This is a genomic window from Paraconexibacter antarcticus, from assembly GCF_024220175.1.
Lineage (GTDB): Bacteria > Actinomycetota > Thermoleophilia > Solirubrobacterales > Solirubrobacteraceae > Paraconexibacter > Paraconexibacter antarcticus.
The window spans coordinates 2,002,978-2,227,911 of record NZ_CP098502.1 but is presented as its reverse complement, the minus strand read 5'-3'; the positions used below and the strand labels follow the sequence as shown (position 1 = coordinate 2,227,911).

Here is a 224,934-nt window from a genome sequence, read left to right as displayed (position 1 = left end):
GGCTGCGCGTGTAGTCGAACTCCTTCATGACGAGCCCGAAGCCGCGTCCCTCGACGCCGAGCAGCCGCTCCTCGGGGACGAAGGTGTCCTCGAAGGTGACGGCGCCGCGGCCGACCGGCCGCAGGCCCGGGTCGCGGAAGCGCTGGCGGGACACCGTCGGGTCCTCGAGGTCGACGAGGAAGCCCGTCGGCCCGCGATCGGTGCGGGCGAAGACGATCGCCATGTGCGCGGACGGCAGGCCGGTGACGGACGTCTTCTCGCCGTTCAGGCGCCAGCCGCCGTCGACGCGCGTGGCGGTCGTGCTCATCGCCGCCGCGTCCGAGCCGCTGCCGGGTTCGGTGAGCCCGAGGCAGAGCTTCAGCTCGCCCTTGACGATCCGCGGCAGCAGCTCGTCGGCCAGCGGGCTGTGCGCCGCCAGGATGCAGCCCTCGACGGTCGAGGAGAAGACCATGTAGGCGGCGTTGAAGTCCGCGCGGGCGACCTCCTCGCAGGCGATGCCCGCGGCGAGGTGGTCGGCGCCCTGGCCGCCGTACTCCGGGCTGACCTCCACGCCGATGAGGCCCTGCGCGGCGAGCATGCTGCGGACCTCGCGCGGCGTCTCGTCCGACAACGCCCGGTCGAGGTAGCCGGGGGCCAGCTTGGCCTGCGCGAACGAGCGGACGCTCGCGCGGAAGTCCTCGAGCTCGTCGCTGAGGATGCACGGGACCTGCGGCTGGACGACGGTGCTCATGCGGCTCCTCGGGTCTGGTTGAAGTCGGGGCGGCGCCCCTCGGCGAAGGCCGCGAGGCCCTCGGCGACGTCGGCGCTGCGCAGGTGCTCGCGGGCGGCGTCGAGCTCGGCCGCGAGCGCGTCCTCCGTGGTCAGGTTCCACGACTCGTCCACGACGCGCTTCATCCGCGCGATGCCCTCGCCGCTCGTCTGCGCCAGGCGGCCGCAGAGCTGGCGGACCGTCGCCTCCAGGGCGTCGGGCGCGACGACCTGGTTGACGAGCCCGGCCTCGCGCATCGCCTCGGCGGTCGCGGGCAGACCGGTGAACATGAGGTACTTCGCGCGGGCATCGCCGATGCGGCGGGGCAGCCGGACCGTCGCGCCGGCGCCGGGGAAGAGGCCGTAGTTCGCGTGGCCGTCGGCGAGGCGCGCCTCGGTGGTGGCGATGACGATGTCGCACGCGAGGAGGAGCTCGAGGCCTCCGGCCATCGCGATGCCGTCGACCGCGGCGATCACGGGGAGCGGATGCTGCTCGATGCGGCGCATGAGCTGCCCGGCGTCCTCCAGGAGCGCCTCGATGCCCGAGAGGTCGTCGAGGCCGCCGAGCACGTGGGCGAGGTCGGCCCCCGCGCAGAACACGCCGCCCGAGCCCGTGATGACGACCGAGCGGGCGCCGTCCTCGAGCGAGCGATCCAGTCCGTCGGCGATGCCCGCCAGCACGTCGGGGCCGATCGCGTTCTTCTTCTCCGGACGGGTGAGCCGGATCCACGCGGCGCGGTCGCGGAGCTCGTACTGCGTGGAGGTCGTCGGGACCACGGGGGTGGTGGCGCTGGGTTCGGGCACGTGTCGGTTCCTTGGAGGGGGCGGCGTCCCGGACACCGTCCCAAGCGCCGCACGGCAGCGGAACCTGACGAAAGGGGGGGATGCGCTGGCCCATCGGACGAACGGCTCCGGCGCCCGGTCCGGCGCGGTCCGGGCGGCCGGCCGGCCGCCGCCTGCGGGGTCCGGCGTAAGGTTGCCGCCATGGCGCACGGGGTCACCGAGGAGGTCATGCCGGTCGGGTCCGCCCTCGTCCGGCCCGCGGGCCCGCTCGCCGAGCGGGCGGCCGAGGTCCTGCGCGCGGCCGCGGCCATCTCGGCCGCCGCAGACGCCGCGCCCGCGCCGGACGCCACCGACCTGGCGGAGCAGCTCGCCGCCGCGTGGGCGGGCCTACGCGAGGCGCTGCCCGGCCTGGGGCCCGCCGCCGCCGCCCGCGCGACCGCCGTGGCCCTGGACCTCGCCGAGGTGCGCCAGCTCCTCGCCGACGAGACGCTCGCCCGTCGCGGCGTCGGCGTGCTGCAGGTCCAGCGGGCCCTCGCCCAGCTGCGCACCGTCGGCTCCGTGGACCAGATGATCGCCAAGGCGCCGGAGGTGCTGTGCACCCGGTGCGGGTTCCGCGTCGCGATCCTCTGGCGGGTCGAGGACGGGGTCGTGACGCCGGCGGCCGCGCACTCGGTCACCGACCCGGGCTGGAACGCCAAGGTGCAGGCGTTCATCGCCGACCGCCCGCCGCTGCAGCTCGACGCACTCACCCTGGAGACGCAGATGCTGCGCCGCCGCGTCCCCATGATCGTCGAGGACGCCATGAACAACCCCCGCGCGATGCGCGACCTCACCCGCGTCTCCCGCATCCGCTCCTACGTCGCCGCGCCGGTGATGCCCGAGGGACAGGTCATCGGCTTCATCCACGCGACGCGCATGAGCACCGACGACGCCTACGACCGCGACCTGCTGTCGGCCTTCGCCGAGGGCTACGGGTACGCGCTCGAGCGGTCGATCCTCCAGCAGCGGCTGCACCAGCAGGGCGAGAAGGTCCGCGACCTCGTCCGGTCGACCGAGGCCCTGCTGACCGACGCACGCGAGGCCGGGCTGCAGATCGCGAGCTCCGCCGACCCGGCCGGCGAGGTCCGCCGGTCCACGTCGCAGGCCGCCCCGCAGGCGCGGATCCACAGCCTCCTCACCCGGCGCGAGCTCGAGATCATCGAGCTCATGGCCACCGGGGAGACCAACCGCCAGATCGCCGAGCGGATGGTCGTGACCGAGGGCACCGTGAAGGGCCACGTGAGCCAGATCCTGAAGAAGCTCCACGCCTCCAATCGCGCCGAGGCCGTCTCGCGCTACATGCGCATCATCGCCGGCGGCTGAGCGGGCTCGGCCCCCGGCTTCGCGGGGACCGCGGCCATCGCACGCTCGGCCATCGCGGTGATCGTGAGGCTCGGGTTGACGCCCGGGTTGGCGGGGATCGCGGCCCCGTCGCAGACGAGCAGGTTCTCGTAGCCGAACACCCGGTGGTCGAGGTCGATGACGCCACGGGAGGCGTCCGCGGCCGGGACCACGCCGCCGAGCAGGTGCGCGGTGACGGGGATGCCGAGCAGCGCCTCGGTGACCCAGCTCTGCGCGATGCCGCCGCTGGCGTCGGCCAGCCGCTGGGTGACCTCGTTGGCCATCGGGAGGAACCGCGGATTGGGGTGCTCGGGGTCCTGCCGGGTCGTGATCTTCAGCCGGGCGCCGGGGAGCCGCCGCTTCGGGACGAAGCGCATCGAGTTGTCGAGCGTCTGCATGATCCCGGTGATGACCGAGCGCTCCGACCAGCCGCGCGGGTCGGTCGCCTGGACGAAGCGCCGCGGGTGGCGCAGGATCTGGCCGACGAGCTTCAGTGGCCGCGTCAGGCGCGTGCCGTCCGGCGTCATGAGCGTGAACAGCAGGCCCATGAGGTCCCCGCCGGTGCCGTAGGTGCAGGCCTCGCTGTGGCTCACCTCGTCGGGATGGATGCTGCCGGTGATCGTGACGTTCGTCCCCCAGCCGCGGTCCTCCGGGACGGTGACGGCGGTGAGCGACTCGCTGTTGGTGCGGACGAGGTGGCCGAGGCGGTCGGAGAGGCGCGGCAGCATCCCGCCGTGCTTGCACCGCGCGAGCAGGAGGTTCGTCCCGAGCGCGCCGGCGGCGACGACGACGCCGCGGGCCGTGTGGGTCTGCCGGTCCTTCCGGAGCCACGCCCCGGTGCGCTCGCTCGTGACGCGGTAGCCGGTCGCGCCGTCGGTCCCGTTCAGCGGCTCGATGCCGACGACGGTCCGCTCGGCGAGCACGTCGGCGCCGCGCTTCTCGGCGAACCACAGGTAGTTCTTCGGGAGCGTGTTCTTCGCGTTCTCGCGGCAGCCGATGAGGCACTGGCCGCACTCGATGCAGCCGGCGCGGGCCGGGCCCTCGCCGCCGAAGTACGGATCGTCGACGGTCACGCCGGGCGTGCCGTAGTAGACCCCGACCCGGGTCGGGTGGAAGCTGTCCGGCGCGCCCATGTCCGCCGCCACGCCCTGAAGCAGGCCGTCCATCTCGGTGCGGCGGGGGTGGGTCACGACGCCGAGCATCCGCTCGGCCGTGTCGTAGTACTCGTCGAGGGACGGCGCCGACCCGCTGACCTCGCGCCAGCGCTCGAAGAACCCCTCCCCCGCGCGGTACAGCGTCTGCGCGTAGACGAGACTGCCGCCGCCGACGCCGCTCCCGCTGAGGATCATCACGTCCTTGAACGCCGTGAGCCGGAGGATGCCCTTCATCCCGAGGCGCGGCATCCAGACCGAGCGCCGGAGCTGCGTCAGGCGCTCGGCGAACTCGTCGTCGGCGAACCGCCGCCCGCACTCGACGATGCCGACGCGGTAGCCCTTCTCGGTCAGGCGCAGCGCCGAGACGCTGCCGCCGAAGCCGGAGCCGATGACGAGCCAGTCGTAGTCGAGGGCGTCCGTCATCGCGCGAGGATCGTCACGGTGGCCACGGCCGCGTCGTTCTCCAGGTAGCCGCCGCCGTTCTCGGCGAGGGCGATCTTCGCACCCTCGACCTGGCGGCCGCCGCAGCGCCCACGGAGCTGGTCGACGAGCTCGACGATCTGCGCGCAGCCGGTCGCGCCCACCGGGTGCCCCTTGGACAGCAGGCCACCGCTCGGGTTGATCGGCACGCGGCCGCCGATCGTCGTGGCGCCGGAGCGCAGCAGCTCGGGCCCGCCGCCCGGCTCGCACAGCCCGAGCTCCTCGGACACGATGAGCTCGGCCGGTGCGGCGGCGTCGTGCAGCTCGATGACGTCGATGTCGGCCGCCGCGACGCCGGCCACCTCGTACGCGTCGCGCGCGGCGCGTTCGACCGCGGTCCGGTCGCCGTTGGTCCGGTCGCGGCCGGACACGAGGGTCGCCGCGAGCACGCGGACGGGGTCGGCGTTCAGGCGCTTGAGCCCGCGCTCGTTGGCGAGCACGAGCGCGGCGGCGCCGTCGCTCAGCGGTGAGCACATCATGAGCGTGAGCGGGTCGACGATCGTGCGGCTGCCGAGCACGCCGTCGACGGTGAGCGGGTCGCCGTACTGCGCCTTCGGGTTCAGCGCGCCGTGGCGATGCGCCTTGACGGCGACCTGCGCGAAGTCCTCGGCGACCGCCCCGGAGCGCGCCATGTACTGGTGGGCCATCTGGGCGTAGACGTCCATGAAGACCGAGCGGGTCGGGGCGCCTTCCACGGCCGGCGGCGCCGCGCTCGGCGGCTCCTCCTGGTCGTACCCCGCGGAGAAGGCGGCGAAGCTCCGGGCCTTGTCCGCGTGGGAGAGCTTCTCGGCCCCGACGACCATGACGACGTCCGCGGTGCCCGCCATCAGCTGGGTGCACGCGAGGCCGAACGCCGTCGAGCCCGAGGCGCACGCGTTCTCGACGTTGACGATCGGGATGCCCAGCAGCCCGGTGTGCCGGAGGGCGACCTGGCCGGGGACGCACGCCTGCCCGGTGATGAGGCCGGCCACGGCGTTGGCGAAGAACACGTGGTCGACGACCTCGGGGCCCGCCCCGGCGTCGGCGAGGGCGTCCCGGACGGCCTCCTCGGCCAGCGAGCGCAGGCCGCGCTCGAGCTGCTTGCCGAAGGTCGTCATGCCGGCGCCGGCGACGTAGATGTCGTGCTGCAAGGTGCTCTCCTGATCTGAGGTGGGCTGCAAGCGTCCCGCCTGCCGGGCGGCCGGACCACCTGCCATTGGTCGGTGGTCCTCCCCCCATTCGGCAGCGGACGCCGGTCAGGCGCCGCGGCCGAGTGACCCCGCGAAGTCCTCGACGTGCGCCCACAGCTCCTGCGGCGCCTCGAGCTGCGGGGTGTGGCCGCACTCCTCGATGACGACGCCGCGCGAGGAGGGGGCACCGGCGGCCAGGCCCTCCAGCCGCGCCCGGTTGCGGGCGAAGACGGCGGCCGCATCGCGCCCGCCCCAGACGAACAGGACCGGGCAGGCGATCCGCGCGACCTCGAGGGGGATCGTCGTCTGGGCCCGCAGCCGGCGCAGCAGCTCGACCTGCTCGGCGACACGGCGACCCCGCAGGTGGCCGGCCTGCCGCGGGAGGTGCTCGGCGACATCCGGGCTGACCTCGTGCACGGCCAGGCGGCGCACGCCGGCGCGGGCGCCGGCGTGCACGAGGCCTGCCGGCAGCGTCCGCGCGAGCCAGGCGCCGGGGCGCGACCCGACGGCCGCGATCCAGCCCGGATGGTGCAGGCCCGCGGTGGCGACCGGGACGATCCCGGCGAGCCGCCCGTCGTCCTCGATCGCCGTCTGCATCGCGACCATGCCGCCCATCGAATGGCCGACGAGCACGGCGCCCCCGCCGGGACCGGCCGCGCGCTCGGCGGCCGCCCGCGCGACCGCGGTGAAGGAGCCGAGCACCGGGCCGTTCGGTGCGCCCGCCGCGCCGAAGCCCGGCAGGTCGACCGCCACCGCCCGGCGGCCGGCGCGCGCGGCGCGGGCCAGGAGCGGCCGCCAGCTGTCGGCGCTGTCGGAGAAGCCGTGGATCAGCACCAGGGCCGGCCCCGTGCCCGAGACCTCCAGGACGCGGGTGTCGTGCCCGGCGAGCCAGACGCGCCGCACGCCGATCTCCGGGGCCGCGTGGAGCTGGTGGGGTTTTGCGCTCATGTGGCGCCGAGCCTCGCCGCTGACTCCCGCGAGGGCCACCCGCCGTTGGTCGGTGCTAGTCCCCCCATTCGGCATGTGGCACGTCAGCAGGCTGCCCACGAGCATCGGCGCATCAGCTCTCACCTCACAGCCCCGGCCCCTGGGCCCGCCGCTCGCGGCGCCACCCTCGAGGTCGACGACCCCTCGACCGGCACCCCGATCGCCACCGTCGCCACCCACACGGCAGGCGACGTCGGGGCGACCGCGGCCCGGCTGCGGGCGGCGCAGAAGGGGTGGGAGGCCGGCGGTGTCGCGGCCCGCGTCAGCTGGGTCCGGCGGCTGCGCGACTGGCTGCTCGACCACGAGGACCAGCTCACGACGACGCTCCAGCAGGAGACCGGCAAGCCGCGCCGCGAGGCCGCGTTCGAGCTCGCGGTCTGCGTCGACCTCATCAACTACTACGCAGACCACGCGGAGGAGTTCCTCGCCGACGAGCACCCCCGGCCGCACGGCCTGCTCACCGCCGCCTCGCAGCTCACCGTGAGCTACCGGCCGCGCCCGCTCGTCGGCGTCATCTGCCCCTGGAACTTCCCCCTCATCATCGCCCTCGTCGACGCGGTCCCCGCCCTGATCGCCGGCGCTGCCGTACTCGTCAAGCCCTCGGAGTTCACGCCGCTCGCCACCGCCGCCGTCGCCGACGGCTGGCGCGAGGACCTCGGCGCCCCGGACGTGCTCGCGGTCGCGATCGGTGCCGGCGAGGCCGGCGCCGCGATCGTCGAGGAGGTCGACTACGTCCAGTTCACCGGGTCCACGCCGACCGGTCGGCGGATCGGGGCCCGCGCGGCCGAGCGCCTGATCCCCTGCAGCCTCGAGCTCGGCGGCAAGGACGCCATGATCGTCCTCGCCGACGCCGACCTCGACCGCGCGGCGAACGCCGCCGCCTGGGGCGGGCTGTTCAACGCCGGGCAGGCCTGCGTGTCGGTGGAGCGCATCTACGTGGAGGCGCCGGTCCACGACGCGTTCGTCACGCGGCTCACCGCGGCCGTCGCCCGGCTGCGCCAGGGCGGCCCCGGCGACGGCGCCGCCTTCGACGTCGGCGCGATGGCCAACGCCGCGCAGCGGCAGATCGTCGAGCGCCACGTGGCGGACGCGCGGGAGCGCGGCGCCCGCATCGCCGCCGGCGGGCAGGCTCCTGCCCGCCCCGGCTGGTTCTACGAGCCAACGATCCTGCTCGACGTCGACCACGAGATGCTCTGCATGCAGGAGGAGACCTTCGGGCCGCTGCTGCCGGTCATGCGTGTCGCCGATGCCGACGAGGCGGTCCGGCTGGCGAACGACTCGCCGTACGGGCTGTCGGCCAGCGTCTGGACCCGCGACCGCGCGCGCGGCGACGCGCTCGCCCGCCGGCTCGACGTCGGGGCGGTCAACGTCAACGACGTCTTCAAGAACATCTTCACCTTCCCCGTGCCGCAGGCCGGCTGGAAGGCGTCCGGGATCGGCGCGCGCCTCGGCGGCGCCGCAGGCCTGCGAAAGTACAGCCGGGCCCAGGCGATCACCTCGGCGCGCGTCGCGCCCCGGGCGGAGCTCGCCTGGTACCCCTACACCGCAGGGCGGGACCACCTGCTGCGTCGCGTCCTCCGGCTCCTCGGCGCCCGCCGCGGGCGCCGCTTCCGAAAGGCCTGACCGTGCAGCAGCTCAACGCCCACGACGCGATGTTCGCCCACTTCGACAACGAGAACTGGGCGGCGCACGGGGGCATCGTCGGGATCTACGACCCGTCCACGGCGCCCGGGGGGCACGTGCGGTTCCGCGACATCCTCGCTCACCTCGAGCGCCGGCTGGCGTGCTCGCCCGTCTTCCGCCGCCGCCTCGTCCGCGTGCCGCTGGATCTCGACCACCCGTACTGGATCGAGGACGAGCACTTCGACCTCGAGTTCCACGTGCGGCACGTCCGCCTGCCCGAGCCCGCCGACTGGCGCCAGCTCTGCATCCAGATCGCCCGCATCGACGCCCGCCCGCTCGACATGAACCGCCCGCCGTGGGAGATGTGGGTCATCGAGGGCCTCGACCACGTCGAGGGTGTCCCGGCCGGCTCCTACGCGATCTTCACGAAGCTCCACCACGTCGCCGTCGACGGCCACTCGATGCGCGACATCATCAGCGCAATCCACGACCTCACCCCCGAACTCGACGCCACTGCGATCCCCGACTCGTGGCACGGCGAGCGCCGGCCCGGCGCCCGGCAGCTGCTCACGAGGGCCGCGGCGAACAACCTCGTCCACGCACCGCTGCGGGTCGCCCGCGCGGTGGTGCGCTTCGCCCCCGCCGCCCGGCTGCTCCCCGGCGCGGTCCTCGGCAGCCGCGGCTCGAGCGGCGGTCTGCTGCCGCCGGCCGTTCCCCGCACGCGCTTCCAGGCCGAGCTCTCCCCGCACCGCGTCCTCGACGGGCGGACGTTCCCGCTCGCCGAGGTCAAGCGGATGCGCGAGCTCGTCGAGGGCGCCACCGTGAACGACGTCATCGTCAACGCTCGGGATGCAGCAGGCGATATCGGCGACGGGGTCGGCGACGTCGGAGCCGAGGGCGACGAAGAGGAAGGCGATGTCGTTGCCGCCGGTGGACTCCTCGCCCTTGCGCGCACACGAGGTTGTCCGCGGTGCTCTCGCCCTTCGCCTGGAGGTAGGGCGCTCGCCGCGAGCCAGCTCGCGTTCGGCGCGCGGCGGCCGACGTTCAACATCGGCGTCTCGAACGTCCCCGGCCCGCACGTGCCGCTCTACATGAACGGCGCGAAGGCCGAGCGCTTCTTCGGCGTCGCACCGATCTTCAGTGGCACCGGACTCGTATTCGGCGTCTTCAGCTACTGCGGCGTCATCGACGCCTCGTTCGTCAGCTGCCGCCGCATGGTCCCCGACCCCGCGTTCCTCGCGGAGTGCCTGGATGCGGCCTTCGAGGAGCTGCGCACGGCGGTCGGCGTCGCGGCGGGGGCGGTCCCGGCGTGACTGCCCGCCGGCGGGGTACCTGCATCCTCCTCACGCTCGCGACCCTCGCCCTGCCCGCAGCGGCGTCCGCAGCCCCGGCCGGAGATCCGCTGGGGCTGCCCGAGCAGGCAGCGAACATCGCGCTGTCGACCACCCGCGGCGCCGACCTCTCGCCCGGTCTCGAGGCCCAGGTCCTCGCGGCCGCCGCCCGTCAGACCGCAGGCCGCGCGGAGATCGCCTCGCGCGACCCCGAGCGCGCACCGAACCCGAACCCGTGCACCCTCCCGATCCCCGTCTGCGTGGCCGACCCGCGCCTGGACCACTGGGCGGACGGCAAGGGCATCGTCGAGCCCGTGCTGTTCACCGCTCGCGACGGCGCGACGCTCTCCGGCCACGTGTGGGCCACCCGCCGCGGGCCGCGTCACCGCCCGGGGATCGTCATCGTCAACGGCTCGATCGTCGGCTTCGAGCAGGCCTACTGGTGGGCCGCCCAGGCCTTGGCCAAGAGCGGGTACGTCGTCCTCACCTTCGACGCCCAGGGCGAGGGCGCCTCCGACCAGTTCGGTGCGGCGCCGGACCGCTTCGAGAGCCTCATCGCGGGCACGCCGCCCGTCGGCGACGGGGGCCCGTTCTACGACGGCGGCGAGGACGCGCTGGACTTCCTCCTGTCCACGCCCGCGCACCCGTACGTCCCCCGCCCCAGCCGCACGACGGGCACGAGCCACGCGGACAAGCAGCGACGCCGCGTGGCCGCGGGACTCGACGCCGCGAACAACCCGCTGTGGCGGATGCTGGACCCCGGCCGGATCGGCATCGCCGGCCACTCCTACGGCGCCGAGGCCGCCGGCTACCTCGGCCAGGCCGACCCGCGGATCGACGCGGTCGTCGCGTGGGACACCCTCTGCGTCCCGCGAGACTCGACGAGCACCGAGAACGCCGGCCTGTTCACGATCGACCCCGCGAACCCCGCCGGCCTGCTCGGCATCCCGTTCCCGCGCGCGCTGACCGGGCTGCCGCCCGACTGCGTCGGGGCCCCGCCCGGATCCGCCCCCGACGTCCCGCTGACCAAGCCCGCGCTCGGCCTCAGCGGCGACTACCTCCTCGACCCCGCGCCGTTCCTCGAGCGCCCGAACCCGGAGGACAAGGCACAGGCCTCCGTCGCGTATACGAAGGCCGGTGTCGACAGCGCGAACATCGTCGTCCGCGGCGCCAACCACCTGGACTGGTCCTGGGTCGCCTACCCCGTCGGCACGCTGCGCGGCGTCGATCTCGGCGCGTGGTACACCGTCGCCTGGTTCGACAAGTACCTGAAGCACGACCCGACCGCCGACGCCCGCCTGCTGACCGATCGCTGGCGCCACGACGCCCGCGGTGCCGCTCACGACCCCGCCCGTGACGCCAACCTCCTCTCGCGGCTGTACCGCTCGCGGATCGCCATCCACACTCGTGCCGGCCGGGCGGTCGCCTGCGAGGACCTCCGGGCCGGCTGCCGCGCGCTCCGCCCCGCCGCCGACGACTGCGGACCCGCGTTCTATGGCTACCTCCGCGTCGCGACGCACGCCGACGACGGCACGAATCCGAATCTCGGCCCGTGCACCGCCGGTGCCGTCCGGCGACCGTCCCTGACGCTCCTCGGCACCGCGTCGGCCCGGCGCATCATCTCCGCCGGCGGGGTGTCGGTCCGCGTCGGCGGCACCGACGGGCCGCTAACCCGCGTGACGCTCACCCTGCGGACCGCCGGCGGACGGACCGTCGCCTCGGTTCGCCGCGCTCGCCTGGCGCCCGGCGGCAGCGTCCGCCTGCGCCTGCACGGCCATCGGACCGTCTACGCGGGGTCCTACCGGCTGCGGCTGCGGGCCCGTGGCGGATCGCCGTCGCGCGCGGTCGACGTCGCGCGCAGCATCAGGCTGCGGCGCTGAGCCCCGGTGCGTCGCGCATGTCTGCCTGGGGACCCGCACGCTCCCGCCCCGAGCGGCAGCCTCGACGTCGCGCGCCGAACCGGGTCGCCGATCGGTACCTTGGCATGCTGATGGCCGTCCCGTTCTCCTCCGTGTTCGGGGCCCTCGGGGCCGTGGCCGGCCAGACCCGCGCCGTCGCCCGCGAGATCCCCGGCGTCCGTACGCTCGAGGCGCAGGTCGCCGAGGCCGAGCGGGCGCTCGTCCGCGAGCTCAAGCGCCGCCTCGACGGCGTCGACGACCGCCCGTTGGCGGCCCTCGGCGAGGCGCCCGAGCCGGCCTCGCCCGGGCCGCCCCCGAGCCCGGCCGAGACCATGGGCGCGCTGCTGCGCCAGTCGATGAGGAACACCCCGGCCGACAGCCGCCGCGCGCTGCACGGGACGCTGCTGGCGGAGATCGTCCCCGACGAGGCGCGCATCCTGTCCGCGCTGTCGGACGGGTCGGCCTACCCGCTCGTCCACGTCGCCGAGCCGGGCGTCGGCCCGTTCCAGAAGCGCGTCCTGGAGAACGCGTCGAGCGTCGGCCGCGCGGCCGGCGTCGCGCTGCCCGACCGGACCCACATCTACGTCGCGCACCTGCGCCGGCTCGGCCTCGTCGAGACCGGGCCCGAGGACACGTCGATCCGCGACGAGTACGAGCTGCTGCTGAGCGACGCCGCCGTCCGGGCCGCGATCGGCGGCATCTCCCGCGGGCCGCTCGGCCCCCGGATCATCCGCCAGACCGTCCGCCTCTCACCGCTCGGCCGCGAGCTGTGGGACGCGACGACCTGATGGCTCCCGCCGCCTTCCTGCACTTCGGCGAGGACCCGGTGTGGGTGTACGTCTCGATCCCGTTCGCCGCCGCGCTCGTCGGCTGGCTCACGAAGCTCCTCGCCGTCTGGATGATGTTCAACCCCGTTGAGTTCAAGGGCATCCGCCCGATCTTCGGGTGGCAGGGCCAGATCCCGAAGCGCGCGGCGAAGATGGCCGGGATCGCTGTCGACTCGATCACCGCCGAGCTGCTGAAGCCGGAGGAGCTGTTCGATCGCATCGACCCCGACGACCTTGCGCGTGAGCTCGAGGGCCCGCTGCACGATGCGGTCGCGGACATCGTCGAGACGATCATGGTCGAGTATCAGCCGCGGCTGTGGAACACGATGCCGCAGGTCGCGAGGCGCGCGGTGATCGCCAACGTCCAGCGTCGCGCCCCCGAGGCCGCGCGCAACCTCATGGACCAGGTTCGCGAGAACCTCGACCAGGTCTTCGACATCAAGCACATGGTCGTGTCGAACCTCGTCCGCGACAAGCACGCGCTGAACCGCATGTTCAAGACGCTCGGCGACGACGCCTTCGCGTTCATCATCCGGTCCGGGATCTACTTCGGCTTCTACATCGGGCTCATCCAGGCGGCGGTCTTCGGCATCACCGGCCGGCACCTCGTGCTCCCGCTGTTCGGCCTGCTCGTCGGCGGGCTCACCGACTACATCGCCCTGACGATGATCTTCCGCCCCAAGCAGGAGCGGCGGCTGGCGCCGGGCATCCGCTGGCAGGGCCTGTTCCACAACCGCCGCGACAAGGCGACCCGGCTGTACGCGGAGGTCCTCGCGAAGGACATGTTCACGCCGGCCGCCGTCTTCGAGAGCCTCCTGACCGGGCCGATGTCCGACCGCTTCTACGAGCTCATCAACGAGGAGATCGAGCGCACGATCGACCAGCAGGCCGGGCTCGCCGGCCGGTTCGTGTCGATCGCCGTCGGGGGACGCCGCTACCAGGCGATGAAGCAGACGATCGCGACGAAGATCATCGAGCGGCTCCCCGAGACCTCGCAGCACATCGAGGTCTACGCCGCCGAGGCGCTGGACATCGAGAACACGATCGTCGAGAAGATGTCGCAGATGGACGCGGACACGTACGAGAACCTCCTGCGTCCCGTGTTCAAGGACGACGAGTGGATCGTCGTCGCGCTCGGCGCCACGCTGGGCTTCCTGTTCGGCGAACTCCAGGTGCAGCTCATCACCGCGCTGGCCTAAGGCCGCGCCGCCGCGTGCCCGGGGGCGCTGCGGTGGTTCAGGATGCAACGTCAGCCGAAGGTCGCCACGAAGCGTCGTGCTGCTGCCCGAGATCTGGTCAGAGGCCGGTTGGCTATCCCGATCTCGATGACCCTTCCGCGTCGTGTCCTGAGCACAGCGGTGACGCGCCCTCGGTCGACGAAGTACCAGACCTCGTCCTTGTGCCTGACGCCGACGGCGTGACGCAGAGCAGCCGTGAGCCCGGTGACCTTCGCGCCCGGCCTGGCTCCGAGGATCGCTGAGCGAGGGTCCGCGGTGGTGATCAGCACGGCCGTGCCGGCGAGCGACGGCCGTTGGCGATGGCCGAGGGTGCGCACGAGTCGGTAGGGCGCGTAGCCGATCCGGATCCCGGCCCGGCCCGGGCAGAACGTGTCGGTGTGCTTGGTGCTGCGTACCTGATCGCGAGCGAAGCGCCGTCGGGTCGCCGCTCGGGTCTTGCCGAGGCGCGCCGGCCCGATGCCCGCGCCGGAGACGGGCCCGACGGAGTTGGGACACCCGGGCTTGATCGGGTACGCGCCGTTGGTGAACTTCAGGGCCATGAAGCCGTTGTCCTGGCAGGTGACCCAGAGCTGGTCACGGACGAACGCCGGCGGTGAGCTGCACCAGTCGGTGTTGAGGATCGGCAGTGCCCCGCCCACCTGCGGATGCCCGGCAGCGTCGCCTCCGTGGAAGAGGGCTGTCAGCGCGATCACTCCGGGGCCGCCGGCGTGTTCGGAGCCCTTGAGCTCACCGTTCCTGCCGAGCTGGGCCGGCGGATTGAAGTACGCGACTTCTCGCGGGGCGGACGGGTCTCGGATGTCGAACACGCGAACACCGGAGTCGAAGTACCCGCAGGCGATGGTGGTCGGGTCCTGTTGGCGGTCGACGGTGCAGTAGTGACTGTCGTAGGTGAACGGTCCTGTGCCGCCGACGTCGCGCCTGGCCACGTCGATGTTCTGCGGCATCTGGATCTGCAGCTTGAGCTTCGAGATCACCCTTGGCGCCTGTGCGTCGGCGATGTCGATGATCCGGGCGCCGCCCTCGTTGAGCTCGTCGACGAACACGAGGTACGGGTGCGATCCGTAGCTGATCGGGATCGACATCTGGCCGATGCCACCGTCGGTCCAATAGGCGTGGCCGAGCGGCGAGATCGTCGGATGTGCTGCGCGCGATTGGATCGCGGTGACGTCGAAGATCTTCAGGCCGTTGGGCTCGATACCCTGAAACGCGCCGAGGGGCGCCCCCGTGATCGTCTCGGCGAGGTTGCCGACCTGTGCCATGTAGAGGGTGTTGCCGTCCTGGCTGAGCGAGAAGCCGTGGTTGATGATCCCGGTGCTGCCCGTCCATACGATCCTCGGGGCCGACGGATCGCGCACGTCGATCGCGGTGACGACGCCACCCACAAAGCTGCTCACCCAGTAGGTGTTGCCGTCCGGCGACCAGTTGCCCTCGTGGCCGAGCAGCGTGGCGGCGTTGAGATCTGTCGGGACATCCGAACGCTCACCGGAGAAGTGCCGGAGCAGGTCAACGGCCGAGATCGAGCCCAGGAGGCGTGGTCGGCGGCAATCTGTCCGGATGTCGTAGATCTCCACGAAGCCGTCGCCTATGATCGGGCCGCCGAAGGCGGCGGCGAGCAGGCCTCGCTGCGAGTTGACCTTCAGCGACTCCCAGGGTCCCAGCATCGCGGGGCTCGTGAGCGTGCCCGCGAGCGTCGGATGCGCCGTGTCCGAGACGTCGAGCACCTGGACGCCGCGCGACTTCTCGGTGTCCGGCCACCGCGTGGACATGTACGCACATGCGCCGTAGGACTGGCTGACCCAGCTGGAGCCCTCCCCCTGGTACTGACCCACGAGCTTCAGGTTGCACGAATAGCCCTTGCTGCTCCGCCCGTCCAGCCGGTCGGCGAGCGGGACCTGACCATCCAGCCCATTTTCCACGCTCGACCCCGGTCCGCACGTCGCCGGCGCCACTGGCCCCTCGAACACCCTCGCCGGGGAGACGGGTGCGCTCATGGCACCGTCCGGTAGGCCGGAGAACTCGCCGGCCGCGAACCCGTTCTGGGCCGCCGCCGTGCCGACGTCCACGCCCAGCATGAGCAGGGTCGTGGTGACGAGCACGAGCACGGCGCGGACGGGTCGTCGCGGCGAAGCCGGTAACTGCGCATGATGCCCGCCGCCGTGCATGAGCTTCTGACTCATGGGGCCGACACCGTCCAAGGCTCATCATCGACGGCCCCCGCAGAGGCGAACGCGCGCCGCTCGTACTCGGCTCGTGCAGCGGTATCGATCCGGATCAGCAGGTCGGCGCCACCACTCAGGCGCAGCAGCGCCTCGAAGACGCGCCGCGGCAGCAGCCCCTGCAGACGGTCGAGGACCTCGAGCTCGCGCGGCACGTACACGTCGAAGCGACGGCCCTTCACGGCGTTCACGATCGCGTCGGCGACCTGCTCGGGCTCGACCGAGCGCAGGCCGCGGACCGCTCCGCCGCCACTGGCCAGCTCGGTGTTCACGACCGCGGGCATGACGCAGGACACCTCGACACCGCTTCCGCGCAGCTCCGCGCGCAGCGCCTCGCTGACGCCGATCACGTAGTGCTTGGTCCCGCAGTAGGAGCCTCCGCCGGCAAAGCCGATCAGCCCAGCCCCCGACGCCACGTTGACGATATGCCCGTGCCCGCGCGCACGGAACCGGGGGACGGCTTCCTTGATCCCGTACAACGTGCCGTTGACATTGACCTCGTATTGACGGCGGGCAGCCTCGTCGTCCTCCTCCCAGAGCGGCCGGCCGACGAGCATGATCCCAGCGTTGTTGACCAGGACGTCCAGCGGGCCGAGCCGGTCCTCGACCTCATCGAGAAACGCCCGCACCGATGCTCGCGAGGTGACGTCCAGGCGCAACGCGAGGGTGCCGTTGCCGAGTTCCCGCGCGGTCTGCTCGGCCAGTGCGAGGTCCAGGTCGCCGATCGCGACGGCTACGCCCTCGCGGACGAGCGCGGCAGCGGTCGCACGACCGATGCCGCGAGCTGCTCCCGTGACCGCGGCCACCCGGCCGCGTAGCGGTGTCTTGCTGGACTGCATGGTCGACCTCGTCTTCTCGATCTGGATCCGGTGCTGCGGTGTCTCCGAGCCTGGCGGCTCGCCGTGACGCCGACCACGTGCCGAACGTCGGGGGTGGTCCCCCCATTCGGCATGTGGCCACCCGATGGCGGCGAGGTGAGGATCAGCTGATCGGGTCGACGTCCACACCACTGCCGGCACCACTGCCCACGGCACCCGCGAGCGCGCCCACCGCCATGCGCCGCGAGCCGGGTCGCGCCAGCCGCCTGGCCCGCGAGACGGGCGGGATGCTCGCGCTCGGCGGCCGGGTCCTGCGCGCGGCGGTCCGCCCCCCGTACTCCTACGGCGCGGAGTTCGTGACCGAGTTCCGCTTCGCGCTCGGCCGCTCGTGGTTCGCGCTCATCGCCGCCGCGTTCGCGTTCTCCTTCGGGCCCGCCGGGGTGCAGGGCGCGGGGTTCCTCGGGCTGTTCGGCGCGCTCGACCGGCTCGGCGGCCTCTACGAGCTCATCATCGTCCGGGAGTTCGCGCCGTTCGTCACCGCGATCGTCGTCGCCGGCGTCGTCGGCACCGCCCTCTGCGCCGACCTCGGCGCCCGCAAGGTCCGGGAGGAGATCGACGCCCTCGGCGTCCTCGGCGTCGACGTCGTCAAGGGCCTCGTCGTGCCGCGCTTCCTCGTCATCGTGGCCCTTTCGCTCCTGTTCAACGTCCTCGCGCTGCTCGCCGGCGTCGCCGGCGCGACGCTCGTCGAGATCCAGAACCACCAGCCGCTCGGCCCCTTCTTCGCGAACTTCCGCGCCGCGGCGAACGTCACCGAGCTCCTCGGCTCGTACGTCAAGTGCCTCATCTTCGGCGCGACGATCGCGATCGTCTGCTGCTACCAGGGCCTTTCGGTCTCCGGCGGGTCGGAGGGCGTCGGCCGTGCCGTCAACCGCTCGGTCGTCATCAGCTTCCTCGCGATCGGCGCGATCGACTACGTCTACGGGCAGCTGCTGCTCGCCACGCATCCCGGGCTCTCGGAGGTCAGGTGAGCACCGCCCCCCGGCGCCGCGCGGCCGCGCCCGCCTGGCTGACCACCTTCGGCGACGCTGTCGAGTTCGGCGCGCGCGTCACACGCGACACGCTCAGCCGGCGCATGGTCCCCTACCTCGGCGAGACGCTCCGCCAGGCCGGCATCCTCGTCAACGGCTCGCTCGCCGTCCTGCTCGGGCTCTCGCTCGCGCTCGGCCTCGTCCTCGGCATCGAGGGGGTCTACGGGGCGCGGACCGTCGGGGCGCCCGCCGTCGCCGGGGCCTTCGCCGGGCTCGGCAACCTGCGCGAGCTCGTGCCCTACGCGTTCGCGTACATGATGGCCGCGAAGGTCAGCACCGGCTTCGTCGCCGAGCTCGGCACGATGCGCATCTCGGACGAGATCGATGCGCTCGACGTCATGGGGATGAACTCCCGGATGTACCTCGCCTCCACGCGGGTGCTCGCCACGTGGATCGTCTTCCCGTTCATCTACCCGCTCGCCCTCGCCGTCGGGTTCCTCGGGTCCTACATCGCCGTCGTCGTGCAGCTCAAGGAGACGTCGGCGGCCGGGTTCCTCGAGCTCTTCTGGAAGTTCCAGAACCCGACCGACCTGTTGTTCTCCGCGACCAAGGGCGCGCTCATGGCGACGTTCGTCGTCATCGTCGGGTGCTACTACGGCTACAAGGTCCGCGGGGGCCCGGTCGAGGTTGGGCGCGCCGCGGCCCAGTCGATGTTCGTGAACCTCCTCGGGATCCACTTCGTCGGCATCCTCACCAGCGAGCTCTTCTGGGGCGGCAGCCCCCGGCTGCCCATCGGCGGATGACCACCCGCCGCATCACCGTCGCGCTGCTGGCCCTCGCGGTCCTCGCGGTCGCCGTCGTCGTGCTGCGCCCGGGCGGCGCGACGATCGTGCACGCCGAGTTCACCGACGCCGGGCAGCTCGTCGACGGCGCGGTCGTCGCCGTCGCCGGCCACAAGGTCGGGTCGGTCAAGGACATCTCGCTGACTCCGGACGGGCACGCCGACGTCGTGCTCTCGATCGCCGACGCACGGTACGCGCATCTGCGCTCCGGGACGCGCGCCCGCATCCGGGCCAACGGCCAGGCTGGCGTCACCAACCGCTTCGTCGACCTCGTCCCCGGACCCGACACGGCCCCGGCGCTGCCCGCCCCGGTCACCCTCAGGACGAACGTCACGAGCGGCATCGTCGACCTCGATGCCGTCTTCGACACCTTCACGCCCACGCTGCGGCGGGACGTGCAGGCCCTCGTCCGGCACGGCGACGAGCTGTACGCCGGCTCCGGGTCGCGCTACCTCAACGGCGTGCTGGCCAAGCTCAGCCCGGCCCTCGCCGCCACCGCGAACCTCGGCGGCCAGCTGACCACCGAGCGCGGGGCCTTGGAGCGCCTCGTCCAGACCACCGGCGCGACCGCAACCGCTCTCGCAGACCGCCCGCCGGCCCTCGAGGACGCGGTCACCCGCACCGCCCAGCTGTTCACCGCCGTGGCCCGCCGGCGCCGTGCGCTCGGCGACGACATCACCCGGCTGCACGCCGTCCTGCCCCGCGCCACCCGGACGCTCGGCCTCGTCGACCGCGCGACCCCGGCTGTCCGCGCCGCGCTGCGCGCGGTCCCCGCCACCGCCCCGCCGCTCGACCGCCTCCTCCGCGGCCTGCCGACCGCCTCCGCACGGGTCGCGTCGGTCGCCGACCGCCTCGTGGCGCTCGCCCCGGCGCTGCGCGCCACCTTCCGCGGCCTGCGCCCCCTGCAGCGCGACGCGCTCCCCGCCTTCAGGGCCACCGCCCCCGCGCTGACCTCCTCGCTGCCGATCCTCGACGCGCTGCGCGTGTACATGCCCGACCTCGTCCTCGGCGTGTTCGGCGGCCTCGGCGGCGTCGCGTCCGCCAACTACGACGCCCAGGGCCACTACGGCCGCATCATCTTCGTCGGCTCCCCCGAGGTCGCGCCGAGCGGGCTCTTCAGCGCGTTCCCCGGCTTCAAGATCCCCGGAGCGCTCGAGGTGCAGAAGGACGCCATCGCCCCCTGTCCCGGCGGCGGCGCGGCCCCCGCCCCCGACAAGTCCAACGTCTGGGTCCCGACGCCCGGCCTCTGCGACCTGAAGGACAACCACCCGTGAGGCGCGGCGCCGGCATCGTGCTCCTCGCCGTCGCCGTCCTCGTGGTCGTGCTGAGCACCCGCGACGGCAGGGGCGGCACCTACCGCGCCGCCGCGATCTTCGACACCGCCGGCGGGATCTCCCCCGGGAGCGCCGTGAAGATCGCCGGGGTCCGCGTCGGGACCGTCCGCCGCGTGCGGCTGACCCCGGACTTCAAGGCCCGCGTCGAGTTCGACATCGCGCGCGCCTCGGCCCCGCTGCGCGCGGACGCGCGCTGCCAGATCCTCCCCGAGAGCCTCATCAGCGAGAAGTACGTCCAGTGCACCCCGGGCACGGCGCCCGCCGAACTCGCGACCGCCGCGCGCTCGTCGGTCCCCCTGGTCCCGCTGCCCCGGACCACGGTGCCCGTGTCGCTGCAGGACCTCCTCGACGTCTTCGCGGTGCCGACGAGCCAGCGGCTGCAGATCGTGCTCGACGAGCTCGGCCTCGCGACCGCCGGGCGCGGCGCGGACCTCAACGCCATCCTGCGGCGCGCCAACCCGGCCCTCACCCAGGCCGACCGCGTGCTCGGGATCGTCGACGCCCAGCGGGCCACCGTCGCCCAGGCCGTCACGCAGACCGACCGCGTCGTCGCCCGGGTCGCGCACGACGCCCGCTCGGTCACCCGCTTCGTCGACCGGACCGCCGACGTCGCCGCCGTCACCGCCCGTCGCCGGGCTCCGCTGGCCGACGGCGTCCGGCGGCTGCCGCGCCTGCTGCACGCCACCCGGAACGCGCTGCGCACGCTCGACGCCTTCGCCACCCAGGCCACGCCGCTCGCCAGCCGCCTGCGCACCGCCGGCCCCGGCCTGACCGCGGTCAGCCGGCGCCTGGGGCCGTTCGTCGCCGCCGCCGACCCGGCCCTCACCGCCCTCGGGAGCGCCGCGGCCGCCGGGCGCACCACGATCGCGCCGGCGCGCCCCGTGGCCCGTCGCCTGTCACGCCTGGGCGCCGCCGCGGCGCGGCCGAACGTCCTGCTCGAGCAGCTCCTGGCGAGCCTGCGCGACCGTGGCGCGACCGAGTCGCTGCTCACCTTCTTCTACCACGTGGCCGCAACCTCGGGCGCGTACGACAAGCTCAGCCACCTCGTCACCGCGCAGGTCACGGGGTCACCCTGCGTCGTCATCCCGACGACCGAGGGCTGCGACGGCACCTATGGCCACACCGGCGGCGCCGCCACCAAGGCGGCGCCCGCGCAGAAGGGCCGGCGCGCCCGGCCGCAGGCGCCGGGTGCCGCGCCCGCCCCGGCCGCCGCCACGCCGGCGTCCCCCGGCCCGGCGCCGGCGCTCCCCGTCCCCAAGCTCACGCTGCCGAAGCTGCCCCTGCCGAAGATCACCCTCCCGGGCATCACGCCCGGGGACGCCAAGGGCGACAGCGGCCTCGCCGCCTTCCTCCACCACCTCCTCGGATGACCGCGCGACCCGCCGCCACGCGCCGCCGCGCGCCCGACCACCGCGCGCTCGGAGCCGCCGCCCTCGCGGTGATGGCGCTCGTCACGTACATCTCATACCACGCGAGCGACGGCCTGCCGCTGCAGCGCCACTTCCGCCTGTTCGTGCTCGTCACCGACCCGGGCCGCCTCGTCGCGCACGACCCGGTCCGGGTCGGCGGGCTGCGGGTCGGGCAGGTCGCCCGCATCACCGCCGTGCCGGGCGAGGGCACCCGGCCCCCGGCCGCCCGGCTCGAGCTCGCGCTGCAGCCGTCCTTCCACTCCCTGCCGGCCGACACCCGGCTGCGGATCCGCTCCGCCTCCCCGCTCGGCGCCAACTACCTCGAGCTCGAACCGGGCACGAGCGCCGCCCGGCTGCGGTCCGGTGCCACCCTCGCGACCGACCGGACGACCACGAGCGTCCAGGCGACCGACCTGCTGGACATCTTCGACCACGCCACCGCGCGCGCCGTCCAGGCCGGGATCCGCGACACGGCCGCCGGTCTGGCCGGCCGCGGGACGGCGGTCAACGACACGATCGTCGGGGCCGGCGACCTGTTGCCGCCCGCCACCCGCGTGCTCATGACCGCCGGCTCGCCGGGGGCCCGGCTGCCGCGCCTGCTCTCCGCGAGCGGGGCGGCCGCGCAGGCGCTCGGTCCCGTCGGCGAGCCGCTCCGCGGGCTCCTCTCCGGCGCCGCCACCACGATGGCCGCGGTGGGCCGGCCACCGGGCGCCCTCGACCGCGTGATCGTCACCGCCCCCGGGGCCATGGCCACGACCACCCGCGCCGCCGAGCGGCTCACCCCGCCCCTGCGGCGGCTCACGCGCCTGGCCCGCCTGCTGCGGCCGGCCGCCGGCGACGTCGGCCCGACCCTCACCGCGCTCGCGCGCACCCTGACCGCAGGCGTCGCCCCGCTCCGCGCCACCCCGCCCGCCGCCGCCGACCTGCGCGGCACCTTCGCCGCCGTCAGGACCCTGGCCCACGACCCCGACACGAGCGGCACGCTGCGCCGCGCGACCGACGCGATGGCCGCGCTGCGCGACTTCCTGGGCAAGGTCACGCCCGCCCAGGTGCAGTGCAACGTCTTCGGCATCTTCGGCGAGAACGGCAGCTCGGTCATCGGCGGGACCGGGACGCCAGAGCTCGGCTTCGAGCTCATCACCGCCGGCACCCTCGGCGCCGACAACGAGGCCTTCCAGAACAGCCGGCCGGCCGCGAACCTGCACTCGAACGCCGACCCGATCAACGACTACCAGGAGTGCGAGACCGGCAACGAGCCGTACGTGCCCGGTCAGCAGATCCTGAGCAACCCGCCCGGCCGCCAGAGCAACCACACCCGCGTGACCTCACCGCCCGCGGGCGTCCGTGAGCGGCTCGCCGCCGCCGGCCTCCTCACCCCGACCCCGCCCGCCCCATGAGGCTCCGGCGCACGAAGACCCGCAGCCGCGGCCAGGACACGAGGGTGCGCTCGGCTCTGCTCGCGCTCGCCGCGCTCGTCCTGGTCAGCGCGCTGATCTTCACCCCGAAGCTGCCGTTCGGGTCCGACGTCGAGCTCCGCGCCGCCTTCGGCAGCGCGCCCCAGCTGCGGCCGGGGAACCCCGTGCGCATCGCCGGGCTGCAGGTCGGCGAGGTCGCCCACGTCGACTCGGGCCCCCACGGGACGTCGATCGTCACCATGCGCCTGAACGACAAGGCCGGCGCGATCCACCGCGACGCCCGCGTGCGGATCGTCGCGCGGCTCATCCTCGAGGGCAACTTCGCCGTCGCCCTGGACCCGGGGTCGCCCGCCCAGCCGGTCCTCGCCCCCGGCGCGACGATCCCGGCCACGCAGACCCGCGGCCCCGTCCAGCTCGACCAGGCCCTCGACACCTTCGACGCCCCCACGCGGTCATCGCTCACCCACGCCACCGACGCGCTCGCGACCGGCCTCGGCGGCCCCGACGGCCGGACCGGCGCCGACGGCCTCCGCGACGCGAACCGCGAGCTCGACGCCGCGCTCGGAGACCTCACGACCGTGACCCGCGCCGTCGTCGGCCGCCGGCCCGGCGACCTGCAGCACCTCGTCGGCGACGGGGCCCGGATGACCACCCAGCTCGCCGCCGACCCCGCCGCGCTGACCACCGCCGTGACCTCGGCCGAGCGCGTCGCCCACGCGCTTGTCGCCGACGACGGCGCCCTCGGCCAGAGCCTCACCACCGCCCGGGCGCTGCTACGGGCCGCCCCCGCGAACCTCACCCGGATCGACGCCGCCCTCCCGGTCCTGCGCACCTTCACCATCGCGCTGCGACCCGCCCTCCGGGCCGCGCCGCGCGCCCTCGCCGGCGCCTCCCGGCTCGTCACCCAGCTCGCGCGCCTCACCGCGCCCGGTGAGCTCCCCCGGCTCGTGACCGCGGCGAGCCCGCTCGTCCAGCACCTCCCCGGCCTCGAGCGCCGCCTGCGCCCGCTGCTGCGCCAGGTGACCGCCGCCACCTCGTGCATCGGCCGCAACGTCACCCCGACGCTGAAGAAGCAGATCCCCGACGGGCCGCTCTCCAGCGGCCGGCCCGTCTACCAAGACCTCGTCCACGCCTTCGCGAGCGCCTCGGGGGCCAACCCTTCCTTCGACGCCAACGGCAAGGCCCTGCGCATCTCCCCCGCCGCGGGCGAGAAGACCGTCACCGCGCTCCTGCCGAGCCTCGCCGAGACCGTCACCGCCATCTCCCCCGACATCCAGGGGACCGCGCCCCTGTGGCTCGGGCCCGGCGTCAGCCCGCCGTTCCGCCCGGACGCCCCCTGCGCCGAGCAGGCGCTCCCGGACCTCGGCAGCCGCCGCCGGACGGGCGCCCCCCGCTCGTTCAAGACCGTCGGCCCCGCGACCCACGCGACCCCGCCGTCCCTAAAGGCCTTCCGGAGCCTCGTCCAGCGTGTCCAGGCCGCCCACGACCGAGCGAGCGCCGGCCGATGAGCGAACGCCTCCTGGGCCGCCAGTCCCGCGCGATCATCGTGCTCGTCCTCGTCGCGATCGCCGGCGTCGCCACCACGGTCTACATCCTCGCCCACCAGCGCTTCCCCGATCCGCTGGCCGACACGTACGAGCTCTCGGTCCTGCTCCCCGCCGCCGACGGCGTGGACCCGTCGGCCGGCCAGCCCGTGACCGTCGCCGGCGTCCCGGTCGGCACCATCAGCGGCGCCCGCCTCGCCGGCGGCCGCGCCCGGCTGACCCTCACCATCGACCGCGGCCAGCTCCCCCGCGTCTATCGGGACGCGGCCGTGGCCCTGCGCCCGATCACGCCCCTGAAGGACCTCGAGCTCCAGCTCACGCCCGGGACCCCGCAGGCCGGCGCAATCCCGGCCGGCGGCACCATCGCCGCCGCGCACGCCACCTCGCCGGCCGACCTCGGGGACCTGCTCGATGCCCTCGACGCCGACACCCGCGCCTTCCTGCAGACGCTGCTGCGGTCGGTCGCCCAGGGCACCGACGGCCGCGGCCTGGACCTCCGCCGCGCGCTGCGCTCCTTCGGCCCCACGACCGCGCAGGCCCACCGGATCGCCGCGGCCCTGCGCGGGCGCAGCGCCGCCGTGTCGGGCCTCGTGAGCAACCTCGCCGTCCTCACCCGTGCCGCCGGCCACGACCACCGGCTCCAGACCCTCGTGCAAGCAGGCAGCGCCACCCTCCACGCCGTCGCCGGGCACGACGCGGAGCTGCGCCGGGCCGTCGCCCAGCTGCCCGCGACCCTCACCACGGCGCAGCATGCCCTCGACTCCGGCGGCCGCCTGGCCGACGAGCTCACCCCCACCCTGCGCGCCCTGACCCCCGGGGTCCGCGGCCTCCCGGCGACCCTGCGAACGCTCGGGCCGTTCTCAGGCCGCGCCGCCACGACCCTCGCCACGCAGCTGCGCCCGTTCGCCCGCGAGGTCACGCCGCTCGTGGACGACCTGCGACCCGGCATCACGTCGCTCGACGCGGAGGCCCCCGGGCTCACGAACTCGCTGAAGATGACCAACGCCTGGCTCAACGAGCTCGCCTACAACCCGCCTGGCAGCGACGAGGGCTTCCTCCACTGGCTCCCGTGGTCCTTCCACAACCTCAACTCGCTCGGGTCGATCCGCGACGCCCACGGCGTCGTCGGCCGCGCGACCGTCTTCGTCAGCTGCGCCGAGCTGCAGGGCCTCGGCCCCGCCGCCGTCGCGCTCACGCCGGTCCTCAGCGCGACCCCGCTGTGCCCGAAGACCGGAGGCAAGTGATGCAGACCCACGCCCCCCGCTGGCAGACGGTCGTCGGCCTCCTCGTGTTCGCCCTCCTGTGCGGGGGCGCGACGCTCGCCGTGTGGCGGTCGTTCGGCGGCTCGGTGCCGCTGCAGGCCCGCGGCTACCCCTTCTCCGTCGACCTCAAGCAGGCCTCCAACCTCCAGGTCGGCGCCGCCGTCCGCGTCGCCGGCGTCGACGTCGGGCACGTCACGGCCGTCACGCCCGCGGGCCGCGGCGCCCGCGTCACCGCCGAGCTCGAGCGCCGCTACGTTCCGCTCCATGCGGACGCCCACGCGATCCCCCGGCTGAAGTCGCTCCTCGGCGAAGCCTACCTGCAGATGACGCTCGGCACGCCCTCCGCCCCGGCCGTCCCCGACGGCGGCCGGCTCGCCGCCGCCAACGTCGCCGACGTCGCCCGGCTCGACGACGTCCTGGACACGTTCGACCCCGCCACCCGCGCGGGCGTGCGGACGCTCGCCGCCGGCTGGGCCCGCGCGCTCCGCGGCCGCGGCCCGGCCCTCAGCGACGCGCTCGGGAACGCGCCCGGCGCCGCCGGCTCGCTCGCCGACGCGGCGACGGCGCTCGACCACCAGCGCAGCGCCCTGAGCGCGATCATCGACCACGGCGGCGCGGTGCTCGAGGCGGTCGGCCGCCGCCAGGGCGCGGTCCGGGCGCTCATCACCCAGGGCGACGCGGTCTTCGCCGCCACCGCCGCCCGCGACCGCGACCTCACCGGGGTCGTCCGCGACCTCCCGCCGACGCTCGCACAGCTGCGGCGTACCGCCGGGCAGCTCGACCGCAGCGTCCCCGCCCTCGACGCGGCCACGCGCGCACTGGTCCCGCCCGCCCGCGCCCTGCGGCCCGCGCTCACCGCCACCCGCCGCGCCCTCCCGAGCGTGGAGCGCCTGTTCAACGCCGCCACACCGGTCCTGAGGACCGCGCACCGGGGGCTGCCGGCGGCGACGCGCACGGTCCGGCGGAGCGGCCCCACCCTTGCCGCCGCCCACGCCGCGCTGCGCTCGTTCCTGCCCGCGCTCCAGTTCCTCGCCGTCGACCCGAACCTGCTCATCGCCGCGGCGGCCAACCTCGACGATCTGGCCAACCCGTACGTCACCGACCAGAACGGCAACCGGCAGCACTACGCCAAGGCCGTTCCGCTCGTGTGGAACGAGATCGTCGGCGGCCTCTCCAAGCAGCTGCCGAGCAGCCGCCAGAACCCGTACCCGCGGCCCGGCAGCCTCGGCGACCTCGCCCACGGCGGCCTGCGCGCCTGGAGCTGCGACAACGTCCACAACCCCCCGGTCGTTCCGGTCATCCCGCCGGGGACCGGCGCACCGCCGTGCCTCCTCCAGGGCCCGTACGACTATCGCGGGCACGTCGCCTCCTACCCGCGGCTGCTGCCCAGCCCGCCGTGAGGTCCGAACATCGCGAACGCACTGCCGAGGCAGCGGCGGTCGCCGCCACCGGACGGCACCCAGGTGTAGGTGCCGGGCCTGATGCCGACGAAGCGATCGGGGAGGAAGCGATCGGGCTCTGGGTAGATGTCGGGCCGGCGGTGGACCGCGGCGATCACCGGCGCGAGGATCGTGCCAGGAGCAACCGGCGTCTCGTCGTCCAGCTCGAACGGCGCGACCACGGTCCGGAACGTGAAGATCCCGGGCGGCCGCAGCCCGCAGCGTCTCCGCGGCGACCGCGTCGAAGTACGCGTCGTCGCCCGCGTCCGCCGCCACGTCGAGCCGCGCGAGCATCGAGGCGTCGGTGCGGGCGAGAGCGCCGAACCGGGGGGTTCCGCGAGGACATCGAGAGCGGCGTCATCTGCCGCTGGCGACGCCCCGCCACCGGCCTCACGCTCGACGACGTTCCCGTCCGCCACGAGCTCGCCGGCTTCAGCGGCCATTGGCTCGCCGACGCCACCGCTGCCGCGACGGCCGTCCCGGTCGCCGACGGCGTCGACATCCGCGCCGTCCCGGCCCGTGGCTGCTCGTCCTCAAGCTCGAGGCCTTCGCCGATCGCGGCAACGACGACGTCCTCCAAAGCCGCGACCTCGAGGACATCGCCCTGCTCGTCGACGACCGCGACAAACTCGGCGCCGAGTCGCCGCGCTCCCAGCAGACGCTCGACGCTACGCGCGAGGGCGGATCCGGACGCTGCTCACTCACCGCCTGATCGACTACGCCATCGAAGGCGCGCTCGCCGGACCACGCTTACGCTCGCGCTCGACCGCAGTGGCGCGGACCCCGTGGAGGCGTTGACACTTTCGTTGTGAGGGATCAGGCCCCGGACGGGGTCGTCGCGGAGGTGAGCGCGTAGCGCGAGCCGTAGCGGCGATCCCGTCCGGGGCGCCTCGCAGCATGGGCCGCTCAGCCGAAGGAGAAGTCCCGTTGAGCGAGACGAAGAAGTACCGGAAGTTCACTGCGCAGCAGAAGACCGAGATCGTGCTCGCGTCGCTGCGCGGCCATAAGACGATGGCCGAGCTCTGTCGCGCGCACGACATCGCCGACAGCCTCCTTCGCAAGTGGCGTGAGCAGTTCCTCGCCGCCGGCGCCGAGCGGCTGTCGGGCAAGACCCGAACGCACCGAGCTTGACGAGCTGCGCTCGCAGGTCTCAAAGCTCGAGCGCGCGCTCGGCCGCAAGACGATGGACGTCGAGGTCGCGGGGGACTCTTGCGGGGATGGGAGTGAGCATGCGCATCGCCCGTTCCCGCGAGCTCGTCGCGCAAGGCCGCCCCGCTGCCCTGGTTGCCCGCGTTGTGGGGATCAGCCGGCAGGCGATCTACCGACGGCCTGGTCAAGTTCCGAGGCAGCTGATGTCGACGACCCAACAGCGGTTCGGGGCGCCCGCTGCGAAGGCGGGATCAGGAGGTCGTCTACGACTGACTCGGATGCCCGTAACGCGAACGGTCGTGGCACAGACTAGAGGGCGGTCGCGGTCCTGCCCGCGAGATCTGTTACGCGACGTACGGTCGTTGGCGCGAGCCGCGACGGCGCTTACGGGGCCTGCAGACGCTGGCGCTCAGGGCCGCGGGTGATCGGCACCCGCGGCCCCAAGGGAAGGTCAGCCGGTGATGAAGCCCGTCCCGGTGACGGCCTTGAGGATCGCCGACTTGGACTTGGGCCTGTCGAAGGAACCGTTCGGCGAAACGGACTGGCCGGTGAGCTGCGCGATCGCGCCGGCGTGCCGGGCCTCGATCGTGAGGATCGTGGCGGCGGCGCCGAGGTAGGCCGGGTTCTTGATGTTGCCGGCCTGGCCGAGGTACGCGGAGACGCCTGTGTTCTCGAGGACGAACGCCGTGTCGGTGAACTTCTTCTGATCGGTGACCGTGTCCTTGAAGTCGAACGTCGGCGACTTGATCTTGTGCGAGCCGAGGGCCTTGCGCAGGAAGGTCACGTGCGCGGTCTCGTGCTTGCTGATCGTCGTGGCGAGCGCGAACGTCGCCGGATCGGTGAGCGCACCGCTGGCGACGGCCTGCTTGTAGAACGCGGCCTCGAGGTACTCGAGCGTCAGCGCGAACTGGAGGATCTTGACGTCGTTCTTCGCCGACGGCTTGGCCGACGCGATCGCCGGCATGCCGCCCATCAGCACGCCGCCGGCCACCAGCGACCCGCCGGCGTAGATGCTCTTCTTGAAGAAGTCCGAGCGCGTGCTGAAGCCCGCGCGCTCGGCGGCCTCCTGGACGGCGCCGTCGGAATCGATGGTCTCGAGCGTGATCTTGGAACTCATGGGGTGGTGTATCTCCTGTTCGAATGGACGACCGACGCTACTTGACGACGATCGTGCCCTTCATGTTGAAATGGATGGTGCACACGTACCGGTAGGTGCCCGGTTTGGTGAACTTGACTGAGTAGGAACCGGACTGCTTGGACGGCGAGCTGCGGAACTTCGCCCGGCCTCGGCTGGTCACGTTGTGCGGTGTCGCGGCGTCCTCGAATGTCCACCTCACCGTCGTGCCTTGCTTGATCACGAGCTTATGCGGAGAGAAGTCGATGTTCTTGATCCGAACGTGCGCTGACCCCGCCGCATCCGCCCGTCCCGCGCTGCCCGCGACAAGCCCCGCGCCACAGGCGAGGATTGCTCCCGCGAGGATCGGGCCTTTGCCTATCCGAGAAGTCGCCATGCCACCTATCACGCGGCTGGGAGGCCACCGGATCATTGCCACGTACCTCGCCGCGCGGTGCTGGCGCCGCGCCGCCACTACCTCGCGATCATGAACGCGGTGCCGGCCTGGACGAAGACCCGAAACTGGACGCGGCGTTGCTCGCGTGCAAGATCCATTTCGGCGACAGGATCCCGAACTGATATGGACGGCCGTTCGTCAACCTAGGGTCGGCGAAGTGGCGCATTAGCGCTCGTTCGTGTCTGTGCTGTCGGCTGGGTTGGTGGCGGTCCGGCAGGCTGTGCGCGACGCGCGGTCAGACTGATATGCGCGGGTTGGGTACCGCAGGACCAGGGGTTCGTCGTGGGGAGCCGCTGTCTAACATCGGGCGTGGCCGGCCCCCTGACGAGGGCGGGTTGCTCATAGTTCAGCCGCGGGTTCCCCGCGCGGTGCCGGGCCGCCACCGACCCAGCCGACGGGATGTCGCCGGGTTCAGGTCACTCGATCTGGCCGATCGCCCACGTGAATCCGGCGAGCTCGCGCGCTGCGGCGACGGCGATGATCGTGCGGCGTTTGCCGCGCTGCTCAAGGCGGTTCCATGTGCGATACAGACGCCGCTGCGCGGTCCAGGCGATCGCGACCGCTTCGGCGGGCTGCCCGTCGTGGCGATCGCTCAGCGCCTTGGTGACCCGCGGCGCCTTGCGGTAGTGCCAGGCAGCCTCGACGAGCAGCCGGCGCGCGTGCCCGGAACCGGTCTTCGTGATCGAGCCGAGGCGGCGACTTGAGCCGGTGGTGTGCTCCGAAGGGACCAGGCCGATGTAGCTCATGAGCTGCTCGGCCCGGGCGAACCGGGCGAAGTCGCCGACCTCCGAGCACAGCCCGGCGGCGGTGAGCGTGTCGATCCCGCGAAGGCACCGCAGCCGGGCGACCTGCACGCCCCACGGTGAGCTCGGAAGCATCCTCGTGATCTGCGCCTCGAGCTGATCGCGGCGATGCACGAGCACGTCGGCCGCGCCGCGCAGGTCCAGCAGCGTCGCCTGCGCCGCGGGCCACACGAGGTCGACCTGATCCAGCCAGTCACGGTGGCGCTGCGTCCATGCCTTGCCGTCATCGAAGCGATGGTCGTGACGCAGCAGCAGCTTCGACAACCGGTGGCGGGCACGCATCAGGTCCACCCGCACGGCCTCGCGCGCCCGGATCAGATCGCGCAGCGCCTCCTCCTCGTGGCCCGGCACCCGCACCGGATGCAGCTTCCCCGCCCAGAGCAAACGCACGAGCAGTTCGGCGTCACGACGATCAGTCTTCACCCGGTCACCCGACGCCCGCGGGATCTTGCTCGGCGCCGCGACCACGCACGACACCTGCCGCGCCGCGAGCTCCCGCGCCAACCCGTACCCGGTCGGCCCGGCCTCATACGCCGCCCGCACCGGCCTGGGCAGTGCGGCGCACAACCTGGCCGCCTCACGCACGTCACCGCGCAACGCGAACCACTGAAGCTCGCCGCTCTCAGCATCGAGCACCGCCGCCACGATCTTCGCGGCGTGTACGTCCAGACCAACGAGGCTTCTAGCCTTCGTCATGGCCGGTCTCCTCCTCTGTGGTTGTGGGCCGCTGCGCGGCTGCAACCGCACAGCTCAAACGTCACCCCACGACCCTTCGCGAGGGACCGGCCACTTCTACCGCCCGCCTCAGACAGACGACTCAGAACCACCGCCGCCAGCGACGGCCCGATCCATATGGTCTAACTACCCAACCCGCCTACACAGAAAAACGGACAGCCTCGTGCGCGTCGCTGGGGGTCGTCGGGCCGCAGGAGCAGCGCTCCTGCGGCGACCGGAGCGGCGTCAGCCCGCGCTGACCGACGGCGCGCGCAGGAGCGAGACGAGCGGGGTCTCCGGATCGGCCAGCAGCGCCCGGTCCGGGGACAGGCCCTCGCCGATGGCCCGCTTGCTGAACATGAACTCCTGCGCCCGGTTGACGCAGTCGGCGGCGACGAGCCTGCCCTCGGCGAAGTAGAAGCAGGCGAAGCTGCGGCCGGTCCGGGGGTCGCCGCGCAGCACGATCTCGTCGTAGCCGGTGCTCAGGCCGGCGATCTGGAGCTTCAGGTCGTACTGGTCCGACCAGAACCACGGCAGCGCGGAGATGGTCTTGTCCTTCCCGCAGATCGTCGCGGCGACGGTCTTGGCCTGCTCGACGGCGTTGGAGACGCACTCCAGGCGCAGGCGGCGGTCGTAGCGGGCGTCGAAGTAGCTCGCGCAGTCGCCGGCCGCGAAGACGGCCGGATCGTCGGTGCGGCCGTGCGCGTCGACGAGGATGCCGTTGTCGACGGCCAGCCCGGCGTCCTGCGCGAGCTCGACGTTGGGCACGACGCCGACGCCGACGATGACGAGGTCGGCCGCGACGAGCTCGCCGTCGGCGAGCCGGACGCCGGTGACGGCGGCGTCGCCCTCGATGGCCGCGACGCCGACGCCGACGCGGAGGTCGACGCCCTCCTCGCGGTGGACGCGGTCGTAGAACGCCGAGATCGCGGGGGCCGTCACGCGCTGCAGGACGCGGTCGGCCGCCTCGAGCACGGTGACGTCGACGCCGAGCTTCCGCAGCGACGCCGCCGCCTCGAGCCCGATGTACCCGGCGCCGATGACGACCGCGCGACGGGCGGTGGCGAGCGTCCGCTGGATGGCGTCGGTGTCGGCCGCGTCGCGGAGGCAGTGCACGCCGGCGAGGTCGGCCCCGGGGATGTCCAGCGGACGCGGACGGGCCCCGGTGCACAGCACGAGCCGGTCGTAGCCGACCGTCTCGCCGTCGTCGAGGTCGACGGTCGCGGCCTCGCGGTCGATGAGCGTGACGCGGGCCTGCCGGAAGACGACCCGCTCCTTCTCGTAGAACTCCGGCTTGCGGATGAGCAGGTCGGCGACGGTCGCCTCCCCGGCGAGGAGCGCCTTCGACAGCGGCGGGCGCTGGTAGGGCAGCGACGGCTCGTCGCCGATCAGCAGGATCTCCCCCGCCCAGCCGCCCTGGCGCAGGCCCGCGCACAGCTGCGCGCTCGCGTGGCTTGCGCCGACGATGACCACCCGGCCTGCGTCCATCGTCGTCTCCCCTCGCTCCACCGACCGGCCTCAGGCGGCCGAGGCCGCTTCGGCGGGGGCAGCGCCGGCCTGGGCGGGGGCCGCCTTGGGCGTGAGCCGGACCATCATGCTGTCGTAGCCCTTGACGAAGTTCGACTGCACGTACTCGGGCTCGCCGACGACCTCGATCCGGTCGAACCGCTCGAGGAGCTCCTCCCACAGGATGCGCAGCTGCATCTCCGCGAGGCGGTTGCCCATGCAGCGGTGCACGCCGAAGCCGAACGACATGTGGTTACGGGCGTTCTTGCGGTCGATGATGAGGCGGTCCGCATCCTCGAACTTGCGCTCGTCGCGGTTGCCCGAGGCGTACCACATGATCACCTGGTCGCCCTTGCGGATGAACTGCCCGCCGAAGTGGACGTCCTTCTTGGCGACCCGGCGCATGTAGGCCAGCGGCGTCTGCCAGCGGATGATCTCCGAGACCATGTTCGGGATCAGCGACGGGTCGGCCTTGAGCTTCTCGAACTGGTCGGGGTACTGGTTGAGGGCGTAGACGCCACCGGACATCGAGTTGCGGGTCGTGTCGTTGCCGCCGACGATGAGCAGCGTCAGGTTCCCGAGGAACTCCATCGGCTTGTGGATCAGGTCCTTCGTGTCCTCGGAGGTCTGCATCAGCGTGATGAGGTCGAAGCCGTCGGGCTCACCGGCGGCGCGCCTCGCCGCCTTGTCGTGCCACAGCGCGACGAAGCTGCGGGCCAGCTCCTCGGCGGCGGCGAACATCTCGTCCTGGTGGGTCGTGCCCCCGGTGCCCTCGGCCGTCCCGCTGATGGTGTCCGACCAGTAGGTGAGCTTGTGCCGCTGCTCGTAGGGGAAGTCGAGGAGCGTGGCGAGCATCCGGCCCGTGATCTCCTTGGAGACCGCCTGGACCCAGTCGAAGGGCTCGTCGGTCGGCAGGCCGTCGAGCACCTCCTGCACGCGCTCGCGGATGAGCGACTCCATCTCCTTGAGGTTCCGCGGCGCGACGACGCCCTGGACGGCCTTGCGCTGGACGTCGTGCTTGGGCGGGTCCATCGCGATGAACATCTCGATCTCGAGCGGCGGGGGGCCGAGGACGATGTAGGGCTCGGCCGAGAAGACGTCGGGGTTCGAGTCGACCGCCTGGATGTCCGCGTAGCGCGTGATCGACCAGAACGGGCCGAACGGGCTGTCGGCGAGGTAGTGGATCGGGGCCTCCTCGCGGAGCCGCGCGAAGTACGGGTACCACTTGCCCTGGCGGTTCATGAACGGGTTGCTGACGTCGATCTCGGTCAGCGGCACGTCTGCCGGGTCCGGGATCGGCTGCTCGGTGAAGACGAGCGGCGTGCTCAGGCCGGCGAAGCGCTGGGCCTTCTTGACGAGGTGCGCCGCCCGGACCTGGCGGTCGACCGGCACGGTCGCCTGCACCTTGTCCGTGATGGCGGCCTTGGCCTTGGTGAGCATGCTGGTGGTGGTCGTCATTGGATCTCTCTCCGCCTGGGTTGGAAGTCGGGGACTGCCTACATCTGGAACTCGGGGAGACGGACCTTCAGACCGTCCAGGCCGGCGCAGGCCTTCAGCTGACACGCCAGGCGCGAGTTCGGGGCGCACTCGGGCGACATCTCGATCATCTGGCTCTCCTCGTCCGAGCGTGGCCCGGTCGCGGCGATCCACGCGTCGTCGACGATGACGTGGCACGTCCCGCAGGACGCCTCGCCCCCGCAGTCCCCGTCGATGCCGGGGACGCCGTTCGACGTCGCGAGCTCCATGAGCGACTCACCGTCGGCGAACTCGACCTCGTGGGAGGTGCCGTCGTACTCGGTGAAGGTGATGGTTCCCATTGTCTCTCCCCTACTGGATGCCGAATGAACGCGGGCGTCGTTTGACGCAGTGTCAAACTACAGAACGTCCTTACGCCATGTCAAGTCATCACGGCAGGGACCGTGACGCTCAGGGCCTCGCCGCGCGCGCCGCGCCCGACCGGGACGGCCGGTCAGTCCGCGGCGGCGGCGGCGGACCCGCCGGCGGCGCCCTGCCACAGGCCGGCGAGCTCGTCGAGGAGCGCCTGCTCGTCCTGGGTCGGGAAGGCGAGGTGCTCGGAGAGGACCCGCTGCGTCATCCACACCAGGGCGTACGCCCGCGCCCGGGCCCGCTCGGGCGACAGGTCCGGGTCGCCGCGGAGGATGCGGCCGAGGGCGGTCTGCAGGAAGTTCTCGTGGAAGCCGCGCCAGAAGCCGGCGACCTCGGGGTCGTACGTCGCCGCCTCGTTGATCGCCACGAGCGTGCCGCGATGGGCGCGGAAGGCCTCGAGGACGGCCGTGAGCGTCTCACGCGTGCGGCCGCTCTCGCCGGTCAGCCACGGGTCCGCGGCCTCGGCGACGGCCGCCTGCAGACCCGCCCCGAGGCGGAGGATCAGCTCGCGCTTGTCGCGGAAGTAGGTGTAGAAGGTCGGCCGCGAGAACCCGGCCTGACGCACGATCTGCTCGATGCCGAGCTCGGCGAACGGGGTGCCCTGCTCCAGGAGCTCGACGGTCGCCGCGAGCAGCGCCGCCTCCGTCGCCTGGCGGGTCGCGTCGGTGCGCTCGCGGCGAGAGAGGGTGGCCATGCCGCGAGTGTAACTTACGCGACCTCAGAGCCACGGCACTTGCTCACTGGACCTGATGATGCGTAAGGTCGTTCCGGCGGCGCCGTCGGCGCGTCCGCAGGCCGGAGCTCACCCACCGGCGGCGATCGCGAAGAGCCCGCCGATCGCGAGGACGTAGAGCACGAGGACGATGAGCGAGTCGAGGCCCATCCCCGCGATGCGGCGCGCGGGACGGAACAGCAGTCCGGTCACGTAGACGCCGGTGAGGAGCATGCCGACCGCGGTGAGGTAGATGTCCGTGTCCTGGGCCTGCGGCAGCACGGCCTTGCCGGACAGGAGCGTCGCGAGCAGGAAGAGGACCGGGAGGAAGGCGTTGCCGCCGAAGATGTCGCTGATGGCGAGCTGCTCGTCGCCCTGGCGGACCGAGGTCAGCCCCGTCGAGAGCTCGGGCAGCGACGTCGCCGCCGCCAGGATCGTGGAGCCGAACAGCACCCCGGAGAGCCCGATGTGGCTTGCGATCGCCTCGCCGCTGCGCTCGAGGAGCACGCCGGACACAAGCGTCACGAGGGCGGCCGCGCCGAAGATCGCCCCCGCCCGCGCGGTGCTCACCCCGCGCGTCGTCGCCTCGTGCTCGGTCCGCTCCTGGCTGTGCCCGCGGGGCTTCTCCTGGTTGTCGGGCGCCTCCCCCGACTCGTGCCACGGCAGGCGCGTCTGGGCGCGCTGCACGAGGAAGAGGCTGACGATCCACAGCGCGGCGATGAGCAGCGACTCGGGCGTGAGGCGCCAGAGTCGCGCGCTGCTCGGCAGCTGCGTCCCCGCCACGACGACCGCCAGCACCGCGATGACCGCGATGCCCTCGAGGACGAGCACGAGCGACGCCGCCCGGTAGGTCAGGGGGTGACGGCCGCGTCCGCCGAAGGCGTCGAGGGCGACGAGCACGACGGTCTGGATCGCGATGCCGCCGAGGATGTTGCCGACGGCCACGCCGACCTTCCCGGAGAGCGCGGCGCTCGTGACGATGGCGATCTCCGGCAGGTTCGTGGCGACCGCCAGCAGGATGAGCCCGCCGAGGGCCGACCCGAGATGCAGGCGGCGTGACAGGACGTCGGTCTGATCCGACAGCTGCACGCCGGCGACCCAGATCGCGCCGGCCGCGCCGAGGAAGATCACGAGGAGCAGCGGGGTCGCGAGGCCGGTCATCCGCCCCCGCCTACCCGGCGCCGCCCGCCGGACCCATGACTAGGTGCGATCGCGCGACGGGTCGATGAGGAACTTGCTCCCCGTGCCGCGCTTGGAGGCGGCGACGAGCGTCTCGAGGTCGAGGACGTCGGCCAGGCCGATCGTCTGCGCGTACCCCGAGGCGAAGGTCGTCGTGGCCTCGGCGATGACGCGGGCGCGCATCCGGGCGATGGCCTCGCCGCCGAGCCGGCCGAGCGCGTTCGTCAGCAGGAACCCGCCGACGCCCCACGTCAGGCCGAAGCGGCGGTCGATGACGGTCGGCGAGAAGTCGAGTGCCCCGTAGATGTAGACCTGCTTGGGCACGGTCGTCCCGTAGGGCGTCCACGACTGCAGCGGCGGCTGGGCGTGCTCCATCGCGGTGAGGATGTCCCCGGCGAGCGTCCCGCCGCCGATCGCGTCGAAGGCGAGCGTGGCGCCGGTCGCGCGGATCGCCTCGGTGAGCCGGCCCGAGAAGTCCGGCAGCGAGGAGTCCACGACGTGCTCGGCGCCGAGGTCGCGCAGGAGCCGGACGTGGTCCGCGCGGCGGACGATGTTCACGAGGCCGATGCCGTCCGCGGCGCAGATGCGCACGAGCATCTGCCCGAGGTTCGAGGCCGCCGCGGTGTGGACGAGGGCGGTGTGGCCCTCGGCGCGCATCGTCTCGACCATCGAGAGCGCGGTGAGCGGGTTGACGAACAGGGCCGCGCCCGCGGGCGTGCTCACGTCGTCCGGGAGCTCGACGACGGCGGCCGCGTCGGCGACCCGGAAGTCGGCCCACATCAGGCCGCCGAACAGCGCCACGCGCCGGCCGACGAGGTGGGCGGCGTCGGGCCCGGCGGCGACGACGATGCCCGCGCCCTCGTTGCCGACCGGCAGCGGCTTGTCGAGCCGGTCGCGGTAGACCGCGAGGGCCGCCGCCGGGACCTCGCCGACGATCTCCGCGCCGTCCCGCCGCAGCCCGGCCGGGTCGACCGCCCCGAGCAGGACGCCGAGGTCCGACGGGTTGATCGGCGACGCCTCGACGGCGACGACGACCTGACTGCCGGTCGGCTCGGGGATGTCGCGCTCCACGAGCGAGAGCCGGAGCGTCCCGTCGGAGGCGATGAGCGATCGGAGGCTGCGTCCGGTGGTCATGCGGCGAATGTACCCGCTGGCCCTGGGTGCGGGCGGGCGGCGGGACTACGATCGGTGCGTGCCGCCTGCACGTGAATGCGCCGACCGCGGCGAGACGGCGCGCTGATGCCGCGGACGCCCGCCCTCGCCGCTCCGCTGCGGCTCGCGGCGGCGCGGCTGCGGGCCCGGCCCGGCCGGTGGCTCGGTGTCGCCGCGGTCACCGCCGTGATGCTCGCCTTCCTCGGGACGGTGGCCGGCTACGGGACCCTGACGGGGGACCGGGCGGCCCACCGGACGCTCGCCGCCGTCCCCCCGCCCGCCCGGACGGTGGCGCTCACCTGGAGCGGCGGGGTGACCCGCGCGGTCGACGCGCGCGCCCGGGCCGCCGTACGGGCGATGGCCGGCGCCGCGCCGACCCGCACGACGCAGCTCCTTCCCCTCCGGCTGGCCCGCGCGACCGTCCGCCTCGCCGCCGTCCGCCCCCTGGGCCGCTGGGTCACCGTCACCGCGGGCCGCCTGCCGCAGGGCTGCGTGCCCGCGCGCTGCGAGGTGCTCCAGGTCGGCGGCGTGCCGGCCCCGGCGCGCGTTCGCGACCGCGGCCTGCGTGTCGTCGTCGTCGGGCGGGGGCGGCTGCGCTCGCCGGTGCCGCTCGGGTATCTCCCCCGCGCGGCGCGGGCGGTCGGCGGCGCGGCGGACGAGCAACGGCCCCCCGTGCTCGTCGGTGCCGATCCGGCCGCCCTCGACGCGCTCGCGGGCCTGGCGTCGGTCTTCCGCACGCAGCAGTGGGCGGCGCCGCTCGACCTCGGCGCCCTCCGCGCGTGGGACCTCGGCCCGGTGCGGGCCCGCATCGCCGCGCGGGCCCGGGACGCCGCCGTCGCGGACCCGGGGCTCACGGCCACCGCGCCGCTGGGCGCGCTCGCCGCGGCCCGCGCGCGGGCGGCGGCTGTGCCGGGCCGTCTGGAGACGCTCACCGCCGCCGCGCTCGCGGTGCTTGCCGCCGTCCTGCTCCTCACCGCCGGCGGGCTGCGCGCGGGGCTCGCGGCCGAGGGCGCCCGGCTGGAGCGGGCCGGCGCGCGGCTGGGTCAGCGGGCGGCGCTGCTCCTCGGGGAGGCCGGCGGCCCTGCCCTCGCCGGGGCGGCCGCCGGGGTGCTCGCGGCCGTCGCCGCGGTCGCGCTCCTCGGGGCCCGCGACGGCGTCGGCGCCGGGCCGCTGCTCGCCCACGGCCTCGCGCGTGGCCCCGTGCTCGCCGGTGGCGCCGCGGCGGCGCTCGCCGCGGTCGCGCTCGCGGTCGCCGGAGCGGCCGCCGGGGCGCGCCTCGCCGCCCGCCTCTGCGAGCTCGCGCTCGCCGGCGCCGGTGCGGCGCTCGTCCTCGCGCTCGCGGACGCGCGGGTGCGCGACGGCGCCGACCGGCAGGTGCTCGAGCTGCCGGCGCTCGTCCTCACCGTCGGCGGCCTCCTCGTCGCCCGCGCGACGCCGCCGGCGCTCGCCCTCCTCGGCCGCCGGTGGCCGGGCGCGCCCGGCCGCCCGGGGCGCCTGGCCGTCCTCGACCTCGCCCGCCGGCCCGGCCCGGCGGCGCTCGCGGTCGCGGCCGTCGCCGTCGCGGCCGCGCTCACGGTCCTCGCCGGCGGGTACCGGGCGACGCTCCGCGCGGGCCAGTCCGACCAGGCGGCCTTCCGGGTCCCCCTCGGGGGGATCGTCGGGCCCGACGCCGCCCTTCGCGGCCCGCTCGACCGGCGTCCGCTCGCCCGCTACCGCGCGGTGCCCGGCGTCACCGCCGTGTCCCCGGTCCTCCGGCGGGACGCCGCCGCGCTCATCGGCCCGACCCGCGACCCGCTGACCCTGCTCGCCGCCCCCGCCGCGGTGCTCGCGCAGGCCGGCCTCCCCCACGCCCGCCGCCTGCGGCAGCCGGCCGCCGCCGTCCTCGGCGCGGCGCGCGTGGCCCCCGGGACGCCCCTCGCCGTCCGGATCCACTCGCGCGGGGACGCCGCCGACGTCGGCGTCGTCCTGCGCCGGGCCGACGGGACGAGCACCGTGGCCGACCTGACCCCCGCGCGCGCCGACCCGGCGCGCCGCGTCGGCCGGGTCCCCCCAGGCCCCGCCGCGCTGCGGGTCGCGGGCCTCACCCTGACGAAGGCCGAGGCGCTCGCCGCCACCGACGGGCACCAGGCGACGAACGACCTCGAGGGCGCTCTCGTGAGCCGGGGGCGGGCGACGCTCGGCCCGCTGCGCGACGGCCGCGGCCGGACGCTCACCCGCTTCGCCGGCTGGGGCGCGCACGGCGCCGCCGCCGGCCTGCACGCGGGCGTCGTCCGCTACGCCTTCGACCGCAGCGGGCTCGGCGTGCTGCGGCCGCCCGCGACGGTCGACCGCGCCCCGGTCCCGGTGCTCACCGACGCGGGGACGGCCCGCGACGCCGGAGCCCGCCGCCGGGTCGTGCTCGCCGTCGACGGCGCCGAGGTCCCCGCGCTCGTCGTCGGCGTCGCCCCGCGCGTCGCGACCGTCACGGGGGCCTTCGCCGTGGCAGACGCGGCGGCCCTGCGCACGGCGCTCGACGCGCTCGCCCCCGGGACGGGCCGCGTCGACGAGCTGTGGGTCGCCGGCGCGGGCGGCCCGGCGCTCGCGGCGGCGCTGCACCGGGTCGCCGGCGGGTCGGTCCTCACCCGCGCCGCCGTCCGGGCCCGGCTCACCCGGGACCCGCTCGCCCGGGGACGGCTGCGCGCGCTCGCCGGCGCCGCCGCGCTCGCCGTGGCCCTCGCGCTGCTCGCCCTCGTCGCGGCCCGCGGCGCCATCCTCCGCGACGGCGCCGCCGCCCACGCGGGGCTCGAGGCGGACGGCGTCGCCCCGCGGGTGCTGCGCCGCGTCGTCGCGCTGCAGGCGGGCGGCCTGGCCGTCGCGGGGGTCGTCGCCGGGGTGGCGCTCGGCCTCGCCGCGGGCGCGACGGGCGCCGCGGTCGTGCGCGGCGGCGACGCCGTCGCCCAGCCGCCGCTGCGCACGGTCGTCCCCGTCGGGGCGACGCTCGGGCTCACCGCCGTCGCGCTCCTCCTCACGGCGCTCGTCGCCGCGCTCCTGGCGGGCCGCTGCCTGCGCGGCGACTGGCCCGCGCGCGTCCTCTCGGAGGAGGTCCGGTGAGCGCGCCCGCCGTCGACTGCCGCGACCTCTTCCGCGTGCACCGCACCCGCGAGGGGGACGCCGCCGCGCTGCAGGGCCTGACGCTCACGGTCGCGGCCGGCGAGGCCGTCGCCTGTCTCGGGCCGAGCGGCTCGGGGAAGTCGACCTTGCTGCACGTGCTCGCGGGCCTGGAGGCGCCGTCGGCAGGCCGGGCGCTCGTCCTCGGCACCGACCTGTCCCGCGTGCGGTCGCGCGCGCGGGCCCGCCTGCGCCGCGAGGGGCTGGGGCTCGTCGGGCAGCACGGCGAGCGCGCCCTCCCGCCCGACCTCACCATCCGCGACGCCGTCGCCCTCCCCCTCACGCTGCGCGGCCACGGACGCGCCGCGGCGCGGCGGATCGCCACGGAGCACCTCGCCCGCGTCGGGCTCGCGGCCGCGGCCGGCGCCCGGGCGGTCGAGCTGTCGGGCGGCGAGCGCCAGCGGGCGGCGATCGCCGCGGCGATCGTGCACGCGCCGCGCCTGCTGCTCGCCGACGAGCCGACGGGCGAGCTCGACGCGGCGAGCGCCGCCGCCGTGCTCGCGCTGCTCCGCGAGGTCGCGCGCGAGCGCGGCATGGCGATGCTCCTCGTGACGCACGACCCCGCCACCGCGGCGGCGATGGACCGCCGCGTCCACGTCCGCGACGGGAGGGTCAGCGACGAGGACAGCGGCGGCGGGACGGCGGTCGTCGTCGACCGCGGCGGCTGGCTGCGCGTGCCCGCGGAGACGCTACGCGCCGCGGGCATCACCGACCGGGCGACCGCCCGCGCCGAGGACGGGCGCGTCGTGCTCGAACCGGCGGGCGCGGGCGGCGGGGCCCCGGCCGTGCCCGCGGCCGTGCCCGCGGCCGTGCCCGCGGCCGTGCCCCGCCCGGAGGTCCCGGCCGCGACGGCGGGGCGGGCCGCCGGCGTGCGGGCCGAGGTCTGCGGCCTGCGCCGCGCCTACGGCGTGCGGGTCGTCCTCGACGGGCTCGACGCCGCCTGGGCGCTCGGGACGTTCACCGTCGTCACCGGCCGCTCGGGCACCAGCAAGTCGACCCTGCTGCGCCTGCTCTGCGGCCTGGAGCCGCCGGACGCCGGCACGATCCGGGTCGGCGCCGCGGACCTCGGCGCGCTCGACCGCGCCGGGCGGGCGGCGCTCCGCGCGCGGGACATCGCGTACGTCGGGCAGGGCGACGTCCTGCTGCCCCACCTCGGGCCGGCCGAGCAGCCCGGGCCGGCCCCGGCGCTCGTGACGCCGTGGCTGCGCGCCCTCGGCCTCGGCGAGCGCCTGCGACAGCCCGTCGGGCGGCTCTCGGGCGGCGAGCGCCGCCGGGCCGCGATCGCCCGTGCCCTCGCCTCCGCCCGCGGGCTCGTCGTCCTCGACGAACCGACGTCCGCCCTCGACGAGGCCGGTGCCGAGGCCCTCGGCGCCCTGCTGCGGACCGTCGCGCACGAGCACGGCCGGACCGTCGTCTGCGCCACGCACGACCCGGTGCTCGCCGCGCACGCCGACGGCGAGCTGACCCTCGGCGGCCGCCCGCTCGGTCCCCGCCCCGCGCCGGGACGGGACCCGCGAGCGGCGTAGTCACTCCGCGGCGATGGCCACCTCCCGCGCCGCCGCGGGCTGCCCGCCTGCACGCACCTCCACCGGCACGCCGTTGAGCGCGCTCGTCCCCGACAGGCGGTCGATGAAGCGGTCGTCGGTGATGTCGTTGACCGACACGCCCGCGTGGTCCTCGGCCGTGCTCCAGGCCGTGCCCTCGCGGTGGTGGCCCCAGCCGTGCGGGATGCTCACGACGCCGGGCATCAGGGTGTCCGTTACCTCGACGGGGATCGAGAGCTCGCCGGCGCGCGAGGCGACGACGGCGATGGCGCCGTCCTCGAGCCCGCGCGCGTCCGCGTCGTCGGGATGGATCATGAGCGTGCAGCGCGAGGGGCCCTTCACGAGCCGCCGGCTGTTGTGCATCCAGGAGTTGTTCGACCGCAGGTGGCGGCGGCCGATGAGGACGAGCCCGTCGGCCGGCGGGACCGCGCGCAGCCGCTCGAGGTCCGCGACGTAGATGTCGTGGACGAGCGCGATGCGCTTGTCCGGGGTGAAGAGCCGTCCGGGCAGCCGCGGCTGCAGCGGCCCGATGTCGAAGCCGTGCGGGTGCGCCTTGAGCACGTCCAGGGTCAGACCGCCCCGCGGGATCGTCGGCGGCATCGGCGAGGCCGGGGGCGCGGCGTAGCGGGCGAGGGGCGAGCGGCCGACGACCCGCGCGAGCAGCTCCCACGCCGCGCGCGCCGGGCCGAAGCGGCCGAGCGCGCGGTCGAGCAGGGACGCCGCCGCGGCCGCGTGGCCGTAGGGGCCGGTGCGGAGCATGAGATCGAGCAGGCCGGTCGCGCCGAGCCGGTCGTACACCATCCCGTAGGCCCGGCCGGCCGCCCGGGCCCGCCGGCTTTCGGAGCGCGCGAGCAGCCGCGTCGTCAGCCCGACGAGCGCCTGCCAGTCGTGGCGCCCGCCGTCCGCGATGTCGAACAGCGGCTCGGAGAAGTGCGCGACGTTGCGGACGGTGACGAGGTTCAGGATCACGTCGTAGTCCGCGGTCTCGAGCTGCCCGCCCGGCGGCAGGATGTAGTCCGCGTGCCGGGACGTCTCGGTGACGTACATGTCGAAGCAGACCAGGAGCTCCAGGCCCGGAAGGGCGCGCTCGAGGCGGGAGCCGTTCGGCGCCGACAGCACCGGGTTGCCGGCGTGGACGAGCAACGCGCGCACCTGCCCCTCGCCGGGTGTCTCGATCTCCTCGGCGAGGGCGGCGGTGGGCAGCTCGCCGGCGAACTCGGGCAGGCCGCCGACGCGCGAGCGGAAGGTGTCGAAGCTCCCGCCCCAGCCGATGGCGTCGGCGATCGGCAGCGGGTCGACGGCCGGCGTCGTGAACATCATGCCGCCCTCCCGGTCGAGCTTGCCGGTGACGACGTTGAGCACGTAGAGGAGCCAGGCGGCGAGGCCGCCGAACTCCTGCTGGCAGATGCCGACGCGGCCGTACGCGAGGGCCCGCGGCGTCCCGGCGAAGTCGCGCGCCAGACGCCGGATGTCGCCGGCCGCGATGCCGGTGCGGTCGGCGGCGTCCTCGGGCGTGAAGCCGGCGACGAGCGCCCCGAGGTCCTCCACCCCGTCGACGCAGGCGCGGGGCTGCCAAGGTCGACGAGGCCCTCGGCGTAGACGACGTGCAGCATGGCCAGCAGCAGCCAGGCGTCGGTCCCGGGCCGGATGGCGAGGTACTCGTCGGCGACCTTGGCGGACTCCGTGCGGCGCGGGTCGATGACGACGAAGCGGCCGCCGCGGGCCTGCAGGTCGCGCACCCGGTGGCGGAAGCCGGGCGCCGACATGACGCTCCCGTTGGACGCGAGCGGGTTGCCCCCGAAGCACAGGAACAGGTCCGTCCGATCGACGTCCGGGGTGGGGAACATCGCGAAGTGGCCGAAGAGCTTCAGCGCCGCGAGCGAGTGCGGAAGCTGGTCCTGCGAGGTCGCGCTGTACCGGTTGCGGGAGCCGAGCGCGGCGACCAGCGGGAAGATCGCCAGGCCCGCGCCGAGGTGGTGCGCGGTGGGGTTGCCGAAGTAGGAGCCCACCGCGTCCCGGCCGTGCGCGGCCTGGATCGCCGCGAGGCGGTCGGCGATGTCGTCGAGGGCGACGTCCCAGTCGACCGGCTCGAACTCGCCCGCGGCGTTGCGCCGCAGCGGGGTGCGGATCCGCTGGGGATCGGTGTGCAGATCCTGGAGCGCGTTGCCCTTCGGGCAGATGTGCCCCTTGGAGAAGTGGTTGCGCTCGTCGCCGCGGATCCCGAGGATCTCGCCGCCCGCGTGCTCGATCTCGAGGCCGCACATCGCCTCGCAGAGCGTGCAGGCCCGGTAGTGCATCTCGCTCGTGCTCATGGCCCGACGTTACCGGGCGCGGCCGCCGCGTGGAGCCGTCCCGGCAGCGGGCCCCGCCCTACACTGGAGGGGTGGACACCTTGAGCGTCGCCCTCGTCGCGACGTCGCGCAAGCCGGACGAGCGCCGGCTGGCGATCCACCCGGCCCACCTGGAACGCATCGACCCCCTCCTGCGACGGCGGATCTTCGCGGAGCACGGGTACGGCGAGGCGTTCGGCATGAGCGACGCGCGGCTGACGAGCCTCCTGGGCGGGCTGCGCACCCGCGAGGAGCTGCTCGACGAGTGCGACGTCGTCCTCCTCCCGAAGCCGCTGGGGGCGGACCTCAAGACGCTGCGTCCCGGGCAGGTCCTCTGGGGCTGGCCGCACTGCGTGCAGGACCGGGAGCTGACGCAGCTCGCGATCGACCGCGGCCTGACGCTCATCGCGTGGGAGGCGATGAACCACTGGACGAAGGAGGGCCACTTCAGCCTCCACGTCTTCCACAAGAACAACGAGCTCGCCGGGTACTGCTCGGTCCTCCACGCGATGCAGCTCCGCGGCGCGACCGGCGACTACGGCCGGCGCCTGCGCGCCGCGGTCATCAGCTTCGGCGCGACCGCCCGCGGCGCCGTCCGCGGGCTGTCGGCGCTCGGCGTCAGCGACGTCACGGTGCTCACGCAGCGCAGCGTCGCCGCGGTGGCGTCCCCGTTCGCCTCCGTCCGGATGCAGCACTTCGAGCGCGACCCGGCGAATCCGGGCCGGACGCTCGCCCTGAAGGACCCCGAGCCCGGGCCGCTGGCGGAGGTCCTCGGGCAGTACGACATCGTCGTCAACTGCATCCTGCAGGACACCGACGCGCCGCTTATGTTCGTCACGAACGAGGACCTGCACCACTTCACGCCGGGGACGGTGTTCATCGACGTCTCGTGCGACGAGGGCATGGGTTTCGAGTGGACGCGGCCCACGACGTTCGCCGCGCCGATGTTCACCTTCGGCGACGGGCTGCACCACTACGCCGTCGACCACAGCCCGTCGCTGCTGTGGGACTCCGCGACGTGGGAGAACAGCGAGGCGCTGCTCGCCTACCTGCCGACCGTCATGGCCGGCCCGGCGCGGTGGGACGCCGTCGAGACGATCCGGCGCGCGATCGAGATCCGTGACGGCCACGTCCAGAACCCCCGCATCCTCAGCTTCCAGGGGCGGTCCGCCGAGCACCCGCACCCCGTCGCCTGAGCGCGCCCCGCGCGGTCACCCGAGGGCCGCGGCGAGGTCCGCCCACAGGTCCTCCGCGTCCTCGCACCCGACGCTCATCCGGATGAGGCCGGCCGGGATGTGCTCCTGCCCCGGGTGGGCGGCGCGGCGCTCCATCGTCGTCTCCACCCCGCCGAGGCTCGTCGCGTGGCGGACGATCCGGGTGGCCGCGCAGAGGGCGTCCGCCGCGGGTGCGTCGGCGAGCTCGAAGCTCACGATCGCGCCGAAGCCGGGGTACCGCACGCGCGTGACCGCCGCGTGGGCCGCGAGCCGCCCGGCGAGCAGCTGCGCGGTGGCCGTCGCCTGCCGCAGGCGCAGCGGCAGCGTGCGCGCGCCGCGGAGGGCGAGGAAGCACTCGAGCGTCCCGGGCGTCGCGCCGTTCAGCCCGCGGGCCGTCCGCAGGAGGCGCAGCTGCTCCTCGTCGGCGGTGACGGCGAGCCCGAGGAGGAGGTCGGAGTGCCCGCCGATGAACTTCGTCGCCGAGTGGACGACGAGGTCGGCGCCGAGCGTGAGCGGCTGCTGCCCGAGCGGCGTCGCGAACGTGTTGTCGACGACGACGCGCGTACCGGGGCGGCGCGGGGCGGCGCAGATCGCCGCGACGTCGGCGACGTCGAGCAGCGGGTTCGAAGGCGACTCCACCCACAGCAGGTCGGCGGTCTGCGCGCGGTCCGGCCAGGCCGGGTCGGCGACCGGGAGCCGCTCGACCGCCCAGCCGTGGTCGCGCGCCCCGGCCTCCGCGATCCCGGCGACCCCCTGGTAGCAGTCGTCGCCGAGGACGAGCCGCGCGCCGCTCGGCAGCTGCTGCAGGACGGCGGCGCACGCGGCCATCCCCGAGGCGAACGCGACGGCCTCCCCGCCCTCCAGGCCGCCGACGAGCGCCTCGAGCGCCTCCCAGCCGGGGGTCGCCTCGTTGCGGCTGTAGATCCGCTCGGCCCCCTGGATGAACGTCGACGCCGCGACGAGCGGGACGTTGAGCGGGGCGCCGGGCTCGGCGGGCGGCCGACCGCCGACGATCGCCCACGTCGCGGCGGACACGTCTGCGCGCTCAAGCATGACGCCGACCGTAGCGGGCGCCCGGCGCGCCCGCCGAGCCGGCCGCCACCCGCGCGCGGCCCCGGATGAGAAGACGCTTAGGCGTGGGTGGGCCCTCGCACCGGCCCCTTTGAGCGACGTCGCGTCGCGACTATAGGTTCGCGCCTCCTGCCATTCCCACAGGGAGGGATCTCTTGACGTACGCAACCAAGGCCTCGGTCGCGGCACTCCTCGCGACCGTCGCCGGCCTGGTCGCCGGCCCCGCCGCCGGCGCGGCCCCCGCACGCAAGGCGGTCCCGGCCGCCGGTCCCCAGGCGGCCAAGGGCGCCGCCGACCAGGGCGCCGTCGCCCCCGGCAAGCCCGTGACGCTTCGCATCTACCTCACGCCGAAGGGCGGCAGCGATGCGCTCGCCGCCGCGGCCGCGGCGGTCTCCGACCCGTCGTCGCCGACCCACGGCCGGTACCTCACGCCCGCGCAGTACGAGGCCGCCTACCGGCCGACCGCCGAGAGCGTCGTGGCCGTGGAGGCCTACGCGCGTGACGGCGGCCTCAGGGTCGACGGCGTCGAGGCGCACTCGCGCTACATCACCGTGACCGGCACCGCGGCGGCCGTGGACGCGACGTTCGGCACCGGGCTGCACCGGTTCGCCGCCGGTGGCGACAGCTTCGACGCGCCGACGCACGCGGCCACCGTCACCGCCGCGATCGCCCCGCGGGTCCTCGCGGTGTCCGGGCTCTCGACGCGACCCCGCGCCATGAAGCCGCACGCCACGGCCCCCGCCGCGTTCGTCAACGGGACCCCGTGCTCGGCGTACTACGGCGAGAAGCCCGCCTCCGACCAGCCCCCGTTCCAGGGCAGGACCCTCCCCTACGCGCCCTGCGGCTACGTCCCGGCCCAGCTGCGCTCCGCCTACGAGGGCGGCACCGCGCTGAACGGCAGCGGCGTCACGGTCGCGATCACCGACGCCTACGCGTCGCCGACGATCGAGAGCGACGCGAACACCTACGCGGCCCGGCACGGCGACCAGCCGTTCGCGGCCGGCCAGCTCACGCAGTCCAACCCGGCGCGGTTCACGCAGGAGCGGCTCTGCGACTCGCTCGGCTGGTACGGCGAGGAGACGCTCGACGTCGAGGCCGTCCACGGCATGGCGCCGGGCGCGAACGTCCTCTACTACGGCTCGCCGAGCTGCCTGGACCAGGACTTCGGCGACACGCTCGCCCGGGTGGTCGACGACGACAAGGCGTCGGTCGTGAGCAACTCGTGGGGCGACCTCGAGTCCAACGAGACGCCCGACGGCGTCGCCGCCTACGAGCAGGTCTTCCAGCAGGGCGTCCTGCAGGGCATCTCGTTCCTGTTCAGCTCCGGGGACAACGGCGACGAGGTCGCCTCCTCGGGGGTGGGGCAGGCCGACTACCCGACCTCGGACCCGTACGTCACCTCCGTCGGCGGCACGTCGACCGGGATCGGATCGACGGGCGCGCTCTCCTTCCAGACGGGCTGGGGCACGGACAAGTTCACGCTCGCGAGCGGCGCGTGGACGCCGGCCGGGTTCCTCTACGGCGCCGGCGGCGGCTTCTCGTCGCTCTTCGCCCGTCCCGCCTACCAGCAGGGCACCGTGCCGGGGAACACCACCGGTCGCGCCGTCCCCGACGTCGCGATGGACGCGGACCCGACGACGGGCATGCTCGTCGGCGAGACGCAGAAGTTCCCCAAGGGCGGCAACGCCTACGGCGAGTACCGCATCGGCGGCACGAGCCTCGCCGCACCGCTGATGGCGGGCATGCAGGCCCTCCGCAACCAGCGCACCGGCGCGCGCGGCGGGCTGCTGAACCCGACGCTGTACGGGGCCGCCAAGGGCACGATCACCGACGTCAGCGCCCCCGGGCCCGACGCGGGCAACGTCCGCTCGGACTACGCCAATGGCGTGGACCCCTCCGGCGGGATGGTCTACTCGGTCCGGACGTTCGACCAGGACTCGAGCCTCGGCGACGGCGGCGCCGTCACGAAGGGCTGGGACTCGATCACCGGCATCGGCGTGCCGAGCGCCACGTACCTCACGGGCGGGTAGCGACCCCGCCGCGCCCACTGACAGCTCAGGCAGACCTGTCCTGCGTGAGCTGTCAGTCGGCGGCGCGGGGCGGGAGGGCGCCCCCGCCGCGCGAGCGGGTTGAATGCGGCCATGGAGATCGAGCGGAAGTTCCTCGTCACGGCCGCGCCGGACGACCTCGCGAGCGCCCCGGCGAAGGACGTCCGGCAGGGGTACGTCGCGATCGACGACGCGGTCGAGGTGCGCGTCCGCGAGAAGGGCGGCCGCCACGTGCTGACGATCAAGGGCGGTCATGGCCTCGCGCGTACGGAGGTCGAGCTCGACGTCGACGCCGCGCGCTTCGCCGAGCTCTGGCCGCTCACGGAGGGCCGGCGCGTGGAGAAGCGCCGTCACGAGCTCGTCCTCGACGGCGGGCTCGTCCTCGAGCTCGACGTCTACGCCGGGGCCCTCGACGGCCTGATGACGGCGGAGGTCGAGTTCGCCGACGAGGCGGCGAGCGCGGCGTTCGTCCCCCCGGCGTGGCTCGGGCCGGAGCTCACCGGGGACCGGCGCTACGCGAACCAGACGCTCGCGACCGACGGCCGGCCCTGATCAGGGGCGCAGGCGGGCGCGGACCTCGGCCCACAGCTCGCGGTAGGCCGCCGCGGCTCGGCCGCGTGCCGCGACCTCCTCGACGACCGTCCGCTCGACGCCCATGCGCTCGACGTCCGCCGCCGCCGGGATCGCCGCGGTGAGGATCTCCGGGTACGCCGCCGAGAGCTCGGCCATGACCTCGCGGTGCAGCCGCTTGCGGCCGTCCACCATCGAGAAGAAGGCGAGCACCTGGCTCGTGTCCCCGACGACGTCGCGCAGCTGCGCGAACGTCCGCGAGGAGAGCGTCGCGGGGATCATCGGGACGAGCAGCGCGTCGGCCGCCTCGAAGACGCTCTCGGAGACGAGCGAGATCGAGGGCGGGCAGTCGAGGAAGATGAAGTCGTAGTCCGGCTTCAGCGGTTCCAGGACCCGGTCCAGCCGGGTGGTGGGACGCTTCGCCGCGTCGAGCGCGAGGTCCATGTGCCGGTAGCTGAAGTCCGCCGGGAGGAGGTCCAACCGCTCGTGGTCGGTGCCCTTGATCTGGCTGTCGGCGTCGGTCTTGCCGCGGACGAGCCGGTCCCCGCCGCCCTTGATCTTCGGCTTCACGCGGAAGAGGTACGTGCTCGCGCCCTGCGGGTCGAGGTCCCAGAGGAGCGTCCGCGCCCCCTCGCGCGCGGCGAGGTAGGCGAGGTTCACGGCGGCGGACGTCTTCCCCACCCCGCCCTTGATGTTGTACGTCGCGAGGACGCGGGTCACGCGAACGTCTCCTTCACGATCGCGCCCTGCCCGGGGGCGGCGAACGCGGCGAAGCGGGTCGCGAACTCGTCGCGGGCGGCGCGCTGCTGCTCGTGCAGCCCCTCGACGAGCAGGCCCATCGCCATGAGCGCGCTCGTCGCGTCGTCCATCTTGTGCACGTCGGCGGCGAGCGACGCGACGAGCTCGGCCTGGACCTCGCGGTCCTGGAAGCGGCCGAGCGTGTCCTGCAGCGCCTTCAGGCTCGAGACGAGCGGCTTGATGACCACGGCCGGGTACAGCGGGGCGAAGAACTCGAGCAGGTAGCGCAGCTCCTTGCCCTTCTTGCGCAGGTCGTGGAGCGCCTCGGCCGGCGTGTCGTCGCCGATCGCCGAACCGGCCTTGACCATCTGGCGGTGGACGGTGCGGATCCGCGCCGAGGCGATGGTGAGGAGCGGGACGTCGGCGTCGGGGCCCCCCGCCTCCCCGGCGGTCATCGCGGCGAGCAGCGTCCGCCAGTCGGCGAGGGTCGCGGCCGTCTCCTCGGTCCGGAGCTCGCGGCGCATGCGGCGCAGCGCGGCCGCGCGCCGGCGGCGCAGGAGCCGACGCAGCGGCTCGAGGTCAGGCCGCCGGGCCTCCGGGAGATGGGCGGCGAAGTCCTCGAAGTCGAGGAGGTAGACGTCGAGGTCACGCGTGTCCCCCGTCACCGCCTGCAGCCGCTTGAAGCGGGCGCGGGCCTCGCGCAGCGCGTCGCCCGGGAACGCCCCGCGCAGCTCGCGCTGGAGCGAGCGCGTGCGGCGGACGGCGACGCGGAAGTCGTGGAGGTACTCGGTGTCGAGGTCGGCGAGCGTCCCCGGGAGGTTCGCCTCGATGACCTCGAGCAGTCGCGAGGACACCCGCGCGGCCGCGACGGCCGCGGTGTCGTCGGCGGCGAGCGGCACCTTCGGGCTCGACGAGACGCCGCCGGGTGTCCCGCCGGCCGCGCGGACCGCGTCGTCGGCGATGCTCCCCGCGGCGGGCGTCAGGTCGAGCGCGGCCTCCAGGCGCCTGAGCACCTTCGCCGCCTGCTTCTCGTAGCCGCGGACGGGGACGACGTGCAGGTGGGTCGGCAGGCGCGCCCCGCCCTCGAGGACCGGCGTCTCGATGCGCAGGCGGACGACCGTCTTCTCCTCGCCGTCGAGGACCCGCAGGAGCTGCTCGCGGCTCGACAGGCGCACGAGCGGCTGCAGCGCCCGCATCTCGACGGGGCCGGCGAGCGCGTCGGCGAGCGGCCCGGCGGGCAGGTCGGTCACGAGGAGGAGCTTCGGCACGCGCGGCCACCGCTCGCGCGCCACGGTCTGTTGCGCCGTGTCGGCGAGGACGAGCTCACCGCCCTCGTGCACGAGCGTGAGACCAGGCCCGTGCAGGCGCCCGTCGAACGTGTCGAGGTACGTGCGCGCGTGGCGGACCGGCGCCTCGGCGTGCAGCCCGAAGGCCGGTGCCAGCGCCTCGGCGACGGCGGCCGGATCGAGCGGCCCGGTCACCTCGTAGCTCTCGGACGGCGCGGACACGGGCGAGGAGTCTGGCACGTCCGGCGGCGCCCGGGCGGGCGGCAGGGCACGCCGGGGACGGGACATCGCCCACCGCCCGCCGGCGACCGGGCACGTCGCCGCAACTACCGCCTGACCTTGTGCCGCGCCGGGGCGTTGTCCCCGCACCATGACGCCGGAAGTTCCACGCCCGGGCGACCGGCCAACCTCTGCCCCCGCGGTGCGTTCTGACCTCCGAGACACGCTTCCGACCGCCGCTCCCGTACATGCCCCGACTTCCGCGCCCTACGTCCCCGAACCAGCTCGCCGGCCCCTTGATCTGGGGGTTCGCCGTGCTCGCGCTCATGCCGCTCGTCGTCCTCGGCGGCCTCGCCGCCCTGCTCCTCGGGACGCTGAGCACCGTCACGCGGACCGTGCGCACGCACCGACGGCCGGCGCGCCAGGTCCAGCAGCCCGGACGGGTCGTCGCCGGGCCCGGCGCCTTCCGCGGCCGGCCCGACGGGCCGCGAGCGGTGCCGGCGGGCAGCCGCGCCGCATGAGCGCAGCCCGGCGGCTGCTGGGCCTCTCCGCGGCATTCGCCCTGCTGGGCGCCGCGCCCGCCGCGGCGGACCTCGGCGGCCCGGACGACAGCATCGCGACCGCCTACGGTCCGCTCGTCCCCGGGATGACCTACGAGGGCGCCTTCGTGAGCGAGACCGACGTCGACTACCTCGCGTTCGACGTCACGTCGCCCGGGCAGACGCTCCGCTTCGACGTGCGCAACACCGTCAGCCCGTGCCTGTCGCCGGACCTCACCGGCTGCCCGGTGTACGCGACGCTCCTCGACGCCTCCGGCACCCAGCTCGGCGGCGAGGGCAGCGGCGCCGGCACCGGCCCCGTGACCGACGACGCGCCGGAGGAGACCGTCGACTGGACCTTCCCGGAGCCCGGGCGCTTCTACGTCGCGATGGACTCGGGGGGTGACGACCCGACGTACGCGATCTCCTACGCCGTCGTGCCGCCCGCTCCGGCGACCCCGCCCGGTGGCGCCGGCGGCGGCGGTGGCGGCGGTGGCAGCGGCGCCGGCGGCACGACGACGGGGACCGGCAACGCGGGCGCGGGCTCCGGCAGCGGACCGGCGACCACCCCGGGCCCCGTCGTCGCGGACGCGAAGGCGCGTGTCCGGGCCCTGCTCGGAGCCGTCAGCGCCGCACCGGCCCCCGGCGCGCCCGCCGTCCGGGTCCGCGTCACCGTCCGCCGCCCCCTCGCCGCCCTCCGCGTGCGGGTCCGCGACGAGGCCGGGCGCACGATCGCCCAGGCGCTCCGGGCCGACGTCGCCCCTGCGACGTTCACGGTGCGCCTCCCGCTCGGCGCGGCGACCCGCCGCGCGCTGACCCGCCGCGGCCGCCTGACCCTCGGCGTCTCCGTCACCGCCACCCCCGTGGGCGGCGCCCCGGCCACGGCCCGGCGCAGCGTCCGCCTCCGCGCCCGATGACCGACCTGCACTCAGGACCGAGCCCGTCGCCCCCGGCACCCGGACCGGACACGGACACGAACACGCACGCGGGTCGGGCCGCGCCGCTCGTGCCAGCCTCGCGCATCGCCGAGGGCCGGGCCGTCGTCCGCGGCCGGTTCCTCCACCTCGGGGACGAGAAGCTGCTCCTCAAGGGCGTCACCTACGGCCCGTTCGCCGACGGGCCCGACGGCACCCCGTACGACCCCGACGCCGCCGAGCGCGACTTCGCCGCCATGCGCGGGCAGGGCTTCACCGTCCTGCGGACGTACACCGCCCCGCCGCGGTGGCTCCTCGACGCGGCGCTCCGCCACGGGCTGCGCGTGCTCGCGGGCGTCGCGTGGGAGCAGCACGTCGCCTTCCTCGACGACCGCGGCCGTGTCGACGACGTCGTCGCCCGGGTCGCCGGCGAGGTCCGCAAGGTCGCGGGTCACCCGGCGCTGCTGGGCTGGGCGGTCGGCAACGAGATCCCGGCCCCGGTCGTCCGCTGGCACGGGCGCCGCCGCACGGAGGCGTTCCTCCGGCGCCTCTACGACGTCGTCAGGCAGCACGACCCCGGCGCGCTCGTGACGTACGTCAACTACCCGACGACCGAGTACCTCGACCTCGGTTTCCTCGACTTCGTCTGCTTCAACGTCTTCCTCGAGCGCCGCGAGGAGTTCGTCGCCTACCTGCACCGCCTGCAGAACCTCGTCGGCGAGCGGCCGCTCGTCCTCACCGAGATCGGCCTCGACAGCCGCCGCAACGGCCTGGAGGGCCAGGCCGACAGCCTCGCCTGGCAGGTCCGCGAGGCGATGGCCGCGGGCTGCGCCGGCGCGTTCGTCTTCGCCTGGAGCGACGAGTGGCACCGCGGCGGCCAGGCCATCACCGACTGGGACTTCGGGCTCACCGGGCGCGCGCGGGAGCCGAAGCCCGCCCTCGCCGCGGTCCGCGAGGCCTGGCGCGACGCCCCCGTCCCGCTGCCGCCGGACCCGCCGCTCGTCTCGGTCGTCATCTGCACGTACAACGGCGCGAAGACGCTCGACGCGACGTGCGCGGCCGTGCGGCGCCTCGAGTACCCGGCCTTCGAGGTCATCGTCATCGACGACGGCTCGACCGATGCGAGCGTCGCGATCTGCGCCGCGCACGGCCTCCGCGTCGTGAGCACCGAGAACCGGGGCCTGTCGAGCGCCCGCAACACCGGCGCGGAGCTCGCGGCGGGGGAGATCGTCGCCTACCTCGACGACGACGCGATGCCCGACCCGCACTGGCTGCACTTCCTCGTCGACACGTACGCCCGTGAGGACGTCGTCGCCGTCGGCGGCCCGAACCTCGCGGTCCCCGGGGACGGGCTCGTGGCGGACGCCGTCGCGATCTCCCCGGGCAACCCGAGCCACGTGCTGCTGTCCGACCGCGAGGCGGAGCACATCCCGGGCTGCAACTCGTCGTTCCGTCGCGACGCGCTGCAGGCCATCGGCGGGTTCGACCCGCGCTTCCACGTGGCCGGCGACGACGTCGACGTCTGCTGGCGGCTGCAGGACGCGGGCGGGCGGATCGGCTTCAGCGCCGCCGCCGTCGTCTTCCACCACCGTCGTGGCACGGTCGGCGGCTACCTGCGCCAGCAGCGCGGCTACGGCCACGCGGAGGCGATGCTCGAGCGCAAGTGGCCCGAGCGGTACTCGGCGGGCGGCCACGTCACCTGGGCCGGGCGCATCTACGGCGACGGGACGCCGCGCGCCCCCGCCGGCCGCCACCGCTGGCGCGTCTACCACGGCACGTGGAACTCCGCCCCGTTCCAGCGGCTCTACGAGCCCGGGATCCGCGGCCTCGACGCGGTCCTGCTCATGCCCGAGGCGTACCTCGGCATCGGCGGCCTCATCCTCCTCGCGGTGCTCGGCGCCGCCTGGTCGCCGCTGCTCCTCGCCCTCCCCGTGCTCGCCGTCATCGCGGGGCTGCTGTCGGTCCGCGCGGTCACGATCGTCGCGCAGGCCCGGCTGCCCACCGGCGACCTGCCGGTGACCGCGCGCGCGAGCCGGCGCGGGCTCGCCGCCCTCCTGCACCTGCTGCAGCCGCTGCTGCGCCTCGACGGGCGCCTGCGCCACGGCCTGACGCCGTGGCGCCGCCGCGGCCGGCCCGGGCGCGCCCGGCCGTCCCGCCGCACGCTCGAGACCTGGCACGAGGAGTGGCGCGACCCCTTCGAGGAGCTCGGGCGCCTGCAGGAGCGGCTCGTCGCGCTCGGCGCGATCGTCCGGCACGGCCAGGACTTCGACACGTGGGACCTCGAGGTCCGCGGCGGCACGCTCGCGGGCGTGCGGATCACGACGCTCGTCGAGGAGCACGGCCAGGGCCGCCAGCTCGTCCGCTCGCTCTGCCGCCCGACGTACTCGCGCCCGGCGCTGCTCATGAACGCCCTCGCCGCGACGCTCGCGCTCGCCGCCGCCGCCGACGGGGCCCCGGTCGCCGCCGCCGTCCTCGGGCTGCTCGCGGTCATGTTCGCGCTGCGGATCGTCACCGAGGCCGCCTCGGCGGTCGCGACCGCGGTCATGGCGATCCAGACGCCGCACGCGCCCGCCCCGCCCCTCGCGCCGGTGGCGTGATGGAGGCCTCTGCCGCGCCCCCCGCCGCGCCCGCGACCGGGTCCTTCCGCCGCCAGGCCCGGCTGCTGCGCTACGCCAGGCCGCACTGGCGCGGCCTGCTCATCCTCATCGCGACGATGCTCGCGAACATCGCCCTCGACCTGCTGCGGCCGTGGCCGATCAAGCTCGTCGTCGACAACGTCCTCGGGAACCACGCGATCCCGGGCGTCCTCAAGGCCCTCCCGGGGGTCGACGGCAAGCACGGGCTGCTCGTCTGGGTCGCCGTCGGGACGATCCTCATCTTCCTGCTGGGGACGCTCACGCAGATGATCTACACGTACAACTCGCTGCTCCTCGGGCAGCGGATGACGTGGAGCCTCGCGACCGACCTCTTCGCCCACCTGCAACGCCTCTCGGTCCTGTTCCACCACCGGCGGCCCGTCGGCGACCTCATCTCCCGCGTCACCGGCGACTGCTGGTGCGTGAACACGCTCGTGGCCGACGCGCTCGTCCCCGCCGTCCAGGCGCTCGTGACGCTCGTGGCGATGTTCGTCGTCATGTGGAACCTGCAGCCGACGCTCACCCTGCTCGCCCTCGGCATCACGCCGTTCTTCCTCATCGTCATCAAGGTGCTCGGCGGCCCGATCAAGGACCGCAACCGCGAGCAGCGCGACCTCGAGGGCATGATGATGAACGTCGTCGAGCAGTCGCTCAGCGCGATGCCCGCGGTGCAGGCGTTCACCCGCGAGGAGCACGAGGTGCGCCGCTTCCGCGCGTACGCCGACCGCACCGTCGTCGCCTACGTCCGCTCGACCGTGGCCGGGCTCTGGTTCGAGCTCTTCGCCGGCCTCGTCACGACGGTGGGGACGGCCGGCGTCATCTACGTCGGCGCCGACCTCGCGCTCAAGGGCGAGCTGACGACGGGCACGATCATCGTCTTCCTCTCCTACCTCGGCTCGCTCTACGACCCGCTGGACTCGATCACGCACACGACGCAGACCGTGCAGGGCGCCGCCGCCGAGGCCGACCGCGTGAGCGAGCTGCTCGAGCTCGAGCCCGACATCCAGGACCGGCCGCACGCGAAGGAGGCGAAGGTCACCGGTCCGATCCGCTACGACCGCGTGAGCTTCGGCTACGAGCCCGGCCGCGAGGTGCTGCACGAGGTCGACTTCCTCGCCGAGCCCGGCGAGACGATCGCGATCGTCGGCCCGACCGGGGCGGGCAAGACGACGATGATGAACCTCCTCGTCCGGTTCTTCGACCCGACGAGCGGCCGCATCACGATCGACGGCGTCGACCTGCGCGACATGCGCCACCAGTCGCTGCGGCGCCAGGTGGCGATGGTCCTCCAGGACCCCTTCATCTTCCCGGTCACGATCGCCGACAACATCGCCTACGGCCGCCCGGACGCCGCCCGCGCGGACATCGAGCGGGCCGCGCGCGCGGCGAACGCGCACGAGTTCGTCAGCCGCCTGCCCGAGGGCTACGACACGCTCATCGGCGAACGCGGCGCGACCCTCTCCGGCGGCGAGAAGCAGCGCCTGTCGATCGCGCGGGCGTTCCTCAAGGACGCGCCGGTGCTCGTCCTCGACGAGCCGACGTCCGCCCTCGACGCCCGCACCGAGGGCGCGCTCCTCGACGCGCTCGAGCGCCTCATGGAGGGCCGGATCTCGTTCGTCATCGCCCACCGGCTGTCGACGATCCGGCGGGCCTCGCGCATCCTCGTCGTCGACGGCGGCCGCATCGTCGAGCACGGCACGCACGCCGAGCTGCTCGCGAACCACGGGCTGTACGCGTCGCTCTACAACCGCCAGATGGACATCGCCGACCACGACGCGCTGTCCGGCGTCGCGGACACGACCGCCGGCGGCGACGATGCCTGACGCGCGCCGCCTGCGGATCGCCCAGATCGCCCCCGTCGCCCAGCCCGTCCGCCGCGGGGCGGGCGACTCGATCGAGCAGCTCGTCGGCGCGCTCTGCGACGAGCTCGTGCGCCGCGGCCACGACGTCACGCTCTACGCGACCGGCGACTCGCAGACGACCGCCCGGCTGCGGGCCGAGCGGCCCATCGGGTACGACGAGGACGAGCACCTGTGGGACTGGCAGTTCGCCGAGAGCGTCAACGCCGCCGCGGCCTTCGCCCACGCCGGCGAGCACGACGTCATCCACGCGCACGACCTGCACTTCGCCCTGCCGTTCGCGCGGCTCACGAGCGTCCCGTTCGTCGAGACGCAGCACGTCGACTCCTCACCCGAGGTCCGCGAGACGCAGCGCCGCACCCCGACCGTGCATCTCACGGCGGCGTCCGAGCACCACCGGCGGGAGCTCGGCCCGGGGCTCGACGTCACCGTCATCCCGCATGGCATCGACGTCGCCGCCTTCCCGTTCTCGCCCGAGGCCGGCGAGTACCTCCTCTTCCTCGGCCGGCTGCTGCCCGACAAGGGCCCGCTCGACGCGATCCGCATCGCCCGCGCCGCGGGGCTGCCGATCGTCCTCGCCGGGCCCGAGGTCGAGGGCGAGGACCACGGCATCGAGCCGCACCTCGACGGCGAGCGGGTACGCTGGGTCGGGCCGGTCGACCACGCGACGCGCGACCGGCTCCTCGCCGGCGCCGCCGCCCTGCTCTTCCCGATCACCTACCCCGAGCCGTTCGGGCTCGTGATGATCGAGGCGATGGCCTGCGGGACGCCGGTCCTCGGGACCGCCCGCGGCGCCGTCCCCGAGGTCGTCGAGCACGGCGTCAGCGGGTTCGTCGCGGACGACTGGGAGGGCCTCGCCGGTCACGTCCCCGCCGCGCTCGCCCTCGACCGCCACGCGATCCGCGCACGCGCCGAGGCGCGCTTCGGCCTGCAGCGCATGGTCGACGACTACGAGGCCCTCTACCGGCGGCTGGTGGCGTGATGGCGCTCCTCGTCCCGCCCCGCTCCCGCACCGGCGGCATCGTCGCGCTCGTCGCCCATCCCGACGACGAGTCGCTCATCGCCGGCGGGACGCTCGCCCTCGCCGCGCGCGCCGGCGTCCCGACCGGGATCCTCACGCTGACCCGCGGGGAGCTCGGGCCCATCGGCGACCCGCGCCTCGCGACGCCGGCGACGCTCGGCGAGGTGCGCGAGCGCGAGCTCGCCGAGGCGGCCACCCACCTCGGGGCCGGCTGGGCCCGCTGCCTGCACCACCCCGACGGCGAGCTGCCCTGGGTCGACGTGGAGACGGCCGCCGCCGAGGTCGCCGCGGTCCTGGCGCCGCTCGCGCCGGCCGCGCTGCTGACCTTCGCGCCGGACGGGCTCTACTGGCATCCCGACCACATCGCCGCCCGCGAGATCGCTCTGCGCGCGGCCGCGCTCGCCGGACCGGGCGGACCGTGCGTCTACGAGGCGTGCTGGGAGCCGGAGACCGCCTGCGCGCTCGTCGCGGCCGCCGCCGCCCGCGGGCTGCCCGCGTCGCTGTGGGGCCTGGAGCCGGAGGCGTTCGGCTCGCCGACCGACGGCCTCCCGCTCACGCGCGTCGACGTGAGCGAGGTCATCGATCGCAAGCTCCGCGCGCTCCGCGCCCACCGCACCCAGATCGATCGCGGCCACCTCTTCGCGACCCTCCCGGACGACCTCGGCACCGCGCATCTCGGCGTCGAGCAGTGGCACGTCGCGGGCGGCCCGGGACCCGATGTCCTCGGCGCCCTCCTCGGGGAGGCCGTCCGTGTCTGAGGCCCGCCGCATCGTCGTGCTCGGCGCGCTCGCGCAGATGCCCTTCGCGGGCGTCGCCTGGCAGGTCCTCCACTACCTCGAGGGGCTGCGCCGGCTCGGGCACGACGTCACCTACCTCGAGGACACCGGCAACTGGCCCTACGACCCGGACCTCGAGACGATCACCGACGACGCGACCGGCGCCGCCGCGCGGCTCGGGACGGTCCTGGCGGCACACGGCTTCGGGGAGCGGTGGGCGTTCGTCAACGCCGCGCGCGAGGGCGAGATCCACGGTCCGCTCGCCGCGCGGCTCGACGGGCTGCTCGCCGAGGCGGACGTCCTGCTGAACCTCAGCGGCGCGACGATCCTGCACGACGCCCACCTCGACGTCCCCGTCCGGATCTACCTCGAGACCGACCCGGTGACCCCGCAGCTCGAGCTGGACCAGGGCCGTGGGTCCACCCGGGACATCCTCGCGGCGCACACGCACCACTTCACCTTCGGCGAGCGGATCGGCACCGACGGCTGCGAGATCCCGACCGGCGGCTTCGACTACCGCCCGACGCGGCAGCCGGTGGTGCTCGACTGGTGGCGGCCGGACGGCCTGCCGGGGGGCGCATCCGGTCGGGCGAGCGCCAAGGGGGCGATCGCCGACCCCGACGGGTTCCGGTTCACGACGATCGCCAGCTGGGACCAGCCGCACAAAGACATCGAGTGGCGCGGGGAGACGTACCGCTGGAGCAAGAGCGCCGAGTTCGAGAAGCTCCTCGGCGTCCCCGCCCGCGTCGGCGCGAGCATCGAGCTCGCGCTCGCCCTCGACGACGGGGCGACGCTCGCCCGCCTGCGCGCCGCCGGCTTCCGCGTGCGGCCGGCGCGCGACCTCTCCGGCGACCACGAGGCCTACCGCGCCTTCATCCGCGCCTCCGGCGGCGAGTTCACGGCGGCGAAGGACCAGAACGTGCGCCTGCGCAGCGGCTGGTTCAGCGACCGCACCGCGACGTACCTCGCGGCCGGGCGGCCGGTCGTCGTGCAGGACACCGGGTTCGACGCGGTCCTCCCGACCGGCGAGGGGCTGCTGAGCTTCCGCACCGCCGACGAGGCGGTCGCGGCGCTCGAGGACGTGGCGGGCGACCCGGCGCGGCACGGGGCCGCCGCGCTGGCGATCGCCCGGGAGTACTTCGACGCGGGGGTCGTCCTCGGGCGGCTGCTGCAGGACGCGGGGGTGTAGGCGATGGCGTACGACGTGGGCCGGGCGACCGGCGACTGGGACTACGGCGAGCTCGGCGCGATGGTGGCGCTCGGCGCGGGCGCGTGGATCGAGCGGCCCGAGTGCTTCGAGCGCTGCCGCAGCACGCGCACGCCGGCGGTGGTCCTCGGCGACGACGTCCGCGTCTTCGGGTGGACGACGTTCAACCTCGAGCCGGGCGCCCGGGTCACCGTCGGCGCGGGCACGACGCTCGTCGGCGCGGTGATCATGGCCGCCGAGCAGGTCGACATCGGCGCGGACGTCACCGTCTCCTACGGCGTGACGATCGCCGACTGCGACTTCCACCCGACCGACCCCGCCGCGCGCCACCGCGACGCCGAGGCGAGCGCCCCCCACGGCGACGCCACCCGGCGCGCGCCGCTCGTGGCGCGGCCCGTGCGCATCGGCGACGGCGCCTGGATCGGGATCGGCGCCATCGTCCTGAAGGGCGTGCAGATCGGCGCCGGCGCGCGCATCGGCGCGGGCGCCGTCGTCACCCGCGACGTGCCCGCCGGGGCGACCGTCAGCGGCAACCCGGCCCGGCCGGCCGACGGCGAGGAGCGGTGACCCGATGACCGCCGCCGCGCCCACGCTCGCCCACGACTGGTACCCCCGGCCGCTGCCGCCGAACGTCCAGCTCGGGGAGCGGACCTTCCTGCACTCGGCCCACGCCTTCGTCCACTGCGCGAGCCGCCGTCCGGTCGCGGTTGCCGTCGGCGACGACTCCGGCGTCTACCACGGCTGTCACTTCGACCTCGGCCCGGAGGGCGTCGTCCGCATCGGCCGCTTCTGCACCGTCGTCGGGGCGGTCTTCGCGACGAGCGGCACCGTCCGCGTCGGGGACCACACGTTCATCGCGCACGAGGTGCTCATCGCCGACGACGCCTGTGCCGTCCCGCCCGGCGGCCCCGGCGAGGGCGACCCCGACCACGCCCTGCCGGACATCGACGCCCCGGCCCGGGCACCGCGGCTGCGCGCCCGGATCGACATCGGCGCCGACGTGTGGATCGGCGCCCGCGCGACGATCCTCGGCCCCGCCCGCATCGGCGCCGGCGCGATCGTCGCGGCGGGCGCCGTCGTCACCGGCGACGTGCCCGCCGGGAGCACGGTGGCCGGCAACCCCGCCCGCGTCGTCCGCCGGGGCCCATGGCCCGCCTGATCGCCGTCGAGGACCTCGTCGGGCCCTCGGTCCTCGGCCGCGGCGGGCACGCGATGCACGTGCTGCAGATCCTCGAGGGCCTGCGCCGTCTCGGCCACGACGTCCTCTTCCTCGAGTACTTCGAGGAGCCGCCCACGCCGGAGGCGGTCGCGACGTTCCACACCCTCGTCGACGGCTGGTGGGACCCCGAGCGCGCCGCCCTCCTCGACGCCGCGACCGGCGAGAGCCATGTGGGCCTCTCGTCGAGCGCCGTCGCGGACTTCGCCGCCCGGGCGGACGGCCTCCTGTCGCTCGCCGCGCACTACCGCGCCGAACCGTGGCCGCTGCTGGAGGACGTCCGCCCGCGGCTGCTCATCGAGCAGGACCCGGGGTACACGCACCTGTGGGCCGAGGACGGCGAGCCCGTGACGATCTTCGGCGAGCACGACGTGTACTTCACGGTCGGGATGAACGTCGGCACCGAGCGCAGCGCCATCCCGACCTGCGGCATCGACTGGCATCCGCTCTGGCCGCCGGTCATCCCCGACTGGTGGCCGACCGGCGTCCCCGTCGTGACGGACGCCTTCACGACGATCGCCGCGTGGCGCGACTACGGCTACCTCGACTTCCGCGGCGAGACGCTGGGGCCGAAGGTCGACGAGTTCGAGCGCTTCCTCGACCTGCCGCAGCTCGCGAGCGAGACGATCGAGCTCGCGCTCGCGATCGAGGACGACGACCCCGACCGGCCGCGGCTGCTGGAGCGCGGCTGGCGCCTGACGGACCCGGCGATCGTCTCCACGCCCGAGCGCTACCGCGACTACGTCGCCGGCTCGCTCGGCGAGTTCTCCTGCGCGAAGGGCGGCTACGTCGGGACGCGGAGCGGCTGGTTCAGCGACCGCTCAGCCTGCTACCTCGCGGCCGGGCGCCCCGTCGTCCTGCAGTCGACCGGCGTCGAGGAGCTGCTCCCGACGGGCCTCGGCATCATCACCGTCACGACGCCGGAGGAGGCCGCGGCGGCGCTGCGCGCGGTCCGCGGCGACTACGCGCGGCACGCCACGGCCGCCCGCGAGCTCGCCCGGACGCACTTCGACGCCGAGCGCCTCCTCGCCGGGGCGCTCGAGCTCGCCGGCCTCCCGCGGCAGGGCAGCGGATGACGCGCGCCGCCATGATCGGTCGCCCATGAGCCGCACCGTCATCTTCAACGCCGACGACTTCGGCGCCGCCCCCGGCATCAACCGCGGCATCGTCCGCTGCCACTCGGAGGGGCTCCTGACGAGCACGAGCCTCATGGTCGACGCCCCCGCCGCCGAGGAGGCCGCCGCGCTCGCCGCGACGCAGCCCGCGCTCGCCGTCGGCCTGCACTGGGACCTTGACGGCGTCCGTGCCCCGGCCGTCGACCTCGGTGACCCGGTGGCGGTGCGGGCCGAGCTCGAGCGGCAGCTCGCCGCGTGCGAGCGTCTGCTCGGCCGTCCCCCGACCCACCTGGACTCCCACCACCACGTGCACCGGCAGCCCGAGGTCGAGCCGCTCGCACAGGAGCTCGCCGCGCGCCTCGGGCTGCCCCTGCGCGGGACCTCCCCCGTCGTCTACGTCGGCGGCTTCTACGCGCAGTGGGAGCCCGGCGTGGACGACCTCTCCCACGTGAGCGTCGACGCCCTGCGCTACGTCTTCGACCACGACGTGCACGAGGGCTGGACGGAGATCGGCTGCCATCCCGGGTACGTCGACGCGGATTTCCGCTCGGCCTACCGCGAGCCCCGCGAGACGGAGCTCGCGACGCTCACCGACCCGGCGGCGCGCGCCCTCGTCGACGCGTTCGGCCTGCACGTGGCGAGCTTCGCCGACGCCCCGCGCTGACCGGCGCCTGGCCGAAGCGCCGGTGTCCGGCCGGGCCGGGCCGTGTCATGATCGGCCAGTGATCGGGGACGCCGGTGATACGGCCTGACTCAGACGGCCCGGCGGCGTTGTCGGTGCATGGACGGTGTCCGTGACCCCCGCGTCGCTCACCTGGCGCCCGGGGCTGCGCTCGGCCCGGGTCCCCGTCCGGTCGGCGGAGGTGCGGGCCGACCGGCTGGCGTTCGACCGGGTCTACCGGGAGTGCCGGGCGGACCTCTCGCGCTACGTCCGGTCGATCGTCCGCAGCCGCGACCTGGCGGAGGACGTGCTGCAGTCGGTGATGGTGAAGGCGCTGGCCGCGCTCGCGACGGAGCAGCGGGACTTCGAGCTGCGCCCGTGGCTCTTCCGGATCGCGCACAACGAGGCGATCGACGCGGTCCGCCGGAGCCGGCCGACGGACGAGCTCGACGTGCGGGTGGCCGCCCCGGACCGGCCGCTGAGCGACCAGGTGGAGCAGCGCCGGCGGCTGGCGGAGCTGTGGGCGGACCTCGAGCTACTGCCGGAGCGCCAGCGCCAGGCCCTCGTCCTGCGCGAGCTCAACGGCCTCGGGCACGCCGAGATCGGCGCGGTCCTCGGGACCGACGCGCGCGCGGTCAAGCAGACGATCTTCGAGGCGCGGCAGGCGCTGCTCGAGTGCGCCAGGGGCCGCGACATGCTCTGCGCTGACGTCCAGCGGACGCTCTCGGACGGCGACGGCCGCGTCCGGCGCGGCCGCCGGATGCGCGCCCACATCCGGGCCTGCGCCGGCTGCCGCACCTTCGACCTCGCCCTCGGCTCACGGCCGGCGGACCTCGCCGCACTCGCCCCGCTGCTCCCCCTCGCGGGCGGCGGCGCCCTCGCGCACGGCGTCCTCGGGGGCGCGGCGGGCGGCACCACCGGGACCGGGGCGTCCGCGCTCGGCGCCGGTGCGGGAGGCGCGATGTCGACGGGGACGGTCACCTCGGTGCTGGCCGTCAAGGCCGCCGTCGTCCTGGTCGCCGGCGCGACCGCGGTCGCGGGCGGGGCCGAGGTCGCGCACGTCGCGACGAGCGGAGCGCAGCCGCGCGGCGCCGCGCCGGCCCTCCCCGCCGTCACCGGGCTCCCGTCCGCGCTCACGCCGGCCGCCCGGCCGGCGGTGCCCGGGCACCGCGGCGCCGCGGGCGCCGCCGCCCTCCTCGGGGCCGGCCGGGCGGCGATCCCCGGCCCCGCGGCCGCGTCCGGCGCCGGCGCCGCGACCGGCAGCCCCTCGCCGCCCCCCGCCCCCTCCGGCGGCGGCTCCCCGGTCGCGTCCCCCGCCCCCGCGCCGGGCCCCGCGAGCTCCCTCTCCCCGGCGGGCCCGGCGGGCCCGGCGGGCCCGCCTGCGACCTCCGCCGCGCCGGTGCGCACCCCCGCGCCGTCTCCGAGCGCGCCCGCCGCACCGGCCGCCCCGGCTGCGCCGGCCACCGCGCCCCCGACCACGCCGAGCGGCACGGCGAACGCGGACCGCCACGCGGGGCCGTCCGGAGCGCCGACGGCGCCCGGGGCCTCGGCCCCGAGCCCCGCGCAGACGCACCCGACGCCGGTCGGTGCCGGTGCGCCGGCCGTCCCCTCTTCCGCCTCCCAGGGCGCCTCGACGCGCCCCGAGGCGGCGTCAGGCACCCCGCCGCCCGCCCCGGCGGGTCCCGGCGCGGCCGCGACGCCCGCCGCGGCGCCCGCTGCGACCCCCGCCGCGGCGCCCGCTCCGGACCCCCCGGCCCCGGCCGGCGCCGCCGCCGCCCACGGCGGCGACAGGGGCCGGGGGACCGGCTAGGCGACCTCGGTCCGCGCGGTCGCCGTCTCGGCCGCGGACACGGGCCGGCGAGCGGTGTCGAGGCCACGCACGGTCGCCCCGCCGAACTCGGCGAGGAGCTCCTCGAACAGGCGGTCGGCGGCGACCGTCTCGTCGGTGGTGAGCTGCGGCATCAGCTTCTCGGTGGGCATGCCCCCGTGATCGGCACAAGTGGGGAGGCGTGCATCGGACGTTCGTCCACCGGCCTGAAGAAGCCCGGGCCGCGGCCGGGCCACCATCCCTGCCCGGGTCCGCACCCGCGCCCGCACGCCGCCGCGGGCCGTACCCTCCGGCCCGTGGAGCCGAGCGCGGACCGCATCATCCTCGGGGAGAACCTCACCGTCCTCCCCACGCTGCCCGACGCGAGCTTCCAGCTCGTCTACGTCGACCCGCCCTTCAACACCGGGGCGCGGCAGACACGGCGCACGCTCGCGACCGCCCCCGACCCGGAGGGCGACCGCACCGGCTTCGCGGGCCGGCGGTACGCGAGCCGGCTGCTCGCGCAGTCCTCCTACCGCGACGCCTTCGAGGACTACCTCGCCTTCCTCGCGCCGCGCCTGGCCGAGGCGCACCGCCTGCTCACCCCGAGCGGGACGCTGTACTTCCACATCGACTACCGCGAGGCGCACTACTGCAAGCTGCTCCTCGACGAGCTCTTCGGCCGCGAGAACTTCCTCAACGAGATCATCTGGGCCTACGACTACGGCGCGCGGACGAAGACCCGCTGGCCCGCGAAGCACGACACGATCCTCGTCTACGCCAAGGAGGCGGGCCGCCACCACTTCGACGCCGAGGAGGTCGACCGCGAGCCGTACATGGCCCCTGGCCTCGTCACCCCCGAGAAGGCGGCGCGCGGCAAGCTCCCGACCGACGTGTGGTGGCACACGATCGTCCCGACGAGCGGCCGCGAGAAGACCGGCTACCCGACGCAGAAGCCCGAGGGCATCGTCCGCCGCATGGTGCTCGCGTCGACCCGGCCGGGCGACCGCTGCCTCGACTTCTTCTGCGGGAGCGGGACGCTGGGCGCGGTCGCGGCGAAGCACGGCCGCGGGTACGTCCTCATCGACGAGAACCCCGAGGCGATCGACATCGCCACCCGCCGCCTGGCCGCCGTCGCGGCGGCCGCCGCGGCTACGTCGCCATGAAGAGGATCTGATCCCGGGTGTACTCGTGGCCGGGGTGCTCGGCCTTCAGGTGGGCGTTCACGACCTCGACGAGCGCGTTCTCGCTCTCCTCGTGGAACGTCTCCCCGCAGGGGCACGTCAGGCGGCGCTTGCCGTAGTCCTCGGTGGTCTCCTCGTCGGTCATGCGCAGACCGTAACGCGTCAGCGCACCGCGCGGACGGTCACCCGGCCGCCCTCGCGCGGGATCATCGTGACGTTGCGGTGCTGCTCGCGCTCGGGCCGCGGATCGGGCGCCGCGAGGTCCAGCCGCTCGGCGATGCGGCGCAGGACGATGCGCTGCTCGGCCATCGCGAGGGCGGCCCCGAGGCAGCGGCGCGTCCCCCCGCCGAAGGGCAGCCACGTGTACGTCCCGGGCTTCACGCCGAGGAAGCGCTCGGGGCGGAAGGCGAACGGCTGCGGGTAGAGGTCCTCGCGGTGGTGGATGAGAACCGCGCCGGCGACGACGACGGTGTTCGCCGGGACGACGAACTCGCCGAGCCGCCACGCCGACTGCACGCGGCGCCCGGTCCCCATGATGACCGGCCGCACGCGCATCGTCTCGTGGATCGTCGCGTCGACCCACCGCCGCGCCTCCTCGGGCGTGCCGCCGCGCACCGCGTCGCGCAGCGCGTCGTACGCGCGCGGGGTGCGGACGAGCCGCTCGAGCGCCCAGGCGAGCTGGTTCGCCGTCGTCTCGTGCCCGGCGAGCACGAGCGTCATGAGCTCGTCGCGGATCTCGCGGTCGGTCAGCGCCTGGCCGTCCTCGTCGGTGACCGACAGCAGGAGCGAGAGGACGTCGCCACCCCGCTCGGCCTCGGGGAGCGCACGCCGCTCGCGGATGACCCGCAGGTAGTGCGTGTCGACGCGGTCCATGACGAGCTTCAGGATCCCGCGGGGCTCGGGGCTGCCCGTGTTCATGATCTCGACGAGCTGCCACGCGGGCCGCTCGGTGTGGGCGAGGACGCTGCGCGTGGCGTCGCGCAGGGCACGTTCCGGCGTCCCCTCGGCGGGCTCGCCCTCGACGCCGAAGATGCCCGCCATGATCACGCCGAGCGTGACCGCCTGCATGCGGGCGGAGGACGCGAACGTGTCGCCGACGGCCCAGCGGTCGAGCTCCTCGTCGACGACGCGGGCGATCGCCGCCTCGTACGCGGCGATCGACTCGCCGTGGAAGGGCGGCAGCAGCAGGCGCCGCTGGCGCATGTGCCGCGGGCCGTTCGCGGTGAGGACCGAGCTGCCGCCGAGGATCGGGCGCAGCGGCGACTCGGCGGTGATCGACGGCACGAGCTCCGGCGGGGCGGTGAAGAGCGAGCGGGCGTGGTCGGGGTGGGTGACGAAGACGAGCGGGCTCCGCCCGAGGATCGGCATGGCGAACGTGTCGCCCGTCGTCCGCCAGGAGTGGAAGAGGTGCGGCAGCTGGCGGCGGAGGAAGCGCGCCGTCGAGACCGCGGCCGGCAGGTCGACCCGGGGCGGCGGGTTCAGGGGGACCTCCGGGCCGACCGGCCCGGCGGGTGACGGCGGGGCGATGCCGAGGAGCACCTCGGCGGCTGCGTCGTCGGAGGCGGGCCGGCTGAGGGTCGCGAGGCTCATGGCCGGTGATGGTACTGTTCAGTACCAGGATTGTCGAGGATGCCGTGCGCTCCGGTACCGTTGGGGCCGGATGCCCCGGCCGCGGACCGACGACGCCACTGCCCCGGCCGCCCCCGCGGGCGCGCCCGCCGCGCCCGAGGACCACCGCGCGCGCCTGCTCGAGGGCATGACCGCCGCGGTCCGCGCGAAGGGCTTCCAGCACACGACGCTCGCCGACGTCGTCCGCGAGGCGCGCGTCTCCCGCCGGACCTTCTACGAGCACTTCACCGACCCCGTCGACTGCTACCTCGCCGTCCTCGAGGAGGTCTCGCTGCGGATCGTCACCGGCATCGCGGCGGCGATCGAGGCCGGCGGCCCGGCGGAGGAGCGCCTGAACCGGGCGATCGGCGTCTACCTCGACCTCGTCGAGCGCGACCCGCTCATCATGCGCAGCTTCGTCCGCGAGCTGCACCTCACCGGCGAGCGCGGACTGCGGCTGCTGGCGAGCGTCAACGACCGCGCGGCCCAGACCATCAGCCACCTCGCCGACGAGGCCCACCGCCACGAGCCGGAGCTCGGCGTGCGCCCCATCCCGGTGCCGGTCGCGCGGCTCGTCGCATCGGGGATCATGCACCAGGCCCTCATGGCGGTCGACGAGGGCCGCCCGCTGGACGAGGTCCGCGCGTCGGCCGCCGAGCTGCTGCGGCGGGTCGCGGGCCCCGAGCGTCGCGCCTAGCGGGTCGGCGGGGTCGCCCGCACGGCCGGGACGACGACGCCGAGCAGGCCGCGGAGGCTCGCGGTGACGACGTTCGCCCAGTCGAAGGCGTCGCGCCAGAGCGTGATGCGCCCGTCGTGGACCTCGAAGCGCCCGCACACCCAGAACTGGGCGCGGAAGCGCCGGTAGGTCAGGGCGTCGGTGCGCTCGTTCAGGACGACGGCCCCGTCGGTCCCCGCGGCGTGGACGTAGACCTCGAAGCCCGCGGCGCGCCGGCCGAGCGTCGCCTTGGCGACCTTCCGGACGCGCTCGCGGCCGCGGATCGCCGGCAGCGAGACGTTGACGTACTCGACGTCGCCCGCCAGCAGGTCCGCCGCCGCGTCGAGCTCGCCCGCGGCCAGGTGGTCGAGGAAGCGGGTGACGACCGCGAGCGGCGCCGCCTCCCCGAGCGCCGGGACGACGTGGAGCGGGGCCGAGCGGGCGGGCGGCCGGCGAGCGGGCATGCGCCAAGGGTACCTCGCCGCACCGCGCGCGGGGCCGGGTGTTGACAGGCTGTCAGCGCGGTTGCCAGGATGACCGCGTCCCCCCGATCCCCGGAGTCCCATGTCCCTGTACGGCCGCCTGTTCACCGCCATCTACGACCCGTTCCTCGCCTGGGGCGAGCGCTCGGGCATGGCGAAGCTCCGCCGGTCGATCCTCGCCCAGGCCTCCGGCGACGTCCTCGAGGTCGGCGCCGGCACCGGGCTGAACCTCCGGGCCTACCCCGCCGCGGTGACGCGCCTGACGCTCGCCGACCCCGAGCCCTCGATGGCCGACCGCCTGCGGAGCGTCGCGGCGGGCGACCCGCGCCGGCCGACGGTCGTGCAGGCGGGCGCGGAGGCGCTGCCGTTCCCCGACGCGAGCTTCGACACGGTCGTCAGCACGCTCGTCCTCTGCACCGTCGACGACGTCGCGGGCTCGCTCGCCGAGATCCGGCGCGTCCTGCGGCCGGGCGGCCGGCTGCTGCTCATCGAGCACGTGCGGGCCGACGGGTCCGGGCTCTCGGGCTGGCAGGACCGCCTCGAGAAGCCGTGGAAGGCCTTCGGCTACGGCTGCCGCTGCAACCGGGACACGCGCGCGTCGCTCACGCGGGCCGGCTTCGAGACCGGCGCGTTGCAGGACGCCCGCTGGCCGCGGATGCCGCCGATCGTCGCCCCGCTGCTCGTGGGCCCGGTACACCCGGCCTGAGCGGTCCGCGGGCGCCCGGTCGGCGCCCCGGTGGCGTGATCGCCGCCCTCCACCGGTACCGTGGCAGGGGTGAGAGACGCCGATCCGCCCACCTGGCCCGTCGCCGCCGGCTCGCTGGCGCTCGGGTTCGCGGTCGCCCAGGCGACCGGCGTGCGCCCGCTCGGCGGGCTCGTCCTCATCGCCGGCGCGGGCTGGTGCGCGCGACGCTGGCGCGCCCGCGCGGGAAGCCGGCGCATGTGGATCCTGCTCGGGATCTACGTCGCGGTCTTCGTCCTGTCGCACCTCCTCGCGGATCCGCTCGGGGCGTGGCCCGCGGTCGCGCTCGTCTCGGCGATCGCCGGCGGCGCCGCCTGGGCGCTCGCCGACGCCTCGCAGAGCCGTCTCGCGGGCCCGGCCCGTACCCTCTAGGACAGGTATGAAGCGCTCCGCCGTCCCCTCCGTCGCCCTCGTCGTCGCCGCTGCCCTCGTCGCGCTGCTCGTCTACGGCGTCGCCGTGAAGGGGACCGACACGACCCTCGACGACGCGGTGGCGAAGGGCCGTCTGCCGCAGCTCCCGGGCGCGACCCTCGCGATGCCGAACATCGACGGGTCCGGCAAGACGTCCGTCGCGAGCTTCCGCGGCAAGATCGTCGTCGTGAACATCTGGGGCTCGTGGTGCGAGCCGTGCGCCGCCGAGGCGCCGCTGCTCGAGCGCGAGCAGGCCAAGCTCGCGGCCGACCACGCGGGCACGTTCCTCGGCGTCACGAAGAACGACATCCCGCACGAGTCGATGGCCTTCGCGAAGAAGTACGGCTACACGTTCCCGAGCGTCCGGGACCTCGACTCCAAGCTCTACCGCAAGCTCGGGTCGACCGGCGTCCCCGAGACGTTCGTGCTGGACGCCAAGGGCCGGGTCGTCGCCCTCCGCCGGGGCCAGATCGACGAGAAGTTCCTCCAGAACGCGATCGCGCAGGCCCGGGCGAGCAGCACATGAGCGCACGCCGCGCCCTCCGGGCCCTCGTCGCCCTCGTGCTCGCGGTCGCGGCGTTCGCGCCGGCGTCCGCGGCCACGCCCCGCGCGTCGTTCAACGACATCGAGGACGAGGTCATGTGCGTGACCTGCAACGTCCCGCTGAACATCGCGAACTCACCGCAGGCGGACGACGAGCGCAAGGAGATCCGGCGCCTCATCGCCCTCGGCCTGACGAAGCAGCAGGTGCTGGACCGGCTCAAGAGCGAGCTCGGCAACGAGGTCCTCGCCGACCCGCCGACGAGCGGCTTCAACATCACGACGTGGCTCGTGCCGATCGGCGCGGTCGGCGGCGTGGGCCTCCTGCTCGCGCTGACGCTGCCGCGCTGGCGGCGCCGCTCCGGCCTGCCGGACCAGGGGCCGGACGCGAAGGTGCCGGAGCTCGCGCCCGACGACCTGCGGCGCCTCGACGACGAGCTCGGCCGGGCGGGCATCTGATGGGGTCCTCGCTCGTGCTCGCCGCGTCCACCGGCGCCGGGGACACGACGATCCTCGCCGCGTTCGCCGTCGGCTTCATCTCCTTCATCTCGCCCTGCGTGCTGCCGCTCGTCCCGGGGTACCTCAGCGCCGTGTCCGGCGTCTCGCTCGTCGACATCAAGACGAAGGAGCGGGGCGTGAGCGCCGTGCTCGGCCCGGCGGTCATCTTCTGCCTCTCCTTCACGGTCATGTTCGTCGCGCTTGGCATGACGGCCACCGGCCTCGGCTCGACCCTCCGTGACCACGTCGACACGCTCGACAAGGTCGCCGGCGGCTTCATCATCGCGATGGGCGCCTTCTTCCTCCTCACCCCGTTCGTCGACCGGCTGAACCAGGAGTGGCGCCCCGAGGCCCTGATGGCCAAGGCAGGCAGCGGCGGCCCCGTCGTCGCCGGCCTCGCCTTCGCCGTCGCCTGGACCCCCTGCGTCGGGCCGACGCTCAGCTCGATCCTCGCCGCCGCCGCGACGAGCGACACGGTCGGCCACGGCGGCGTCCTGCTCGCCTTCTACTCGGCCGGGCTCGCCGTCCCCTTCCTCCTCACCGCCGTCGCGTTCGACCGCATGGCGACCGCGTTCAGCTGGATCCGCGAGCACTACGCGATCATCACCTTCGTCTCCGGCCTCATCCTCATCGGGATGGGCCTCCTCATGGTCACCGGCGAGCTCACCGTGCTCAACCGCCACGCCCAGGACGCGCTCAACAGCGTGGGCCTGGACGTGTTCAACCGGTAGGGGGTCGCCGTCGGGCCGGTCGGGCGTCCGCCTGCGCCTTGGAGGGCGCCGGCGCCCACGGCGTCTGAAGACGGCGGACGGGCGTTGCCGCCGACCCGGACCCGCACGAAGTCCACGACATACGCGCACTTCGTGCGGTTCGCCCGACAAACGGTCGGCTCAGCGACCCGTTCGTCGGGCGCATCCTCGCGGCAACTCCCGTCCGCCGTCTCTGCCGCCGTCTGCGCCCCGGATCGCCGTAGGACCACGCGGCAGACCCGAGACCCGCGGCAGACCCGAGACCCGCGGCAGACCCGAGACCGCGGCAGACCCCGAAGCGCCCCTACCTCGCCGCCGGCCCCGGCACCGCCGCGTCCTCGCGGTGCATCTCGACCGGCGCGCTGATGCCGAGCAGGTCCAGGCCCGTGGCGAGGACGTGCTGGGTCGCGCCGGCGAGGGCGGCGCGGAAGGCCTCGGCCTCGTCGCCGACGATCGGGCAGTCGCGGTAGAAGGCCGTGAAGGTCTGGGCGAGCTCGAGGACGTAGGTGACGAGCCGGTGCGGCGCGCGGCGGCCGGCGGCGTCGGCGACCGCCGGGCCGAACGCGAGCAGCGCCTGCACGAGCGCCCGCTCGCTCGCGTGGAGGGCGACGCCCTCGGGAATCACCGGGTCGGGCGTCACCTCGCTGCGGCGGAGGATCGACGCGATCCGGGCGTGCGCGTACTGGACGTAGTAGACGGGGTTCTCGGCCGACTCGGACCGCGCGAGGTCGAGGTCGAGGTCCATCGTCGTGTCGTGCGAGCGGGCGAGCAGGAACCAGCGCGCGGCGTCGACGCCGATCTCGCTCACGAGCTCGTCGAGCGTGACGAACTCGCCGGCGCGCTTGGACATCTTCACGCGCGTCGTCTCCTCCGCGCCGGTCTCCTCGTCGGCGGCGCGCTCGACGATGTGGACGAACTGCATGATGAGCAGCTCGAGGTCACCGGGCGCCCCGCCGAGCGCCTCGTACGCGGCGTGCATGCGCTGCATGTAGCCGTGGTGGTCGGCGCCCCACAGGTCGATGAGCCGCGTGTAGCCGCGCTCGCGCTTGTCCTGGTGGTAGGCGATGTCGCTCGCGAAGTACGTGTGCTCGCCGCTCGAGCGCTCGAGGACGCGGTCCTTCTCGTCGCCGAACTCCGTCGTGCGCAGCCACAGCGCGCCCTCGTGCCGGTAGGTGCGGCCCTGCTCGGCGAGAACGTCGAAGGCGTGCTGGACCCGGGACGGCGCGCCGTCCGGGCCGGGCTCGTGGAGGGACTTCTCGCTGAACCACGTGTCGAACTCGACGCCGAACGCGCTCAGCGACGCCTTCACCCGCTTGATCATGAGGGCGACGGCCTGCTGGGAGACCTCGGCGAGGTCGCCGTCGGCGGCCCCCGGCAGCTGGTCGGCGATCTCCTGCACGTATGCGCCCTGGTAGCCGTCCTCGGGGATGGCCTCCCCGCGCGCCCGCGCCTGCACCGACTCGCCGAGCTTCACGATCTGCGAGCCGAAGTCGTTGACGTAGTACTCGCGGTGCACGTCGTGGCCGACGAACGTGAGCATGCGGGCGAGCGCGTCGCCGTGGGCCGCGTTGCGGCTGCCGCCGACGTGGACGGGCCCGGTCGGGTTGGCGGAGACGAACTCGACGTTGATCCGCTCGCGGCCGGGGGCGTCCGGCGCGACGCGGCCGAAGTCGTCGCCCGCCGCGAGGACGTCGGTGAGCGCCCGCGCGTGCCACCCGTCGCCGAGGAAGAGGTTGAGGAAGCCGGGCCCCGCGATCTCGGCGCGGTCGAGGTCGTCCCCCAGCTCGACGGCGATCGCGTCCGCCAGGCGGGCGGCGACGTCGCGCGGCGGCGCCTTGAGCGCCCCGGCGAGCAGCATCGCGGCGTTCGTCGCGTAGTCACCGTGGGAGGCCTGCTTGGGCCGCTCGAGCGTCGGCGCGCTCTTCGGCGTCGCCCCGAGCGCCGCGGCGGCACGCAGCACGGCGGCCCGAAGGTCGTCGACCGGGGTGCTCGCGTGCGCGTCGTCCATGCCCCGGACGATAGTTGCCCGGGGCGCCGCGCCGTCGTCAGGCGAAGAGGTTCTCGAGGCGGTCCATCGTCTGCGGCGTCCCCATCGCCACGACGACGTCCCCCGGGCGCAGCACCGTGTCGCCGGGCGGCTGCGGCTGGAAGCGCCCGTCGCGCCGCAGCGCCGCGATGATCGAGCCGCCGCGGACGTCCGCGAGCGCCATCCCGACCCCTTCCGCGCCCTCGGCCACCTCGATCTCCTCGACGCGGTAGTCGTCCGAGATGTGGTCGACCGACCCGGAGACCTGCGGGTGCAGCGCCAAGCGGGCCATCTCGGTCCCGCTCGACTTGTAAGGCGAGATGACGCGGTCGGCCCCGGCCCGGCGGAGCTTCGCCTCCGACCCGTCGACCGACGCCCGCGCGACGATGACGATGTCGCTGCGCAGCTCCCGGGCGGTGAGCGTGATGAAGATGTTCTCCGCGTCCGAGTCGACGCAGGCGATGATCGCCTTCGCCCGCTCGATGCCGGCGTTGTGCAGGGAGACGTCGTCGGACGGCTCGCCGAGGATCGCGCGGACACCGACCTGGCCCTGGGCGGACTCGATGTTCACGGGATCCGGGTCGATGACGACGTACCGCGCCCCGGCCGCCCGCAGGTCGCGGGCGACCTGACGGCCGACGCGGCCGTATCCGCAGACGATGTGGTGGTCGGTCATCCCGGCGAGCATGCGCGCGTTGCGCCGGTCGGCGAGGAGCTCCCCCACGTGCCCGGCGACGAAGAACTCGGCGACGGTGACCAGTGCGTAGAAGAGCGTACCGACGCCCAGGAGGGTCAGCACGACCTTCACGATCTGGCCGCCGGTGTCGGTCGGGGCCGGGATCGAGCCCGTCGTGGCGATGACGTCGAGCGAGCGGTTGAACGCCGCCCAGACCGTCTCGTCCTCGGTGAGCACGAAGCCGAGCGTCCCGACCGCGACGAGGCCGAGGATGACGGCGCCGAGCAGGCTCATCCGCCGGGCGAAGACGCTCAGCTCGCCGTGCAGCGGACTCATCGGGGGGGCCGCTGCATCAGTGGTGGTAGGGCTCGCCGGCGAGGATCTTGTGCCCGCGGTAGAGCTGCTCGAGAAGGACGACCCGCGCGAGCTGGTGCGGCAGCGTCATCGGCCCGAGCGACAGGCGGTGGTCGGCGCCCTGCACGTCGTCCAGCCCGTACGCCCCGCCGATGACGAAGCACAGGTCGCGTCCCGACATCCGCCGCTCCTCGAGGAAGGCGGAGAACGCGACCGAGTCGTACGTGCGTCCCTCGCTGTGCAGCTGCGAGACGTACGCCCGCTCCGGGATGCGGCGCGCGACCTGCTCGTCCTCCCGCACCTCGACGAGCTCGAGCCGCGCGTAGCGGCCGAGGAGCTTCTCGTAGTGCTGGATGTCGTCGGCGTACGGGGGCCGCAGCCGGCCGACGGCGAGGACGGTGAGGCGCATGGCGCCCCAACCCTATGCGGACGGGGCCCCAGCGTGGTGCTCGGCCTTCACGCGGCGCAGCTCGTCCTCCAGGCGGCGCTGCCGGCGCCACAGGACCAGCAGGAGGAGCAGCAGCACCGCGGCGCCTACCCCGGCCCCGATCGCGCCCTCGTGGAGCCGCAGGAACCGGTGGACGCGGGCGGCGAGGGAGCGGTGCGGCGCGGCCGCGAAGTCGGTCGTCAGGATCTGCGCGGTGCCGGTCGCGTCCCGCCAGCGGGCCACGACGTGGTAGCTGCCCCGGGCCAGCGGGCCGGCCAGGCCCACGCCGACGCGGCTCGTCGTCCCGGGCCTCATGTCGCGGAGGCGCAGCCGCCGCGTGGCGACCGGCCGCGTCTCCGGCGTCCCGCGCGTCACGCGGAAGACCGACAGGCCCAGGTCGACGCCGGCCATGGCCGTGCCCGTGCTCCGGACCCGGGCGCTGACGCGGGCGGCCCCGCCGACCTCGCCGTGGGCGCCGAAGGCCGTGACGTCGACCGCCGGCGCGGCGAGCGTCCCCGGGGAGGCGAGGCGGAAGCGCACGGGCACCTTGCGGTCGTGCCCCGGCCCGAAGCGCATCGCGACCCGCGCGGTGTACTCGCCGGCCGGCAGCCGCCGGCGCAGCTCGATCGGGAACTCGCGCTCGGCGCCCGGGACGACGACGTCGCCGGTCCAGTGCCCGCCGGAGACCGCGCGGCCGCCGGCGTCGCGCACGACGAAGCGCCCGTGCTGCGGGACGCCGACGACGTCCCCGGTGTTCTTCACGCGGGCGATGAGCTGCAGCGCGCGGGGCCCCACCTGGACGACGTGCAGCGCCGTGAAGCGGCCGCTGCGGTGATGATGCCCCGGAAGCCGGAGCAGGTTGATGCTCAGCAGACGGCTGATGACCGGGACCGACGGGCCGCCCGGCAGGCGCGGCTGGCCCTGGAAGACGATGCCGACGTACGCCGCGTGCGCCTGCAGCGGGAGGAGGTTCCAGTCGACCTTGACGATCCGGGCCGTGCCGGGCGCGAGCCGGAACCGCGCCGGGCCCACCCCGAGGATCGTGCGGGCCGTGCGCAGCGCGTCCGCGGTCTCGTCGAACGCGAACGCCCCGCTGAGCTGCTGATGCAGCACGACCGGGAAGACCTTCACGTCGTAGGGCTGGCGCGTGGAGTTGCTCACGCGCGTCGGGACGAGCGCGACGGGCGGGCGGGCGACGACGTTCCGGCGCGAGGGGCCGATCGAGAACGTGCCGTGGTCCGAGCCGCCGGCGGCAGCCGCCGGCGCGGGCAGCCCGGACGGCCCGAGGAGACCGAGCGCCACGGCGGCGAAGGCGAGGGGGCGGCGGAGGCTCATTGGGCGGTGTAGGTCACGGTCTCGGAGTAGGCGCAGCCGGTGAGCAGGGTCTGGGCCGACGGGATGACGAGCGAGTAGGCGGTGGTCATGAGCAGGCCGGCGGTGAGGCCCCCGCTGGCGACCTGGACCGGGGTGGCCCCGATCGCCTTGGCGCCGGCGGAGGTGACGCCGAGGGCGGTGACCGCGACGGTCAGCTGGTTCGTCGTCTGGGCGGAGCTGCCGGTGCAGCCGGCAGCGCCCTTGACCATGTGGCCGGCGCCCGGACCGTCGTCCTCGGCGGTGAGCGTCCAGGCCCCGAGCGAGACGATCGTGAGCGACCCGCTGCCGGTGGCCGTCTGCCCCGGGCGGAACGGGCTCAGCGTGGCGCCCGTCCCGACGCCGAGCGAGAGCGCGGACGCCCGCGCGGCGCCGGCGAGGAGCACGGCGCCCGCGACGAGCACGACGGCGAGGCGGTGACGGCCCGGCATGCGCCGGCTACTGGAGCGTGTACGTCGCCGTCAGCGAGTAGACGCACCCGGTGAGCATCACCTGCGCGGACGGGAGGACCTGGCTGTAGGCCGTCGTGAGGACCGCCGCGCTGAAGGGCGCGGCCGCCGTCGCGACCGTGGCCGGGGAGGCCGCGTCGGGGATCGACTTCGCGCCCGCCGACGAGAACCCGGTCCCGGTGACGGCGACCGACAGGGCGTTCGTGAGCTGCGCGTCGCTGCCGGTGCAGCCGGTGCCGGCCTTGACCATGTGCCCGGCGCCCGTGCCGGCGTCGCCCACCGTCAGGGTGGAGCTCGCGGCGGTGTTGGTCGCCGTGAGCGCGCCGTTGGCGGTCGCGGTGCCGCCGGGCGAGAAGTTCGTGGTGAACGTGGCCGATGTGCCGACGAGGGACAGGGTCCCGAGGGTCGTGCCGGTGACGAGCTCACCGCTGGTGGCCGCTGGAGCCTGTGCCGCGCAGATCGCGAGCGCGACGAGCGCACCCATCGAGAGGCCGGCGACCGTGGTCCAGCGCGTGATGCGCGAGGGTTCCATGGTCCCGTGTTCGTCAGCACACTCCAGAACTTGAAGCGGGCTGGACGGTGGGACGAGGCCCGCCCCGGGTACCCTGAAGGGCTCGTGCTCGCCGCCGTCGTCTCGGACATCCACGCGAACGTGCAGGCGTTCTCCACCGTGCTCGCGGAAGCCGACGCCCTCGGCGTCGACGAGGTCTGGTGCCTGGGGGACGTCGTGGGCTACGGCGGGGACCCGGACGCCTGCGTCGCGCTCGCCGTCGAGCGCTGCGACCTGCTGCTCGGCGGCAACCACGACCTCGCCGCGGTGGGGCGGCTGTCGATCGAGGACTTCTCGCCGCGGGCCCGCGAGTCGACGGAGTGGACCGCCCGGACGCTGTCGGCGGCGTCGGTCCAGGCGCTCATGCCCCTGCAGTCGCTCGCTGAGCGCGACGCGGTCGGGCTGTACCACGGCAGCCCGCGACACCCCGTCTGGGAGTACGTCATCACCGCCGCCCTCGCGGACCTCTGCCTCAACAGCGCCGCCCAGCGCGTCTGCATCGTCGGCCACTCCCACGTCGCCGGGGCGTTCGGCCGGCGCGGCGGGCAACCGGCCACCGGCGCGATCCGTCACCACGGCACCGTCACCGACGTCTCGGGGGGCGAATGGCTCCTGAACCCCGGCAGCGTCGGCCAGCCCCGCGACGGCGACCCGCGCGCGGCGTGGCTCACGCTGGACACCTCGACGTGGGAGGCGACCTGGCGGCGCTCGGCCTACGACATCGCGGGCGCGCAGGCCGCGATCCGCGCCGCGGGCCTGCCCGACTCGCTCGCCGACCGCCTTCAGTACGGTCAGTGACGATGCGCCTTCTCCCCCACTTCTGCGCGCTCCTGCTCGGCGTCGGCGCCGCGCTTCTCGCCGGCTGCGGCGACCGCTCGAAGCTCATCCCGGCGAGCGACGCGGGCGCCATCAAGGCGTCGCTGGCGCAGATCAGCCAGGCGGTCGACTCCGGCGACTGCGGGGTCGCGAGGAAGTACGTCGCCCAGGCCCAGAGCGCCGTCCAGGACCTGCCGGCGAGCGTCGACGCGCGGCTGAAGAGCCGGCTGCTCAGCGGCATCTCCGAGCTGTCGTCGCGCGCGGACAGGGAGTGCGCCGCGCAGGGGACGACGACGCAGCAGACGATCGCCACGACGGCGGAGACCGTCCCGTCCCAGACGGCGACGACGGACACGACGACGACCGACACCACCGCGACGGACACGACAACCTCCGACACGACGACGACCGGCACGACGACGGATCCGGGCCAGGGCGGCGGCGCGAGCCCGACCGCCGGGACCACCGCCACGACGCCGGCCACCCCCGTGCCCGACCCCGGCGGGGTGACGCCGCCGACCGGGACCGACACGACACCGACGCCATGACGTGCCGTGACCGAACGGACGTTCCGGTGTATCACCTCTGATGGCCGGCTCCCTCATCGTCGACCGGTACGAGCTCGGCGAGCGCCTGGGCGTCGGTGGCATGTCCACCGTGCAGCTCGCGCTGGACCGCCGCCTGGAACGGTACGTCGCGGTCAAGCTCCTCGCCGAGCACCTCGCCGACGACCCCCAGTTCGTCTCCCGCTTCCGGCGCGAGGCGCTCGCCGCCGCGCGTCTCGTGCACCCGAACATCGTGCAGGTGTTCGATTTCGGACTGGACGAGGCCTCGGGTCGCCACTACATCGTCATGGAGGTCGTGCGCGGCCGCTCCGGCGCCGAGATCCTCCGCGAGGAGGGCCGCCTGTCGGTGCGCGAGGCCGTCGACCTCGTCCTGCAGGCCTGCTCCGGCCTCGCCTACGCGCACCGCCACGGCGTCGTGCACCGCGACGTCAAGCCCGGCAACCTCCTGCGCTCTGACGACGGCGTCGTGAAGCTCGCCGACTTCGGCATCGCGAAGGCGACCCACGCCGAGGAGTCGTCGATCACCCAGGTCGGGTCCGTCCTCGGGACCGCCTCCTACCTCGCGCCCGAGCAGGCCCGCGGCGAGGAGGCCGGCCCGCAGGCCGACCTGTACGCGCTCGGCGTCGTCACCTACCAGCTCCTGTCGGGCCGCCTGCCCTACGAGGCCGCGTCGCTCACCGAGCTCGCTCTCAAGCAGCAGCGCGAGGCGCCCGCGTACCTCCACGAGCTCGACCCGGAGATCCCGGAGGAGCTGTCGCTCGCCGTCGACCGGTCCCTCGCGCTCGACGCCGCCGATCGCTTCGGGAGCGCCGAGGCGATGGCCCGCGCGATCGCCGACGGAGCCCAGGGCGTCGCGGACCCGACCGCGAGCACGCGCGCCGTCATGCCCGGCACCGAGGCGACGCGTGTCGTCTCGGGCTCCGCCCTCGCGGGCGCGGCCGGCGCCGCGGCCCACACCGGCGAGCGCACCGCGGTCTCCGGCGCCCAGCGCCCGCCGCGCGCGCCGCGCCACCCGCGCACCGACGCCCACGTCCCGGCCGCGCCTCCGCCGTCCCCCGGCAAGCTCTCACGCCGGGAGCGCAAGGCCCAGGCCGCCGCCGAGGCCGCCGCGCTGCGTGCCGCCCGCCGGCGGCGCGGCCGCCTGCGCCGGACGCTCGGCACGCTGCTCGTGCTCGTCCTGCTCGCGGCCGGCGGCGCCGCCGCCGTCGTCGCGACCTCGAGCGACCAGGGCGCCGTGAGCCTCCGCCGGATCACCGGCGACCGCGTCACGAACATCGTCGACTCGATCGACCGGTTCGTGAGCGCGAACACGCGCTGAACGGTGTGGGCGCCGGCCTCGCCGGCCGCCCGTCACGCGTGCTCGGCGCGACCCCGCCCGAGGCGCTTGGCGTTGTACATGGCGCCGTCGGCGGCCCGCAGGAGCTCGCTGACCGTCGTGCGCTCCTCGGTGACCGAGGCGCTGCCGACGGACGCCGTCACGACGAGCTCACCTGCGGACGTGGCGAACGGACGCGCGGCGACCGCACGGACGATGTGCTGCGCGACGACGGCGGCCTGCTCGTGGCCCCCGAGGATGATGACGCAGAACTCCTCACCGCCCCAGCGGGCGACGAGGTCCTCGCTCCGCAGGCACTCCGTCAGCCGGCGCGAGAACAGCCGCAGGACCTCGTCGCCGACGAGGTGGCCGTGGGTGTCGTTGATCTGCTTGAAGCGGTCGAGATCGATGACGAGGGCCGAGCGCGCCCGGGTGGAGAACCACGTGCCCCCCTCCATCACGCGATCCAGGTGCGTGCGGTTGGGCAGCCCCGTGAGCGCGTCGGTGTGGGCGGTGCGCTCGGCGTCCAGCAACCGGCGGGCCGGGAGCGTGGCGTCCCGCTGGACCGCGACGTGGAACTCGGGATCGCCGTCCGGACCGAACAGCGTGGAGATGGACCACTCCATCGTGAACGGGGTCCCGTCCTTGCGGTAGTTCGTCGTCTGCCCGTTGAAGCTCCGTCCGGCGGCGAGGTCCTCGTGCAGCCGGCGCACGAGCTCCGTATCCGTCGCGGGGCCCTGCAGGAGCCCGGGGCTGCGCCCCAGGAGCTCCTCGCGGGCGTAGCCGGTGATCTCGCACGCGGCGTCGTTCGCGTAGACGATCAGCCGCTCGACGGCGTCCGTCGCGATGATGCCGTCGGCGAGGCAGTCGAGCACCGGACCGGCCGGGAAGGCCGTGGCGGGCGGCGGGACCTGGGTCGCCGACGTCATGCGAGCTCCCGGCGGCACTCGAGGACGGCGATGAGGGCGTCGGCCACGGAGGGATCGAACTGCCCGCCCGCATGCGTGCGCAGCTCGGCCTCCGCCGTGCGGGGGGTCCGGGAGGCCGCGTAGGGCCGCTCCGAGGTGATGGCGTCGTAGGCGTCGCAGGCGAGGATGATCCGCGAGCCCAGCGGGATCGCCGCGCCAGCCAGCCCGTCGGGATAGCCGGCTCCGTCCCAGCGCTCGTGGCTCGAGCGGACGAGCTTCGCCACCCGGCGCAGCGCGGGCGCGGCGCCGACGATCCGCTCGCCGAAGAGGGTGTGGCGGCGCATCATCGCCCACTCCTGCTCGTCGAGAGGGCCCGCCTTCTCGAGGATGCCGTCGGAGATGGCGAGCTTGCCGACGTCGTGCAGATTCGCGGCGAGCATGACGTCCTCGACGACGGACGCCTCCAGCCCGAGGTGCACCGCCACGTCCCGGGCGAGCACCGCCACCTCGCGCACGTGCCTGGCCAGGCACGGTTCCCGCTGGTCCAGCATGCCGAGCAACACGGCCTGCGCCGCCGTGGGCGAGCCGGTGAGCGTGGCGGCCAGCCGGGTCAGCCGGTCGAGCGCCGGCTCGAGCGCCTCGGCCGGGAGGCCGGCCGCCGCCAGGGCCCACAGGCGCGCCGGGTCGTCGATGTACGGGGTGCGCGCGTCCGTCAGAACGTTCGTCTTCATGCCTCGGCCATCGGCGGGGCGACGGCACGGCTTGAGGCGATGGCCGGTTCGGCCCGGCGGAGGACGCTTCGGCGGTGCGTATGGACACGCCGCCACCGGGGCGGAGCGCGCGCCTCAGGCCGTCGCGCGGGTTGCCGCCGGCAGCCCGAACGTCCCCGGCGCCGCTCCGGCCCGCAGCGCCGCCTGCACCTCGGGAAGCCGCCCGGCGTGGATCGCGCCGCGCAGGTCGGCCAGGAGGCGGGAGACGAACGCGAGGTTGTGGATCGTCAGCAGCCGCATGCCGGTGAGCTCGCGGGCGTGGACGAGGTAGCGGACGTAGCCACGCGTCAGCCCGACCGCGCACGCCGGGCACGGGCAGCCGTCCATGATCGGGCCGTCGTCGTCCTTGAAGCGGCCGGCGGTCAGGTCGACGCGCCAGCGCTTCTCCGGCGCCGCGATGAGGGCGACGCCGTGGCGGCCGAGGCGCGTCGGCATCGCGCAGTCGAAGGTGTCGATGCCGAGCCCGACGCCGGTGATGAGGTCGTCGACGTCCCCGATGCCGAGCAGGTGGCGCGGCTTGCCCGGCGCGACGCGGTCGAGCGCGGCCGTCGACCAGCCGACCACCTCGTACATCTGCGGCTTGTTCTCACCGAGCGAGCCGCCGATCGCGACCCCGGGCGCCCGCGACGCGGCGACGTGCTCCGTCGACTCGACCCGCAGCTCCTCGTGGACGCCGCCCTGGACGATTGCGTAGACGAGCTGGTCCTCCGGGCCGTGCGCGTCGTGCCAGGTCAGGCAGCGCTCGAGCCAGCGGTGCGTGCGCTCGGTCGAGCGGGCGGTGTACTCCCGGTCGACGTTGAACGGCGTGCACTCGTCGAAGACGAGCGCGAGGTCCGAGTGGAGGTTCGCCTGGATCTGCATCGACGTCTCGGGCCCCATGAACTTCCGCGAGCCGTCGAGGTAGGAGCGGAACGTGACGCCGTCCTCCTCGATCGAGAGGACCTTGCCGTTGCGGTCGGCGCCCTGGGGCGCGCGCCCCTTGATCTCGTCCGCCACCGTGCCGTGACCCATCGAGAAGACCTGGAAGCCGCCCGAGTCGGTGACGATCGGGCCGTCCCAGCCCATGAAGCGGTGCAGGCCGCCGAAGCCCGCGATCCGTTCGTCGCCGGGGTCGAGGAAGAGGTGGAAGGTGTTGCCCAGGACCATGTCGTACCCGAGGTCCTTCACCTCCTGCGGGAGCAGGCCCTTCACGGTCGCCTTCGTCGCCAGGGGGACGAACGCGGGGGTCCGGACCTCGCCGTGGGCGGTGCTCAGCACCCCCGCGCGGGCCTGGGAGGCGGGGTCGCGGGCGTCGATCCTCAGCGGCGTCATCCCGCGGCATGCTAGATACGTGGGGTGATCGGGTCCCTCGCCGCCATCGTCGACGTCGCCTCCAAGGTCGGCCTCCCGGTCCTCTTCCTGCTCATCGCGGTGGAGACGATGGGCATTCCGGTCCCCGGGGAGACGGCGCTCATCACCGCCGGGATCCTCGCGAGCAAGGGTAAGCTGCCGATCGAAGGCGTGATCGCGTGCGCGGCCGCCGCCGCCATCCTCGGCGACAACGTCGGCTTTCTCATCGGGCGTCACTACGGCCGCCGCCTGCTGACCGCGCCGGGCCCCTTCCCCCGCCACCGGCTGCGCGTCATCGAGATCGGGGAGCCGTTCTTCGACCGCCACGGGCCGAAGGCCGTCTTCCTCGGCCGGTTCGTCAGCGGGCTGCGGATCACCGCCGCCTGGATGGCCGGCATCAGCCGGATGAACTGGCCGATCTTCACGTTCTACAACGCGCTCGGCGGCATCCTCTGGGCGGCGTCGTTCGGGCTGCTCGCCTACTGGGGCGGGCACAAGGCGGAGTCGATCATCAAGACCGTCGGCTACGCCGGCGTCGGCGTGGTGGTCGTGTTCGGGCTCGTGCTCTACGTCGTGCTGCGCCGTCGCCGGGAGGCCGCGGAGGACCGCGTCGGCGACGCGGTGGCGCGGGCCGAGGCGCGCGAGAAGGCGCGGGCCGCGGCGGTCACCGAGCCCGACGGCGAGTAGCGCCGCTCAGCAGCCGGGCGGCGGGCCCGCGCACGCGCCGGGCGTGCAGGCCCCGGGCATCACGCGCTCCCACGCATCCCCGAGCAACTCCTGCTCGGCGGGCGTGAAGCGGGAGAGGAAGAGGCGGCGGACGCCGGCAAGATGGGTCGCGCGGGCGGCCTCGAGCGTCTTGGCGCCCTCCTCGGTGAGGACCGCGTAGGCGCCCCGCGCGTCGCTCGTGCACGACTGGCGGGCGACGAGCCCGTCGCGCTGCAGCCGGTCGATGAGCCGCGTCAGCCCCGAGCGGCTGAGGAGGATGCAGTCCGCGAGGTCGCACATCCGCATCTTGCGGTCCGGCGCGTCGTGCATGTACATCAGGACCTCGTACGTCGTGAGCGGCAGGCCGTGGACGGCCTCGAGCTCGGCGTCGAGGGCCTTGCACATCGACGCGTGCGCCCGGAGCAGGCCGCGCCAGGCGCGCAGCTCCCGCTCGTCGAGCGGGGCGGAGGACGGTGACGGGGGCGGTTCGACGGTCGACATGGCTTCTTCGGGTCCTTGCGTACGCAACGATCACGGTAGCAGCGGCAGGCGGCGAAGGAAACCACGTCTCCCCCGCCGATGGCCGGATGGTGTGCATCTTTGGTGAACGACCGGACGTGAAGAGGTCGTGAGTGCGGGTGGCCGCCGGGGGCGGGCCGGGTACGTTGATCCGATGGCCGCGACCCGATCGCTCGTGACGGACGCCGTCGTCCCGGTCGCCGGGCTGGGGACGCGCCTGGCCCCGCTCACCCGCGCGCTCCCGAAGGAGCTGCTGCCCGTCGGCCGCGCGCCGGTCGTCGGCCACGTGGTCGAGGAGCTCGCAGTCTGCGGCATCGCCCGCGTCTGCTTCATCACCCGCCGCGGGAAGGGCGCGATCCTCGATCACTTCGACGACCCCCACGCCGGGCACCCCGTGTCCTTCCTTGCCGTCCGCCAGCCGGTGCAGCGAGGGCTCGGGGACGCGGTGCTGTGCGCCGAGGGCGCCGTCGCCGGCCCGTTCGTCGTGGCCCTCGGGGACGCGGTCCTCAGCGCGGGCGGCGGCCACGGCGCGACGGTCGTCACCCGCCTGGCCGAGGCGTTCGCGGCCCACGGCGCCGTCGCCGCGATCGCCATCGAGCAGGTCGAGCCGGACGCCGTCTCGCGCTACGGGATCGTCGCGGTCGGGGACCCCGGCGACGACGGGGTGCTGCCCGTGCGCGGGCTCGTCGAGAAGCCCGGCGCGGCGACGGCCCCGAGCCGCTGGGCGGCCGCGGCGCGCTACGTCCTCTCCCCCGCGATCTTCGGCGCGCTGCGGGCGACCGCCCCGGGGGCCGGCGGCGAGGTCCAGCTCACCGACGCGATCGCCGCCCTCCTGCGGGACGGCGGCACCGTCGTCGCCGTCCCCCTCCTCCCCGGCGAGCGGCGCCACGACGTCGGCTCCCCGGCGAGCTACGCGCGTGCCTTCGTGGACCTTGCCCTCGACGACCCGGAGCTCGGGCCCGGCCTGCGCGCCCACCTCGCCGCGCGCCTGCGGGAGGGGCCGTGAGCGCGGTCGCCGGCGTCGCCACCGCTCGCGTCCCGGCGCGCGCCGCGCTCGCGGGCAACCCGTCCGACGGGTACGGCGGCGTCGTGCTGGCCGTCTGCGTCGGCGGGCTCGAGGCGTCGGTGCTCGTCGAGCCCGCGCCCGGAGCCGAGCGGGACGTCGTCTGCCCGCCCGCCTGCACGCCGCTCGTGGACGCGACGCTCGCGCGGTTCCGCGCCACCGCCGCGGGCGGCGCGGCGCTCGGCCCGGTCGCGGTGCGGGTCGGCTCGACGATCCCCCGCGAGGTCGGTCTGGCCGGATCGAGCGCGATCGTCATCGCGACGCTCCGCGCGCTCGGGCGCCTGACGGGCACGCCGCTGCCGTCCGCCGGGCTCCCGATGGTCGCGCTCGCCGTCGAGGCCGAGGACCTCGGTATCGCCGCCGGCCCGCAGGACCGCGTCGTGCAGGCGGCCGGCGGCCTCGTCGCGATGGACTTCGCGCGCGGCGGCCTCGGGACCGCCCGCGCCGTCGACCCCGCGGGCCTGCCCCCGCTGCTGCTCGCCTGGCCGCCCGCGGCGGGGACGCCGTCCGGGGGCTACCACGCAGGCCTCCGGGCCCGGTTCGACGCCGGCGACCCGCCGGTGCGCGCGGGCATGGCCCGGCTGCGGGAGCACGGCCTCGCCGCGGTCACGGCCGCCGAGCGCGGCGATCACGCCGCGCTCGCCGGCGCGATCGACGGCTCCTTCGACGCCCGCGCCGCGCTCGGGCCGCTGGATCCGCGCCACACCGCCCTCGTCGGCGCGGCGCGGCTCGCCGGCTTCGCGGCGAACTACGCGGGCTCCGGCGGCGCGATCGTCGCCACCGGCGGCCCGCTGCCCGTCCTGCGGGCCGCGCTGGCCCCGCTGGGCGCCGAGGTCATGCCCCTGCGCCCGGCGTGACCCGGCCCCCTAGAGCTTGTGGCGCTCCAGGAGCTTCTTGCCGATGACCATGCGCTGGATCTCGCTCGTGCCCTCGCCGATGAGGAGCAGCGGCGCGTCGCGGTAGAGCCGCTCGATCTCGTACTCCTTCGAGTAGCCGTAGCCGCCGTGGATGCGGAAGGACTCCTCGACGCAGAAGCGCCCGGCCTCGGAGGCGAAGAGCTTCGCCATGCCGGCCTCGAGGTCCGAGCGGATGCCCTCGTCCTTCATGCGGGCGGCGCGGAGCGTCATGAGGCGCGCGGCGTCGACCTGGGTCGCCATGTCGGCGAGCTTGAACTGGATCGCCTGGTGCTCGCAGATCGGCTTGCCGAACGTCTTGCGCTCCTGCGAGTACTTCAGCGCGAGCTCGAGGGCGCGCTGCGCGATGCCGACGCCGCGGGCGGCGACGTTCACGCGGCCGACCTCGAGGGCGTCCATCATCTGCGCGAAGCCCTTGTTCAGGCCCGCGTCCTCGCCGCCGAGGATGTTCTCGACCGGGCACATGTACCCGTCGTAGACGAGCTCGGTGGACTCGACGCCCTTGTAGCCCATCTTCTTCAGCTGCGGCGGGACGATGAGGCCCTTCCAGTCGCCCTCGTTCTCGTGGACGCCGCCGGCCTTCTCCGTGATGAAGCACGTCATCGCGGCGTGGCGCTTCGGGTTGTCCGGATCGGTCTTCGCGAGGAGGAAGACGAGGTCGGACTGCAGGCCGTTCGTGACCCACATCTTCTGGCCGTTGATCTCGTAGTGCGTGTCCGAGACCTTCTTGCCGGCGGTCTTGATCGCCTGCACGTCGGAGCCGAGCTCCGGCTCGGAGAGGGAGAACGCGGCGCGGATCTCGCCGGTCGCCATGCGCGGCAGGAAGCGCTGCTTCTGCTCCTCGGTGCCGAACTTCAGCAGGAGGTAGATGCCGATGAAGTGCGTGTTGATGACGCCGGAGATCGAGATCCAGCCGCGGGCGAGCTCCTCGACGACCATCGTGTAGGTCGTGAGGTCCAGGCCGAGTCCGCCGTACTCCTCCGGGACCGTGATCCCGAAGAGCCCCAGCTCCTTCATCTGGTCGACGATCTCGCGCGGGTACTCGTCCGCGTGATCGAAGTGCTCGGCGTTCGGGATGATCTGCTCGTCCGTGAACTGCCGGACCATCTCGATGATCGCCTGCTGGTCTTCGGTGATGCCCGACGAGGGCGAGGGTGCCACGGCCATGTCTGTCTCCTGGCGTCGGTGGACCCGCAGCGCACCGGCGGTGCCGGCGCGCAGGCGGGGAAAAGAGGGTCTGGAACGATACCGGTGACCCGGCCCTGTTGTTACGCGCGGGTCCACCGGGCGCGATCACGCCCCTCGCGCCCGGTCTCCGGACCCGAGGTGCTGCGTGCGACACTCCCCGCGATGAACTTCGCCGTCGACGTCGTGGAGGCCGCCGCGCCGGACGCGCTCGCCCTCGTCGAGCTCAGCCGCGACGGCGCCCGGCGCGAGCACACCTTCGGCGCGATGGCCGCCGCCGCGGCCCGGATGGCCGCCCGTCTGCACGGGCACGGCGTCCGGCGCGGGGACGTCGTCATGACGCTCGTCGGCAACCAGCCGGACTGGGTCGCGGCGATGGTCGCGTGCTTCCGGCAGGGCTACGTCGTCCTCCCCTGCACCGAGCAGCTGCGCGCGAAGGACCTCGCGCTGCGGCTCGCGGCGACGGCCCCGGCCGCGGTGGTCGCCGACGGGCGCAACGAGGCGGTCCTGCGCGAGGCCGGCTGGGACGGGCCGACGGTCTGGGGGCCCGGGGTCATGGACTGGCCGGAGCCCGGGACGCCCGCGCCGGCGCCCGCGCCCGCGGAGCTCACCGCGGCCGATCCCTGCCTCATCACCTTCACGAGCGGGACCTCGGGGGCGCCGAAGGCCGTCCTGCACGCCCAGCGCTACCTCACCGGGCAGCACGTCCAGGCCGAGCACTGGCTCGACGCGCGGCCCGGCGACCTCGTCTGGTGCACGGCGGCGTCCGGCTGGTCCAAGAGCGCGCGCAACGTCTTCATCGCCCCCTGGATCCGCGGCGCCGCGGCGCTCCTGCACGATGCGCGCTTCGACCCCGCCGAGCGTCTGGACCTGCTCGAGCGCGAGCGCGTGAACGTCCTCTGCATGGCCCCGACCGAATACCGCGTCATCGCCAAGCGGGCGACGCTGCGCGCGTTCGAGGACCTGCGCGGCCTCGTGGCCGCCGGCGAGGCGCTGAACCCCGAGGTGCTCCACGCCTGGCACCGCGCGACCGGGCTGCACATCCGCGACGGGTACGGGCAGACCGAGACGGGCCAGCTGACCGGGGCGCCGCTCGGCGAGCCGGTGCGCCCCGGGTCGATGGGCCGCCCGCTGCCCGGCGTGCGGCTGTGGATCGACGACGGCGAGCTCGTCGCCGACCCCGCGACGGTGCCGACGTTCTTCGTCGGCTACCTCGGGGACGAGACGCCGCTGCCCGAGGTCTGGCGCACGGGCGACCGCGTGCACGCCGACGAGGACGGCTGGCTCTTCTTCGAGGGCCGCACCGACGACGTCATCATCAGCTCCGGCTACCGGATCGGGCCGTTCGAGGTCGAGAGCGCGCTCGTCTCCCACCCGGCCGTCGCCGAGGCCGCGGTCGTCGCGGCCCCCGACGACGAGCGCGGGTCCGTCGTCCGCGCCGTCGTCGTCCTGCGCGACGGCGTCGCCGCGACCGAGGCGCTCGCCGCCGAGCTGCAGGCCCACGTAAAGGACCAGACCGCGCCGTACAAGTACCCGCGCATCGTCGACTTCGCGGACGAGCTGCCGAAGACGACGAGCGGCAAGGTGCGCCGCGCGCTGCTGCGCGATGGCCGCGCCTGAGGTCCTCTCCCCCGCGGCGCTGAACCGGGCGACGCTCGCCCGGCAGCTCCTGCTCGAGCGCTCCTCGCTCGGCGTCGCCGACGCGGTCGCGAGGCTCGTGAGCCTGCAGGCCCAGTTCGCGCGGCCGGTGTCGGCGGGGCTGTGGTCGCGCGTGACCGGAGTCGAGGCGGGGACGGTCGCGGCGCTCGCCGCCGACGGCGTGCTCGTGCGGGCGACGCTCATGCGCCACACGCTCCACGTCGTCACCGCGGCGGACTACCTCGCCTTCCGCCGCGTCGTGCAGCCCGGCGTCGCGCGGGCGTTCGAGTCGATGGCGGGCGCGCGGGTGGCGGCCGTCGACCGCGAGGCCGTCCTCGCCGCGGTCCGCGCCCGGCTGTCCGCGGGCCCGGCGACCCAGAAGGAGCTGCGCGACGTCGCGGCCGGGCTCGTCCCCGGCGGCGACGAGTCGGCGCTCGGGTACCTCGCCCGGACGTACACCGAGCTCGTGCAGGTCCCGTCGGGCCGCGGCTGGGGCTGGCCGGCGCAGCCGCCCTACGCCCGGCCGGCGGATGCGCTGGGCCGCGAGCCCGCCGCCGATCCCGACCCGGCGCCGCTCGTCCGCCGCTACCTCGCCGCGTTCGGCCCGGCGTCGGTCCGCGACGTGCAGACGTGGTCGGGGCTCACGGGGCTCGGCGCCGTGCTCGACCGGCTGCGCGACGAGCTGATGACCTTCGCGGCCGAGGACGGGCGCGAGCTCTTCGACCTGCCGGACGCGCCGCGCCCGGATCCGGCCGAGGTGGCCGCGCCGCCCCGGCTGCTGCCCGAGTTCGACAACCTCGTCGTCGCCCACCACGACCGCAGCCGGCTCATGGACGAGGACGCGCGCCGCGCGGTCTCCCGCCCGGGCGCCCGGGTGCTGCCGTCCTTCCTCGTCGACGGGCGGGTCGCGGGGACCTGGCGCGTCGACGTCGCCGCGAAGGTCGCGACCGTGACGCTCACGCCCTTCGGGCGCCTGCGCGCGGCCGACCGGCGCGCGCTGCTGGCCGAGGCCGAGGGCATGGCCCGCCTCCTGGAGCCCGGCGCCCGCGACCACGCCGCCACGGTCCTCGCCACCCCCTGACCCCGCCGAAACCCGTTTTTCGTCCCCCAGTTGGGCTGCCATCGGGTCTCGGCGCGTCCCGGGGGGCGCGGTCAGCGCTCGGTGACGAGCGACGCGCCGAGCGCCTGCAGCGCCAGGCGGACGGGCGTGAAGCACATGAGGTCCTGCGGGCCGGCGATGAGCGTGACGATGCCGACGGCGCGCACGGCGCCGTCGCGGCCGGGCGCGGTGTAGACCGGGCCGCCACTGTCCCCGTGGCGCGCGCGGATCGTCGTGCACCGGACGAGCAGCCCCTGCAGCGCGAAGAGGCGCTCGATCGGCCGGGCGACCGAGCCGCGGATGCGCCCGCAGTTGTCGGGCCCGCTCGTGCGGCCGGTGAAGCAGACCCTCCGCCCGGACAGCGTGCGCGCGGTCCCCACGACCGGCAGCGGCGGCCGCCGGATGCCGCGGTCGACGACGCTGGCGGCGGTCCGGTGCGCCCCCGTCCGCACCGCGACGAGCAGCGCGTCGATCGGGTAGCGCCGCGACAGGATCTGGCGGACGCGGCCGAGGACGATCCCCGGCTGGGGCGGACGCCGGAGCGCGACGTTGCGGCGCTGCACCGTGCCGTCCGTGCGCAGGCCGCCGCAGTGCGCGGCGGTGAGCCCGCCGAGCCCGCCGTCCGCCCGGCGCACGAGGAACGCGGAGGTGCAGAAGGCGGCGTCCCGCGGGATCGGGCGCCCGCCGACGATCGTCGAGCGGGCGAGGACGAGCTCCCGGCCCGCCTGCCAGCCGTCGAGGCTCGGGGCGGGGCCGGCGCGGCGAACCCGGACGGCCGCGGCGCCGCGGACCGCGACGACGTCGTGGGCGCGGTCGCGGCGGGACGCGGGCGACGCCCGCAGCGGCGCCCAGCCCTGCGCGGCGATCGCCGCCGCCTCGCCGTCGCGCGGTGCGGCCGCGACGGCCGCGGCGAGCGCCGTCACGTCGGCACAGGGCACCCGCGCGACACCGACGAAGGTCGTCCCCGAGACGGCCGGGCAGCGCGTGTACTGCGTCGCGCCGGCGTGGGCGACGGACGGCGCCGCCGTCGCCACGGTCGCCGTCGCCGCCGCCGTAAGCAGCCCGACCGCGACGCCGGCGCGCCCGCGTGCCCCTCTCACGCCGGGCGCCCGCCGTGGCCGCCGCTCCCGCCCGCCGTCACGTACCCGGGGTCCGCCTGTCGCAGGTACCACCCGAACGAGCGGTCGATGAGCCACCGGCGGCCGAAGAGCGCGAGGAACGCCGTCAGCACCCGCGGCGGGACGCGCGGCAGCAGCCGCTGCAGGCCGAGCGCGAGGCGAAACGCGCCCGCGTGCCGGGCGCTGAAGTCGTGGTAGGCGGCGAGCGCGGCCTCGGGCGTCTGCCGGCCCTCGACGACCGCGCGCAGCTCGCGTCCGCAGGCCAGGCCGAAGTACAGCGCCGTGCGGATGCCCTCCCCGGAGAGCGGGAAGCAGTGCCCCGCACTGTCCCCGACGAAGAAGACGCCCGGCTCGGTCGCGGCGCGCAGGCGGTGCGGGAACCAGTTGCCCTGGTAGCGGACGGCGTCGACGTCGAGCCGCTGCGCCAGGGCCTTCGTCGGCTCCTTCACGTGGTCGTGCGGCGCGTAGCTGCCGACGCCGACGCGCTGCTCGCCGGCCGCCGGGACCCGCCAGCCGTACCCGGCGCGGATGACCGACCGCTCGATCCACACGTCGAGGGCGTCGTCGGGCGCCGGGTGGTGCGGGTGGACCTCCAGCCCGCGGCTCAGCGGCGCGTCGGGCGGCTGGTACCCCCCGTCGGCGCTGAGCACCCGCCGCCAGCCGAGTGCGTCGACGATGAGCGGTGCGGTGAGGTCGCCGCGGTCGGTGTGGACGACCGCGCCGGTGCGGCCGTCGACCTTCGCCGTCTCGAAGCGCGCGCCGGTCTGCGCGAACAGCAGCCGGCAGAGCTCGCGGTAGTCGAACGCGGTCCAGCTCCACGGCAGGCGGTAGCGCGCGCTGCCGGACGGCGTCGTGAACGTCATGTCCGGCAGCTCCTGGCGGCCGGCCGCCTCGAGCCCGAGGGCGCGCAGCCACGGCGTCGGGATCGCGCAGGCGGACGTCGCGCGCTCCCCGATCTCGTAGCGGTCGACGATGAGGACGTCCGCCCCGCTCCCGGCGAGCTCCCGCGCGACGGCGAGCCCGGCGAAGCTCGCCCCGCAGACGAGGACGTCGGCGTGCGTGCCGTCAAGGGAGGTGCGCTCCTCGCCCCGGGTGGTCGCGCGCGTCGGCATGCGCTCAGCCTACGACGCCGCGCGAGCGCCGCGGTGCCGTCAGGCCGTGAGCTCGACCGCGAGCTCCTCGAAGACCTCCACGTAGCGGTCGACGGCCTCGGTCGTGTGCGCCACCGAGAGCGTCCACTCCTCCTCGCGCCCGGGCGTCATGAAGATGCCCCGGTTCATGTTGAAGAGCCAGGCCAGGTCGGCCATCGCCGCGTCCTGGTTCGCCTTGAACGTCTCGTAGCCGATGACCTTCGTCGGGGAGAACGTCACGCAGCCCTTCGAGCCGACGCCGACCGCATAGCCCGGGAGGCCGTAGCGCTCGATGACGGCGGTGCAGCCGGCGAGGATCCGCTCGTTGAGCCTGTCGAGGTGCGCGTAGGCGTCCGGGGTCATGACCTCGAGCAGCGACGCGCGGGTCGCGGCCATGCCGAGCGGGTTCCCGTTGTACGTGCCCACCTGGTAGACCGAGCCGTCCTCGACCACGGACATGACCTCCTCGGTGCCCCCGATCGCGCCGACGGGCAGGCCGCCGCCGAGCGCCTTGGCGAGCGTCACGAGGTCGGGCTTGACGCCCCACTTCTCCGTCGCCCCGCCGGCGGCGATGCAGATGCCGGTCTTCACCTCGTCGAAGATGAGGACGATGCCGTGCCGCGTGCAGAGATCGCGCACGGCCTGCAGGTAGCCGTCCTCCGGGAGGACGACGCCGAGGTTCATCATCGCCGCCTCCATGATCACGCAGGCGGGCTTGCGGTCCTCGGCGATGAGCCGCTCGATCCGGCGCTCCATCGCCCCCGCGTCGTTGAACGGGACGGCGATCGTCATGTCGACCGTCGCCTGCGGGATGCCCGCGCCGTAGGAGAGCGAGGCGAGGTTCTCGTGGTCGCCGATCTGGTCGTACTCGATGCCGATCGAGACCATGACCGTGTCGTGGTGGCCGTGGTAGGAGCCGAAGATCTTCACGACGGTGTCGCGCCCGGTCAGGCCGCGCGCGATCCGGATCGCGTCCATCGTCGCCTCCGAGCCGGAGTTCACGTAGCGCCACTTCGGCAGGCCCCAGCGGCGCTGCAGCTCGGCTGCGACGGTGATCGCGTCCTCGGTCGGCGCCGCGAAGTGCGTCCCCGACGCGTAGCGCGCGTTGATCGCGGCGCCGATCGCCGGGTGCGCGTGGCCCTGGACCATCGAGCCGAAGCCGTTGTGGAAGTCCCACATCTCGTTGCCGTCGACGTCCCAGACCTTCGGGCCGGCGCCGCGCTCGAGGTAGATCGGCCACGGGTCGCGCGCCTGGTAGGACGAGGCGACGCCGCCGGCGAGGACCTGGTTCGCCCGCCGGTACGTCGCGAGCGAGCCCTGCGTCCGCGCGTCGAGCGCCTTCGCCTCCCGTGCCGTCAGCTCGGCGACGCGCGCGCGGTCGATCTGCAGGACACCGGGAGTCGACATCCGCCGATGCTCCCACCATCCGGGCCGTCTGTCAGGCGGAGGCTCGCTCGGGCGCCCCGCCGTTCCGGCGCACCGGGGCTGCGTCCGCCGCCGCCGGCCCGCGGCCACGAACGTCGATCTCCTTCCCCTACCGGGGCGGTGATCCGACGTTCGACGTTGTGCTTCGCGTCCGGCGCACCCGCGGCGGGGCGAGCGCGAGGTAGCGCTCGGGGTGGTCGTACACCTCGTCGCTCGAGATCCGCCGCACGGGGTGAGGCCGGCGCCCCGCCACGCCGCGGTCTTGCGGGCATCGTCGTCCTTCAGCCGGTGGAACCCCGGCCCGTCGATCTCGATGACGAGGCCGTGGTCCGGGAACCACTGGTCGGCCTCGGCCCCCGCCGGCGACTCGTTGACGAGCGGGATCGGCCGCCGCGCGGCGTCGAGGAGCTCGAGCGCGTACGCCTCGGCGTCGCTCTTGCAGCGCCCGATCGGCAGCCGGGCATAGCGCTCGGCCGGGGCGCGGACCCGGGCCACCCCGGCGCGTCCGGCGTAGCGCTCGAGCGCCGCGAGCGTCCGCGGCACGGTCGTACACCGCAGGCGGAGGGCCTCCCGGAACGCACGCCGCAGCTGCTTGGCATCGAGGTGGACCGCCAGGTCGACGAGCGTCCGCTCGACGGTGGTGCGCGGCGGGCCCGCGTCCCGGACGACGTCGTCCGCCTTGAGGGAGCGAGAGCGGAGGACGAGCAGCGACCCGATCCGCTCCGGGCCGCCCGTCCCCGGCCGCGTGATGATCGGGACGAGCGCGCTGTCCTGCCAGTAGCCCTCGTAGGCCGCCGCACTCGCGTGGCTGAGGACGCTGCCCGGCGTCGTCAGCGTGGCGGCCCGCCACCGCTGTGCACGGGTCAGCGGCGCCTGCCCGAGGCGGACGACACCGTGGTGCACGCGCTCGAGTCCGGCTGTCCGGTGCGCGACCTGCTTCTCGGTCCACCCGGTCAGCTGCCAGACCGCGAAGAGGTCGTCCTGGCGTCGTGCGAGTTCCTGCAAGCGAGCGTCGATCATCACCCCCAATAGGGGAGGGAGTTCGACGCTCGCCCCCCTCGAGACTCAAACTGGCGCCTCAGCGCTCTTCGCGCGCGGCGCGCTCTCCGCCGCCACCTGCTCCGCGCGGATCTCCCGCTCGGGCGCCGGCGGCACGAGCGAGATCGCCCGCTCGGCGAGCGCGGTGATCGTCAGCGACGGGTTGACGCCGACGTTCGCCGGGATGACCGAGCCGTCGCAGATCAGGAGGTTCTCGTAGCCGAAGAGGCGCTGGCGGCTGTCGACGACGCCCTCCTCGGGCGAGCCCGCGATGACCGCGCCGCCGAGGATGTGGGCGGTCGTGGGCATGTTGCCGACGGCCTCCATGAGCGACGACTGCGGGATCCCGCCGTACTCCTTCGCGATCCACTCGGCGGCCTGGTTGGCCACGGGGATGAAGGTCGGGTTCGGCTTCGTGGGGTCCTGCTCGGTCTGCAGGCGGATGCGGCCCGAGCGGGTCTTGACGGGACGCAGCGCGATCGCGTTGTCGAGCGTCTGCATGACGAGCAGGATGATCGTGTTGCGCGACCAGCCGCGGGGGTTGAGCGTGCGCAGCGTCTGCCCCGGGCGGCGCAGCATCGCGGCGACCCACTTCAGCGGCCGCGTGACGCTCGTCCCGTCGCCGACGAGCACGGTGTAGAGCATGCCCATCGCGTCGCCGTCCTCGCCGTAGTGGCACGTCTCGATGTGCGTGTGGGCGTCCGGGTAGATCGAGCTCGTGATCGCCACGCGCTTGGTCTGGTCGCCGATCGCGCCCTCGGGCAGGCGCACGGTGAGGACGGCCTCGCTGTTCGTCCGCACGAGCTCGCCGAGGCGCGGCGAGATCGCCGGGAGGCCGCCGACGAGGCGGCAGTTCTGCAGGAGCTTGTTCGTGCCGAGGGCGCCGGCGGCGACGACGACGCCGCGGGCCCGGAAGACCTTGCGCTGCTTGCGCAGCCAGGCGCCGGAGCGCTGCGTGACGATCTCGTAGCCCTCGCTGCCGTCGGCGGCGCCGAGCGGCCGGATGTCGACGACCTCGCGCTCGGCCATGACCTTCACGCCGAGCTTCTCGGCGAACCACAGGTAGTTCTTGCGCAGCGTGTTCTTCGCGCCGACGGGGCAGCCGACCATGCAGCGCGCGCAGCGGGTGCAGCCGGTGCGGGCCGGGCCCTCACCGCCGAAGTACGGGTCGGGGACCGTCCGGCCCGGCTCGCCGAGGAAGACGCCGACGCGCGTCTTGCCGTACGTGTCGCTCACGCCGAGGTGCGCGCCGAGCGCCTTGAGGACCTGGTCGGCCGGGTCGTCCTCGTCGTAGGTGACGACGCCGAGCATCCGCTCCGCCTCGGCGTAGTGCGCCGCGAGCTCCGCCTCCCACGAGTCGCTCAACCCGGCCCACTGCCCGTCCTCGAAGAAGGCCTTCGGCGGGACGTAGAGCGTGTTCGCGTAGCCGAGCGAGCCGCCGCCGACGCCCGACCCGGACACGATCGTCACGTGCTTGAAGATCGACAGGCGCAGGATGCCGCGCAGCCCGACCTTCGGGGCGAAGAAGTAGCGCTTCAGGTCCCACGTGTTCTTCGCGAACTCGTCGTCCTCGAACCGGCTGCCGGACTCCAGGACCCCGACGGAGTACCCCTTCTCGGCGAGGCGCAGCGCGCTGGTGGAGCCCCCGAAGCCGGATCCGATGACGATCCAGTCGAAGTCGTGAGCGGCGGACGGACCCGGAGCGGACACCGCGTCAAGTTATCGCAAACATGACGGAGGCGTCAACTTGAATGTACGCGGGCGGTGCGCAACCTTCCGCCGCCGCCCGGGGTTGGGGGTCCGATGCCCGCCCTCCGTCTGCCGCGCGCGCTCGCCGGCGCCGCCCTCGCCCTCGCCGTCACCGCCCCCGTCGCGGCCGCCGACTGCCCGGGCGCCCTCCCCGCGGGCACGTGCGCGTACACCGCGCAGACGCAGGTCGGCGAGCGGACGGGCGGCGTGCTGCGCTTCCCGCAGGCGGTCGCCGTCGGCCCCGACGGCGCCGTCTACGTCGCCGACCAGAAGACGCACGCGATCACGGTCTTCAACGCCGACGGGAGCTTCCGGCGCGACTACGGCTTCTCGGGCTCGAGGCCCGGCCAGCTCACCTCGGCCGGTGGCGTCGCCGTCGCACCCGACGGCTCCGTCCTCGTCACGACCGGTGCCAACCGCGTGGATCGCTTCGCCGCGGACGGCTCGCTCCTGAACTCCTTCGGGCACACCGGCTCCGGCCTCGGCGAGTTCGTCTTCGGCTCCGGCGCGGGCAACGACTCCCCCGCCGGCGGCGGCCTCGCCGTCAGCGGCTCGACGGTCTACGTCGCCGACTCGCGCAACGACCGCATCCAGCGCTTCAACCTCGACGGGACCGGCGCCACCGAGATCGTCGGCCCGGGCCAGCTGCAGACGCCGATGGGCATCGCCGTCCGCGGTGACCGCGTCGCCGTCGCCGACGACCAGAACCACCGCATTGCCGTCTACGACACCGGCGGCCACGCCCTCGGGGTCATCGGCTCGGGCGAGGGCTCACGCGGCGGCCAGCTCGAGAACCCGTACGACGTCGCCTTCGACGCCGCCGGCCGCGTGTTCGTCGCGGACGACCTGAACCACCGCATCGTCCGCTACGGCCCGAAGCCCGGCTACAAGTACAAGGCCCGGTGGGGCTACTACGGGACCGCCCCGGGCGCGATGGCCTACCCGCGCGGGATCGCGACCGACGCCGCCGGCCTCGTCTACCTCACGAACACCGGCAACGACCGCATCGACGTCTTCACGAACGGCGGGCAGCTCGTGCGGAGCATGGGGCGGTCGGGCCGCTCGAGCGGCCAGTTCGACACCCCGAGCGGCGTCGCCTCGGACGCGAGCGGCCTGCGCGCCGTCGCCGACAGCGTCAACGGCCGGGTGCAGTTCCTGAACCCCGACGGCAGCGTCGCCTCCATCATGGGCTCGCCGAACCCGGGTCCGACGATCCTGCCGGACCCCGTCGCGACGGCGTTCGACGGGGCGGGCAACATCTACGTCCTCGACCAGCGCCGCGCCGTCATCGTCGTCTTCTCGCGGGCGACCGGACAGCCGTTCCGCACGATCGGCGGCAAGGGCTCGGGCCCGGGCAAGCTCAACGCGCCGACCGGGCTGACGGTGTCCCCCGGCGGGACGATCTACGTCGCCGACACCGGCAACCAGCGGGTCGCGCGCTTCACGGCCGCGGGCGACCCGCTCGGCGACCTCGACATCTACGGCGGCTCCCCGCGCGGCGTCGCCGTGACCGCCGACGGCATGCGCGTCTACGTGTCGACCGCCTCGGACAACCGCATCCGCGCCTACGACCCGATCTCCGGCAACGAGCTCGTCGAGTTCGGCGGCCTCGGCACCAAGATCGGCAAGCTCGTCTCCCCCGCCGGGATCGCGCTCGACGCCGCGGGCAACGTCTGGGTGGCCGACCGCGGCAACAGCCGCGTGCAGGAGTTCGGGCCGGACGGCGAGCGCCTCGCGGCGTTCGGCGCCCGCGGCACCGGCCCCGGCCAGTTCCTGCGCCCCGACGGCGTCACCGTCGGCTGCCACGGCACCGTCACCGTCAGCGACACGGACAACAACCGGATCCAGTCCTTCGCGCTTGCCGCCCCGGCCTCCGCGACGTGCGCGACGCTGCCCCCGCTCGGCGTCCCGCCGACGCCGAAGTACCCCGTCCTCCCCGCCCCCGACGGGCCGGCGCTCAGCGTCCGCGTCCTGCGCAGGGCGAGCATCCTCGGGACGCGCACGCTCCCGGTCCGCGTCGGGTGCGACACCGCCTGCACCGTCACGGCGACGGCGACGATCACGCCCCGCAAGGCGCCGGTGCGGCCCCCGAAGCCGAGGAAGGGCAAGCGGCCGCCCACGCCGAAGCCGACGGTCGTGAAGCTCACCGCGGCGCCGCTCGACGTCCCCGCCGCGGGCAGCAGGATCGTCCGGCTGCAGTTCTCCCGGACCGGCGCGGCGCAGCTGCGCAAGGCGCTGGGCGGCCGTCGCGGCCTCGTGATCACCGTCGAGCTGACGGCGACCGGCCAGGCGGGCGACCCGACGTCGCAGTCCCTGACGGTGCCGGTGACGAGGTAGCGGCGTTACCGCGAGATCGCGGCGATGCGGTAGCCGTTCGAGGTCCGCACCATGAGGACCTTGCGCTGCACGGGGTGGCCGGCGGGATCGGTCATGTTCGACGCGTCGAGCAGCACCTGCCCCGGCAGGTCGGCCGGCAGGTGGAGCGTCACCGAGCCGAGGCCGGCGACGTCGAACCCGAACGACCGCGCGTAGGTCTCGCACGAGACGCCGGGGACCTCCGCGGTGACGATCTGGCGGCCCTGCGGCGTGAGGAGCTTGCACGCCGCGTCGCCGTCCCGGTCGCCGGCGGCGGTGACGAAGTCGGTGAGCGTGTTCCTCACCGACTCGTAGTCGCGCTCGGTCGGCTGGGAGGCGTAGGCGATCGCGCCGATGACGAGCGCGAGCGCGAGGCACCCGCCGGCGATGCGGACCCAGAGGCGGTCGACGGTGGCGAAGACGCGGTCGAGCATCGGTGCGGAGGGTACCCGAGGCCGTTCGCCGACCCGCCCGGCCCCGCGCCCGGCCGCGCGGACCCATAGCATCCGCAGTGGAGTGAACGAGGCCGCCGACCGCATCGAACGGGGACACCCCGACGGCTACTTCGTGCTCGGCGACGCGCTGCGCGGGATCGCCTGCATCGTCGTCGTCCTCTACCACGCGACCCTCGGCGCGGCCCTGCACCTCGGGGGCGCGTACGCGGGCGACCCGATCCACTCCTTCGGCGCGTGGTCGTTCGTCACGCTGCGGATCGGCTCGCCGACGGTGTACGTCTTCTTCGCGCTCTCCGGCTACCTCGTCGGCGGCCCGTGGGTGCGCTCGTGGCTCGGCGACCGGCCGCCGCCGCGGGTCCCCCGGTACCTCGCCCGCCGCGCCCGCCGCATCCTGCCCGCCTTCTGGCTCATCATCGCCTTCCGCCTGGTCGACAAGGGCGCGTACGGGCTGACGGGCGCGCAGGTCGTCGGGAGCTTCCTGTGCCTGCAGACGTTCTTCGGCGCCGACCACCAGGCGCTCATGTCCCAGGGCTGGACGGTGAACGTCGAGGCGTTCTTCTACGTCACCGTCCCGCTGCTCTTCCTGCTCGCCGCGCAGCTGCGGCCGGTCGCCTCGCTGCCGCGGGCGAGCCGCCGCCGCGCGCTCGTCGGCTTCCTCGGCGCCTGGTCGGTCGCCGGCATCGCGCTGCGGACGCAGACCGAGCCCGCCGGCCCGCTCGGTCACAGCGTCATCGCCCTCGGCTGGGCCTTCGCCCCCGGGATGGTCGCCGCGGCCTACGAGACCGAGCTGAAGGCGCTCCTCCCCGGCCGCCAGGCCTTCGGACGCGCCGTGGGGCTCGGGATGATCGGGGCCGCGATCGCCGCGGAGGCGCTCGTCGTCGGCTTCCAGATCGACGACGGCAAGCTCGCGTCCGAGGTGGCCCACTTCGCCTGCGGGGCGGGGTTCGTCGGCGGCGCGCTCGTCTACGAGTGGTCGGGCGTGCGGATTCCGCGGACGTTCGACAACCCCGTCGTCCACGCGCTCGGCCGCTGGTCGTACGGGATCTACCTCCTGCACCTCACCGTCGGGCAGCACATCCTCCAGGACGCCTCGCCGACCCTCGGGCCGCACAAGCTGCTCGCCGAGCTCACCTTCGGGATGGTCTTCGGGACGATGCTCATCGCCGCCGCGATGTGGCGTCTCTGGGAAGAGCCGTGGCTCGACGGGCGCCTGCCGTGGCGGCCGAAGCCCGCGGCCGCCGCAGCGTGAGCGGCAGGCGGTGAGCGTCCCCGACCCGCTCATCTCGGTCTGCGTCCCCTCGCACGAGCGCCCGCTGCGGCTGCGCTGGCTGCTCAACGCGCTCGCGGAGCAGACGCTCGACCGCGGCCAGTGGGAGGTCGTGGTCTGCGACGACTCCCGGAGCGCCGCCGTCGCCCGCCTGCTGGCGACCCACCCGCTGCGCGAGGCCGGCGTCCTGCGCCCGCTCCGCGCCGCGCCCGGGGCCCGGGACGGGTCGGCCGCCCGCCAGCGCAACGTCGCCTGGCGCGCCGCCCGGGCGCCGCTCGTGCTCTTCACCGACGACGACTGCCGCCCGCCGCGCGACTGGCTCGCCGCCGCCCTCGCGGCCGCCGGCCGCCACCCGGGCGCGATCGTCCAGGGCGCGACGCAGCCCGACCCCGACGAGGTCCACCTCATGGCCGCGCCGCACGCGCGGACCCAGGCGATCACGCCGCCGGTGCCGTGGGCGCAGACCTGCAACGTCCTGTACCCGCGCGCCGTCCTCGAGGCGGCCGGCGGGTTCGAGGAGCACATGGCCGCGGGCGAGGACACCGAGCTCGCCCTGCGCGCCCGCGCCGCCGGGGCCGCGTACGTCGGCGCCCCCGAGGTCCTCACCCACCACGCCGTCGAGGCGGGGTCCCTGCGGGGCAAGCTGCGGACCGTCCCCCGCTGGCGCGGCCTCGCACTCGTCGTCCGCCGCCACCCCGAGGTCCGCAAGCACCTCGTCGCCCGCGTCTTCTGGCGCCGCTCCCACGCGCTGCTCCCCGTCGCCGTGCTCGGCGCCGCGCTCGCGCCCCGCACCCGCGGCCGCTCGCTGCTCGCGGTCCTCCCCTACGTCCACAGCGCCCGCGGCTCGTACGGCCCGGGACTGCGCGGTCAGGCCCGGGCGCTCGCCGAGGTGCCCGGGCGCGCCGTCGTGGACGCGGCGGAGATCGCCGCGCTCGCCCGCGGCTCGGCCGAGCAGCGGACGCTCATCCTCTAGCCGGCGCGGGCTACGGCCACGACCCCGGGCGCCGGCCCGCCCGGCAGCACCCGCACGCCGAGATGCACCGCCGGCCCGACGAGCACCGCGAAGGCGACCGTCCCGAGGCCCGCGGTCCCGCCGAGCAGCGTCCCGGTGACGAGCGCGGTGAGCTCGATACCCGCGCGCAGGAGGGCGATCGGGCGGCCGGTGCGCGCGTGGAGCCCGAGCATGAGGCCGTCGCGCGGACCGGGCCCGAGGCGGCAGCCGAGGTAGAGCCCGGAGCCGACGCCGACGGTCGCGATCCCGGTGAGGACCGCGGCGACCCGGACGGGTGCGGCCGACGCCTCGCCCACCCAGCCGAGCGTCGTGTCGATCGCGATGCCGATGAGCAGCGCGTTGGCGACCGTGCCGAGCCCGGGCCGGACCTCCATCCGGGTCCAGAGGAGCAGGATGAGGGCGCTTGTGAGGATCGTCGCGCCGCCGATGCTCAGCGGGGTGTGGCGGGAGACGCCCTGCGCGAAGACCGACCACGGCGAGTTGCCGAGCCCGCCGCGGATGACAAGGGCCTCGCCGGTGCCGAAGAGCCACAGCCCGGCCACGAGCCGCACGAGCCGGCGGGGCGGCGCCGCCCACAGCGACAGCGTCCGCGGCGGCAGGCTGACGGTCGACTCCACCCCCCGAGGGTACGCGGCCCCCCGGCCCGCCGACAGGGCCAATCCCCGACCACCGGCCGCTTGCGCGCAAAGGTCCGCGGGCAATACCTTCGGGCGATGAACCTCGAGGAGCTGCAGGCCGCCGTCGCCGCCGGCACGGTCGACACGGTGCTGCTGGCGATGACCGACATGCAGGGGCGCCTCATGGGCAAGCGCCTGCACGCGCAGCACTTCCTCGACGAGGTCGTCGCCCACGGCGCCGAGGCGTGCTCGTACCTCCTCGCCGTCGACGTCGAGATGAACACCGTCGGCGGCTATCCGCTCGCGTCGTGGGAGAGCGGCTACGGCGACTTCGTCCTGACCCCGGACCTCGCGACGCTCGCGCCCGTGCCCTGGCAGGAGGGGACCGCGATGGTCCTCGCGGACGTCGCCTGGGGGGACGGCACGCCGGTCGGGCCGTCGCCGCGGCAGATCCTCAAGGCCCAGCTCGACCGGCTGGCCGAGCGCGGCTGGGGCGCGCTCGCCGCGACCGAGCTCGAGTTCCTGATCTACGAGGACTCCTACGAGTCGGCCTTCGACGGCGGATACCGCGGCCTGACGCCGGCCAACCGCTACAACGTCGACTACTCGCTCCTCGGGACCGCCCGGGTCGAGCCGCTCCTGCGCCGCATCCGCAACTGCATGCACGCGGCGGGCATCGCCGTCGAGGACTCCAAGGGCGAGTGCAACCTCGGCCAGCACGAGATCAACTTCCGGTACGCCGACGCGCTGACGACCGCGGACCGCCACGTCGTCTACAAGAACGGGGCGAAGGAGATCGCCGCCCAGGCCGGGCAGTCGATCACCTTCATGGCGAAGGTCGACGAGCGCGAGGGCAGCTCCTGCCACGTGCACCTGTCGCTCACCGCGGTCGACGGCGGCGCCCCCGTCTTCGCCGAGGAGCCGGGCGTCTTCGACGCGTTCGTCGCCGGCCTGCTCGCGCACGTCCGCGAGCTCACGCTGCTGCTCGCCCCGAACGTCAACTCCTACAAGCGGTACGCCGACGGCTCGTTCGCGCCGACGGCCGTCGCGTGGGGCGACGACAACCGCACGTGCGCGATGCGCGTCGTCGGCCACGGCCCGTCGCGGCGGGTCGAATGCCGCGCGCCCGGCGCCGACGTCAACCCGTACCTCGCGCTCGCCGCGCTCATCGCCGCCGGGCTCGACGGGGTCGACGCCGGCCTCGAGCTGCCGCCCCGCTGCGAGGGCAACGCGTACACCGCCGAGGGCACCGAACGGCTGCCCTCCACGCTGCGCGACGCGCGGGACCTCTTCGCGGCCTCCGCCTTCGCGCGCGCCGCCTTCGGCGACGAGGTCGTCGACCACTACGTCAACATGGCCGACGTCGAGCTCAGCGCGTTCGACGCCTTCGTGACCGACTGGGAGCGCGTGCGGGGCTTCGAGCGGTTGTGATCCGGATGACGTTCGAGGACGTTCGAGAGAGACGACGATGAGCCCGCAATCCGCTCCGCAAGCCCCGTTGTCCCTGGAGACGGTCTTCGCCCCCGTGCGGTCGCAGACCGCGTTCGAGGAGACCGTCGACCGGCTCGGGACCGCGATCAAGCTCGGGCTGCTTCCCGCCGGCGAGCGGCTCCCTGCCGAGCGCGAGCTCTGCCAGAAGCTCGGCATCGCGCGCTCGACGCTGCGGCAGGCGCTCACGGCGCTCGGGCAGTCGGGCTACCTCCACGCGGTCCGCGGTCGCGGCGGCGGGACGTTCGTCGTCGACGAGCCGCCGCGCGGGGCCGACCGGTCGGAGCTCTCGCCCACCGACTGGCGCGAGATCTGCGACGAGCGCCTCGCGGTCGAGGTCGGCGTGGCCGTGCTCGCCGTCAGCCGGGCCACCGAGGCGCAGCTGCGCGTCCTCGACGAGCTCGTCGTCGGCCTCGACGACTGCATCGAGGACTACCCCGCCTACCGCCAGGCCGACGTCCGCTTCCACGTCGGGCTCGCCGAGCTCACCGGAAGCTCGCGGCTCGTCGTCGCGATGACCCAGTGCCAGGGGCGGATGAGCGACCTCATCCACCACATCGCGCACCCGCCCGAGGTGCTCGCCCACTCCAACGCGCAGCACGCGCGGCTGCTCGCGGCCATCCGGGCGAACGACGTCGGGGCCGCGGTCTCGACGATGACCGAGCACCTCCAGGGCACCGAGCACATCCTCGCCGGCCTGCTGCCCGGTTGACGGCCGTCCGGTCCTCGGCGTACAGTCGCCCAGCCAGAGGACGGACGATCAGACCTTTATGGGTGCTGATCGGCACTTGGGACCCGGACACCGAGGAGCACGCATGGCCACGACGGAAGAACGGCGGGCGGCGGACGAGAAGCGCCTGTCGGAGCTGGGGTACAAGCAGGAGCTCGAACGCTCGTGGACGGGCTTCCAGAACTTCGCGATCTCCTTCACGATCATCTCGATCCTCGCGGGCTGCTTCACGACCTACTTCCAGGCTTGGAACAACGGCGGGCCGGTCGCGATCTCGATCGGCTGGCCGCTCATCTCGGTCCCGATCCTCATCATCGGGTTCTGCATGTCCGAGCTCGTCTCGGCGTACCCCACCGCCGGCGGCATCTACTGGTGGGCGTCGAAGCTCGGCGGGCCGGTCTGGGGCTGGTTCACCGGCTGGTTCAACCTCATCGGCCTCGTCGCGGTCACGGCGTCCGTCGACTACGGCGCGGCGACGTTCATGAACACGCTCTTCGGCCTCTTCAAGTTCGACCTCTTCAACGGCGAGCACGCGGGCAAGACGTTCCTCCACGGGACGTTCTTCCTGTTCCTCGTCATCCTCGCGCTGCACGCGACGATCAACATCCTCGGCAGCCACCTCGTCGCCCGTGTCAACTCGATCTCGGTGTGGTGGCACGTCGCGGGCGTCGCCGTGATCCTCGTCGTCCTCGTCGTCGTCCCGAGCCACCACGCGAGCGCGAACTTCGTCTTCACCGAGCGGATCAACAACTCGGGCTTCGGCGGCCACATGTACTGGTTCTACGTCCTGCCGCTCGGGTTCCTCCTGACGCAGTACACGATCACCGGGTACGACTCGTGTGCGCACGTGTCGGAGGAGACCCAGGGCGCGGCGGACGCGGCCGCCAAGGGCGTCTGGCGCTCGATCTTCTACTCCGCGGTCATCGGGTACATCCTGCTGCTCGCCCTGACCTTCGCCGTGAGCGACCCGAAGGCCGTCACGGCGGGCGGCGGCTCCTCGATCGCGGTCCTGGAGAGCGCGATGGGCACCTCGTGGGTGAAGCTCGTCCTCCTCATCTCCGTCGTCGGCCAGGTCTTCTGCGGGGCCGCCTGCCTCACGAGCGCCTCACGCATGTGCTACGCGTTCAGCCGGGACGGCGCGATCCCCGGATCGTCGCTCTGGAGCAAGGTCAACCACCGCCGCATCCCGGTCAACGCGGTCCTCTTCATGGCCGCGTGCGGCGCGGTGCTGACGATCCCGGCGTACTTCCCGAACAGCGCCGGGCTCACCGTCGCCTTCGGCGCCGTCGTCTCGATCGCCGTCATCGGCCTGTACATCGCGTACGTCATCCCGATCTACCTGCGCTGGCGCGAGGGCGACACGTGGGAGGCCGGCCCGTGGACGAACGGGGCGAAGTACCGGTGGATGAACCCCGTCGCCGTCGTCTGGGTCGCGATCGTCACGGTGATCTTCATCCTCCCGACGACGCCCGCGGGCACGCCGTTCCGGAGCGAGTTCAGCTGGTCGGCGGTGAACTACGCGCCGCTCGTGACCGGCGGCGTCATCCTCGCCGTCGGACTCTGGTGGGTGCTCGGGGCGAAGCACACGTTCACCGGGCCGAAGATGACGGTGAGGGAACTCGACGCCGAGATCGACGTCTAGGCCCGGCGCCATGACTGCGACGCTGACGGTCATCGAGCCGGCCACCGAGGCCGTGCTCGCCGAGATCCCGCGTGCCGGTGCGGCCGAGGCCGACGCCGCGGTCGCGCGCGCGAAGGCCGCGTTCCCGGCGTGGCGGGCGGTCGCGCCGGGCGATCGCGCGCGGCTGCTGCACGGCCTCGCGCACCTCATCGAGGATCACCTCGAGGAGCTCGCGACGCTCGAGGCGCGCAACGCCGGCAAGCCGATCGGCGACGCCCGCGGCGAGATCGGCATGGTCGTCGAGACCTTCGCCTACTACGCGGCCGCGCCCGAGCGCCTGCTCGGCGACACGATCCCGGTCGCCGGTGGCCTCGGCTTCACCGTGCGCGAGCCGCTCGGGGTCGTCGCGCTCATCACGCCCTGGAACTTCCCGCTGTGCATCGCGGCGTGGAAGCTCGCCCCCGCGCTGGCGGCGGGCAACACCGTCGTCCTCAAGCCCGCCGAGCTCACGCCGCTGACGGCGCTGCGCCTCGAGGAGCTCGTCGTCGAGGCCGGGATCCCCGAGGGCGTGGTGAACGTCGTCGCCGGCCCCGGGTCGACGGCCGGGGCACGGCTCGTCGAGCACCCCGATGTCGCGAAGGTCGCCTTCACGGGGTCGACCGCGGTCGGCCGCGCGATCGCGGCGACGGCCGCGCAGTCGATCAAGCGGGTGACGCTCGAGCTCGGCGGCAAGTCCGCCAACGTCGTCTTCGCGGACGCCGAGATCGAGCGGGCGGCCGCCGCGGCGCCCGGCGCCGTGTTCGGCAACGCGGGGCAGGACTGCTGCGCGCGCTCGCGGCTGCTCGTCCAGGCCTCGGTGCTCGACACGTTCATGGACGCGTTCCACGACGCGGTCGCGGAGATCGTCGTCGGCGACCCGCTCGACCCGGGCACGACGATGGGGCCGCTCATCTCGGCCGCCCACCGGGACACCGTGGCGTCGTTCGTCGACGCGGAGTCTCCGGTGTCGATGCACGGCGAGGTCCCCGACGGCCCGGGCTTCTGGTACCCGCCGACCGTGCTGTGCCCGGTCGACCCGGGCGCCCGCGCGGCGACCGAGGAGATCTTCGGGCCGGTCGTCTGCATCATCCCGTTCCGGGACGAGGAGGAGGCGATCCGCCTCGCGAACGACACGATCTACGGGCTGTCGGGGTCCATCTGGACGCGCGACGGCGGCAAGGCGCTGCGGGTGGCGCGGGCGATCGACACCGGGGTCCTGTCGATCAACTCGAACAGCTCGGTGCGGGTGAGCACGCCGTTCGGCGGCTTCAAGCAGTCGGGGATCGGGCGCGAGCTCGGCCCCCACGCCCTCGACGCCTACACCGAGACGAAGACCATCTACTACGACACGCAGGAGCACTGAGGGTCATGGCCGGACGTCTGGAAGGGAAGGTCGCCGTCATCACCGGCGCGGCCGGGGGAATCGGCGCCGCGACGGCCGAGCTGTTCGCCGCCGAGGGCGCGACCGTCGTCGGGGTCGACCTCCACGACGGCTCGCCCGGGGACCTCGCGCTCGCCGTCGACGTCACCGAGGAGCACGCGGTCACGACGATGTTCGCCCAGGTCCGCGAGGCCTACGGGCACATCGACGTCCTCTTCAACAACGCCGGCATCTCGCCCGACGACGACGTGTCGGTCCTCGACACCTCGCTCGAGGCGTGGCAGCGCGTGCAGGACGTGAACCTCCGCTCGGTCTTCCTCTGCTGCAAGCACGGCATCCCCCACCTGCTCGAGAACGACGGCGGCGGCTCGGTCGTCAACACCGCGTCGTTCGTCGCGGTCATGGGCGCCGCGACCTCCCAGATCTCCTACACCGCGTCGAAGGGCGGCGTCCTCGCCCTCTCCCGCGAGCTCGGCGTCGAGTTCGCCCGGCGCGGCGTCCGCGTCAACGCGCTGTGTCCGGGTCCCGTCGACACGCCGCTCCTCCAGGAGCTCTTCGCGAAGGACCCCGAGAAGGCGGCCCGCCGCCTCGTCCACCTCCCGATGGGCCGCTTCGCCCGGGCCGACGAGATCGCCAAGGGCGTCCTCTTCCTCGCCTCCGACGACTCGACCTACGTCACCGCCTCGACCTTCCTCATCGACGGCGGCCTCAGCGGCGCGTACACGACGCCGCAGTAGGGCGGGTCGGGCGCCTCGGGGTCGGGGGGCTCGGGGGGGGTTCGGGAGGCGCGGGCGTCTCGGGGGTTTCGGGCGGCGCAGGCGGCTCGGGGGGCGCGGGCGGCTCGGGGGTTTCGGGCGGCGCAGGCGGCGCGGGGGGGCGCGGGCGGCGCGGGCACCCGCCGCACCCGCCGACTGTCAGCTGACGCCGGAGGGGTCTGCCTGAGCTGACACTCGATGGCGTCAGCGACCGATGAGCCGGACCCCGCGTCACGCGACGCCGCCGTCACGGGCGGCCCCGACGGCAGCGCGCGCGTCGGGACCGACCCCGATGACTGCCCCGTAGCCGTGCGCGAGCAGGGCGAGGACCACGCCCTGCGCCTCGAGCGCGCCGCCCACCCGGCGCACGACGGCCGCCTCCGGGAGCGGCCCGGGCGGGGCGTCGGCCGAGACCACGACGGCGGTGTGGGTCGGGTCCGCAGGCGGCGTCGCTGGTGCGGGACCGTGCGCCGCCGCCACGGCGACGACCGCGGCGAAGGCGGCAAGGGTGCCGGCGGCGAGGCGCGGATGGTGAGGCTGGCCGAGGATCGTCATACGTGCCAATCATACGTATGACGTCAAATAGGCCCAGCGACCCCGCGACGCGGGCCATCCGCCGGGTCACGGGGACGCGCACAGGACCGCAGCCCGGCGGACGGCGGACGGCGGACGGCGAAGACGGCCGGCCGGCGACGTGACAGCACCAGGAGCCCGGTGAGGGCACGCGGCGCGATGCGCGCACGGAACGGGCGCGGACGCCGGCACCGGCGGGGGCTTCCCGCAGACGCGCGTCATCATGTCGTGCTTCCGCGGAAACGCCGCCCCTCCCGCTCCACGTCACCCGCCGACCCGAGCGTTCCCGCAGGAACGCGCGAGCCCCCCGCCCGCCCCTCCGCGCCGGGCCCCGCCGGGGGCCCCATCCACCCCCGTCCGCCGTGCGGCCGCCGGGCGTGGTGTGATTGCGCGATCTCGACCCAACGTGTCACCAGCATCGACGTCGCCCGCCGCGCGGGGGTGTCGCAGTCGACGGTCTCGCTCGTCCTGTCGGGCAAGGCGAGCGGCCGGGTCGCCGCGGCGACGGCGGACCTCGTGCGCGCGGCGGCGGACGAGCTCGGGTACCAGCCGAACGCGGCCGCCCGGACGCTGAAGTCCGGCGCCTCGCGGACGATCGGGCTCGTCGTCCCCGACATCACGAACCCCGTCTTCGGCCACGTGCTGCGCGGCGCCCAGAGCGCGGCGACGGCGGCCGGCTACACGGTCGTCCTCGTCGACGCCGACGGCGACGGCACGGGCGGGGAGGCCTCGGTCCGGGCTCTGCGCCAGACGTTCGTCGACGGGCTGCTCGTCTTCGCGATCGCGCCGCCGGAGGCCGCGCTCGCCCCCGGTGGCCCGCCCGTCGTCCTCATGGACATGCCCGACGGCGACCTGCCGACGGTCACGCTCGACCTCAAGGGCGGTGTGCACGCCGCGATGGAGCACCTGCTCGGACTCGGCCACGAGCGGATCGCGCACCTGCGAGCCGACATCGCCGAGCCGACCTTCGCGGCGCGCGCGGCGGCCTGGGCGCGTGCGCTCCACGGGGCCGGCCTCGACGCCGGCGAGGACCTCGTCGCCCGCTGCGCGTTCACCCACACCGCCGCCCGCGCCGCCGGGAACACGCTGCTCGCCCGCGACCCGCGCCCGACCGCGGTCCTCTGCGACGACGACCTGCTCGCCGCGGGGCTGCTGCTCGCGGCACGGGATCGCGGGCTCACGGTCCCGGGTGACCTCTCGGTCGTCGGCTTCGACGACATGCCGCTCGCCGAGCTCCTCACGCCGCCGCTCACGACGGTCCGCTTCGACGCGCAGGCGCTCGGCGGGCGTGCCGTCGACGTCGTGCTCGCCCACATCCGCGGTGACGAGGACGCCCCGCGCCGCGCGTGGATCGAGACCTCGCTCGTCGTCCGCGAATCGACGGGCCCCCTCCCGCGGCCCTGACGGCGGCGCCGCGGGCTACCGCACCGGCCCTGCCTGCCGGGTGGTCTGCGCCACCGCGCCGATGACCTCCCGCCACCAGGCGCCCTCGGCGTGGGTCGGCGCGTTCTGCAGCCGCCGCTGCGCCCCGGCCGCGATCGCCTGCGGCCGGCCGATCATGACGATCGGCCCGGTGACCGCGAAGCGTCCGTCCTCGAGCTCGACGAGCGCGCCGGGGATGCCGTCCCGCCGTGTGCGCAGCCGCGTGATGACGCCGAGGCCGTTCACCGCCTCGGGGTGCCCCGCGTCCCCGTCGTTCTCGTGCCAGGGCCGTGTCGAGGAGACCGAGGGCATCGACCGCCACGCCCGCGCCGGGCGCGGGGCCGGGCCGAGGGGACCGTTGCGCCACTTCTCCAGCAGCTCGGCGAACTCGATCGCGACCTCCTGCCGGACGAGCACGTGCAGCATGTCCCCCGCCGCGACCTCGGTCGACCCGCGCGGCGGGATCGCCTGCTCCCCCCGGACGATGACGTTCAGCAGCGCGTCGCGCGGGAGCTGGAGGTCCCGGACGCGGATGCCCGCGGCCGCATCATCCGGCTTGACCTCGAACTCGACGACCTCCGCCCCGAGCCGCCGGATCGCGCCGGCGTTCGTCAGCGGCGTCGGCACCGCCTTCTCGTTCGTCGTGACGCCGAGACGCCGCGCAAAGCTCTCGAACGTCATGCCCTGCAGCAGCGTCGACACGATGACGGCGAAGAAGACGATGTTGAAGAACCGCTCGCTGTCGGGAACGCCCGAGAGGACCGGGAACGTCGCGAGCACGACGGGGACCGCGCCACGCAGGCCCGCCCAGCCGAGGACGAGCTGCTCGCGCACCTCGAAGCCCGCCAGCAGCGTCGCCACGAACACCGACAACGGCCGGGCGACGACGACCGCGGCGACGGCGAGCGCCGTGCCCTCCAGCGCGGTGTCCCCGAACTGCGACGGGAAGACGAGCAGGCCGAGCGTGAAGAACATCGTGAGCTGCGCGACCCACGCGAGGCCCTCGTGGAAGGTGATGATGGTGCGCTTGGCGGGCAGCCGGCTCGACCCGATCGCGAGGCCGGCGAGGTAGACCGCAAGGAAGCCCGAGCCGTGGATGACGTCCGCCGCCCCGAACGCGAAGGTGCACACGGCGACGGAGGCCACCGGGTACAGACCGGCGGAGCTCAGCCGCACCTGGCCGATCGCCCAGACCGCGACCCGGCCGACGAGCAGGCCGACCGCGGCGCCGATCGCCATCTCCTCGGCCATCTTGCCGAGCATGTCGAACAGCCCGTAGCCGGGCTTCTGGATCCAGTCGACGAAGCCGACGACGAGGAGGACGGCGACCGGATCGTTGAACCCGGCCTCCCCCTCGAGGGTCCGCGCCAGCCGCCGCCGCAGCGTCGAGCCGCGGAGCAGCGAGAAGATCGCCGCGCCGTCCGTGCAGGAGACGATCGAGCCGAGCAGCATCCCCTCGAGCAGCGAGAGGTCGAAGAGCCAGGCCGCTATGAAGCCGCCGATGACGGCGGTCAGCGCCGTGCCGATCGTCGCCAGCGCGAGCGACGGGCGCAGGACCGGCATGATCTCGCCCCACCCCGCGGCGAGCCCGCCCTCGAAGAGGATGAGGACGAGCGCGATGATCCCGATGCGCTGGGTGAGCTCGTAATCGGTGAACGAGATCCAGCCGAGGCCGTCGGAGCCGACGGCCATCCCGAGGCCGAGGAAGAGCAGCAGGCCCGGCACCCGGATACGGGTCGCGACCACGGCCGCTGCGATGCCGGTGGCCATCAGGGCGCCGACGATGAGGAGCAGCTCGCCGTCGCTCACGTTTCGTGAGGGTACCGCATGAAGGGGTTTTCTAAGGGTGTCCTTATCGTCTGGGGCGGCGCGTCAGACGACGATCCGCGCGGCGTAGCCCGCGTCGGCGACGGCGGTGGTGACCGCCTGCGCGTGGTCGCGCCCGCGTGTCTGGAGCACGAGCTGGACGGCCGTCTCGCGGAAGTGGAGCCCCACCCCCTCGCGCAGGTGCTCGACGTCCACGAGGTTTGCCCCGCTGTTCGCGACGATCTCCAGGAGCTGCGCGAGTGAGCCCGGACGGTCCGGCACGCGGGTGAAGAGCACGAGGCGGCGGCCGGCCTCCGTCTCGTGGCGCCGCGCGACCTCGGCCAGGAGGCCCGGGTCGACGTTGCCGCCCGAGAGGACGATGCACGTGGTCCCGCCGCCGGGCGCCGCGGGCACCCGGCCGCCGAGCAGCGCGGCGGCGCCGACCGCTCCGGCGCCCTCGACGACGAGCTTCGCCTTCTCGGCGAGCAGGACGATCGCCTCGGCGACCTCGTCCTCCCCCACGACGACGATCTCGTCGACCCAGCGGGCGATGAGCGGCAGCGTGAGCTCCCCCGGGCGCTTGACCGCGATGCCGTCCGCGATCGTCAGCGCGGCGTCGACCGCGGTCGGGACCCCGGCTGCGAGCGAGCCGGGGAAGGCCGCGCAGCGCTCGGCCTGGACGCCGATCACGCGGATCCCCGGCCGCGCCGTCTTCAGGGCGATCGCGATGCCCGACGCGAGTCCGCCGCCACCGACCGGGACGACGACGGTCGCGAGGTCGGGCACGTCCTCGAGCAGCTCGAGGCCGAGCGTCCCCTGTCCGGCGACGACGGCGGGGTCGTCGAACGGATGGACGAAGACCATCCCGGCCTCGGCGGCGCGCTCCCGGGCGGCGGCGACGCACTCGTCGACCGACGCCCCCTCGAGCCGGACGGTGGCCCCGAGCTCGGCGGCGCCCTCCGCCTTCGCGATCGGCGCGAGCGCGGGCATGAAGACCTCGCACGGGACGCCGCGCTCCCGTGCCGCGAACGCGAGCGCCTGGGCGTGGTTGCCGGCGCTGCCGCAGACGACCCCGGCGGCGGCCGCATCACCCACCTGCGCGAGCTTGTTCAACGCACCGCGGACCTTGAACGAGCCGGTGCGCTGAAGGCTCTCCGCCTTGAGGACGACGGCGGCCCCCAGGCGGTCCGAGAGCGTCGTCGACGGCACGACCGGCGTCGGTCGCACGACGTCGCGAATCGCCTCGCGGGCCCGGAGGATGTCCTCGGCGGTGACGTCGGCGGGCGTCACCGGGGTCACCCGCTCAGCCCGCGGGGAGGGCGACCACGGCGTCGATCTCGACGTCCGTGCCGAGCGGCAGGGCGGCCACCCCGATCGCAACCCGGGCGGGCGGATCGTTCGGGAAGTACGCGCCGTAGGCCTCGTTGATCGCGGCGAACTGCCCCATGTCGGTCGTGTAGACCGTGAGCCGGACCGCGTCGGCGAGCTGCGCGCCGGCGGCGCCGCACACCGCGGCGAGGTTGTCGAGGCAGCGCCGGGTGCGGTCGCCGATGGTCCCGCCCACGAGCTCGCCGGTCTCGGGATCCAGCGGCACCTGGCCTGAGCAGAACAGCAGCCCGTCGCTGACGACGCCGTGGCTGTAGGGCCCGACGGCGCCGGGGGCGCCGAGCGCGGTGACGGTGTGACGGTGAGCTGACATGGTGCGCAGGCTATCGCCGCTGCGCCGTTCCCCGCCCGTGTGCGGGTACCGTCAGCGACATGCGCCTGCCCCACCGTCTCGCCGCCGTGCTCGCCGGCGCCACCCTCGCGCTCGCGGCAGCCGGGGCCGGCCCGGCCCGGGCCGCGCTGCCCTGGGTGCCCTGCAACCCGACCGGCCTGCAGTGCACGTCGCTCGCGGTGCCCCTCGACCGCGCCGGCACGACGCCCGGCACGATCATGCTCTCCGCCCGCCGCGCCCCCGCTCCGTCCGGGGCCGCCACGACCGCCGTCGTCGCCCTCGCCGGCGGCCCCGGCCAGGCCGCGCAGCCGATCGCGACCGGCTTCCGGAAGGTCCTCGCGCCGCTCCTCGGCTCGCGCGACCTGCTCGTCTTCGACCAGCGGGGCACCGGGCAGTCCAACCCGCTCACGTGTGCGGCCTTCCGCGTGAGCCAGCCCTCGCTCGTCACCGCCACCCGCCAGTGCTCGGCCCAGCTCGGCGCGGCGCGGGCGTTCTTCACGACGGCGCAGTCGGTCGAGGACATCGAGGCGCTCCGGATCGCGGGCGGCTACAGCAAGCTCATCATCTACGGCGTCTCCTACGGCACGAAGGTGGCGCTCGCGTACGCCGCGGCCCACCCGGCCGCGACCGAAGGGCTCATCCTCGACTCGGTCGTCACCCCGGGGGGTCCCGACGCCCTCCGCCGGTCGACGCTCGCCGCCGTCCCCCGCGTCCTCGGCCGGGACCTCTGCGGCGCCGGGGCGTGCACCGGCATCACCCGTGACGTCGTGGCCGACGTGAAGAAGGTCGCCGCGAGGATCGCCGTGCACCCGTACCGCGGGCCCGTCATCAGCGGCAGTGGCCGCCGGTACACCGCACGGCTCTCGGCGGAGGGACTGCTCGGCATCCTCATCGCCGGTGACCTCGACCCGACGCTCCGCGCGGAGCTCCCGGGCTCCCTCCGGGCCGCCCTCACGGGCGACACGCGGCCCCTCCTGCGCCTGAGCGCCCGGAGCGCCGGCCTCGAGAACGCCGCCCACTTCCAGCAGGCCGAGGCGGACAGCGAGGCCCTCTTCTTCGACACCGTCTGCGAGGAGAACACGACGCTGCCGTGGACCCGCGGCGCCTCGATCGACCAGCGCGCCCGCGAGGCCGAGGCGGCCGTCAAGGGGGCGCCGGCCGCGCTCTTCGGCGTCTTCCCGCGCAGCGTGGCCCTCGGCGGCATCCCGACCCTGTGCCTCGGCTGGTCGGTCGCGAGCCCGCCTCCCGCAGCGCCCGGCCCGCTGCCCGACGTCCCGACTCTGCTGCTCGACGGGCAGAGCGACCTGCGGACCCCGATCGAGGACGCCCAGGCGGTCGCGGCCCGCTTCCCGCGAGCTCAGCTCATCACCGTCCCGCACAGCGGCCACTCGGTCCTCGGCACCGAGCCCGCCGGCTGCGGCGCGGCCGCCGTCGCCGCATTCGCCGCCGGCATCCCGGCCGCCGCGTGCCCCGCCGTGCCGAACCCCTACGGCCCCACGCCACGGCCGCCCGCGTCGCTCGCCACCGTGAAGATCGCGCGCGGCTTCTCCCCGAAGATCGGCCGCACCCTCAACGCCGTCGTCGCGACCCTCACCGACGCCCGGCGCCAGGTCATCGGCGCCGCGCTCGGCAGCGGCCGCGTCCCGAGCGCCGTCGGCGGGCTGCGCAGCGGGTCGGTCCGCGTGAAGGGCAGCGTCCTCACCCTGCGCCGCTACGAATACGTCCCCGGCGTGAAGCTCAGCGGCACCTACCGGCTCGGCGGCACCGCCCGCGTCTCGGTCACGGGTTCCGCGGCGGCGCACGGGACGCTGACGCTGACGAAGGCCGGGCGCGCCACCGGTCGCCTCGGCGGCCGCCGCATCCTCGCCGGGGCCGCGCGCTCCCTCCGCCTCGTCCCGGCGCGTGACGCGAACGAGCCGACCCTCGCGCAGGCGGTCGCCCGCGGCCGCCTCGCCCGCGCCGGCGCGTGAGCGCGGACTAGGCTGGCCCCCATGGCCAACGCGCTCGCGCACGAGACCTCGCCGTACCTGCAACAGCACGCCGGGAACCCGGTGGACTGGCTCCCGTGGGGGCCCGAGGCCCTCGGCCGCGCCGCCGCCGAGGACAAGCCGCTGCTCGTCTCGATCGGCTACTCGGCCTGCCACTGGTGCCACGTCATGGAGCGCGAGTCCTTCGAGGACCCCGCGACCGCGGCGGTCATGAACGCGCACTTCGTCTGCGTGAAGGTCGACCGCGAGGAGCGCCCCGACGTCGACGCCATCGCGATGGAGTACGTCCAGGGCGCCACCGGACACGGCGGCTGGCCGCTGAACGTCTTCCTCACCCCGGGCCAGGTCCCGTTCCACGGCGGGACGTACTTCCCGCCCGAGGAGCGGCAGGGCATGCCGTCCTGGGTCCAGGTGCTGGAGGCGGTCGCCGAGGCCTGGTCGACGCAGGCCGACGAGATCCGGGCGGGCGGCGACCGCCTCGCCGAGCGCCTGTCCGGCGGGGCGCGACTCCGGTCCTCCGGCCACGCCTTCGACCCCGCGGCGCTCGACGATGCCACGGCCGCCCTGCGACCGCTCTACGACGCGGTGAACGGCGGCTGGGGCCCGGCGCCGAAGTTCCCCGCCGCGCCGACGATCGAGTACCTCCTGCGCCGCGGCGAGACCGGGCCCGCGGTGCACACGCTCAAGTGCATGGCCGGGGGCGGGATCAACGACCAGGTCGGCGGCGGCTTCGCCCGCTACAGCGTCGACGCGACGTGGACGGTCCCGCACTTCGAGAAGATGCTCTACGACAACGCGCTCCTCGCCCGCGCCTACCTCCACGCCTGGCAGGCCACCGGCGACGCGGACCTGCGCCGCGTGTGCGAGGAGACGCTCGACTGGGCGCTGCGCGAGATGCGCGCGTCGGACGGCGGCTTCTTCAGCGCGCTCGACGCCGACAGCGAGGGCGTCGAGGGCCGGTTCTACGTGTGGACGGTCGCGGAGCTCCGCGAGGTCCTGGGCCCGGACGCCGACGAGGGCATCCGCTGGCTCGGCGCGACCGACGGGGGCAACTTCACCGACCCGCACCACCCACCGGCGCCGGGCGATCCCGGCCTCAACGTGCTCGAGGACCGTGGCCCGCGTCCCGACGACGAAACCCGCGCGCGCATTCGCGCCGCGCTCCACGAGCGCCGGGCGCAGCGCGTCCGGCCCGGCCTCGACGACAAGCGCCTCACCGCGTGGAACGCGCTGATGATCAGCGCGCTCGCCGACGCCGGCGCGGTCCTCGGCCGCCCCGACTACCGCGAGGCCGCCCGCGCCACCGCGATGTTCGTCCTCGACACCCTGCGGACCCCGGAGGGCCGTCTCCTGCGGACCTACAACCAGGGGACGGCGAAGCTCGCCGCGTACCTCGAGGACCACGCCTTCCTGCTCGAGGCCTTCATCACCCTCCACGAGGCGACCTTCGAGGCCCGCTGGCTCCACGAGGCGATCGCCCTCGGCGTGACACTCCTCGCCCGCTTCCAGGACGCCGAGCACGGGGGCTTCTTCTCCACCGCCGACGACCACGAGCAGCTCCTCGCCCGTCGCAAGGACCTCGAGGACCAGCCGATCCCAGCGGGTGGCTCGGCGGCCGCGTTCGGCCTCCTGCGCCTCGGCGCCCTCACCGGCGACCACCGCTTCGTCGCCGCCGCCGAGGGCCAGCTCGCGCTGCTCCAGGACATCGCGCCGCGCTACCCGGGCGCCTTCGGCCACCTGCTCCAGGCGCTGGAATTCCACTCCCGCCCCACTCTCGAGGTCGCGATCGTCGGCCCGGAGGCCGACCGCGCCCCGCTCGTCGCGGCGGTTCGCCACGGGCTGCGCGGCGACATCGTCCTCTCCGGGGGAGATGGCGTCGAGGACCACGGGGTGCCGCTGCTCGCAGGCCGCGGACTCGTCGGCGGCCGGGCGGCCGCATACGTCTGCCGCGGCTTCGCCTGCGAGCGACCGGTGACCGAGCCGGAGGAGCTCACGGCCCTCCTCGGCGCACCCCACGGCTCCGCCTGAGCGGACGGCGCCGATCACGCCGCCGCGGCGTCTGACGCCCCCGGACCCACGACCGGCGCCCCGGCCGGCGCGCCGTCCTCGTGCAGCCGCCGGACCGACACCCGGCAGGCCGGACAGCCCCGGAGATGGCGCCGGGCACCGGTGACGTCACGCGCGGACGCCGACCCCGCGAGCAGCGCCCCGAACAGCGGGCGCCAGCGCCCGCACTCCTCCCCCGCATCGATCGCCGCCAGCCGCGCCTGCAGCCGGCGCCGGCCCTCGGTGAGCGCTCGGTTGACCTTCGTGAACGTCCAGCCCGAGACCGCCGCGATCTCCGCGTAGCTGTGGCCGTCCGCGCGCAGCATGAGCGCGTGGAGCTCGTCGGCCTTCAGCGCGTGGAGCGCCTCCCCGGTGTGGGCGAGCGCCTCCCGCCGGAGCACCTGCTCCTCGGGGGACGGCAGGTGCCGAGCCTCCTCGTCGACCGGCCCCCCCGCGGGCGCCCCGACGAGCCGCAGGCGCTGCTTGCGCACCGCCGCCGCCTCGTTGACGACGACGCGGAAGAGCCAGCTGTGGGCACTCGACGCCTCCAGGCGCCGCGCATTGACGAGGAAGATCTCCACGCCGCGCTGGTAGGCGTCGGCGGCGTCGTCCTCGCAGAGCGACCCGCGCCGGGCGAGCCGCAGCAGCGTGTCGGCGTGGCGCTGCAGGACCGTCACGACGAGCACATCCGCCTCGGCCGCCGTCCGCCTGGCCGTGCCGTCCGTCGCACCCCGCTGCTCCATCCCGTTCCCCGCTTCCGCTGTCTCGACGTCCCTTGCTGGGCTCTACAGGGCGGGGGCCCGGAATGTGTCTCACCGGCTCAGTCGTCCACGTCTGCGGACCTGCCGTCGTCCGCCTCGGCCTCGGCTTCGGCCTCGTCCTCCTCCGCCACCCCGAGCACCCGCTCGACCCGTCCGCGCACGTCCGCGTCCTCCTCGGCGGCCGAGCCCGCGGTGATGCGCTCGCCCTCGGGCCGGCCCCAGTTCACGAGCGCGAGGTCGAGCGCCGCCGGCGCCACCTCGGCCGCGGTCACGAGCGCCCCGGCCCGCCGCTGGAGGTTGATCGCGTCGCCGATGCCGAAGATCCGCTTCGCCGCCAGCAACGCCGGGTCCATCGGCTCGGCCGCGGCGAGCAGGAGCGACGAGGGCTCGATGTCGAGGAGCCCGAGACCGCCGGCGAGAAGCAGGAACTCGTACCGTGCGACCCGCGGGAAGCGCGGCAGCGCGAGCTGCTCGAAGGCCCGGTCGAACCGCCGGGACGGCGTCGCCGCCTCCGCGGAGAGCATCGCCACCTGGCCGCCGGCGCGCTCGGCCCGTGCCCGGTAGGCCGCGAGCGTGTCACCGGCGCGGCGCGCGTCGTACGCGGTCCGCGGACCCGTCGGCACGCCGTCGAGGACCGGCAGCTCACCGCCCGCCCACGGCGTGCGGGCGCCCGCGATCGCCGCGAACGGGTCCCCGGGCTCCTCGACCGGCGACAGGTACGCGACGAGGAACAGCGTCCAGAGGGCCTCCTCGGCGTCTTGCATCGCGGCGACCTCGCCGAGCAGACCGGGCGGGTCCTCGCGCAGCTCGGCGAGCCGCGCCGTCGTGAACGCGAGCTCCGCCGCCAGCCGCCGGGCGTCGCCCGACGCCTTGATGCCGGGGACGAGCTCGTGCTCGTAGCCGTCCTCGACGGAGCGCTGCATCCGGCGGACCTTGAGGTCGCCGTGGCGCGGCGTGCGGCGCTTCGACGGACCCGAGCCCGGCGAGGACCCGGACGACGTCCTCTTCGGCGGTCCCGCCGCCCGGTTCTTCGCGAGCCGGGCCGCGGCCTGGCCCGTCACGGTGCCCGGCTTCACCCGCGGCTTGCGCGAGCAGATCGGGCAGTTCTCCTCGAGGCGGCCGTGGCGGCAGAACGTGGGCACGGCCCTGCAGTCTAGGCGGCGCGCCCCGGCGGCCCCCCGGCCGCCGGCGCACACCGCCGCCTAGTGTCCTGATTGATTAGTTCTGTTGCAGCGGGGGCATGGATACTTCATGCCTATCGCTGCCGCCCGTGAGATCGTGTTGACCGACCAGGAGCGCGCCGTTCTGGAGGGCTTCGCGCGGCGCCGCAAGAGCGCCCGGGGGTTGGCGCAGCGCTCACAGATCGTGTTGGAGGCGGCGGCCGGGCGGACGAACACGGAGATCGCGCAGCGGTTGCGTGTGAGCCGGCCGACGGTCACGCGGTGGCGCAACAGGTTTGTCGAGCGGCGCGTGGACGGGCTGCTGGATGAGCCGCGTCCGGGGCGCCCGCGGACGATCACCGATGAGGATGTGGAGGCGGTGGTGGTCAAGACTTTGGAGTCCACGCCCAAGGACGCCACGCACTGGTCGACGCGGTCGATGGCCAAGGAGGCCGGCCTGACGCAGAACGCGGTCCTGCGGATCTGGCACGCGTACGGGTTGCAGCCGCACCGCCAGGAGAAGTGGAAGCTGTCCAAGGATCCGTTGTTCGTCGACAAGGTCCACGACGTCGTCGGCCTCTACCTCAACCCGCCCGAAAGAGCTGTCGTGCTGTGCGTTGATGAGAAGTCCCAGATCCAGGCACTGGACCGCACCGCCCCGATCCTGCCGATGCGCCCCGGGACCCCTGAGCGCGTGACCCACGACTACAAGCGCTTCGGGACCTCAAGCCTCTACGCCGCGCTGGACGTGAGAAGCGGGCAGGTCATCAGCGCACTGCACCAGCGCCACCGCGCCGTCGAGTTCAAGAAGTTCCTTCAGCGCATCGACAAGGCCGTCCCGGCCGACCTGGACGTGCACCTGGTCCTCGACAACAGCAGCACGCACAAGACCCCGGCAATCCAGCGCTGGCTCAAAGCGCACCCCCGGTTCGTGCTGCACTTCACCCCGACCAGCAGCAGCTGGATCAACCTCGTCGAGCGCTGGTTTGCCGAGCTGACCCGCAAGCTGCTGCAGCGCTCAGCTCATCGCTCAGTTCGCAAGCTGAACATGGACATCACCAACTGGGTCGCGACCTGGAACGAGGACCCCAAACCGTTCACCTGGACCAAGAGCAGCGACGAGATCCTCGAATCCATCGCCATCCGCTGCAACGAAACTAACCGATCAGAACACTAGCTCACTTCTTGCACTTGATCGACTTGCGCGCCTTGACGATCGCGTAGCCCGGGCGCTCGGTGACGCCGTCGGCCGCGACGAGGCCGGAGTCGAAGTTCAGGCCCACGTTCTCGGGGGTCCCGTTGAACGAGTAGATGTACACGCGGGTGATCTGCTTGTACTCACGCGCGATGTAGAACATGCAGCCGAGAGCCTTCGCCGCGAGCGGCGCGCCGGCCGCGACGGTGCGCCCGCCGAGGGTCACCTGGCCGCCCGTCTCGGTGAGCCAGATCTGGCCCTTGCCGATGGTCTTGAGGAGCTTCTTCGTCCGCTGGACCTTGTCGCTGTAGCGGTTCGTGTCGGAGTAGTTGTGCAGGCCCCAGATGGCGCTCGACGACGGCTTGGCCGCCTTCTTGAAGCCCTTGACGTAGGCGATGGCGCTCGTCGGGCTCTTGCCGTCGAGGAAGTCGAGGACGACGATCTTCTTGTGGGTCCAGACCTTCTTGCCCGCCTTGTAGATCTGGGCGGCGACCTTCGGGTTCTTGCAGATCTTCGTCGGCTGGCCCTCGGTGCGGCCGTGCTTCTGGCAGACGTTGACCTCGTTCCACGGCGAGATGTCCGAGACGTACGAGTTGTAGGCGGCCTTCACGGCCTTCATCTGCTTCGTGTACTCCGAGATCGACGGCATCTTCGCCTCCTTGCCCGAGGTCCGCGAGTGCTCGAAGGAGAGGAGGATCTTCTGGTGGTCGGCCTTGGCCGCCTTGAGCCAGGCGTCCATGCGGCCGAGCTGATCGGCGTTCGTCATGACGTCGTACGGCGCGATGTAACGGGCGACCTTGAGGTGCAGGGCCTTGTACTTCGGGTTCGTGAAGGTCACGGCCTGCTGGTCGGAGATGCCGAAGGTCAGCTTGCCCTGGGCGGTGGCGGCGAACGCCAGACCGGAAACGACGACGAGGCACAACAAAGCGAGACGGCGCATGGAGGCGGGTTCCCCTGGGTAGACGAGTTTGGAGGTGGGGCGGCGGATTCGGGCGTCCGCGTTCGCGGGAACACCCTAGTGCGCACCGAGTCGCGGTGACGCGGCTTTCCTGCCTGTGTCGGCAGCTCAGCGCTGGCGCTCGATCCCGCCCAGGAAGAGATCTGACACGAACCGGACGGCGCCGTCGACGTCGACGGGGTCGCGCTCGAGCATGAGGATCGCGATCTCGAACCCGGCGCCGACCATCGAGCGGGACATGTACTCCACGTCGTGGTCGGGGACGACGCCCGCGGCGATGCCCGCCCGCAGGTCCTCCTCGAGGTCGACGGCGCCGGCCCCGACGGCCGGCTCCTCGTACAGCGCGCGGATCGTGCCCGCGTTGCGCCGGAGCAGCTCGAACATGAGCGGGTCCGCCTCGAGGAACTCGAAATAGGCCCTGAACCCGGATTCGATGAAGCTCTCGAGGTCCGTCGCCGCGCGGCGCGCCTCGCGCACGAGGGCCCGGACCTCGACCGCGACGTCCTCGACGAGGGCACGGAGGACCGACTCCTTGTCGGGGAAGTAGTTGTAGAAGGTGCCGCTCGCGAGGTCCGTCCGTCGTACGATGTCGCGGACGGTCGCCGCGCCGTAGCCGAGCTCGCCGAAGACGACGAGCGCCGCCTCGAGGATCGCCGCCCGGTTGGCCGCCTTCGTCAGCTCGCGCTTGCCGGAGGGGACGCCGTCGGGGGCGGGGTCACGGACCTCTGTGCTCACCCCGCGAGCCTACGAGAAAAATGACGCATGCGTCAAGTTCTTGCCAAGGCGACATCGGACAACGTCGCCCGCGAACCTGCGCCATCCGTGCTTCCGCGGAGCAGCGTACGGTCGGCGGATGTCCCCCCTGCGACTGGTCATCGCCACCCTGACCGCCACCTGCCTCTGCGCGGCCCCCGCGCTCGCCGCCGCGCCCGCGGACTACGCCGGCACCGCCCGCAACATCATCCCCTCCGGCCAGTACGGCACCTTCCCCGTGCCGGCGGGCGCCGACGAGCAGGCGAAGATGTACGACGCCCTCACCCCGCTCGGCGCGAACGTCACCGACGCCGCCCTGCAGACGGACTTCAAGTCCGCGCTGTTCGGCACCGACGGGCAGTGCCCGTGCACGACCGAGGCCGTTCCGCGGCGCGGCCTGACGATCGTCCGCGACCGCTTCGACGTCCCCCACATCACGGGCACGACGAAGGACGACGTGACGTGGGGCGCGGGCTGGGTCCTCGAGGAGGACCGCGGCCTGCTGCTCGCCCAGGGCCGGTACCCCGCCCGGTTCGCCGCGCTCGACGCGCCGGGGATCAACGCCTTCAAGCTCGTCACCGGCCTGAAGACCGTCACCGTGACGAAGCAGGCCGACGCGATCATCGACCGCGAGCAGACGGCCGCGCTCCGCGGCGCGGGCGCCGAGGGCCGCGCGCTCCTGCACGACATCGACGTCTACATCCAGGGCATCAACGCCCGCCTGAGGGCGGAGAAGTCGACGCAGAAGCCCTTCACGCGCGTGGACGTCTACGCGGTCAACGCGCTCGCGGGCCAGATCTTCGGCCAGGGCGGCGGCGACGAGGCGCGGCGCGCGATGCTGCTTTCGGGGCTGCAGAAGCGCCTCGGCGCGAGGAAGGGCAAGCAGGTCTTCGACGACCTCTCCGAGCGCGACGACCGGGACACCCCCGTCACGATCGCGCGGCGCTTCCCGTACGAGGCGGTGCCGACCCGCGCGGCGACCGGGAACGTCGCCCTCGACGACACCCGGATCAGCGCGGCGACGACCCGCGGCCTGCGCGTCGCCGCGGCGCGCAGCGAGCGCCACTCGTCGAACTTCCTGATGGTCTCCGCGAAGCGCTCGCTGACCGGGCATCCGCTCTTCGTGGCGGGCCCGCAGATCGGCTACTACTACCCGGGGCTGACGCTCGAGATGGACCTCCACGGCCCCGGCATCGACGCCCGCGGCGCGGCGATCCCCGGGGGCCCGGGCAACATCCTCATCGGGCGCGGCGCGGACTTCGCCTGGTCGCTCACCTCCGCCGGCTCCGACACGAACGACGTCTTCGCGGAGACCCTCTGCGGCGGATCCTCGACGCGCTACCGCTACCGGGGCCGCTGCCGGACGATGGGCCGGGTCGACGCCGGCACGATCGTCGGACAGGGCAAGGTCGCCTTCCGTACCACGGTGCACGGCCCGGTGCTCGGGTACGCCAAGAGCCACGGCCGCAAGGTCGCGCTGAGCTTCGACCGCGCGAGCCGCGGCCGCGACGTCCTCTGGGAGCTCATGTTCAGCCGGTTCTCCTCCGGCCGCGTCAAGGACCCGAAGAGCTTCTTCGCCGCCGCGGCGACCTCCCCGTTCACCTTCAACGTCGCCTACGCCGACGACCGCCACATCGCCACGTACTCCGCCGGCCGCCTGCCGATCCGCGACCCGCGCGTCGACCCGCGCCTGCCGACGAACGGCACCGGCCCGTACGACTGGAAGGGCTTCCTCCCCGCCGCGAAGCACGCCCAGGCCCTCGACCCCGCCGACGGCGCGCTCGTGAACTGGAACAACAAGCCGGCGCCGGGGTTCGGCCCGTCCGACAGCGAGTGGGGCTACGGCTCGGTCCATCGCGTCCAGCTCCTGAAGGCGGGCATCGCCCGGCGGGCGAAGCACGACCTCGCGTCGGTGACGGGGGCGATGAACGCCGCGGCGACCACCGACCTGCGGGCGGCCGGCACGACGCTCGACGCCATCGACCGGGTGCTCGCGTCCGGCCCGGCGCCGTCCCCGCGTGACCAGCAGGTCCTCGGGCTGCTCATGGCGTGGCGGGCGGCCGGGTCCTCCCGGCTGGACACCGACCTCGACGGGAAGATGGACGCCGGCGGCGCGCCCGCCGTGCTCGACGCGCTCTACCCGCGGGTCGCGGACGCCGTCCTCTCGCCCGTCCTCGGATCGCAGCTCGGCGCGCTGTCGGACATCGCGGGGCTCACGAACTCGACGAGGAGCGGCTTCACGGGCGGACGCCTGGCCTTCGTGGACAAGGATCTGCGACAGCTGCTCGGCGACCCGCTGCGCACGCGGTACCGGACCCGCTTCTGCGGCAAGGGCGTCCTCGCCGCCTGCCGCGCGGCGCTGTGGGCGGCGGTGCACGCCGCGGCCGACGAGGTCGCCACCGCCCAGGGCACCGGCGACCCCGCCGCGTGGACGTCGGATGCGACGGCCGAGCGCATCACGTTCGCGCCGGGGCTGCTCCCGACGACGATCCGCTACACGAACCGCCCCAGCGGCATCCAGCAGGTCATGACGTTCACCGGTCACCGCCCGCGCTGACGGGCTCGGGCTCGGGGACGGCGGCGCGCACGGGCGTGCCCGCCGTCCCCTCTCCATGCGCGTCGCCCGGCCCCGGCCCCGGCCCGTCACCCGGCGCCCGCAGCGACGCGAGGACGGACGCGGCGAGCGCCGTCACGATGACGAGGAGCGAGACCGCGACCGGGATGTGGACGAGGTCCTCGACGAGCATCTTGGCCCCGATGAACACGAGGATGAAGGCGAGGCCGGTCTTCAGGTGCTCGAAGCGGTCGGCCGCGCCCTCGAGCAGCGCGTAGAGCGCCCGCATGCCGAGGAGGGCGAAGGCGTTGGCGCTGAAGACGACGAACGTGTCGGTCGTCACGCCGAAGATCGCCGGGATCGAGTCGACGGCGAAGATGACGTCGGCGGCCGCGATCGCGACGATGACCGCCGTCGCCGCCGAGGCCCCCGGGGCCACGCGCCGGAGCAACCGCACCCCGGGGTTGCGATCGGGGTCGATCGCGTCCTCGTCGTGCCGGTGCAGCGCCATGCGCACGCCGGTGTAGAGGAGGATCGCGCCGAAGAGGTAGAGGACGACGTGGAGCGTCTCGACGAGCTCGGCGCCGACGACGATGAAGACGCCGCGCAGCACGAGCGCGATGACGATGCCGAGCGTCAGCAGGCGCTGACGGTCGGCGGGCGCGACGCCCATCCCGGCGAAGATGAGCGCGAAGACGAAGAGGTTGTCGAGGGAGAGCGAGCGCTCGAGGAGGTAGCCGGTGAGGAACTCGCCGCCGGGGCCGGAGCCGTGGTCGATCCACACGTAGGCGCCGAAGCCGAGGGCGAGCACGAGCCAGCCCGCGCTCCACCACACCGCCCGGCGCATCGAGGGGCGTTCGTGATCCCCCGGTTCGAAGAGCTTGAAGTCGACGACGAAGGCGACGGCGACGAGTGCGCCGAGCGCGAGCCAGAGGGTGAGCGTGGCGTCCATTTCCTAAGAGTGTTCTTACTCATGCTGAACGCCCGCTCAAACCGGGCCCCGGCGCCGCGCTCAGCCGAGGCCGGCGCGGGTCAGGACGTGGTCACGCGTGCTGATGACCTTGTCCGCCAGCCCGTAGCCCACCGCGTCCTCGGCGGTGAAGAAGCGGTCGCGCTCCATGTCGGCGTGGATCCGCGCCTGGGACTGCCCGGTGCTCTGCGCGTAGATCTCCTCGAGCCGCTCGCGGAGCGCGAGCGCCTCCTTCGCATGGATGCCGATGTCGGTCGACTGCCCCTGGAACCCGCCGCTCGGCTGGTGGATGAGGATCCGGCTGTTCGGCAGGACGAGCCGCTTGCCCGGCGTGCCGCCGGCGAGGATGAGCGACCCGCCGCTCATCGCGATCCCGCAGCAGATCGTCTTCACGTCGCAGCGGATGTAGTTCATCGCGTCGAGCATGGCGAGCGCCGCGTAGGCCCCGCCGCCGGGCGTGTTGATGTAGAGCGAGATCTCCTTGGCGGGGTCGTCGGCCTCCAGGTGCAGGAGCTGGGCGACGACGAGGTTCGCGACGTCGTCGTCGATCGGGCTGCCGAGGAAGACGACGCGGTCGTTCAGCAGGCGCGAGTAGATGTCGAACGAGCGCTCGCCGCGCGCGGACTGCTCGACGACCATGGGGATGAGGGGCATGGGATTCGACCTCCGGGCCGGTGACGTGAATACGGGCGCAAAACGCAACTATCGGGTTGCGCATCGGAGCACACGCTAGCATCCGCAACCATGGAGTTGCACGAAGAGATCGTCCGCCGTGACGTCCCCCTCGCCGTCGACCGCGAGACCGCGTGGCCCGCGCTCGCCGATCCCGCCCGGCTGGAGGAGTGGTTCGCCCGCGACGTCGACGTCGACATCGAGCCCGGCGCCGAGGGCACCGTCACCGATCACGACGGCGCCGTGCGCGACGTCGTCGTCGAGGAGGTCGTCCCCGAGCGCCGCGTCGCCCTGCGCTGGCGGACCGGCGACGAGCCGGAGACGATCGTCGAGCTCACCCTGGAGGACGACGGCGCCGGCGCCTGCCGCCTCGTCGTCGTCGAGGTCTCCGCTGCGCTCGTGCGCGCCGTCAGCACCCGGCTCGTCGCCGCGGGGGGCGCCCACGGCCCGGCGCTCGTGGCGGCCTGATGGACGACGCCCGCGCGGGCGCGGTCTTCCACGCGCTCAGCGACCCCACCCGCCGGCAGGTCGTCCAGGCCCTCGCGCAGCACGGCTCGCTGTCGGCCTCCGCGATCGCCGCCGACCTGCCGATCAGCCGCCAGGCCGTCGCGAAGCACCTCGCGATCCTCAGCGAGGCGGGCCTCGCGACATCCACCCCCGCGGGCCGCGAGCGCCGCTACGACCTCACGCCCGCGCCGATGACCGACGCGGTCGCCTGGATCACCCGCACCGGCGCCGCGTGGGACGACCGCCTCGCGCGGCTGCAGCAGTCCCTCAACCGCCCCTGAGCGCCGAAACCCGTTTTTCGCCCGACTGGGGGTCGAAAAACGGGTCTCGGCTCCGGGGGCGGCGGTTACAGGCCGGGGCTGGCGACCTGCGGCGGGCCCTCGGGGCCCTCGTCCGCGTCGCCGCCGCCCACGAGGACGGGCTCGGCCGGCGCGCCGCCCGGGAGCGTCGCGAGGTAGCGGTCGACCATGCGAGCCGCCTGACGGCCCTCGTTGATCGCCCACACGATGAGCGACTGGCCGCGGCGGCAGTCGCCGGCGGCGAAGACGCCCGGCTGGGTCGTCTCGTACGTGCCGGCCTTGATGTTGCCGCGGGGGTCCTTGCCGAGACCGAACTGGTCGATGAGCTGCGGCTCCGGGTGGAGGAAGCCCATCGCGAGCAGGACGAGGTCCGCCTTCAGCGTGCCCTCGGTGCCCTCGACCGGCCCGAAGGGCGGCGCCGGGGCGGCCTGCGCGTAGTGGAGCTCCTGGACCTGCCCGTCCGCACCGGTGAGGTGGGTCGTCACGACCGAGTAGTCCTGCTCGGCCTTGTGCGTGGCCAGGCCCTCCTCCATCGCGTAGGAGAGGCGGTACTTCTGCGGCCACAGCGGCCACGGCGTGCGGTCGTCCGGGCGGTGCTCCGGCGGGTGCGGGAGCAGCTCGAGCTGCGCGACGGAGAGCGCGCCCTCGCGGAGCGAGTTGCCGACGCAGTCCGCGCCGGTGTCGCCGCCGCCGATGACGACGACGTGCTTGCCCTTGGCGGTGATCTCGCCGGTGGCGGGCAGGCCCTCGCCGCCGTCGGCCTCGGCCGCCGCGACCGCGCGGTTGCGGACGTAGAGGTAGTCCATCGCCGGGTGGATGCCCGCGAGCTCACGCCCGGGGACCTCGAGCTCACGGGGGACCCGCGAGCCGGTCGTCAGGACGACCGCGTCGAACTCGGCCTGCAGCTCGTCGGCGGTGACGTCGACGCCGACGTCCACGCCCGTGCGGATCTCGATGCCCTCGGCGCGGAGCTGGTCCACGCGGCGCTCGATGACGTGCTTCTCGATCTTGAAGTCCGGGACGCCGAAGCGCATGAGGCCGCCGACCGCCTCGTCGCGCTCGAAGAGGACGACCTTGTGGCCGGCACGACGCAGCTGCTGCGCGGCGGCGAGGCCGGCGGGACCGCCGCCGACGATGGCGACCCGGCGGCCCGTCTCGACCTTGGGCGGCTGCGGGACGACCCAGCCGTTCTCCCACGCGGTGTTGATGATCGAGTTCTCGATCTGCTTGATCGTCACCGCGTCGCCCTCGCGGATCTCCAGCACGCACGAGGCCTCGCACGGGGCGGGGCACAGGCGGCCGGTGAACTCGGGGAAGTTGTTCGTCGCGTGCAGCTGCCGGATGGCGTCCTCCCAGCGGCCCCGGTAGACGAGGTCGTTCCAGTCCGGGATGAGGTTGCCGAGCGGGCAGCCGTTGTGGCAGAACGGGACGCCGCAGTCCATGCAGCGCGCCCCCTGGTCGCGCAGCGCGTCGACCGGCTTGGGGACGAGGAACTCCCGGTAGTCGGCGAGGCGCTCCGTCGCGTCCCGGTAGGACACGTTCGAGCGCTCGATCTTCAGGAACCCACCGAGCTCGCCCATCAGGCGGTCACCTCCTCTTCCGCCGCCAGTTCGGTCAGCACGCGCTTGTAGTCCGTCGGGAAGACCTTCACGAACTTCTCGCGCAGGTCGTCGAAGCCGGCGAGGACGCGCTCGGCGACCAGCGAGCCGGTCCGCTCGCCGTGCTCGGCGACGAGCGCGCGCACGAGCTCGGCGTCCTCGTCGGTGAGCTCCTCGAGCTGGTCGAGCATCGCCGGGTTGATCCGGGTACGGAACGTGTCGTCCTCGTCGAGGACGAAGGCCAGGCCGCCGCTCATGCCCGCCGCGAAGTTGCGGCCGGTCATGCCGAGCACGACGACGGTGCCGCCGGTCATGTACTCGCAGCCGTGGTCACCGACGCCCTCGACGACCGCGGAGGCCCCCGAGTTGCGCACGGCGAACCGCTCGCCCGCGAGGCCGCGGAAGAACGCCTTGCCCTTCGTCGCCCCGAACAGCACGGTGTTGCCGACGATGACGTTCTCCTCGGCCTTGTACGTGATCCCGTCGGGCGGGGTCACCGCGATCGTGCCGCCGGACAGGCCCTTGCCGGTGTAGTCGTTCGCGTCGCCGTGCAGCTCGAACACGACGCCCGGCGCGAGCCAGCCGCCGAAGGACTGGCCGGCCGAGCCCTTGAGCGTCACGGTGACGCTGCCCTCCGGCAGGCCCTCCGCGCCGCGGAGCTCCGCGATCTTCGACGAGAGCATGCCCCCGACGCAGCGGTTGACGTTGCGGACGGACGCCTCGATCCGGACGGGCTCGCCGCCCTCGATCGTGGGCATCGCCTGCGCGATGAGCTCGTGGTCGAGCGCGTCGGCGAGGACCGCCGGCGGCGGCCCGAGGCGGTGGCGGGCGACGCCGGGGTCGACGTCGGCCGGGAAGGCGAGCAGCCCGCTGAGGTCGATGCCCTTGGCCTTCCAATGGTCGATCGCCGGGTCCGCGTGGAGCAGCTCGGTGCGGCCGATGAGCTGGTCGAACGTCCGGACGCCGAGCGACGCCATGATCTGACGCACCTCTTCCGCGATGAAGAAGAAGTAGTTGACGACGTGCTCGGGCTTGCCCTGGAACCGCTTGCGCAGCACCGGGTCCTGCGTCGCGATGCCGACCGGGCAGGTGTTCAGGTGGCAGGCGCGCATCATGATGCAGCCCGTCGCGACGAGCGGGGCGGTGCTGAAGCCGAACTCGTCGGCCCCGAGCAGGGCGCCGATGACGACGTCGCGGCCGGTCTTCAGCTGCCCGTCGGTCTGCACGACGATCCGGTTGCGCAGGTTGTTCTTCAGCAGCGTCTGCTGGGTCTCGGCGAGGCCGATCTCCCACGGGACGCCCGCGTTGTAGATCGAGCTCACCGGCGAGGCACCGGTGCCGCCGTCGTGGCCGGCGATGACGACGTGGTCGGCGTTCGCCTTCGCGACGCCGGTCGCGACCGTGCCGACCCCGACCTCCGCGACGAGCTTCACCGAGACCTGCGCCTTCGGGTTCGCGCAGCGCAGGTCGTAGATGAGCTGCTTGAGGTCCTCGATCGAGTAGATGTCGTGGTGCGGCGGCGGCGAGATGAGGCCGACGCCGGGCGTCGTGTGCCGGACCGAGCCGATGTACTTGTCGACCTTGTGGCCGGGCAGCTGGCCGCCCTCGCCGGGCTTCGCGCCCTGCGCCATCTTGATCTGCAGCTGGTCGGCGTTGACGAGGTAGTGCGCCGTGACGCCGAAGCGGCCGGAGGCCACCTGCTTGATCGACGAGCGGCGGGAGTCACCGTTCGCGTCGGGCGTGAAGCGGCGCGGGTCCTCCCCGCCCTCGCCCGTGTTCGAGCGGCCGCCGAGGCGGTTCATGGCGATCGCGAGCGTCTCGTGCGCCTCGGTGGAGATCGAGCCGAGCGACATCGCACCGGTGGCGAACCGCTTGACGATGTCCGCGGCCGGCTCGACCTCGGAGATGTCGACCGGGATGACGCCCTCGGTCTTGAAGTCGAGCAGCCCGCGCAGCGTCGCGCGGCGCGCGGCGTCCTCGTTCACGAGACGGGCGAACTCGTCGTACTTCTCCTGCGCGTTGGGGCGGGTGGGGTCGGGTACCCGCACCGCGTGCTGGATGAGCGCGATGGTCTCGGGGTTCCACTGGTGGTGCTCGCCGTCGCGGCGCCAGGCGAAGACGCCGCCGACGGGCAGCAGGTCCGAAGGGCCCTGCTGCGGGTAGCCGGTGGCGTGACGCTGCAGCGTCTCCTCCGCGATGACGCGGATGTCGATGCCGCCGATGCGCGACGCCGTCCCCGTGAAGTGGCGGTCGATGACGGACTTGTCGAGGCCGACGGCCTCGAAGATCTGCGCGCCGCAGTAGGACTGCACCGTGGAGATCCCCATCTTGGAGATCGTCTTCAGCAGGCCCTTGCCGATGCCCTTGACGATGTTCTTCTCGGCCGTCGCGACGTCGTCGACGCCGCGGACGCGGCCCTCGGCGACGAGCTGCTCGACCGTCTCGAACATGAGGTACGGGTTGATCGCGCTCGCGCCGAAGCCGATGAGCGTCGCGAAGTGGTGCACCTCGCGCGGTTCCCCGGACTCGACCACGAGGCCGGTCTGCAGGCGGTTGCCCTCGCGGACGAGGTGGTTGTGGATCGCGGACGTCGCGAGCAGCGACGGGATCGCCGCCCGGTCGGGACCGAGGTTCCGGTCCGAGAGGATGACGATGTTGTAGCCCGCGCGGACGGCGTCGTACGCCTCGTCGCAGGCGTTCGCGAGCCGCGCCTGCATGCCCTCGGGGCCCTCGGCGACCGGCCAGGTGAGGTCGACCGTGTGGGCCTTGAAGCCCGGGTGGTCGACCTGGCGGAGCGTCTCGAGCTCGTGGTTGCGGAGGATCGGCTGGTCCATCGCGAGCTGGCGCGCGTGCTCGGGCGCCTCGTCGAGGAGGTTGCCCTCGGCGCCGACGCCGGTCGCGAGCGACATGACGACGGCCTCGCGGATCGGGTCGATCGGCGGGTTCGTCACCTGCGCGAAGAGCTGCTTGAAGTAGCCGAAGAGCGGCGGACGCTTGTCCGACAGCACGGCGAGCGCGTTGTCGTTGCCCATCGAGCCGAGCGGCTCCTCGCCGGCGGCGGCCATCGGCGCGAGCGTGACGCGGAGGTCCTCCTGCGAGTAGCCGAAGGCGAGCTGACGGGTCTCCAGCGGCTCGGTCCGGGGGACGAGCGGCTCCTTCACCGGCAGGTCGTCGAAGTGGACGACGTGGTCGGCGAACCACTTGCCGTACGGCTTGGCGGTCGAGACCTGCTCCTTGACCTCCTCGTCCTCGACGATGCGGCCCTGCTCGAGGTCGATGAGGAAGAGCTTGCCGGGCGCGAGGCGACCGAGGCGCTTGACCTGATCGGCCGGGATGCCGAGCATGCCGGCCTCGGAGCCGAGGATGACGTGGCCGTCATCGGTGAGCACCCAGCGGCCGGGTCGCAGCCCGTTGCGGTCGAGCGTCGCGCCGACGACGCGGCCGTCGGTGAAGCAGACGGCGGCGGGGCCGTCCCACGGCTCCATGAAGCAGGAGTGGAAGGCGTAGAAGCCCTTCAGGTGCTGCGGGAGGTCGTCGCGGCCTGCGTACGCCTCGGGGATCATCATCATCACCGCGTGCGGGAGCGACCGCCCGGCGAGCATGAGCAGCTCGAGGACGTTGTCGAACGAGGCGGTGTCCGACCCGCCGGGCCGGATGATCGGGATGACCTTCTGCAGGTCGCCCCCGAAGAGCTCGCTGGCGAGCTGGGACTCGCGGGCGCGCATCCAGTTGGAGTTGCCCATGAGCGTGTTGATCTCGCCGTTGTGGGCGATGACGCGGAACGGGTGCGCGAGGTCCCACGACGGGAACGTGTTCGTCGAGAAACGCGAGTGGACGAGGGCGACGGCGCTCTTGAAGCGCTCGTCGACGAGGTCCGGGAAGAAGCCGCGCATCTGCGTCGCGATGAGCATGCCCTTGTAGACGACGGTCCGCGAGGAGCACGAGGACGCGTAGAAGTCGGGGCCGGCCGCGAGCTCGACGATGCGGCGGATGACGTAGAGCTTGCGCTCGAAGGCGTCCTGGTCGTCGCGGTGGCCGGGGCCGGCCTCGATGAAGAGCTGCTTCACGTACGGGCGCGAGAGGTTCGCCGTGTCGCCGACCTCGGCCGGGTCGACGGGGACGTCACGCCAGCCGAGGACGCCCTGCCCCTCGACCCGCACGTTCAGCTCGATGAGCCGCTCGACCTGCAGGCGCAGGTCGTCGTCCATCGGCAGGAAGCACATGCAGACGCCGTAGCGGCCCGGCTCGGGCAGCTCGAAGTCGACGACCGAGCGGAAGAACTCGTGCGGGATCTGCGTGAGGATCCCGGCACCGTCACCGGTCCGGACGTCCGCCCCCTCGGCCCCGCGGTGCTCGAGGTTGTCCAGCGCCGTCAGCGCCTTTTCGACGACGTCGTGCGTCGGGACGTTGTCGAGCTTGGCGACCATGGCGACGCCGCAGGCGTCGTGCTCGTGGCGCGGGTCGTAGAGGCCATCGGCCCCGGGGCGGAGAAGTCGTTCAGTCATATAGGGCGTTCGGCGAGGGGGGAAAGCGCGCCGTGGCGCGGAAGGGCGAGCCCACGATGTTATCGCAGCTTTAGCCTTGCGCCGACGCCCGGAAGCCGGGCCCGCTTCTAGTCCTTCCTGGCGGGGGTCCTCTTCGCCTTCGCCGCGGCGGGCTTCCGCGAACCGCCGGGCGTCTTCTTCTCCGTGCTCGCCGTCGTGCGCCGTCGTGGCTTGGCGGCGGCCTTGGGCTTCGGGGCGGGCCCGTCGCCGGCGTCGCCGCCGCGGACCGCGTCGAGGGACGCCTTGAGCGCCGCCATGAGGTCGGGGGCCGGCGCCGCCTCGTCCGCCTCGGGCGTCTCGACCGTCACGACCTCGCCGTTCGCCTTGCGCTCGATGAGCTCGAGGATCTGGGCGCGGTACGTGTCGCGGTAGGCGTCGGGCTCGAACGGCTCGGAGAGGGACTCGACGAGCTGGCGCGCCATCGCGAGCTCGCGGTCGGTCGAGCTGACGTCCGACGCGTCGGGGATGTCGTCGAGCGTCGCCGGGTCAACGACCTCGTCGGGGAAGACCATCGTCGTCATCGCCATCACCGGGCCGATGGGGCGTAGCGCGACGAGCTGCTCCTTGGAGCGGATGACGACCGTGGCGACGGCGACCTTCCCGGTCTCGGCCATCGCGTCGACGAGCAGCCGGTAGGGCTTCGCGCCCCCGGGAGCGGGAGCGAGGTAGTACGCGTGGTCGAAGTGGATCGGGTCGATCTCGCCGAGGTCGACGAAGCGGTCGATGTCGATCGTCTTCGTCTTCTTCGGGTCGATCGCCTCGAGCTCGCCGGGCTCGATGACGACGTAGCGGTCGGTCGAGAGCTCGTAGCCCTTGACGACCCGCGCGAACGGCACCTCCTCGCCCGTCGCCGCGTTGACCCGCTTCATCTGGATCCGCTGGTGGTCGGCCCCGTCGAGCTGGTTGAACTTCACCGACTTGGACTGCACCGCCGCGTAGAGCTTCACGGGGATGCTGACAAGCCCGAAGGAGATGGCCCCGGTCCAGATCGCGCGTGCCATGGACGGTCGATTCTTCCCGATCGGCGGGCGAACGCAACCCCGTGGGCGGCGGATTTCAGTTCGTCCGGTCCGGCGCGTAGGGCGGCGCAAGCCGTGGTTATCGCGCGAACCGGTCGGGTACAGCCTGAGGGGCAGCACCTGAACTTGCACCCCCGACACGGAGGACGACACACATGGCCGCCACCCGCAGCGCCGCGCAGGGCATTCTCGCCGACGACCGGTCCGAGGCCCGCGAGCACATCCTGGAGCTCCTGAAGAAGGCGTACTGGATGGAGATCGAGACCGTGATGAGCTACATCGCGAACTCGATCAACCCGGACGGCGTCCGCGCCCAGGAGATCATCGAGTCGCTCAAGACCGACATCCAGGAGGAGCTCGGCCACGCGATGCAGTTCGCGAACCGCATCAAGGAGCTGTACGGCGTCGTGCCCGGCTCACAGGAGTTCACGGCGGAGCAGTCCTTCCTGCAGCCGCCCGCCGAGCAGACCGACATCGTGCACGTCATCAAGGGCGTCATCGAGGCCGAGACCGGCGCGATCGAGCACTACAACCGCATCATCGAGGAGACCGAGGGCGTGGACCCGGTCACGAACGACATGGTCATCGCGATCCTCCGCGACGAGGAGGGCCACCGCCGCCTCTTCGAGGGCTACCTCCGCGAGTACGAGGCCGAGGGCCTCGCCTAACCGGCCCCGCGGCCGGTTCGCCACCCGGGCATGGACACCGAAGCCCAGCCCCAGGACATCGTGCCGGGCCGGCCGTCACAGCCCCGCATCGCGTGGCTCGCGGTCAAGCGGTACCTCGACCACGGGATGACCGACAACGCGGCGTCGCTGACGTACTTCGCGATGCTGTCGCTCTTCCCGGCGCTCCTCATGACGGTGTCGCTGCTGTCCCTGCTCGGCAGCCCCCAGCTGCCGGGCCACGCGGCGAACTACCTCGCCGACCACGGCGCCGCGCCGAACACCGTCAACTCGGTCCGCGACGTCCTCGACAAGATGGTCAAGACGTCCTCCGGGCAGTCGCTCGTCACGTTCTTCGTGGCGATCGCGCTCGCGCTCAACGGCGCCTCGGGCGCGTACGCGGCGGCCGGCCGCGCGCTGAACAAGGTCAACGGCGTCGACGAGGACCGCTCGTTCCTGCGCCGCAAGGTGACCGACCTCGCCGCGACGCTCGTCGTGCTCGTCCTGCTCGTCCTCGTCCTCGTCGCGCTGTTCCTCGGCGGCGGCATCGCGGACGACCTCCTCGGGAAGATCGGCCTCGGGTCGACCGGCGCGTTCGTCTGGTCCGTCGCCCGCTGGCCGGCGGCGTTCCTGCTCGCGCTCCTCGCGTACGGCGTCGTGTACGCCTACGCGCCGGACGTCGAGCCGCGCCGGCTGCGCTGGATCAGCCCCGGGGCGGTCGTCGCCGTCGTCGTCTGGCTCCTCGGCTCCGCGGGCTTCGGCCTCTTCCTCAAGGCGTCGCCGGGCTACGGCGCCGCGTACGGCGCGTTCACGGCGGCGATCCTCCTGCTCCTCTGGCTGTACATCACGACGAACGCCTTCCTCTACGGCGCCGAGCTCAACGAGATGATCCGCCGGATCGACCTGACGGCGGACGGCGGCCCGCCGTTCGTCACCCCGCCGCCGGAGCCGGCCGCAGGGTCATCGCCTCCGGCCACGAGCACATCGCTCCGCGTCCCGGACAGCTGAGGCAGAGGTCGCGGTGCGGGTGCGCCGCGACCGGGAACCTCCCGGCCAGCAGCGGCGCCGCCTCGGCCAGAAGCTCGTCCGTGAGCACGACCGGGTCCGTGTACGTCGCGAGGACCGGCGCCTCGGGCTGCTCGAGGAAGACGTAGGCGACCTCCACGCGCGGCGCGCCGCCGCGGAAGGCGGCGAGCGCGTAGATCCGGCGCTGCGTCGCGTACGTGTGGGCGACGACGTGCTCGACGTCAGCCGCCGCGTAGCCGGTCTTGTAGTCGACGACGAGCCAGGTGCCGTCCTCGAGCACGGCCACGAGGTCGATGAAGCCACCCACGAGCGGGCTCGCCGGGTCGCGGTCGTCGAGCGCGAAGGCGAACGGCTCCTCGCGGCGGACGCGCACCGCCCCGGCGACGCGGGCCGCGGTGCCCGTCGCCCCGAAGGCGCGCACGAGGCGCAGCAGGTCCTCGACGTCCGCGCCCGAGACCTCCGCGCCGGCGTCGAGCGCGGCCTCGCGGACGTCGTCGGGGGTCACGGCGCCCGGGTCGTCGACCTCGAGCAGCGCGTGGGCGATCGTCCCGCGGACGAGCGGGTCCAGCGCGACCGGGGCCGTCGCGGCATCGGTCGCCTCGGCCGCGAGCTCGGCCGGCGGCTCCTGGTCGGGGAGACCGAGGACGCGGCGCAGGTAGTAGCGGTACCCGCAGTCGGCGTGGTCGCGCAGCGACGTGGCGCTGAGGGTCGCCGGGGGTGGCGCGGCGGCCGGGGCCCCGGCGACGGCGGCGAGCGGCGCCGCGGGCGCGGGGACGCCGGCGCGGGCCGTGCGGCGACGGCGCGGCGCCGGCGCGGTCGGAGCGGTCTCCCCCACCGCGAAGGTGAGCTGCTGCTCGTCGGCGGCGGGCGCGGGTGCGGGCGCAGCGGGGGACGCCGCCGGCGGGGTCGACGGAACGGGCGGTGCGGGAGGGACCGGCGGCGGCGCGGGCGCGGGCGCGGGCGCGGCCGGCGGCGACGGCGCGTCGCCCGCCGCGCCCCCCTCCGGCGCGACGAGGCGGGCGGTGACGGTCAGCCGGTCGGGGCCGGCGTGCCGGTCGACGACGAGCTCCGGAGCCTCCGGCGTGAGGCGGTACGGCAGCTGCTCGTCGACGCAGGCGCCGACCCAGCCGAGCGGAGGCCCGCCGGCGCGCTCCTTCGGCAGGTCCTTCCCGAGCGTCACCGCGCCGCTGATGATGAGGCGCTCCTCGGCCCGCGTGAAGGCGACGTGCATGATCCGCCGCTCCTCCTGGACCTGGGCCTCGAGGACCTCCGCCTTGAGCGCCGCGTAGTCGAGCGCGTCGGCGTTCGGGGCGTGCAGGCGGCGCAGGCGCAGCCCGACCCGGGGTCCGTCGACGAGGATGTCCGCCGCCCCCGCCTGGCCCGGCCGGCCGAGGCCCGCGACGACGACGACGCCGAACTCGAGTCCCTTCGCCGCGTGGATCGTCATGAGCTGGACGGCGTCGAGGTCGCCGAGCTCGACGGGCGCCTCCGGTTCGCGGGCCTGCGCGGCGACCTCGGCCGCGACGTGGTCGATGAAGGCACGCGCATCACGGCCCGCGCGCGCCTCGAAGTCGGCGGCGAGCCGCTCGAGCTTGTGGATGTTCGCGAGGCGCCGCCGCCCGCCGCTGAGGCGCAGGACGTGCAGGTCGTACCCGGTGCGGGCGACGACCCGGGTGATGAGGCGGTCGAGGGCGAGCAGCGGCGCCTGCGCCCGCTCGGCGGCGAACCACTCGAGGAAGGCGGTCGCCGCGGCGTGGTCGCGCGGGCCGAGCCCGGCCGTCGCGAGGCCGTGGGTGAGCGTCGCCCACAGGCCCCGGCCGTGCCCGCGCGAGGTCTGGGCCAGGGCGGCGAGCCCATCGCTGCTCAGCCCGACGAGCGGGGAGGCGAGGACGCCGAGGAGCGCCGGCTCGTCCAGCGGGTTCGCGAGCGCGGCGAGGTACGACGTGAGGTCCTGCACCTGCTGGCGCAGCCAGTAGCCGCGGCCGCCGCTGGCGAGCGTCGCGAGGCCCTCGAGCTCGAGCGCCCGCTCGTAGACGTGCAGGTCGCCGGCCGCGCGGACGAGCAGCGCGACGTCCCCCGCGCCGCACTCCCCCGCGGCGACGAGCGCGGCGACGCGCGCCGCGACCGCGCGCGCCTCGGCGAGCAGCGTGAGGTTCCGCGCCTGCGGCATGCCCGCCTGCAGCGCGGCCGCGGCCTCGGGCGCGAGGCGGGCCTCGTCGTCGTGCCCGTCGTCCACGAGCAGCAGCTCGACCCGCGACGGGCCGGCGCCGGCGTCCTCCTCCCCCGCGTCCGCCCGCCCGGGCACGAGCGGGACGTAGTCCTCATGCAGGGCGCCGAACGCGGCGTTGATCGTCTCCAGCAGCGGCGGCGCCGAGCGCCAGTTCGTCGCGAGCGTCGGGGCCGCGCCGATCTCCGCGTGCTCACGCCGCCGCCGCCGGAAGACGCCGACGTCGGCGTGGCGGAAGCCGTAGATCGACTGCAGCGCGTCGCCGACGAGGAAGACGTTGCCCGCGTCGAGCTGCTCGAGGAGCTCGAGCTGCAGCGGGTTCGTGTCCTGGAACTCGTCGACCATGATCCGCGCGAAGCGCTCGCGGTAGGCGGCGGCGACGGCCGGCGCACCGGTGAGCAGGTCCTTCGTGAGGAGCTCGAGGTCGTCGTAGTCGACGGCGGAGCGGGCACGCTTGGCCTTCGCGTACGCGCCGGCGTAGAGGCCGAGCAGCCGGTCCAGGTGGCCGAGCGCGGCGACGGCCTCGGCGTCGACCCGTGCCTGCAGGCAGGCGTCGATCGCCGCGGCCAGCGCGGCTGCGGCGTCGGTCTTCAGCTCGGCCGCCTGGCGCTTGAGCCTCACCCCGGCGAGGTGCGCGGCCAGCGGCCCGCCGGTGAGGGTCGCGAGCGCCTCGCCGAGCCCCTCGAGGACGAGGTGCGCCGCGTCGAGGGTCTTCAGCCCGGTGCGCCACGTCGCGCGCTCGGCGTTCAGCGCGGCGAGCGCGGCGCGGACGTCCGCCAGGAGCGCGGCCTCGTCGGGCACGGGCGGCGCGGGCGGCAGCGAGGGGACGGTGTGCCCGGTCGAGCGCAGCTCGTCGTGGACGGACGCGATCGCCTCGTGCAGGCGGTCGACGCCCCACGTCGCGACGAGGTCGAGCTCCGGCCCGGCGCCCCCGGCGGGGAGGAACGCGGCGAGCGCGGTCGTGAACGCCTCGCTGCGGGCCTGCCGCGCGACCGCCTCGTCGAGGACGACGAAGGCCGGGTCGAGCCCCGCGGTGACCGCGTGGGCGCGGAGGATCCGCGCGCAGAACCCGTGGATCGTCGAGATCCACGCGCCGTCCATGTCGCGCGCCCCGTCACGGGCGCCCAGCTCGAGGAAGCGCCGCCGGATGCGGGCGCGCAGCTCGCCGGCCGCCTTCTCGGTGAAGGTGATCGCGAGGAGCGTCGCGGGCGGGTGGCCGTCCTCCACGACGCTGCGGACGAAGCGCTCGGCGAGGACCGCGGTCTTGCCCGAGCCCGCGTTCGCCGCGAGGAGCATCGGGCCGTCGCGGCCGGTCACCGCGACGGCCTGCTCGGCGGTGAAGGCGAGCCCGCGGGCTCCGAGCGGGCGCCCGCCGGAGTCGTAGAGCGCCGGGGTGGTGGCGGACGTGGTGCTCATTCGCAACGGCAGATCGAGGGATAGGAGCAGCCGCCGTCGCGCCAGCCGCACGTCGCCGGGCGCGGCTGCAGGCGCCCGGCGCGCAGCTCGCCGATCGCGGCGACGGCGGTCCGCCGCGCGGTGTCGAGCGCCTGCGCGAACTCGGCGTCGTCGGCACGGTCGGCGGGGACGAGCGTGAGGCCCGGGTCGGCGTGCTCGCGGACGAGGCCGCGCGGCCGCGGATCCTCCCCCGCGAGCGGCTGGTAGAGCCCGCCGTCGACGTCGACCCCGAGCAGCTGCGGCAGCGCGAGGAGGTAGAGCGGCAGCTGGAGCTTGCCGTCCGCCTCCCAGCGCGCGCGGGCCGTCGCACTCGCGCCCTTGTAGTCGTAGACGAGCGCGCGGCCGGTCCCCGGCTCGACGTCGACGCGGTCGACCCGCCCCTGGAGCGAGAGCTCGTCGGTGAGCGGGACGGCGGGCAGCGCGTCGCCGGGCCCGCCGAACGTCAGCTCGAAGGCGCTCGGCGCGTAGGCGGAGCCCGCGTGGGCGGCGTACTCGAGGTAGCGCAGGATGTCGGCCTCGAGGCGGTGCAGCGCGGCGGCGAGCCGCTGCGGGTCGGGCGAGATGCGGTGGTCGCCCGCGTGCTCGCGCAGCGCGGCCATGGCGAGCTCACGGGCCCGCGGCAGGTGGGCGGGCGTCAGCGGCCCGGCGGCCGCGTCCCCCTCCCCCTCCCCCTCCTGCAGCGCCCGCAGCGCCTGCTCGAGGACCTTGTGCGCGAGCTCGCCGCGGACGAGCGGCTCGGGGTCCGGGACGAGCGCGTCGGGCCGGACGTAGCGCTCGACGAACCAGCGGACCGGGCAGGCGAGCCACGCCTCCAGGGCGCTCGCCGACCACGTGCGCCGCTCGGCCAGCGCCTGGAGGACCGCGGGCGCGGCGAGCGGGCCGAGCGGCTCGCCCGGGAGCGGCGCGCGGACACCGTCCGCCTCGGCCGCACCGAGCGCCTCGGCGTGCGCGGTCGGCGCCCGTCCCGTGAAGCCCGCCGCGCCGAGCGCCCGCCGCTGCACCCGCTCCCCGACGGCCGGGCCGAAGAGGTCGAGGACGTCGTCGACGAGCAGCGAGCGGACGGCCGGACGGCCGTCGTCGGTCCCGTCGTGCCAGCTCAGCGCGAGCAGGTCGGTCGGGCGGGAGACCGCCGCGTAGAAGAGGTAGCGCTCGGCGCCGAGCGTGTCCTCGCGGAGCGCGAGCCGGAGGCCCGCGGCCGCGTTGATCGCGCGCCGCTCGGCGTCCCCGAGGAACGCCTCCGGCCGGCCCGGCGCCGGGAAGACGCCCTCCTGCAGCCCGCAGACGAAGAGCGCGCGCACCCGCCGCGCGCGGACGGCGAGCGGGTCGGCGACGGTCACCGCGCCACCGGCCGCGGCCGCGCCGGAGTCCGCGTCGACGTCGACCTCGAGGCCGGCGAGGAGCGCCAGGAGCTCCGCGGTCGACGGCACGAGCTGCGGGTCGGCGTCGGCGAGCGCGCCGAGCTCCGCGAGCGCGCCGCGGAGCTGCTGGGCGACGCGCGCCTCGTGGCGCTGCGCATCGCCCAGGACGGCCGCCGTCGCCTGGTGCGGCCGGGTGAAGAGGCGCATCGCGTCGGCGGCGAGCCGCTCGCAGAGGGCGCGCGGGCCGCGGCGCTGGGCGTCGCGCAGCCGGTCGAGCTCGACGAGCTTCCACGGCCCCTCCTCCCAGCGGGCCCGCGCCTGGACCGCCGTGCTCATCCCGGCCCGCCGCACGTCCGCCTCGAGCCGGTCCACGCGGGCGGTGTCGCGGACGAAGCCCGGGGTGCGCAGCCAGGTGAGCAGGTCGTCCGCGCTCCCGTCCAGCAGCGCGCAGCGGGCCATCGCGAGCAGCCCGCGCCCGAGCGCCGTGTGGCCGAGCGGCAGCCGGCGCCGCAGCACGAACGGGATGTCGTAGCCCGCCAGGACGCGCTCGACGAGCGCCGCATGCGCGTCGGGCCGCCGCAGGACGATCGCGATCTCGGCGGCGGGCGTCCCCTCCGCGATGAGCCGGGCGACGTGGGCCGCCACGAGCTCGAGCTCGGCGCGCTCGCCCCCGCCCCGCAGCAGCAGCAGCGCGTCGCCCGCGTCCTCCAGGCGTGGCGCGTCCGTCTCGAGCACCGTGCGCTCGATGTGGTGCAGGACGGCGCGGGAGTCCTCGGCGTAGTGGGCGTCGCCGGCCGGGAGCACGTGCTCGACGGCCCCGAGCGCCATGAGGTCCTGGTACGTCGAGGCGCGCCCCGCGAACGCCGCGCGCCCGGCCTCGAAGGGCAGCGACACCATGACCTCGGCGCCGCAGTGGACGGCCAGCGTCTCGACGGCGTCGACCTGGAGGACGTCGAGGTCGTCGAAGCCGTAGAGGAACACCGGCCGCCCCGGCCAGCGGCCCGGCTCCTGGCGCAGGGCGTCGTGGACGGCGACCGTCTGCTGCGGCTCGTCCCGGCGCCCGACCGCCTCGAGCGTCCGGTGGTAGGACGCGTGGAGCGCCGCGAGGTCCTCCGCGTAGTCGGTCCGCGCCGGGTCGGCGGCCGCCCACGCCCGCATCGCCGCGTACCAGCGCGCCGCGCCGATCCGCCGCTCGCCGAGCTCGTCGAAGAGCCGCAGGAGCGTCGCGACGAAGCCGGGGGTCGCCGCGCTCGCGGCGAGGACGCGCAGCGTCGTGCGCTGGACCGCGAGGGCCGCGACGCGCTCGCGCGAGAGGCCGCGGACCGGCCGGCCCCGCACGCCGGCGACCTTCGCGAGCTCCCGCGAGAGCCCCGACCATGTGCGCACGTCGGCGCCGAAGACGAGGCCGCGGGCCGCGAGCTCGCGGCGGTACACGAGGACGTCCGCCCCGGTCGGGACGACGAGCAGCGGTTCACGCGGGGCGGCGGCCTGCAGGGCGTCGAGGACGACGCGGGCCTTCTCGGCGTTCGCAGGGCCGGTGACGAGGGTCAGCGACACGGCCGACCATCGTGACAAGCGCCCCGGTCGGTCCCGCGGGGCGCGGTCAGGACGCGGTCAGCGGTAGCGGTGCGTGTGCAGGAAGCTGAGCAGCGAGCGGCCGAACCCCGGCGCCACGAGCCGGCGGGCGCGAACCCGCGCGAGCTCCGCGCGGCCCACCCTCCCGCGGCCGAGCAGGTACTCGTCGGCGACGTAGGCGGCGATCGGGCCCTGGATCTCGTAGGTGCCGTCGGCGCTCGGCCGAGCCTCGCGGATCGCCTTCAGAAGCGCCTTCGCCTGCGTCCGGACCGGTGCGGGGTAGCTCCGGGTGACGTTCTTGACCGCCGGCAGCCCGTTCCTCCCGACGGCGTAGCGGACGATCTTCGGCGGGAAGACGGAGGCCGCGTAGGACGAGAACGCGTAGGCGAAGGCGTCGTCGCCGCCGACGAGCTCCTGGCGCCCGTCGTGCCCGAGGTCCTTCAGGACGTAGCCGGCGTTGCCCCACGGGACGCTGAGCGGCCTGCTGTAGCCGCCGTTCCCCAGGTACCGGTAGATGCGCGTGGTCTGGCAGCAGTGCGCGCCGCCGGAGAGCGTCTCGAAGAGGACCTCCGGCTCGTGGTCGGAGTCGAGGTCGGCGACGGTGAGCAGCGAGAAGGAGCCCCGGTCCTCCGCGCCGTCGGGGAAGAGCTCGCAGCCCCGGCAGACCGTGCCGAGGTCGAAGTTGTCCACGAGCGTCCCGCCGCGGGAGATCGCGAGCCGCGGACTCGTCCCGGCGAACTCGCCCGCCTGCCAGCTCAGCGTCGCGGTGACGGTGCCCGACGTGCGGGTGACCGACCCGGCGGGCACCTCCGCGCGGGCCGCCGGGGCGACGAGCCCGAGGGCGCCGGCCAGGGCGGCAGCGCCCAGGGCGACCTGCGTCACCGTCCGGCGCAGCCTGCCGCCGGGGGCGCTCACGCCGCCTCGGTGTCGCCGTCGGACTCCTTCGCCACCGCGGCGATCGCCTGCTTGGCGACGTCGGTGGCCGTGACGGCGCCGGCGGGCGGGGTCGTCTCGTCCTCGCCCTCCGGGGGCTTCGCGCCCTCCTTCGCCCAGGCCTCGTCGAACTCCACGCGCCAGCGTCCCTCCTCGTTCTGCATGAGCGCGAGCTTCGCGCGGAACGAGCGGCCGCTGCGGCCCTTGAAGCCGGTGACCTGCTTGGCCGTGACGCCGGTCTGGATGAGCTCGCGGGCGATCGCGGGCGGCAGCTGCTTGCCGGCCTTGCCCTTCCAGATGACGAAGCCGCAGCCCGGGTCCTCGCGCGACCAGCACGAGTAGCCCTTGCGGTTCTCGACGATGTCGTGCCCACAGACCGGGCACGGGCCGAGGTTCGCCCGCGGGATGCGGACGTCCTTGAGCGTCGTGTCGAGGACGCCGACGGTCTCCCCCGCGAACTTCGCGATGTCCTCCATGAACTTCTTGCGGGTCTCGGTGCCGCCCTCGATGGCGGCGAGCCGCTGCTCCCAGTCGCCGGTGAGCGACGGCGAGGTGAGCGGATGGTTGTCGAGCAGCCGGATGACGTTCAGGCCCTTCTCGGTGGCGACGAGCGCACGGCCGTCCCGCTCGACGTAGCCGACGTCGATGAGCCGCTCGATGATCGCCGCCCGGGTGGCAGGCGTGCCGATGCCGGTCTCGGTCATCGCGTCGCGGAGCGCCTCGTCGTCGACGAGCTTGCCCGCGCCCTCCATCGCGCCGAGCAGCGACGCGTCGGTGTAGCGCCGCGGCGGCTTCGTCTCCTTCTCGGCCGCCTCGACGTCCTTCGTGTCGACCTCCTCGCCCTGCTCGAGCTTCGGGAGCGACTGGTCGCGGCCCTCGTCCTCCTCCGCCGAGGTCTTGTCGGCCTCGGGGATCTCGCCGTAGACACCGCGCCAGCCCGGCACGATGAGGACCTTGCCGCTCGTGCGGAAGAGGTGGTCGGCGACGGTCGTCTCGACCTTCGTGTTCTCGAAGACGGCCTCGGGGTGGAAGATCGCGAGGAACCGGCGCGTGACCATGTCGTAGATGCGCCGGTCGTCCGAGCTCATCTTCTCGAGCTTGTGCTCGGAGTTCGTCGGGATGATCGCGTGGTGGTCGCCGACCTTCTCGTTGTTCACGACCCGCTCGAGCGGCAGGAGGTCGAGCGACGAGACGTACGCGGCGGCGGCGGCGTACTCGTCGTGGTGGCCGACGTGGCCGACGATGTCCTTCAGCTCGGGGACCATGTCGGTCGTCAGATACTTCGAGTTCGTCCTCGGGTACGTCAGCGCCTTGTGCTCCTCGTAGCAGCGCTGCGCCGCGGCGAGGGTCCGGCGGGCGGAGAAGCCGAAGCGGGTGTTCGCGTCCCGCTGCAGCGACGTGAGGTCGTAGAGCAGCGGCGGGATCGTCTTCTGCTCGGTCTTCGTGAGCTTCGTGATCGTCCCGCGGCCGCCCCGCACGGCGTCGACGACGGCCTGCGCGGCCTCCGCGCTCGCGATCCGCGGCTTGTCGCTCCGCTTCGCGAGGTCCTGGTAGCGGCCCTCGTAGCGGCGTCCGTCGTCGGTCGCGAACTGCGCGTCGACGAGCCAGTACTTCTCGGGGACGAACGCCTTGATCTCCTCGTCGCGGCGGGCGATGATCGCGAGCGTCGGGGTCTGCACCCGGCCGAGCGACACGGCGCCGTCGAACGAGGAGCGCAGGCGGATCGTCGCCGCGCGGGTCGCGTTCATGCCGACGATCCAGTCGGCCTCCGAGCGTGAGCGCGCGGCCTGCTCGAGCTGCGCGGTCTCCTCGCCGTCGCGGAGGTTCGCGAGCGCCTCGCGCATCGCGTCGTTCGTCATCGAGGAGAGCCACAGGCGCTTGACGGGCTTCTTCGCCTTCGCCTGCTCGAAGAGGTAGGCGAAGATGAGCTCGCCCTCGCGGCCGGCGTCGCAGGCGTTGACGACGAGGTCGACGTCGTCGTCGCGCAGGAGCTTCTTCACGACGGCCATCTGCTTCTGCGAGCGCTCGTCGCGGACCACGAGCTTGAAGGTCTTCGGCACGATCGGCAGGTCCGCCATGCGCCACTTCTTGTACTTCTCGTCGTACTCGTCCGGGTCGGCGAGCTGGACGAGGTGGCCGACCGCCCAGGTGATGATGTGCTCGGGCCCCTCGAGCCAGCGCTCGGTCTTGTCCTGCGTGCCCGTGTGCTTCTGGAAGGGGCCGGGAAGGACGCGGGACAGGTCCTTGCCGACGGAGGGCTTCTCCGCGATCACGAGGGTCTTGGGCATTCGGGGCGGAGCGTAGCGCCTCGGCGGCCACGCCCTCGCAGCCGCCTACGGCGCGCAGGGGCCGGTCGACACGCGGCCCCCCAGCCCGGAGAGGTGCTTCCGCACCACCGCGTTGGGGACCCCGTAGCCCGTGTGGCGCCTGCCCCGGTCGCTCGCGGTGGCGAAGACCGTGGCGATGACGCGGCTGCGCGTGTCGACCACCGGGCCGCCCGAGTTGCCCGGACGGACGAGGGCGCGGAAGACGACGATCGACCGGCGCACGCCCGGGTTCCCGTAGGCGTCGGAGCTGATGACCGACCGCGTCGGGCCGAGCCGCGCGTCCCGCACGTCGTAGGGCCCGTTGCGCGGGAAGCCGAGGACCGCGCCGATGCGCCCGACCGGCGGGTCGTGGGCGAGCGTGAGCGCGGGCGCGGTCAGCCCGCCCACGCGGAGGACGGCGATGTCGTTCTTCGGGTCGAAGGCGACGGCCTTCGCGGGCAGGCGCGTGCCGCTGCCCTCCACCTGGACGCCGGTGTCGTCCTCGCCGGCGACGACGTGGGCGTTCGTCACGACGAGGCCGGGGCCCGCGACCCAGCCCGAGCCCTCGATGCCGAGGCCGCAGGCGGTCCCCGTCACGCGGACGACCGACCCGGCCACGCGGCGGATGTGCGGGTCGCGGCCGACGCCCCTCGGGGGCGCGGCGACCTGGGCGCTCGGGCCGTTCAGCGTCGGGAAGGGGTCGAAGCGCGCGATCGCGTTCAGGAGGCCGCCCGACGGCGGGAGGATGTCGTTGAGCCGCTGGAGGACCTTCGAGCGCTGGATGTCGGCCCGGTACTGGCGGGCGCCGGGCGTCTGCAGCGCGACGGCGCCGATGACCCAGCAGATCGCGAGGCCGAGCGCGGTGCTGAGCGCCGCGCCGAGGATGCCGTCGAAGAATGTCAGCGACGGGACGGCGGAGAGCCGGCGCCGCAGCCCGATGCCGAGGACCTCGAGCCCCGCGCTCAGCAGCCCGCCGACGAAGAGGGCGCCGAGGAGGCCGAAGAGCGGTGCGTACGGTGACGAGGAGCCGCCGTGCACGATCGCGGCGGCGAGCCGCGTGCCGGCGTAGGCCCCGGCCGCGAACCCGACGAGCGAGAGCGCGCCGACGATGAGCCCCTGGCGCCAGCCGACCGCGGCCATGAACACGCAGAAGACGAGGATGCCGATGTCGATCGTGGTCATGGTCCGGATACGAGGCTGCGCCCACCGAGCAGCCGTGGCGACCGCGGGGCGGCATCCGCCTCGCGGCAACATATACGTCTGCGCGCGCGTCGATACGGGCGGGCCGGGTACGCTGCGCCGCGGATTGTCTGGTAAGCCGCAAGGAAGCACGCGTTCGCCCGGACCCACGGGGAGGCCTCCTGCGCGCAGGCCCGCCGCGCCGACCCACGACGACGTCGTCCGCCGGCGCCGGCTCCTCGGCGGGGGCCTCGCGGCGCTCGCGGTGGCCGGCGGCATCCTGCTCCTGAGCACCGGCGGGCGCCCCGGCGAGCTGCGGGTCGCCGACGCCTACGCGAAGGCCTTCGCCCGGGAGGACGCGGCCGCGCTCTACCCGATGCTGTCGGACGACGCGAAGGCCCGGATCCCGTTCGCGCGCTTCGCCGCGCTCCACCGTGCCGCGCTCGCCACGGCGACCGTGACCCGGATCCTCACCGGCTCCCCGCACAGGGTCGACGACCGGCACGTCGACGTGCCGGTCACCGTCCGGACGCGGGTCTTCGGGACGATCCGCGCGACGCTCGCGCTGGCCTTCACCGGGGACGGGGACACCCCCGGCGTCGACTGGCGGCGCAACCTCGTCTTCCCCGGCATCCCGGCGGGCGCGACCCTCTCCCGGAGCGTCGAGCTGCCGCCCCGCGGCACGCTGCTCACGCGCGACGGCCAGGTGCTCGCCAAGGGCGACGCCCGCACCCCCGACCCCGCGGTGGCGGACATCGCGGTCGAGACCGTCGGCCAGCTCGGCCCGATCCCCGCCGACCGGCTCGCGGAGCTCACGGCGCTCGGGGTCCCCGCGGACGCGAAGGTCGGCATGTCCGGGCTCGAGCGGGCACTGGACACGAAGCTCATCGGGCGCCCGGGGGGCCGCCTGACCGCGGGCGCGCACCTCCTCGCGTCACGGCCGCCCCGGCCCCCGAAGGCGGTGCGCACGACGATCGCGCCGTCGGTCGAGCGGGCCGCGGTCGCCGGGCTCGCCGGCCGCCTCGGCGGCGTCGTCGCCCTCGACCCGCGCAGCGGCGAGCTGCTCGCCTTCGCCGGCGTCGCGTTCAGCGGCCTGCAGCCCCCCGGCTCGACGTTCAAGATGGTCACGGTCACCGGGGCGCTCCAGGACGGCATCGTGAAGGAGTCCGACACCTTCCCCGTGGAGACCGCCGCGACGCTCGAGGGGGTCCAGCTGCAGAACGCGAACGGCGAGTCCTGCGGCGGGTCGCTCGCCAACAGCTTCGCCGAGTCGTGCAACTCCGTCTTCGCCCCGCTCGGCGCGAAGCTCGGCGCGGAGAAGCTCGTCGCCACGGCCGAGCGCTTCGGGTTCAACCACCCGCCGAACATCGCCGGTGCCGCCACCTCGACGCTGCCCGCCCCGGACGCGATCGGCGACGACCTCGCCGTCGGCTCGACGGCCATCGGCCAGGGCGAGGTGCTCGCCACCCCGCTGCAGATGGCGACGGTCGCCGCGACGATCGGCCTCGGCGGCCGCAAGCCGCACCTGACCGTGTCGATCGACGAGCGCACCGACAACACGAAGCTCAAGCCCGTGGTCGACCCGTCCGCCGCCCGCACCACGGGCCGCCTCATGCTCGACGTCGTCCGCTACGGGACGGGCGCGGCCGCGGCGATCCCCGGCGTCCAGGTCGCGGGTAAGACCGGCACCGCGGAGCTCCAGTCCACCCAGCGGTGCACACCGGACCCCGCGAACCCCGAGAGCTGCCCCGACACGTCGGACGCGACGGACACCGACGCCTGGTTCGCGGCGTTCGCGCCCGGCGGGACGACGAAGCGCGGGGTGCGGACGCCGCGCATCGCGGTCGGCGTCCTGCTCGTCCGGGCGGGCGCGGGCGGCGACGTCGCCGCCCCGCTGGCCCGCGGCGTCATCCTCGCCGGGCTGAAGAAGTAGCGCCCATCGCGATCACGTCGCCGCGGCCGCGATGCTGCCAGTCGCCGGTGAGGGTCTCCCCTAGACGTCGATGCGGATGGAGCCCTTGTCGCCGTCGGGCGACGTGATCTCCATCTCGAGCGGACGGTTGTCGAGCGTCGCGTTCGTCACCTTGAAGAGGACGAGCTTGCCCTGCGTCGGGCCGTACGCGGCGGTCTCGTTGCTGTGCGGGAAGACGTCGCCCGGGCCGAGCGTCGTCTGCGCGTAGCCGACGAGGCTCGTCGTCTTGACGGGGAAGTACTCGTCGCCGACCGTGTCGGTGAGGGTGAAGTCGCTCGACGTCGCGAGCGTCTTGTGGGACGGGTTCTTCACGCGGATGAACACGCCGAACCAGACCTCGTCGGGCTTCAGGCCGGTCTGGACCGGCGGGATGCCGACGAGGTAGTCCTTGTCCTCGACGTCGGTGGGGTTCAGCTGGCGGCTGATCTGCACCTGGTACTCGAGCTTGCCGATGGTCACGTACGTGCCCTCGGACTCGGCGGTCTTCTGCGGGCCGTCCTTGCCGCACGCGGACAGGCCGCCGGTGACGGCCAGGGAGGCGATGATGGGCAGGGCCAGGCGACGGAGCTTCATGACGGCGGGAACCTTATCTAGCGGAGCGGTGTGCCGGTCGCCGGCTTGCGGGCGCCGCCCGCGATGCTGGCGCGCGTGCCACGGTCGTGGTCGTCCTCGAGGATGCTCGAGACGCGGCGGAGGGCCTTGCCGAGCCGGCGCTTGTAGTAGCCGCGGCGATCGAAGAGCCGGTCGGACGGGTACTTGCCCTCGGTCTCGAACGTCACGGTGACGCGGCTGCCGTTCGAGCCCGACGGTTCGACCTCGTAGACGGTGAGCGTGCGGATCCGGTTGAACTTGCCACCGCGGCCGGCGAGCACGAGCCGGCGCGGCGCGTCGCACTCGATGACGGTCTGGTCGACCCACGGAAAGCGGTTGCCGCGCATCTTGATCGCGTACCGGACGCCGGCGCCGAGGCCGTACGTGTCCTCTCGCGTGAGGTGCCACTCCGAGGTGAAGTGATCGAGGAACTCCGGGTGGTTCGCGACGTCGGCGAGGTAGTCGAAGACCTCGGACGGGGTGCGCGACACGTGGGCGGACTGCGTGACGGGATCCATCGCGGCGGAAGTCTACCCGCGAGGGGCCGCCGCGGCGGTCGCGGGCGCGGCGCTCAGGCGACGACCGGGCGCGCCCGCACCCGGACGCTCTGACCGCGCTCGCTGTGGCGCACCAGATCGGTCGTGACCGGGTCCTCGGAGCGGCGCGGACGGCACAGCGCGCAGACGGTCTCACCGCGCGGGTAGCGGTGGACGCGCTCCCCGATGAGCGGGGTGCGGCCGCAGTCCGCGCACGCGTGCCGGCAGGCCGTGAGCTCCCCGACGCTCTGACGCAGGAGCTGGCGCTCGAGGTCGCGTTCGTCGAGGCTGCCGAAGAGCGGGCGGAGCATGTGCGGGGAGTTCGCCACGGTGCTCCGCCATCCTGCCTGTCGGGGTGGACGCAATGTCGTTTGCGCAAATCGGCGGTGGGGTAGATGATCGGCCGGGTCATCCCGACGACAACGGCCGCCGCCTTTTACCCGGCGCTTACGGCCGGGGGCGATCCTCACTGAACTGCGGTCGGCTGCACGGTCCCCCGGTCGTGCGAGAGGAGACGGTCAATGGATTCACTGACGTCGGGCACGATGGCGGGCACCGGCTCGTTCCGGTGCGAGAACTGCGGGTACGTGGTCACGCTGGCCGCCACCGAACAGCTCGGGGCCTGCCCCAGCTGCGGCGAGAACAACTACGCGAGGGCCTCGCTCTTCGCCGCCGGCCGCTTCCAGCGCCGTTCCGCGGCCGGGCTGTCCGAGCGCGACGACCTCATCGTCCGCGCGCGGCTGCTCCTCCACGCCGAGATCGACGCCCATGTCGCGTTCCTCGACGGTGAGGAGCTGCGGGTCGTCCCGCTCGCGGCCGAGACGACGCGCATCGGCCGGACCCTCTCGGCCGACATCCGCTTCGAGAACCCGACGGTCTCCCGCCGTCACGCGCTGCTCGTGAAGCGGGAGGACGGCCTGCACGTCCTCGACGACCAGTCGCTCAACGGCGTGTTCGTCGACGGCGAGCGCATCGCCGACCGGCTCATCGGCGACGGCGACGAGCTCGTCATCGGCCGCCACCGGCTCATCGTGCTCCTCCGCGAGGCCGCGGGCTCCGGCACCGCCGAGACCGGTCTCACGGGCAGCTCCGCCGCCTGATCGTCCCGGGAGCGGACGGGCACCGCGCCCGTCCGTCCCCCTCCCCCCGACCGGGTGCTCCCGCGGGCCCCGCGGCGAAATCCATCGGGCACTTCCGCGATACTGCCGCCCTGTGGCCGACAAGATCGCGATCCTCTCCCAGAAGGGCGGCACCGGGAAGACCACCACGGTCCGCACCCTGACGGACGTCCTGCGCCTCGCCGGGCTGAAGGTCCTGGCCATCGACCTGGACCCCCAGGGCAACCTGTCGGACTACTTCGACGTCGAGCCCGACGCCGACCCGACGATCGCCGACGTCCTCACCGGGCGCGCCAAGGCGATCGACGCGATCCACGGGGACGTCATCCCCGCGAACCTCACGCTCGCCGAGGCCGAGCTGCAGCTCGCCGGGAAGATGGGCCGCGAGCTGACGATGCGCAAGGCGCTGCGCGAGGTCGAGGAGCCGTACGACGTCATCCTCATCGACTGCCCGCCGGCACTCGGGCTGCTCACCGTCAACGCGCTCGTGGCGGCCGACTACGCGCTCGTCTCCTCCGAGGCGCAGTACTTCGCGCTGCAGGGCGTCGAGCAGGCGCTCGAGGTCATCGACCTCGCCCGCGACGGCCTCAACCCCGACCTCGTCTGGCTCGGCGTCTTCTTCAACATCGCGGACATGCGGACGGTCCACTCACGGGAGGCGTTCGCCTCGCTCCGCGAGCACGTCGGGGACAAGCTCTTCGACACGACGATCCGCTCCTCGATCGCGTACGCCGGCTCCGCCGAGCGGGCCGTCTCGATCCTCGAGTACCGCCCCGACCTCGCGTCCGACTACCTGGCGCTCGGGGACGAGGTGCTGCGCCGGCTCGGGCGCGAGGAGGCGCGCGGGCGCCTCGCCGAGCACCTGCCGGCGGCGTAAGAACGGCGTCTGAAGACGGCGGACGGGCGTCGCCCGTCGGGTACGCCGCCCCTACTCCACCGCGATGACGTGCGCGCCCATCGTCTCGAGGGGCGCGCGGTGGACCTGCGCCCAGCCGTCGGCCTCGCGGCGCAGCGACTCCATGAGCGACGGCGTCCCCTCGTAGGGCGCCCAGAAGAGGACGGTCGGGCCCGCGCCCGAGATCGTCGCGCCGATCGCGCCGAGCTCGCGCGCCCGGCGCACGAGGTCCATCGACCGCGGGAAGAGGTGCGCCCGCCGGTCCTGGTGCAGCCGATCGTGGAGGCCCCGGCCGATGAGGTCGTAGTCGCCGGTCGTCAGGCCGAGCACCAGCAGGGCGACGTGGGCGGCGTTGAAGACCGCCTCGCCCATCGGGACCTCCGGGGGCAGGGCCGCGCGGGCCTCCTTCGTGCGGACCGCCTCGTCGGGGACGACGATGACGGTCTCCAGGCCGGTCGGCGCGTCCAGGCGGGTGGCGGTCCCGTCGGCGCAGATCGCGATCCCCCCGTGCAGGGCAGCGGCGACGTTGTCCGGGTGGCCCTCGAGCTCGGTCGCGAGCGTCAGGAGATCGGCGTCGAGCTCGAAGAGGTGATCGGCGGCGACGAGGCCCGCGACGATGGCGGCGGCGCTCGTCCCCAGCCCGCCGCTCAGCGGGATGCCGGAGGTGATGCGGAACTCGAAGTCGTCGGCGGGATGCAGCCGCTCGAAGGCGCGGACGCAGAGGTTGCGCCGGTCGAGGGCGATCGGCAGGTCGGTGACGACGGCGAAGCGTCCCGTCTCGACCACCTCGAGCTCCATGTGGAGGCCGACGGCCGCGGCGAGGACGTCGAACCCCGGCCCGAGGTTGGCGGAGCTCGCGGGGACCTTGACCGTGCGCCGTCGCTGCATCCCGGCAACGTACCGGTGCCAGGACGCCCGGCGGCGGCCGCCGGGTTCCTAGGCTGGGGGGATGCGAGCGATCTGGAACGACACGGTTTTGGCGGAGTCCGACGACACCGTCGTGGTCGAGGGCAACCACTACTTCCCGCCGGAGGCGATCAGGGAGGAGCACTTCACCGGCTCCTCCCACACGTCCGTCTGCCCGTGGAAGGGGACCGCGAGCTACTACTCGGTCGTCGTCGACGGCGCGGGGAACACCAACGCGGCGTGGTACTACCCGGAGCCGAAGGACGCGGCCAAGGAGATCACCGGCCGCGTGGCGTTCTGGAAGGGCGTGCGGGTCGACGAGTAGGACTCGCCTGGCGGCTCGCCTCCTCGACGACCCGTTGCGAGTTCCTCGGCTGCGCCTCGGAACATCGCGGCCGCGGGCGGGCCGACCGGACGCCTACCCGAGCACGGCCTTCTCGACCGCGCCGAGGTTCGGCTCGCAGGGCAGCACCGACCCGGACTGCTCCAGGGCGGTCTGCGGGTCCTTGAGGCCGTGGCCGGTGAGGACGCAGGCGACGCGCTCGCAGCCGTCCGCGCCGTACTTCAGGAGGCCGGCGACGGACGCGGCGCTCGCGGGCTCGCAGAAGACGCCCTCCTTCGCGGCGAGCAGCCGGTAGGCGTCGAGGATCTCCTCGTCGGTGACCGCGCGGATGTCGCCGCGGGACTGCGTCATCGCGGTCATCGCCTCCTCCCAGCGGGCGGGGTTGCCGATGCGGATCGCGCTCGCGATCGTCTCCGGGTGCTCGACGCGGACGCCGGACACGAGCGGCGCGGCGCCGGCGGCCTGGAAGCCGAAGAGGCGCGGGCTGCTTCCGGCCTCCTGGAAGCCCTTCCAGTAGGCCGTGATGTTGCCCGCGTTGCCGACCGGGATGCAGAGGGCATCGAGCGTGCCGAGCTCCTCGACGAGCTCGAAGGCCGCGGTCTTCTGCCCTTCCAGGCGGTACGGGTTCACCGAGTTGACGAGCGCGATCGGGTGCTTGTCGGTGAGCTCGCGAACGAGCTCGAGCGCCTCGTCGAAGTTGCCGCGCAGCGCGATGACGCGCGCGCCGTGCATGAGCGCCTGGGCGAGCTTGCCCGTCGCGATCTTCCCGTCCGGGACTATGACCGCGCCGCGCAGCCCGGCACGGGCGGCGTAGGCGGCGGCGCTCGCGGCGGTGTTGCCGGTGGAGGCGCAGATGACGGCCTCCGAGCCCTCCTTCACCGCCTGCGTGACGGCGCAGCACATGCCGCGGTCCTTGAACGAGCCCGTCGGGTTCGCGCCCTCGATCTTCACGTAGACCTCGGCGCCGACGCGCTCGGAGATCCACTTCGCGTGGACGAGCGGCGTCGAGCCCTCCTGGAGCGTGACGATCGGGTCGTCCGCGTCGAACGGCAGCCGGTCGATGAAGCGGTGGATGAGCCCCGGGTGGCCGTGGCCGCCTCGCTGCGCGCAGGGCTCGCCGGAGGGGTAGTTGTCGCTGCTCATACGAACTGCTCCTCGATCACGCGGATGACCCGCGGGCGGCCGCGGACGAAGTCGAGGCCGGCGATGAGCTCCACGGCGGCGAGCATCTTCGACTCCAGCAGCGGGTGGACGACCATGACGAGGCGGGCGTTCTCCCCCAGCCCCTTCTGGACGACGGACTTCACCGACGCCCCCTGGAGCCCGAGCACCTGCGCGACCTGGGCCAGGACGCCCGGCCGGTCGGCGACCTCGAGGTGGACGTAGAAGGCGGACTCGACGTCCTTGACGACGGCGAGCGACTGCGTCGTCTCCGGCGTGGACGCCGGCGGGATCATCGCGCTGATGATGTCCCCCATGACGGCGCTCGCGGTCTGCGGGCCGCCGGCACCGGGACCGGACATCGTGATCTCGGTGATCGCCTCGGACTCGACGGTGACGGCGTTGTACGGCCCGTTGACCGACGCGAGCGGATGGCCGCGGTAGAGGAAGGCCGGATGGACGCGGACGGCGATGCCGCCCTCGACGCGCTCGGCCGTGCCGATGAGCTTCAGCCCGAGGTCGAGGTCCTTCGCGTAGGCCATGTCATCGCCGGTGAGGTGCTCGATGCCCTCGTACGCGACGTCGGTGATGTGGACCGGGGTGTCGAACGCGAGCCGGGCGAGGATCGCCATCTTCGCCGCCGCGTCCTTGCCGTTGACGTCGTCGGTCGGGTCGGCCTCGGCGTACCCGAGCTGCTGCGCCTCCTGCAGTGCGTCCGCGTACGTCGCGCCGGTCTCCGCCATGCGCGTGAGGATGAAGTTCGTCGTCCCGTTGACGATCCCGGTCACGCGGTCGATGTGGGCGCCGGAGAGCGACTCCTGCAGCACCCGGATGACCGGGACGACGCCCGCGACCGCGGCCTCGAAGCGCAGCTGGACACCGTGTTCGCGCGCGGCCGCCCACAGCTCCTCGCCGTGGTGGGCGAGCAGCTGCTTGTTCGCGGTGACGACGTGCTTGCCGGCGGCCATCGCCTCCAGGACGTAGGTGCGCGCGGGCTCGAGGCCGCCGATGAGCTCGGCGACGAGGTCGGCCCCGGCGATCACCTCGGCGGCCGTCGTCCCGTTCGAGCGGGTGTGCACGCCGGTGATCTCCGGGCGGATCCCGGTGATCGCGGCGATGTGGTCCGCCCGGGACGGGAGCAGCTCGGCGAGCGCGCCGCCGACGGTCCCGTGGCCGAGCAGGCCGATGCGAAAGGCTCGCCCGGAGGGCTCGCCTTCCGTCCGGAAGGGCTGGGCGGGGTCAGACGTCACGGGCGAAGAGGTCCTCTCGGGTTTCGCGGCGGACGACGACGCGGGCGTCGCCCCCGGACACGAAGATGACCGGCGGCCGGGGGCTGCCGTTGTAGGTGTTGGCCATCGCGTGACCGTAGGCGCCGGTCACGGGGGTCACGAGGACGTCGCCGACGCGCGGGGCGTTCAGGCGGGCGTCGCGGACGAGCAGGTCGCCGGACTCGCAGTGCTTGCCCGTGACGTGGGCGACGACGTCGTCCTCGGACGGCTGCGGGCCGGTCATCCGGTCGACGACGTCGATCTCGTAGCGGGCGTCGTAGAGCATGGGTCGCAGGTTGTCCGACATCCCGCCGTCCACGGCGACCCAGGTGACGACGTTCCGCTTGACCGACTGCACCGTATAGAGTGTGACGGTCGAGCGGGCGGTGAGCGCGCGGCCCGGTTCGTCGATGACCCGCTTCCCCGGGCCGAACACCTCCTCGACGAGCCGCACCTTCGCGGAGGCGTACTCCTCGATGGACGGCGGCTGCGGGCCGTCGACCGTGTACTGCACGCCGAGCCCGCCGCCGAGGTTGTACGTGCCGAAGTCGCCGAGCTCGGAGACGGCCCTGAGGGCGGCCCCGAAGGGCGCGAGCTCCATGATCTGCGAGCCGATGTGGAAGTGGATGCCCTCGAGGTCGATGCGCTCGGAGGCCCGCAGCCGCGCGATCGCGTCGCGGGCGGCCTCCGGGTTGAAGCCGAACTTCGTGTTCGGGCCGCCGGTGGAGATCGACGGGTGGGTGTCCGGGCTGACCCCCGGCGCCACGCGGATGAGGACCCGCTGGCGGGCGTCGCGCTCGGCGAGGATCCGCTCGAGGCGGTCGATCTCGTCGGCGTTGTCGACGACGATCTCGCGGACTCGGGCCTCGACGGCGTAGGCGAGCTCCTCCTCGGTCTTCGCGTTGCCATGCAGGTGGATGTCGCGCGGGGCGAAGCCGCCGCGGAGCGCGCTGGCGAGCTCCCCCGCGCTCGCGACGTCGCAGCCGATGCCCTCCTCGGCGAGGACGCGATAGACCGCGGTGCACGGGAAGGCCTTGGAGGCGAAGACGACCTCGGCGGTGGGGCTCGCCGCCCGGAAGGCCTCGACGAAGGCCTGGGCGCGGGTGCGCAGGTCGTCCTCGACGACGAAGTAGGCGGGCGTCCCGAACTCGCGGGCGAGCTCGAGCGCGTCGCAGCCGCCGATCCGCAGGCGCCCGCGCGCGTCCACCTCGGTGCCGAGCGGGTAGATCGTGGCGAGGCGGGGGTCGAGCTGGACGGCGGGCATGGCGGCCCGGGATCATGCCACGCCATGCGCGTCGTCCACGGCCAGCCACCCAGCGCGACCGGCACGCACCACGGTCTGGCGTGGGCGCGGTTCAACCCGCCCCGCCCTCCGGACGGCGCCGTCCTCGTCCTGCACGGCGCGGACTCGGTGAAGGAGAACCAGTTCGACTTCGCGCGGGCGGCGTCGTTCGCCGGTCTCGTGGCCGTGTGCTTCGACGCGCGCGGCCACGGCGACACGGGCGGCGTCCTGGGCGACGGGGTCTTCGACGACGTCGCCGCGATGGCCGACCTCGCCCGCGGCGCGCTCGGCCCGGACGGGGGCCCGCTCGCGCTGCGCGGGTCGAGCATGGGCGGCTACCTCGCGCTCGTCTGCGCCGGGCGGGCGGGGATCGATGCGGACGCGGTCGTCGCGATCTGCCCGCCGAGCGCCGAGGGGCTGCGCCGCGGGCTCGCCGACCCGGCCCGCTTCGCGTTCGCCGCGGACCGGACGGCGCTCGACGCGCTCGTCGCCCGCCACGAGGTGACCGACGCGGTGCGCGCCCTGCGCGTTCCGCTCATGCTCATGCACGCCGCGGGTGACCTCCAGGTCCCGGTCGAGCACTCGCGCGAGCTCGCGGCGCTCGCGCCCGACGCGAGCTACGTCGAGCTGCCCGGCGGGCACCACCAGTCCGTGCAGCACGACGGCGAGCTGCTCGGCGTGAGCGTCCGCTTCCTCGCCCGGGCGCTGCGGCGCGCCGGCGCGGCCTGACTCAGCCGCCGCCGAGCCGGCGGATGACGTTCGCGAGCGCGTCGGTCGTGGAGGCGATGAGGCTCGCCGCCCCCGCGCCGACCGCCTGCAGCACCGGGCTGAGGGACGGGAGGAGCGGCGCCGTCGCCTTGTCGAGACCGCCGGTGGTCTGCTGGACGGCCGTGCCGAGGCCGCTGCCGAGGGTGCTCGTCGTGTCCGAGAGCTTCGAGGTGACCTGGCGCGCCGGCTCGGTCACCGTGGCGTGCGCCGGAGCCGACCCGGTCGTGGCGGTGCTCGTGAAGGCCGGGACCTTGCGCCGGCGCGGCTTGACCGGGGGCGCGACCTTCGCCGCGGCGCGCGTGCCGCCGGCACCGGCGACGCCGCCGGCCGTCCGGGGCGCCGGCCGGGTCGCGGCGCGGGCCGGCGTGGCGGCGCTGCGGGGCACCACGAGCGGCCGCCGCCCGCCGTCCGTCACCGCGGCGAGCGCCCCGCCGGAGCCCGGCAGCGCCAGCGAGGGCTGGCCCGAGACGAGCGGGCCGCGCGGCGACGCGGTGTACGCGACGAGGCCGCCGACGACGAGGGACACGGCGACGACAGCCGCGACCAGGGCGGCGGTGGTGCCGACCCCGGCGACGGTGGCGCGGTTGAGGTGAAGGCGTTCCATGTGAGCACGCAGAAGCGCTGCCGGAGAGTCATCGGCGGCCCGTTCCGCGGCCTTTAGTGAGTTGGCGCGTAAACGCTCAAACGGGCGACGGCACCGGGCGCAGGCCGCCCGCCCGGCGGGCGAGCCACAGGAGCCAGGCGCCGCCGATGAGGGCGATCCCGACGCTCTCGAGCTGCGGCGTCGTCAGCCCGGCGATGCTCTCCTGGTTGCGCCGCAGGAACTCGACGAGGAACCGCTCGATCCCGGCCCCCACGAGGTAGAGCGCGAAGATGGCGCCCGGGCGCAGGCGGTCGCGGAGCGCCCACAGGCCGTAGGCGACGAGGCCCATCGCGAGCGTCTCGTAGATCGGGGTCGGGTGGACCTTCACCGTCGTCGGCACGGTGCCCTTCGGGTACGCCATCGCCCACGGCCCGTTCCACGGCTTGCCGTAGTCCCCGTCGCCGGAGATCTGGCAGCCGATGCGCCCGATCGCGTAGCCGAGCGCGAGCGGCGCCGCGCAGAGGTCGAGGAGCGAGATGTTCAGCATCCCGCGGCGGTGGGCCCAGAGCAGGACCGCGATCGCGCCCCCGATGGCGCCCCCGTACCAGACGAGCCCGGCCCCGCCGAAGATCCCGCCGACGAGGTCGTTCTTCACCTGGTCGTAGTTCTCGACGAGGTAGTAGAGGCGCGATCCGACGAGGCCGCCGATGAGGGCGGCGAAGACGATCTCGTACGCCCAGTCGACCGGCTTGCCCTGCTCCTTCAGGCGCCGCCCGATGAGGCTGCCCGACGCGAGGAAGCCGAGGGCGAAGAGGATCCCGAACGTCTTGAGGGAGATGCCGAGGAGGTTGATGTCGGGCTGCATCGGCCTCGCAGGCTACGCGGATCGACGGCCGTGGACGCTGCCCGCCCCGCCGGACCCGTCGCACCTAGAGGTAGTTCATCGGGTTGACGACCGACCCGTTGACGCGCACCTCGAAGTGGAGGTGGTCGCCGAAGCAGCGGCCGGTGCAGCCCGAGTAGCCGATGACCTGGCCTTGGGCCACGCTCGCCCCCATGGAGGTCGCGAAGCGCGACTGATGGGCGTAGCACGTGGCCAGCGTCCGCGTGTGCTGGATGCAGGTGAAGTTGCCGTAGCCGCCCGAGGCGCCGACGCCCTGCATGAGCGCGACGCGACCGGCGGCGGCCGCGCGGATCGGGGTCCCGGACGGCACGCCGATGTCGATGCCCGGGTGACAGGACTCCCACGCCCGGCTCTCGCAGAAGGGCGAGGTGATCGGCCCGTCGACCGGCCAGATCATCTGGCCCGACCCCCGCTTGATCGCCCCGGCCGGGAGCGTCCCGCCGGCGGACTGCAGAGCGGCGCGGATCTTCGCCTGCTGGGCCTTCAGGTGGCTGAGGGCGCCCTCGAGCTGGTGGCGCTCGCCGCGGACCGACATGAGCGTCGCCCGCTTCGCGCTCTTCGTCTCCGCGTAGCCGTCCTGCGTGACGACGAGCCCGCGCTTCAGCGCCGCGATCTCGTCGCGCCGGGCGGCGATCTGGGCGGTGATGCGCTGCTGGCCGGCCTCGAGCTTCGCGAGGCGGTCCGAGGTCGCCTTCGCGTCCGCCTTCGCGAGCTTGACGGTGCGGACGATCCGTTGGTCCTGCTCGCCGATGCGGTGGACGAAGTCCTCGCGCTCGAGCAGGTCCGCGAACCCGTGGGAGTTCAGGACGACGGTGACGAGGTCGGGCTTGTCGGCTTCGTAGAGCTCGCGCAGGCGGCGCGAGAGGACGGTGCGGGCGGTCTTCAGGCGGGTCCGCAGCCGCACGAGCCGCGCCCGCTCCTCGCGGAGCTGCGCCTGCGTCCGCGAGAGCTGCAGCTGCTTGACGTCGAGCTGCGCCTGGACGCGGTCCTGCCGGCTCTGGAGCGTCGAGAGCTTCGACTGCAGCCGATCGATCCTGCGCGTGTAGACGGTGATCGTGCTCGTCAGCACCCGCTCCTTCGTCTTGCGCGTGCTGATCTTGCCGCGCGTGACGTCGATCCGCTTCTGGAGGTTGGCGGCGCTCCGTGCCGTCGGCGCCCCGGCCGAGACGAGCGGCAGGGCGAGCCAGAGCAGCAGCGGGAGCACCAGGCCGGTGAGCAGCAGGCGCAGGCGCATACGAGGTCTGCGGACGGTAGCAATCGGCGGCCCGAACCCTCGTGTTCTGCTCGAGGGTTATGGAGCCTGCAGGATCCGTTGCGGGCCATGAGCATCCTCTTAGGAACCGTTGAGGCGGTGTTGTCATGCTCCTGCCATGGCTGCACCCTCCTCCTTCGGTCGTGACACCGGGCTCCAGGCCCGCATGCTCACGACCATGCTCCTGCTCGGCCTCGTCTACGCGGTGCTCGTCGGCGCCCTGTTCGCGTCCGGGGCCAGCGGCATCACCATCGCCATCATCGGCGGTGGCCTCTTCTTCTTCCAGGTCGTCGCCTCCGAGAAGCTCGCGCTGCGCGCCATGGGCGCCCGCGAGGTCTCCCCGCAGCAGGCCCCCGAGCTCCACGCGATGATCGAGCGCCTCTGCATCCAGGCCGATCTGCCCAAGCCGCGCGTGGCGATCGCCGAGAACCAGATGCCGAACGCCTTCGCCATGGGAATCTCGAAGAAGAACGCGGTCGTCTGCGCGACGACGGGCATCATGGACCTCCTCTCCCCCGCCGAGCTCGAGGGCGTCCTCGCGCACGAGCTCACCCACATCGCGAACCGCGACGTCGCGATCGTGACGTTCGCGAGCTTCTTCGCCTCGATCGCCTCGATGATCGTGCAGTGGGGCTTCTACTTCACCGGCGGCGGCGACGATGACGACGACAACCTCGGCGTCTTCGGCCTCATCGCGATCTCGGTCGTCGTGTGGGTCGTGAGCTTCATGCTCATGCGGGCCCTGAGCCGCTACCGCGAGTTCGCGGCCGACCGCGGTGCCGCCGTCATCACCGGCCGCCCCTCGGCGCTCTCCAGCGCGCTGCTGAAGATCAGCGGCCAGATGGAGCGCATCCCGGCGCAGGACCTCCGGACCGCCGAGATGGCGGCGTTCTTCATCTTCCCGCCGAAGGTGAAGGCCGGCCTCGGCAACCTCTTCGCGACGCACCCGCCGATGGACAAGCGGATCGCCGCGCTCGAGCGCCTCGAGGGCCAGCTCCAGGGGACGTCGGGCAAGACCGGCGCCTGGGCCTGATCGATGGGCTTCCTCGACGCGCTGCTCGGCAAGCGCAAGGTCTCGAAGGTCGCCCCGGACCGGCTGTTCGCGATCACGACGGCGACGATCACCCTCGAGACGGGGCTCGACATCAGGACGCGCGGCAAGGCCGCGGTCGTCTTCCAGCCCCTCGCGACCGGCGACTTCGAGCAGATCGCGAAGGACGTCGAGGAGCTCGTGCGCTCGACGGGCGAGGAGACGGGCACGACCGTGGCGTCGAGCGCGGACGAGTTCGGCTACCGCTGGTTCGCGCTCACCGACCCGGACGTCGAGGACCTCGCCGTCGCGATCAACGCCGTGACGGATGCGCTGAGCGTCGGCGGCTACGCCGACCGGCTGCTCTGCGCGGTCTTCGCCTACGAGGACGCCGCCGGCAAGCCGATCTACTTCATCTACAACTTCAAGCGCGGCGCCTGGTACCCGTTCGTGCCCGCGCCGGGTGCGCAGGCCCGGTCGAACGAGCGCGAGCTGCAGCTCAAGGCCCAGCTTGCGGGGGAATTGCCCTTCGAGGCCGAGCTCGAGCGCTGGTTCCCCCTGTGGGGCGCCCCCATCTAGTGTCCTGATTGATTAGTTCTGTTGCAGCGGGGGCATGGATACTTCATGCCTATCGCTGCCGCCCGTGAGATCGTGTTGACCGACCAGGAGCGCGCCGTTCTGGAGGGCTTCGCGCGGCGCCGCAAGAGCGCCCGGGGGTTGGCGCAGCGCTCACAGATCGTGTTGGAGGCGGCGGCCGGGCGGACGAACACGGAGATCGCGCAGCGGTTGCGTGTGAGCCGGCCGACGGTCACGCGGTGGCGCAACAGGTTTGTCGAGCGGCGCGTGGACGGGCTGCTGGATGAGCCGCGTCCGGGGCGCCCGCGGACGATCACCGATGAGGATGTGGAGGCGGTGGTGGTCAAGACTTTGGAGTCCACGCCCAAGGACGCCACGCACTGGTCGACGCGGTCGATGGCCAAGGAGGCCGGCCTGACGCAGAACGCGGTCCTGCGGATCTGGCACGCGTACGGGTTGCAGCCGCACCGCCAGGAGAAGTGGAAGCTGTCCAAGGATCCGTTGTTCGTCGACAAGGTCCACGACGTCGTCGGCCTCTACCTCAACCCGCCCGAAAGAGCTGTCGTGCTGTGCGTTGATGAGAAGTCCCAGATCCAGGCACTGGACCGCACCGCCCCGATCCTGCCGATGCGCCCCGGGACCCCTGAGCGCGTGACCCACGACTACAAGCGCTTCGGGACCTCAAGCCTCTACGCCGCGCTGGACGTGAGAAGCGGGCAGGTCATCAGCGCACTGCACCAGCGCCACCGCGCCGTCGAGTTCAAGAAGTTCCTTCAGCGCATCGACAAGGCCGTCCCGGCCGACCTGGACGTGCACCTGGTCCTCGACAACAGCAGCACGCACAAGACCCCGGCAATCCAGCGCTGGCTCAAAGCGCACCCCCGGTTCGTGCTGCACTTCACCCCGACCAGCAGCAGCTGGATCAACCTCGTCGAGCGCTGGTTTGCCGAGCTGACCCGCAAGCTGCTGCAGCGCTCAGCTCATCGCTCAGTTCGCAAGCTGAACATGGACATCACCAACTGGGTCGCGACCTGGAACGAGGACCCCAAACCGTTCACCTGGACCAAGAGCAGCGACGAGATCCTCGAATCCATCGCCATCCGCTGCAACGAAACTAACCGATCAGAACACTAGCACGTCCGGCGCCCCGGGCGGCGCGGCGCCCGTCGGCTGACCGGCAAGTTCGCACACGCCGTCCGACCTGCCAGACTGTCGTCGGGTCATGAGCGTTCAACCGCGTCAACCGACCGTGCGCGATGTCGTCACCGCGCCGTTCGACATCGCTGCCGGTCTCGTCACCGAGGTGGCGTCCACCACGGTGAACGTCGCGCTCGCCCCGGCCCGGCTCGTCGCCGCCGTGGGCTCCGCGATCACGCGGCTGCAGCGCACCCTCGACAAGCTCGACGACATGGCCGACGGCGTCACCGCCATGGAGCGGGAGATGCGCGGCATGCGCGCGGACCTCGCCGAGGTCATCGGCGAGCTCGAGGGCATCCGCGACCTGAACACCCGCCTGCACGTCATCGGCGACTCGGTCGTCGAGATGAACGACGGCGTCCACACCATGGGCACGAGCGTCGAGAAGCTCGGCCAGTCGATCGACAACATCGATCACATCGCCGCGCGGTTCGCCCGCCTCGGCGGCCGCCGCAAGGCGGTCTGAGCGACGTCGTCGCCCAGACCGCGTCGCCCGCTCAGGCCGTGGCGGCCGGCGGGTCGGGGATGAGCCCCTCGCCGGTGAACTCCTCGCGCGCCTCCTCCAGGGAGAGGTCGGCCGGAGGCATGATGAAGTCGGACGCCTCGAGCTCGTCGTCCCCGAGGACCGTCCCGTGCTTGCGGATGAAGTCCAGGAGGCTCTCGTAGGCCTCGTGGAAGCGGTCCTCGTCGTCGGCCTCGACCGCCGCGACGACCGCATCGTCGAGCGTGTTCAGCTCGTGGTGGTGGCTCTCGTCGAGGCGGTACTGGTCCTCCGAGAAGATCCGGACGATCATGCCGAGCCCTCCTGCGGCGCGGACGGCGACGTCGCGGCGTCGCCACCGCTCGGGAGCGCGCCCTGCGCCGGGGCGCTGCCGGTGCCGAGCTCGGCCTTCATCTTCGCGAGCTCGTCGTCGACCATCGAGCCGGACGAGAGCGCCGCGAGCTGCCGGTCGATGTCGTCCTGCCCACCGTCGCCGATCGCGGTGATGTCACCGAACGTACCGGCGGCCTCGAGCTCGGCGACCGCGTCGGCGCGGGCCTTCATGTCCTCGGTCTTGTCGACGGCACGCTGCATCGCCATGCCGACGTCGGCCATCTGCTCGCCGACCCCGGAGGCCGCCTCGCTGATGCGCACCTGGGCCTCCGCGGCGGAGTACTGCGCCTTGATGACCTCCTTCTTCGTGCGGAAGGCCTCGACCTTGGCGCGGAGCTTCTGCTCGGAGTCGATGAGCTTCTGCTGCTGCGCCTCGAGCTCCGCGACCTGCTGGTCGAGCGACTGCAGCTCGGTCTGGGCGACGTTCTTGCGCTCGAGCGCCATGCGCGCGAGGTCCTCGTTGCCGGCGGCGAGCGCCTGGCGGGCCTGCGTGTCGAGCTTCACGACCGACTGCTCGATCTTGCTCGCCTGCATCTGCAGCCGCTTCTTCGCGGTGACGACGTCGGCGATGCCCTTCTTGACGCCCTGCAGGGACTCGAGCTGCTTCTGGTAGCCGTAATCGAGCGTCTCGCCCGGATCCTCGGCCTTGTCGAGCATCCTGCTGATCTTCGCCTTGATGACGGTGGTGAAGCGTCCGGACTGACCGGCCATCGGGCCTCCTGGGTCGGCTTGAGGAACGTGTCCGGTGAGCCTAGCGTGGCGCGGGCGACCGCCGGGAGGGATCGCGTGACCGTCGCGGCCGCTCCGCGCTTGCCGTTAGGGTCAGCGCCGCCATGTCGTCCCGTACCTCCCGTTCCCCCTCCGCCCGCGCGGCCGCCGTCGCGCTCGCCGTCGCGCTCGCCGCCACCGCCGCCGGCTGCGGCCGCGCCGGCTCGTCCGACACCGCGACGCCCGACCGCCCGAAGATCGGCGTCAAGGGCGACACCGGCTCGGCCGCGGACCTCGGCTTCCCCGTGCTCGCGACGAAGAACACGACGCGGATCGCCGGCGCCGACCCGATCGCCGACGCGGCCGCGGCGACGCAGATCGTGTACCCGGGCGGCCCCGCCGGCGCGCGCCCCGGCGCGGTCACCCTCGTCGACTCGGCGAACTGGCAGGCGGCCGTCGCCGCGTCGGTCCTCGACGCCCCGCCGCTGCACGCGCCGACGCTCTTCGTCAACGGCCGGTCGATCCCGGCGGCGACGGGGAAGGCCCTCACGGCGCTGGCCCCGACCGGCGCGAAGGCCGCCGCCGGGGCGCAGGTCATCCGCGTGGGGACCGTCGCCCGCCCGGCGAAGCTCCGGCCGACCGACATCAAGGGCGGCTCGCCCGCCGCGATCGCGAAGGCGATCGACGCCTTCGCCACCGCCGCACGCGGCAAGGCCTCGCGGCGCGTGCTCGTCGTGACCTCGGAGGACCCGGCGTACGCCGCCCCGGCCGCGGCCTGGGCCGCGACGTCGGGCGACCCGATCCTCTTCACGGGCAAGAGCCACGTGCCGCCGGAGACGATCTCCGCGATCCGGGCCCACGACAAGCCGAAGATCTATGTCCTCGGCCCGAGCACCGTCGTGACGCCGGAGGTGACGAAGGAGCTCAAGGGGCTCGGCAAGATCATCCGCGTCGGCGGCCAGAACCCGATCACGAACGCCATCGGCTTCGCGACGTACTCCGACGGGGACTTCGGGTGGGGCGCGACGACCCCGGGCCACGGCCTCGTCATGGTGCCGCAGACCGCCGACCCGGCGACGGCGCCGGCGGTCGCGCCGCTGTCGGCGAGCGGGACGTACGGCCCGCTGCTGCTGCTCTCGGCCCCCGACACGCTCGACCGGGACGTCGGCGGCTACCTGAAGGACATCCAGCCCGGCTTCGACCAGAACGCCGCGCGCGGCTTCTTCAACCACGCGTGGCTCGTCGGCGACACGAAGGCGATCACCGCGGGGCTGCAGGCCGAGGTCGACGACAACCTCGAGACGCGGCCGATCGCGACGAAGAACGCCGGCTGAGCGGGACGCCACGCCGCGCCCCGACCGGGGCGCGACGCGATACCTTGTCGCCGTGAGCGAAGCCGAGAACCCCGTCCGCCGCGAGCCCGGGCACGTCGTCACCGTCGACGACGTCCGCACGCTGATGGGTGCCTCCACCCCGCACTTCGCGCTGCAGATCCGCGGCCGGATCGCGCGGCTCATCCGTGGCCTGCCCGACGGTCATCCGGCGCGCCTGCTCGGCGAGCAGGAGATCGCGCGGCTCACCGCCCTCGGCTTCTCGGGCGAGGTCCGCGGCACGGCCCACGAGCCGGCGATCCGCCCGCTCCCCTCCGTCGACGACGTGGCCGCCGCCGAGGCCGCCGCGCACGCCACCGGCGCGCACTGAACCACGCGGGCGCCGCGAGCCGGCGGACCGCGCGGCACCGGGACGCCGCGCCGCGCCGCCGGAGCCGTCGCGCCCGGCGGCTAGGCTCGCCGTCAGGTGTCCGACCCGTCCCCCCTCCCCGGCCTGCCTGTCCCCGCGCCCGCCGCGACGGCCGCGGCCCCCGCTCGCCCGGACGGGATCGCGGGCTCGACGCTCCCCGGGCCGTTCCCCGTCGGGGCCTACGCGCGCAAGCTCCAGGAGGAGCTGCGCAAGCGCGCCCGGCTGCAGCTCGTCGGCGAGGTCTTCAACCTGCGCCGGTCGAAGGCGAAGGTCTACTTCGAGCTCCGCGACGGCGAGGGCGCGCTGCCCTGCGCGATGTGGCTGAACGACTTCGAGAAGGCCGGCATCCCCGGGGGTGCCCTCGCGGACGGCGCGCAGGTCGTCGCCGCCGGCGGGCCCGACTACTACCCCGGCTCCCGCCAGTCCTCGCCCGCCTTCTCGTTCGCCGTGACCGCGCTGCGCGTCGCCGGTGAGGGCGACCTGCTCGCCCAGGTCGAGCGGCTACGGCGGCAGCTGGCGGCCGAGGGCCTCCTCGAGCCGCAGAAGCGGCTGACGCGGCCCGGCCTGCCGCGCACGATCGGCGTCGTCACCGGCGAGGGCGGGAAGGCACGCGACGACGTCCTCGCCGGCCTGGCCCGCCGCGGGTGGGAGGGCCGGCTCGTGTGGGCCTTCGCGCCCGTGCAGGACCGCCATGCCGCGCCCCGCATCGCCCAGGCGCTGCGCGACCTCGCCGCCACCGGCGCCGTCGACATCATCGTCGTCGCGCGCGGCGGCGGCTCGCTCGCCGACCTCATGGCCTTCTGCGACGAGACGCTCTGCCGGACGGTCGCCCTGCTGCCCGTCCCCGTCATCTCCTCGGTCGGCCACCACACCGACCACACGCTCATCGACGACGTCGCCGCCGTCGCGTGCTCGACGCCGACGCACGCCGCCGAGACCGCGGTGCCCGTCCACTGCGGCGAGGCACGGGTCGCGACGCTCAGCGCCGCCCGCCGCCTGTCGACGCACGGCCGGCGCGCGGTCGTCGAGCGCGCCCGCGTCCTCGAACGGCTCGCGCGGGCGCCCGCGGAGCACATCGCCCGCCACCGCCGCCGCCTGCACCAGCTGCTGCGCGAGGTCCGGGCGAGCGCCGTCCGCGGCGCCGCCGGCCGCCGCGAGCGGGTGGCCCGGACCGGCCTCGTCCTCTCCCGCAAGGCGGCCGCCGGCGCCGGCGCGGAGGCCGCCTCGCGCCGCGCGCACCTCGACGCGCTCGCCTCCGCGCTCGCCGCCCACGACCCCGACCGCGTCGTCGAGCGCGGCTACGCGGTCGTCGACGACGGGGACGGCGGCGTCATCACGACCGCCGCCGCCGCCCGCGCCGCCGGCCACGTCCGCCTCTTCTTCGCCGACGGCTACGCCGGCGCCACCGTCGACCCCGTCCCGGAGCCCTGAACCCGCCGATGACCGACGAGCCCGCCGCCCCGCCGACCGTCCCCGCCCCGCCGCCGGCCGCGGCCCCCGCCTCCTACGAGGCCGCGACCGCCCGCCTGGAGGAGATCATCCGCCGCCTGGATTCCGGTGACGCGGGCCTGCGCGAGACGCTCGACCTCTGCCGCGAGGGGCGCACGCTCGTCGAGTACTGCGCCACCGAGCTCGACGCGGTCGGGCAGGGTCTGCAGGAGCTGCGCCTCGACGAGCTCGTCGCCCGTCTGGAGGCCGGGTGAGCGAGGGGTAGGATCGTCCCGTGACCCCCTCCGGCTCCCTCTGGTCCCGTGTCGCGGGGCTGCCCCTGACGATCGAGGGCTACACGCTCGAGCGGCTCGAGCAGGACGTGTCGTCCGGGTTCACCCGGGTCTCGACGGTGATCCGCCTGCAGGGCGCCGGCACCGACGGCATCGGCGAGGAGGTCACGTACGACGCCGAGGACCAGGACGCGCTGCAGGCGGCCGGGCCGGCCCTGCCGCTCGCCGGCGAGTGGACGCTCGAGAGCTTCTGCGCGCACCTGCGCGGCCTCGAGTTGTGGCCGCAGCCCGCGCTGCGGCCCGCGTCGGTCCTCTACCGCGTCTGGGCCTACGAGTCCGCCGCCCTCGACCTCGCGCTGCGCCAGGCCGGGGTGCCGCTCCACGAGGTGCTCGGGCGCGCGCCGAGGCCGGTCCGCTTCGTCGTGTCGCTGCGCCTCGGCGAGCCGCCGAGCCTCGAACCGCTCACGGACCGCCTCGAGCGATACCCCGGCCTCCAGTTCAAGCTCGATCCGACGAACGACTGGACGCCGGAGCTCATCGACGCGATCGCCGCCACGGGGGCCGTCGAGTCCCTGGACCTCAAGGGCCGCTACGTCGGCTCGATCGTCGACGTCGCCGCGGACCCCCGGCAGTACCGGCTCCTGCTCGACGCCTTCCCGGACGCGTGGCTCGAGGATCCGCACGACGACCCGCGCGTCCAGGCCCTCATCGCCCCAGTCCAGGACCGCGTCACCTGGGACGCGATCATCCACGGACTCGACGATATCCTCGCGCTCGACCCGGCGCCGAAGATGGTGAACGTCAAGCCCTCGCGCGTCGGCGGCGTGAAGCCCCTGCTCGACGTGTACGACCACTGCGACGCCCACGGGATCGCCATGTACGGCGGCGGCCAGTTCGAGCTCGGGTGCGGCCGCGGGCAGATCCAGTACCTCGCCTCGCTCTTCCACCCCGACGGGCCGAACGACGTGGCGCCCGGCGGGTTCAACGACCCGCAGCCCCCGGCCGGCCTGCCGGAGAGCCCGCTGCCGGCGCTCGTGCAGCCGACCGGCTTCCGCTGGGGGGAGGACGCGTGAAGCAGCGCGGGAGCGTCGAGGGCTGGCCGTACTCGTTCGTCGACACCGTCCGCTACGGCGACCTCGACGCGAACCGGCACCTCAACAACGTCGTCTTCCTGCAGTTCTTCGAGAGCGCGCGGATCGCCTACGTGGAGTCGCTGCTGCCCGCCTACGGCTCGAGCGCGACGAACGACTTCGGGCTCATCTTCGCCGAGGCCCACATCAACTACCGGGCGCCCGCCTTCCACGACGAGGCCATCCGCACCTGGATCCGCCCGTTCGCCCTGCGGCGCTCCTCCTTCCGGATGGCGTTCCGGATGGTCGCCGAGCGGGACGGCCGGCTCCTCGCCGAGGGCTGGGGCGCCATGGTCGGGTACGACTACGAGACCGGGCAGGCGACCGGGCTGCGGTCCGAGCTCATCGAGGTGCTCCGCGAGGCGGGCGCGGCCGACGCGGAGGTCGAGGCCCTCACCGAGCTGCGCGAGCCGGTCCCGCCGTCCCCCCGGCCCGAGCCCGGGGCCCCACCCCCGCCGCCCCCCGACCTGGAGGCCTGACCCCATGCCCCCGACCGACCTGCCCGCCACCGTGCGGGAGCTTCTGCCCGGCCTGCGCGAGGACCTCGCGCGGCTCGTCGCCATCCCGTCGATCGCCTTCCCGGGCTTTCCCGAGGGGCCGGTCACCGACGCCGCGCAGGCGACGCTCGAGATCCTCCGCGACGCCGGCCTGAGCACCGCCGAGCTCATCGAGATCCCCGGGGCGCCGTCCGCCGTCTTCGGCGAGCTGCCGGGCCCCGCGGGCGCGCCGACCGTCCTGCTCTACGCCCACTACGACGTGCAGCCCGAGGGTGACCGGGCCGCCTGGACGAGCGACCCCTACGAGCTCACGGAGCGCGACGGACGCCTCTACGGCCGCGGCGCCGCCGACGACAAGTGCGGCGTCGTCCTCCACGCCGGGACGCTGCGCGCGCTCCTCGCCGGCGGTCAGGCGCCCCCGGTGACGATCAAGGTCATCGTCGAGGGCGAGGAGGAGACCGGGCGCGGCACCTTCGAGGCCGCCGTGCAGGCCGACCCCGGGCGCTTCGCCGCGGACGTCATCGTCGTCGCCGACAGCGGCAACTGGAAGGTCGGCGAGCCGACGCTGACGACGACCCTCCGCGGGCTCTGCGTCGTCGACGCCGAGGTCCGCACGCTCGCCGGCGGCCCGGTGCACAGCGGGCTCTTCGGCGGCCCGGTGCCCGACGCGCTCATCACGCTCTCGCGGCTGCTCGCGACGCTCCACGACGAGGCGGGCGACGTCGCCGTCGAGGGCCTCGTGCGCCAGGCGTGGGACGGCCGCCCCGTCGACCCCGCGGAGCTGCGCCGGTCCGCCGGCGTCGCCGGCGGCGTCGAGCTCGTCGGCACCCCCGCCCTCGCCGAGCAGCTCTACATGCGCCCGTCGATCACCGCGATCGGGCTCGACGTCCCCGCCATCGACGGCGCCGCGAACGCGCTCGTCCCCGTCGCGACGGCCCGTCTCAGCGCCCGCCTCGCCCCCGACCAGGACCCGGCGGCGGCCCAGGACGCGATCATCGCGCACCTCGAGGCCCACGTCCCCTGGGGCGCGCGGCTCACCTGCACCCGCCGGGAGGCGGCCGCCGGCGCGGTCCTCGCCGGCGGCGGGCCCGCGGCGGCCGTCGCCGCCCGGGCGATGGCGGAGGCCTACGGCAAGGATGCGGTCAAGGTCGGCTCCGGCGGCGCGATCCCGCTCTGCGTCACCCTCGCCCATGCCTTCCCGGACGCCGAGATCGTCCTCTGGGGCGCCTGCGACGACGGCGCCCGGATCCACTCCGCCGACGAGTCCGTCGACGTCGGCGACCTCGAGCGCGCTACCCTCGCCCAGGCGCTCTTCCTCCAGTCCCTGGGGTCGCGCGCCTGACCCGAGGACGGTGGCGGCGGGACCGCTCCTCGGACGCCACGACCGCACGTGACGTCCGGGAGCCGCACCGCAGTGAACGCCGCCGTTTGCTTGGATGCCGCCCATGCAGGAATCCATCGCCATCGCCGGAAGCGGCGCCATCGCCACCGGCTTCGCCGCCGCCGCCGCCGGGCACGGGGAGGTCGTCCTCTGGGCGCGCTCCGACGCCTCGGCCGCCCGCGCCCGCGCCGCCGTCGACAAGCTCACGAGCCGCATGGAGGGCGTCGACGGCGCCGCCGTGAGGATCGTGACCGACCTGGAGGAGCTCCAGGGAGCGACCGTGATCGTCGAGGCGATCAGCGAGGACCTCGAGGCCAAGGCGCCGCTCCTCAAGCAGCTCGCGGCCCTCGGCGGTCCGAACACGATGCTGTGCACGACGACCTCATCGCTGAGCGTCCACGTCCTCGCCTCGGCGGCGGGCGTCCCCGAGCGCTTCGTCGGCCTCCACGTCTTCAACCCCGTCACCCGTATGGAGCTCGTCGAGCTCGCGTACGCGGACGAGACGGTGGAGACGATCCGCGCCCGCGCCCGCGACCTCTGCGTCGTCCTCGGCAAGAAGGCCGTCGAGGTGCCGGACATCGCCGGCTTCGTCGTCAACCGCCTGCTCTTCCCGTACCTGTTCAGCGCCGTCGACCTCATGGAGACCTCCGGGCTCACCCCCGAGGCGATCGACACCTGCATGAAGCTCGGCGCCGGCCACCCGATGGGCCCGCTCGCCCTGCTCGACTACGTCGGCCTCGACGTGTCCTCGGCGATCGGCGAGGCCATCGGCGTCCACGTCCCGCACCGCATCCACGACCTCGTCGCGATCGGCTCGCTCGGGAAGAAGTCCGGAAAGGGCTTCTATACCTACGACTGAGCCCCCCGCTCCGTCGCCTCAGGCCCCGGGCCCCTCGGGCCCGGGGGCCCTCGCGGACGCCCTCGGCGGCGTCCGCGGGACCATCGAGTCCTCCGTCCCGCCCGTCGCGTTTGTCATCGCGTACACCGCGACGGGCCAGGACACGAAGGCCTCCTCGCTCGTCGCCGTCGCGGTCGCCGTCGTGCTCGGGCTTCTCCGGCTCGCCCAGCGGGAGACGCCGCAGTACGCGATCACCGGCGTCGTCGGCGTCGCGTTCGCGGCCTTCGTCGCGACCCGCACCGGCAAGGCCGAGAACTTCTTCCTGCCCGGTCTCCTGCTCAACGCGGCGTACGCGGCGGCCTACTTCGTCTCGATCCTCATCCGCCGCCCGCTCATCGGCGTGCTCGTCGCCGGCCTCTCCGGCGCAGGCAAGGGCTGGCGGGACGACCCGGGGCCCATGCGCGCCTACACCCGGGCGAGCTGGCTGTGGGTCGTGCTCTTCGGCGTCCGGCTGCTCGTGCAGCTCCCCCTGTACCTCGCGGGCTCGGTCACCGCGCTCGGAGTCGCGAAGACCGCGATGGGCCTGCCCCTCTTCGGCATCGGCATCTGGCTCACCTGGCTGCTCGTCCGCGAGCACGCAGACCTCGGCGAGGGCGCTCCGGGCGGGCCTCAGGCAACCGACGGCGACGGCGAGGGCGACGCCGACGGCCGGAGCGACGCCGACCCGGACTCCGGCGCCTCCCTCGTGCGGTAGCCGTGCCGCCCAAAGAGGCCGTGCCGCCGGTACGGCGGTTTTAGGGGCGGTTCAGGATCGCGGCGCATACTCCGCCTTGCGAACGTACCTCGCAAGTGCACCTCCTCCCAGCAGCACGACCGGCCCGCGGAAGCGGGCCGGTTGCCGTTCGGGGCCGCTTGCCCGCCGGTGGGGCTCGGCCCGGATCCCGGAAACGCGGAACGGCCGGGACGCTTGCGCGAGCCCGGCCGTTCGGCACGTTCGGCGGACCCACCCCGGTCCACCAATGCGCCTCCCCGGCGTCGTCCCACCGACGGTCGGGGAAGGGCGTGATCCGGATGCCGTCCCACGGGCATCCGAGTCACCACTATGCCCGGGGAACGGGTCGAAAACTTGTGTCGACATTAGACATGGCGCATAGGCGCTCAAGTTCGGGTCTGTGAACACACGGAACGGCGACCTGCGGCGCCGCGACGCGAATGCCTGCTCAGGTGGGGCTGTCGAAGCCGACCTGGGAGACCCGCGACTCGCGGATGCGCACGGCCTCGATGCGGTTCTCGCGCACGGACTCCACCCGGATCGTGTAGCCGTTGGCGTTCACCGTGTCTCCGCGGCGCGGGAGGCGGCCGAGCTCGGCGAAGACGAACCCGCCGACGGAGTTGTAGGCGTCGGTGTCCACCGGCAGCTCGAGCCCGTGGTCCTCCAGGTCGGTGATCGCGACGTGGCCGCGGACGAACCAGTCGCCGTTCGCGAGCCGCCGGATCTCGCCGCCGGCCGGGTCGGTCTCGTCGTCGATCTCGCCGACGACCTCCTCGATGATGTCCTCGACGCTCACGATGCCGGCGACGCGGCCGTACTCGTCGACGACGACCGCCATCGACGAGCGCGTGCGCTGCAGGTCGGCGAGCAGGTCGTCGAGCGGCTTCGTCTCGGGGACGATCGGCGCGTCGGTGACGAGCGACTCGATCGAGGCGTGGGGCCCCTCCGCCATGAGCGCCCGCGCGAGCGAGTTCGCGTGGACGAGGCCCTTCACCCGGTCCTGGTTCTCGTCCTCGGTGACGACGAGGCGCGTGTGCCCCGACGAGACGCAGCGGCGCAGCGCGGTCTCGACGTCCTCGCTCGTGTCGACGGTGACCACGGCCGGGATCGGCGTCATGACCTGCCGTGCCTCCTGCTCGTGCAGGTGGAAGACGCCGTGGAGCATCCCGGCCTCCCCCGCGTCGAGCTGACCGCCGGCGCGCGCCTGGCCGATCATGATGCGCAGCTCCTCGGGCGTCGCGCCCTCCTCCATCGCCGTGTCCGGGTCGATGCGCAGGGTCCGCAGCAGCGCGCTCGACGTCGCGTTGAGCGCGGTGATGAACGGGCTCATGGCCTTCGTGAAGGCGATGAGCGGCCGGGCGACGCGCATCGCCGTCTTCTCCGCCTTGACGATCGAGTAGATCTTCGGGACCTGCTCGCCGACGGTGATGTGCACCGACGTGACGATGAGGTAGGCGATGATGATCGAGATCGCGACCTTGACGCCGTGGGAGATGCTCCCGAAGAGCGGCTCGAGGAGCACGGCGATGGCCGGCTCGCCGAGGAAGCCGATGCCGAGCGAGGCGAGCGTGATGCCGAACTGGCAGGCCGAGAGGTACTGACTCAGGTCGTCGAGCAGCACGAGGACGCGCTTCGCGGCCGCGTTCCCGTCGTCGGCGAGATCCTCGATCCGCGACCGGCGGGCGCGCACGAGCGCGAACTCGGCGGCGACGAAGAACCCGTTCACGAAGACGAGCAGGACGACGGCGAGCAGCAGGAGCACGCTCATGGGGTGCCCCCGGTGGACCGGAGGTGTGGGGGTCCGGCCAGTGGGCTCGGACTTCGAGAGGGGTCGTCAGGCATCGGTCCGGCTGTTCCGAACGGTAGCAGCGCCCTCGGCGCTTGTCGCGGGGCTCAGCCGGGGAAGTCGTCGATGGCCGCGGCGAGCGCATGGTCCGCGTCGGTCACCGTGCCGCCCGCGTCGTGGGTCGCGAGCGTCAGCCGGACCTTGTTCCACCCGTGCAGGAGGATGTCCGGGTGATGGTTGCGGGCCTCGGCGAGCGCCCCCACGGCGTTGACGTACGCGAGCGCCGCGGCGAAGTCCGCGAACTCCCGCTCGGCGACGAGCGCGCCGCCCTGCTCCTGCCACTGCTGGCTCATTGCACTACCGTCCCTCTGGATGCGGATCGTCAGTCTCGTGCCTCACGCCACCGAGTTGCTCTACGCGCTCGGCCTCGGTGACGAGGTCGTCGCCGTGACGCACGAGTGCGACTATCCCACGGAGGCGCAGGCCAAACCACAGGTGACCCGGGATCGGCTGCCGCCCGGGCTCAGCGCCGCCGAGATCGACCGCGCCGTCCGGGAGCGGACGGAGGCCGGCGACGCGATCTACGAGCTCGACGAGGAGCTCCTCCGCGAGCTCGAGCCCGACCTCATCGTCACCCAGGCCCTCTGCCCGGTCTGCGCCGTGAGCTACGACGAGGTCGCGGAGGTCGCCCGGCGGATCGCGACGTGCCCGAAGGTCATCGCGCTGGACCCCAAGACGCTCGGGGAGACGATGGGCGACATCCGCACCCTCGCCCAGGCCACCGGGCGCCGCGACGCCGGCCTCGACCTCGTCGCCCGCCAGCGGAGCCGGATCGACCGCGTGAAGATCGCGGTCCGCGGGGCCGACCGCCCCCGGGTCGCCGCGATCGAGTGGTTCGACCCGGTCTTCATCGGCGGCCACTGGACCCCGCAGCTCATCGACCTCGCCGGCGGCATCGACGTCCTCGGCCTCCCCGGCGAGCATTCCGCGCAGGTCATGTGGGAGGACGTCATCGCCGCCCGGCCCGAGGTCGTCGTCTGCATGCCGTGCGGGTACGACGCGCCGCGCGCGCACCTGGAGTCCGAGCTGTACGCGCATGAGCTGCGGCGCCTCAGCGCCCGCGACGTCGTGGCGGTCGACGCGGCGGCGACGTTCTCCCGGCCGGGCCCGCGTCTCGTCGACGGGCTCGAGCTCCTCGCCCATGTCCTGCACCCGGACCTCGTCGGGCCGCCCGCGTACCCCCCGATCCCCGTCGCGCTGTAGTCCGCACCGTCCTCTACCTGCACTCGTCCGCCGGCCGCTACGGCGCGGACCGCCAGCTCCACGCGATCGCCACGGGCCTCGACCCCGACCGCTACCGGGCGCTCGTCGCGCTGCCCGAGGACGGCGAGCTCTCGGAGGACCTGCGCGCGGCCGGGATCGAGGTCCTCGTCCGCCCGCTCGCCGTGCTGCGCCGGTCGATCATGTCCCCCGCCGGCCTCTCACGGGTCGTGGCGGCGTGGGCGGCCGACGCCGGCGGCCTCGGTCGCCTCGCCCGCGCCCGGGGGGTCGCCCTCGTCCACACGAACACGTCGGTGACGCTCGGGGGGTCGGCGGCCGCCCGTGTCGCCAGCATCCCCCACGTCTGGCACGTGCGCGAGATCTACACCGGCTTCGACCGCTGGTGGCCGGCCTACCGGCGCCTGCTGACGACCGCGGACGCGCTGCCGTGCGTGTCGCGCGCGACGCGCGACCAGTTCGGCGGCCTCGGCCGGGCGACGGTCCTGCACGACGGGCTCGCGGTCGTCCCCCGGCGCGCCGACCGCGCCGCGTCGAGGGCCGCACTCGGCCTCCCGCCCGACGCGACCGTGCTCGCCGTGCTCGGCCGGGTGAGCGGCTGGAAGGGCCAGGACGTCGCGGTGCGGGCGCTCGGGGACGCCGCGCTGCGCGACCGCTCGGACGTCGTCCTCGCGATCGCGGGTGACCCCTGGCGCGGCGAGGAGCGGCACCTGCGCGAGGTCCACGAGCTCGCGGCCGGGCTCGGCCTGCGCGATCGCGTCCGGCACGTCGGCTTCCAGGACGACGTCGACGTCGTCTACGGGGCCGCGGACGTCGTCCTCGTGCCGTCCAAGCAGCCGGACCCCTTCCCGAACGCCGCGCTCGAGGCGGCCGGGGCCGGGTGCTGCGTCGTCGCGTCCGACCACGGCGGCCTGCCGGAGATGCTCGCCGACGGCCGCACCGCGGTGCTCGTCCCGCCCGACGACCCCGCCGCGCTCGCCGCGGCGGTCGCGGGGCTCGTGGACGACCCGGCCCGGCGGGAGCGCCTCGGCGCCGCGGCCGCGGCCGACATCGCCGAGCGCTTCTCCACGGCGCGGATGCTCGAGCGCATCCAGGCGCTCTACGACGTGCTGCTCAGCGCTTGATGAGCTGATCGAGGAACGCCGCGCGCTCCTTGCAGAACGAGCCCGCGCCGCAGTTGCTCTTCGCGACGGCGATGCCGCCCCCGGCCGCTGCGAGCGCCATGACGGCGAGCACCGCGTAGACGGCGAGCTCCTTCGTCCGGCGCTTGTCGAGCTCGTGGAGCACGAGCGTCGCGAGGCCGCCGCCGACGAGGCCGCCGATGTGGCCGCCGATCGAGATGCCGCTGAGCGTGAAGCTCAGGACGAGGTTCAGCAGGATCGTGGGGCCGATGCCGGACGCCATCGGGTCGATCCCCCGGGCCCGCATCTCCATGAAGGCGACGCCCATGAGGCCGAAGATCGCGCCGGACGCGCCGACGGTCGGGCTGTCCGGGGTGACGAGCAGCGCGCCGATCGACCCGGTGAGCATCGAGACGAAGTACAGCCCGACGAAGCGGCGCTTGCCGATCGCCGGCTCGAGGAGGTTCCCGAGCCACCACAGGATGTACATGTTGAAGCCGATGTGGAGCAGGCCCGCGTGGAGGAAGCCGCTCGTGACGAGGCGGTAGTACTGGTGACCCTCGGCGATGCTCGGCCCGTAGAGCTCGCCGCGGAGGGCGAGCGAGCCGGAGGTCCCGCCGCTGCCGATGTTGAACTGCCCGCTCGCGAGGAAGACGATGACGTTCAGCGCGATGATCGCCGTCGTCGCCTGGACCGCGCCGCTCCGCGAGATGTCGCTGATCGTCCTGACCTGCGTCTTCTGCTTGGAGCACTCCGGGCAGCGCATCCCGACCGGCGTCGGGGTCATGCAGTCCGGGCAGATGAAGCGGCCGCAGTTGGAGCACGCCACCCCGGTCTCGCGGGAAGGGTGGCGGTAGCAGGTCGTCGTCTGGGTCGACATCGGGTGAGAGCGACGCTAGCAGCCGTGCTCGCGCGGGCGGCCGCCGGCCGGCTCAGCTGAGCGAGGCGGAGATGAGCTGCGTGCCGGTCGGGCTCGAGCTGCCGCCGTCGGGCTCGTCGGTGACGAGGATCCGGTCGACGTTCTTCACGCTCTCCTCGATCGGGACGACCGCGCTGCCGTCGGTCCGCACGTTGAAGAGCGTGTGCGTCGGGACGGGGGTCGCGGAGCCCTTGCGGGTGATCCACACCTGGTAGACCTTGCCCGCCGGCGCGGCCGGGAGCCGCACGACGTGGAGCGCGGCCTGGCCGCCGCGGACCGAGACGGTCGCGGTGGCGCCGCTGGCGGCGACCTGCGCGGTGACGCTCCGCGTCGACGGGCTCGAGTCGCTGCTGAGGAGCACCCCGCCGGCCACGCCGACGGCGATGAGGACGCTGGCGAGCCCGCCGGCGGCCGCCGGGCGCAGCATGAGTCCGGAGCCCCACCAGCGGCGCCGCGGGGCCTTGTCGCGCGCGGGCGCGGGGACGCGGTCGGCCTCGGAGCCGGAGGCGCGCAGGAGCTCGGCCTCGGAGTCGACGATGCGCATGATGCGGTCGCGGAGCTCCGGCGGCGGCGCGAGCTGCGGCGCGGCGATCGGGAGGGTGTCGACGACGATCTGGAGCTCCTCGACCTCGTGACGGCACTCGCGGCACGTGCGCAGGTGCTGCGCGTAGTCGGCGTGCTCGTCGGCGGACAGCGCGCGCAGGAGGTAAGCCCCCGCGTCGACGGCGTGCTCGCACTCGGGCAGCGAGCAGTCGTGCAGGCTCACGACGGAAGCTCCTTCAGGCCGGCGAGCTGACCGCGCATCTTCTCCAGGCCGAGCCGCATCCGTCCCTTGACGGTGCCGATCGGGGTGTCGAGCATGCGGGCGATCTCGGAGTGGGTGAAGCCGCCGAAGTAGGCGAGCTCGATGACGCGGCACTGCTCGGCGGGGAGCGTCTCCAGGGCGGTGCGGACCTCGCGGGCCTCCTCGCGGCGACCCGCCTCGACGTCGGTGCGCTCGCGCGCCTCGAAGCGCTCCTCCAGGCCCTCGTCGCTCGCCCGGCGCTTGTCGTGGCCGATCGAGCGCCGGAGCGAGTCGATCGCGCGGTTGTGGACGATCCCCAGGACCCAGGTGCGGACGCTGCCGCGGGCGCGGTCGTACCGCGCGTTGGAGCGCCAGAGGCTCAGGAAGGCCTCCTGCACGACGTCCTCGGCGGCGTTTCGGTTCTGGGTCATCCGGTAGGCAAGGGAAAAGGCGGCGGTGGAGTGGCGCTCGTAGATGCAGGCGAACGCAGCGTTGTCGCCCTTGCGGACGAGCTGCATCAGGTCTTCGTCTGCCATGTCGACAAGCGCCATCGGCTCGTTCTTCGGCTGGGTCATGCGTTTCGGATCACCGTTCGGTGGGTGCGGCGTAAACGGGCACGTACACGCTCAGCGACCGACTCTACGCCGCTAGCGGTCGAGCAGGCGGCGGGTCTCGTCCGCCACCGCACGGACAGTGCGCTCGGCGTAGTCGAGCGGGTCGCTCGCCTTCTGGCGGCGGCGGCCCCGCGACTGGTGCACGCGCAGGGCGACGAGCGCCGCGCCGGCGCCGGCACCGACGGCGGCCGCGATCGCCGGCCGGGCGACGTTGTCGACCCAGCGGCGGGGATCGCCGATGGCGGCGAGCTCCCAGGCCTCGAGCTCCTCGGCCGCGAGGTCCGTGAGCGAGGTGAGCGTCTCGTCGAGGCGGACGGCGAGGTCCTCGGGCGGCTCGACCGGCGCGAGCGCGCGGCGGAGCATCCCCTCCAGGTCGATCGGGGACTCGGAGCCCTGGCCCTTGGCCGCCATCAGGCGGGCGCCCCCTGCGCCTGGACGATGCCCTCCAGCTGCTTGATGGCCCGGTGGATGAGGACCTTCGTCGCGCCGTCGGTCCGTCCCATCGCCCGGGCGATCTCGCGGTTGTCCATCCCGAGCGCGAAGCGCATGATGAGCGCCTCGCGGCGGTCGTCCGGCAACTGCTGGACGCCCTCGAGGATCCGTGCGAGCTCGTCCCGGCCCTCGACGAGGTCCTCCGTCGTATGCACGGTCCGCAGGTGCTGCGTGTCGTCGATCGGCGTCTGCGGCTTGCGCGAGCGGTCGCGGTAGAGGTTCGCCGCGAGGTTGTGCGCGATGCGGATGAGCCACGGGCGCAGCGGCCGGCCGTCCGACTCGGCGACGGCGCGCTCGAAGTGGCGGTAGGCCTGGAGGAACGTCTGCTCCGTGAGGTCCTCCGCGTCGTGGTGGTTCCCGACGCGGTAGTACGCGTAGGAGTACACGTCCTTCAGGTGCGCGCGGTAGAGCTCGGTGAACTCGCGGTCGAGGGTGGCCTTGTCCACCCGCCAAGCCTACGCGGTCAGCGTCGGCCCGCGCGCAGACGCGCCCGGGCCTGCAGCACGACGAGCGCCGCGCCGGCCACGCCGCCGATGGCGACGGCGGCCACCGGGCGCGTGACGCCCGGGATCCAGTTCTTCGGGTCGCGCATCGCCGAGAGCTCCCACGCGTCGAGCTCCTGCTCGGCGAGGTCGGCGATCGACAGCAGCGTCTGCTCCAGGCGCAGCGACAGGTTCTCCGGCGGGTCCACCGGGCGGAGGGCCCGCTGGAGCATCGCCTCGAGGTCCAGGTCGCCGAGGAGCAGCTCCGCCATCAGGCGGCCCTCCGGACCTTGCCGGCCTGCGCGGGTGCGGTGACGCCGGCGGCCCAGGTGGCGACGTCCTCGTCGCCCTCGAGGACCGCGGCGAGGCCGGCGAGGACCGGGGCGCGGACGCCCGCGTCCCGGAGGGCGGCGGCGACGAGCGGCACGGAGCGCAGCGCCTCGGCGGTCTGCCCGAGGGTCGGCTCGATGTCGGCGCGGGCGACGCCGCGGCCGAGGAGCTCGCCGGCGCGCCGGTTGCGCGAGCCGGCCTCGACGACGGTGGCGACGAGGTCGCCGGCGCCCGCCAGGCCGGTGAAGGACTCGGCCCGCCCACCGCGCCGGCGGGCGTACTCGCTGACCTCGCTGAAGACCTTGCCGGCGGCGGCGCCCGCGGCGTTCGGGCCGGCGGCGGCCGCCGCGGAGGCGGCGAGGACGGCGGCGTTCTTCGCGACGGAGGCGAGCTCGACGCCGACGACGTCGGCGGAGGTCTCGATCTGGAAGCCGGCGGCGCCGAAGACCTCGCCGAGCTGCTGGAGGAAGGCGGGGTCGTCACTGGCCGCGACGAGCGACGCGCCGTTGGCGACCGCGTCGGCGGCGTGGCCGGGGCCGGCGAGGCAGCCGACGGCGGCGGTGCCGACGCGGGCGGCGACGTGCTCGACCGGCGTGGAGCCGTCCGCGCCGACGAGGCCCTTGGCGAGGACGAGGACGCCGGCCCGGGAGCGGACGCGTGCGCCGTGCTCGGCGACGACGGCGGGCAGCGCGCCCGTCGGGACCGCGAGGACGACGAGATCGGCGGCCTCGAGGTCGAGCTCGGAGGCCTTCACGACGCTGAGATCGCCGGGGAGCGTGACCTCGGGGAGGTAGCGGGCGTTGACGCGGCCGGCCGCCTCGATGGCGTCGGCCTGGGCGGCCGTGCGACAGCCGAGCTGGACCTCGATGCCGGCGCGCTGGAGCGAGACGGCGATCGCGGTCCCCCACGCCCCGGCGCCGACGACGGCGGCGCGGCGGACGGGCGGCAGGCCGCCGAGCCACTCCCACTGGAGCATGACGTTCGGCCAGATGCGGTCGGTGACGGCGCCGGCGAGCTCCGCGCTCGGGTGCTCGACGCGCGGGAACTGCAGCGGGCGGCCGGCGCGGATGCGGACCTTGTGCGGGCGGATGCGCCAGCCGCGGCGGATCGCCTCGGTGCCGATGACGGCGAGCGGGACGACCGGGGCGCCGGTCTCCAGGGCAAGGCGGCCGACGCCGCGCTTCGGGCGGCCGAGGGCGCCGGGGCGCACGCGGGTGCCCTCGGGGAAGATGAGGACGCAGTCGCCGCGCTCGAGGATCTGCCGGGCGGTGCCCATGGCGTCCTCGTCGGCGTGGCCGCGATCGATCGGGAAGGCGCCGAGCGAGTTCAGGAACCAGCCCTGCAGCCGCTGCGAGAAGAGCTCCTTCTTCGCCACGTAGTACATCGGCCGGCGCGCCATCGTCGCGATGACGAACGGGTCCAGGAACGAGCGGTGGTTCGCCGCGAAGATGACCGGGCCGGTGACCGGGATGTGCTCGCGACCGACGCGGCTGAGGCGGAAGTACACGTGGAAGAACGGCTGGAACAGCCCGCGGACGATCCAGTACACGAGCGGGTTGACCCCGTTGGTGCGGGCTCGGTCCAGGTGGGCGTTCTGCGTCATCGTCTGGCATACCCGCGGCCTGCCTCCGTGGTTACAGTGGACCCCATGTCGATCGACCGTGCCAAGACCGCCCGTGGGGCCATCGCCGGAGCTGTGGCGGCGGTGGTGTGGGCCGTGCAGCAGCCCATCGACAAGCGCGTCTTCGACGTCGACTACGACGACTGCGAGCTCCTCGGGGCCGCGGTGACCGACGGGCCGGGCGTCGTCCCGGCCGGCTGGGCCCTCCACACGCTCAACGGGGCGCTCTTCGGGGCGGCGTACGCGAACCTCGCGCCGCGCCTGCCGCTGCCCTCGTGGGCGCGCGGGCCGGCGGTCGCCCTCGTCGAGTCGACGGCGGCGTGGCCGGGGACGGCGTTCATCCCCTCGCTGCACCCGCGCGGCGAGCGCTTCCCGAAGCTCTGGGGCTCCGCGCCGGCGTTCGCGCAGGCGACGTGGCGGCACCTGCTCTTCGGCGTCGTGATGGGCGAGCTCGAGCGGCGCTTCAACGCGCCCGAGGTCGAGGAGGTCCCCCCGTCCTACGAGCACGTCGTCTCGACGAACGGCCACGGCTCGCTCGAGAACGCGCTCGTGACGATCACCCCGGTCGCCGGCCCGGACGAGGGCGGCGACGACGCGGAGTAGCTCCCCTCCGGGCCCGCCTACAGGTCGAGGTGGAGCTGGGCCGTCGGCTTGAGCGGCTCGGGGCGTGGCGGGGCGTCGGGCTGCCCGGCGGGCTTGTAGACCTGCAGGACGTCGCGGAGCGCGAGCGGCCGGGCGGGACGGCCGTCGCACCGGACCACGGTGATGCGGCCGAGGCGCGAGCCCTGGACGACGGCGTGGAAGCGGCCCGCGGAGTCCTGGGCGAGGACGAGGTCCCCGGGGCTGATCGACACGCTCACGGTCTGCCAAGGGTACGCCGTCGGCGGACGTCCTCCTGCCTCGGGTCCGACCTGCCACTACCGCGTCAGCATGGTGTCCAGCAGCACGTCCGGGTTGCGCTCCTGGAAGAACTGCAGGACGAACGGGCTCTGGAAGACGGCGAGGCGCGTGCCGTCGGTGCGGACGAGGACCTCGGCCTGCGAGTGGTGCCTCAGCGCGGCCTCCCCGCCCTCGTCGGTGCGACGGGCGGTCGTGTAGGGCGTCGGCTCGAGGCGGATCGCCGCGCCGAACTCCGTCGCCATCCGCTCCTGGGCGACGTCGAACTGCAGCTGGCCGACCCCGCCGAGCACGGGCGTCGGGTCGCCGTTCACACGCGTGAGGAGGTGGACGACCCCCTCCTCGTCGAGCTGCTGCAGCCCCTTGCGGAACTGCTTCGTGCGGCCGGTGTCCGCGTTGCGGGCGAAGGCGAAGAGCTCCGGCGCGAGGCTCGGGATCGGCGGGTACACGACCGGCTCGGACGCGTAGAGCGTGTCGCCGATCGTGAGGTCGAGGGCGTTGACGACGCCGATGACGTCGCCCGGCCACGCCTCCTCGAGCGCCGCGCGCTCCTGCGCGAAGACCTCGTGCGCGTAGGACATCGTGAACGGCTTGCCGGTGCGCGCGTTCATGACCTTCATCCCGCGCTCGAAGTGGCCGGAGCAGATGCGGATGAAGGCGACGCGGTCGCGGTGGCGCGGGTCGGAGTTCGCCTGGATCTTGAAGACGAAGCCGGAGAACGGCGAGGTGAGCGGGCGGTGGCCGCCCTCGAGGTCGACGTGCGCGCTCGGCGGCGGCGCGAGCTCCATCAGCGCCTCGAGCAGCAGGCCGACGCCGAAGTTCGACACGGCCGAGCCGAAGAAGACCGGCGTCGTGCGCCCGGCGAGGAACGCCTCGTGGTCGTGCTCGGCGCCGATCGCCTGCAGGAGCTCGACCTCCTCCATCGCCGTCGTCCACGCGTCGCCCTCGGACTCCGCGGCCTCCTCCGGCGTGAGGATCGTCGTCGGGACGACCTTGCTGCCGCCGGCGACCCGCTCGAAGCGGTGGAACGCGCCGGTGCGCAGGTCGATGACCCCGCGGAAGTCGCCGGGGATGCCGACCGGCCACGTCACCGGCGTCGGCTTGAGGTCGAGCGTCTCCTCGATGTGGTCGAGGAGGTGCAGCGGATCCAGGCCGGGACGGTCGTACTTGTTGATGAGCGTCAGCAGCGGGATGTTGCGCGCCTTGGCGACCTCGAAGAGGCGGAGCGTCTGCGGCTCCACGCCCTTGGCGCCGTCGAGCAGCATGACCGCCGAGTCGGCCGCCGAGAGGACGCGCAGCGTGTCCTCGGAGAAGTCGCGGTGGCCCGGGGTGTCGAGGAGGTTGAACGTCACGTCCCCGACGGAGAAGTGCAGCGCGGTCGAGGTGACCGAGATGCCCCGTCGCCGCTCGAGCTCCATCCAGTCGGAGGTCACGTCGCGGCCGCGGCCCTTGGACCGGACGGCGCCCGCCTCCTGCACCGCGCCGCCGTACAGCAGCAGCTTCTCGGTGAGCGTCGTCTTGCCCGCGTCCGGGTGCGAGATGATCGCGAACGTCCGCCGCCGCCTCGCCGCGTCGAGCGTCGCCCGGTCGGTGTTGGACACGGGCTCGGACGCCGCGGCGGTGGGATCGTCTGGGGTCGTCGGGGTCGACATCTGCGGCCGACCACGGTAGAGGACCGGGGGCGCGAGAGCCGGAGACGGGACTCGAACCCGTGGCCTTTGCTTTACAAGAGCACTGCTCTACCAGCTGAGCTACTCCGGCGCGGGGGGTGAGTCTACGGCGTGGGCGACCGGCCTCGAGGCGTCCGCCACGAAGGCTGCGAGGTCGGACGCCGCGGGTGGAGCGGAATGCAGCCACTGTCGCCCAGCGACAGTGGCTGCATTGCGGTTGCGCGGCCGTGACCTCCGTCCGCCGTCTTCAGTCGCCTGCGCCCTTCGCGACGCCCCGCGGCAGCCCCTCAGATCCGCCCGCTCACCGTCTGCGCGATCGTGAGCGCGATGTCCGGCTTGATGTCCCCGAAGTCGAAGCGGCGCCCCGCGTGGTTCCGGACGCGGACGGAGGCGGTGCCCCGGCGGCGGGGCCAGTTGAGCTTGAAGTCGACCTCGGCGACGTCGCGGAAGCGGAGCGAGCGGATGCGGTGGGTCGGCTGGTCGTCGGCGAGCCACAGCAGGCGGCGATCGGTGAGCGCGAGCCGGGTCTCGGGGCTCGCCCAGGTCGCGGTCGGGACGACGAGGGTCACGCGCTCCTCCTGCTCGAGGGCCGCGAGGAGCTCGGCGCCGAGCGCGCGGCGGATCGCGTCCGGCAGCCAGCCGCCGCGCTCGCGGCGACCGCCGGCGGTGGCCGGGGCGGACGACGGCGCCGGCCCGGCCGCGGCCATGTCGTCGCTCAGCGTGCCCGCGGCGGCACGGGCGCGCAGCTCGTCGAACGCCGCGTTGATGCGCGCCATGACCTCGGCGGCGCGCGGGTCCTGCGTGACGTCGGGGTGATGCGACTTGGCGAGCGCGCGGTAGGCGACCGTCGCCTCCTCCAGCGAGGCGTCGTGCGGCAGGCCGAGCACGGCGTGAGGATCCATCGTCCCCGTGCTCCGCGTCAGGTCGGTCCGCCGACGGTCATCACGGCCACGGTACCGCCATGATGTGTCGTCATGGCGACGCCTTCCGCGCCCCTCCCCGTCCCGGTGAAGCCGCGGCTGCGCGGTGTCTCGCACGAGATCGCCTTCTTTGTCGCGGCCGCGCTCGGCGTCGCGCTCGTCGTGACGGCGCCCGGCGGCCGGGCGACGGCCACCGCGATCGTCTACGCCCTCGGGGTGTGCGGCCTCTTCGGCATCAGCGCGCTGTACCACCGCCGTACCTGGGCGACCGAGCGGGCGCGCATGTGGATGCGGCGCCTGGACCACTCGATGATCTTCGTCTTCATCGCGGCGACGTACACGCCGGTCGCCGTGCTCGCGCTGACCGGGACGCTCGCCACCGTCATCCTCGTCGTCGTGTGGAGCGGCGCGCTGCTCGGGACGGCCGTCTCGCTCTGCTGGCCCGGCGCCCCGAAGGCGCTGACCGCGACGGTGTACATCGCCCTCGGCTGGGTCGCGGTCGCCGCGATGCCGCAGCTCTGGGACCACCTCGGGGCGTGGAGCGTCATCGGGCTCGCGGTCGGTGGGGTCCTCTACACGCTCGGGGCCGTCGTGTACGCCCGCGGCCGCCCGGACCCACGTCCACTCGTCTTCGGCTACCACGAGATCTTCCATGCCTTCGTCATCGCCGCTGCCGCCGCGCACTACAGCGTGATCGCGTTCGCGGTCCTCCCGCGCGGCTGACCGGGTGTCGCCCGGCCGCGTGGTGGCGTAGCGTCATCGGGATGCGGACCGCCATCGCGACGTGTGCCCAGCTGCCGCACGGCCTGGCCGAGGAGGAGCTCGCCGCCGCGCTCGACGCGACCTGGGAGGTGTGGGACGACCCGGCCGCGGACTGGGACGCCTACGACGTCGTCCTCGTCCGCTCGGTCTGGGACGCCGACCAGCGCCGGGACGAGTTCGTCGCCTGGGCCCGTCAGGTCGCGGAGGGCAGGTGCCTGCTCAACCCCGCGCCGGTCCTCGAGTGGAACACCGACAAGGTCTACCTCGCCGAGCTGCCGGACGCGGGCATCCCGACGGTCCCCACGACGTTCCTCGCCCCCGGCGTCCCGCTGCTCGACGAGACGCTCGAGGGGCTCGGCGCGCCGGAGGAGTTCGTCATCAAGCCGACGCAGTCCGCGGGGGCCCGCGACACCGCGCGCCTCGTGACGGCGGGCGGCGTCGCCGCGGCCGCGGCGCTCACCGCCCGCATCCAGGCGTCCGGCAAGACCGTCATGGCCCAGCCCTACCTCGACGCCGTGGACGAGCGGGGCGAGACGGCGCTGCTGTACTTCGGCGGCGCGTTCTCCCACGCGATCCGCAAGGGCCCCATCCTCACGGTCGGCGCCGACCTCATCACCGGGATCGCCGCCGCCGACCCCGACATCGAGGCTCGTGATCCGTCCGCCGCCGAGCGCCGCCTCGCCGACCGGGTCATCGGCTGGCTCACGCAGCGCTTCGGCGGCCCGCTGGCCTACGCCCGGATCGACCTCGTGCCCGGCTTCGACGCCGCGCCCGTCGTCATCGAGCTCGAGCTCACCGAGCCGCAGCTCTACCTGCCGTACTGCGAGGGCTCCGCCGACCGTCTGGCGGGGACCGTGCGGGCGCTCGCGTCGTCCGCCCCGCGCTGACCGGGCCGGCGCTCAGCGCCGCAGGAACCGCGCGATCCCGTTCGCGATCGCGCGGGCCTCGCGCAGCCGGTAGTGCGCGTCCCCGAGGCGACGGGCATCGGTGGCGTTGCGCATGTTGCCGGTCTCGATGAAGACCGAGGGCACGTCGGACAGGCGCAGGCCGCCGAGATCGCTGCGCCGGTCGATCCCGTCGCGCCCGAGGTAGTTGGCGTACGGCTCCCCGGTCCCGGCGCGGAACGCGTCGCGCAGCGCCACGGCGAGCCGGTGCGACGCGCTGAAGATGTCGTCGGTGAGGCCGGGGATGCGCGCCGGCTCGATGACGTGGAACCCGCGGTCGGAGGCCCCGGCGCCGTCGGCGTGGATCGACACGGTCGCGTCGGCGTGAGCCCGGTTGGGGATGCGGGCGCGCTCGTCGATGCACGGCCCCACCCCGGTGTTGCTCGATCGCGTCATGACGACGCGGGCGCCGCGGTGGCGCAGCACGCGCCGGGTCCGCAGCGCGACGTCCCAGTTGTACGCCGCCTCGCTGTAGCCGGCGTCCGTCGCCGTGCCGGTCGTGTCGCACGCCTTCGTCTGGCCCTGACCGATGGGGACCGGCCGGTTGATCGCGCTCGGCGCGCCCGCGTTGCCCCCGTTGTGCCCGGGATTGATCGCGATGACGGTGCCGGTGAGCGGGCCCGCGGAGGCCGAGGCGGCGGCCGCGGGCACGGCGACGAGGGTGGCAGCGGTGAGCAGCAGGGCGGCGGTACGCACCGCCCGACCCTAGCGGGCGACCCAGCCGTCGCCCGAGCGGCCGAGGCGGATCTCGCGCACGTCACCGGCGAAGACCGCATGGAAGACGGCCTCGTCGGCGTCGATGCCGGGCTTGTCGATGACCTGGACGAGGTGGAGGGCGTCGGGTGTCTGCGGGCCGGCGGCCTCGCGCGCGGCGGCCTCCAGGATGTCGCGGGCCCACCCGTTGTCGTCGGCGTGGGCCTGGGCGAGCGCCTGGTTGGCGGCGGTCAGGCGCGCGAGGAGCTGGCCGTCACGCGCCTCGGTGCGACGCCGCGCGATCCGGGCGCCGACGACGACGACGAGGACGGCGGCGAGCGCGACGGCGAGCAGGACGATGTCGAGCGTGTTCACCGGGTCAGCTTAGATGAGCAAGCTCTCATCTTCAGTTGAGGACCGCGCGGCTCCCGAGGTGGACGCCGATCTTGCGCTTCACGCGCTGCAGGGCGTTGTCGACCGTCTTCGTGTCGCAGCCGATCCGCTCGCCGACCTGCTCGTAGGAGTAACCGTCGAGGTAGAGCGCCAGGACGCGGGACTCGAGCTCCGAGAGGGCCGAGGAGAGGCAGTCGACGAGCGAGCGCAGCTCCTCGGAGCTGATGACCTGGTTCACCGGGTCGTGGACCGTCGGACCGGGGAGGATCTCGTCGAGGGTCGGCTCACCCTCCATCGAGCTCGAGGGGCTCGACGAGAAGGACACGTACTGGTTCAGCGGCGTGTGCTTGTTCCGGGTCGCCGTCTTCACCGCGGTGATGATCTGCCGCGTGATGCAGAGCTCCGCGAAGTTGCGGAAGCTCGACTCGCGGTCGGTGCGGTAGTCGCGCACGGCCTTGTAGAGGCCGACGAGGCCCTCCTGGATGAGGTCGTCGCTGTCGCCGCCGGCCAGGAAGTACGAGCTGGCCTTGAGCCGGACGAAGCCGTAGTAGCGGCGCACGATCCGGTCGTACGCGGTGGGGTCCCCTTGCTTGGCAAGGGCGATCAGGTAGCCATCTTCAACCTGAAGTTGACCCTGAGATTGGGTGGAGATTCGTGCCACGAGTCGTTCCTTTCGCCCGCTTTCAGGCAGGGCAGTTGACTCAGTGGCGCACTCCTCCCCTGGCGCCAGCTGAACAAACCTGTCGGTTTCTCAACCTCAGGTTGACAGTTATTGCGGCGAACCTAACCGCGTTATGAGCCCCTGTCAAGGCGAATCGGACATCCTGCAACGCGCCTTGCGCGCGCGGGCAGGAAACCGCCCGCGCAGGTCGGGTCAGGCGTCGTCCGGCGCGCACCGGCGGCACGCCCGGAGGCCCAGCTCCCGGGCGGCGGCGGGCCCCGAGACGTACACGACGTTCTCCCGGTCCGGCCGGCCGGCGCACGACGGGCGGCAGTAGACGCCCGTCGTCCTCACCCCCACCGTGAACGTGCCGTCGGCGGTGCGGTCGCGCGCCTCGACCGCTGCCCAGCAGCAGTCGTCGTCGAGGCCGGGCGCCCCGCCGGCGACGCGGGCCTCGAGGACCAGCAGGCGGCGCTTGGCCTCCAGGCCCCCGGCGTAGCCGGTGAGCGCCCCGGACGCCCCGACGACGCGGTGGCAGGGGACGATGACCGAGATCGGGTTGCGGCCGTTGGCCGTGCCGACCGCGCGCGCGGCGCCCGGGCTCATCGCGAGCCCCGCGGCGAGCGCGCCGTAGGACGTCGTCGTGCCGTACGGGATCCGGACGAGCGCGTCCCACACGTCCTGCTGGAGCGGGCTGCCCGCCGCGGCCGTCGGCAGGTCGAACGCCCTGCGCTCGCCGGCGAAGTACTCGGCGAGCTGGTCGGCGGCGGCGGCGAGGACGCCGTCGGGCGTCCGCGTCATCGGGAGGGCACGGGCGCGAGCCGACGCCTCGGTGCGATGGCCCTCGGTGAAGACCCCGGTGAGGCGGTCCTCGCCGTCGGCGACGAGGAGGAGCGCGCCGATCGGGCTCTCGACGGTCGCGGCCCGGGTGGCGGTGGCGGCGGCGGTGACGGTGCGTTCGCGGAGGGCGGTCATACGGGCAGAACGCCCCGGGCCGCCGGAACGTGAGGTCACGTCAGCCGCGAGCCCGGACGGCCTCGTAGAGCAGCGCCGCGGCGGCGGCGCCGACGTTCAGCGATCCGATCGAGCCACGCAGCGGCAGGGCGACGAGCGCGTCGCAGCTATCGGCCACGCGCGGGCGCAGGCCCTTGCCCTCGGCGCCCATGACGAGGACGACCCCGCCGGTCCAGTCGATGTCCGTCCACGGGGTCGACCCGGCCTCCCCGGCGGCGCCGTAGACCCAGAGGCCGGCGGTCTTCGCCTCGGCGAGGAAGTCCGCGAGGTTCCGCACGCGGGCGATCGGGAGGTGCTCGATCGCGCCCGCGGAGGCCTTCCCGGCGGCGGCGGTGACCTCGGCGGACCGGCGCTCCGGGATGACGAGGCCCGTCGCGCCCGCGCATTCGGCGGTCCGGGTGATCGAGCCGAGGTTCTGGACGTCCTGCACCTCGTCGAGTGCGACGATGAGCGGCGCGTCGGCGCGCAGCAGGGCGGCACCCTCGGCGTACGGGAAGCGCCCGGCGATCGCACACACGCCCTGGTGCCCGTCCGAGCCGCAGCGGGAGGCGATCTCGTCGCTCGTGGAGATCCGCACGTCCACGCCGCGGAGCCACGGCTCGTGCGAGGCCTGCTCGGTCGCCCACAGCGAGCGCACGGGCCGGAGCTTCGCGCGGAGCGCCTCGTGGACGGCGTTGCGGCCGTAGATGACGTTCGGGTCCGACCCGCCCGCCGCCGGGGCCTGGCCCCGGGCGGGCTCGGGCCGCCGGCCCGTGCCCCCGGGCTTGTCGGGGCGGCCCGCCGGCTTGTCGGGGCGTCCGCCCGGCCGGTCCGGGCGTCCGGCGGGCCGGCCACCGCGCGATCCGCCGCCGCCCCCCGGGCGACCACCGCGCGGCCCGCCACCGCCGGCGCCTCCGCCACCGCCTCCGCCGCGCCCCCCGCCACCACCGCTGCCGCCCCGCCCGCTCATGCGCGCACCAGCTCGTAGCCGGCGGCGACGTCGCGGACGGTCCAGCCGGCCGCCGCGATCTCGTCGCGCAGCCGGTCGGACTCGGCGAAGTCCTTCGCCGCGCGGGCGGCGACCCGCGCCTCGGCGAGGGCGACGACCGCCGGCGGCGGCCCGTCACCCTCGGTGTCGAGCAGGTTGTCGAGCGCGAGGACCGCGAGCATCTCGCGCAGGTCCGCGCCGCCGACCTCCTCGCCCGGCGCGGCGGAGTTCGCCGTCCGCACCCAGTCGAACACCGCGGCGAGGGCCCGCGGCGTGTTGAAGTCCTCGGCCAGCGCGGCGAAGAACGTCTCCTTCAGCGGCGCCGACCAGTCCGGCGACGGCCCGGCCGTCAGCCGCCGGCCCGCCTCGCGCACCCGGCGCACGCGCGCGGCGGCGTCGGCGAGCGTCGAGTCGTCGAGCTGGAGCGGCCCGCGGTAGTGCCCGCCGCAGAAGAACATGACGACGGCGTCGCGGCCGTGCTCGGCGAGGACCTCGGGCAGCAGCGAGATGTTGCCGACGGACTTCGCCATCTTCTCGCCGCCGAGCTGGAGCATCCCGTTGTGCATCCAGATGCGGGCGAGATCGCCGCCGCGGCCGCAGCGGGTCTGCGCGGCCTCGTTCTCGTGGTGCGGGAAGGTCAGGTCGTTGCCGCCGCCGTGGATCTCGAAGCCGACGCCGAGGAGGTCCTCGGCCATCGCCGAGCACTCGATGTGCCAGCCGGGGCGCCCGCGGCCCCAGGGCGCGTCCCAGGCGGTATCCTCCCCCGGCTTCTGCGCCTTCCAGAGCGCGAAGTCGAGCGGGTCCTCCTTGCGGGTGAGCCCCTCGCCGCCCTCGCCCTGGTCCATGTCCTCGATGAGACGGTGCGACAGCGACCCGTAGGCGGCGTCGGCGCGCACCCGGAAGTACACGTCGCCGTCGGCGGCGTAGGCGGCGCCGCGCTCGATGAGCGCGGAGATGAGGTCGATCATGCCGCCGACGTACTCGGAGGCGAGCGGCTCGTGATCGGGACGGCCGAGCCCGAGGCCGTCCGTGTCGGCGCGGTAATGGGCGCTCATCTCGTCGGCGAGCTGCTGCGACGGGACGCCGAGCGGCCGGGCCGCGTCGTAGATCTTGTCGTTGACGTCGGTGATGTTCGCCACGAGCGTCACCGCGTAGCCCTCGTGCTCGAGGAAGCGCTTCAGGAGGCTGTAGACGACGAACGGGCGGGCGTTGCCGATGTGGATGCGGTTGTACACCGTCGGGCCGCACGCGTAGATGCCGACCCGCCCGGGGTCGCGCGGCTCGAGGGGCGCGAGCGCACCGGAGTGGGTGTCGTGCAGGCGGATCGGGCGCATTCGTCCGCGCAATCTACGCGCCGCGGGTGGCGCGCGCGGCCTACGTGATCTCCAGCCGGGCGTCCTCGAGGTCGAGGTCGCGCTCGATCCGGCGCATCTCCTCGTCGTTGATGAAGCCCTGGTTGCGCAGCCGGATGATCTCGCCACGCTCGGCGTTGAGGACCTCGCGGCGCAGCCGCTGGTAGGCGAGCGAGCCGACCTCCATGTCCCCGTCGTCCTTGTCGTCGAAGTGCGCGCTGAACCGGCGCACGCGGTACTCGTAGACCGCGCGCATCCTCCGGGCGGTGTCCTCGCGCACCCACTCCTCGTCGACGAGCTCCTCGATCCGGCGAATCGCCGCGTCCGCCGCCCGCAGCCGCGCCTTGCTCTCGCGCAGCCGGTGCGCCTCCGCGTCGTCCTCCGCGTTGAGCGCCCGGATGAGCGGCCCGAGGGTCAGGCCCTGCCCGACGACCGTCACGAGGATCGTGACGTAGACGAGGAAGATGATGAGGTCGCGGCCGGGGAACGACGCCCCCGAGTCGGTCGTGGCCGGGAGCGCCAGCGCGGCGGCGAGCGAGACGGCGCCGCGCATGCCCGTGAAGGCGACGAGCACCGTGTGGCCGACGTCGGGCGCCGGCGACGCCTCGCGCACGCGGGTGCTGAGGATGCGGGGCAGGTACGTCGTCGGGATGACCCACAGGAAGCGGACGAGGATGACCGTGGCCGCGATGAGCGTGCCGTAGGCGACGAGGCGGCCGTCGGAGGTCTGCTCGCGCGCGGCGTCGACGACGTGCGGCAGCTCGAGGCCGACGAGGACGAACAGCGCGGCGTTGAGGACGAAGACGAGGATCTCCCAGAACGCGAACGCCTGGATCCGCGTCGCCGGGGTGATGAGCTCCGGCGAGCGCCAGCCGAGCCAGATGCCCGCCACGACCGCGGAGAGGACGGCGCTGACGCCGAGCGCCTCGGCGGGGAGGTAGGCGAAGTACGGCGTCAGGAGCGAGATCGTGATCTCGGTCGGCGGGTCGTCGATCGCGCGCCGCAGCGGGACGATGAGCGCGCCGGCCGCGATGCCGATCGCCACGCCGGCGGCGGCGTTCACGGCGAACGACCCCACCGCGTCGAGCGCCGAGAAGCTCCCGGTGAGGACGGCGGCGATCCCGAAGCGGTAGGCGATGAGCGCGGACGCGTCGTTGACGAGGCTCTCGCCCTCGACGACCGTGATGAAGCGGCGGGGCGCCCCGAGGCGCCCGGCGATCGCGGTCGCCGCGACCGGGTCGGTCGGCGAGAGGATCGCGCCGAGGGTGAACGCCGCCGCCCAGGTGAGCCCGCCGATCGCCGCGTGCGCGACCACCCCGACGACGAACGTCGTCGTGATGACGAGCCCGACGGCGAGCATCGAGATCGGGCGCAGGTTGTCCTTCAGGTCCCGCAGCGAGCTGAAGAACGCCGCGGAGTACAGCAGCGGCGGCAGAAAGATGACGAGGACGAGGTTCGGGTCGAGGACCGTGTCCGGCGACCCGGGGAGGAAGCCGAGCAGCCCGCCCCCGACGACGAGGATGATCGGGTAGGGCAGGGTCGAGCGCTGGGCGAGGACGAGGAACGCCGCCACCGCGACGAGCACGCCGAGGAGCACGAGGTCGAGCGTGTGGGCCTCGGACGTGGCGAGCGTCAGCACGGACACGCCCACAGGCTATTGGCGGCGCGGCGTCAGGCGACGCGGACGACCGTCACCGTGGCCAGGGCGGCGACGCCCTCCTCGCGGCCGACGAAGCCGATGCCCTCGCCGGTCGAGGCCTTGATGTTGACCTCGTCCTCCGCGACGCCCAGGGCGGCCGCGAGCTTCCCGCGCATCTCGGCGCGGGCGCCGGCGAGCTTCGGGCGCTCCATGACGACGGTCGTGTCGGCGAAGACGGGCCGCCACCCGGCCTCCGTGACCCGCTCGACGCAGAGGCGCAGGAGCGCGAGCGAGTCGGCGCCCGCGTAGGCGCCGTCGCCGTCGGGGAAGTGCTGCCCGATGTCCCCGAGGCCGGCGGCGCCGAGCAGCGCGTCCATGACAGCGTGGGTGAGGACGTCGGCGTCCGAGTGCCCGTCGAGGCCGAGGCCGTCGGGGTGCGTGAAGGAGACCCCGGCGAGGATGAGGTCGCGGCCGGCCGTCAGCCGGTGCGAGTCCCAGCCGATGCCGGTGCGGGTGTCGGTGCTCATCGGGATGCTCCTAGCCCAGCGGTTCCATGATCCGCTGCCGCCGGTCGAAGGTCACGAGCTCGGTGACCCCGAGGTCCGCGAGGTAGAGCAGCGCGTCCTGGTAGCCGTAGCCGAGATGCTCGGGCGTGTGGGCGTCCGAACTCAGGGAGATCGACGCGCCCGCCTCGATGCACATCTCGAGGAACCCCGGCGCCGGGTAGATCTCCTCGACGGGCTTGCGCAGCCCGGCGGTCGAGACCTCGATGACGACCCCCGAGGCCGCGATGCCCTCCATCGCGAGCTCGTAGTAGTTGCGCAGGTCGTCCTCCGGGAACGGCCGCGTGCGCCCCCAGTGCTTCACGAGGTCCGGGTGGGCGAGAACGTCGAAGAGGCCGCTCATCGCCGCCTCGCCGAGCCACGTGAAGTACGTCGCCCACACCTGCTCGGGCGAGTGGCTCGTGTCCCAGATGTCGTAGCGCTCCATGTCCAGGGCGTAGTCGCCGAGGAAGTGGATCGAGCCGATGACGTAGTCCCAGTCGCGGGCGTCGAGGAGGTCGGCCATCCGGTCCTCGGTCCCGGGGATGAAGTCGGCCTCGATGCCGAGCCGCAGGTCGGTCTCCTCGCGGACGAACGCGCAGTAGGCGTCGATGTCGTCCTTGCCGCTGCCCCGCCAGAGGTCGTGCTGCCAGACGTCGAGGGCCTGGCTGAAGCGGTAGATGTGCTCGCTGACGCCGAGCTCGGTGATCCCGCGCTCCTCGGCGGCGGCGCGGTAGCGGGCGGCGTTCTCGGGCGTGAAGAAGTCGGCGGCGTCGCTCCCGGGCCCGTCCGGCCGCAGGTGCACGTGGTAGTCGGTCAGCATGCGCGCCGGATTATCCCGGTCCGGCCGCGCCGGCGGCGGGCCGGGCCCGATCGGCGAGCACGAGCTCGGCGAGCCGGAGGTCCTCCGGCGTCGTGACCTTGAAGTTGTCGCGCGGGCACGGGACGACGCGCACGCGGCCCCCGCCCGCCTCGATGAGCGACGCGTCGTCGGTCGCGGCGGCGAGGACGGCGTCGTCCTGGGCCATGACCCCGGCGAGGGCCGCGGTCCAGAAGACCTGGGGCGTCTGGACCGCCCACAGCCGTGAGCGGTCGAGCGTGCGGACGACGTCGTGGCCGTCGGCCTCCTTCAGCGTGTCGGTCACGGCGGCGGCCGCGATGACCGCGTCGACCTCCGCCGTCAGCGCCGCCAGGCAGTCCTCGACGATCTGCGCGGTGACGAGCGGGCGGGCCGCGTCGTGGACGAGGACGACCGCCGGGTCCCCCGCCGCGCCGAGCGCCGCGCGGACCGAGTGCGACCGCTCGGCGCCGCCGCTCACCCCGATGCAGCCGGCCGGCGCCTCGTACCCCGCGGGGAGCGCGACGACGATCCGCTCGACCCCCGCCGCCCGGAAGGCGTCGACCGACCACTCGAGCATCGGACGCCCCCCACAACGGACGAAAGCCTTGGGTCCGTCGGACCCAAGGCGCTCGCCTCGGCCGGCGGCGACGATCAGCGCAACCGGCCCCATCACATCTCCCTCAGCCGCGATGTCCGGAGCCGCCAGGCGAGGATCTCGCACACGGCATCCGAGGCGCAGCCGAGGATGCCGCTAGGCCTTGGCGGCCGTCGCGGCGACCTGCGCGCCCGCGGACTCCGCGAGGAGGTCGTCGAGGTACGCCTCCGCCTCGTCCTCGGACTTGTCGAGCGCGTACATCAGCTCGGACGCGAGGATCTTCTTCGCCCGGGTGTACATCTGCTTCTCACCCGTCGACAGGCCCTTGTCGTGCTCGCGGATCGCGAGGTTGCGGACGACCTCGGCGAGCTCGTGGATGACGCCCGTCTTGATCTTGTCGCGGTTGTGCTTGAAGCGACGGTTCCAGTTCTTCGGCATCTCCGAGAGCTCGTCCTGGAGGACCGCGAGGACCTCCTGGATCGTCTTCTCGTCGATGATGTGGCGGAGCCCGGCGATGCCCGCGTTCTCACACGGGACCATGACGGTCATGTCGTTGTGAAGGATCTTGATCGTGAGGTACTCGCGCTCCTCGCCGAACATCTTCTTGACTTCCTTCTTGAGCACCTTCCCTGCGCCGTGATGCGGATAGACGACGTGGTCGCCGATCTCGAAGTCGATGTTGACGATCGTCGGGAACTCGATGTCCTCTTCGGCGATCTGGTCTTCGGTCATCTCAGGAATGGTGTGCTCCTTGGTCAGCCGCCCGCGTCAATGCGGAGCGGTGGTGCGGTGGTGCATCGGCGGCGTCGGGGGCCGCTCGGGTACTACGTCTGCAGGTACCGGTCCACGAGGTTGATCTCCTGAAGCCGGCGAAGGCCCTCGCGGATGTCCTTCGCACGGATCTCCCCCACCCCTTCGACCGTCTCCAGCTCGGCGTCGGTGGCGGCGAGCATCTCGTCCAGCCCGCCGAACTCCTTGACGATCTGCTGGACGACGAGCTTGGGGAGGCGGGGGATGCGGCCCAGGATCCGGTACCCACGGGGGGACACCGGGTAGTCCAGGGTGTTGAGCTTGCGGTCGTACCCCATGAGCTCGGCCAGGCGGCCGAAGTCCAGGAGGTCCTGGTGTGGCAGGCGACCGAGCTGGTCGAGCGCGGAGGCGAACGCCTCGTCGCTGTCCTCGGCCAGGTAGTCGTGCACGAGCGCGGCCTTGTCGGCGGCGGTGCCGACCATCGTCTCCTCGAGCTGCATCTCGATGAGCCGGCCCTCGCGGCCGAGCTCGACGATGTAGCGCTCGATCTCGACGGCCATGCGCGTCACGAGCTCGGAGCGCTGGAGGACCGTCAGGACGTCGTGCAGAGTCGCCCCGCCCTCGAACTCCAGCGCCGTCAGACGGGTGGAGACCTGATCGAGGCGGGTGCGGTACTTGTCGAGGGTCGCGAGCGCCTGGTTGGCCTTCGCGAGCACGACGGGGATGTCCTCGAGGATGTACTTCCCGCCGTCGACGTAGAGGCTGACGACCTCCCGCCGCTGCGAGATCGCGATGACGAGCGCGTCGGTCTGCTTCGAGACGCGCTCGGCCGTGCGGTGGCGCGTGCCGGTCTCCAGCGTGAGGATCGTCGGGTCCGGCATGAGCTGGACGTTCGCGATGACGATCTTCGTCGCGTTGGCGTTCAGCGCGATCGCGCCGTCCATCTTCGCGACCTGGTAGAGCGTCGCCGGGGTGTAGTCGATGTCGAGCTTCATGCCGCCCGAGAAGAGGAAGCTGAGCTCCTCCGGGTCGCCGACCATGATGAGGCCGCCGGTGTGGGCGTGCAGGATGTCGTCGATCCCCTCACGCAGTGCCGTTCCGGGGGCCACCATCTCGAGCGCCTTCACGAGCCGGGGCTCCTGACGTGTCTCGAGCTCTGTGAGCTCATCCCCGGATCGCTGCGCCATCTGGCACCCATTCTACCAGGGTTTACCGGGATTCTTGATGTCGTCTTTAGCCGGGGGCGACCGTTCGCGAGGGCACGGATGGACCCTGATGTCAAATGTCGCTTACCAGCGCTGACGCCGTGTCACGCCCCGAACCGCCCGCGGCGGGCAGGACGCTCCGCAGGGCCGCGCGCAGCGTCGGGGTGTGCTCCGGCGACACGGGGGACCGCAGGCCGAACTTGCGCGCCTCGTCCAGGCGGCGGTCCGAGTGCGCGACCGTGCGCAGCTCGCCGGTGAGCCCGACCTCCCCGAAGCACGCCACCGGGAGCTTGCCCCCGGCGTCCCCGAGGGCGATGCCCCGCTGGGCGCTCGCGACGGCCAGCGCGATCGCGAGGTCGGCGCCGGGCTCGTCGACGCGGACGCCGCCGACGACGTTCACGAAGACGTCCGCGGTCCCCACCCCCACCCCGGCGTGTCGCCCGAGGACGGCGAGGACGAGGGCCAGCCGGTTGCGATCGATGCCGTTGACGACCCGCCGCGGCGGGACGAGCTCGCTCGGGGAGACGAGCGCCTGGACCTCGACGAGCAGCGGGCGGGAGCCCTCCATCGCGGCGAGGACGACGCTGCCGGGCTTGCGGGTCGCCTCGGAGACGAAGCGGGCGCTCGCGTCGAGGACCTCGACGAGCCCGCCCGAGCGCATCTCGAAGACGCCCGCCTCGTTCGTGGAGCCGAACCGGTTCTTCAGCGCGCGGAGGGTGCGGTACGTCCGCTCGCGCTCCCCCTCGAACTGCAGGACGCAGTCGACGAGGTGCTCGAGCACCCGCGGCCCGGCGAGGGAGCCCTCCTTCGTCACGTGGCCGACGAGGATGACGGCGGTCCCGCTCGGCTTCGCGACCTGCATGATCCGGCTCGCGACCTCACGGACCTGCCCGACCGACCCCGGCGCGCCGGTGAGTTCGGCGGCGTGCAGCGTCTGCACCGAGTCGATGACGACGACGTCGGGGCTCTCGGCCTCGATCGTCGCGAGGACGGTGCCGAGGTCGGTCTCGGCGAGCACCGGGACGTCGAGCGCGGCGCAGTGCGGCGTCAGCAGCCGCTCGTGACGCAGGCGGATCTGCTGGGCCGACTCCTCGCCGGAGACGTAGAGGACGCTGCGGCCCGCGGCCGCGAGGTTGCCGAGGGCCATACCCGTGAGCGTCGACTTGCCGATGCCCGGTGAGCCGCCCAGCAGGACGAGCGAGCCGGCGACGAGGCCGCCGCCGAGGACGCGGTCGACCTCCTGGATGCCGGTCCGCAGACGCGGGGCGCGGGCGGTGTCGACGTCCTTCAGCCGGGTCACGGTGGCGGCACGGGCGCCGCCGGAGCCGCGCAGGCGGGTCGCCGCGCCCGCCCGCCCGGCAGCGGGCGCCGCCGCCTCCTCCACCATCGTGTTCCACTCGCCGCAGCCGGGGCACTGACCCATCCAGCGGGGCTCGCTCTGGCCGCAGGTGGAGCACGTGTGGATCGTCGTCGGGCGCGCCATGGGCTCACTGACAGTAGGTCCCGGGGCGGACCGACTCGCCCCCCTCGCGGTCCTCGCAGCTACCATCGCCGCCATCTCCGAACCCGCTCCCACGATCCGCCTGGCCACCCGCGACGACCTCGAGGCGATCGTCGGCCTCTACAACGCGACGATCCCCGGCCGGACCGCGACCGCGCAGCTGGAGCCCGTGACGGTCGAGGAGCGCGAGCCGTGGTTCCACGCGAGCACCCCCGATCGCCGGCCGCTCTGGGTCGCCGAGAACGCCGCCGGGGAGATCGTCGCCTGGGTGGGCCTGAGCGACTTCCATCCCCGGGCGGCCTACCACGTGACCGCGCAGATCAGCATCTACCTGCGCGACGACGTGCGCGGGCAGGGGCTCGGCGGACGCCTGCTCGACCACGCGATCGCCGAGTCACCGGGCGTCGGCGTGAGCGCCCTCATCGGCCTCGTCTTCGCCCACAACGCCGCAAGCCTCGCGCTCTTCGCGAGCCGCGGCTTCGAGCGCTGGGGCCACATGCCGCGCGTCGCCGACATGGACGGGGTCCCGCGGGACCTCGTGTACGTCGGGCGTCACGTCTGATCGGCCCTGACGTGCGGCCACGCCGGGCAGGGCCGGCCGCGCCGCGACCCGCGAAGCCCGCCACGCCGGCGGCGCGGGGGTGGTTCAGAGGCCCGGGCTGACGACGGCCGCGAGCAGCCCCGCGAGCACGCAGAGAACCACGAGCCAGGCGATGGTGGTGCCGTTCTGAGCCTGCATCACTCCCCCTAACGTGAGGCGCGCGGACGAGTTGCGCGTTCGGGACGCTCTTCTGACATCGACCGTGCCCTCCTGCCCATGCGCGCCTACGCCCGCTCCCGGCTGACGAACCCGCCCTCGCGGTGGCTGCGGTCGCAGAACGGCTTCTCGCGGCTCAGGCCGCAGCGGCAGAGGACGAACGGGCCCTCGGGGAGGTCCCAGGCGTTCCCGTCCACGTCGACGACGCGGACGGGCCCGCTGACCTTGTACGGCCCGTCGTCGCGGACCTTGATGACCGCGACGCCGTCCGCGGACTCGCCCGTGGACACCCTCAGGCGTGCGCGCGGCGCTGCTCGATGAGCGCCTTGAGCTCGTCGACGACGCGCGGGGACTGCTTGGCCAGGCGCTTGACGTCCCAGCGGTCCATCGTCACGAGGACCATCGGCGAGGTCGCCGTCACGGTCGCGGTGCGCTGGGCCTTCTCGAGCACGCCCATCTCGCCGATGATGTCGCCCGCCTTGAGGTCGGCGAGGTGCTCGCCGCCGCGCTCGACCTTCGCCGTGCCCTCCTCGATCGCCAGGATGTCGTACGAGTAGTCGCCCTCGCGGACGAGCTCCTTGCCGGCCGGCACGGAGACCTCGGACGCGAGCGCAGCGATGAGGTTCAGGCCGTCCTCGCCGAGGTCGGCGAAGACGGAGATGTTCTTGAGGCGGTTTGCGTCCACAGGTTCTTCCTTCCAGGGTGTTGCGCGATCTTCCCCGAAATCGTGACCGGGAAGCAAGACATCCGGCGTGGGCTTGCTCACACTGCCCACGAACGACCGCGGGCGGCCCTGAGGCCGCCCGCTGACCGGACGTGCTGCGGACGCCCGCACGAGGCGGGCGCCGCGGTGCTACGCGGACTCCTCCGCCGCGGCGGGCGGGGTCTCGGGCGGCTCGATGGCCGGCGTCTCCGCCGCGGCCTCGGCTCCGGCACCGACGGCGGCGGGGACCTTCGGCTGGATCACGGACAGCGCCACCGGCGGGTCAGCGCCCTCCGGGGCCCGCTCGACGAGGACGGTGCCACCGGGCGTGAGCTCGGAGCGCAGGACGAAGTCCGCGAGCGGATCCTCGATGTAGCGCTGGATCGCGCGACGGAGGGGACGGGCGCCCATGGCGGGGTCCCAGCCCTTCTCTACGAGCAGGTCCTTGGCGTCCTCGGTCAGCTCGAGCTGCAGCTCGCGGTCCGCCAGCGACTGGCGGATGCGGGTGAGCAGGAGCTCGACGATCGTCTTGATCTCCTCCTTCTGCAGCTTGTGGAAGACCAGCACGTCGTCGATGCGGTTGAGGAACTCGGGCCGGAAGACCTTCTTGAGCTCGCCCATGACGCGGCCCTTCATGTCGTCGTACGTCATGCCCGCGTCCTCGTCGCCGACGGAGAAGCCGAGCGGGGTGTTCCGCGCGATCTCCGAGGCACCGATGTTCGAGGTCATGATCACGATGGCATGCCGGAAGTCCACCGTGCGGCCCTGGGAGTCGGTCAGGCGACCGTCCTCCAGGATCTGCAGGAGGATGTTGAAGACGTCCGGGTGGGCCTTCTCGATCTCGTCGAGGAGGAGCACGCAGTACGGCTTGCGGCGCACGGCCTCGGTGAGCTGACCGCCCTCGTCGTACCCGATGTAGCCGGGGGGCGAGCCGACGAGCCGGGACACGGCGTGCTTCTCCATGTACTCCGACATGTCGATGCGGATCATCGACTCCTCGTCGCCGAAGAGGAACTCGGCGAGCGTGCGGGCGAGCTCGGTCTTGCCGACGCCCGACGGCCCGAGGAAGACGAAGGAGCCGGTCGGCCGCTTCGGGTCCTTCAGGCCGGCGCGGGAGCGGCGGATCGCCTTCGAGATGACCTCGACGGCGGCGTGCTGCCCGATGACGCGCTTGTGGAGCTCGTCCTCCATGCGCATGAGCTTCGCCGTCTCCGCCTCGGTGAGCTTGAAGACCGGGATCCCCGTCCACATCGAGACGATGTCGGCGATCTCCTCCTCGCCGATCTTCGGGCGCTCCTGGCCCTCGGCCTCGCCGGCCTCCCAGGCCTCCTCGAGCTCGCGCTTCTTGTTCGTCAGGCGCCGCTCCGTGTCACGGAGGTTGGCGGCCTTCTCGAACTCCTGCGCCTCGATCGACGCCTCCTTCTCGCGGCGCGTCTTCTCGATGTCCTCCTCGAGCTCCCGGTAGACGGGCGGGGACGTCATGGACTTGATGCGCATGCGGGACGCGGCCTCGTCGATGAGGTCGATGGCCTTGTCCGGGAGCTGGCGGTCGGCGATGTAGCGGTCGGCGAGCTCCGACGCGGCCAGGAGGGCCTCGTCGGTGATCTCGACCTTGTGGTGCTGCTCGTACCGGTCGCGCAGGCCCTCCAGGATCTGGACGGTCTCCTCGACGGACGGCTGCTCCACGCGGATCTGCTGGAAGCGGCGCTCCAGCGCGCTGTCGCGCTCGAGGTACTTGCGGTACTCGTCGAGCGTCGTCGCGCCGATCGTCTGCAGCTCGCCGCGCGCGAGCGCGGGCTTCAGGATCGAGGCGGCGTCGATCGCGCCCTCGGCGGCGCCCGCGCCGACGAGGTTGTGGATCTCGTCGATGAACAGGATGATGTCGCCGCGCTGGGTGATCTCCTTCATCACCTTCTTCAGGCGCTCCTCGAACTCACCGCGGTACTTCGAGCCCGCGACGAGGGCCGCGAGGTCGAGCGTGTAGATCTGCTTGTTCTTCAGCAGCTCCGGCACGTCCGAGTTCGTGATGCGCTGGGCGAGGCCCTCGACGACGGCGGTCTTGCCGACGCCGGGCTCGCCGATGAGCACCGGGTTGTTCTTCGTGCGGCGCGAGAGGATCTGCATGATCCGCTCGATCTCGGTCTCCCGGCCGACGACGGGGTCGAGCTTGCCGTCGGAGGCGAGCTTCGTGAGGTTGCGGCCGAACTGGTCGAGCAGCTTGGAGGACTTCTTGCCCTCCCCCTGCGCGCCCGCGCCGGCACCGGCGCCCGCGGCGCCCGCGCCGGAACCCGAGCCGGAGCCCTGGCGGCGGCCGCCGGGGCCCGAGAGCATCCGGATGACCTCGTTGCGGATCTTCTCCGAGTCGGCGTCGAAGTCGAGCAGGATGCGGGCGGCGACGCCCTCGTTCTCCCGCACGAGCCCGAGCAGGATGTGCTCGGTGCCGATGTAGTTGTGGCCGAGGCTGAGCGCTTCGCGCAGGGCGAGCTCCAGGACCTTCTTCGCCCGCGGCGTGAAGGGAATCTGGCCGGAAGTGACCTCCTCGCCCGAGCCCACGATCCGCACCACCTGCGCGCGGACGCGCTCGACGGTGATGTCCAGGCTCTCGAGCACACGCGCGGCGAGACCCTCCTCCTCGCGCAACAGGCCGAGCAGGATGTGCTCGGTCCCGATGTAGTTGTGCTTGAGCGTCCGCGCCTCCTCCTGCGCGAGAACAACGACCTGACGGGCCCGTTCAGTGAATCGCTCGAACATGCTGCATGTCCTTCCTGCTGGTCCGCGGCGGCGTCCAGCGTGGGTAGTGCCTGTTCTCTATCTCCCAGGAAATCAGGGAACGGCGAGGTCCCCGGGCACCCATGTATTCGGCCACCGGGGCCGAAAAGATGAGAGACCGGGGGCGGTCGACGTCCATAGGTCACTCTACCAACGGGCGCTGTCGCCGCGGGCGTGCCCCCTGCACAAAACGCCCGAGTCTGCGGCCTCCATGCGGTCGAGCGGCTACGCGCCAGCGCCAACGTGCCAGAGACGCCGCGTCCGGGCCGGAGGGAGGAGCACCTCGCCGCCGCCTAGGATGGCGGCGATGGCCCCCTCGGAGCTGCCCGCGCTCGTGCGCCCGTCGTCGTGAAGGCCGCCGCGATCGTCCTCTGCCTCCTCGCGGTCCTGGCGATGAGCGTCGCGATCCGCGACATGGTGCTCGACCGCGACGACGCCCCGCGCGGCTGGGCGCTGCGCGCGTTCGCGGTGGCGGCGTTCCTGCTCGCGGTGATCCTCAACGCGGCGGCGCGCTGAGGCGCGCGGGTCAGTCCCGCATCGCGGGGAAGAGCACGACCTCGCGGATCGAGCGGGTGCCCGTCATGAGCATCACGAGGCGGTCGATGCCGAGGCCGAGGCCGCCCGTCGGGGGCATCCCCTGCTCCAGCGCCTGGACGAAGACCTCGTCGTAGGGCTGGGCCTCCTCGTCGCCCGCCTCGGAGAAGCGGACCTGGGCCTCGAAGCGCTCGCGCTGGACGTCCGGGTCGTTGAGCTCGGTGAAGGCGTTGGCGATCTCCATGCCCGCGGCGAAGGCCTCGAAGCGCTCGGTGAGGCCGGGCTTGGAGCGGTGCGCCTTCGCGAACGGCGAGATCGCGACCGGGTAGTCCATGACGATCGTCGGCTGCTCCAGGTTCGGCTCGACGAACTTCGAGAGCAGGTCGTCGACGAGCTGCGGCCAGGTGAGCTCGTCCATGCCCTTCAGCTCGTGGCCGGCGGCGCGCACCGCGACCGCGAGGTCGGCGCCCTCGGGGTGGGCCATGATGTCGACCCCGGTCGCCTCCTGGATCGCCTCGACGAACGAGACGCGGCGCCACGGCGGGCCGAAGTCCAGGTCGCCCTCGTAGCCGACGGCGACGCTCACGGCGTGGACGATCGACTCCAGGCGGCCGGCGGCGTCCTCGTAGTCGGCGTACGCCTCGTACCACTCGAGCATCGTGAACTCGGGGTTGTGCTTGAACGACACGCCCTCGTTGCGGAAGTCCTTGCCGAGCTCGTAGACGCGCTCGAGGCCGCCGACGACGAGCCGCTTGAGGTAGAGCTCGGTGGCGATCCGCAGGTAGAAGTCGCGGTCCAGCGCGTTGTGGTGCGTCGTGAACGGCCGGGCCATCGCACCGCCGTAGAGCGGCTGGAGGATCGGCGTCTCGACCTCGACGAAGCCGGCGTCGTCGAGCTGGCGGCGAACCGTCGAGATGACCTTCGCGCGCGTCATGAAGAGCGCGCGGGTGTCCGCGTTGCCGATGAGGTCGAGCTCGCGGCGGCGGAAGCGCTGCTCGACGTCCTGCAGGCCGTGGTGCTTGTCCGGTGGCGGGCGCAGCGACTTCGCGAGGACGGTGACGGCCTCGACGCGGAGCGACAGCTCGCCGCGGCGGGACATGAAGACGACGCCGTCGATCCCGACGAGGTCCCCGAGGTCGAGGTCGAGCAGGCGGTCCATGACCTCCTCCCCGAGGACGTCGCGACGGGCCTGCAGCTGCAGGCGCCCCGAGCGGTCGTCGAGGTCGAGGAAGGCCATCTTCCCCTGCCCGCGGCGCGCGTGCAGGCGCCCGGCGATGCGGTAGCGCGCCTCGGTCTCGGCGCCCGCCTCGAGGCCGGCGTGCGCGGCCCGCACCTCCCCGATCGGGGTCACGCCGGGGAAGGCGTGCGGGAAGGGGTCGATCCCGTCGGCCCGGAGCCGGTCGAGCTTCCCCCGGCGGACGGCGAGCAGCTCGTGCTCGGGGACGGCCTCGCCGGCCGTGCCGGTGTCGTCGCTCATGGCGACGGCGTCAGAGACCGAGGTCGATCTTGGTGATCTTCAGCGACCGCGTCTTGCCGGTCGGCAGCACGACGGTCACCTCGTCGCCCTTCTTCTTGCCCATGAGCGCCTTGCCGATCGGCGACTCGTTCGAGAGCTTCTCCGGCGGCTTGGACTCGGCCGAGCCGACGATGGTGAACTTCTGGGCCTTGCCGTCGTCGAACTTCACCGACACGGTGACGCCGACGCCGACGACGTCGGTGGACACGTCGTCCGCGGAGATGACGCGGGCCGAGCGGATCTGCTCCTCGATCTGGAGGATGCGCGTCTCGAGCATGGCCTGCTCGTTCTTCGCGTCGTCGTACTCGGAGTTCTCGGAGATGTCCCCGAACTCGCGTGCTTCCTTGATGCGCTCGGCGACCTCGCGGCGCTTGGCGGTCGACAGCTCCTCGAGCTCTGCTTTGAGGCCCTCGAGGCCCTCGAGGGTGAGGATGACGTCCTTCGGCATGATCTGATCCCAGTGTTGGGTTGCCCGGGTCACATGACGAAAAACCCGCCTCTGGCGGCGGGATCTCAGGCGACCGGGTGGTGAGCGACGGCGCAGTATAGCGCTGGCGCAGACCGCGTCCACCCGGTCCTCGGCGCCGCTCCTCAGGCGGCGGCGGGGATCGCGCGCAGCGGCGCGATCGCGGCGCGGGCGCCCGCGACGTCCGTCGTCTGCTGCAGCGCCGCCTGGAGCGCCTTCGCCTCCGCGGGCGGCAGCCCGAGGCGGTCGACGTACCACGGGTAGCACTTGCGCAGCCAGCGGCCCGCGCGCTCCTCGCCGAGGTGCTCGACGCAGCGGTCGATCGTCCACTCGAGCTCGTCGAGGATCTCGGTGGTCGACGGTCCCGCGTCGGCCGGGCGCAGGCCGAGGACCTGCTCGAAGAGCCACGGGTTGCCCATGCTGCCGCGGGCGAGCATGACCGCGGTCGCCCCGGTGTGCTCGTAGGCGCGCCGGACGTCCTCGGCGGTGTGCAGCCCCCCGGTGAGGATCACCGGGGCGCCGAGCGACTGCACGAGCCGCGCGGCGAGGTCGTAGTCGGGCGTCCCCTTGTGGTGGACGGCGGCGCTGCGCGGATGGAAGGTGATGGCGGCGACGCCGGCCTCGTCGACGAGCCGGTGCGCGAGCGCGTAGCCGTCGGTCTCCCCCGGCTTCGTCCCCGAGCGGAGCTTCACGGTCACCGGGAGGCCGCTGCCCTCGTGGGCGGCGCGCGCGACGGCGACCGCGGTGTCCGGGTCCTTCAGCATCGCGGCGCCCGCGCCCGTCTTGCAGACCTTCGGCACCGGGCAGCCCATGTTCAGGTCGATGACGTCAACGCCCTCGACGTGCGCGGCGACGAACGCGGCGGCGCTGCGCATGACGTCGGGGTCCTGCCCGAAGAGCTGCAGCGCGGTCGGGCCCCCGGGACCGGCCGTCGCCTCGTCCGGGTGGACGCGCAGGAGCTCCTGGTGGGTCTTCTCGTTGCCGTAGTGGACCGCGAAGCTCGAGACCATCTCGCTCACGGCCATGCCGGCGCCGTGGCGCTTGGCCTGCAGGCGCACGAACCACGTGCCGATGCCGGCCAGCGGCGCGAGCATCACCCGGTTGGGGACGTCGAGGCCGGCGAGCTTCCAGGGGTCGGTGAGGGACGGCATGCCCCCCAATGGTACGAGAGGCGGCTGGATCGACGCAGTCGGTCTAGCGGTTGCGCTCGTGGATGAGCTTCAGGCCCTTGAGGGTCAGGAGGTTGTCGAGGTGGTCGATCGTCTCCGAGTGCGGGACGATGAGCCGCGCGAGGCCGCCGGTGGCGATGACGTCGCACTCCTCCTCGAGCTCCTCCTGCAGGCGGCGCACGAGCCCGTCGGCCTGGGCGGCGTAGCCGTAGACGATGCCGGACCGGATCGCCTCGACCGTCGACTTGCCGATCGCGTGGCGCGGGGCGACGAGATCGATCTTCGGGAGCTTCGCGCCGCGCTCGGTGAGGGCGTCGAGCGAGACCTCCACCCCGGGCGTGATGACGCCGCCGAGGTACTCGCCCTTCGCGGACACGACGTCGTACGTGACGGCGGTCCCGAAGTCGACGGAGATGCACGGGCCGCCGAGCTGCTCGTAGGCGGCGACCGCGTTGACGAGGCGGTCGGCGCCGAGCTCACGCGGGTTGTCCATCCGGATCGGCATGCCGGTCTTCAGCGACGGGCCGACGGCGAGCATCTCGTGCATGAGGTAGCGGCGGCCCATCTCGACCCACTCGGGCTCGAGCGACGGCACCGTCGACGAGACGATCGAGCCGGTCAGGTCGGCGAGGCCGACGCCGCGCAGCTCGAGTAGGTTGCGCAGCGCCGCGCCGAGCTCGTCCGCCGTGGAGGTGCGGATCGAGGCGAAGCGCCAGTGCTCGACGAGCTCCTCTCCCTGGTAGGTGCCGAAGTGCGTCTGGGTGTTGCCGACGTCGACGACCAGGAGCATGGCCCGCCAGTCTACGTCGGGCAGGCCGTCCGCCCCGAGTTGTCCCCCTCGGCCACCTCGTCGACGGCCTGGCCCGCGTCGGCGGTGGCGACGACGTCGGAGCCGGGGACGCACCGCGGTGCGGTGAAGGTGAGGGTGCTCGAGCCCCCGGCGCCGAGGCCGGTGAGCGTCTGGGTCCCGGCGGTCGCCCCGCCGAGCGTGAGGCTCGTCGTGAACGGGGCGAGCACGGCGCTGCGGCCGGCGTTCGCGACGGTGACGGAGTAGACGGCGGTGCCGTCGGGGCGTCCCGGACCGACGAGCAGGCGGGTGACGCGCAGGTCGGGGCGCAGGTCGGGCTCGTGGCAGGACGCGCTCGTCCGGCGCGCGGTCTTCACGACCCTGCCGCGGGCGTCGAGCCAGCGGAAGCGCACCTCGACCCGGTAGGCGGACGGCGCGGTGAGCCGCTCGACCCGCTTGTCGTAGACGAAGCCCGCGACCCCGCGGTCGGACCGGTTCCACGTGCTGAAGCCGGGGACCTTCAGGCGCGTGTAGGGCCCGGTGTCCCCCGGGCGCTCGTAGAGCTCGAACCGCATCGCCATCGAGACGGCCTTCTCGACGACCGGCATCGAGCCCGTGAAGTCGACGCTGCGGTCGCCGGCGAGGACGCCCGTCGTGCACTGCGTCAGCGTCGCGGCGAGGGCGGGGCGGGCCGGTGGCGCGGACGCCTGGGCGTGGGCGGCGGCGGGCAGGGAGACGGCACCGGCGGCCAGCACGAGCGCCGCGGCACGGCCCACGCGCCGGGATGGGGGCGACGACGGCATACACCCCCATCAACCCTCCCGGCGGCCGAGGGTTGCGGGCTACATTGGGAGGCGATGGACGACGGGTCAGAGCAGACGCCGGCCGAGCGGTGGGTCGCCCGGTCCCTCATCGACGAGTCCGGGGTGGGCAAGCCCCTCCCGAGGCGCTCGATGCAGCGCGAGCGGAGCGTCGCCTCCTACCTCCGCGGCGAGTTCATGCCGCGCTACATGCAGCGCGCCGCGCAGATCGAGCGGCTGACGGAGGAGCACGCCCTGCGCCTGCGCCTCGCCTACGACGCCCTCTGCGAGACCTACCGCGAGGACGGCCCGGACCTCGACCTCGCCCGGTGGACGCTCGTCGCCGAGTGGGACTTCGACGAGGTCAACACGCTCATCCGCCAGCACAACGCCTGGTACCCGATCGAGCGCGACCTCCCGATGAACCCCCGCACCGGCGACTACGTCCTCGTGAACGGGCACGACTACCGCAAGGCCGAGCTCGACGCGGCGTGGGCGGCGCGGGTGGGGCGCGAGGAGGACGAGCGGGCCTAGGCCGCCGCGCGCGGCATGCGCGGGGCGTAGCGCGAGTGCAGCATGAGGACGTTGCCGTCGGGGTCCTTGAAGTTCGCCATGTGGCAGACGCCGGAGTCCATGGTGTCAGCGAAGAAGGTCACGCCGCGCTCCTCGAGCGCGGCACGGGCGGCGGCGACGTCCTCGACGTGGAGGGCGAGGGGGTTGCCGCTCGGCGCGAACGTCATGCCGATGCGCGCGGCGTCGACGAGGGCGAGCGTCAGGTTGCCCGTCTCGAACTCGGCGCCGACCGGGTCGGACTCGCGCCACAGCGCCGAGCACTCGAGACCCAGCACGTCGCCGTAGAAGGCGCGGGCGGCGTCGAGGTCCTCGGTCATGAGCGTGACGAAGTCGACGCCGGTGACGGTGAACGGGGCGGCGGCGGGCATGCGCCCGATCCTACGAGACGGGGCGCCCGTTCCCAGGCGCCCCGTCGGCGAAGGGCTCAGCTGTCGGCTACGTCAGCTGGTAGAGCGGTCCATCCCCACCCTCGGGGGTCGTCAGGCGACCGCCCTTGGCGGTGATGGCGCCGCACTGCACGCAGTTCGTGTAGTTGACGATCACGTCGACGGGCCCCGTCTCGGGCGCATCCTCCGGGATCTCGTACACGCCGGCGGGGCACATCCAGCGCCACGTCTCCGCGATCTCCCGCGGGACGCGCTTCTGCACGCGGATGTGGTTCGGCGCGTCGTCGCGCGTCGAGTTGCCGGTGATGAAGACGGACGACAGCTTGTCGAACGTGTACTTGTTGTCCGGCTTCGGGTACCGCTTGGACGTCTTGCCGATGAACATCGGCTTCTGGTCCTGCTTGTGCCAGGACCAGCGACCGCCGGGCAGCTTGCCCTTGGTGATGATGTTCAGGTTGACCATCGGGCCGCCGAGGAGGAAGCCCTTCTGGAACGGCTGACGGGTGTTGCGCTCCTGGTAGAGCTCCTTGCCGACGGTCGAGTCCTCGATCGCCTGCTCGTAGGACTCCAGGGACGACTCGCCGTTCTTCAGCGACGCGTAGATCGCCTCGGCCGCGAGGATGCCCGACTTGATGCAGTGGTGGACGCCCTTGAGCGCCACCGTGTCGACCATGCCGCCCGCGTCACCGACGATGAGCGCGCCCGGCATCGTGAGCTTCGGCATCGACCAGTAGCCGCCGCCCGGAAGGGCCTTGGCGCCCCAGCCGACGCGCTCGCCGCCGTCGAGGATCTCCCGGACGAGCGGGTGGAGCTTGAACGTCTGCAGGAGGTCGTGGACGCTCGTCGTGGCGTCCGCGTACTCGAGGTCGACGACGAAGCCGATCGACACCATGTCGTCGCCGGTCTTCTCGTCCTTCATCGGGTAGATCCACGAGCCGCCGATCTGGCCGTACTTCGCCGAGATCGAGACGGGCCACGGGCCGATCGTGTGGATGAGGCGGTCCAGCGGCTTCTTGACCTTCCAGACCTCCTTGACCCCGAGCTCCCAGGTCTGCGGCTCGCGCCCCTCGCCCAGGTCGAACTCGCGGATCGCGGCGCCGGTCAGGTGGCCCCAGCAGCCCTCGGCGAGGACGGTGACGGCGGCCTTGATGTCGGCGCCGGGCTCGAAGTTGCCGAGCTCCTGCCCCTCCTTGCCGCGGCCCTTGTCACCGGAGCGGACGCCGACGACGCTGCCGTCCTCGACGACGAGCTGCGTCGCCGAGGTCTCGGTGAGGATGTACGCCCCCGCCTCCTCGGCCACGCGCGCCTGGTAGCGCGCGAGCGCCGCGACGGACATGACCTCGTTGCCGTGGTTCTTGAACGGCGGCGGCGGCGGGATCCGGATCTTCATCTTGGACGTCGGCGTCAGGTAGACGGCCTCCTTCTTGACCTCGCCGAAGGCGAAGCCCTCCTTGCGCCAGTCCTCCCGGGTCATGTCCGGGAAGAGCTCGAGCAGCGGCTCGGGACGGACGACCGCGCCGGACAGGTTGTGCCCGCCACAGGTCTTCGCCTTCTCGATCACCGCGACGGGGACCTCCCCGAGACGCTCCATCGTCTCGGGGTCGTCCGCAAGGAGCTGCAGGAGCCGGTTCGCGCAGGCGAGACCGGCCGTGCCGCCACCGACGATGGCGACGCCGACCTCGATGATCTCGTCCTCCCCGTCGAGCCCGTGCTTGACGAACTCCTGCTGGGTCTCGACGGGGGGCGGGTACGCCGCCGGAGCCGTCGAGGCCTTGCCGTTGGTGGCGGCCATCGTGCTCAGCTGCCCTTCTTGGCCTTGATGGCCTCGGTGAGCTTGGGCAGGATCTTGTTCAGGTCCCCGACGATGCCGAGGTCCGAGAACTCGAAGATCGGAGCGTTCGCGTCCTTGTTGATCGCGACGATGTTCTCCGAGGACTGCATGCCGACCTTGTGCTGGATCGCGCCGGAGATGCCCGCGGCGAGGTACAGCTTCGGGGCGACGGTCTTGCCCGTCTGGCCGATCTGACCCGCGTACGGGTACCAGCCGGCGTCGACGACCGCGCGGGTCGCGGCGACGGCGGAGCTGCCACCGAACGCGGCGGCGAGGTCGGTGCAGAGCTCGAAGCCCTCCGCCTTGCCGAGACCACGGCCACCGGCGACGAGGATGTTCGCACCCTCGATGTCGACGTCCGCGCCGCGCTGCTCGCCACGGGTGACGATCGTCGCCTGGGCGGACTGCGGGCTCGCCTCGTAGGAGATGGCCTCGACCGGGGCCGCGCCGGCGCCGCCCTTGACGATCTCGAACGCGTTCAGGCGGCCGATGATGATGCCGACCTCGGAGCGGTACTTGATCTCCGAGATCGAGGAGTCGCCGAGGATCGGGCGCTCGGCGACGAGCTCGCCGCCCTCGGCCCGGACCGTGGTGATCTCCATCGCGACGCCGGCGCCGAGGCGCGCGGCGAGGCCGGCGCCGACCTCGAAGCCGAGGAGGCCGCCGCCGAAGAGGGCGTACTTGTAGCCGCCGCTGCCGATGGCCGCGGCCATCGCGTCGACGACCGGCTGACCGAGGCCGTCGGGGCCCTCGGCGGTGAGGACCTTGGCGGCCCCGTACTCGCCGAGCGACGCGGCGAGGTCCTGCGGGATGTTCTCGCCGACGAGGATCGCGTGCGCCTCGCCACCGAGCTCCTTGGCGAGCTTCGCACCCTCGGACACGGCGCCGAGGGAGTTCTTGTTGATCGCGCCGTCGTAGTGCAGCGCGTAGACCAGGATGTTCGACATGGTGTGAATGTCCCTTTCTAGAGGAGCTTGCGCTCGTCGAGCCAGGCCACGATCTTCTCGACGGTCTCGGCGGTGTCCTCGTCCTCGATGATGAGGCCGGCGGCCTTCTGCGGCGGAGCCTTGGCGGACGTCCACTGCGCGTTGGAGTTGTCGCCACCGACCTTGGAGGCGTCGATCTCCACGTCGCCGGTCCCGACGGTGTCGAGCGGCTTCTTCTTCGCGCCCATGATCGCCTTCAGCGACGGGTAGCGCGGCTCGTTGATCGCGTCGCCGACCGAGATGACGGCCGGAGTCTGGATCTTGACGGTGTCGTAGCCGTACTCGGCCTGACGCTCGCACGTCAGCTCGCTGCCGGCCAGGTCGAGCTTGATGACCTGGGTGAGCGACGGCATCGACAGGTGCTCGGCCACGACGGCACCGATCGTGTAGCACTCGCCGTCGTCGGACTGCTGGCCGAGGAGGACGAGGTCGGGGTTCTCGCGCTTGAGCGTCTGCGCGAGGGCGTAGCCGGTGGCGGCGACGTCGGAGCCCGCGAGGGCGTCGTCGCTCAGGTGCACCGAGCGGTCGGCCCCGAGGGACACGGCCTTGTGCAGCGCGCGGACCGCGGAGCTCGGACCCATCGTCACGGCGACGATCTCCTCGACCTCGACGGCTCCACCCTCCTTGATCTGCATGGCCGCCTCGATGGCGTGGGTGTCGTACGGGTTCAGATTCTTCTCCCCGCCGCGGTCCATACGACCGGTGGACGGGTCGATGCGCTTCTGCACCGCCGCGTCGGGGACCTCTTTAACGAGGACACAGATCTTCACTTCAGGCCTCCTGTATTGGTTTCCTGTGCCCGCCTTGCGACGGGCGGAGCGACCCAGTTCCCCGTGGGAACTTCAAGATGGGCCGCGGAGTGTACCGGCCTTGTTGACTGACGAGTCAATCGGGGCACGGTGACGTTGATGGAGCTGGTGGTTCCGATGCTGGGAGCTCGAGCGAAGGGCGCCTACTCGCGCTCCTTCACCGCTCCCTGGATGAAGTCGATGATCGCCTGCGTCGGCGCGCCCGGGGTGAACACCTCGGCGACCCCGAGCTTCTTCAGCTCCGGGATGTCATCCGCCGGAATCGTCCCCCCGACCGTCACCAGCACATCGGTCACCCCCTGCGCCGCCAGCAGGTCCACGACCTTCGGCACGAGCGTCATATGCGCCCCCGAGAGGATCGACAACCCCACCGCATCCGCATCCTCCTGGATGACCGTCTCCACGATCTGCTCCGGCGTCTGATGCAACCCCGTATAGATGACCTCCATCCCGGCATCACGGAGCGCACGGGCGATGATCTTCGCCCCACGATCATGCCCATCCAACCCGGGCTTGGCGACGACGACGCGGATCTTGCGATTGACGGCGGAGGCGGCTGACATAGCGCGCGGGATCATAGTTCGGGAGGGCCTGCGGAGGACTTGCGGTCGGACCCCGGGGCCGGCCGCCGCCGGTGACGCGCGCGCGAGGCCCCCGTGAGCAGCGCTCGGGCGGGTCCACGGCGTGTCAGCCCGGTGACGGTGGAACGGGTGCCCCGGTTCCGCGTTGACGCCAGGACCGCGGTCCGCAAACCTACTCCCGTCAGCGCGCCCGGCATGGGCCGTGCGCGGCCTCAAGGACGAGGAAGGGCGGAGCAGAACCGTGGGAGCATTCGCGTGCTCGCTCGTGTCCCTGATTCTCGCGGGGACCGGCGTCGGCACCAAATACATGGACACCGTCGTCCAGGACGACGCCCAGTTCCTCCACCGCCCGGCCGCCGCCGTCCAGGCGAACGCGCGCAGGCTCGCGGACCTCGGCGCGACGCGCGTCCGGCTCACCGCCGGGTGGTCGGCGCTCGCCCCGAACCCGTCGTCGCGGAAGGTCCCCCCCGCGCCGTTCGACGCGAGCGACTCGCGCACCTACCCCAAGGGCGCGTTCACCTCGCTCGACACCGCGGTGAAGGCGACGATCGGCGCGGGCATGAAGCCCATGATCGACCTCGCCTTCTGGGCCCCGCGGTGGGCCGTCGGCAAGCCCGCGCCCAACCCGAAGCGCCAGCGCTACTTCGTCGACGCGGCGGCGTTCGGCGACTTCGCCACGGCGGTCGCGCGCCGCTACTCGGGGGCGTATCCGGATCCGGCGAACCCGTCCAGGCCGCTGCCCGCCGTCCGCCTGTTCACGACCTGGAACGAGCCGAACCACCCCTCGTTCCTCATGCCCCAGTGGATCCGCACGGCCGCCGGCGGCTTCCGCCCCGAGTCGCCGCACGTCTACCGGGCGATGCACAACGCGGCGTACGACGCGATCAAGAAGGTGTCCGGCCTCGACATGGTCCTCATCGGCGGCACCGCGTCGACCGGGTCGGCGGTGCCCGGGCGCGGCGGCGTGCCGCCGCTGCAGTTCCTCCGGGCGCTCGCGTGCGTCGACGCCGACCTGAAGCCGCTGAACGTCCCCGAGTGCGCGAACTTCGCGCCGCTGAGGGCCGACGGCTACGCGCACCACCCGTACTCGCGCCTCGTCGCCCCCGACGTGTCGGACCCGTTCACCGACGACGCGCCGATCGCCGACTCGGGCCGGCTCGACGATCTGCTGCGCCGGCTCGAGCTCGCCGGGCGCATCCAGGGCCACCTGCCGGTCTACGACACCGAGTACGGCTACGAGTCGCGGCAGGACGACCCCTTCCAGCCCTTCGAGCGCGACCAGCAGGCGGCGTTCATCGGGTGGTCGACGTACCTCGCCTGGAAGGACCCGAACACGGTGATGATGGCCCAGTTCCTCCTGCGCGACATCGACCCGGCCGAGTCCGGCTACAAGCGCGGCACGCGGCGGTACTACCGCGACTGGCAGACCGGCCTCTACGCCGCCGACGGCGAGGCGAAGCCCGCGGCGCAGGCCTTCAAGCTGCCGTTCTGGGCCCAGACCGAGGAGGCCGGGCTCGGCGCGAAGTCCGTCCTCCTGTTCGGCCAGGTCCGTCCCGGCCGGGGCGCCCGGACCGCGTTCGTCGAGCGTCAGGATCCGGTGTCGGGCGCCTGGGTCCCGATCGTTACCTACGGCCCGAGCTGCGGCGACCCGTCCAAGCCCGAGTTCCTCACGAACCGGGCGGGCTTCTTCCTCCGCGGCGCGCCGGCGATCGGCGCATCGACGTACCGGTTCGCGTGGGAGCACGAGGACGGGACGCCCGAGTACAGCGTGCCGATCCCGGTCGCCGCCGAGCCGGGCGACCCGGTCCCGCTCGCCGTCCCGCGGCCGGGTCAGCGCAAGTAGCGCGGCGCGCCCGCGGGCGTCGGCTCCGTCGCCGGACGACGACACGGCGGGGCTAGGCTGACGCGCATGCCGAGCCCCACCGACATCCGCCCGCCGTTCACCGCCGAGACCGCCGCCGCGAAGGTGCAGGCGGCCGAGGACGCCTGGAACTCGCGGGACCCCGAGCGCGTGGCGCTCGCGTACACCGAGGACTCCGAGTGGCGCAACCGCGACGAGTTCCTGAACGGGCGCGACGAGATCCGGGAGTTCCTGCGGCGCAAGTGGGCCCGCGAGCAGGGCTACCGCCTGAAGAAGTCGATGTGGGCCTTCGGCGACAACCGCATCGCCGTCCGCTTCGAGTACGAGTCCCACGACGAGGACGGCCAGTGGTGGCGATCCTACGGGAACGAGAACTGGGAGTTCGACGAGACCGGCCTGATGGCGAAGCGGTACGCCTCGATCAACGACGTCCGCATCGACGCCGGCGACCGGCGCATCGCGGTGGACTGAGGTCACCTCCCGGTCGTCCGCTCCGCGCGAGCGGCGCGGACGAGGCGGACGACCTCATCCGGCCGATCGCGGACGGTGGCGGCGCTGACGCGGAGCGTCCGCCGACCGGCGCGGGCCAGGGCGGCGTCCCGCCCGACGTCTCGCGCGGCGTCGAGCGGGAGCGCGTGCTGGCCCCCGTCGAACTCGAGGACGAGGCGGTGGGCCGGGAAGCACAGGTCGACCTCGTAGGTCCTGACGTCCGTCGCGACCTCGTGGGCGATGACGGGCTCGGGCAGCCCGGCCTCGACGATCGCCGCGGCGGCGAGGGCCTCCTCGTCGCTGCGCCACAGGCGCGGGCCGATGCGCAGGATCCGGCGCAGCCGCGGCGCCCCGGCGCGGTGGTGGGCGCGGTGAGCGGTCCGCAACTGGGCGGGCCGCCGGCACCAGCCGTCGCGCTCGGCCTGGGCCGCGGCGGACTCGAGCGCGCGGTCGGTGATGGCCGGGTCGGCGGCGAGGTCGAGGATCGTCCGCGCGACGGTGGTGATGGGGATGCGGTCGCGGGTGGTGATGTCCTCCGGTGGCAGGTCCTTCGTCACGTGCAGGCGGATACCGGCGGGGCTGCGGCGTCCGGTCGACGGCGTGAGGACGTGGATCTGCTTCGGCTCGAAGCGCAGCAGGCCCCAGCGGACGGCGGCCGAGACGGAGCAGAGGACCGCCGCGTCGCCGCAGCCCCGGACCGCCGCGAGCTCGCGGCCCTGCGGGGCGAGGGCGCGGAGCGGCGCGAGGGGGTGGACACCGCGGTAGGGGCGGTGGAGGTGGCCGATCTCCGTCCACCTGCGGATACGGGAGTGCGTGAGACCGGCGGCGAGCAGCTGATCGGTCGTCACCACTGCCCACTGCCGAGCCGCCAGAGCGGCGATCCGGCGCGCGACCGGCCCCTCGTCGGAAACGGAATGCAGCCACTGTCGCTGGGTGACAGTGGCTGCATTGTCGTTGCTGCGTGCGCGGCCCATGCGCCCAACAGGGCGCAGGCGCGCGATGTGTCTCAGGCGCGGGACGCTAGAAGACCGGGGTCTCCCGGTAGTCGCCCCAGACCTCCTGCATCGCCTGGATGATCTCGCCCTCGGAGACGTGCGCGCGGGCGGCCTCGATGAGCGGGAACATGAGGTTCTCGCCGTCGGTGGCGGAGGCGCGCTTGAGCTCGGTCAGGCAGGCCTCGACGGCGGCCGAGTCGCGGTTCGCCTTCGCGGTCTGCAGGCGGTCGAGCTGCTTGCGCTCGAGGGCGGGGTCGACGCGGTGGATGACCATGTCGTCGTTCTCGTTGCCCTCGGTGTAGGCGTTGACGCCCACCACGATGCGGCGGCCGTTGTCGATCTCGCCCTGGAGCTCGTAGGAGGCGTCGGCGATCTCGCGCTGCGGGTAGTTCTGCTTCACGGCCTCGACCATGCCACCGAGCTCGTCGATCTTCGCGAAGTACTCGTAGGCCTGCGCCTCGATCTGGTCGGTGAGCTGCTCGACGAACCAGGAGCCGCCGAGCGGGTCGATCGTGTTCGTCACGCCCGTCTCGTGGGCGATGATCTGCTGCGTGCGCAGCGCGATGCGGACCGCGTCCTCGGTGGGCAGCGCGAGCGCCTCGTCGTGCGAGTTCGTGTGCAGCGACTGGGTGCCGCCGAGGACGCCGGCGAGCGCCTCGATCGCCGTGCGGGCGCAGTTGTTCAGCGGCTGCTGCGCCGTGAGGGAGACGCCCGCGGTCTGCGTGTGGAAGCGCATGAGCCACGACTTCGGGTTCTTCGCGCCGAAGGTCTCGCGCAGCTCGCGCGCCCAGATGCGGCGGGCGGCGCGGTACTTCGCGATCTCCTCGAAGAAGTCGATCTGGGCGTTGAAGAAGAACGACAGGCGCGGGGCGAACGTGTCGACGTCCAGGCCGCGCTCGACCGCCTGCTCGACGTACGTCAGGCCGTCCTTCAGCGTGAAGGCGAGCTCCTGGGCCGCGGTCGCCCCCGCCTCGCGGATGTGGTACCCGGACACCGACACCGAGTTCCACTTCGGCATCTTCAGCGTCGAGTACTCGATCATGTCCCCGAGCAGGCGCATCGCCGGGTCGATCGGGAAGCACCACTCCTTCTGGGCGATGTACTCCTTGAGGATGTCCGCCTGGATCGTGCCGTTGAGCGCCTCGGGCGGGACACCCTGGCGCTCGCCCGCGACGATGTAGTTCGCGAGCATGATCGCGGCCGGGGCGTTGATCGTCATCGAGACGGAGACCTTGCCGAGGTCGATGCCCTGGAAGAGCGTCTCCATGTCGTCGACGGTGTCGATGGCGACGCCCTCGCGGCCGACCTCGCCGAGCGAGAGCGCGTGGTCGGAGTCGTGGCCCATGAGCGACGGCATGTCGAACGCGGTCGAGAGGCCGGTCTGCCCGTGGTCGAGGAGGTAGCGGAAGCGCTCGTTCGTCTCCTCCGCCGTGCCGAAGCCGGCGAACTGGCGCATCGTCCACATGCGCCCGCGGTACATGTTCGGGTAGACGCCGCGGGTGAAGGGGTACTGCCCGGGGTAGCCGATCTCCGGCGGGACGGGCCCGTCCTTGGGGACGTAGAGCGGGTCGATCTCGACGTCCGAGAGCGTGACGTACCGCTCCTTGAGCTCCGGCGTCAGCCCGTAGGCCTTCTGCCACTGCTCGTGGGTGGTCGGGACGGAGGAGGTGTCTGCGATGGCCATGTGATTTCCGATTTAGGTGGAAGTCCGCGTATTTCTCGGTCAAAGTGTAGAGCACGGATGAGTGGACTTCCACCTTTCCTGCCCGGACGGCCCCGCGGGCAATCGCGGGACCCCCGCGCTCAGCCGAAGTCGCCTACGTCCGCGCGGAGCGTCGTGAGCACGTCGATGAGCCCCTCCTGCGCCGGCGCGTCGAGCGCCTGCAGCCCGAAGAGCTCGGCGTTCAGGACCGCCGTCGCGGCGGTCGCCGCCTCGCGGCCGGCGTCCGTGATCCGGACGAGCGTCGCGCGGCCGTCCGTCGGGTGCGGGACCCGCTCGGCGAGCCCACCGGCGACGAGCTTCTCGACGACGTTCGTCACCGAGCTGCGGTGGACCTGCAGCCGCTCCCCCATCTTCCCGATCGGCAGCTCGCCCTCGCGCGTGAACGAGAGCAGCATGAGCGCCTCGTAGCGGGGGAAGGTCAGCCGGAACGGCTTGAGGAGCTCGTCGAACCGCGCGAGCAACAGCTGCTGGCTGCGCATGATCGACGTGACGGCCGCCATCGCCCGCGACGGGTCTGCGGGCCAGCGCGCCTCCCAGTGGCGGCGCGCCTCGGCGATCGGGTCGAGCTTCAGCGTCACGTCGGAGCAGCATAGGCGCCGCGTCCGTCGCCACCGATCGTTCACCGCCGCCTCACCGGTCGTTCACGACCGGGCCCACACCGAGCGTGAGCATCCGCAGCTTCACCTCACCTTCAGGAGAACACATGCGGAGATTCGACAGGCGGTCGCTCGCCCTCACCGGACTGGGCGCCGTGGCCGTGCTGAGCATTGGCACCTCGCTCGCCATCGGCGGGACGACGAACAGGACGGACGACGTGCGGGCCGGCCTCACCGGCGTGAAGCCGAGGAACGTCATCTTCCTCCTCGGCGACGGCATGGGCACGCAGGAGATCACCGAGGCGCGCTATTACCTCGGCGTCAAGAACAAGCTCAACGTCGACCGGATGCCGTTCACCGGCTTCGACACGACGTACACCGTCAAGGGCGACGGCACGACCCCGGACTACGACCCCGACTCGGCCGGCACCGGCACGCAGTGGGCCACGGGCCGGAAGACGATCGACGAGCGTGACTCGCAGGGGCCGAGCGCCTCGCTCGCGACCCCGGGCGACAACACGGCGTACAAGACGGTCCTCGAGTACGCGCAGGCGGCCGGTAAGAAGGTCGGCGACGTCACGACGGCGGACCTCACGGACGCGACCCCCGCGGTCCTCGCGGCTCACATCTCCGATCGCAACTGCTCCGGCCCGGACAACATGACTCAGGCCGTCGTGGCCGCGACGCCGAAGTGCCTGAAGGAGAGCAAGGAGGCCGGCGGGCTCGGCTCGATCGCCGAGCAGGAGGTCGACCACAAGCTCGACGTCGCGATGGGCGGCGGCTACGCGCGCTTCGCCCAGACGATCACCGGCGGCCCCGACGCGGGCAGGACGGTCATCCAGTCCGCGCAGGCCAAGGGCATCGACGTCGTGACCGACGCGGCGGGCCTCGCGGCCGCCGACGCCTCCAAGCCGGTGTACGGCCTCTTCGGGCAGAACGGCACGAACAAGCCGAACATGTCCCTCGAGTGGAAGGGCGCGAAGGCGACGCTCGGCGACGGCTCCCCCGCGGAGACCTGCCAGGAGGACCAGCGCCCCGCCGACGAGCCGAGCCTCGCGGCGATGACCGCGAAGAGCATCAGCCTCCTCGACAACCCGAAGGGCTTCTTCCTCCAGGTCGAGGGCGCGTCGATCGACAAGCAGGACCACGCGGCCGACGCCTGCCAGCAGATCGGCGAGACCGTCGCCTTTGACAAGGCGATCGGCGTCGCGCTCGACTACCAGAGGACCCACCCGGACACGCTCGTCGTCGTCACCGCCGACCACGGCCACTCGAGCGAGATCGTCGGTGAGGACACGACCGGCACGGGCAACCCGACCGGCTACACGAACAACCTCATGACGAAGGACGGCCAGGTCCTCCGCGTGACCTACGGGACGGCGGGCTACCAGTCCGGCGCGGCTCCGGTGGCGTCGGCGCCGAGCCAGCAGCACACCGGCACGGTCGTCCCCGTCTGGGCGATCGGCCCGCAGGCGGCGAACGTCCTCGGGACGAACGACCACACCGACCTGTTCGACCTGCTGCGCGGCGAGAAGGAGAACCAGCCGACGCCGGCGGCGACGACGAACACGGTGACGAGCACGAACACCGTCACGACGACGGTCCCGGCGCCGTCCCCGGGCCCCGACCGCACCCCGCGCCTCGGCGTGGCGGCGGTCCGCGCGATCACCGCGGCGGCGCTGCGCACGACGGGCCTGCCGGTCGCGGTCACCGGGCTGAACGTCGCCCGGGTGACGGTCAGGCTCAGCCGGGCCGGGAGGACGCTGGTCAGGAAGACGGTCGCGGGCAACGCGACGACGACGCTGAAGGTCAGGCGCGCGAGGAAGGGCGCCTACCGCCTCGTCGTCAGCGGCGGCGGGAAGACGAAGGCCTACGCGATCCGCGTGCGCTAGGCGCTGGGTGCGACGGGGCCGCGGCCCGGCTCAGGCCGGGTCGCGGGCCGCGTCCCCGAGGATCGCGCGGGCGATGACGAGGCGCTGGATCTCGCTCGTGCCTTCGTAGATCTCGGTGATCTTCGCGTCGCGGTAGTACCGCTCGGCGGGGAACTCCCGCGTGTACCCGTAGCCGCCGAGGACCTGGATCGCCTCGCCGGTCTGGCGGCGGGCGACCGCGGACGCGAAGAGCTTCGCCTGCGCCCCCTCGACGGTGTGCGGGCGGCCCGCGTCCTTCAGCCGGGCGGCGCGCCAGACGAGCGCGCGGGCGGCCTCGATCTCGGTCTGCATGTCGGCGAGCTTGTGCTGGATCGCCTGGAAGCCGCCGATCGCGCGGCCGAAGGCCCGGCGCTCCTGCGCGTACGCGCTCGCGCACTCGAAGGCGGCCTGGGCGATGCCGACCGCCTGCGCCGCAATCCCGATGCGGCCGCCGTCGAGCGTCGAGAGCGCGATCCGCATGCCGGCGCCCGGGGCGCCGAGCGGCTCGCCCGGGGTGTCCTCGAAGGCGAGGTCCGCCGTCGACGAGGAGTGCAGGCCCATCTTCTCCTCCTCGCGCGTGACCGCGAAGCCGGGCGCGCCACGGCGGACGACGAACGCGCTCGGGCGCCCGCCGGCGCGCGGGTCCTTGGCGAAGACGGTGAAGACGTGGGCGTAGGTGCCGTTCGTGATCCACTGCTTCGTGCCGGTGATGCGGTGCTCGTCGTCGGCGCGGGCGAGCATCGCGCCCGCGTCCGAGCCGGAGCCCGCCTCGGTGAGCGCGAAGGCCGCGAGCTCGAGCCCCTGCGCGAGCGGCGGCACGAGCCGCGCGACCTGCTCCTCGCTCCCGTTCGCCAGGATCGGCATCGTCCCCGCGCCGGTGTGGACGGCGATCGTCACCCCGACGCCCGCGTCGGCGCGCGAGAGCTCCTCCATGACGAGGCAGTAGCTCAGGTAGTCGGCGCCCGCCCCGCCGTGCTCGACGGGGACGCAGACGCCCATGAGGCCGAGCTCCCCGAGGTGCGCGAAGACCTCCTTCGGGAACGTGTGGTCGCGGTCCCACTGCCCGGCGTGCGGCGCGACCTCCTCGTCGGCGAAGCGCTTGGCGAGCGCGCGGATGTCGCGCTGCTCGTCGGTCAGCTCGTGGAGGCTCATCGGGGGCGCCTGCGGGTGCGGGTGCTCGACGCTAGACGGCCGAGCGTCGTCGGGGCCGGCGGTGGCGGCACGGCGCGGCGCACCCGCCCGCGGCGGACGCCCACCCCGCCGGCGCTGCCGACGAGCGCGGCGGCGCCGAACGCGGCGGCGGCCTT

Annotated in this window: 210 protein-coding genes and 1 tRNA gene (2 of these 211 cut by a window edge); 94 read left to right on the top strand and 117 right to left on the bottom strand. The window is 73.7% G+C overall.

The genetic code is table 11. From position 1 onward, the window contains the following. Together NBH00_RS10905 and NBH00_RS10900 are read right to left on the bottom strand one after the other, a co-directional pair. Positions 1-730 carry the 5' portion of an acyl-CoA dehydrogenase family protein gene (locus tag NBH00_RS10905; RefSeq protein ID WP_254573361.1) on the bottom strand. Its footprint begins 443 nt before the window's first position, so 730 of the gene's 1,173 nt are visible here — the first part of the coding sequence; its start codon is at positions 728-730; the stop codon falls past the left edge of the window. Then, positions 727-1,551: an enoyl-CoA hydratase/isomerase family protein gene (locus NBH00_RS10900; RefSeq protein ID WP_254573360.1), complete on the bottom strand. Its 825-nt coding sequence runs from the start codon at positions 1,549-1,551 to the stop codon at positions 727-729. Before NBH00_RS10900 ends, NBH00_RS10905 begins: the two co-directional genes overlap by 4 nt. Before the next feature lie 180 nt (positions 1,552-1,731). On the opposite strand from NBH00_RS10900, the gene NBH00_RS10895 reads away from it, so the two are divergent. Next, a complete protein-coding gene (locus NBH00_RS10895) occupies positions 1,732-2,892 on the top strand; it encodes a LuxR C-terminal-related transcriptional regulator (protein WP_254573359.1) in 1,161 nt (386 codons plus the stop codon). Here NBH00_RS10895 and NBH00_RS10890 read toward each other — a convergent pair. The 3 genes from NBH00_RS10890 to NBH00_RS10880 all read right to left on the bottom strand — a co-directional run bounded on the left by NBH00_RS10890 (position 2,865) and on the right by NBH00_RS10880 (position 6,661). Beyond that, positions 2,865-4,487 carry a GMC family oxidoreductase gene (locus NBH00_RS10890; RefSeq protein WP_254573358.1) on the bottom strand — a complete coding sequence of 541 codons (1,623 nt, stop codon included), beginning with the start codon at positions 4,485-4,487 and terminating at the stop codon, positions 2,865-2,867. The two genes, NBH00_RS10895 and NBH00_RS10890, sit on opposite strands and share 28 nt — an antisense overlap. Then, positions 4,484-5,674, bottom strand: coding sequence for a thiolase family protein (locus NBH00_RS10885; RefSeq protein WP_254573357.1), 1,191 nt, complete (start codon positions 5,672-5,674; stop codon positions 4,484-4,486). The genes NBH00_RS10890 and NBH00_RS10885 overlap by 4 nt, the downstream gene beginning before the upstream one ends. A 105-nt stretch (positions 5,675-5,779) precedes the next feature. Further along, a complete protein-coding gene (locus NBH00_RS10880; protein WP_254573356.1) occupies positions 5,780-6,661 on the bottom strand; it encodes an alpha/beta fold hydrolase in 882 nt (293 codons plus the stop codon). Positions 6,662-6,772: 111 nt separating this feature from the next. Here NBH00_RS10880 and NBH00_RS10875 point away from each other — a divergent pair, with 111 nt between their 5' ends. From NBH00_RS10875 to NBH00_RS10855, 5 genes are all read left to right on the top strand, one after another. After that, positions 6,773-8,323: an aldehyde dehydrogenase family protein gene (locus NBH00_RS10875; RefSeq protein ID WP_437126618.1), complete on the top strand. Its 1,551-nt coding sequence runs from the start codon at positions 6,773-6,775 to the stop codon at positions 8,321-8,323. A gap of 2 nt (positions 8,324-8,325) precedes the next feature. Continuing rightward, positions 8,326-9,636, top strand: coding sequence for a wax ester/triacylglycerol synthase domain-containing protein (locus tag NBH00_RS10870; RefSeq protein ID WP_254573354.1), 1,311 nt, complete (start codon positions 8,326-8,328; stop codon positions 9,634-9,636). Beyond that, positions 9,633-11,534, top strand: coding sequence for an alpha/beta hydrolase family protein (locus tag NBH00_RS10865; RefSeq protein ID WP_254573353.1), 1,902 nt, complete (start codon positions 9,633-9,635; stop codon positions 11,532-11,534). Before NBH00_RS10870 ends, NBH00_RS10865 begins: the two co-directional genes overlap by 4 nt. Before the next feature lie 110 nt (positions 11,535-11,644). Then, a complete protein-coding gene (locus tag NBH00_RS10860; protein ID WP_254573352.1) occupies positions 11,645-12,340 on the top strand; it encodes an Abi-alpha family protein in 696 nt (231 codons plus the stop codon). Then, the gene (locus NBH00_RS10855; RefSeq protein ID WP_254573351.1) at positions 12,340-13,578 is read left to right on the top strand and encodes a DUF445 domain-containing protein; all 1,239 of its coding nucleotides are present in this window, start codon (positions 12,340-12,342) and stop codon (positions 13,576-13,578) included. Before NBH00_RS10860 ends, NBH00_RS10855 begins: the two co-directional genes overlap by 1 nt. Before the next feature lie 50 nt (positions 13,579-13,628). Here NBH00_RS10855 and NBH00_RS10850 read toward each other — a convergent pair whose 3' ends face one another. After that, positions 13,629-15,794 carry an LVIVD repeat-containing protein gene (locus NBH00_RS10850; RefSeq protein WP_254573350.1) on the bottom strand — a complete coding sequence of 722 codons (2,166 nt, stop codon included), beginning with the start codon at positions 15,792-15,794 and terminating at the stop codon, positions 13,629-13,631. Next, positions 15,791-16,672: an SDR family oxidoreductase gene (locus NBH00_RS10845; RefSeq protein ID WP_254573349.1), complete on the bottom strand. Its 882-nt coding sequence runs from the start codon at positions 16,670-16,672 to the stop codon at positions 15,791-15,793. Before NBH00_RS10845 ends, NBH00_RS10850 begins: the two co-directional genes overlap by 4 nt. Positions 16,673-16,887: 215 nt before the next feature. Between NBH00_RS10845 and NBH00_RS10840 the strand changes: the two genes are divergently transcribed. The 8 genes from NBH00_RS10840 to NBH00_RS10805 are packed head-to-tail and all read left to right on the top strand — an operon-like array spanning position 16,888 to position 26,885. After that, positions 16,888-17,679 (top strand): MlaE family ABC transporter permease, encoded by a 792-nt coding sequence (locus NBH00_RS10840; RefSeq protein ID WP_254573348.1) that lies wholly within the window; start codon positions 16,888-16,890, stop codon positions 17,677-17,679. Then, positions 17,676-18,482: an ABC transporter permease gene (locus NBH00_RS10835; RefSeq protein ID WP_254573347.1), complete on the top strand. Its 807-nt coding sequence runs from the start codon at positions 17,676-17,678 to the stop codon at positions 18,480-18,482. The genes NBH00_RS10840 and NBH00_RS10835 overlap by 4 nt, the downstream gene beginning before the upstream one ends. Beyond that, entirely contained in the window at positions 18,479-19,795 is a 1,317-nt protein-coding gene (locus NBH00_RS10830; RefSeq protein ID WP_254573346.1) for an MlaD family protein, read from the top strand. The genes NBH00_RS10835 and NBH00_RS10830 overlap by 4 nt, the downstream gene beginning before the upstream one ends. After that, positions 19,792-21,225: an MlaD family protein gene (locus tag NBH00_RS10825; protein ID WP_254573345.1), complete on the top strand. Its 1,434-nt coding sequence runs from the start codon at positions 19,792-19,794 to the stop codon at positions 21,223-21,225. The genes NBH00_RS10830 and NBH00_RS10825 overlap by 4 nt, the downstream gene beginning before the upstream one ends. Continuing rightward, positions 21,222-22,661, top strand: coding sequence for an MlaD family protein (locus tag NBH00_RS10820; protein ID WP_254573344.1), 1,440 nt, complete (start codon positions 21,222-21,224; stop codon positions 22,659-22,661). Before NBH00_RS10825 ends, NBH00_RS10820 begins: the two co-directional genes overlap by 4 nt. Then, the gene (locus NBH00_RS10815) at positions 22,658-24,187 is read left to right on the top strand and encodes an MlaD family protein (protein WP_254573343.1); all 1,530 of its coding nucleotides are present in this window, start codon (positions 22,658-22,660) and stop codon (positions 24,185-24,187) included. Before NBH00_RS10820 ends, NBH00_RS10815 begins: the two co-directional genes overlap by 4 nt. After that, the gene (locus NBH00_RS10810) at positions 24,184-25,467 is read left to right on the top strand and encodes an MlaD family protein (RefSeq protein WP_254573342.1); all 1,284 of its coding nucleotides are present in this window, start codon (positions 24,184-24,186) and stop codon (positions 25,465-25,467) included. The genes NBH00_RS10815 and NBH00_RS10810 overlap by 4 nt, the downstream gene beginning before the upstream one ends. Next, complete coding sequence (locus tag NBH00_RS10805; RefSeq protein ID WP_254573341.1) at positions 25,467-26,885, top strand: MlaD family protein; 1,419 nt, start codon at positions 25,467-25,469, stop codon at positions 26,883-26,885. Before NBH00_RS10810 ends, NBH00_RS10805 begins: the two co-directional genes overlap by 1 nt. Here the strand turns inward: NBH00_RS10805 and NBH00_RS25235 are convergent. Further along, positions 26,855-27,367 (bottom strand): cytochrome P450, encoded by a 513-nt coding sequence (locus tag NBH00_RS25235; protein WP_302182732.1) that lies wholly within the window; start codon positions 27,365-27,367, stop codon positions 26,855-26,857. The genes NBH00_RS10805 and NBH00_RS25235 overlap by 31 nt on opposite strands. On the opposite strand from NBH00_RS25235, the gene NBH00_RS10795 reads away from it, so the two are divergent. Next, complete coding sequence (locus tag NBH00_RS10795) at positions 27,367-27,636, top strand: hypothetical protein (protein WP_254573339.1); 270 nt, start codon at positions 27,367-27,369, stop codon at positions 27,634-27,636. The two genes, NBH00_RS25235 and NBH00_RS10795, sit on opposite strands and share 1 nt — an antisense overlap. Positions 27,637-27,851: 215 nt before the next feature. Continuing rightward, entirely contained in the window at positions 27,852-28,055 is a 204-nt protein-coding gene (locus NBH00_RS10790; RefSeq protein WP_254573338.1) for a transposase, read from the top strand. 469 nt (positions 28,056-28,524) lie between these two features. Here NBH00_RS10790 and NBH00_RS10785 read toward each other — a convergent pair whose 3' ends face one another. From NBH00_RS10785 to NBH00_RS10745, 9 genes are all read right to left on the bottom strand, one after another. Beyond that, entirely contained in the window at positions 28,525-29,190 is a 666-nt protein-coding gene (locus NBH00_RS10785) for a ferritin-like domain-containing protein (protein WP_254573337.1), read from the bottom strand. Positions 29,191-29,227: 37 nt separating this feature from the next. Further along, a complete protein-coding gene (locus tag NBH00_RS10780; RefSeq protein ID WP_254573336.1) occupies positions 29,228-29,584 on the bottom strand; it encodes a cupredoxin domain-containing protein in 357 nt (118 codons plus the stop codon). 476 nt (positions 29,585-30,060) lie between these two features. Continuing rightward, on the bottom strand, positions 30,061-31,143 hold the full coding sequence (locus tag NBH00_RS10775; protein ID WP_254570847.1) for an IS110 family RNA-guided transposase: 1,083 nt from the start codon (positions 31,141-31,143) through the stop codon (positions 30,061-30,063). A gap of 264 nt (positions 31,144-31,407) precedes the next feature. Beyond that, positions 31,408-32,649, bottom strand: coding sequence for an NAD(P)/FAD-dependent oxidoreductase (locus NBH00_RS10770; RefSeq protein WP_254573335.1), 1,242 nt, complete (start codon positions 32,647-32,649; stop codon positions 31,408-31,410). 30 nt (positions 32,650-32,679) lie between these two features. Then, the gene (locus NBH00_RS10765; protein ID WP_254573334.1) at positions 32,680-34,125 is read right to left on the bottom strand and encodes a cytochrome P450; all 1,446 of its coding nucleotides are present in this window, start codon (positions 34,123-34,125) and stop codon (positions 32,680-32,682) included. A gap of 38 nt (positions 34,126-34,163) precedes the next feature. After that, entirely contained in the window at positions 34,164-34,484 is a 321-nt protein-coding gene (locus NBH00_RS10760) for a 2Fe-2S iron-sulfur cluster-binding protein (RefSeq protein WP_254573333.1), read from the bottom strand. A gap of 152 nt (positions 34,485-34,636) precedes the next feature. Then, positions 34,637-35,248 carry a TetR/AcrR family transcriptional regulator gene (locus tag NBH00_RS10755; RefSeq protein ID WP_254573332.1) on the bottom strand — a complete coding sequence of 204 codons (612 nt, stop codon included), beginning with the start codon at positions 35,246-35,248 and terminating at the stop codon, positions 34,637-34,639. A 108-nt stretch (positions 35,249-35,356) separates the two neighbouring features. Then, complete coding sequence (locus NBH00_RS10750; RefSeq protein ID WP_254573331.1) at positions 35,357-36,427, bottom strand: sodium:calcium antiporter; 1,071 nt, start codon at positions 36,425-36,427, stop codon at positions 35,357-35,359. A gap of 39 nt (positions 36,428-36,466) precedes the next feature. Then, positions 36,467-37,579 (bottom strand): zinc-binding dehydrogenase, encoded by a 1,113-nt coding sequence (locus tag NBH00_RS10745; protein ID WP_254573330.1) that lies wholly within the window; start codon positions 37,577-37,579, stop codon positions 36,467-36,469. A 105-nt stretch (positions 37,580-37,684) separates the two neighbouring features. Between NBH00_RS10745 and NBH00_RS10740 the strand changes: the two genes are divergently transcribed. Continuing rightward, positions 37,685-40,687: a hypothetical protein gene (locus NBH00_RS10740; RefSeq protein ID WP_254573329.1), complete on the top strand. Its 3,003-nt coding sequence runs from the start codon at positions 37,685-37,687 to the stop codon at positions 40,685-40,687. Beyond that, positions 40,684-42,270 (top strand): ATP-binding cassette domain-containing protein, encoded by a 1,587-nt coding sequence (locus NBH00_RS10735; RefSeq protein WP_254573328.1) that lies wholly within the window; start codon positions 40,684-40,686, stop codon positions 42,268-42,270. The genes NBH00_RS10740 and NBH00_RS10735 overlap by 4 nt, the downstream gene beginning before the upstream one ends. Here NBH00_RS10735 and NBH00_RS10730 read toward each other — a convergent pair whose 3' ends face one another. Beyond that, positions 42,271-43,650 (bottom strand): molybdopterin oxidoreductase family protein, encoded by a 1,380-nt coding sequence (locus NBH00_RS10730; protein WP_367401317.1) that lies wholly within the window; start codon positions 43,648-43,650, stop codon positions 42,271-42,273. It abuts the gene before it with no gap. Beyond that, positions 43,605-44,600 (bottom strand): molybdopterin-dependent oxidoreductase, encoded by a 996-nt coding sequence (locus NBH00_RS25480; protein WP_367401293.1) that lies wholly within the window; start codon positions 44,598-44,600, stop codon positions 43,605-43,607. The genes NBH00_RS10730 and NBH00_RS25480 overlap by 46 nt, the downstream gene beginning before the upstream one ends. A 71-nt stretch (positions 44,601-44,671) precedes the next feature. Here NBH00_RS25480 and NBH00_RS10720 point away from each other — a divergent pair, with 71 nt between their 5' ends. Beyond that, positions 44,672-45,814: a N(5)-(carboxyethyl)ornithine synthase gene (locus NBH00_RS10720; protein ID WP_254573326.1), complete on the top strand. Its 1,143-nt coding sequence runs from the start codon at positions 44,672-44,674 to the stop codon at positions 45,812-45,814. Positions 45,815-45,829: 15 nt separating this feature from the next. Here the strand turns inward: NBH00_RS10720 and NBH00_RS10715 are convergent, their stop codons facing one another. After that, positions 45,830-46,885: a trans-sulfuration enzyme family protein gene (locus NBH00_RS10715; RefSeq protein ID WP_254573325.1), complete on the bottom strand. Its 1,056-nt coding sequence runs from the start codon at positions 46,883-46,885 to the stop codon at positions 45,830-45,832. Positions 46,886-47,058: 173 nt separating this feature from the next. Here NBH00_RS10715 and NBH00_RS10710 point away from each other — a divergent pair, with 173 nt between their 5' ends. Both NBH00_RS10710 and NBH00_RS10705 read left to right on the top strand, forming a co-directional pair. Then, a complete protein-coding gene (locus NBH00_RS10710; RefSeq protein WP_254573324.1) occupies positions 47,059-48,933 on the top strand; it encodes a S53 family peptidase in 1,875 nt (624 codons plus the stop codon). Positions 48,934-49,044: 111 nt separating this feature from the next. Next, positions 49,045-49,503, top strand: a complete 459-nt coding sequence (locus tag NBH00_RS10705) for a CYTH domain-containing protein (protein WP_254573323.1) — start codon at positions 49,045-49,047, stop codon at positions 49,501-49,503. Here NBH00_RS10705 and NBH00_RS10700 read toward each other — a convergent pair whose 3' ends face one another. Continuing rightward, complete coding sequence (locus NBH00_RS10700) at positions 49,504-50,241, bottom strand: ParA family protein (RefSeq protein ID WP_254573322.1); 738 nt, start codon at positions 50,239-50,241, stop codon at positions 49,504-49,506. It lies immediately after the preceding gene. Beyond that, positions 50,238-51,767: a CHAD domain-containing protein gene (locus NBH00_RS10695; RefSeq protein WP_254573321.1), complete on the bottom strand. Its 1,530-nt coding sequence runs from the start codon at positions 51,765-51,767 to the stop codon at positions 50,238-50,240. The genes NBH00_RS10700 and NBH00_RS10695 overlap by 4 nt, the downstream gene beginning before the upstream one ends. Positions 51,768-52,060: 293 nt before the next feature. Between NBH00_RS10695 and NBH00_RS10690 the strand changes: the two genes are divergently transcribed. The 12 genes from NBH00_RS10690 (at position 52,061) to NBH00_RS25225 (ending at position 65,518) form a co-directional block, all read left to right on the top strand. Then, positions 52,061-52,285 carry a hypothetical protein gene (locus tag NBH00_RS10690; RefSeq protein ID WP_254573320.1) on the top strand — a complete coding sequence of 75 codons (225 nt, stop codon included), beginning with the start codon at positions 52,061-52,063 and terminating at the stop codon, positions 52,283-52,285. Next, positions 52,282-53,220: a hypothetical protein gene (locus tag NBH00_RS10685; RefSeq protein WP_254573319.1), complete on the top strand. Its 939-nt coding sequence runs from the start codon at positions 52,282-52,284 to the stop codon at positions 53,218-53,220. Before NBH00_RS10690 ends, NBH00_RS10685 begins: the two co-directional genes overlap by 4 nt. Before the next feature lie 89 nt (positions 53,221-53,309). After that, entirely contained in the window at positions 53,310-55,814 is a 2,505-nt protein-coding gene (locus tag NBH00_RS10675) for a glycosyltransferase (protein ID WP_302182731.1), read from the top strand. Next, positions 55,814-57,676, top strand: coding sequence for an ABC transporter ATP-binding protein (locus NBH00_RS10670; RefSeq protein WP_254573318.1), 1,863 nt, complete (start codon positions 55,814-55,816; stop codon positions 57,674-57,676). The genes NBH00_RS10675 and NBH00_RS10670 overlap by 1 nt, the downstream gene beginning before the upstream one ends. Beyond that, positions 57,669-58,694, top strand: a complete 1,026-nt coding sequence (locus NBH00_RS10665) for a glycosyltransferase family 4 protein (protein WP_254573317.1) — start codon at positions 57,669-57,671, stop codon at positions 58,692-58,694. The genes NBH00_RS10670 and NBH00_RS10665 overlap by 8 nt, the downstream gene beginning before the upstream one ends. Then, the gene (locus NBH00_RS10660; protein ID WP_254573316.1) at positions 58,694-59,491 is read left to right on the top strand and encodes a PIG-L deacetylase family protein; all 798 of its coding nucleotides are present in this window, start codon (positions 58,694-58,696) and stop codon (positions 59,489-59,491) included. The genes NBH00_RS10665 and NBH00_RS10660 overlap by 1 nt, the downstream gene beginning before the upstream one ends. Next, positions 59,484-60,698, top strand: a complete 1,215-nt coding sequence (locus tag NBH00_RS10655) for a glycosyltransferase (RefSeq protein WP_254573315.1) — start codon at positions 59,484-59,486, stop codon at positions 60,696-60,698. The genes NBH00_RS10660 and NBH00_RS10655 overlap by 8 nt, the downstream gene beginning before the upstream one ends. Before the next feature lie 3 nt (positions 60,699-60,701). Then, complete coding sequence (locus tag NBH00_RS25230; protein WP_302182730.1) at positions 60,702-61,283, top strand: acyltransferase; 582 nt, start codon at positions 60,702-60,704, stop codon at positions 61,281-61,283. A gap of 4 nt (positions 61,284-61,287) precedes the next feature. Then, positions 61,288-61,875 carry an acyltransferase gene (locus NBH00_RS10645; RefSeq protein ID WP_302182729.1) on the top strand — a complete coding sequence of 196 codons (588 nt, stop codon included), beginning with the start codon at positions 61,288-61,290 and terminating at the stop codon, positions 61,873-61,875. Beyond that, positions 61,863-63,008 (top strand): glycosyltransferase, encoded by a 1,146-nt coding sequence (locus tag NBH00_RS10635; protein ID WP_254573314.1) that lies wholly within the window; start codon positions 61,863-61,865, stop codon positions 63,006-63,008. Before NBH00_RS10645 ends, NBH00_RS10635 begins: the two co-directional genes overlap by 13 nt. Positions 63,009-63,033: 25 nt before the next feature. Continuing rightward, positions 63,034-63,711: a ChbG/HpnK family deacetylase gene (locus tag NBH00_RS10630; protein WP_254573313.1), complete on the top strand. Its 678-nt coding sequence runs from the start codon at positions 63,034-63,036 to the stop codon at positions 63,709-63,711. A 130-nt stretch (positions 63,712-63,841) separates the two neighbouring features. Further along, positions 63,842-65,518, top strand: a complete 1,677-nt coding sequence (locus NBH00_RS25225; RefSeq protein WP_302182728.1) for an RNA polymerase sigma factor — start codon at positions 63,842-63,844, stop codon at positions 65,516-65,518. On the opposite strand, the gene NBH00_RS10620 is transcribed toward NBH00_RS25225, so the two are convergent. Then, on the bottom strand, positions 65,515-65,688 hold the full coding sequence (locus NBH00_RS10620) for a hypothetical protein (RefSeq protein ID WP_254573312.1): 174 nt from the start codon (positions 65,686-65,688) through the stop codon (positions 65,515-65,517). The two genes, NBH00_RS25225 and NBH00_RS10620, sit on opposite strands and share 4 nt — an antisense overlap. Before the next feature lie 144 nt (positions 65,689-65,832). Between NBH00_RS10620 and NBH00_RS10615 the strand changes: the two genes are divergently transcribed. Next, the gene (locus NBH00_RS10615; protein WP_254573311.1) at positions 65,833-66,681 is read left to right on the top strand and encodes a DNA-methyltransferase; all 849 of its coding nucleotides are present in this window, start codon (positions 65,833-65,835) and stop codon (positions 66,679-66,681) included. Here NBH00_RS10615 and NBH00_RS10610 read toward each other — a convergent pair. Further along, positions 66,668-66,844: a hypothetical protein gene (locus NBH00_RS10610; RefSeq protein WP_254573310.1), complete on the bottom strand. Its 177-nt coding sequence runs from the start codon at positions 66,842-66,844 to the stop codon at positions 66,668-66,670. The genes NBH00_RS10615 and NBH00_RS10610 overlap by 14 nt on opposite strands. A 17-nt stretch (positions 66,845-66,861) precedes the next feature. Next, positions 66,862-68,289, bottom strand: coding sequence for a cytochrome P450 (locus tag NBH00_RS10605; RefSeq protein WP_254573309.1), 1,428 nt, complete (start codon positions 68,287-68,289; stop codon positions 66,862-66,864). 70 nt (positions 68,290-68,359) lie between these two features. On the opposite strand from NBH00_RS10605, the gene NBH00_RS10600 reads away from it, so the two are divergent. Beyond that, positions 68,360-69,004, top strand: a complete 645-nt coding sequence (locus tag NBH00_RS10600; protein ID WP_254573308.1) for a TetR/AcrR family transcriptional regulator — start codon at positions 68,360-68,362, stop codon at positions 69,002-69,004. Here NBH00_RS10600 and NBH00_RS10595 read toward each other — a convergent pair. Continuing rightward, entirely contained in the window at positions 69,001-69,486 is a 486-nt protein-coding gene (locus tag NBH00_RS10595; protein WP_254573307.1) for a limonene-1,2-epoxide hydrolase family protein, read from the bottom strand. The two genes, NBH00_RS10600 and NBH00_RS10595, sit on opposite strands and share 4 nt — an antisense overlap. A 100-nt stretch (positions 69,487-69,586) precedes the next feature. On the opposite strand from NBH00_RS10595, the gene NBH00_RS10590 reads away from it, so the two are divergent. The 5 genes from NBH00_RS10590 to NBH00_RS10570 all read left to right on the top strand — a co-directional run bounded on the left by NBH00_RS10590 (position 69,587) and on the right by NBH00_RS10570 (position 72,426). Continuing rightward, positions 69,587-70,210, top strand: a complete 624-nt coding sequence (locus NBH00_RS10590; RefSeq protein ID WP_254573306.1) for a class I SAM-dependent methyltransferase — start codon at positions 69,587-69,589, stop codon at positions 70,208-70,210. Positions 70,211-70,279: 69 nt separating this feature from the next. Continuing rightward, a complete protein-coding gene (locus tag NBH00_RS10585) occupies positions 70,280-70,618 on the top strand; it encodes a hypothetical protein (RefSeq protein ID WP_254573305.1) in 339 nt (112 codons plus the stop codon). A 7-nt stretch (positions 70,619-70,625) separates the two neighbouring features. Then, on the top strand, positions 70,626-71,183 hold the full coding sequence (locus NBH00_RS10580) for a TlpA family protein disulfide reductase (protein ID WP_254573304.1): 558 nt from the start codon (positions 70,626-70,628) through the stop codon (positions 71,181-71,183). Beyond that, positions 71,180-71,656 carry a cytochrome c-type biogenesis protein gene (locus tag NBH00_RS10575; RefSeq protein ID WP_254573303.1) on the top strand — a complete coding sequence of 159 codons (477 nt, stop codon included), beginning with the start codon at positions 71,180-71,182 and terminating at the stop codon, positions 71,654-71,656. Before NBH00_RS10580 ends, NBH00_RS10575 begins: the two co-directional genes overlap by 4 nt. Then, the gene (locus NBH00_RS10570) at positions 71,656-72,426 is read left to right on the top strand and encodes a cytochrome c biogenesis CcdA family protein (RefSeq protein ID WP_254573302.1); all 771 of its coding nucleotides are present in this window, start codon (positions 71,656-71,658) and stop codon (positions 72,424-72,426) included. The genes NBH00_RS10575 and NBH00_RS10570 overlap by 1 nt, the downstream gene beginning before the upstream one ends. A 322-nt stretch (positions 72,427-72,748) precedes the next feature. Here the strand turns inward: NBH00_RS10570 and argS are convergent, their stop codons facing one another. Genes argS through NBH00_RS10540 form a run of 6 tightly spaced genes read right to left on the bottom strand, consistent with a single transcriptional unit; the run spans position 72,749 to position 78,279 of the window. Next, positions 72,749-74,452, bottom strand: coding sequence for an arginine--tRNA ligase (argS, locus tag NBH00_RS10565; protein ID WP_254573301.1), 1,704 nt, complete (start codon positions 74,450-74,452; stop codon positions 72,749-72,751). 37 nt (positions 74,453-74,489) lie between these two features. Next, positions 74,490-75,482 (bottom strand): potassium channel family protein, encoded by a 993-nt coding sequence (locus NBH00_RS10560; RefSeq protein ID WP_254573300.1) that lies wholly within the window; start codon positions 75,480-75,482, stop codon positions 74,490-74,492. A 16-nt stretch (positions 75,483-75,498) separates the two neighbouring features. Beyond that, positions 75,499-75,909 (bottom strand): 23S rRNA (pseudouridine(1915)-N(3))-methyltransferase RlmH, encoded by a 411-nt coding sequence (locus NBH00_RS10555; protein ID WP_254573299.1) that lies wholly within the window; start codon positions 75,907-75,909, stop codon positions 75,499-75,501. Positions 75,910-75,921: 12 nt separating this feature from the next. Then, positions 75,922-77,262, bottom strand: coding sequence for a hypothetical protein (locus NBH00_RS10550; RefSeq protein ID WP_254573298.1), 1,341 nt, complete (start codon positions 77,260-77,262; stop codon positions 75,922-75,924). Then, complete coding sequence (locus NBH00_RS10545; protein WP_254573297.1) at positions 77,259-77,729, bottom strand: hypothetical protein; 471 nt, start codon at positions 77,727-77,729, stop codon at positions 77,259-77,261. The genes NBH00_RS10550 and NBH00_RS10545 overlap by 4 nt, the downstream gene beginning before the upstream one ends. Before the next feature lie 7 nt (positions 77,730-77,736). Continuing rightward, entirely contained in the window at positions 77,737-78,279 is a 543-nt protein-coding gene (locus NBH00_RS10540; protein ID WP_254573296.1) for a hypothetical protein, read from the bottom strand. Between the two features lie 84 nt (positions 78,280-78,363). Here NBH00_RS10540 and NBH00_RS10535 point away from each other — a divergent pair, with 84 nt between their 5' ends. Genes NBH00_RS10535 through NBH00_RS10525 form a run of 3 tightly spaced genes read left to right on the top strand, consistent with a single transcriptional unit; the run spans position 78,364 to position 80,997 of the window. Continuing rightward, on the top strand, positions 78,364-79,095 hold the full coding sequence (locus tag NBH00_RS10535) for a metallophosphoesterase family protein (protein ID WP_254573295.1): 732 nt from the start codon (positions 78,364-78,366) through the stop codon (positions 79,093-79,095). A 2-nt stretch (positions 79,096-79,097) separates the two neighbouring features. Next, positions 79,098-79,661 carry a hypothetical protein gene (locus tag NBH00_RS10530; RefSeq protein WP_254573294.1) on the top strand — a complete coding sequence of 188 codons (564 nt, stop codon included), beginning with the start codon at positions 79,098-79,100 and terminating at the stop codon, positions 79,659-79,661. A gap of 40 nt (positions 79,662-79,701) precedes the next feature. Next, positions 79,702-80,997, top strand: a complete 1,296-nt coding sequence (locus NBH00_RS10525; RefSeq protein ID WP_254573293.1) for a protein kinase domain-containing protein — start codon at positions 79,702-79,704, stop codon at positions 80,995-80,997. Between the two features lie 32 nt (positions 80,998-81,029). Here the strand turns inward: NBH00_RS10525 and NBH00_RS10520 are convergent, their stop codons facing one another. From NBH00_RS10520 to tgt, 3 genes are all read right to left on the bottom strand, one after another. Further along, the gene (locus tag NBH00_RS10520; protein WP_254573292.1) at positions 81,030-81,923 is read right to left on the bottom strand and encodes a sensor domain-containing diguanylate cyclase; all 894 of its coding nucleotides are present in this window, start codon (positions 81,921-81,923) and stop codon (positions 81,030-81,032) included. Further along, entirely contained in the window at positions 81,920-82,633 is a 714-nt protein-coding gene (locus NBH00_RS10515) for an HD-GYP domain-containing protein (RefSeq protein ID WP_254573291.1), read from the bottom strand. Before NBH00_RS10515 ends, NBH00_RS10520 begins: the two co-directional genes overlap by 4 nt. Positions 82,634-82,747: 114 nt before the next feature. Further along, complete coding sequence (tgt, locus tag NBH00_RS10510; protein WP_254573290.1) at positions 82,748-83,983, bottom strand: tRNA guanosine(34) transglycosylase Tgt; 1,236 nt, start codon at positions 83,981-83,983, stop codon at positions 82,748-82,750. Positions 83,984-84,007: 24 nt separating this feature from the next. Between tgt and NBH00_RS10505 the strand changes: the two genes are divergently transcribed. Continuing rightward, entirely contained in the window at positions 84,008-84,688 is a 681-nt protein-coding gene (locus tag NBH00_RS10505) for a DedA family protein (RefSeq protein ID WP_254573289.1), read from the top strand. A gap of 6 nt (positions 84,689-84,694) precedes the next feature. Here NBH00_RS10505 and NBH00_RS10500 read toward each other — a convergent pair whose 3' ends face one another. After that, positions 84,695-85,207, bottom strand: coding sequence for a MarR family winged helix-turn-helix transcriptional regulator (locus tag NBH00_RS10500; protein ID WP_254573288.1), 513 nt, complete (start codon positions 85,205-85,207; stop codon positions 84,695-84,697). Positions 85,208-85,379: 172 nt separating this feature from the next. Here NBH00_RS10500 and NBH00_RS10495 point away from each other — a divergent pair, with 172 nt between their 5' ends. Next, positions 85,380-86,231 carry a UTP--glucose-1-phosphate uridylyltransferase gene (locus NBH00_RS10495; protein ID WP_254573287.1) on the top strand — a complete coding sequence of 284 codons (852 nt, stop codon included), beginning with the start codon at positions 85,380-85,382 and terminating at the stop codon, positions 86,229-86,231. Beyond that, positions 86,228-87,145, top strand: a complete 918-nt coding sequence (locus NBH00_RS10490; RefSeq protein WP_254573286.1) for a GHMP family kinase ATP-binding protein — start codon at positions 86,228-86,230, stop codon at positions 87,143-87,145. Before NBH00_RS10495 ends, NBH00_RS10490 begins: the two co-directional genes overlap by 4 nt. A gap of 9 nt (positions 87,146-87,154) precedes the next feature. On the opposite strand, the gene NBH00_RS10485 is transcribed toward NBH00_RS10490, so the two are convergent. Next, positions 87,155-88,369 (bottom strand): acyl-CoA dehydrogenase family protein, encoded by a 1,215-nt coding sequence (locus NBH00_RS10485; protein ID WP_254573285.1) that lies wholly within the window; start codon positions 88,367-88,369, stop codon positions 87,155-87,157. A 183-nt stretch (positions 88,370-88,552) separates the two neighbouring features. Here NBH00_RS10485 and NBH00_RS10480 point away from each other — a divergent pair, with 183 nt between their 5' ends. Beyond that, positions 88,553-90,007, top strand: a complete 1,455-nt coding sequence (locus tag NBH00_RS10480; RefSeq protein ID WP_254573284.1) for an AMP-binding protein — start codon at positions 88,553-88,555, stop codon at positions 90,005-90,007. Further along, entirely contained in the window at positions 89,994-91,106 is a 1,113-nt protein-coding gene (locus tag NBH00_RS10475) for a winged helix DNA-binding domain-containing protein (RefSeq protein ID WP_254573283.1), read from the top strand. Before NBH00_RS10480 ends, NBH00_RS10475 begins: the two co-directional genes overlap by 14 nt. A 71-nt stretch (positions 91,107-91,177) precedes the next feature. On the opposite strand, the gene NBH00_RS10470 is transcribed toward NBH00_RS10475, so the two are convergent. The 4 genes from NBH00_RS10470 to NBH00_RS10455 all read right to left on the bottom strand — a co-directional run bounded on the left by NBH00_RS10470 (position 91,178) and on the right by NBH00_RS10455 (position 97,545). After that, on the bottom strand, positions 91,178-92,224 hold the full coding sequence (locus tag NBH00_RS10470; protein WP_254573282.1) for a chymotrypsin family serine protease: 1,047 nt from the start codon (positions 92,222-92,224) through the stop codon (positions 91,178-91,180). Beyond that, complete coding sequence (locus tag NBH00_RS10465; protein WP_254573281.1) at positions 92,221-93,354, bottom strand: NAD(P)/FAD-dependent oxidoreductase; 1,134 nt, start codon at positions 93,352-93,354, stop codon at positions 92,221-92,223. Before NBH00_RS10465 ends, NBH00_RS10470 begins: the two co-directional genes overlap by 4 nt. Before the next feature lie 39 nt (positions 93,355-93,393). After that, positions 93,394-94,779 (bottom strand): aspartate aminotransferase family protein, encoded by a 1,386-nt coding sequence (locus tag NBH00_RS25475; RefSeq protein WP_367401316.1) that lies wholly within the window; start codon positions 94,777-94,779, stop codon positions 93,394-93,396. 1,083 nt (positions 94,780-95,862) lie between these two features. Next, positions 95,863-97,545, bottom strand: coding sequence for a GMC oxidoreductase (locus NBH00_RS10455; protein ID WP_254573279.1), 1,683 nt, complete (start codon positions 97,543-97,545; stop codon positions 95,863-95,865). Positions 97,546-97,638: 93 nt separating this feature from the next. Here NBH00_RS10455 and NBH00_RS10450 point away from each other — a divergent pair, with 93 nt between their 5' ends. Continuing rightward, complete coding sequence (locus NBH00_RS10450) at positions 97,639-99,921, top strand: NHL repeat-containing protein (RefSeq protein WP_254573278.1); 2,283 nt, start codon at positions 97,639-97,641, stop codon at positions 99,919-99,921. A gap of 5 nt (positions 99,922-99,926) precedes the next feature. On the opposite strand, the gene NBH00_RS10445 is transcribed toward NBH00_RS10450, so the two are convergent. Next, on the bottom strand, positions 99,927-100,373 hold the full coding sequence (locus tag NBH00_RS10445; RefSeq protein ID WP_254573277.1) for a hypothetical protein: 447 nt from the start codon (positions 100,371-100,373) through the stop codon (positions 99,927-99,929). 82 nt (positions 100,374-100,455) lie between these two features. Here NBH00_RS10445 and NBH00_RS10440 point away from each other — a divergent pair, with 82 nt between their 5' ends. Together NBH00_RS10440 and NBH00_RS10435 are read left to right on the top strand one after the other, a co-directional pair. Next, on the top strand, positions 100,456-101,643 hold the full coding sequence (locus NBH00_RS10440) for an acyltransferase family protein (protein WP_254573276.1): 1,188 nt from the start codon (positions 100,456-100,458) through the stop codon (positions 101,641-101,643). Positions 101,644-101,653: 10 nt separating this feature from the next. Then, positions 101,654-102,634 (top strand): glycosyltransferase family 2 protein, encoded by a 981-nt coding sequence (locus NBH00_RS10435; RefSeq protein ID WP_254573275.1) that lies wholly within the window; start codon positions 101,654-101,656, stop codon positions 102,632-102,634. On the opposite strand, the gene yczE is transcribed toward NBH00_RS10435, so the two are convergent. Continuing rightward, positions 102,631-103,290: a membrane protein YczE gene (gene yczE, locus NBH00_RS10430; RefSeq protein WP_254573274.1), complete on the bottom strand. Its 660-nt coding sequence runs from the start codon at positions 103,288-103,290 to the stop codon at positions 102,631-102,633. The genes NBH00_RS10435 and yczE overlap by 4 nt on opposite strands. Positions 103,291-103,386: 96 nt before the next feature. Between yczE and NBH00_RS10425 the strand changes: the two genes are divergently transcribed. The 5 genes from NBH00_RS10425 to NBH00_RS10405 all read left to right on the top strand — a co-directional run bounded on the left by NBH00_RS10425 (position 103,387) and on the right by NBH00_RS10405 (position 109,286). Beyond that, positions 103,387-104,721, top strand: coding sequence for a glutamine synthetase family protein (locus tag NBH00_RS10425; RefSeq protein WP_254573273.1), 1,335 nt, complete (start codon positions 103,387-103,389; stop codon positions 104,719-104,721). Positions 104,722-104,758: 37 nt separating this feature from the next. After that, a complete protein-coding gene (locus NBH00_RS10420; protein WP_254573272.1) occupies positions 104,759-105,490 on the top strand; it encodes a FadR/GntR family transcriptional regulator in 732 nt (243 codons plus the stop codon). Between the two features lie 103 nt (positions 105,491-105,593). Then, entirely contained in the window at positions 105,594-107,150 is a 1,557-nt protein-coding gene (locus NBH00_RS10415) for an amino acid permease (protein WP_254573271.1), read from the top strand. A 10-nt stretch (positions 107,151-107,160) separates the two neighbouring features. Further along, positions 107,161-108,531, top strand: a complete 1,371-nt coding sequence (locus tag NBH00_RS10410; protein WP_254573270.1) for an aldehyde dehydrogenase family protein — start codon at positions 107,161-107,163, stop codon at positions 108,529-108,531. Positions 108,532-108,536: 5 nt separating this feature from the next. After that, complete coding sequence (locus NBH00_RS10405) at positions 108,537-109,286, top strand: SDR family oxidoreductase (RefSeq protein WP_254573269.1); 750 nt, start codon at positions 108,537-108,539, stop codon at positions 109,284-109,286. Between the two features lie 249 nt (positions 109,287-109,535). Here NBH00_RS10405 and NBH00_RS10400 read toward each other — a convergent pair whose 3' ends face one another. Continuing rightward, on the bottom strand, positions 109,536-109,859 hold the full coding sequence (locus NBH00_RS10400) for a hypothetical protein (RefSeq protein ID WP_254573268.1): 324 nt from the start codon (positions 109,857-109,859) through the stop codon (positions 109,536-109,538). 177 nt (positions 109,860-110,036) lie between these two features. Here NBH00_RS10400 and NBH00_RS10395 point away from each other — a divergent pair, with 177 nt between their 5' ends. Beyond that, positions 110,037-111,281 (top strand): LacI family DNA-binding transcriptional regulator, encoded by a 1,245-nt coding sequence (locus NBH00_RS10395; protein WP_302182727.1) that lies wholly within the window; start codon positions 110,037-110,039, stop codon positions 111,279-111,281. A 15-nt stretch (positions 111,282-111,296) separates the two neighbouring features. Here the strand turns inward: NBH00_RS10395 and NBH00_RS10390 are convergent, their stop codons facing one another. The 3 genes from NBH00_RS10390 to NBH00_RS10380 all read right to left on the bottom strand — a co-directional run bounded on the left by NBH00_RS10390 (position 111,297) and on the right by NBH00_RS10380 (position 114,804). After that, positions 111,297-113,108: a potassium/proton antiporter gene (locus NBH00_RS10390; protein WP_254573266.1), complete on the bottom strand. Its 1,812-nt coding sequence runs from the start codon at positions 113,106-113,108 to the stop codon at positions 111,297-111,299. A 63-nt stretch (positions 113,109-113,171) separates the two neighbouring features. Further along, on the bottom strand, positions 113,172-114,395 hold the full coding sequence (gene ilvA / locus NBH00_RS10385; protein ID WP_254573265.1) for a threonine ammonia-lyase: 1,224 nt from the start codon (positions 114,393-114,395) through the stop codon (positions 113,172-113,174). A 13-nt stretch (positions 114,396-114,408) separates the two neighbouring features. Then, positions 114,409-114,804 (bottom strand): Rid family detoxifying hydrolase, encoded by a 396-nt coding sequence (locus NBH00_RS10380; RefSeq protein ID WP_254573264.1) that lies wholly within the window; start codon positions 114,802-114,804, stop codon positions 114,409-114,411. Between the two features lie 59 nt (positions 114,805-114,863). On the opposite strand from NBH00_RS10380, the gene NBH00_RS10375 reads away from it, so the two are divergent. Next, on the top strand, positions 114,864-116,792 hold the full coding sequence (locus NBH00_RS10375; RefSeq protein ID WP_254573263.1) for an alpha/beta fold hydrolase: 1,929 nt from the start codon (positions 114,864-114,866) through the stop codon (positions 116,790-116,792). A 21-nt stretch (positions 116,793-116,813) separates the two neighbouring features. Then, entirely contained in the window at positions 116,814-118,838 is a 2,025-nt protein-coding gene (locus tag NBH00_RS10370) for a thioredoxin domain-containing protein (RefSeq protein ID WP_254573262.1), read from the top strand. A 14-nt stretch (positions 118,839-118,852) separates the two neighbouring features. On the opposite strand, the gene NBH00_RS10365 is transcribed toward NBH00_RS10370, so the two are convergent. Together NBH00_RS10365 and NBH00_RS10360 are read right to left on the bottom strand one after the other, a co-directional pair. Continuing rightward, complete coding sequence (locus NBH00_RS10365) at positions 118,853-119,599, bottom strand: RNA polymerase sigma factor (protein WP_254573261.1); 747 nt, start codon at positions 119,597-119,599, stop codon at positions 118,853-118,855. Positions 119,600-119,676: 77 nt separating this feature from the next. Next, a complete protein-coding gene (locus NBH00_RS10360) occupies positions 119,677-120,759 on the bottom strand; it encodes an alpha-glutamyl/putrescinyl thymine pyrophosphorylase clade 3 protein (RefSeq protein WP_254573260.1) in 1,083 nt (360 codons plus the stop codon). 109 nt (positions 120,760-120,868) lie between these two features. Between NBH00_RS10360 and NBH00_RS10355 the strand changes: the two genes are divergently transcribed. Next, positions 120,869-121,954: an IS630 family transposase gene (locus tag NBH00_RS10355; protein WP_254569016.1), complete on the top strand. Its 1,086-nt coding sequence runs from the start codon at positions 120,869-120,871 to the stop codon at positions 121,952-121,954. A 1-nt stretch (position 121,955) separates the two neighbouring features. On the opposite strand, the gene NBH00_RS10350 is transcribed toward NBH00_RS10355, so the two are convergent. Next, the gene (locus NBH00_RS10350; protein WP_254573259.1) at positions 121,956-122,912 is read right to left on the bottom strand and encodes a hypothetical protein; all 957 of its coding nucleotides are present in this window, start codon (positions 122,910-122,912) and stop codon (positions 121,956-121,958) included. Positions 122,913-123,038: 126 nt separating this feature from the next. Then, a complete protein-coding gene (locus tag NBH00_RS10345) occupies positions 123,039-123,665 on the bottom strand; it encodes a TetR/AcrR family transcriptional regulator (protein WP_254573258.1) in 627 nt (208 codons plus the stop codon). A gap of 118 nt (positions 123,666-123,783) precedes the next feature. On the opposite strand from NBH00_RS10345, the gene NBH00_RS10340 reads away from it, so the two are divergent. After that, positions 123,784-126,240, top strand: a complete 2,457-nt coding sequence (locus NBH00_RS10340; protein ID WP_254573257.1) for a penicillin acylase family protein — start codon at positions 123,784-123,786, stop codon at positions 126,238-126,240. On the opposite strand, the gene NBH00_RS10335 is transcribed toward NBH00_RS10340, so the two are convergent. Beyond that, the gene (locus NBH00_RS10335; protein WP_254573256.1) at positions 126,218-127,189 is read right to left on the bottom strand and encodes a TerC family protein; all 972 of its coding nucleotides are present in this window, start codon (positions 127,187-127,189) and stop codon (positions 126,218-126,220) included. The genes NBH00_RS10340 and NBH00_RS10335 overlap by 23 nt on opposite strands. Before the next feature lie 60 nt (positions 127,190-127,249). Next, positions 127,250-127,861: an ATP-dependent Clp protease proteolytic subunit gene (locus tag NBH00_RS10330; protein WP_254573255.1), complete on the bottom strand. Its 612-nt coding sequence runs from the start codon at positions 127,859-127,861 to the stop codon at positions 127,250-127,252. 90 nt (positions 127,862-127,951) lie between these two features. Here NBH00_RS10330 and NBH00_RS10325 point away from each other — a divergent pair, with 90 nt between their 5' ends. Next, positions 127,952-128,347 (top strand): SRPBCC domain-containing protein, encoded by a 396-nt coding sequence (locus NBH00_RS10325; RefSeq protein WP_254573254.1) that lies wholly within the window; start codon positions 127,952-127,954, stop codon positions 128,345-128,347. Next, positions 128,347-128,667 carry an ArsR/SmtB family transcription factor gene (locus NBH00_RS10320; protein WP_254573253.1) on the top strand — a complete coding sequence of 107 codons (321 nt, stop codon included), beginning with the start codon at positions 128,347-128,349 and terminating at the stop codon, positions 128,665-128,667. Before NBH00_RS10325 ends, NBH00_RS10320 begins: the two co-directional genes overlap by 1 nt. Before the next feature lie 65 nt (positions 128,668-128,732). On the opposite strand, the gene NBH00_RS10315 is transcribed toward NBH00_RS10320, so the two are convergent. From NBH00_RS10315 to ku, 3 genes are all read right to left on the bottom strand, one after another. Then, positions 128,733-130,265, bottom strand: coding sequence for a glutamate synthase subunit beta (locus tag NBH00_RS10315; RefSeq protein WP_254573252.1), 1,533 nt, complete (start codon positions 130,263-130,265; stop codon positions 128,733-128,735). Then, a complete protein-coding gene (gltB, locus tag NBH00_RS10310; RefSeq protein WP_254573251.1) occupies positions 130,265-134,788 on the bottom strand; it encodes a glutamate synthase large subunit in 4,524 nt (1,507 codons plus the stop codon). The genes NBH00_RS10315 and gltB overlap by 1 nt, the downstream gene beginning before the upstream one ends. 107 nt (positions 134,789-134,895) lie before the next feature. Next, a complete protein-coding gene (ku, locus tag NBH00_RS10305) occupies positions 134,896-135,828 on the bottom strand; it encodes a non-homologous end joining protein Ku (RefSeq protein ID WP_254573250.1) in 933 nt (310 codons plus the stop codon). A 173-nt stretch (positions 135,829-136,001) separates the two neighbouring features. On the opposite strand from ku, the gene NBH00_RS10300 reads away from it, so the two are divergent. Both NBH00_RS10300 and NBH00_RS10295 read left to right on the top strand, forming a co-directional pair. Continuing rightward, entirely contained in the window at positions 136,002-136,514 is a 513-nt protein-coding gene (locus tag NBH00_RS10300; RefSeq protein WP_254573249.1) for a ferritin-like domain-containing protein, read from the top strand. A gap of 30 nt (positions 136,515-136,544) precedes the next feature. Then, positions 136,545-137,519, top strand: a complete 975-nt coding sequence (locus NBH00_RS10295; protein WP_254573248.1) for a YihY/virulence factor BrkB family protein — start codon at positions 136,545-136,547, stop codon at positions 137,517-137,519. On the opposite strand, the gene NBH00_RS10290 is transcribed toward NBH00_RS10295, so the two are convergent. Genes NBH00_RS10290 through NBH00_RS10270 form a run of 5 tightly spaced genes read right to left on the bottom strand, consistent with a single transcriptional unit; the run spans position 137,443 to position 148,573 of the window. Then, the gene (locus NBH00_RS10290; protein WP_254573247.1) at positions 137,443-141,180 is read right to left on the bottom strand and encodes a UvrD-helicase domain-containing protein; all 3,738 of its coding nucleotides are present in this window, start codon (positions 141,178-141,180) and stop codon (positions 137,443-137,445) included. The genes NBH00_RS10295 and NBH00_RS10290 overlap by 77 nt on opposite strands. Continuing rightward, on the bottom strand, positions 141,177-144,134 hold the full coding sequence (locus NBH00_RS10285) for a PD-(D/E)XK nuclease family protein (protein WP_254573246.1): 2,958 nt from the start codon (positions 144,132-144,134) through the stop codon (positions 141,177-141,179). The genes NBH00_RS10290 and NBH00_RS10285 overlap by 4 nt, the downstream gene beginning before the upstream one ends. Before the next feature lie 57 nt (positions 144,135-144,191). After that, entirely contained in the window at positions 144,192-145,067 is an 876-nt protein-coding gene (locus NBH00_RS10280; RefSeq protein WP_254573245.1) for a hypothetical protein, read from the bottom strand. After that, positions 145,064-147,373 carry a type IA DNA topoisomerase gene (locus NBH00_RS10275; RefSeq protein ID WP_254573244.1) on the bottom strand — a complete coding sequence of 770 codons (2,310 nt, stop codon included), beginning with the start codon at positions 147,371-147,373 and terminating at the stop codon, positions 145,064-145,066. The genes NBH00_RS10280 and NBH00_RS10275 overlap by 4 nt, the downstream gene beginning before the upstream one ends. Positions 147,374-147,418: 45 nt before the next feature. Continuing rightward, on the bottom strand, positions 147,419-148,573 hold the full coding sequence (locus NBH00_RS10270; RefSeq protein WP_254573243.1) for a MarP family serine protease: 1,155 nt from the start codon (positions 148,571-148,573) through the stop codon (positions 147,419-147,421). Positions 148,574-148,835: 262 nt separating this feature from the next. Between NBH00_RS10270 and NBH00_RS10265 the strand changes: the two genes are divergently transcribed. Next, positions 148,836-150,503 carry a penicillin-binding transpeptidase domain-containing protein gene (locus tag NBH00_RS10265; protein WP_254573242.1) on the top strand — a complete coding sequence of 556 codons (1,668 nt, stop codon included), beginning with the start codon at positions 148,836-148,838 and terminating at the stop codon, positions 150,501-150,503. Positions 150,504-150,563: 60 nt separating this feature from the next. Here NBH00_RS10265 and NBH00_RS10260 read toward each other — a convergent pair whose 3' ends face one another. Genes NBH00_RS10260 through NBH00_RS10250 form a run of 3 tightly spaced genes read right to left on the bottom strand, consistent with a single transcriptional unit; the run spans position 150,564 to position 151,980 of the window. Further along, positions 150,564-151,115 carry a hypothetical protein gene (locus NBH00_RS10260; RefSeq protein ID WP_254573241.1) on the bottom strand — a complete coding sequence of 184 codons (552 nt, stop codon included), beginning with the start codon at positions 151,113-151,115 and terminating at the stop codon, positions 150,564-150,566. A gap of 17 nt (positions 151,116-151,132) precedes the next feature. Continuing rightward, entirely contained in the window at positions 151,133-151,651 is a 519-nt protein-coding gene (locus NBH00_RS10255; RefSeq protein ID WP_254573240.1) for an SRPBCC family protein, read from the bottom strand. A gap of 53 nt (positions 151,652-151,704) precedes the next feature. Further along, the gene (locus tag NBH00_RS10250) at positions 151,705-151,980 is read right to left on the bottom strand and encodes a hypothetical protein (RefSeq protein ID WP_254573239.1); all 276 of its coding nucleotides are present in this window, start codon (positions 151,978-151,980) and stop codon (positions 151,705-151,707) included. Between the two features lie 210 nt (positions 151,981-152,190). Between NBH00_RS10250 and NBH00_RS10245 the strand changes: the two genes are divergently transcribed. Both NBH00_RS10245 and NBH00_RS10240 read left to right on the top strand, forming a co-directional pair. Beyond that, positions 152,191-152,769, top strand: coding sequence for an FHA domain-containing protein (locus NBH00_RS10245; RefSeq protein ID WP_254573238.1), 579 nt, complete (start codon positions 152,191-152,193; stop codon positions 152,767-152,769). A 112-nt stretch (positions 152,770-152,881) separates the two neighbouring features. Beyond that, entirely contained in the window at positions 152,882-153,664 is a 783-nt protein-coding gene (locus NBH00_RS10240; protein ID WP_254573237.1) for a ParA family protein, read from the top strand. A 51-nt stretch (positions 153,665-153,715) separates the two neighbouring features. Here NBH00_RS10240 and thrB read toward each other — a convergent pair whose 3' ends face one another. Next, positions 153,716-154,570: a homoserine kinase gene (thrB, locus tag NBH00_RS10235; protein WP_254573236.1), complete on the bottom strand. Its 855-nt coding sequence runs from the start codon at positions 154,568-154,570 to the stop codon at positions 153,716-153,718. A 61-nt stretch (positions 154,571-154,631) separates the two neighbouring features. On the opposite strand from thrB, the gene NBH00_RS10230 reads away from it, so the two are divergent. Then, positions 154,632-154,913, top strand: a complete 282-nt coding sequence (locus NBH00_RS10230; RefSeq protein ID WP_254573235.1) for a DUF427 domain-containing protein — start codon at positions 154,632-154,634, stop codon at positions 154,911-154,913. Between the two features lie 93 nt (positions 154,914-155,006). Here the strand turns inward: NBH00_RS10230 and thrC are convergent, their stop codons facing one another. The 3 genes from thrC to lysA are packed head-to-tail and all read right to left on the bottom strand — an operon-like array spanning position 155,007 to position 158,624. Then, complete coding sequence (thrC, locus tag NBH00_RS10225; RefSeq protein WP_254573234.1) at positions 155,007-156,074, bottom strand: threonine synthase; 1,068 nt, start codon at positions 156,072-156,074, stop codon at positions 155,007-155,009. Continuing rightward, positions 156,071-157,342: a homoserine dehydrogenase gene (locus NBH00_RS10220; RefSeq protein ID WP_254573233.1), complete on the bottom strand. Its 1,272-nt coding sequence runs from the start codon at positions 157,340-157,342 to the stop codon at positions 156,071-156,073. The genes thrC and NBH00_RS10220 overlap by 4 nt, the downstream gene beginning before the upstream one ends. Continuing rightward, a complete protein-coding gene (gene lysA, locus NBH00_RS10215; protein WP_254573232.1) occupies positions 157,332-158,624 on the bottom strand; it encodes a diaminopimelate decarboxylase in 1,293 nt (430 codons plus the stop codon). Before lysA ends, NBH00_RS10220 begins: the two co-directional genes overlap by 11 nt. Before the next feature lie 24 nt (positions 158,625-158,648). Here lysA and NBH00_RS10210 point away from each other — a divergent pair, with 24 nt between their 5' ends. Then, positions 158,649-159,371 (top strand): alpha/beta hydrolase, encoded by a 723-nt coding sequence (locus NBH00_RS10210; protein ID WP_254573231.1) that lies wholly within the window; start codon positions 158,649-158,651, stop codon positions 159,369-159,371. Between the two features lies 1 nt (position 159,372). Here NBH00_RS10210 and NBH00_RS10205 read toward each other — a convergent pair whose 3' ends face one another. The 3 genes from NBH00_RS10205 to NBH00_RS10195 all read right to left on the bottom strand — a co-directional run bounded on the left by NBH00_RS10205 (position 159,373) and on the right by NBH00_RS10195 (position 162,131). Next, positions 159,373-160,014, bottom strand: coding sequence for a hypothetical protein (locus tag NBH00_RS10205; protein ID WP_254573230.1), 642 nt, complete (start codon positions 160,012-160,014; stop codon positions 159,373-159,375). A gap of 76 nt (positions 160,015-160,090) precedes the next feature. After that, positions 160,091-160,858, bottom strand: coding sequence for a prolipoprotein diacylglyceryl transferase (locus NBH00_RS10200; RefSeq protein WP_254573229.1), 768 nt, complete (start codon positions 160,856-160,858; stop codon positions 160,091-160,093). 64 nt (positions 160,859-160,922) lie between these two features. Next, complete coding sequence (locus tag NBH00_RS10195) at positions 160,923-162,131, bottom strand: murein hydrolase activator EnvC family protein (protein ID WP_254573228.1); 1,209 nt, start codon at positions 162,129-162,131, stop codon at positions 160,923-160,925. A 136-nt stretch (positions 162,132-162,267) separates the two neighbouring features. On the opposite strand from NBH00_RS10195, the gene htpX reads away from it, so the two are divergent. The 4 genes from htpX to NBH00_RS10175 all read left to right on the top strand — a co-directional run bounded on the left by htpX (position 162,268) and on the right by NBH00_RS10175 (position 165,418). Continuing rightward, positions 162,268-163,182 (top strand): zinc metalloprotease HtpX, encoded by a 915-nt coding sequence (gene htpX / locus NBH00_RS10190; protein ID WP_254573227.1) that lies wholly within the window; start codon positions 162,268-162,270, stop codon positions 163,180-163,182. A 3-nt stretch (positions 163,183-163,185) separates the two neighbouring features. Continuing rightward, the gene (gene pspAB, locus NBH00_RS10185) at positions 163,186-163,758 is read left to right on the top strand and encodes a PspA-associated protein PspAB (RefSeq protein ID WP_254573226.1); all 573 of its coding nucleotides are present in this window, start codon (positions 163,186-163,188) and stop codon (positions 163,756-163,758) included. A 45-nt stretch (positions 163,759-163,803) separates the two neighbouring features. After that, entirely contained in the window at positions 163,804-164,889 is a 1,086-nt protein-coding gene (locus NBH00_RS10180; RefSeq protein WP_254569016.1) for an IS630 family transposase, read from the top strand. Between the two features lie 88 nt (positions 164,890-164,977). Further along, positions 164,978-165,418 carry a hypothetical protein gene (locus NBH00_RS10175; protein WP_254573225.1) on the top strand — a complete coding sequence of 147 codons (441 nt, stop codon included), beginning with the start codon at positions 164,978-164,980 and terminating at the stop codon, positions 165,416-165,418. Positions 165,419-165,449: 31 nt separating this feature from the next. Here NBH00_RS10175 and pspAA read toward each other — a convergent pair whose 3' ends face one another. Both pspAA and NBH00_RS10165 read right to left on the bottom strand, forming a co-directional pair. Continuing rightward, entirely contained in the window at positions 165,450-165,746 is a 297-nt protein-coding gene (pspAA, locus tag NBH00_RS10170) for a PspA-associated protein PspAA (RefSeq protein WP_254573224.1), read from the bottom strand. Beyond that, positions 165,743-166,537 (bottom strand): PspA/IM30 family protein, encoded by a 795-nt coding sequence (locus NBH00_RS10165; RefSeq protein WP_254573223.1) that lies wholly within the window; start codon positions 166,535-166,537, stop codon positions 165,743-165,745. Before NBH00_RS10165 ends, pspAA begins: the two co-directional genes overlap by 4 nt. 122 nt (positions 166,538-166,659) lie before the next feature. Here NBH00_RS10165 and NBH00_RS10160 point away from each other — a divergent pair, with 122 nt between their 5' ends. The 9 genes from NBH00_RS10160 to NBH00_RS10120 all read left to right on the top strand — a co-directional run bounded on the left by NBH00_RS10160 (position 166,660) and on the right by NBH00_RS10120 (position 174,595). After that, positions 166,660-167,868 carry a cell wall-binding repeat-containing protein gene (locus NBH00_RS10160; protein WP_254573222.1) on the top strand — a complete coding sequence of 403 codons (1,209 nt, stop codon included), beginning with the start codon at positions 166,660-166,662 and terminating at the stop codon, positions 167,866-167,868. A gap of 52 nt (positions 167,869-167,920) precedes the next feature. Next, on the top strand, positions 167,921-168,235 hold the full coding sequence (locus NBH00_RS10155) for a hypothetical protein (RefSeq protein ID WP_254573221.1): 315 nt from the start codon (positions 167,921-167,923) through the stop codon (positions 168,233-168,235). Between the two features lie 96 nt (positions 168,236-168,331). After that, positions 168,332-169,705: an exodeoxyribonuclease VII large subunit gene (xseA, locus tag NBH00_RS10150; protein WP_302182726.1), complete on the top strand. Its 1,374-nt coding sequence runs from the start codon at positions 168,332-168,334 to the stop codon at positions 169,703-169,705. 8 nt (positions 169,706-169,713) lie between these two features. Further along, on the top strand, positions 169,714-169,977 hold the full coding sequence (gene xseB / locus NBH00_RS10145; protein WP_254573220.1) for an exodeoxyribonuclease VII small subunit: 264 nt from the start codon (positions 169,714-169,716) through the stop codon (positions 169,975-169,977). 20 nt (positions 169,978-169,997) lie between these two features. Next, positions 169,998-171,068, top strand: a complete 1,071-nt coding sequence (locus tag NBH00_RS10140) for an enolase-like domain-containing protein (RefSeq protein ID WP_254573219.1) — start codon at positions 169,998-170,000, stop codon at positions 171,066-171,068. Beyond that, positions 171,065-171,604 carry an acyl-CoA thioesterase gene (locus tag NBH00_RS10135; protein ID WP_254573218.1) on the top strand — a complete coding sequence of 180 codons (540 nt, stop codon included), beginning with the start codon at positions 171,065-171,067 and terminating at the stop codon, positions 171,602-171,604. Before NBH00_RS10140 ends, NBH00_RS10135 begins: the two co-directional genes overlap by 4 nt. 4 nt (positions 171,605-171,608) lie before the next feature. Beyond that, entirely contained in the window at positions 171,609-172,964 is a 1,356-nt protein-coding gene (locus tag NBH00_RS10130; RefSeq protein ID WP_254573217.1) for a M20/M25/M40 family metallo-hydrolase, read from the top strand. A 103-nt stretch (positions 172,965-173,067) separates the two neighbouring features. After that, entirely contained in the window at positions 173,068-173,862 is a 795-nt protein-coding gene (locus NBH00_RS10125) for a 3-hydroxyacyl-CoA dehydrogenase family protein (protein ID WP_254573216.1), read from the top strand. Continuing rightward, positions 173,849-174,595 carry a DUF3159 domain-containing protein gene (locus NBH00_RS10120; protein WP_302182744.1) on the top strand — a complete coding sequence of 249 codons (747 nt, stop codon included), beginning with the start codon at positions 173,849-173,851 and terminating at the stop codon, positions 174,593-174,595. Before NBH00_RS10125 ends, NBH00_RS10120 begins: the two co-directional genes overlap by 14 nt. A gap of 466 nt (positions 174,596-175,061) precedes the next feature. Here NBH00_RS10120 and NBH00_RS10115 read toward each other — a convergent pair whose 3' ends face one another. Together NBH00_RS10115 and NBH00_RS10110 are read right to left on the bottom strand one after the other, a co-directional pair. Then, a complete protein-coding gene (locus tag NBH00_RS10115) occupies positions 175,062-176,381 on the bottom strand; it encodes a hemolysin family protein (RefSeq protein ID WP_254573215.1) in 1,320 nt (439 codons plus the stop codon). Between the two features lie 125 nt (positions 176,382-176,506). After that, positions 176,507-176,752 carry a 4a-hydroxytetrahydrobiopterin dehydratase gene (locus NBH00_RS10110; protein WP_254573214.1) on the bottom strand — a complete coding sequence of 82 codons (246 nt, stop codon included), beginning with the start codon at positions 176,750-176,752 and terminating at the stop codon, positions 176,507-176,509. Positions 176,753-176,771: 19 nt separating this feature from the next. Between NBH00_RS10110 and NBH00_RS10105 the strand changes: the two genes are divergently transcribed. Further along, positions 176,772-177,662, top strand: coding sequence for an ABC transporter substrate-binding protein (locus tag NBH00_RS10105; RefSeq protein WP_254573213.1), 891 nt, complete (start codon positions 176,772-176,774; stop codon positions 177,660-177,662). Positions 177,663-177,679: 17 nt separating this feature from the next. Beyond that, positions 177,680-178,801: a glycosyltransferase family 4 protein gene (locus tag NBH00_RS10100; RefSeq protein ID WP_302182743.1), complete on the top strand. Its 1,122-nt coding sequence runs from the start codon at positions 177,680-177,682 to the stop codon at positions 178,799-178,801. Here NBH00_RS10100 and NBH00_RS10095 read toward each other — a convergent pair. The 7 genes from NBH00_RS10095 to NBH00_RS10065 all read right to left on the bottom strand — a co-directional run bounded on the left by NBH00_RS10095 (position 178,791) and on the right by NBH00_RS10065 (position 184,022). Next, entirely contained in the window at positions 178,791-179,678 is an 888-nt protein-coding gene (locus NBH00_RS10095; protein ID WP_254573212.1) for a rhomboid family intramembrane serine protease, read from the bottom strand. The two genes, NBH00_RS10100 and NBH00_RS10095, sit on opposite strands and share 11 nt — an antisense overlap. A 52-nt stretch (positions 179,679-179,730) precedes the next feature. Then, positions 179,731-180,483, bottom strand: coding sequence for an anti-sigma factor (locus tag NBH00_RS10090; protein WP_254573211.1), 753 nt, complete (start codon positions 180,481-180,483; stop codon positions 179,731-179,733). After that, positions 180,480-181,076, bottom strand: coding sequence for a sigma-70 family RNA polymerase sigma factor (locus NBH00_RS10085; RefSeq protein ID WP_254573210.1), 597 nt, complete (start codon positions 181,074-181,076; stop codon positions 180,480-180,482). Before NBH00_RS10085 ends, NBH00_RS10090 begins: the two co-directional genes overlap by 4 nt. Positions 181,077-181,148: 72 nt before the next feature. Then, positions 181,149-181,526 (bottom strand): hypothetical protein, encoded by a 378-nt coding sequence (locus NBH00_RS10080; RefSeq protein WP_254573209.1) that lies wholly within the window; start codon positions 181,524-181,526, stop codon positions 181,149-181,151. Continuing rightward, positions 181,526-182,053 carry an RNA polymerase sigma factor gene (locus NBH00_RS10075; RefSeq protein ID WP_254573208.1) on the bottom strand — a complete coding sequence of 176 codons (528 nt, stop codon included), beginning with the start codon at positions 182,051-182,053 and terminating at the stop codon, positions 181,526-181,528. Before NBH00_RS10075 ends, NBH00_RS10080 begins: the two co-directional genes overlap by 1 nt. Before the next feature lie 17 nt (positions 182,054-182,070). Continuing rightward, entirely contained in the window at positions 182,071-182,361 is a 291-nt protein-coding gene (locus NBH00_RS10070; RefSeq protein WP_254573207.1) for a hypothetical protein, read from the bottom strand. Further along, positions 182,361-184,022 (bottom strand): 1-acyl-sn-glycerol-3-phosphate acyltransferase, encoded by a 1,662-nt coding sequence (locus tag NBH00_RS10065; RefSeq protein WP_254573206.1) that lies wholly within the window; start codon positions 184,020-184,022, stop codon positions 182,361-182,363. Before NBH00_RS10065 ends, NBH00_RS10070 begins: the two co-directional genes overlap by 1 nt. Before the next feature lie 45 nt (positions 184,023-184,067). Between NBH00_RS10065 and NBH00_RS10060 the strand changes: the two genes are divergently transcribed. Further along, positions 184,068-184,643: a hypothetical protein gene (locus NBH00_RS10060; RefSeq protein ID WP_254573205.1), complete on the top strand. Its 576-nt coding sequence runs from the start codon at positions 184,068-184,070 to the stop codon at positions 184,641-184,643. A gap of 17 nt (positions 184,644-184,660) precedes the next feature. On the opposite strand, the gene NBH00_RS10055 is transcribed toward NBH00_RS10060, so the two are convergent. The 4 genes from NBH00_RS10055 to NBH00_RS10040 all read right to left on the bottom strand — a co-directional run bounded on the left by NBH00_RS10055 (position 184,661) and on the right by NBH00_RS10040 (position 187,509). After that, positions 184,661-184,900 carry a hypothetical protein gene (locus tag NBH00_RS10055; protein ID WP_254573204.1) on the bottom strand — a complete coding sequence of 80 codons (240 nt, stop codon included), beginning with the start codon at positions 184,898-184,900 and terminating at the stop codon, positions 184,661-184,663. Positions 184,901-184,957: 57 nt separating this feature from the next. Further along, entirely contained in the window at positions 184,958-186,589 is a 1,632-nt protein-coding gene (locus NBH00_RS10050) for a peptide chain release factor 3 (protein WP_254573203.1), read from the bottom strand. A 36-nt stretch (positions 186,590-186,625) separates the two neighbouring features. After that, positions 186,626-186,698: transfer RNA gene (locus NBH00_RS10045), tRNA-Thr, on the bottom strand. 196 nt (positions 186,699-186,894) lie between these two features. Then, complete coding sequence (locus NBH00_RS10040) at positions 186,895-187,509, bottom strand: J domain-containing protein (RefSeq protein ID WP_254573202.1); 615 nt, start codon at positions 187,507-187,509, stop codon at positions 186,895-186,897. Between the two features lie 72 nt (positions 187,510-187,581). On the opposite strand from NBH00_RS10040, the gene trhA reads away from it, so the two are divergent. Continuing rightward, the gene (gene trhA, locus NBH00_RS10035) at positions 187,582-188,250 is read left to right on the top strand and encodes a PAQR family membrane homeostasis protein TrhA (RefSeq protein WP_254573201.1); all 669 of its coding nucleotides are present in this window, start codon (positions 187,582-187,584) and stop codon (positions 188,248-188,250) included. Positions 188,251-188,291: 41 nt separating this feature from the next. Continuing rightward, entirely contained in the window at positions 188,292-189,176 is an 885-nt protein-coding gene (locus NBH00_RS10030; RefSeq protein ID WP_254573200.1) for an ATP-grasp domain-containing protein, read from the top strand. A gap of 12 nt (positions 189,177-189,188) precedes the next feature. Here the strand turns inward: NBH00_RS10030 and NBH00_RS10025 are convergent, their stop codons facing one another. The 13 genes from NBH00_RS10025 to radA form a co-directional block, all read right to left on the bottom strand. Continuing rightward, positions 189,189-189,929, bottom strand: a complete 741-nt coding sequence (locus NBH00_RS10025; RefSeq protein WP_254573199.1) for an N-acetylmuramoyl-L-alanine amidase — start codon at positions 189,927-189,929, stop codon at positions 189,189-189,191. Positions 189,930-189,938: 9 nt separating this feature from the next. Continuing rightward, complete coding sequence (locus NBH00_RS10020) at positions 189,939-190,301, bottom strand: hypothetical protein (protein ID WP_254573198.1); 363 nt, start codon at positions 190,299-190,301, stop codon at positions 189,939-189,941. A 31-nt stretch (positions 190,302-190,332) separates the two neighbouring features. Beyond that, entirely contained in the window at positions 190,333-190,980 is a 648-nt protein-coding gene (gene sigH, locus NBH00_RS10015) for an RNA polymerase sporulation sigma factor SigH (RefSeq protein ID WP_254573197.1), read from the bottom strand. A gap of 213 nt (positions 190,981-191,193) precedes the next feature. Beyond that, complete coding sequence (locus NBH00_RS10005; protein WP_302182725.1) at positions 191,194-191,955, bottom strand: methylated-DNA--[protein]-cysteine S-methyltransferase; 762 nt, start codon at positions 191,953-191,955, stop codon at positions 191,194-191,196. Positions 191,956-191,995: 40 nt separating this feature from the next. Then, on the bottom strand, positions 191,996-192,943 hold the full coding sequence (gene rlmB, locus NBH00_RS10000; protein ID WP_254573196.1) for a 23S rRNA (guanosine(2251)-2'-O)-methyltransferase RlmB: 948 nt from the start codon (positions 192,941-192,943) through the stop codon (positions 191,996-191,998). After that, on the bottom strand, positions 192,940-194,295 hold the full coding sequence (cysS, locus tag NBH00_RS09995; RefSeq protein WP_254573195.1) for a cysteine--tRNA ligase: 1,356 nt from the start codon (positions 194,293-194,295) through the stop codon (positions 192,940-192,942). The genes rlmB and cysS overlap by 4 nt, the downstream gene beginning before the upstream one ends. A gap of 40 nt (positions 194,296-194,335) precedes the next feature. After that, positions 194,336-195,958 (bottom strand): Na+/H+ antiporter, encoded by a 1,623-nt coding sequence (locus tag NBH00_RS09990; RefSeq protein ID WP_254573194.1) that lies wholly within the window; start codon positions 195,956-195,958, stop codon positions 194,336-194,338. A 26-nt stretch (positions 195,959-195,984) separates the two neighbouring features. After that, on the bottom strand, positions 195,985-196,479 hold the full coding sequence (ispF, locus tag NBH00_RS09985) for a 2-C-methyl-D-erythritol 2,4-cyclodiphosphate synthase (RefSeq protein ID WP_254573193.1): 495 nt from the start codon (positions 196,477-196,479) through the stop codon (positions 195,985-195,987). Positions 196,480-196,489: 10 nt separating this feature from the next. Further along, positions 196,490-197,317 (bottom strand): histidinol-phosphatase HisJ family protein, encoded by an 828-nt coding sequence (locus NBH00_RS09980; protein WP_254573192.1) that lies wholly within the window; start codon positions 197,315-197,317, stop codon positions 196,490-196,492. A 10-nt stretch (positions 197,318-197,327) separates the two neighbouring features. Continuing rightward, complete coding sequence (gene ispD, locus NBH00_RS09975) at positions 197,328-198,005, bottom strand: 2-C-methyl-D-erythritol 4-phosphate cytidylyltransferase (protein ID WP_254573191.1); 678 nt, start codon at positions 198,003-198,005, stop codon at positions 197,328-197,330. An 81-nt stretch (positions 198,006-198,086) separates the two neighbouring features. Continuing rightward, positions 198,087-198,662 carry a CarD family transcriptional regulator gene (locus NBH00_RS09970; protein WP_254573190.1) on the bottom strand — a complete coding sequence of 192 codons (576 nt, stop codon included), beginning with the start codon at positions 198,660-198,662 and terminating at the stop codon, positions 198,087-198,089. A gap of 92 nt (positions 198,663-198,754) precedes the next feature. Further along, the gene (gene disA / locus NBH00_RS09965; RefSeq protein ID WP_254573189.1) at positions 198,755-199,867 is read right to left on the bottom strand and encodes a DNA integrity scanning diadenylate cyclase DisA; all 1,113 of its coding nucleotides are present in this window, start codon (positions 199,865-199,867) and stop codon (positions 198,755-198,757) included. 91 nt (positions 199,868-199,958) lie between these two features. Further along, positions 199,959-201,368 carry a DNA repair protein RadA gene (radA, locus tag NBH00_RS09960; RefSeq protein WP_254573188.1) on the bottom strand — a complete coding sequence of 470 codons (1,410 nt, stop codon included), beginning with the start codon at positions 201,366-201,368 and terminating at the stop codon, positions 199,959-199,961. Between radA and NBH00_RS09955 the strand changes: the two genes are divergently transcribed. Next, positions 201,343-201,948: a GNAT family N-acetyltransferase gene (locus NBH00_RS09955; RefSeq protein WP_254573187.1), complete on the top strand. Its 606-nt coding sequence runs from the start codon at positions 201,343-201,345 to the stop codon at positions 201,946-201,948. The two genes, radA and NBH00_RS09955, sit on opposite strands and share 26 nt — an antisense overlap. A 263-nt stretch (positions 201,949-202,211) precedes the next feature. On the opposite strand, the gene NBH00_RS09950 is transcribed toward NBH00_RS09955, so the two are convergent. The 3 genes from NBH00_RS09950 to NBH00_RS09940 all read right to left on the bottom strand — a co-directional run bounded on the left by NBH00_RS09950 (position 202,212) and on the right by NBH00_RS09940 (position 205,597). Then, positions 202,212-202,433 (bottom strand): CDGSH iron-sulfur domain-containing protein, encoded by a 222-nt coding sequence (locus NBH00_RS09950; RefSeq protein WP_254573186.1) that lies wholly within the window; start codon positions 202,431-202,433, stop codon positions 202,212-202,214. Between the two features lie 2 nt (positions 202,434-202,435). Then, positions 202,436-202,828 (bottom strand): cyclic nucleotide-binding domain-containing protein, encoded by a 393-nt coding sequence (locus NBH00_RS09945; RefSeq protein ID WP_254573185.1) that lies wholly within the window; start codon positions 202,826-202,828, stop codon positions 202,436-202,438. A gap of 168 nt (positions 202,829-202,996) precedes the next feature. After that, on the bottom strand, positions 202,997-205,597 hold the full coding sequence (locus tag NBH00_RS09940) for an ATP-dependent Clp protease ATP-binding subunit (protein ID WP_254573184.1): 2,601 nt from the start codon (positions 205,595-205,597) through the stop codon (positions 202,997-202,999). 366 nt (positions 205,598-205,963) lie between these two features. Here NBH00_RS09940 and NBH00_RS09935 point away from each other — a divergent pair, with 366 nt between their 5' ends. Continuing rightward, a complete protein-coding gene (locus tag NBH00_RS09935; RefSeq protein WP_254573183.1) occupies positions 205,964-206,131 on the top strand; it encodes a hypothetical protein in 168 nt (55 codons plus the stop codon). A 10-nt stretch (positions 206,132-206,141) separates the two neighbouring features. Here NBH00_RS09935 and lysS read toward each other — a convergent pair whose 3' ends face one another. The 5 genes from lysS to NBH00_RS09910 form a co-directional block, all read right to left on the bottom strand. Beyond that, positions 206,142-207,626, bottom strand: coding sequence for a lysine--tRNA ligase (gene lysS, locus NBH00_RS09930; protein WP_254573182.1), 1,485 nt, complete (start codon positions 207,624-207,626; stop codon positions 206,142-206,144). A 10-nt stretch (positions 207,627-207,636) separates the two neighbouring features. Continuing rightward, positions 207,637-208,113: a transcription elongation factor GreA gene (greA, locus tag NBH00_RS09925; protein WP_254573181.1), complete on the bottom strand. Its 477-nt coding sequence runs from the start codon at positions 208,111-208,113 to the stop codon at positions 207,637-207,639. Positions 208,114-208,256: 143 nt separating this feature from the next. Beyond that, on the bottom strand, positions 208,257-209,282 hold the full coding sequence (locus NBH00_RS09920; RefSeq protein ID WP_254573180.1) for a tRNA dihydrouridine synthase: 1,026 nt from the start codon (positions 209,280-209,282) through the stop codon (positions 208,257-208,259). A gap of 43 nt (positions 209,283-209,325) precedes the next feature. Continuing rightward, the gene (locus NBH00_RS09915) at positions 209,326-210,090 is read right to left on the bottom strand and encodes a type III pantothenate kinase (protein ID WP_254573179.1); all 765 of its coding nucleotides are present in this window, start codon (positions 210,088-210,090) and stop codon (positions 209,326-209,328) included. Between the two features lie 11 nt (positions 210,091-210,101). After that, a complete protein-coding gene (locus NBH00_RS09910; RefSeq protein ID WP_254573178.1) occupies positions 210,102-210,863 on the bottom strand; it encodes a CARDB domain-containing protein in 762 nt (253 codons plus the stop codon). An 81-nt stretch (positions 210,864-210,944) separates the two neighbouring features. On the opposite strand from NBH00_RS09910, the gene NBH00_RS09905 reads away from it, so the two are divergent. Further along, the gene (locus NBH00_RS09905) at positions 210,945-211,421 is read left to right on the top strand and encodes a hypothetical protein (RefSeq protein ID WP_254573177.1); all 477 of its coding nucleotides are present in this window, start codon (positions 210,945-210,947) and stop codon (positions 211,419-211,421) included. Here the strand turns inward: NBH00_RS09905 and NBH00_RS09900 are convergent. From NBH00_RS09900 to NBH00_RS09880, 5 genes are all read right to left on the bottom strand, one after another. After that, positions 211,418-211,828: a VOC family protein gene (locus NBH00_RS09900; RefSeq protein WP_254573176.1), complete on the bottom strand. Its 411-nt coding sequence runs from the start codon at positions 211,826-211,828 to the stop codon at positions 211,418-211,420. The two genes, NBH00_RS09905 and NBH00_RS09900, sit on opposite strands and share 4 nt — an antisense overlap. A gap of 67 nt (positions 211,829-211,895) precedes the next feature. Then, complete coding sequence (locus NBH00_RS09895) at positions 211,896-213,638, bottom strand: electron transfer flavoprotein-ubiquinone oxidoreductase (RefSeq protein WP_254573175.1); 1,743 nt, start codon at positions 213,636-213,638, stop codon at positions 211,896-211,898. Between the two features lie 5 nt (positions 213,639-213,643). Then, entirely contained in the window at positions 213,644-214,624 is a 981-nt protein-coding gene (locus NBH00_RS09890; RefSeq protein WP_254573174.1) for an electron transfer flavoprotein subunit alpha/FixB family protein, read from the bottom strand. 17 nt (positions 214,625-214,641) lie between these two features. Continuing rightward, the gene (locus tag NBH00_RS09885) at positions 214,642-215,433 is read right to left on the bottom strand and encodes an electron transfer flavoprotein subunit beta/FixA family protein (RefSeq protein WP_254572893.1); all 792 of its coding nucleotides are present in this window, start codon (positions 215,431-215,433) and stop codon (positions 214,642-214,644) included. 182 nt (positions 215,434-215,615) lie between these two features. Further along, positions 215,616-216,035: a cobalamin B12-binding domain-containing protein gene (locus NBH00_RS09880; RefSeq protein ID WP_254573173.1), complete on the bottom strand. Its 420-nt coding sequence runs from the start codon at positions 216,033-216,035 to the stop codon at positions 215,616-215,618. A gap of 283 nt (positions 216,036-216,318) precedes the next feature. Between NBH00_RS09880 and NBH00_RS09875 the strand changes: the two genes are divergently transcribed. Then, positions 216,319-217,896, top strand: coding sequence for a glycoside hydrolase family protein (locus NBH00_RS09875; protein WP_254573172.1), 1,578 nt, complete (start codon positions 216,319-216,321; stop codon positions 217,894-217,896). A 66-nt stretch (positions 217,897-217,962) separates the two neighbouring features. After that, positions 217,963-218,385: a nuclear transport factor 2 family protein gene (locus NBH00_RS09870; protein ID WP_254573171.1), complete on the top strand. Its 423-nt coding sequence runs from the start codon at positions 217,963-217,965 to the stop codon at positions 218,383-218,385. Positions 218,386-218,387: 2 nt separating this feature from the next. On the opposite strand, the gene NBH00_RS09865 is transcribed toward NBH00_RS09870, so the two are convergent. From NBH00_RS09865 to NBH00_RS09855, 3 genes are all read right to left on the bottom strand, one after another. Then, positions 218,388-219,377 (bottom strand): DUF559 domain-containing protein, encoded by a 990-nt coding sequence (locus NBH00_RS09865; RefSeq protein ID WP_302182724.1) that lies wholly within the window; start codon positions 219,375-219,377, stop codon positions 218,388-218,390. A 46-nt stretch (positions 219,378-219,423) separates the two neighbouring features. Beyond that, positions 219,424-221,082, bottom strand: coding sequence for an acyl-CoA mutase large subunit family protein (locus NBH00_RS09860; RefSeq protein WP_254573169.1), 1,659 nt, complete (start codon positions 221,080-221,082; stop codon positions 219,424-219,426). A 119-nt stretch (positions 221,083-221,201) separates the two neighbouring features. Beyond that, positions 221,202-221,699, bottom strand: a complete 498-nt coding sequence (locus tag NBH00_RS09855; RefSeq protein ID WP_254573168.1) for a MarR family winged helix-turn-helix transcriptional regulator — start codon at positions 221,697-221,699, stop codon at positions 221,202-221,204. A gap of 173 nt (positions 221,700-221,872) precedes the next feature. Here NBH00_RS09855 and NBH00_RS09850 point away from each other — a divergent pair, with 173 nt between their 5' ends. Next, the gene (locus NBH00_RS09850; protein ID WP_254573167.1) at positions 221,873-223,609 is read left to right on the top strand and encodes an alkaline phosphatase; all 1,737 of its coding nucleotides are present in this window, start codon (positions 221,873-221,875) and stop codon (positions 223,607-223,609) included. A 30-nt stretch (positions 223,610-223,639) separates the two neighbouring features. On the opposite strand, the gene NBH00_RS09845 is transcribed toward NBH00_RS09850, so the two are convergent. Continuing rightward, complete coding sequence (locus NBH00_RS09845) at positions 223,640-224,779, bottom strand: acyl-CoA dehydrogenase family protein (RefSeq protein ID WP_254573166.1); 1,140 nt, start codon at positions 224,777-224,779, stop codon at positions 223,640-223,642. Then, a protein-coding gene (locus NBH00_RS09840) for an HAD family hydrolase (RefSeq protein ID WP_437126610.1) crosses the window boundary here: on the bottom strand, positions 224,776-224,934 show its final stretch. Its footprint extends 714 nt past the window's final position; the window shows 159 of its 873 coding nt (coding positions 715-873); the start codon falls outside the window, past its right edge — the gene reads right to left on this strand; the stop codon is at positions 224,776-224,778. The genes NBH00_RS09845 and NBH00_RS09840 overlap by 4 nt, the downstream gene beginning before the upstream one ends.

Bases quoted from the DNA above. Each gene is read 5' to 3' on its own strand.
- xseB (WP_254573220.1), top strand. From the start codon at position 169,714: ATGACCGACGAGCCCGCCGCCCCGCCGACCGTCCCCGCCCCGCCGCCG.
- NBH00_RS10495 (WP_254573287.1), top strand. From the start codon at position 85,380: ATGGCCGCGACCCGATCGCTCGTGACGGACGCCGTCGTCCCGGTCGCC.
- NBH00_RS10550 (WP_254573298.1), bottom strand. From the start codon at position 77,262: ATGAGCCTCCGCCGCCCCCTCGCCTTCGCCGCCGTGGCGCTCGGTCTC.
- NBH00_RS10425 (WP_254573273.1), top strand. From the start codon at position 103,387: ATGAACCTCGAGGAGCTGCAGGCCGCCGTCGCCGCCGGCACGGTCGAC.
- NBH00_RS10705 (WP_254573323.1), top strand. From the start codon at position 49,045: ATGGAGATCGAGCGGAAGTTCCTCGTCACGGCCGCGCCGGACGACCTC.
- NBH00_RS10210 (WP_254573231.1), top strand. From the start codon at position 158,649: ATGCGCGTCGTCCACGGCCAGCCACCCAGCGCGACCGGCACGCACCAC.
- NBH00_RS10110 (WP_254573214.1), bottom strand. From the start codon at position 176,752: ATGAGCCAGCAGTGGCAGGAGCAGGGCGGCGCGCTCGTCGCCGAGCGG.
- NBH00_RS10895 (WP_254573359.1), top strand. From the start codon at position 1,732: ATGGCGCACGGGGTCACCGAGGAGGTCATGCCGGTCGGGTCCGCCCTC.
- NBH00_RS10830 (WP_254573346.1), top strand. From the start codon at position 18,479: ATGACCACCCGCCGCATCACCGTCGCGCTGCTGGCCCTCGCGGTCCTC.
- NBH00_RS09890 (WP_254573174.1), bottom strand. From the start codon at position 214,624: ATGTCGAACATCCTGGTCTACGCGCTGCACTACGACGGCGCGATCAAC.
- NBH00_RS10855 (WP_254573351.1), top strand. From the start codon at position 12,340: ATGGCTCCCGCCGCCTTCCTGCACTTCGGCGAGGACCCGGTGTGGGTG.
- NBH00_RS10165 (WP_254573223.1), bottom strand. From the start codon at position 166,537: ATGGCCGGTCAGTCCGGACGCTTCACCACCGTCATCAAGGCGAAGATC.
- NBH00_RS10405 (WP_254573269.1), top strand. From the start codon at position 108,537: ATGGCCGGACGTCTGGAAGGGAAGGTCGCCGTCATCACCGGCGCGGCC.
- NBH00_RS10860 (WP_254573352.1), top strand. From the start codon at position 11,645: ATGGCCGTCCCGTTCTCCTCCGTGTTCGGGGCCCTCGGGGCCGTGGCC.
- NBH00_RS10180 (WP_254569016.1), top strand. From the start codon at position 163,804: ATGCCTATCGCTGCCGCCCGTGAGATCGTGTTGACCGACCAGGAGCGC.
- NBH00_RS09870 (WP_254573171.1), top strand. From the start codon at position 217,963: ATGCCGAGCCCCACCGACATCCGCCCGCCGTTCACCGCCGAGACCGCC.
- NBH00_RS10515 (WP_254573291.1), bottom strand. From the start codon at position 82,633: ATGAAGACGAACGTTCTGACGGACGCGCGCACCCCGTACATCGACGAC.
- NBH00_RS10315 (WP_254573252.1), bottom strand. From the start codon at position 130,265: ATGGGCGAGCTCGGTGGGTTCCTGAAGATCGAGCGCTCGAACGTGTCC.
- NBH00_RS10445 (WP_254573277.1), bottom strand. From the start codon at position 100,373: ATGCTCGACCGCGTCTTCGCCACCGTCGACCGCCTCTGGGTCCGCATC.
- NBH00_RS10230 (WP_254573235.1), top strand. From the start codon at position 154,632: ATGCGAGCGATCTGGAACGACACGGTTTTGGCGGAGTCCGACGACACC.
- NBH00_RS10175 (WP_254573225.1), top strand. From the start codon at position 164,978: ATGAGCGTTCAACCGCGTCAACCGACCGTGCGCGATGTCGTCACCGCG.
- NBH00_RS10130 (WP_254573217.1), top strand. From the start codon at position 171,609: ATGCCCCCGACCGACCTGCCCGCCACCGTGCGGGAGCTTCTGCCCGGC.
- NBH00_RS10525 (WP_254573293.1), top strand. From the start codon at position 79,702: ATGGCCGGCTCCCTCATCGTCGACCGGTACGAGCTCGGCGAGCGCCTG.
- NBH00_RS10605 (WP_254573309.1), bottom strand. From the start codon at position 68,289: ATGAGCCTCGCGACCCTCAGCCGGCCCGCCTCCGACGACGCAGCCGCC.
- NBH00_RS10520 (WP_254573292.1), bottom strand. From the start codon at position 81,923: ATGACGTCGGCGACCCAGGTCCCGCCGCCCGCCACGGCCTTCCCGGCC.
- NBH00_RS10375 (WP_254573263.1), top strand. From the start codon at position 114,864: ATGCGCCTGCCCCACCGTCTCGCCGCCGTGCTCGCCGGCGCCACCCTC.
- NBH00_RS09865 (WP_302182724.1), bottom strand. From the start codon at position 219,377: ATGGGCCGCGCACGCAGCAACGACAATGCAGCCACTGTCACCCAGCGA.
- NBH00_RS10420 (WP_254573272.1), top strand. From the start codon at position 104,759: ATGAGCCCGCAATCCGCTCCGCAAGCCCCGTTGTCCCTGGAGACGGTC.
- NBH00_RS10325 (WP_254573254.1), top strand. From the start codon at position 127,952: ATGGAGTTGCACGAAGAGATCGTCCGCCGTGACGTCCCCCTCGCCGTC.
- disA (WP_254573189.1), bottom strand. From the start codon at position 199,867: ATGGCGCAGCGATCCGGGGATGAGCTCACAGAGCTCGAGACACGTCAG.
- NBH00_RS25235 (WP_302182732.1), bottom strand. From the start codon at position 27,367: ATGGCCGCTGAAGCCGGCGAGCTCGTGGCGGACGGGAACGTCGTCGAG.
- NBH00_RS10105 (WP_254573213.1), top strand. From the start codon at position 176,772: ATGCGGATCGTCAGTCTCGTGCCTCACGCCACCGAGTTGCTCTACGCG.
- NBH00_RS10300 (WP_254573249.1), top strand. From the start codon at position 136,002: ATGGCCGCCACCCGCAGCGCCGCGCAGGGCATTCTCGCCGACGACCGG.
- NBH00_RS10850 (WP_254573350.1), bottom strand. From the start codon at position 15,794: ATGAGTCAGAAGCTCATGCACGGCGGCGGGCATCATGCGCAGTTACCG.
- NBH00_RS10260 (WP_254573241.1), bottom strand. From the start codon at position 151,115: ATGAAGCTCCGTCGCCTGGCCCTGCCCATCATCGCCTCCCTGGCCGTC.
- NBH00_RS10125 (WP_254573216.1), top strand. From the start codon at position 173,068: ATGCAGGAATCCATCGCCATCGCCGGAAGCGGCGCCATCGCCACCGGC.
- NBH00_RS10810 (WP_254573342.1), top strand. From the start codon at position 24,184: ATGAGCGAACGCCTCCTGGGCCGCCAGTCCCGCGCGATCATCGTGCTC.
- NBH00_RS10480 (WP_254573284.1), top strand. From the start codon at position 88,553: ATGAACTTCGCCGTCGACGTCGTGGAGGCCGCCGCGCCGGACGCGCTC.
- NBH00_RS10740 (WP_254573329.1), top strand. From the start codon at position 37,685: ATGCCGCGGACGCCCGCCCTCGCCGCTCCGCTGCGGCTCGCGGCGGCG.
- NBH00_RS10775 (WP_254570847.1), bottom strand. From the start codon at position 31,143: ATGACGAAGGCTAGAAGCCTCGTTGGTCTGGACGTACACGCCGCGAAG.
- NBH00_RS10665 (WP_254573317.1), top strand. From the start codon at position 57,669: ATGCCTGACGCGCGCCGCCTGCGGATCGCCCAGATCGCCCCCGTCGCC.
- NBH00_RS10465 (WP_254573281.1), bottom strand. From the start codon at position 93,354: ATGCCGACGCGCGCGACCACCCGGGGCGAGGAGCGCACCTCCCTTGAC.
- NBH00_RS10275 (WP_254573244.1), bottom strand. From the start codon at position 147,373: ATGCCCAAGACCCTCGTGATCGCGGAGAAGCCCTCCGTCGGCAAGGAC.
- NBH00_RS10890 (WP_254573358.1), bottom strand. From the start codon at position 4,487: ATGACGGACGCCCTCGACTACGACTGGCTCGTCATCGGCTCCGGCTTC.
- NBH00_RS10355 (WP_254569016.1), top strand. From the start codon at position 120,869: ATGCCTATCGCTGCCGCCCGTGAGATCGTGTTGACCGACCAGGAGCGC.
- NBH00_RS09940 (WP_254573184.1), bottom strand. From the start codon at position 205,597: ATGTTCGAGCGATTCACTGAACGGGCCCGTCAGGTCGTTGTTCTCGCG.
- gltB (WP_254573251.1), bottom strand. From the start codon at position 134,788: ATGACTGAACGACTTCTCCGCCCCGGGGCCGATGGCCTCTACGACCCG.
- cysS (WP_254573195.1), bottom strand. From the start codon at position 194,295: ATGCGCCCGATCCGCCTGCACGACACCCACTCCGGTGCGCTCGCGCCC.
- NBH00_RS10540 (WP_254573296.1), bottom strand. From the start codon at position 78,279: ATGGAACCCTCGCGCATCACGCGCTGGACCACGGTCGCCGGCCTCTCG.
- greA (WP_254573181.1), bottom strand. From the start codon at position 208,113: ATGCCGAAGGACGTCATCCTCACCCTCGAGGGCCTCGAGGGCCTCAAA.
- NBH00_RS25230 (WP_302182730.1), top strand. From the start codon at position 60,702: ATGGCGTACGACGTGGGCCGGGCGACCGGCGACTGGGACTACGGCGAG.
- NBH00_RS10760 (WP_254573333.1), bottom strand. From the start codon at position 34,484: ATGGGAACCATCACCTTCACCGAGTACGACGGCACCTCCCACGAGGTC.
- NBH00_RS10395 (WP_302182727.1), top strand. From the start codon at position 110,037: ATGCGCGCACGGAACGGGCGCGGACGCCGGCACCGGCGGGGGCTTCCC.
- NBH00_RS25480 (WP_367401293.1), bottom strand. From the start codon at position 44,600: ATGAGCACGAGCGAGATGCACTACCGGGCCTGCACGCTCTGCGAGGCG.
- NBH00_RS10880 (WP_254573356.1), bottom strand. From the start codon at position 6,661: ATGAGCGCAAAACCCCACCAGCTCCACGCGGCCCCGGAGATCGGCGTG.
- NBH00_RS10400 (WP_254573268.1), bottom strand. From the start codon at position 109,859: ATGACGATCCTCGGCCAGCCTCACCATCCGCGCCTCGCCGCCGGCACC.
- NBH00_RS10330 (WP_254573255.1), bottom strand. From the start codon at position 127,861: ATGCCCCTCATCCCCATGGTCGTCGAGCAGTCCGCGCGCGGCGAGCGC.
- NBH00_RS10085 (WP_254573210.1), bottom strand. From the start codon at position 181,076: ATGACCCAGCCGAAGAACGAGCCGATGGCGCTTGTCGACATGGCAGAC.
- NBH00_RS10270 (WP_254573243.1), bottom strand. From the start codon at position 148,573: ATGACCACGATCGACATCGGCATCCTCGTCTTCTGCGTGTTCATGGCC.
- ku (WP_254573250.1), bottom strand. From the start codon at position 135,828: ATGGCACGCGCGATCTGGACCGGGGCCATCTCCTTCGGGCTTGTCAGC.
- NBH00_RS10765 (WP_254573334.1), bottom strand. From the start codon at position 34,125: ATGACGACCACCACCAGCATGCTCACCAAGGCCAAGGCCGCCATCACG.
- NBH00_RS10365 (WP_254573261.1), bottom strand. From the start codon at position 119,599: ATGGAGCAGCGGGGTGCGACGGACGGCACGGCCAGGCGGACGGCGGCC.
- NBH00_RS10780 (WP_254573336.1), bottom strand. From the start codon at position 29,584: ATGGCGACTTCTCGGATAGGCAAAGGCCCGATCCTCGCGGGAGCAATC.
- htpX (WP_254573227.1), top strand. From the start codon at position 162,268: ATGGCTGCACCCTCCTCCTTCGGTCGTGACACCGGGCTCCAGGCCCGC.
- NBH00_RS10450 (WP_254573278.1), top strand. From the start codon at position 97,639: ATGCCCGCCCTCCGTCTGCCGCGCGCGCTCGCCGGCGCCGCCCTCGCC.
- NBH00_RS09980 (WP_254573192.1), bottom strand. From the start codon at position 197,317: ATGCTGACCGACTACCACGTGCACCTGCGGCCGGACGGGCCCGGGAGC.
- NBH00_RS10840 (WP_254573348.1), top strand. From the start codon at position 16,888: ATGCGCCGCGAGCCGGGTCGCGCCAGCCGCCTGGCCCGCGAGACGGGC.
- NBH00_RS10545 (WP_254573297.1), bottom strand. From the start codon at position 77,729: ATGCCGGGCCGTCACCGCCTCGCCGTCGTGCTCGTCGCGGGCGCCGTG.
- NBH00_RS10785 (WP_254573337.1), bottom strand. From the start codon at position 29,190: ATGAGTTCCAAGATCACGCTCGAGACCATCGATTCCGACGGCGCCGTC.
- NBH00_RS10530 (WP_254573294.1), top strand. From the start codon at position 79,098: ATGCGCCTTCTCCCCCACTTCTGCGCGCTCCTGCTCGGCGTCGGCGCC.
- pspAA (WP_254573224.1), bottom strand. From the start codon at position 165,746: ATGATCGTCCGGATCTTCTCGGAGGACCAGTACCGCCTCGACGAGAGC.
- NBH00_RS10415 (WP_254573271.1), top strand. From the start codon at position 105,594: ATGGCCACGACGGAAGAACGGCGGGCGGCGGACGAGAAGCGCCTGTCG.
- NBH00_RS10845 (WP_254573349.1), bottom strand. From the start codon at position 16,672: ATGCAGTCCAGCAAGACACCGCTACGCGGCCGGGTGGCCGCGGTCACG.
- NBH00_RS10410 (WP_254573270.1), top strand. From the start codon at position 107,161: ATGACTGCGACGCTGACGGTCATCGAGCCGGCCACCGAGGCCGTGCTC.
- NBH00_RS10040 (WP_254573202.1), bottom strand. From the start codon at position 187,509: ATGGATCCTCACGCCGTGCTCGGCCTGCCGCACGACGCCTCGCTGGAG.
- NBH00_RS10715 (WP_254573325.1), bottom strand. From the start codon at position 46,885: ATGCTTGAGCGCGCAGACGTGTCCGCCGCGACGTGGGCGATCGTCGGC.
- NBH00_RS10250 (WP_254573239.1), bottom strand. From the start codon at position 151,980: ATGCTCCGCCCGCTCTTCGGCAGCCTCGACGAACGCGACCTCGAGCGC.
- NBH00_RS10380 (WP_254573264.1), bottom strand. From the start codon at position 114,804: ATGTCAGCTCACCGTCACACCGTCACCGCGCTCGGCGCCCCCGGCGCC.
- NBH00_RS10205 (WP_254573230.1), bottom strand. From the start codon at position 160,014: ATGGAACGCCTTCACCTCAACCGCGCCACCGTCGCCGGGGTCGGCACC.
- trhA (WP_254573201.1), top strand. From the start codon at position 187,582: ATGGCGACGCCTTCCGCGCCCCTCCCCGTCCCGGTGAAGCCGCGGCTG.
- NBH00_RS09860 (WP_254573169.1), bottom strand. From the start codon at position 221,082: ATGGCCATCGCAGACACCTCCTCCGTCCCGACCACCCACGAGCAGTGG.
- NBH00_RS10290 (WP_254573247.1), bottom strand. From the start codon at position 141,180: ATGAGCACCACGTCCGCCACCACCCCGGCGCTCTACGACTCCGGCGGG.
- NBH00_RS10820 (WP_254573344.1), top strand. From the start codon at position 21,222: ATGACCGCGCGACCCGCCGCCACGCGCCGCCGCGCGCCCGACCACCGC.
- NBH00_RS10080 (WP_254573209.1), bottom strand. From the start codon at position 181,526: ATGGCGGCCAAGGGCCAGGGCTCCGAGTCCCCGATCGACCTGGAGGGG.
- NBH00_RS10195 (WP_254573228.1), bottom strand. From the start codon at position 162,131: ATGCGCCTGCGCCTGCTGCTCACCGGCCTGGTGCTCCCGCTGCTGCTC.
- NBH00_RS10610 (WP_254573310.1), bottom strand. From the start codon at position 66,844: ATGACCGACGAGGAGACCACCGAGGACTACGGCAAGCGCCGCCTGACG.
- NBH00_RS09915 (WP_254573179.1), bottom strand. From the start codon at position 210,090: ATGCTCCTGGTCGTCGACGTCGGCAACACCCAGACGCACTTCGGCACC.
- NBH00_RS10620 (WP_254573312.1), bottom strand. From the start codon at position 65,688: ATGCCCACCGAGAAGCTGATGCCGCAGCTCACCACCGACGAGACGGTC.
- NBH00_RS09970 (WP_254573190.1), bottom strand. From the start codon at position 198,662: ATGACCGAAGACCAGATCGCCGAAGAGGACATCGAGTTCCCGACGATC.
- NBH00_RS10340 (WP_254573257.1), top strand. From the start codon at position 123,784: ATGTCCCCCCTGCGACTGGTCATCGCCACCCTGACCGCCACCTGCCTC.
- NBH00_RS10500 (WP_254573288.1), bottom strand. From the start codon at position 85,207: ATGTCGACCGTCGAACCGCCCCCGTCACCGTCCTCCGCCCCGCTCGAC.
- NBH00_RS10350 (WP_254573259.1), bottom strand. From the start codon at position 122,912: ATGCGCCGTCTCGCTTTGTTGTGCCTCGTCGTCGTTTCCGGTCTGGCG.
- NBH00_RS10320 (WP_254573253.1), top strand. From the start codon at position 128,347: ATGGACGACGCCCGCGCGGGCGCGGTCTTCCACGCGCTCAGCGACCCC.
- NBH00_RS10805 (WP_254573341.1), top strand. From the start codon at position 25,467: ATGCAGACCCACGCCCCCCGCTGGCAGACGGTCGTCGGCCTCCTCGTG.
- rlmB (WP_254573196.1), bottom strand. From the start codon at position 192,943: ATGAGCGGGCGGGGCGGCAGCGGTGGTGGCGGGGGGCGCGGCGGAGGC.
- tgt (WP_254573290.1), bottom strand. From the start codon at position 83,983: ATGACGCCGCTGAGGATCGACGCCCGCGACCCCGCCTCCCAGGCCCGC.
- NBH00_RS09880 (WP_254573173.1), bottom strand. From the start codon at position 216,035: ATGTCAGCCGCCTCCGCCGTCAATCGCAAGATCCGCGTCGTCGTCGCC.
- thrB (WP_254573236.1), bottom strand. From the start codon at position 154,570: ATGCAGCGACGGCGCACGGTCAAGGTCCCCGCGAGCTCCGCCAACCTC.
- NBH00_RS10580 (WP_254573304.1), top strand. From the start codon at position 70,626: ATGAAGCGCTCCGCCGTCCCCTCCGTCGCCCTCGTCGTCGCCGCTGCC.
- NBH00_RS10560 (WP_254573300.1), bottom strand. From the start codon at position 75,482: ATGAGTCCGCTGCACGGCGAGCTGAGCGTCTTCGCCCGGCGGATGAGC.
- NBH00_RS10635 (WP_254573314.1), top strand. From the start codon at position 61,863: ATGGCCCGCCTGATCGCCGTCGAGGACCTCGTCGGGCCCTCGGTCCTC.
- NBH00_RS10600 (WP_254573308.1), top strand. From the start codon at position 68,360: ATGCCCCGGCCGCGGACCGACGACGCCACTGCCCCGGCCGCCCCCGCG.
- NBH00_RS10050 (WP_254573203.1), bottom strand. From the start codon at position 186,589: ATGTCGACCCCGACGACCCCAGACGATCCCACCGCCGCGGCGTCCGAG.
- NBH00_RS10070 (WP_254573207.1), bottom strand. From the start codon at position 182,361: ATGGCGGAGCTGCTCCTCGGCGACCTGGACCTCGAGGCGATGCTCCAG.
- NBH00_RS10595 (WP_254573307.1), bottom strand. From the start codon at position 69,486: ATGCCCGCTCGCCGGCCGCCCGCCCGCTCGGCCCCGCTCCACGTCGTC.
- NBH00_RS10745 (WP_254573330.1), bottom strand. From the start codon at position 37,579: ATGACCACCGGACGCAGCCTCCGATCGCTCATCGCCTCCGACGGGACG.
- ispF (WP_254573193.1), bottom strand. From the start codon at position 196,479: ATGAGCACCGACACCCGCACCGGCATCGGCTGGGACTCGCACCGGCTG.
- NBH00_RS10645 (WP_302182729.1), top strand. From the start codon at position 61,288: ATGACCGCCGCCGCGCCCACGCTCGCCCACGACTGGTACCCCCGGCCG.
- thrC (WP_254573234.1), bottom strand. From the start codon at position 156,074: ATGAGCAGCGACAACTACCCCTCCGGCGAGCCCTGCGCGCAGCGAGGC.
- NBH00_RS10245 (WP_254573238.1), top strand. From the start codon at position 152,191: ATGGATTCACTGACGTCGGGCACGATGGCGGGCACCGGCTCGTTCCGG.
- NBH00_RS10335 (WP_254573256.1), bottom strand. From the start codon at position 127,189: ATGGACGCCACGCTCACCCTCTGGCTCGCGCTCGGCGCACTCGTCGCC.
- NBH00_RS10475 (WP_254573283.1), top strand. From the start codon at position 89,994: ATGGCCGCGCCTGAGGTCCTCTCCCCCGCGGCGCTGAACCGGGCGACG.
- NBH00_RS10750 (WP_254573331.1), bottom strand. From the start codon at position 36,427: ATGACCGGCCTCGCGACCCCGCTGCTCCTCGTGATCTTCCTCGGCGCG.
- NBH00_RS10555 (WP_254573299.1), bottom strand. From the start codon at position 75,909: ATGCGCCTCACCGTCCTCGCCGTCGGCCGGCTGCGGCCCCCGTACGCC.
- NBH00_RS25475 (WP_367401316.1), bottom strand. From the start codon at position 94,779: ATGTCGACTCCCGGTGTCCTGCAGATCGACCGCGCGCGCGTCGCCGAG.
- lysS (WP_254573182.1), bottom strand. From the start codon at position 207,626: ATGAGCGACGACACCGGCACGGCCGGCGAGGCCGTCCCCGAGCACGAG.
- NBH00_RS10255 (WP_254573240.1), bottom strand. From the start codon at position 151,651: ATGGATCCCGTCACGCAGTCCGCCCACGTGTCGCGCACCCCGTCCGAG.
- NBH00_RS10485 (WP_254573285.1), bottom strand. From the start codon at position 88,369: ATGGCCGTGGCACCCTCGCCCTCGTCGGGCATCACCGAAGACCAGCAG.
- NBH00_RS09905 (WP_254573177.1), top strand. From the start codon at position 210,945: ATGGACGACGGGTCAGAGCAGACGCCGGCCGAGCGGTGGGTCGCCCGG.
- NBH00_RS10590 (WP_254573306.1), top strand. From the start codon at position 69,587: ATGTCCCTGTACGGCCGCCTGTTCACCGCCATCTACGACCCGTTCCTC.
- NBH00_RS09845 (WP_254573166.1), bottom strand. From the start codon at position 224,779: ATGAGCCTCCACGAGCTGACCGACGAGCAGCGCGACATCCGCGCGCTC.
- NBH00_RS10160 (WP_254573222.1), top strand. From the start codon at position 166,660: ATGTCGTCCCGTACCTCCCGTTCCCCCTCCGCCCGCGCGGCCGCCGTC.
- NBH00_RS10200 (WP_254573229.1), bottom strand. From the start codon at position 160,858: ATGCAGCCCGACATCAACCTCCTCGGCATCTCCCTCAAGACGTTCGGG.
- NBH00_RS09920 (WP_254573180.1), bottom strand. From the start codon at position 209,282: ATGCCGTCCCTCACCGACCCCTGGAAGCTCGCCGGCCTCGACGTCCCC.
- lysA (WP_254573232.1), bottom strand. From the start codon at position 158,624: ATGCCCGCCGTCCAGCTCGACCCCCGCCTCGCCACGATCTACCCGCTC.
- NBH00_RS10770 (WP_254573335.1), bottom strand. From the start codon at position 32,649: ATGGACGCAGGCCGGGTGGTCATCGTCGGCGCAAGCCACGCGAGCGCG.
- NBH00_RS10060 (WP_254573205.1), top strand. From the start codon at position 184,068: ATGTCGATCGACCGTGCCAAGACCGCCCGTGGGGCCATCGCCGGAGCT.
- NBH00_RS10030 (WP_254573200.1), top strand. From the start codon at position 188,292: ATGCGGACCGCCATCGCGACGTGTGCCCAGCTGCCGCACGGCCTGGCC.
- NBH00_RS10065 (WP_254573206.1), bottom strand. From the start codon at position 184,022: ATGACGCAGAACGCCCACCTGGACCGAGCCCGCACCAACGGGGTCAAC.
- NBH00_RS10370 (WP_254573262.1), top strand. From the start codon at position 116,814: ATGGCCAACGCGCTCGCGCACGAGACCTCGCCGTACCTGCAACAGCAC.
- pspAB (WP_254573226.1), top strand. From the start codon at position 163,186: ATGGGCTTCCTCGACGCGCTGCTCGGCAAGCGCAAGGTCTCGAAGGTC.
- NBH00_RS10575 (WP_254573303.1), top strand. From the start codon at position 71,180: ATGAGCGCACGCCGCGCCCTCCGGGCCCTCGTCGCCCTCGTGCTCGCG.
- NBH00_RS10660 (WP_254573316.1), top strand. From the start codon at position 58,694: ATGGCGCTCCTCGTCCCGCCCCGCTCCCGCACCGGCGGCATCGTCGCG.
- NBH00_RS10570 (WP_254573302.1), top strand. From the start codon at position 71,656: ATGGGGTCCTCGCTCGTGCTCGCCGCGTCCACCGGCGCCGGGGACACG.
- NBH00_RS10095 (WP_254573212.1), bottom strand. From the start codon at position 179,678: ATGTCGACCCAGACGACGACCTGCTACCGCCACCCTTCCCGCGAGACC.
- NBH00_RS10685 (WP_254573319.1), top strand. From the start codon at position 52,282: ATGAGCGCAGCCCGGCGGCTGCTGGGCCTCTCCGCGGCATTCGCCCTG.
- NBH00_RS10005 (WP_302182725.1), bottom strand. From the start codon at position 191,955: ATGACCGCCCTCCGCGAACGCACCGTCACCGCCGCCGCCACCGCCACC.
- NBH00_RS10115 (WP_254573215.1), bottom strand. From the start codon at position 176,381: ATGAGCGTGCTCCTGCTGCTCGCCGTCGTCCTGCTCGTCTTCGTGAAC.
- NBH00_RS09895 (WP_254573175.1), bottom strand. From the start codon at position 213,638: ATGGCCGCCACCAACGGCAAGGCCTCGACGGCTCCGGCGGCGTACCCG.
- NBH00_RS10755 (WP_254573332.1), bottom strand. From the start codon at position 35,248: ATGGCCACCCTCTCTCGCCGCGAGCGCACCGACGCGACCCGCCAGGCG.
- ispD (WP_254573191.1), bottom strand. From the start codon at position 198,005: ATGGGGCCGGTTGCGCTGATCGTCGCCGCCGGCCGAGGCGAGCGCCTT.
- NBH00_RS10670 (WP_254573318.1), top strand. From the start codon at position 55,814: ATGGAGGCCTCTGCCGCGCCCCCCGCCGCGCCCGCGACCGGGTCCTTC.
- NBH00_RS10815 (WP_254573343.1), top strand. From the start codon at position 22,658: ATGAGGCTCCGGCGCACGAAGACCCGCAGCCGCGGCCAGGACACGAGG.
- radA (WP_254573188.1), bottom strand. From the start codon at position 201,368: ATGGCGCGCCCGACGACGATCCACACGTGCTCCACCTGCGGCCAGAGC.
- NBH00_RS10295 (WP_254573248.1), top strand. From the start codon at position 136,545: ATGGACACCGAAGCCCAGCCCCAGGACATCGTGCCGGGCCGGCCGTCA.
- NBH00_RS09900 (WP_254573176.1), bottom strand. From the start codon at position 211,828: ATGCCCGCCGCCGCCCCGTTCACCGTCACCGGCGTCGACTTCGTCACG.
- NBH00_RS10630 (WP_254573313.1), top strand. From the start codon at position 63,034: ATGAGCCGCACCGTCATCTTCAACGCCGACGACTTCGGCGCCGCCCCC.
- argS (WP_254573301.1), bottom strand. From the start codon at position 74,452: ATGGACGACGCGCACGCGAGCACCCCGGTCGACGACCTTCGGGCCGCC.